Source organism: Nonomuraea roseoviolacea subsp. carminata (assembly GCF_024172185.1).
GTDB lineage: Bacteria > Actinomycetota > Actinomycetes > Streptosporangiales > Streptosporangiaceae > Nonomuraea > Nonomuraea roseoviolacea.
In genome coordinates, this window is record NZ_JAMZEC010000001.1 from 7,240,292 (window position 1) to 7,412,500 (window position 172,209).

At 71.7% G+C, this 172,209-nt stretch carries 204 protein-coding genes, 2 tRNA genes, 1 rRNA gene and 1 pseudogene (2 of these 208 only partly in view); 99 read left to right on the forward strand and 109 right to left on the reverse strand.

Going from position 1 to position 172,209, the window contains the following annotated elements; all coding sequences use genetic code 11:
- Positions 1–104, reverse strand: partial view of a hypothetical protein gene (locus tag HD595_RS33420; RefSeq protein WP_253776030.1) — the 5' portion only. Its footprint begins 367 nt before the window's first position; only the first 104 of its 471 coding nucleotides appear in the window; the start codon lies at positions 102–104; the stop codon falls past the left edge of the window.
- 231 nt (positions 105–335) lie between these two features.
- On the opposite strand from HD595_RS33420, the gene HD595_RS33425 reads away from it, so the two are divergent.
- On the forward strand, positions 336–1,052 hold the full coding sequence (locus tag HD595_RS33425) for an ArsR/SmtB family transcription factor (RefSeq protein ID WP_253776032.1): 717 nt from the start codon (positions 336–338) through the stop codon (positions 1,050–1,052).
- A gap of 15 nt (positions 1,053–1,067) precedes the next feature.
- A complete protein-coding gene (gene hutH / locus HD595_RS33430) occupies positions 1,068–2,618 on the forward strand; it encodes a histidine ammonia-lyase (RefSeq protein ID WP_253776034.1) in 1,551 nt (516 codons plus the stop codon).
- A 40-nt stretch (positions 2,619–2,658) separates the two neighbouring features.
- On the opposite strand, the gene HD595_RS33435 is transcribed toward hutH, so the two are convergent.
- Positions 2,659–3,840: a Rid family hydrolase gene (locus tag HD595_RS33435; protein WP_253776043.1), complete on the reverse strand. Its 1,182-nt coding sequence runs from the start codon at positions 3,838–3,840 to the stop codon at positions 2,659–2,661.
- 127 nt (positions 3,841–3,967) lie between these two features.
- Between HD595_RS33435 and HD595_RS33440 the strand changes: the two genes are divergently transcribed.
- Genes HD595_RS33440 through HD595_RS33450 form a run of 3 tightly spaced genes read left to right on the forward strand, consistent with a single transcriptional unit; the run spans position 3,968 to position 6,884 of the window.
- On the forward strand, positions 3,968–5,077 hold the full coding sequence (locus HD595_RS33440) for a LysR family transcriptional regulator (RefSeq protein WP_253776045.1): 1,110 nt from the start codon (positions 3,968–3,970) through the stop codon (positions 5,075–5,077).
- Positions 5,044–6,054, forward strand: coding sequence for a chorismate-binding protein (locus tag HD595_RS33445; RefSeq protein WP_420540729.1), 1,011 nt, complete (start codon positions 5,044–5,046; stop codon positions 6,052–6,054). The genes HD595_RS33440 and HD595_RS33445 overlap by 34 nt, the downstream gene beginning before the upstream one ends.
- Positions 6,054–6,884 carry an aminotransferase class IV gene (locus tag HD595_RS33450; RefSeq protein WP_253776049.1) on the forward strand — a complete coding sequence of 277 codons (831 nt, stop codon included), beginning with the start codon at positions 6,054–6,056 and terminating at the stop codon, positions 6,882–6,884. The genes HD595_RS33445 and HD595_RS33450 overlap by 1 nt, the downstream gene beginning before the upstream one ends.
- 78 nt (positions 6,885–6,962) lie before the next feature.
- On the opposite strand, the gene HD595_RS33455 is transcribed toward HD595_RS33450, so the two are convergent.
- Positions 6,963–8,327 (reverse strand): LVIVD repeat-containing protein, encoded by a 1,365-nt coding sequence (locus tag HD595_RS33455; protein ID WP_253776051.1) that lies wholly within the window; start codon positions 8,325–8,327, stop codon positions 6,963–6,965.
- A 79-nt stretch (positions 8,328–8,406) separates the two neighbouring features.
- Here HD595_RS33455 and HD595_RS33460 point away from each other — a divergent pair, with 79 nt between their 5' ends.
- Positions 8,407–9,018 (forward strand): DUF305 domain-containing protein, encoded by a 612-nt coding sequence (locus HD595_RS33460; RefSeq protein WP_253776052.1) that lies wholly within the window; start codon positions 8,407–8,409, stop codon positions 9,016–9,018.
- 139 nt (positions 9,019–9,157) lie between these two features.
- Positions 9,158–9,430, forward strand: coding sequence for a nuclear transport factor 2-like protein (locus tag HD595_RS33465; RefSeq protein ID WP_253776054.1), 273 nt, complete (start codon positions 9,158–9,160; stop codon positions 9,428–9,430).
- A gap of 22 nt (positions 9,431–9,452) precedes the next feature.
- Here HD595_RS33465 and HD595_RS33470 read toward each other — a convergent pair whose 3' ends face one another.
- Complete coding sequence (locus tag HD595_RS33470) at positions 9,453–9,869, reverse strand: SsgA family sporulation/cell division regulator (protein WP_253776056.1); 417 nt, start codon at positions 9,867–9,869, stop codon at positions 9,453–9,455.
- A gap of 442 nt (positions 9,870–10,311) precedes the next feature.
- Here HD595_RS33470 and HD595_RS33475 point away from each other — a divergent pair.
- A tRNA-Val gene (locus HD595_RS33475) sits at positions 10,312–10,383 on the forward strand.
- 78 nt (positions 10,384–10,461) lie between these two features.
- On the opposite strand, the gene HD595_RS33480 is transcribed toward HD595_RS33475, so the two are convergent.
- From HD595_RS33480 to HD595_RS33510, 7 genes are all read right to left on the reverse strand, one after another.
- On the reverse strand, positions 10,462–11,598 hold the full coding sequence (locus HD595_RS33480; protein WP_253776057.1) for a tyrosine-type recombinase/integrase: 1,137 nt from the start codon (positions 11,596–11,598) through the stop codon (positions 10,462–10,464).
- Entirely contained in the window at positions 11,598–11,753 is a 156-nt protein-coding gene (locus tag HD595_RS33485; RefSeq protein ID WP_253776059.1) for a hypothetical protein, read from the reverse strand. The genes HD595_RS33480 and HD595_RS33485 overlap by 1 nt, the downstream gene beginning before the upstream one ends.
- 150 nt (positions 11,754–11,903) lie before the next feature.
- Positions 11,904–12,704, reverse strand: coding sequence for a flagellar biosynthesis protein FlhF (locus HD595_RS33490; RefSeq protein ID WP_253776061.1), 801 nt, complete (start codon positions 12,702–12,704; stop codon positions 11,904–11,906).
- Positions 12,701–13,102 (reverse strand): hypothetical protein, encoded by a 402-nt coding sequence (locus HD595_RS33495; RefSeq protein WP_253776063.1) that lies wholly within the window; start codon positions 13,100–13,102, stop codon positions 12,701–12,703. Before HD595_RS33495 ends, HD595_RS33490 begins: the two co-directional genes overlap by 4 nt.
- 260 nt (positions 13,103–13,362) lie before the next feature.
- Positions 13,363–13,926 (reverse strand): cysteine hydrolase family protein, encoded by a 564-nt coding sequence (locus HD595_RS33500; RefSeq protein WP_253776065.1) that lies wholly within the window; start codon positions 13,924–13,926, stop codon positions 13,363–13,365.
- Positions 13,923–15,035: a hypothetical protein gene (locus HD595_RS33505; RefSeq protein ID WP_253776067.1), complete on the reverse strand. Its 1,113-nt coding sequence runs from the start codon at positions 15,033–15,035 to the stop codon at positions 13,923–13,925. The genes HD595_RS33500 and HD595_RS33505 overlap by 4 nt, the downstream gene beginning before the upstream one ends.
- A gap of 26 nt (positions 15,036–15,061) precedes the next feature.
- Positions 15,062–15,466, reverse strand: coding sequence for a GntR family transcriptional regulator (locus HD595_RS33510; protein ID WP_253776071.1), 405 nt, complete (start codon positions 15,464–15,466; stop codon positions 15,062–15,064).
- Positions 15,467–15,591: 125 nt separating this feature from the next.
- Between HD595_RS33510 and HD595_RS33515 the strand changes: the two genes are divergently transcribed.
- The 16 genes from HD595_RS33515 to HD595_RS33585 all read left to right on the forward strand — a co-directional run bounded on the left by HD595_RS33515 (position 15,592) and on the right by HD595_RS33585 (position 25,857).
- Positions 15,592–15,882, forward strand: coding sequence for an excisionase family DNA-binding protein (locus HD595_RS33515; RefSeq protein ID WP_253776073.1), 291 nt, complete (start codon positions 15,592–15,594; stop codon positions 15,880–15,882).
- A gap of 107 nt (positions 15,883–15,989) precedes the next feature.
- Positions 15,990–16,292: a hypothetical protein gene (locus HD595_RS33520; RefSeq protein WP_253776075.1), complete on the forward strand. Its 303-nt coding sequence runs from the start codon at positions 15,990–15,992 to the stop codon at positions 16,290–16,292.
- On the forward strand, positions 16,289–16,660 hold the full coding sequence (locus HD595_RS33525) for a hypothetical protein (protein ID WP_253776077.1): 372 nt from the start codon (positions 16,289–16,291) through the stop codon (positions 16,658–16,660). Before HD595_RS33520 ends, HD595_RS33525 begins: the two co-directional genes overlap by 4 nt.
- Positions 16,661–16,727: 67 nt before the next feature.
- On the forward strand, positions 16,728–17,288 hold the full coding sequence (locus tag HD595_RS33530) for a hypothetical protein (protein ID WP_253776080.1): 561 nt from the start codon (positions 16,728–16,730) through the stop codon (positions 17,286–17,288).
- Positions 17,285–17,620 carry a hypothetical protein gene (locus HD595_RS33535; protein ID WP_253776083.1) on the forward strand — a complete coding sequence of 112 codons (336 nt, stop codon included), beginning with the start codon at positions 17,285–17,287 and terminating at the stop codon, positions 17,618–17,620. Before HD595_RS33530 ends, HD595_RS33535 begins: the two co-directional genes overlap by 4 nt.
- Positions 17,617–18,078: a DUF3307 domain-containing protein gene (locus HD595_RS33540; protein ID WP_253776084.1), complete on the forward strand. Its 462-nt coding sequence runs from the start codon at positions 17,617–17,619 to the stop codon at positions 18,076–18,078. Before HD595_RS33535 ends, HD595_RS33540 begins: the two co-directional genes overlap by 4 nt.
- Positions 18,075–19,217, forward strand: coding sequence for a hypothetical protein (locus tag HD595_RS33545; RefSeq protein ID WP_253776086.1), 1,143 nt, complete (start codon positions 18,075–18,077; stop codon positions 19,215–19,217). Before HD595_RS33540 ends, HD595_RS33545 begins: the two co-directional genes overlap by 4 nt.
- A 26-nt stretch (positions 19,218–19,243) precedes the next feature.
- Complete coding sequence (locus HD595_RS33550) at positions 19,244–19,714, forward strand: hypothetical protein (protein WP_253776088.1); 471 nt, start codon at positions 19,244–19,246, stop codon at positions 19,712–19,714.
- Positions 19,711–19,962 carry a hypothetical protein gene (locus HD595_RS33555; protein WP_253776090.1) on the forward strand — a complete coding sequence of 84 codons (252 nt, stop codon included), beginning with the start codon at positions 19,711–19,713 and terminating at the stop codon, positions 19,960–19,962. The genes HD595_RS33550 and HD595_RS33555 overlap by 4 nt, the downstream gene beginning before the upstream one ends.
- A 122-nt stretch (positions 19,963–20,084) precedes the next feature.
- Positions 20,085–21,902, forward strand: coding sequence for a hypothetical protein (locus HD595_RS33560; protein WP_253776093.1), 1,818 nt, complete (start codon positions 20,085–20,087; stop codon positions 21,900–21,902).
- 12 nt (positions 21,903–21,914) lie between these two features.
- On the forward strand, positions 21,915–22,349 hold the full coding sequence (locus HD595_RS33565; protein WP_253776096.1) for a hypothetical protein: 435 nt from the start codon (positions 21,915–21,917) through the stop codon (positions 22,347–22,349).
- A gap of 19 nt (positions 22,350–22,368) precedes the next feature.
- Positions 22,369–23,229 (forward strand): hypothetical protein, encoded by an 861-nt coding sequence (locus HD595_RS33570; protein ID WP_253776099.1) that lies wholly within the window; start codon positions 22,369–22,371, stop codon positions 23,227–23,229.
- Positions 23,230–23,232: 3 nt separating this feature from the next.
- Entirely contained in the window at positions 23,233–24,702 is a 1,470-nt protein-coding gene (locus HD595_RS33575; protein WP_253776102.1) for a hypothetical protein, read from the forward strand.
- Between the two features lie 30 nt (positions 24,703–24,732).
- A complete protein-coding gene (locus tag HD595_RS33580) occupies positions 24,733–25,047 on the forward strand; it encodes a hypothetical protein (protein ID WP_253776104.1) in 315 nt (104 codons plus the stop codon).
- Between the two features lie 85 nt (positions 25,048–25,132).
- The gene (locus HD595_RS46285) at positions 25,133–25,261 is read left to right on the forward strand and encodes a hypothetical protein (RefSeq protein ID WP_301309673.1); all 129 of its coding nucleotides are present in this window, start codon (positions 25,133–25,135) and stop codon (positions 25,259–25,261) included.
- Positions 25,252–25,857 carry a hypothetical protein gene (locus tag HD595_RS33585; RefSeq protein WP_253776106.1) on the forward strand — a complete coding sequence of 202 codons (606 nt, stop codon included), beginning with the start codon at positions 25,252–25,254 and terminating at the stop codon, positions 25,855–25,857. The genes HD595_RS46285 and HD595_RS33585 overlap by 10 nt, the downstream gene beginning before the upstream one ends.
- Here HD595_RS33585 and HD595_RS33590 read toward each other — a convergent pair.
- A complete protein-coding gene (locus HD595_RS33590; protein WP_253776108.1) occupies positions 25,838–26,161 on the reverse strand; it encodes a hypothetical protein in 324 nt (107 codons plus the stop codon). The two genes, HD595_RS33585 and HD595_RS33590, sit on opposite strands and share 20 nt — an antisense overlap.
- A complete protein-coding gene (locus HD595_RS33595) occupies positions 26,158–26,400 on the reverse strand; it encodes a hypothetical protein (RefSeq protein WP_253776111.1) in 243 nt (80 codons plus the stop codon). Before HD595_RS33595 ends, HD595_RS33590 begins: the two co-directional genes overlap by 4 nt.
- A 179-nt stretch (positions 26,401–26,579) precedes the next feature.
- Here HD595_RS33595 and HD595_RS33600 point away from each other — a divergent pair, with 179 nt between their 5' ends.
- Positions 26,580–26,831, forward strand: a complete 252-nt coding sequence (locus HD595_RS33600; RefSeq protein WP_253781396.1) for a GntR family transcriptional regulator — start codon at positions 26,580–26,582, stop codon at positions 26,829–26,831.
- A gap of 28 nt (positions 26,832–26,859) precedes the next feature.
- Positions 26,860–27,084 (forward strand): transposase, encoded by a 225-nt coding sequence (locus HD595_RS33605; protein WP_253776114.1) that lies wholly within the window; start codon positions 26,860–26,862, stop codon positions 27,082–27,084.
- A gap of 80 nt (positions 27,085–27,164) precedes the next feature.
- Here the strand turns inward: HD595_RS33605 and HD595_RS33610 are convergent, their stop codons facing one another.
- A complete protein-coding gene (locus tag HD595_RS33610) occupies positions 27,165–27,446 on the reverse strand; it encodes a hypothetical protein (protein ID WP_253776117.1) in 282 nt (93 codons plus the stop codon).
- Positions 27,447–27,553: 107 nt separating this feature from the next.
- Between HD595_RS33610 and HD595_RS33615 the strand changes: the two genes are divergently transcribed.
- A complete protein-coding gene (locus HD595_RS33615) occupies positions 27,554–27,721 on the forward strand; it encodes a hypothetical protein (protein ID WP_253776119.1) in 168 nt (55 codons plus the stop codon).
- A gap of 54 nt (positions 27,722–27,775) precedes the next feature.
- Positions 27,776–28,558 carry a hypothetical protein gene (locus tag HD595_RS33620; RefSeq protein ID WP_253776122.1) on the forward strand — a complete coding sequence of 261 codons (783 nt, stop codon included), beginning with the start codon at positions 27,776–27,778 and terminating at the stop codon, positions 28,556–28,558.
- Positions 28,559–28,656: 98 nt separating this feature from the next.
- On the opposite strand, the gene HD595_RS33625 is transcribed toward HD595_RS33620, so the two are convergent.
- The 4 genes from HD595_RS33625 to HD595_RS33640 form a co-directional block, all read right to left on the reverse strand.
- Positions 28,657–29,022, reverse strand: a complete 366-nt coding sequence (locus tag HD595_RS33625; RefSeq protein ID WP_253776125.1) for a hypothetical protein — start codon at positions 29,020–29,022, stop codon at positions 28,657–28,659.
- 101 nt (positions 29,023–29,123) lie between these two features.
- A complete protein-coding gene (locus tag HD595_RS33630; protein WP_253781397.1) occupies positions 29,124–29,903 on the reverse strand; it encodes a peptidoglycan recognition protein family protein in 780 nt (259 codons plus the stop codon).
- A gap of 18 nt (positions 29,904–29,921) precedes the next feature.
- Positions 29,922–30,488, reverse strand: a complete 567-nt coding sequence (locus HD595_RS33635; RefSeq protein WP_253781478.1) for a hypothetical protein — start codon at positions 30,486–30,488, stop codon at positions 29,922–29,924.
- Positions 30,488–30,751: a hypothetical protein gene (locus tag HD595_RS33640; RefSeq protein WP_253776128.1), complete on the reverse strand. Its 264-nt coding sequence runs from the start codon at positions 30,749–30,751 to the stop codon at positions 30,488–30,490. Before HD595_RS33640 ends, HD595_RS33635 begins: the two co-directional genes overlap by 1 nt.
- 190 nt (positions 30,752–30,941) lie before the next feature.
- On the opposite strand from HD595_RS33640, the gene HD595_RS33645 reads away from it, so the two are divergent.
- Positions 30,942–31,307, forward strand: coding sequence for a hypothetical protein (locus HD595_RS33645; protein ID WP_253776130.1), 366 nt, complete (start codon positions 30,942–30,944; stop codon positions 31,305–31,307).
- On the opposite strand, the gene HD595_RS33650 is transcribed toward HD595_RS33645, so the two are convergent.
- From HD595_RS33650 to HD595_RS33785, 28 genes are all read right to left on the reverse strand, one after another.
- The gene (locus tag HD595_RS33650; RefSeq protein ID WP_253776132.1) at positions 31,304–31,483 is read right to left on the reverse strand and encodes a hypothetical protein; all 180 of its coding nucleotides are present in this window, start codon (positions 31,481–31,483) and stop codon (positions 31,304–31,306) included. The genes HD595_RS33645 and HD595_RS33650 overlap by 4 nt on opposite strands.
- Positions 31,483–32,037: a hypothetical protein gene (locus HD595_RS33655; protein WP_253776134.1), complete on the reverse strand. Its 555-nt coding sequence runs from the start codon at positions 32,035–32,037 to the stop codon at positions 31,483–31,485. Before HD595_RS33655 ends, HD595_RS33650 begins: the two co-directional genes overlap by 1 nt.
- On the reverse strand, positions 32,034–34,919 hold the full coding sequence (locus HD595_RS33660) for a phage tail protein (protein WP_253776137.1): 2,886 nt from the start codon (positions 34,917–34,919) through the stop codon (positions 32,034–32,036). The genes HD595_RS33655 and HD595_RS33660 overlap by 4 nt, the downstream gene beginning before the upstream one ends.
- Positions 34,920–34,974: 55 nt before the next feature.
- Positions 34,975–36,159, reverse strand: coding sequence for a hypothetical protein (locus tag HD595_RS33665; protein ID WP_253776139.1), 1,185 nt, complete (start codon positions 36,157–36,159; stop codon positions 34,975–34,977).
- Complete coding sequence (locus HD595_RS33670; protein ID WP_253776141.1) at positions 36,152–39,766, reverse strand: phage tail protein; 3,615 nt, start codon at positions 39,764–39,766, stop codon at positions 36,152–36,154. Before HD595_RS33670 ends, HD595_RS33665 begins: the two co-directional genes overlap by 8 nt.
- A 278-nt stretch (positions 39,767–40,044) precedes the next feature.
- The gene (locus HD595_RS33675) at positions 40,045–40,512 is read right to left on the reverse strand and encodes a hypothetical protein (protein ID WP_253776144.1); all 468 of its coding nucleotides are present in this window, start codon (positions 40,510–40,512) and stop codon (positions 40,045–40,047) included.
- The gene (locus tag HD595_RS33680; protein ID WP_253776147.1) at positions 40,512–41,066 is read right to left on the reverse strand and encodes a phage tail tube protein; all 555 of its coding nucleotides are present in this window, start codon (positions 41,064–41,066) and stop codon (positions 40,512–40,514) included. The genes HD595_RS33675 and HD595_RS33680 overlap by 1 nt, the downstream gene beginning before the upstream one ends.
- Positions 41,066–41,341 carry a hypothetical protein gene (locus HD595_RS33685; protein WP_253776150.1) on the reverse strand — a complete coding sequence of 92 codons (276 nt, stop codon included), beginning with the start codon at positions 41,339–41,341 and terminating at the stop codon, positions 41,066–41,068. Before HD595_RS33685 ends, HD595_RS33680 begins: the two co-directional genes overlap by 1 nt.
- Positions 41,338–41,667 carry a hypothetical protein gene (locus HD595_RS33690; RefSeq protein WP_253776152.1) on the reverse strand — a complete coding sequence of 110 codons (330 nt, stop codon included), beginning with the start codon at positions 41,665–41,667 and terminating at the stop codon, positions 41,338–41,340. The genes HD595_RS33685 and HD595_RS33690 overlap by 4 nt, the downstream gene beginning before the upstream one ends.
- A 25-nt stretch (positions 41,668–41,692) precedes the next feature.
- A complete protein-coding gene (locus HD595_RS33695) occupies positions 41,693–42,115 on the reverse strand; it encodes a hypothetical protein (protein ID WP_253776154.1) in 423 nt (140 codons plus the stop codon).
- Entirely contained in the window at positions 42,115–42,558 is a 444-nt protein-coding gene (locus HD595_RS33700; RefSeq protein WP_253776156.1) for a hypothetical protein, read from the reverse strand. The genes HD595_RS33695 and HD595_RS33700 overlap by 1 nt, the downstream gene beginning before the upstream one ends.
- Positions 42,559–42,567: 9 nt before the next feature.
- Complete coding sequence (locus tag HD595_RS33705) at positions 42,568–43,014, reverse strand: hypothetical protein (protein WP_253776158.1); 447 nt, start codon at positions 43,012–43,014, stop codon at positions 42,568–42,570.
- Positions 43,015–43,084: 70 nt separating this feature from the next.
- Positions 43,085–43,741 carry a capsid cement protein gene (locus tag HD595_RS33710; protein WP_253776161.1) on the reverse strand — a complete coding sequence of 219 codons (657 nt, stop codon included), beginning with the start codon at positions 43,739–43,741 and terminating at the stop codon, positions 43,085–43,087.
- Positions 43,742–43,744: 3 nt separating this feature from the next.
- Positions 43,745–44,134, reverse strand: coding sequence for a hypothetical protein (locus HD595_RS33715; RefSeq protein ID WP_253776163.1), 390 nt, complete (start codon positions 44,132–44,134; stop codon positions 43,745–43,747).
- Between the two features lie 11 nt (positions 44,135–44,145).
- A complete protein-coding gene (locus tag HD595_RS33720; protein ID WP_253776166.1) occupies positions 44,146–45,075 on the reverse strand; it encodes a phage major capsid protein in 930 nt (309 codons plus the stop codon).
- Positions 45,076–45,140: 65 nt separating this feature from the next.
- Positions 45,141–45,515, reverse strand: coding sequence for a DUF2190 family protein (locus HD595_RS33725; protein WP_253776168.1), 375 nt, complete (start codon positions 45,513–45,515; stop codon positions 45,141–45,143).
- A gap of 9 nt (positions 45,516–45,524) precedes the next feature.
- Positions 45,525–46,982: a phage protease gene (locus HD595_RS33730; RefSeq protein ID WP_253776170.1), complete on the reverse strand. Its 1,458-nt coding sequence runs from the start codon at positions 46,980–46,982 to the stop codon at positions 45,525–45,527.
- 3 nt (positions 46,983–46,985) lie between these two features.
- Positions 46,986–49,013, reverse strand: a complete 2,028-nt coding sequence (locus HD595_RS33735; RefSeq protein ID WP_253776171.1) for a phage portal protein family protein — start codon at positions 49,011–49,013, stop codon at positions 46,986–46,988.
- Positions 49,006–49,224: a hypothetical protein gene (locus HD595_RS33740; protein WP_253776181.1), complete on the reverse strand. Its 219-nt coding sequence runs from the start codon at positions 49,222–49,224 to the stop codon at positions 49,006–49,008. The genes HD595_RS33735 and HD595_RS33740 overlap by 8 nt, the downstream gene beginning before the upstream one ends.
- Positions 49,225–49,229: 5 nt before the next feature.
- A complete protein-coding gene (locus HD595_RS33745; RefSeq protein ID WP_253776182.1) occupies positions 49,230–49,565 on the reverse strand; it encodes a hypothetical protein in 336 nt (111 codons plus the stop codon).
- A 12-nt stretch (positions 49,566–49,577) separates the two neighbouring features.
- Positions 49,578–51,932 (reverse strand): phage terminase large subunit, encoded by a 2,355-nt coding sequence (terL, locus tag HD595_RS33750; RefSeq protein ID WP_253776184.1) that lies wholly within the window; start codon positions 51,930–51,932, stop codon positions 49,578–49,580.
- Positions 51,929–52,213, reverse strand: coding sequence for a hypothetical protein (locus HD595_RS33755; RefSeq protein ID WP_253776186.1), 285 nt, complete (start codon positions 52,211–52,213; stop codon positions 51,929–51,931). Before HD595_RS33755 ends, terL begins: the two co-directional genes overlap by 4 nt.
- A gap of 4 nt (positions 52,214–52,217) precedes the next feature.
- Positions 52,218–53,180, reverse strand: a complete 963-nt coding sequence (locus HD595_RS33760; protein WP_253776188.1) for a hypothetical protein — start codon at positions 53,178–53,180, stop codon at positions 52,218–52,220.
- A gap of 3 nt (positions 53,181–53,183) precedes the next feature.
- A complete protein-coding gene (locus HD595_RS33765; RefSeq protein ID WP_253776190.1) occupies positions 53,184–53,480 on the reverse strand; it encodes a hypothetical protein in 297 nt (98 codons plus the stop codon).
- Between the two features lie 8 nt (positions 53,481–53,488).
- A complete protein-coding gene (locus HD595_RS33770) occupies positions 53,489–53,920 on the reverse strand; it encodes a hypothetical protein (RefSeq protein WP_253776192.1) in 432 nt (143 codons plus the stop codon).
- A 10-nt stretch (positions 53,921–53,930) separates the two neighbouring features.
- A complete protein-coding gene (locus HD595_RS33775) occupies positions 53,931–54,221 on the reverse strand; it encodes a hypothetical protein (protein ID WP_253776194.1) in 291 nt (96 codons plus the stop codon).
- A 15-nt stretch (positions 54,222–54,236) separates the two neighbouring features.
- Positions 54,237–55,295 carry a hypothetical protein gene (locus tag HD595_RS33780; RefSeq protein ID WP_253776196.1) on the reverse strand — a complete coding sequence of 353 codons (1,059 nt, stop codon included), beginning with the start codon at positions 55,293–55,295 and terminating at the stop codon, positions 54,237–54,239.
- A gap of 173 nt (positions 55,296–55,468) precedes the next feature.
- Positions 55,469–56,047, reverse strand: a complete 579-nt coding sequence (locus tag HD595_RS33785) for a hypothetical protein (protein WP_253776198.1) — start codon at positions 56,045–56,047, stop codon at positions 55,469–55,471.
- A 48-nt stretch (positions 56,048–56,095) separates the two neighbouring features.
- On the opposite strand from HD595_RS33785, the gene HD595_RS33790 reads away from it, so the two are divergent.
- Positions 56,096–56,437 (forward strand): hypothetical protein, encoded by a 342-nt coding sequence (locus tag HD595_RS33790; protein WP_253776200.1) that lies wholly within the window; start codon positions 56,096–56,098, stop codon positions 56,435–56,437.
- Here the strand turns inward: HD595_RS33790 and HD595_RS33795 are convergent.
- From HD595_RS33795 to HD595_RS34000, 42 genes are all read right to left on the reverse strand, one after another.
- On the reverse strand, positions 56,434–56,784 hold the full coding sequence (locus HD595_RS33795; protein WP_253776202.1) for a hypothetical protein: 351 nt from the start codon (positions 56,782–56,784) through the stop codon (positions 56,434–56,436). The two genes, HD595_RS33790 and HD595_RS33795, sit on opposite strands and share 4 nt — an antisense overlap.
- On the reverse strand, positions 56,781–56,924 hold the full coding sequence (locus HD595_RS33800) for a hypothetical protein (protein WP_253776204.1): 144 nt from the start codon (positions 56,922–56,924) through the stop codon (positions 56,781–56,783). The genes HD595_RS33795 and HD595_RS33800 overlap by 4 nt, the downstream gene beginning before the upstream one ends.
- Before the next feature lie 35 nt (positions 56,925–56,959).
- On the reverse strand, positions 56,960–57,469 hold the full coding sequence (locus tag HD595_RS33805) for a hypothetical protein (RefSeq protein WP_253776206.1): 510 nt from the start codon (positions 57,467–57,469) through the stop codon (positions 56,960–56,962).
- Positions 57,466–58,101 (reverse strand): recombinase family protein, encoded by a 636-nt coding sequence (locus tag HD595_RS33810; RefSeq protein WP_253776208.1) that lies wholly within the window; start codon positions 58,099–58,101, stop codon positions 57,466–57,468. Before HD595_RS33810 ends, HD595_RS33805 begins: the two co-directional genes overlap by 4 nt.
- A 190-nt stretch (positions 58,102–58,291) precedes the next feature.
- The gene (locus HD595_RS33815) at positions 58,292–58,591 is read right to left on the reverse strand and encodes a hypothetical protein (protein ID WP_253776210.1); all 300 of its coding nucleotides are present in this window, start codon (positions 58,589–58,591) and stop codon (positions 58,292–58,294) included.
- The gene (locus HD595_RS33820) at positions 58,588–59,343 is read right to left on the reverse strand and encodes an eL43 family ribosomal protein (RefSeq protein ID WP_253776212.1); all 756 of its coding nucleotides are present in this window, start codon (positions 59,341–59,343) and stop codon (positions 58,588–58,590) included. Before HD595_RS33820 ends, HD595_RS33815 begins: the two co-directional genes overlap by 4 nt.
- 2 nt (positions 59,344–59,345) lie before the next feature.
- Positions 59,346–59,489 carry a hypothetical protein gene (locus HD595_RS33825; RefSeq protein WP_253776214.1) on the reverse strand — a complete coding sequence of 48 codons (144 nt, stop codon included), beginning with the start codon at positions 59,487–59,489 and terminating at the stop codon, positions 59,346–59,348.
- Entirely contained in the window at positions 59,486–59,725 is a 240-nt protein-coding gene (locus tag HD595_RS33830) for a hypothetical protein (RefSeq protein WP_253776216.1), read from the reverse strand. Before HD595_RS33830 ends, HD595_RS33825 begins: the two co-directional genes overlap by 4 nt.
- Positions 59,718–59,993 carry a hypothetical protein gene (locus HD595_RS33835; protein WP_253776218.1) on the reverse strand — a complete coding sequence of 92 codons (276 nt, stop codon included), beginning with the start codon at positions 59,991–59,993 and terminating at the stop codon, positions 59,718–59,720. The genes HD595_RS33830 and HD595_RS33835 overlap by 8 nt, the downstream gene beginning before the upstream one ends.
- Positions 59,986–60,255, reverse strand: a complete 270-nt coding sequence (locus HD595_RS33840) for a hypothetical protein (RefSeq protein ID WP_253776220.1) — start codon at positions 60,253–60,255, stop codon at positions 59,986–59,988. The genes HD595_RS33835 and HD595_RS33840 overlap by 8 nt, the downstream gene beginning before the upstream one ends.
- A 115-nt stretch (positions 60,256–60,370) precedes the next feature.
- Positions 60,371–60,679, reverse strand: a complete 309-nt coding sequence (locus HD595_RS33845; RefSeq protein ID WP_253776222.1) for a hypothetical protein — start codon at positions 60,677–60,679, stop codon at positions 60,371–60,373.
- Positions 60,676–61,077: a hypothetical protein gene (locus HD595_RS33850; RefSeq protein WP_253776224.1), complete on the reverse strand. Its 402-nt coding sequence runs from the start codon at positions 61,075–61,077 to the stop codon at positions 60,676–60,678. The genes HD595_RS33845 and HD595_RS33850 overlap by 4 nt, the downstream gene beginning before the upstream one ends.
- Complete coding sequence (locus tag HD595_RS33855; RefSeq protein WP_253776226.1) at positions 61,074–61,724, reverse strand: hypothetical protein; 651 nt, start codon at positions 61,722–61,724, stop codon at positions 61,074–61,076. Before HD595_RS33855 ends, HD595_RS33850 begins: the two co-directional genes overlap by 4 nt.
- A complete protein-coding gene (locus HD595_RS33860; RefSeq protein ID WP_253776228.1) occupies positions 61,721–62,158 on the reverse strand; it encodes a hypothetical protein in 438 nt (145 codons plus the stop codon). Before HD595_RS33860 ends, HD595_RS33855 begins: the two co-directional genes overlap by 4 nt.
- Before the next feature lie 247 nt (positions 62,159–62,405).
- Positions 62,406–63,896 carry an AAA family ATPase gene (locus HD595_RS33865; RefSeq protein WP_253776230.1) on the reverse strand — a complete coding sequence of 497 codons (1,491 nt, stop codon included), beginning with the start codon at positions 63,894–63,896 and terminating at the stop codon, positions 62,406–62,408.
- A 63-nt stretch (positions 63,897–63,959) separates the two neighbouring features.
- Entirely contained in the window at positions 63,960–64,154 is a 195-nt protein-coding gene (locus HD595_RS33870; protein ID WP_253776233.1) for a hypothetical protein, read from the reverse strand.
- 15 nt (positions 64,155–64,169) lie between these two features.
- Positions 64,170–64,628: an SLOG family protein gene (locus HD595_RS33875; protein ID WP_253776235.1), complete on the reverse strand. Its 459-nt coding sequence runs from the start codon at positions 64,626–64,628 to the stop codon at positions 64,170–64,172.
- Complete coding sequence (locus tag HD595_RS33880) at positions 64,625–64,918, reverse strand: MerR family transcriptional regulator (RefSeq protein ID WP_253776237.1); 294 nt, start codon at positions 64,916–64,918, stop codon at positions 64,625–64,627. Before HD595_RS33880 ends, HD595_RS33875 begins: the two co-directional genes overlap by 4 nt.
- Complete coding sequence (locus HD595_RS33885; RefSeq protein ID WP_253776239.1) at positions 64,915–65,142, reverse strand: hypothetical protein; 228 nt, start codon at positions 65,140–65,142, stop codon at positions 64,915–64,917. The genes HD595_RS33880 and HD595_RS33885 overlap by 4 nt, the downstream gene beginning before the upstream one ends.
- Positions 65,139–66,116, reverse strand: a complete 978-nt coding sequence (locus tag HD595_RS33890) for a DNA-methyltransferase (RefSeq protein ID WP_253776241.1) — start codon at positions 66,114–66,116, stop codon at positions 65,139–65,141. The genes HD595_RS33885 and HD595_RS33890 overlap by 4 nt, the downstream gene beginning before the upstream one ends.
- Entirely contained in the window at positions 66,104–67,477 is a 1,374-nt protein-coding gene (locus tag HD595_RS33895; RefSeq protein WP_253776243.1) for a DEAD/DEAH box helicase, read from the reverse strand. Before HD595_RS33895 ends, HD595_RS33890 begins: the two co-directional genes overlap by 13 nt.
- Positions 67,477–68,562 (reverse strand): DNA polymerase III subunit beta, encoded by a 1,086-nt coding sequence (gene dnaN, locus HD595_RS33900; RefSeq protein WP_253776245.1) that lies wholly within the window; start codon positions 68,560–68,562, stop codon positions 67,477–67,479. Before dnaN ends, HD595_RS33895 begins: the two co-directional genes overlap by 1 nt.
- On the reverse strand, positions 68,559–68,942 hold the full coding sequence (locus HD595_RS33905) for a MazG-like family protein (RefSeq protein WP_253776247.1): 384 nt from the start codon (positions 68,940–68,942) through the stop codon (positions 68,559–68,561). The genes dnaN and HD595_RS33905 overlap by 4 nt, the downstream gene beginning before the upstream one ends.
- A complete protein-coding gene (locus HD595_RS47375) occupies positions 68,939–69,394 on the reverse strand; it encodes a WhiB family transcriptional regulator (protein ID WP_425566654.1) in 456 nt (151 codons plus the stop codon). The genes HD595_RS33905 and HD595_RS47375 overlap by 4 nt, the downstream gene beginning before the upstream one ends.
- Positions 69,391–71,013, reverse strand: a complete 1,623-nt coding sequence (locus HD595_RS33915) for a DNA cytosine methyltransferase (RefSeq protein ID WP_253776249.1) — start codon at positions 71,011–71,013, stop codon at positions 69,391–69,393. Before HD595_RS33915 ends, HD595_RS47375 begins: the two co-directional genes overlap by 4 nt.
- Positions 71,007–71,453: a helix-turn-helix domain-containing protein gene (locus tag HD595_RS33920; RefSeq protein ID WP_253776251.1), complete on the reverse strand. Its 447-nt coding sequence runs from the start codon at positions 71,451–71,453 to the stop codon at positions 71,007–71,009. The genes HD595_RS33915 and HD595_RS33920 overlap by 7 nt, the downstream gene beginning before the upstream one ends.
- Positions 71,450–71,992 carry a RuvC family protein gene (locus tag HD595_RS33925; protein ID WP_253776253.1) on the reverse strand — a complete coding sequence of 181 codons (543 nt, stop codon included), beginning with the start codon at positions 71,990–71,992 and terminating at the stop codon, positions 71,450–71,452. The genes HD595_RS33920 and HD595_RS33925 overlap by 4 nt, the downstream gene beginning before the upstream one ends.
- Positions 71,989–72,297, reverse strand: coding sequence for a hypothetical protein (locus tag HD595_RS33930; protein ID WP_253776255.1), 309 nt, complete (start codon positions 72,295–72,297; stop codon positions 71,989–71,991). Before HD595_RS33930 ends, HD595_RS33925 begins: the two co-directional genes overlap by 4 nt.
- 1 nt (position 72,298) lies before the next feature.
- On the reverse strand, positions 72,299–72,532 hold the full coding sequence (locus HD595_RS33935; RefSeq protein WP_253776257.1) for a hypothetical protein: 234 nt from the start codon (positions 72,530–72,532) through the stop codon (positions 72,299–72,301).
- Positions 72,532–72,771, reverse strand: a complete 240-nt coding sequence (locus HD595_RS33940; RefSeq protein WP_253776259.1) for a hypothetical protein — start codon at positions 72,769–72,771, stop codon at positions 72,532–72,534. The genes HD595_RS33935 and HD595_RS33940 overlap by 1 nt, the downstream gene beginning before the upstream one ends.
- A complete protein-coding gene (locus HD595_RS33945; RefSeq protein ID WP_253776261.1) occupies positions 72,768–72,953 on the reverse strand; it encodes a hypothetical protein in 186 nt (61 codons plus the stop codon). The genes HD595_RS33940 and HD595_RS33945 overlap by 4 nt, the downstream gene beginning before the upstream one ends.
- Positions 72,954–73,069: 116 nt before the next feature.
- On the reverse strand, positions 73,070–73,519 hold the full coding sequence (locus HD595_RS33950; RefSeq protein WP_253776263.1) for a hypothetical protein: 450 nt from the start codon (positions 73,517–73,519) through the stop codon (positions 73,070–73,072).
- A complete protein-coding gene (locus HD595_RS33955) occupies positions 73,516–74,448 on the reverse strand; it encodes a recombinase RecT (RefSeq protein WP_253776265.1) in 933 nt (310 codons plus the stop codon). Before HD595_RS33955 ends, HD595_RS33950 begins: the two co-directional genes overlap by 4 nt.
- Positions 74,445–75,401, reverse strand: a complete 957-nt coding sequence (locus HD595_RS33960) for a YqaJ viral recombinase family nuclease (protein WP_253776275.1) — start codon at positions 75,399–75,401, stop codon at positions 74,445–74,447. Before HD595_RS33960 ends, HD595_RS33955 begins: the two co-directional genes overlap by 4 nt.
- Positions 75,398–75,910, reverse strand: a complete 513-nt coding sequence (locus HD595_RS33965) for a hypothetical protein (RefSeq protein ID WP_253776277.1) — start codon at positions 75,908–75,910, stop codon at positions 75,398–75,400. The genes HD595_RS33960 and HD595_RS33965 overlap by 4 nt, the downstream gene beginning before the upstream one ends.
- Positions 75,907–76,104 (reverse strand): hypothetical protein, encoded by a 198-nt coding sequence (locus HD595_RS33970; RefSeq protein ID WP_253776278.1) that lies wholly within the window; start codon positions 76,102–76,104, stop codon positions 75,907–75,909. The genes HD595_RS33965 and HD595_RS33970 overlap by 4 nt, the downstream gene beginning before the upstream one ends.
- 115 nt (positions 76,105–76,219) lie before the next feature.
- Positions 76,220–76,543, reverse strand: coding sequence for a hypothetical protein (locus tag HD595_RS33975; RefSeq protein WP_253776280.1), 324 nt, complete (start codon positions 76,541–76,543; stop codon positions 76,220–76,222).
- Positions 76,543–76,743, reverse strand: a complete 201-nt coding sequence (locus HD595_RS33980) for a hypothetical protein (protein ID WP_253776282.1) — start codon at positions 76,741–76,743, stop codon at positions 76,543–76,545. The genes HD595_RS33975 and HD595_RS33980 overlap by 1 nt, the downstream gene beginning before the upstream one ends.
- Positions 76,743–77,144 carry a hypothetical protein gene (locus tag HD595_RS33985; protein WP_253776284.1) on the reverse strand — a complete coding sequence of 134 codons (402 nt, stop codon included), beginning with the start codon at positions 77,142–77,144 and terminating at the stop codon, positions 76,743–76,745. The genes HD595_RS33980 and HD595_RS33985 overlap by 1 nt, the downstream gene beginning before the upstream one ends.
- Positions 77,141–77,971: a hypothetical protein gene (locus HD595_RS33990; protein ID WP_253776286.1), complete on the reverse strand. Its 831-nt coding sequence runs from the start codon at positions 77,969–77,971 to the stop codon at positions 77,141–77,143. The genes HD595_RS33985 and HD595_RS33990 overlap by 4 nt, the downstream gene beginning before the upstream one ends.
- A 74-nt stretch (positions 77,972–78,045) precedes the next feature.
- On the reverse strand, positions 78,046–78,294 hold the full coding sequence (locus HD595_RS33995) for a helix-turn-helix domain-containing protein (RefSeq protein WP_253776288.1): 249 nt from the start codon (positions 78,292–78,294) through the stop codon (positions 78,046–78,048).
- The gene (locus tag HD595_RS34000; RefSeq protein ID WP_253776290.1) at positions 78,291–78,539 is read right to left on the reverse strand and encodes a hypothetical protein; all 249 of its coding nucleotides are present in this window, start codon (positions 78,537–78,539) and stop codon (positions 78,291–78,293) included. The genes HD595_RS33995 and HD595_RS34000 overlap by 4 nt, the downstream gene beginning before the upstream one ends.
- A gap of 167 nt (positions 78,540–78,706) precedes the next feature.
- Between HD595_RS34000 and HD595_RS34005 the strand changes: the two genes are divergently transcribed.
- The 5 genes from HD595_RS34005 to HD595_RS34025 all read left to right on the forward strand — a co-directional run bounded on the left by HD595_RS34005 (position 78,707) and on the right by HD595_RS34025 (position 81,966).
- Positions 78,707–79,219: a hypothetical protein gene (locus HD595_RS34005; protein ID WP_253776292.1), complete on the forward strand. Its 513-nt coding sequence runs from the start codon at positions 78,707–78,709 to the stop codon at positions 79,217–79,219.
- A gap of 123 nt (positions 79,220–79,342) precedes the next feature.
- Positions 79,343–79,447: transfer RNA gene (locus tag HD595_RS34010), tRNA-Ser, on the forward strand.
- A gap of 278 nt (positions 79,448–79,725) precedes the next feature.
- A complete protein-coding gene (locus HD595_RS34015) occupies positions 79,726–80,895 on the forward strand; it encodes a cytochrome P450 (protein WP_253776301.1) in 1,170 nt (389 codons plus the stop codon).
- Between the two features lie 19 nt (positions 80,896–80,914).
- Positions 80,915–81,691, forward strand: coding sequence for an HAD family hydrolase (locus tag HD595_RS34020; protein ID WP_253776303.1), 777 nt, complete (start codon positions 80,915–80,917; stop codon positions 81,689–81,691).
- Positions 81,688–81,966 carry a DUF4031 domain-containing protein gene (locus HD595_RS34025; protein ID WP_253776305.1) on the forward strand — a complete coding sequence of 93 codons (279 nt, stop codon included), beginning with the start codon at positions 81,688–81,690 and terminating at the stop codon, positions 81,964–81,966. The genes HD595_RS34020 and HD595_RS34025 overlap by 4 nt, the downstream gene beginning before the upstream one ends.
- Positions 81,967–82,041: 75 nt before the next feature.
- Here HD595_RS34025 and HD595_RS34030 read toward each other — a convergent pair whose 3' ends face one another.
- Entirely contained in the window at positions 82,042–82,554 is a 513-nt protein-coding gene (locus HD595_RS34030) for a DUF5994 family protein (RefSeq protein ID WP_253776307.1), read from the reverse strand.
- Between the two features lie 308 nt (positions 82,555–82,862).
- Here HD595_RS34030 and HD595_RS34035 point away from each other — a divergent pair, with 308 nt between their 5' ends.
- On the forward strand, positions 82,863–83,018 hold the full coding sequence (locus tag HD595_RS34035) for a hypothetical protein (protein ID WP_253776309.1): 156 nt from the start codon (positions 82,863–82,865) through the stop codon (positions 83,016–83,018).
- A 108-nt stretch (positions 83,019–83,126) separates the two neighbouring features.
- Here the strand turns inward: HD595_RS34035 and HD595_RS34040 are convergent, their stop codons facing one another.
- A complete protein-coding gene (locus tag HD595_RS34040; protein WP_253776311.1) occupies positions 83,127–83,552 on the reverse strand; it encodes an STAS domain-containing protein in 426 nt (141 codons plus the stop codon).
- Positions 83,553–83,823: 271 nt separating this feature from the next.
- Here HD595_RS34040 and HD595_RS34045 point away from each other — a divergent pair, with 271 nt between their 5' ends.
- From HD595_RS34045 to HD595_RS34065, 5 genes are all read left to right on the forward strand, one after another.
- Positions 83,824–84,120 (forward strand): hypothetical protein, encoded by a 297-nt coding sequence (locus HD595_RS34045; RefSeq protein ID WP_253776313.1) that lies wholly within the window; start codon positions 83,824–83,826, stop codon positions 84,118–84,120.
- Between the two features lie 119 nt (positions 84,121–84,239).
- Positions 84,240–84,551: a UBP-type zinc finger domain-containing protein gene (locus HD595_RS34050; protein ID WP_253776315.1), complete on the forward strand. Its 312-nt coding sequence runs from the start codon at positions 84,240–84,242 to the stop codon at positions 84,549–84,551.
- 190 nt (positions 84,552–84,741) lie between these two features.
- On the forward strand, positions 84,742–85,629 hold the full coding sequence (locus tag HD595_RS34055) for an acyl-CoA desaturase (protein ID WP_253776317.1): 888 nt from the start codon (positions 84,742–84,744) through the stop codon (positions 85,627–85,629).
- 130 nt (positions 85,630–85,759) lie between these two features.
- Positions 85,760–85,912, forward strand: a complete 153-nt coding sequence (locus tag HD595_RS34060) for a hypothetical protein (protein WP_253776319.1) — start codon at positions 85,760–85,762, stop codon at positions 85,910–85,912.
- A 144-nt stretch (positions 85,913–86,056) separates the two neighbouring features.
- Positions 86,057–87,016, forward strand: coding sequence for a LysR family transcriptional regulator (locus tag HD595_RS34065; protein WP_253776321.1), 960 nt, complete (start codon positions 86,057–86,059; stop codon positions 87,014–87,016).
- A gap of 61 nt (positions 87,017–87,077) precedes the next feature.
- Here the strand turns inward: HD595_RS34065 and HD595_RS34070 are convergent, their stop codons facing one another.
- From HD595_RS34070 to pgm, 4 genes are all read right to left on the reverse strand, one after another.
- The gene (locus tag HD595_RS34070) at positions 87,078–87,704 is read right to left on the reverse strand and encodes an HD domain-containing protein (RefSeq protein WP_253776323.1); all 627 of its coding nucleotides are present in this window, start codon (positions 87,702–87,704) and stop codon (positions 87,078–87,080) included.
- Between the two features lie 42 nt (positions 87,705–87,746).
- Positions 87,747–88,445 carry a DUF2786 domain-containing protein gene (locus tag HD595_RS34075; RefSeq protein WP_253776325.1) on the reverse strand — a complete coding sequence of 233 codons (699 nt, stop codon included), beginning with the start codon at positions 88,443–88,445 and terminating at the stop codon, positions 87,747–87,749.
- A gap of 16 nt (positions 88,446–88,461) precedes the next feature.
- Positions 88,462–89,700, reverse strand: a complete 1,239-nt coding sequence (locus HD595_RS34080; RefSeq protein WP_253776327.1) for a hypothetical protein — start codon at positions 89,698–89,700, stop codon at positions 88,462–88,464.
- A gap of 153 nt (positions 89,701–89,853) precedes the next feature.
- Complete coding sequence (gene pgm / locus HD595_RS34085) at positions 89,854–91,491, reverse strand: phosphoglucomutase (alpha-D-glucose-1,6-bisphosphate-dependent) (RefSeq protein WP_253776329.1); 1,638 nt, start codon at positions 91,489–91,491, stop codon at positions 89,854–89,856.
- Between the two features lie 119 nt (positions 91,492–91,610).
- Between pgm and HD595_RS34090 the strand changes: the two genes are divergently transcribed.
- The 4 genes from HD595_RS34090 (at position 91,611) to HD595_RS34105 (ending at position 95,826) form a co-directional block, all read left to right on the forward strand.
- A complete protein-coding gene (locus HD595_RS34090; RefSeq protein WP_253776331.1) occupies positions 91,611–92,504 on the forward strand; it encodes an LLM class F420-dependent oxidoreductase in 894 nt (297 codons plus the stop codon).
- A 98-nt stretch (positions 92,505–92,602) separates the two neighbouring features.
- Positions 92,603–93,208 carry a glycoside hydrolase family 25 protein gene (locus tag HD595_RS34095; RefSeq protein WP_253776333.1) on the forward strand — a complete coding sequence of 202 codons (606 nt, stop codon included), beginning with the start codon at positions 92,603–92,605 and terminating at the stop codon, positions 93,206–93,208.
- A gap of 64 nt (positions 93,209–93,272) precedes the next feature.
- The gene (gene thrS, locus HD595_RS34100) at positions 93,273–95,237 is read left to right on the forward strand and encodes a threonine--tRNA ligase (RefSeq protein ID WP_253776335.1); all 1,965 of its coding nucleotides are present in this window, start codon (positions 93,273–93,275) and stop codon (positions 95,235–95,237) included.
- Between the two features lie 58 nt (positions 95,238–95,295).
- Positions 95,296–95,826, forward strand: coding sequence for an HIT family protein (locus HD595_RS34105; RefSeq protein ID WP_253776337.1), 531 nt, complete (start codon positions 95,296–95,298; stop codon positions 95,824–95,826).
- Positions 95,827–95,844: 18 nt separating this feature from the next.
- Here HD595_RS34105 and HD595_RS34110 read toward each other — a convergent pair whose 3' ends face one another.
- Positions 95,845–97,416, reverse strand: a complete 1,572-nt coding sequence (locus HD595_RS34110) for a glycoside hydrolase family 10-like protein (RefSeq protein ID WP_253776339.1) — start codon at positions 97,414–97,416, stop codon at positions 95,845–95,847.
- A 133-nt stretch (positions 97,417–97,549) separates the two neighbouring features.
- A complete protein-coding gene (locus HD595_RS34115) occupies positions 97,550–99,688 on the reverse strand; it encodes an elongation factor G-like protein EF-G2 (RefSeq protein ID WP_420540730.1) in 2,139 nt (712 codons plus the stop codon).
- A 243-nt stretch (positions 99,689–99,931) separates the two neighbouring features.
- Between HD595_RS34115 and pgsA the strand changes: the two genes are divergently transcribed.
- From pgsA to HD595_RS34220, 21 genes and pseudogenes are all read left to right on the forward strand, one after another.
- On the forward strand, positions 99,932–100,534 hold the full coding sequence (pgsA, locus tag HD595_RS34120; protein ID WP_253776341.1) for a phosphatidylinositol phosphate synthase: 603 nt from the start codon (positions 99,932–99,934) through the stop codon (positions 100,532–100,534).
- A complete protein-coding gene (locus HD595_RS34125; protein WP_253776343.1) occupies positions 100,531–101,439 on the forward strand; it encodes a phosphatidylinositol mannoside acyltransferase in 909 nt (302 codons plus the stop codon). Before pgsA ends, HD595_RS34125 begins: the two co-directional genes overlap by 4 nt.
- Positions 101,436–102,566: a glycosyltransferase family 4 protein gene (locus HD595_RS34130; protein ID WP_253776345.1), complete on the forward strand. Its 1,131-nt coding sequence runs from the start codon at positions 101,436–101,438 to the stop codon at positions 102,564–102,566. Before HD595_RS34125 ends, HD595_RS34130 begins: the two co-directional genes overlap by 4 nt.
- Positions 102,563–103,105, forward strand: a complete 543-nt coding sequence (locus HD595_RS34135; RefSeq protein WP_175594700.1) for a hypothetical protein — start codon at positions 102,563–102,565, stop codon at positions 103,103–103,105. Before HD595_RS34130 ends, HD595_RS34135 begins: the two co-directional genes overlap by 4 nt.
- A 64-nt stretch (positions 103,106–103,169) precedes the next feature.
- Positions 103,170–104,189, forward strand: a complete 1,020-nt coding sequence (locus HD595_RS34140; protein ID WP_253776347.1) for a DUF3048 domain-containing protein — start codon at positions 103,170–103,172, stop codon at positions 104,187–104,189.
- Positions 104,190–104,362: 173 nt separating this feature from the next.
- Positions 104,363–105,295 (forward strand): pyridoxal 5'-phosphate synthase lyase subunit PdxS, encoded by a 933-nt coding sequence (gene pdxS, locus HD595_RS34145; protein WP_308211291.1) that lies wholly within the window; start codon positions 104,363–104,365, stop codon positions 105,293–105,295.
- 321 nt (positions 105,296–105,616) lie between these two features.
- Positions 105,617–107,305, forward strand: coding sequence for an alkaline phosphatase D family protein (locus HD595_RS34150; RefSeq protein ID WP_253776349.1), 1,689 nt, complete (start codon positions 105,617–105,619; stop codon positions 107,303–107,305).
- A 102-nt stretch (positions 107,306–107,407) separates the two neighbouring features.
- Positions 107,408–107,857: a MarR family winged helix-turn-helix transcriptional regulator gene (locus HD595_RS34155; RefSeq protein WP_253776351.1), complete on the forward strand. Its 450-nt coding sequence runs from the start codon at positions 107,408–107,410 to the stop codon at positions 107,855–107,857.
- A 37-nt stretch (positions 107,858–107,894) separates the two neighbouring features.
- Positions 107,895–109,106 carry an MFS transporter gene (locus HD595_RS34160; RefSeq protein ID WP_253776353.1) on the forward strand — a complete coding sequence of 404 codons (1,212 nt, stop codon included), beginning with the start codon at positions 107,895–107,897 and terminating at the stop codon, positions 109,104–109,106.
- A gap of 205 nt (positions 109,107–109,311) precedes the next feature.
- Positions 109,312–109,875 (forward strand): pyridoxal 5'-phosphate synthase glutaminase subunit PdxT, encoded by a 564-nt coding sequence (gene pdxT, locus HD595_RS34165; RefSeq protein ID WP_308211377.1) that lies wholly within the window; start codon positions 109,312–109,314, stop codon positions 109,873–109,875.
- A gap of 3 nt (positions 109,876–109,878) precedes the next feature.
- Positions 109,879–110,631, forward strand: a complete 753-nt coding sequence (locus tag HD595_RS34170) for a YebC/PmpR family DNA-binding transcriptional regulator (protein WP_253776355.1) — start codon at positions 109,879–109,881, stop codon at positions 110,629–110,631.
- Positions 110,632–110,775: 144 nt separating this feature from the next.
- The gene (locus HD595_RS34175; RefSeq protein ID WP_253776357.1) at positions 110,776–112,560 is read left to right on the forward strand and encodes a carbohydrate ABC transporter permease; all 1,785 of its coding nucleotides are present in this window, start codon (positions 110,776–110,778) and stop codon (positions 112,558–112,560) included.
- A gap of 11 nt (positions 112,561–112,571) precedes the next feature.
- Positions 112,572–113,735: a GNAT family N-acetyltransferase gene (locus HD595_RS34180; protein ID WP_253776359.1), complete on the forward strand. Its 1,164-nt coding sequence runs from the start codon at positions 112,572–112,574 to the stop codon at positions 113,733–113,735.
- A 718-nt stretch (positions 113,736–114,453) separates the two neighbouring features.
- Positions 114,454–114,984, forward strand: a pseudogene (gene ruvC / locus HD595_RS34185) (crossover junction endodeoxyribonuclease RuvC); the annotation flags it as partial.
- Positions 114,985–115,316: 332 nt separating this feature from the next.
- Entirely contained in the window at positions 115,317–115,937 is a 621-nt protein-coding gene (gene ruvA / locus HD595_RS34190) for a Holliday junction branch migration protein RuvA (RefSeq protein WP_253776361.1), read from the forward strand.
- A gap of 345 nt (positions 115,938–116,282) precedes the next feature.
- Positions 116,283–117,314 carry a Holliday junction branch migration DNA helicase RuvB gene (gene ruvB / locus HD595_RS34195; protein ID WP_253781402.1) on the forward strand — a complete coding sequence of 344 codons (1,032 nt, stop codon included), beginning with the start codon at positions 116,283–116,285 and terminating at the stop codon, positions 117,312–117,314.
- Between the two features lie 261 nt (positions 117,315–117,575).
- Positions 117,576–117,926, forward strand: a complete 351-nt coding sequence (yajC, locus tag HD595_RS34200; protein ID WP_253776363.1) for a preprotein translocase subunit YajC — start codon at positions 117,576–117,578, stop codon at positions 117,924–117,926.
- Between the two features lie 44 nt (positions 117,927–117,970).
- Positions 117,971–119,788 carry a protein translocase subunit SecD gene (secD, locus tag HD595_RS34205; RefSeq protein WP_253776365.1) on the forward strand — a complete coding sequence of 606 codons (1,818 nt, stop codon included), beginning with the start codon at positions 117,971–117,973 and terminating at the stop codon, positions 119,786–119,788.
- Between the two features lies 1 nt (position 119,789).
- Positions 119,790–120,800 carry a protein translocase subunit SecF gene (secF, locus tag HD595_RS34210; protein WP_253776367.1) on the forward strand — a complete coding sequence of 337 codons (1,011 nt, stop codon included), beginning with the start codon at positions 119,790–119,792 and terminating at the stop codon, positions 120,798–120,800.
- 155 nt (positions 120,801–120,955) lie between these two features.
- Positions 120,956–121,474, forward strand: coding sequence for an adenine phosphoribosyltransferase (locus HD595_RS34215; protein ID WP_253776369.1), 519 nt, complete (start codon positions 120,956–120,958; stop codon positions 121,472–121,474).
- Positions 121,475–121,649: 175 nt separating this feature from the next.
- A complete protein-coding gene (locus tag HD595_RS34220) occupies positions 121,650–123,842 on the forward strand; it encodes a RelA/SpoT family protein (RefSeq protein ID WP_175594712.1) in 2,193 nt (730 codons plus the stop codon).
- A 146-nt stretch (positions 123,843–123,988) separates the two neighbouring features.
- Here HD595_RS34220 and HD595_RS34225 read toward each other — a convergent pair whose 3' ends face one another.
- Entirely contained in the window at positions 123,989–125,218 is a 1,230-nt protein-coding gene (locus HD595_RS34225) for a DUF349 domain-containing protein (protein ID WP_253776371.1), read from the reverse strand.
- 60 nt (positions 125,219–125,278) lie between these two features.
- Positions 125,279–126,166: a peptidylprolyl isomerase gene (locus HD595_RS34230; RefSeq protein WP_308211292.1), complete on the reverse strand. Its 888-nt coding sequence runs from the start codon at positions 126,164–126,166 to the stop codon at positions 125,279–125,281.
- 139 nt (positions 126,167–126,305) lie between these two features.
- Here HD595_RS34230 and HD595_RS34235 point away from each other — a divergent pair, with 139 nt between their 5' ends.
- From HD595_RS34235 to aspS, 3 genes are read left to right on the forward strand one after another with little or no spacing between them, the layout of a single operon-like run.
- Positions 126,306–126,986 (forward strand): MBL fold metallo-hydrolase, encoded by a 681-nt coding sequence (locus HD595_RS34235; protein ID WP_253776375.1) that lies wholly within the window; start codon positions 126,306–126,308, stop codon positions 126,984–126,986.
- On the forward strand, positions 126,986–128,242 hold the full coding sequence (gene hisS / locus HD595_RS34240) for a histidine--tRNA ligase (RefSeq protein WP_253776377.1): 1,257 nt from the start codon (positions 126,986–126,988) through the stop codon (positions 128,240–128,242). Before HD595_RS34235 ends, hisS begins: the two co-directional genes overlap by 1 nt.
- Complete coding sequence (gene aspS, locus HD595_RS34245) at positions 128,239–129,975, forward strand: aspartate--tRNA ligase (protein WP_253776379.1); 1,737 nt, start codon at positions 128,239–128,241, stop codon at positions 129,973–129,975. The genes hisS and aspS overlap by 4 nt, the downstream gene beginning before the upstream one ends.
- Before the next feature lie 161 nt (positions 129,976–130,136).
- Here aspS and HD595_RS34250 read toward each other — a convergent pair whose 3' ends face one another.
- Complete coding sequence (locus tag HD595_RS34250) at positions 130,137–131,024, reverse strand: peptidylprolyl isomerase (protein WP_253776381.1); 888 nt, start codon at positions 131,022–131,024, stop codon at positions 130,137–130,139.
- A gap of 171 nt (positions 131,025–131,195) precedes the next feature.
- Between HD595_RS34250 and HD595_RS34255 the strand changes: the two genes are divergently transcribed.
- Both HD595_RS34255 and HD595_RS34260 read left to right on the forward strand, forming a co-directional pair.
- Entirely contained in the window at positions 131,196–131,675 is a 480-nt protein-coding gene (locus tag HD595_RS34255) for a DUF2231 domain-containing protein (RefSeq protein WP_253776383.1), read from the forward strand.
- Between the two features lie 140 nt (positions 131,676–131,815).
- Positions 131,816–133,117: a replication-associated recombination protein A gene (locus HD595_RS34260; protein WP_420540731.1), complete on the forward strand. Its 1,302-nt coding sequence runs from the start codon at positions 131,816–131,818 to the stop codon at positions 133,115–133,117.
- Between the two features lie 16 nt (positions 133,118–133,133).
- Here the strand turns inward: HD595_RS34260 and HD595_RS34265 are convergent, their stop codons facing one another.
- Positions 133,134–136,160 (reverse strand): toll/interleukin-1 receptor domain-containing protein, encoded by a 3,027-nt coding sequence (locus HD595_RS34265; RefSeq protein WP_253776385.1) that lies wholly within the window; start codon positions 136,158–136,160, stop codon positions 133,134–133,136.
- A gap of 262 nt (positions 136,161–136,422) precedes the next feature.
- Between HD595_RS34265 and HD595_RS34270 the strand changes: the two genes are divergently transcribed.
- From HD595_RS34270 to HD595_RS34305, 8 genes are all read left to right on the forward strand, one after another.
- Complete coding sequence (locus tag HD595_RS34270; RefSeq protein ID WP_253776386.1) at positions 136,423–136,725, forward strand: hypothetical protein; 303 nt, start codon at positions 136,423–136,425, stop codon at positions 136,723–136,725.
- Positions 136,726–136,968: 243 nt separating this feature from the next.
- On the forward strand, positions 136,969–137,397 hold the full coding sequence (locus HD595_RS34275; RefSeq protein ID WP_253776388.1) for a DUF948 domain-containing protein: 429 nt from the start codon (positions 136,969–136,971) through the stop codon (positions 137,395–137,397).
- Positions 137,394–137,624: a hypothetical protein gene (locus HD595_RS34280; RefSeq protein WP_175594724.1), complete on the forward strand. Its 231-nt coding sequence runs from the start codon at positions 137,394–137,396 to the stop codon at positions 137,622–137,624. Before HD595_RS34275 ends, HD595_RS34280 begins: the two co-directional genes overlap by 4 nt.
- Before the next feature lie 45 nt (positions 137,625–137,669).
- Complete coding sequence (gene alaS / locus HD595_RS34285; protein WP_253776390.1) at positions 137,670–140,342, forward strand: alanine--tRNA ligase; 2,673 nt, start codon at positions 137,670–137,672, stop codon at positions 140,340–140,342.
- A 1-nt stretch (position 140,343) separates the two neighbouring features.
- On the forward strand, positions 140,344–140,826 hold the full coding sequence (ruvX, locus tag HD595_RS34290) for a Holliday junction resolvase RuvX (RefSeq protein ID WP_253776392.1): 483 nt from the start codon (positions 140,344–140,346) through the stop codon (positions 140,824–140,826).
- Positions 140,827–141,259: 433 nt separating this feature from the next.
- Entirely contained in the window at positions 141,260–142,321 is a 1,062-nt protein-coding gene (mltG, locus tag HD595_RS46975) for an endolytic transglycosylase MltG (protein ID WP_253776394.1), read from the forward strand.
- Between the two features lie 247 nt (positions 142,322–142,568).
- A complete protein-coding gene (gene mltG, locus HD595_RS34300; RefSeq protein ID WP_253776396.1) occupies positions 142,569–143,711 on the forward strand; it encodes an endolytic transglycosylase MltG in 1,143 nt (380 codons plus the stop codon).
- 234 nt (positions 143,712–143,945) lie between these two features.
- Positions 143,946–144,818 carry a shikimate dehydrogenase gene (locus HD595_RS34305; protein ID WP_253776398.1) on the forward strand — a complete coding sequence of 291 codons (873 nt, stop codon included), beginning with the start codon at positions 143,946–143,948 and terminating at the stop codon, positions 144,816–144,818.
- Here the strand turns inward: HD595_RS34305 and HD595_RS34310 are convergent.
- Positions 144,784–145,200 carry a type II toxin-antitoxin system VapC family toxin gene (locus HD595_RS34310; RefSeq protein WP_253776400.1) on the reverse strand — a complete coding sequence of 139 codons (417 nt, stop codon included), beginning with the start codon at positions 145,198–145,200 and terminating at the stop codon, positions 144,784–144,786. The genes HD595_RS34305 and HD595_RS34310 overlap by 35 nt on opposite strands.
- The gene (locus HD595_RS34315) at positions 145,197–145,454 is read right to left on the reverse strand and encodes a type II toxin-antitoxin system Phd/YefM family antitoxin (protein WP_253776402.1); all 258 of its coding nucleotides are present in this window, start codon (positions 145,452–145,454) and stop codon (positions 145,197–145,199) included. Before HD595_RS34315 ends, HD595_RS34310 begins: the two co-directional genes overlap by 4 nt.
- 263 nt (positions 145,455–145,717) lie before the next feature.
- Between HD595_RS34315 and infC the strand changes: the two genes are divergently transcribed.
- The 7 genes from infC (at position 145,718) to HD595_RS34350 (ending at position 153,201) form a co-directional block, all read left to right on the forward strand.
- The gene (gene infC / locus HD595_RS34320; protein ID WP_337960025.1) at positions 145,718–146,401 is read left to right on the forward strand and encodes a translation initiation factor IF-3; all 684 of its coding nucleotides are present in this window, start codon (positions 145,718–145,720) and stop codon (positions 146,399–146,401) included.
- A 123-nt stretch (positions 146,402–146,524) separates the two neighbouring features.
- Complete coding sequence (rpmI, locus tag HD595_RS34325) at positions 146,525–146,719, forward strand: 50S ribosomal protein L35 (RefSeq protein WP_043622108.1); 195 nt, start codon at positions 146,525–146,527, stop codon at positions 146,717–146,719.
- Between the two features lie 24 nt (positions 146,720–146,743).
- Complete coding sequence (gene rplT / locus HD595_RS34330; protein ID WP_175605106.1) at positions 146,744–147,127, forward strand: 50S ribosomal protein L20; 384 nt, start codon at positions 146,744–146,746, stop codon at positions 147,125–147,127.
- A gap of 146 nt (positions 147,128–147,273) precedes the next feature.
- Positions 147,274–148,077: a TrmH family RNA methyltransferase gene (locus HD595_RS34335; RefSeq protein WP_253776404.1), complete on the forward strand. Its 804-nt coding sequence runs from the start codon at positions 147,274–147,276 to the stop codon at positions 148,075–148,077.
- 288 nt (positions 148,078–148,365) lie between these two features.
- On the forward strand, positions 148,366–149,448 hold the full coding sequence (locus HD595_RS34340) for a sensor histidine kinase (protein ID WP_253776406.1): 1,083 nt from the start codon (positions 148,366–148,368) through the stop codon (positions 149,446–149,448).
- A gap of 157 nt (positions 149,449–149,605) precedes the next feature.
- Positions 149,606–150,646, forward strand: a complete 1,041-nt coding sequence (pheS, locus tag HD595_RS34345; protein WP_253781405.1) for a phenylalanine--tRNA ligase subunit alpha — start codon at positions 149,606–149,608, stop codon at positions 150,644–150,646.
- Positions 150,646–153,201, forward strand: coding sequence for a phenylalanine--tRNA ligase subunit beta (locus tag HD595_RS34350; protein WP_253776408.1), 2,556 nt, complete (start codon positions 150,646–150,648; stop codon positions 153,199–153,201). The genes pheS and HD595_RS34350 overlap by 1 nt, the downstream gene beginning before the upstream one ends.
- 55 nt (positions 153,202–153,256) lie before the next feature.
- On the opposite strand, the gene HD595_RS34355 is transcribed toward HD595_RS34350, so the two are convergent.
- Positions 153,257–153,859 carry a Uma2 family endonuclease gene (locus HD595_RS34355; RefSeq protein ID WP_420540732.1) on the reverse strand — a complete coding sequence of 201 codons (603 nt, stop codon included), beginning with the start codon at positions 153,857–153,859 and terminating at the stop codon, positions 153,257–153,259.
- Between the two features lie 87 nt (positions 153,860–153,946).
- Here HD595_RS34355 and HD595_RS34360 point away from each other — a divergent pair, with 87 nt between their 5' ends.
- Positions 153,947–154,180, forward strand: coding sequence for a hypothetical protein (locus HD595_RS34360; RefSeq protein ID WP_253776410.1), 234 nt, complete (start codon positions 153,947–153,949; stop codon positions 154,178–154,180).
- Positions 154,181–154,186: 6 nt separating this feature from the next.
- Here the strand turns inward: HD595_RS34360 and HD595_RS34365 are convergent, their stop codons facing one another.
- From HD595_RS34365 to HD595_RS34380, 4 genes are all read right to left on the reverse strand, one after another.
- Positions 154,187–155,494, reverse strand: a complete 1,308-nt coding sequence (locus HD595_RS34365; protein WP_253776412.1) for an MFS transporter — start codon at positions 155,492–155,494, stop codon at positions 154,187–154,189.
- 128 nt (positions 155,495–155,622) lie between these two features.
- Positions 155,623–155,982 (reverse strand): nuclear transport factor 2 family protein, encoded by a 360-nt coding sequence (locus tag HD595_RS34370; protein WP_253776414.1) that lies wholly within the window; start codon positions 155,980–155,982, stop codon positions 155,623–155,625.
- A gap of 45 nt (positions 155,983–156,027) precedes the next feature.
- The gene (locus tag HD595_RS34375) at positions 156,028–156,426 is read right to left on the reverse strand and encodes a hypothetical protein (RefSeq protein WP_253776416.1); all 399 of its coding nucleotides are present in this window, start codon (positions 156,424–156,426) and stop codon (positions 156,028–156,030) included.
- A gap of 209 nt (positions 156,427–156,635) precedes the next feature.
- Positions 156,636–158,297 (reverse strand): class I adenylate-forming enzyme family protein, encoded by a 1,662-nt coding sequence (locus tag HD595_RS34380; protein WP_253776418.1) that lies wholly within the window; start codon positions 158,295–158,297, stop codon positions 156,636–156,638.
- 195 nt (positions 158,298–158,492) lie between these two features.
- On the opposite strand from HD595_RS34380, the gene argC reads away from it, so the two are divergent.
- The 9 genes from argC to HD595_RS34425 all read left to right on the forward strand — a co-directional run bounded on the left by argC (position 158,493) and on the right by HD595_RS34425 (position 167,657).
- Positions 158,493–159,545 carry an N-acetyl-gamma-glutamyl-phosphate reductase gene (gene argC, locus HD595_RS34385; RefSeq protein WP_253776420.1) on the forward strand — a complete coding sequence of 351 codons (1,053 nt, stop codon included), beginning with the start codon at positions 158,493–158,495 and terminating at the stop codon, positions 159,543–159,545.
- The gene (gene argJ / locus HD595_RS34390) at positions 159,542–160,693 is read left to right on the forward strand and encodes a bifunctional glutamate N-acetyltransferase/amino-acid acetyltransferase ArgJ (RefSeq protein ID WP_253776422.1); all 1,152 of its coding nucleotides are present in this window, start codon (positions 159,542–159,544) and stop codon (positions 160,691–160,693) included. The genes argC and argJ overlap by 4 nt, the downstream gene beginning before the upstream one ends.
- Positions 160,690–161,598: an acetylglutamate kinase gene (gene argB, locus HD595_RS34395; protein WP_253776424.1), complete on the forward strand. Its 909-nt coding sequence runs from the start codon at positions 160,690–160,692 to the stop codon at positions 161,596–161,598. Before argJ ends, argB begins: the two co-directional genes overlap by 4 nt.
- A complete protein-coding gene (locus tag HD595_RS34400; protein WP_253776426.1) occupies positions 161,591–162,769 on the forward strand; it encodes an acetylornithine transaminase in 1,179 nt (392 codons plus the stop codon). The genes argB and HD595_RS34400 overlap by 8 nt, the downstream gene beginning before the upstream one ends.
- The gene (gene argF / locus HD595_RS34405; RefSeq protein WP_253776428.1) at positions 162,766–163,683 is read left to right on the forward strand and encodes an ornithine carbamoyltransferase; all 918 of its coding nucleotides are present in this window, start codon (positions 162,766–162,768) and stop codon (positions 163,681–163,683) included. Before HD595_RS34400 ends, argF begins: the two co-directional genes overlap by 4 nt.
- Positions 163,684–163,691: 8 nt before the next feature.
- On the forward strand, positions 163,692–164,186 hold the full coding sequence (locus HD595_RS34410; RefSeq protein WP_253781407.1) for an arginine repressor: 495 nt from the start codon (positions 163,692–163,694) through the stop codon (positions 164,184–164,186).
- Positions 164,187–164,207: 21 nt separating this feature from the next.
- Positions 164,208–165,407 carry an argininosuccinate synthase gene (locus HD595_RS34415; RefSeq protein WP_253776430.1) on the forward strand — a complete coding sequence of 400 codons (1,200 nt, stop codon included), beginning with the start codon at positions 164,208–164,210 and terminating at the stop codon, positions 165,405–165,407.
- 64 nt (positions 165,408–165,471) lie between these two features.
- Positions 165,472–166,896, forward strand: a complete 1,425-nt coding sequence (gene argH / locus HD595_RS34420; protein WP_253776432.1) for an argininosuccinate lyase — start codon at positions 165,472–165,474, stop codon at positions 166,894–166,896.
- The gene (locus tag HD595_RS34425) at positions 166,878–167,657 is read left to right on the forward strand and encodes a DNA-3-methyladenine glycosylase (protein WP_253776434.1); all 780 of its coding nucleotides are present in this window, start codon (positions 166,878–166,880) and stop codon (positions 167,655–167,657) included. Before argH ends, HD595_RS34425 begins: the two co-directional genes overlap by 19 nt.
- Here the strand turns inward: HD595_RS34425 and HD595_RS34430 are convergent.
- Positions 167,597–167,998 carry a PH domain-containing protein gene (locus tag HD595_RS34430; protein ID WP_253776436.1) on the reverse strand — a complete coding sequence of 134 codons (402 nt, stop codon included), beginning with the start codon at positions 167,996–167,998 and terminating at the stop codon, positions 167,597–167,599. The two genes, HD595_RS34425 and HD595_RS34430, sit on opposite strands and share 61 nt — an antisense overlap.
- A gap of 85 nt (positions 167,999–168,083) precedes the next feature.
- Between HD595_RS34430 and tyrS the strand changes: the two genes are divergently transcribed.
- Positions 168,084–169,349 (forward strand): tyrosine--tRNA ligase, encoded by a 1,266-nt coding sequence (gene tyrS, locus HD595_RS34435; protein ID WP_253776438.1) that lies wholly within the window; start codon positions 168,084–168,086, stop codon positions 169,347–169,349.
- Positions 169,350–169,482: 133 nt separating this feature from the next.
- On the opposite strand, the gene HD595_RS34440 is transcribed toward tyrS, so the two are convergent.
- Positions 169,483–170,934, reverse strand: coding sequence for a glycosyltransferase family 39 protein (locus tag HD595_RS34440; protein ID WP_253781408.1), 1,452 nt, complete (start codon positions 170,932–170,934; stop codon positions 169,483–169,485).
- A 34-nt stretch (positions 170,935–170,968) separates the two neighbouring features.
- Between HD595_RS34440 and HD595_RS34445 the strand changes: the two genes are divergently transcribed.
- Together HD595_RS34445 and HD595_RS34450 are read left to right on the forward strand one after the other, a co-directional pair.
- Positions 170,969–171,559 (forward strand): HAD family hydrolase, encoded by a 591-nt coding sequence (locus HD595_RS34445; protein ID WP_253776440.1) that lies wholly within the window; start codon positions 170,969–170,971, stop codon positions 171,557–171,559.
- A 507-nt stretch (positions 171,560–172,066) separates the two neighbouring features.
- Positions 172,067–172,209, forward strand: a 16S ribosomal RNA gene (locus tag HD595_RS34450) (it continues 1,379 nt past the right edge of the window).

The window sequence follows — 172,209 nt, forward strand, 5'->3', positions numbered from 1 at the left end:
CCGTCGGTCAGGACGGGACGGCCGTCCCAGGCGAGCCAGGTCTCGGCGAGGGCGAGGCATCGGTCCACGGAGCCGGCCACGAGGAGCGCGGGGTTGTCGGTCATGGCGTCGATCGTGCACCGCGGGCGCTCAAACGGCCGTCGAAGCGTGCCCGCAGAGGAGAAGCGTGCCCGCAGAGAAGCGTGCCCGCCGAGGGGAAACGTGCCTGCCGAGGAGAAGCGTGCCTGCCGAGGAGAGGCGTGCCCGCCGGGCAGAGGGGTGCCCGCCGAGGAGGCCCGGCCGGCGCCCGCATCCTTCGACGTGCGGCGAAACGTGCTCCGGCTAGGGTCGGAGGCATGGCAGCAGTGGAGCACGTCGCGGCCGACGCCGACATCGCGCCCGTGGCGGCGCTCATCGCGGACCCCACCCGGGCCGCCATCCTCACGTCCCTGCTGGGCGGCCAGGCGCTGGCCGCCGGCGAGCTGGCCCGGATGGCGGGGGTGAGCGCCGCGACCGCGAGCGCGCACCTGTCCCGCCTGCTGGACGGCGGTCTCGTCGCCGTCGTCCAGCAGGGCCGCCACCGCTACTACCGGCTGGCCGGGCACGAGATCGCCGAGGTGCTGGAGGTGCTGGCCAGGGTCGGCGGCCGCCCGCCCGTGCGGTCGCTGCGCCAGTCGCGGCAGGCGCGCATGCTGGAGGAGGCCCGCACCTGCTACGACCACCTGGCCGGGCGCGCCGGGGTCGGCCTGTTCGACCGGCTGCGCGAGACCGGCTGCCTCGCGGGGGAGGAGGTGACCCCGGAGGGGGAGCGCCTGCTCGGCGGCCTGGGCGTGGACGTCGAAGGGGCGCGCCGGGCCAGGCGCCGCTTCGCCCCGGAATGTCTCGACTGGACCGAACGGCGGGCCCACCTCGGCGGCGCGCTCGGTGCGGCGATCACCGCGGTGCTGTTCGAACGCGGCTGGTACGCCAGAGGACCCGTCCCCCGGGCGGTGAACGTCACGGAAGCGGGCAGGGAGGGGCTGGCGGCACTGTTCTCCGGTAAGGAGCTAACATCGCATACGCCGGTTACCTGAACGAGAGAGAACACCATGCGCGACAACGGAGTCGTGAACGTCGGCCCTGAACCCCTCACCTTCGACGACGTCATCCGGGTGGCCCGGCTCGGCGCCGCGGTCCAGCTCACCGACGACGCCGTGGCGGCGATCGCGGCGGCGCGGCAGCGGGTGGACGAGCTGGCCGAGAGCCCTGTCCCCGCCTATGGCGTGTCGACCGGCTTCGGCGCGCTCGCCACCCGGCACATCGACCCGGCGCTGCGCGCCCAGCTCCAGCGCTCGCTGGTCCGCTCCCACGCGGCCGGCAGCGGCCCCGAGGTGGAGACCGAGGTCGTGCGCGCGCTCATGCTGCTGCGCCTGCACACGCTGGCCACCGGGCACACCGGCATCCGGCCGACGACCGCCAAGACCCTGGCCGGGCTCATCAGCGCGGGCATCACGCCGGTCGTGCACGAGTACGGCAGCCTCGGCTGCTCCGGCGACCTGGCCCCGCTGGCCCACGTGGCGCTGGCCCTCATGGGGGAGGGCCCGGTCCGCGACGCCGACGGCCGGCTCACCTCGGCCGCCGAGGCGCTCAAGCAGGCCGGCCTGGAGCCCGTCGAGCTGGCCGCCAAGGAGGGGCTCGCGCTCATCAACGGCACGGACGGCATGCTCGGCATGCTGATCATGGCCATCGACGACCTCACCCGCCTGGTCAGGACCGCCGACGTCAGCGCCGCGATGAGCGTCGAGGCGCTGCTCGGCACCGACCGCGTCTTCGCCCCCGAGCTCCAGGCGCTGCGCCCGCACCCGGGCCAGGCCCGCGCCGCGGCCAACATGACGCGGGTCCTGGCCGGCTCGGCCATCATGGAGAGCCACCGCGACCCCAACGCGTGCACCCGCGTGCAGGACGCCTACTCCCTGCGCTGCGCCCCCCAGGTCGCCGGCGCGGCCCGCGACACGATCGCCCACGCCTCCAACGTCGCCACCTGGGAGCTGGCCAGCGCCGTCGACAACCCGGCCGTGCTCGCCGACGGCCGGGTCGAGTCCAACGGCAACTTCCACGGCGCCCCCGTCGCGTACGCGCTGGACTTCCTGGCCATCGTCGCCGCCGACCTCGCCTCCATGTCCGAACGCCGCACGGACCGCTTCCTCGACGTGGCCCGCAACCACGGGCTGCCCGCGTTCCTGGCCGACGACCCCGGCGTCGACTCCGGCCACATGATCGCCCAGTACACCCAGGCGGCCATCGTCTCCGAGCTCAAGCGGCTGGCCGCGCCGGCCAGCGTCGACTCGATCCCCAGCTCGGCCATGCAGGAGGACCACGTCTCGATGGGCTGGTCGGCGGCGCGCAAGCTCCGCCGGTCCGTCGACGGCCTGACGCGCGTGCTGGCGATCGAGGTGCTGACCGCCGCCCGCGCGCTCGACCTGCGCGCCCCGCTGACCCCCGCCCCGGCCACGGCGGCCGTGGTCAAGGCGCTGCGCGAGACCGTGCCGGGCCCGGGTCCCGACCGGTTCCTGGCGCCGGAGATCGACGCGGCGGTCCGCCTGGTGGCCGACGGCTCCCTGATCGCCGCCGTGGAGGCGGTCACGGGCCCGCTCGACTGAGCCGGAGGGCGCCGCCGGGGGCGGCGCCCAATGGGGCCGATCAGGGCAGGGCGGCGATGACGTCCACCTCCAGCAGCAGCCCCGGCATGAACAGCCGGGGCACCTCGACGGTCGTGCTCGCGGGCGGCGTCCCGGTGATGTACTTGCGCCGCACCGCGCCGTACTCCATCCGCAGGTCCATGTCCGTCAGGTACGTCCGGATGAACGTGACGTCCTCGAACGTCGCCCCCTGGTCGGCCAGGATGCGCTCCAGGTTCCGGAAGACGTGCTCGGCCTGGGCGGTCATGTCGCCCTCGCCGACCACGCGGTTCTGCTCGTCGAAGGCGGCCTGCCCCGAGACGTAGAGCGTGTCGCCGGCCCGGACGGCGTGGGAGTACATGCCGTTCGTGGCCGGGACGGTCGGCGGGTTCAGCGGCACGGCCCTCGGCGCGCGCCCCCTCGGCGCGCCGTCCCCGGCCTCCGGCGACGCCGCGTGCGGCGTGGCGGCGAGGTGGGTGGCGATCGCCGTGAGGTCGCGCCCGCCCAGCCCGGCGGCCTCCGCCTCCTGGAGCCGCCGGCGGGCGGCGGTGGCCAGCGTCGCCTCCGGCCACGCCGCGAGGCCCAGGTCCTTGGCCGCCAGCCCGAGGGCGTACCGGGTCTCCGTCGCGGGCACGCGCAGCCGCTCCGCCATCGCTCCGAGCGGGGTGACCGCGAGCACGTCGGCCAGCGTCTCGCGCGGCACGCCGTGCGCCGCCCCGTACGCGAACGTCTCGGCGATCAGCACCTGCGCCGGGACGATCGCGCTCATGACGGCGACCTTCAGCGCGGCGCCCGCGCCCAGCGGCCCGGCCTCCCGCACGGCGCCGAACACCGACAGCACCTGCCGGACCTTCGCCGCGACCGGCGCGTCGAGCCCGTCCAGCCCGCCGGCCAGGACGGTCAGCGTGCCCTCCGCAGCCGGTCCGACGCTGCCCAGCACGGGCGCGTCCACGAGCCCGGCGGACGCCGGCAACAGCGCCCGCAGCTCCCGCACCGCCTCCGGCCCGATCGTCGACATCTCCACCACCGTCGCCCCGGGGGCCAGGCCGGGCAGCGCCGCCGCCAGCACCTCGCGGACCGCGGCCGGGTCGCGCAGCATCGTGACGACCAGCTCGGCGCCCTCGGCGGCCTCGGCCGCCGTCACGCCCGTGCCCCGCCGCCACACCGTCACCGGGTGGCCGGCGTCCGCGAGGCGACGCGCCATGGGGACGCCCATCCGTCCCTGTCCAAGAAAAGTGATCTTCCCAAAGATATTTCCGTCGAATGCGGTCATGTGGATCAGTGAACCGCGCCACGAGAGATTCCACCAGCGACTAGATTGCATGGCAGCCATGACTGACGCGAATACCTTGGACACCGCCACCCTCCGGCTGTTCGACGAGGTGGCCCGCAACGGCTCGATCACCGCCGCGGCCGAGCTGCTCGGCTACACCCAGTCGGCGGTCTCCCGCCGGGTCGCCGCGCTGGAGCGCGCCGCCGGAGGGCCGCTGTTCGAACGGCTGGCCCGCGGCGTGCGGCTGACCCCGGCGGGCCGGGCGCTGCACCGCCACGCCGTCGCCGTCCTCGACCGGCTCGAACGCGCGGGCGAGGAACTGTCGGCGATCCACGGCGGCAACGGCGGCACCCTGCGCGTGGGCGCGTTCGCCACCGCCAACGTGGACCTGGTGCCCGGCACGCTGCGGCACTTCGCGCGCGTCCGGCCCCGCGTCGAGCCGCGCGTGATCGAGGGGCTGACCTCCCGGCTCGTCGAGCGCCTCCAGGCCGGGTCGCTGGACATCGCGGTCATCAGCGACTACCCGGCCGGCCTGCCCGCCGGCTTCACACTCCGCGCGTACGCCCCGGAAGACCTCGTCCCCGAGGACGTCGCCCCGCCAGGCCGCGTTCCGGAAGCCCCGGCCCGAGACGCGGCCCGAGACCCGGCCCGAGAGGCGGCCCGCGACACGGCCCGAGACACGGCCCCCGACACGGCCCGAGACGCGGCCCGGCGGCGCGGAGACGCGGAGGACGGCGCCGGGCGGGCCGTGCTGCTGCGGGAGGACCCTCTGCTCGTCGCCCTGCCCCGCGAGCACCCGCTGGCCCGCGAGGACTCCGTGGACCTGCGCGAGCTGGCGGGCGAGGCGTGGATCGAGGCCGCCCCGCGCGGCCAGCCGACGCTGCTGACCGCCGCGTGCGCCGCCGCCGGCTTCACCCCGCGCGGCGGCCTGCGCGTGGCCGAGTGGACGGGCAAGTTCGGGTTCGTCGCCGCCGGGCTCGGCATCACGCTGGTCCCCGAGCTGGCCGCCCGGGGCGTGCCGCCCTCGATCGTGCTGCGCCCGCTGCGCGGCACGGCCCCCGCCCGCAAGGTCTACGCGGTCGTGCCCGCCAACCCGCTGCCCGCCGCGCTGGAGTTCCTCCGGCTGCTGGGACAATGGGAGCCGTGCACGACGCCTTCGCCCACGTAGGCGGTCTCCTCGCCACCGGTTTGCGCGACCTGACCACCGACCTCGCCGCCCTCGACGGCGACGGCTGGTGGGCGGTCGTCGCCGACTACGAGGGGAAGGTGACCTGCGCCCGCTTCGACCGGGTGCGTCCCGCTCCGCTGCCCCGCCCCCGCCGCCCCTGGCACGGTCCACCGCCCGGCCGCTGGCACAGCTCCCTCGACCAGGCCGCCTACGAGTGCGGCGTCCAGACGATCCGCGACCACATCGAGCGGGGCGAGGTCTACCAGGCCAACCTGTGCCGGGTGCTGAGCGCGCCCGTGCCGTCCGACGCCGACCCGCTGGCCCTGGCCGCCCGGCTCGCCGCCGGCAACCCGGCCCCGTACGCCGCGGTGATCGACGTGCCCGGCGCGACCGTCGTGTCCGCCTCGCCGGAGCTCTACCTGTCGCGCGACGGCGACGTCGTCGAGTCCCGCCCGATCAAGGGCACCGGCGCCACCGCCGCCGACCTGCTCGACAAGGACCGCGCCGAGAACGTCATGATCGTCGACCTGGTCCGCAACGACCTCGGCCGGGTCGCCGCCGTCGGCTCCGTCGAGGTCCCGGCGCTGTGCGCGGTCGAGGAGCACCCCGGCCTGGTCCACCTGGTCTCCACGGTGCGCGCCCGGCTGCGGCCCGGCGCGGGCTGGGCCGAGCTGTTCGCGGCCACGTTCCCGCCCGGCTCCGTCACCGGGGCCCCCAAGTCGTCCGCCCTGAGGATCATCAATCAGCTCGAACCCGCGCCCCGGGGGCCGTACTGTGGGGCGGTGGGCTGGGTCGACGCCGACCGACGCAGGGCGGCGCTGGCCGTCGGCATCCGCACGTTCTGGATCGCCGCGGGTGAGATCCGGTTCGGCACGGGCGCGGGCATAACCTGGGAGAGCGATCCCCGGCGTGAGTGGCTCGAGACCGAGCTGAAGGCGTCCAGGCTCATCTCACTGGCATCATCAGGAGGCACTTGATGAACATCCCTGTCTGGGTCAACGGGGAGCTGATCGACCCCCAGCGGGCGACCGTCTCGGTGTTCGACCACGGGCTCATGGTCGGCGACGGCGTGTTCGAGACCGTGAAGATCGTCCACGGCCGCGCGTTCGCGCTCACCCGGCACCTCGACCGGCTCAAGCTCTCGGCGCAGCGCATGGACCTGCCCGAGCCCGACGTCGAGGCCATCGCCGACGGCGTCGCGAAGTGCCTGGCCGCCGCCCCCGACTGGGCGCTGGGCCGCATCCGCATCACCTACACCAGCGGCCCGGGCCCGCTCGGCTCCGACCGCGGCGACCAGGGCACCACCGCCGTGGTGATCGTGGACGAGCAGAAGCCGTTCCCGGTCACCGCCAACGTCACCGTCGTGCCCTGGCCGCGCAACGAGCGCGGCGCGCTGGCCGGCGTCAAGAGCACCTCCTACGGCGACAACGCCAAGGCGCTGGCCTACGCCAAGGCCCGCGGCGGCGGCGAGGCGATCTTCGGCAACATCGCCGGCGACCTGTGCGAGGGCACCGGCTCCAACATCTTCATCGTCCGCGGCGGCCGCCTGCTCACCCCGACCCTCGCCTCCGGCTGCCTGGCGGGCGTCACGCGGGCGCTGGTGCTCGAATGGTGCGGCGGCGAGGAGACCGACGTGCCGCTGTCGGCCGTGTACGAGGCCGAGGAGGCGTTCCTGACCTCCACCACCCGCGACATCCAGCCGATCAGGCTGGTCGACGACACCGAGCTGCCGATCGCGCCCGGCCCGATCACGGCCAAGGCCATGCGGGTCTTCGCCGAGCGCTCGGCGGGCGACCTCGACCCGTGACGTCCGCCGGTGCAGGCGTCCGGGCGGCCCGCGTGATCGGCCGCCCGGGCGCGCAGCGGCGCGCCACGCGATCCGGGCTCAGTAGGACTTCTGCGTCTGCACGTTGAAGTCGTCCATCCTGACCTTCTTGGCGGGGTCCGTCAGCGGGTCGTCGATGGAGATCACGTCCAGCCCCTCGCGGATGTCGCTGGAGTAGATGTAGCCGTTGTAGTAGTACGCCGACCACGAGCCGGCCACCGGGTCGTCGCCGCCGTCCGGGTACGGCCCGCGCTCGAAGAAGCCGATCTCCCGGGGCGCCGAGGAGTCGGTGAAGTCCCAGATCGACACCCCGCCCTGGTACCACGCCTGCACCATGACGTCCTTGCCCGGCACCGGCACGAGCGAGCCGTTGTGGGCGACGCAGTTCTCGTCCTTCTGCTGTTCGCGGGGCATCTTGAAGTAGCCGCGCCGCTCCAGCCGGCCGCCGACGATGTCGTAGATGGCGTTGGCGCCCTTGGTCCGGGGGGTGTCCCTGTCGCAGGTGGGCGCGCCGCCGCCGCCAAGCTCGTCGCTGAAGACCACCTTGGTGGCGTCGTTGTTGAACGTCGCCGAGTGCCAGATCTGGAAGTTGGTCTCGTCGCGGATCTGCTGGAGCACCTTCGGGTTCACGGGGTCGGAGATGTCGAGCAGCACGCCGTCGCCGAAGCAGGCGGCGGCGGCGAGCTTCTTCTCCGGGTACGCGGTGATGTCGTGGCAGCCGCCGCTGCCCTTCTGGCGTTCGGGGAAGATGTTGGGCCTGGCGACGACCCGCGCGGAGCGGGGGTCCTTGACCGGGATCTCGACGACCTGGATGACCTGGTGCTCCGGCGTGCAGGTGGCCGAGTCGGCCTCACCGCCGGGGGAGGAGACGTACACGTAGAGCGTCTCGCCCTGCGGCACCATGGTGTGCGTGTGCGACCCGCACTCGGTCGCCACGGACGAGACGTAGGTCGGGCGGGCCTTGTCGCTGATGTCGAAGATGCGCAGCCCCTCCCAGGCGCGCGTGTCCTCGTCGGAGCCGCAGCCCGCGTCGCTGCGCGGCTCGTCCACCGACAGGATCAGCAGGTCGCCGTAGACGGAGACGTCGTTCTGCTGGGCCGGGCAGGCCACCTGGCTGACCGTCCTCGGCCTGGCCGGATCGCTGATGTCGTAGACGGAGAACCCGCCGAAGTTGCCGACGAACGCGTAGTCTCCCTGGAAGGCCAGGTCGGTGTTCCAGTCCATCTCGTTGTTCAGCGGCGCCGACCGCGGGACGTTGGCCACGAGTCTGACGTTGGAGCTGGTCATCACGGCGTTGTCGCCCGACCCCTGTGAGGTGCCTCCGGAGCGCGCCGCGGACCCGCCGGGGTCCGATCCCGACGCGCACGCGGACACGAGCAGGGCCAGCGCGCACACCACCGCCCCCCGAACCCTGGCAGAGATCACGCACGTACCCCTCGTCTTGTGTCCCAGTATGGAAGCTATGTCAGTACGATCCCGGTTCGTACGCGTACTTGTCGCAATTATGGCGATATTCGCGGTGGCGGCGTGCGCCGAGCGGCCGGAGGGGCCCTCGGCCGTGGGCACGGACGCCCCGGTGATCGTCCCGGGTGAACCGGGGGCCGCGGCCCGTACGGCGACGCCGGGGGAGCGGGTCGGGCAGGCCGACCGGGAGCCGGGGGCGGCGGACGTCCGCTTCGCCGAGGGCATGATCCCGCACCACCGCCAGGCCCTGGAGATGACCGCCCTGGTGGCGCAGCGCACGGGTGACGCGACCGTACGGAGCTTCGCCGCGCAGATCGCCGCGGCCCAGCGGCCCGAGATCAGCGTGATGACCCGCTGGCTCGCCGCCCTCGGCCGCTCCGTCCCGGCCGGACACGAGCACGGCCCGGCGGGCTACGGGATGGCCTCGCTGGAGGAGATGAACGCCCTGCGCGCCGCCCGCTCCGCCGCCTTCGACCGCCTGTTCCTGACCCTCATGATCAGGCACCACGAGGGCGCCCTGCGGATGGCCCGCGAGCAGCTCGCGGCGGGGCGCGACGTGAGCATGCGGCGCATGGCGCGGGACGTGTACGCGGGCCAGAGCGTCGAGATCGCGCGCATGACGCGGGCGCTGGAGGCGCTGCCCGGGGCCTGACCCTCGAAGGTGACCGGCCGGCCGCCGGGGTCTACAGTGTCGGCCACGGCCATCACACGATCTTCAGCCGTTCCGCCGGCCGCGTTCACGCTCCCCGGCAGACGAAGACCGCCACCCGCATCACCAGGAGGTCCGCCGAGTGTCCGCAGCCGACGACAAGGTGTTTCTCCAGGGAGTCTTCGCCGAGACCGCGAAGGGCAACGGGCGGTCGTTCGTCGAGGCGCTGGCCGACGACGTCCGCTGGACGATCATCGGGCGTACCGCGTGGTCGGGCACCTACGAGGGCAGGCGGGCCGTGATGGAGGAGCTGCTGCAGCCGCTCGGGCGGCAGCTCGGTGGACGCAACGTCGTCAGCGCCGAGCGCTTCGTGGCCGAGGTCCTCGCTCCGCCGTCGCCGAGCCTCGCCGGGTGAGGGGAGGGCCGAGGGGGCCGGTTCAGGACGGCCAGAGCATGTTGGTCAGCTCGGCGTCGAGGTCCATGTAGTCGGTCTCGCGCCCGGCCGGCACCTTCTCGTACGTGCGGTGCAGGAACTCGGTGAGCGGCGTCAGCGGCACCTCGAACAGCGCCTGGCCGAAGGGGGAGGTCAGGCTGATGTGCAGCGTGCGCTCGCCGTCGGAGCGGGCCGGCCACACCTGCACGTCCCCGTCGCCGACCCGGCGCACGATGCCGACGGTCAGCAGCTCCCTGGCGAAGATCCACTCGACCGGTTCGTCGTTCCCCACGTGGAAGGCCATGCGGATCGCGTAGGGGTCGTCGGCGGTGTAGCTGAGGCCGGCGAGCAGGGGGACGGTCGTTCGGTCGGGGACCACAAGCCGAAGGCCAAGCTCGGCGGAGACGGTGGTGCTGTTCATCGTCAGCCAAACCTTTTTGTCGTAGGTCCCCTCTTCGGGGCTTTCACTGCTCTGACGGACTTCGTCCTGAGCTATGACGCGGAACGAAGAAACCTGTAGGAAAGATTCCGCTCCCAGGGCCTTCTGTAACGCACCTCACAGCTGGACATTCGGGCATCTATCTGGCCAAACGTCATCAGTCGGCTGGTATTTGCGAGGGCTTTGCGCGCTCCCCAGCCGGCTCCGGTGGAACCTTTCATGAACGTTTCCGGAGAAAAGATCACGATCGGCTCCTACCGGAACACGTCGATGGTATGCCACCGACCCGCTCCGGCGACGGGCAACCACCCCCTTTCCCTCGAATCCCCGCCCCTGGCCGCCTCCCGGCGCGCCGCCGCTTCGCCAGGAGGTCCCGGAGTGCGGTATGGTTTTCCCGTCGGCAGCCGCAAGGGGCCGCACAGCAGGGCGATTAGCTCAGCGGGAGAGCGCTTCGTTCACACCGAAGAGGTCACTGGTTCGATCCCAGTATCGCCCACCGCACGTCAGGGGCCCTTTCCGGGGAGACCGGGAAGGGCCTCTTGCATGATCGTGCGTCGGATGTGCGTCAAGATCGCTAACGTGCGTCGCCTGACGCACGCCGCCGCCACGACTGGACGACCTTCTCGTGGGCATCCGGAGCCAGATGCGCGTAACGCTGGGTAGTGGTGAAGCTCTCGTGTCCCAGCAGCGACTGTACGTCGTAAAGGGGCACGCCATCCTGCACCAGCCAGCTCGCCGCCGTGTGCCGCATGATCCTCGGCGGGAACCGGCGGATCCCCGCCTCCTCGATGCTGGGGTACCAGATCCGATCGCGGAAGTTACCGTCGTCGATCAGCCCGCCGCCCGGCGCGGTGAACACCCGCTCCATGCGCCCCCGGCCCTGCATGAGCCGGCTCATCCCCGCCAGCGTCAACGCCGGCACCGGCACCACCCGGTTCGACTTCATCGACTTCGGGTACGCGCGCAGCCCCTCCCGGGTCTGCACCTCCACCACCGCCAGCAGACCGCGCATCCAGTCCACGCGGTGCCCGTGCAGCCCGTATAGCTCGCCAGGCCGCAGCCCGACGTCCATGCCGAGCTCGACCAGGGTCCGCCACCCCGGGCCGTGTAGCTCCTCCACGGCGGCGTACAGCGCCTGGGCCTCCGCTCTCTCGTAGAACTCGACCGACTTGGCGTTGCGGCGCGGCAGGTCGAGGTCGCCGAACGGGTTCACCAGGACGACTGGAGGGTTCTCCTTCATCGCGGCCCGATACATGGATCCCATCAGATACACGATGTCGTGGATGGTCGAGGCGGCCAGCGTGGGGATCTCGTCCTGGTCAGCGAATGGGCTGACCGCGCGGCCTTTGTGCCGGACACGCCGGGTTTCGATCAGTTCGCCCACCCACGCCTGGGCGTCGACCCGCTGGACCGCCTGCATGGGCCAGTCGCCCCACTTGGGCTGGCAGTGGGTCGCCCACAGGGAGGCGTTCTTGGCCTTCGTCGGGCCTTCGACGAGCCGGGCTTTCGTCCAGCGGGCGTACCAGTCAGACACCTTGATCTTGCCGGCGTTCGGGTCGCGGACGTCGCCGGCCGCGAACTTGGCCTCCTGCTGCCTGGCCCACTTGTCGACGACGGACTTGAGCCGGTTTGTCTCGGTGACCCGCTTGCCGTTGGGCATGCGCACGGTCGCCTGGTAGAGGCCGCTCGGGAGGCGGCGGATGTACGGCATCAGGATTCCCCTGCTCCGAGAATCCGCTTCAACGTCTGCTCGAGCTTCATGGCCATATCCATGGTGAGGCGGTCTTCGGGGATGTGGATGTCGAGACCGTCCGGACTCCAGGTGAAGGTGACATCCGGCCCGCTGGACGCGAGGTCCTTCGCCATGGTCTGGATGGCGGACGCCCACATGTCAGCGTCTCGGCGGGTGGCATGCGTGGCCGAGCGCCGCTGGCCACCCGGGAGCCGTACGGTCGCCTGCCAGCGACCGTTGGAAAGGCGTCGAAGGTGAGGCATAAGTAACTCCTGGGGGTGTCGCTATCGGAGGCGCACGCACACGTCCAGCAGCGGATCCACGCGGGCGTGGACGAGCCCATCACAGCCCGCCGCGGCCACCGTCGGCCCCGGCTGGGGTGCAGGCGCGGTCGTGGCCGCTGGGCGCGCGTCCACTGTAGGCCGCTCAGAGCGGCGGGGCGGGGCGGTCACGGCGACCACCGTCTCCCGCTCCCGCCGTGGCTCCCGTGCGGTGGCCGACGGTTCCGGGCGTTTCCGGGTGGGCCGCGCGCTGGGTGGCGGCGTGCGGCGGGCCGGCCGGGTCGCCTCGGTCGTGCTCCGCCGGCTCGGGCCCGCGGTGGGCGGCGTGGCCGCGGGCCGCCGCGGCTCGGCTACGGCCGGGGGAGCGGTGGGCCGCCGGGACGCGCGCGGCGTCGACGGCCGGGCCGTGGCCGACAGCTCGGTGCGGGTGCCGTCCACGGTCATGACGATGGTGGTCGGCGGCGGGGCCGCGTACGGCCGGCGCTCCTCCGGATCCAGGGCGCCGGTGATGGCGAGGGCGATCGTGCCGACGATCGCGGTCGCCGCGGTGCCGGCGGCGGCGGAGGCGGCGCGCTCGTGCTCGCGGGTCCACTCCCACGCGCCGACCAGAAGCGGGATGGGGAAGATGCCCTTCCAGTCGCGCCGCCGGTAGTGGCGCAGGATGGCGTCGACCGCGTCCTCCCGTTCAAGCCCTTGCAGGCTGGCGGAGACCGTGATGACCAGTCGTCCGTCTTCCCAGCGGGCGACGACCTCTGATGGCGGGTCAGGCTCCTCGCGGAGCTCCCAAGGTAAGTCGTCCCTCAATGGTCTCGCCCTCCGCCGTACTGGTCACGGAGGAGCCGCCAGCGCCGGTCGGCTTCGGCGGGGTCATCTCGGCCGAGCGGCCGGACCCCGACGGTCATCTCCTCGCCGTCGACGTGGACGGTGACGAGCTGGATCCGTCGGCCGCTCCGGGCGAGAGCGTGCCGGATCGCGGGCGGCGCGTGGCTGCTGCGTTCGGCTTCGAGTTCCTCGAACAGGCGGCCGACGAGGAGCTGGAGCGTGTCGATCTGGGCGGCCATTTTTGTCACGACGGTGCGCATGAAACGTGGATCGAGTAGCTGGGCATCGGTCAACTGCCGTACGTCAGTGGTGCCCTCCCCCAGGGCTGTTTTGGCATGTCTCGGGCTCTCGCCCACTTCGTTGTTGGCGATCTTTCCCACCCCCCGGCGGTATGCTGCGGCCCCACGCACGCGGTTTCGGTTTGCGCCTCAATAGGGCATTTGACGCTCACAAATCGCGATCGGCAAGTTACGGACAGGACCGTTGCAGCTTTGTGACGTTGCAGCTTTATGCAGCTTAGGGCAGGTTTTGTATAGCGGATTTCGGTTGTTAGCGCGCACAACCTCGCTACCTGCAAGTACCGGTGGTGGGGAGATATTTTCGGTCGGTCAGGTCGCAGGTTTGGGGTCGATGTGGACGGTCATGCGTCGCACGGAAGGCGCGGCGCGGCCAGGCTCGCCGGGATGTCGGCCACGGAGATGATCTGGCCCTGGCCGATGAACCTGCGCGCCACCAGCAGGCCCGCATCGTGCACATCCGGGCCGGCGTGGGACGCAGACGCGTCCGCGATCAGCCACGGCGTCAGGTCCGCCTCGAACGCGCCCAGCGCGGTCGCCAGCACGCACGACTCGGTGGCGATCCCGCACACGTAGATGTCGCGCCAGCCCCGCTCGGCCACGAGGGCGGCGCCCGCCGGGTCGGCGAACAGGCCGTACCCCCGCTTGTCGATCACGAGTGCTCGGGCGGTGTGCGGCTGCAGCTCGTCCACGATGTCGATCTCGGGGGATGTCATGCATGCCGACCAGCGCACCAGCCGCTCGAACGGCGATCCCGGGTAGTTGATGTAGCGGCTGAACAGCACGTCGCCCTGCCAGCGCTCGACCAGGTCGGCGATCACGGGGACGACGTGCGCCGACGCGGGCCGGACGAACGCGTTCTGCACGTCCACGACCACCAGCACGGACCGGTCCAGGGCGGTGCTCACTGTCTGCCTGCCTCTCGAAGTGCCTCGATTGCCTGATCAAGATGACCCACGATGCCGCTCGTCTCCACGATGGCGTCACGCATGGAGCGGTGCTGGCCTGTCTCGCGCGGCCGGGGGTTGGTCAGCCGCGAGCGAGCCGCCCGCAGGAACCTCCATCCGAACCCGCCGACGGCTCCCGGGTCGTGGCCCTGCTCGACTTGGCCGTTGATGTGCTCGCAGTAGGCCCAGATCGCCTGGGCCGACAGCTCGCAGTTGACGAGCTCCTCCTCCGCAAGGCAGCGGGCCGGGTCCAGCGGGTGGTACGCGACGCCGGACCAGGAGGCGTAGCCGACGGACACGCCGGCCAGGCCGAACGACCTCATCTCCTGCTGGTGGAACCCTCCGGCGAGTAACTCGCGCTCGGCCTGCTCGGCCACGGCCACGCAGGCGTCGCCGACGGGCTGGTCGCGGTCGATGAGGACGCGTGGCGCGCAGATGATGCGCAAAGCGGTGTCGAGCATCTGCCCGACCCAGGTGGGGCTGTGAACCCAGTAGAGGCTCAGCACGTACGAGGCGGCCACGGTGTCGTCGCCGGCGAGCTGGCGGAGGTGGGTGGTGGCCCAGTCGAGGTTGTGCTCGTAGGACTGGTAGCGCCAGACGGCGAGGTGGGCGACGTTCGGCACGTCGAGGTCCTCGACGAGGTGGAGGATCGCCACGCCGTACGGCCAGATGTGCAGCCGGCAGCCGCCGGCTGGCAGGTCGACCGGGAGGGTGTGGTGGTCGTGGCCGGCTGGTTCGGCCTGCTCAGTGAGGCGGGCGGCTGCCGTCTCGCCGATGTAGGCCGCGATGAATTTGTGCGATCGGACGCCGAGCCGGTCGCTGGCCGAGGGCGTGACGGTGCTGACGGCGATGAGGATGTCGCCAGGCGGCACGAGGCTGGTCTCCCACGCCTCGATGGCGTCTGGGGAGACGGGCCAGCCGACCATGGGGGTGAGCAGGTCCGCGAACTCACTGCGGGACAGGCCCAGGCTCTTGCGGGCCAGGATGAGCCGGTTGCGGGCGAGGTTGGCGCAGTCCGGCCGGTAGGTGGTTCGCGTGCGTAGATCGACAACCTTGCTTGGTTCGACCATCGGCGGCGCTCTCGTCTCGTAGGTGGTCAGGTTCCGGTCTTGCGGTGGCGCGCGGGCTGGCCGGCGTCGTCGTTGGGGTACTGGTGGCCGAGCCTGGTGTAGAGCTGTTCGACGGTGCCGCGGAGTTCGGCGACCTGCGTCCGGAGGTCAGCCACCTGCTCGGCGAGGTCTTCGACGCTGGTGCGTTCCGCCTCGATCGCCTCGGGGGTGGCTTGGACGTAGACGGCCTTGCCGGGCTGGCCGATGACGAGCCCCTCGTTGCGGAGGACTTCGACCGCCTTGCGCACCACGGTGACGGAGTAGCCGTAGCGCTCCTTGAGTTCGGTCGTGGAGGGGATGGGGTCGCCCACTCGGAGAGCTCCTGATGCGATCTGCGACCGGAGGTCGTTGACGATCTGGAGGTAGAGCGTGCGCCCGGTCGCGTCGGTCACCGATGCTCCTACTGCACTTGGCACAACATGGTGCCACCAGTTGAGCACACCGGCCTGGTAGCAATCCACTCACCGTTGCGTGCTCTCCTTGACTTACCTTGCGTACATAGTTCAGCATGGCGTGCATGGAGACAGCCGAGACCGTCCAGACAGCGGAGTCCGCGGAGAGTACGCGCCGCACTGGGACGTTCATGTCCGTGGCGGACGCGGCGGAGGATCTCGACCTCTCGAAGGAGTACCTCTACAAGGGGCTGCGGGAGGAGCAGATCCCGGGCGCCAAGTTCGGCCGTAACCGCAAGATCCTGCGTGCGTTCGTCGAGGAGTTCAAGGCTCTGGCGGAGCGCGGGGAGGTCATCGACTTCGAGCAGCACGCCGCGTTGTGGCGCGCTCGGAGGGATGCAGAGGTGGCGGTCTGATGCCGCCGATCTACCCCAGACATGCCGCAGGCGGCCCCGCATCTGCCAAGAACCGGGCCGCCCGCTGTGTGTCCTCGATCCCACGAATCGAAAGGAACGGCTCCATCATGCCACAGACGCTCGCCCCGGCCCTGGTCCCGCAGCAGCGCCGCCCCTGCCCGGTGGCGACGCCCTGGTGCGTCCGCCACGACCACAGCGAGAGCATCTGCGCCGCCGCCGACACCCCCGTCCCCGGCCCTCTCCACTACGGCACCCAGCCCTGCGTCGGCCTCATGGCCAACCCCGACTTCGGGACGGTCATCCACATCTACCTCGCCGACGACCCGCACACCCTCGACGAGGCCGAGGAGATCGCGCTCGCGATCCTCGCCAAGGTCGCCGCCGCCCGGGGCACCGAGGTGGCACGGTGACCACCTCGACCGACACCACGCTCAGCGCGGCCCAGCTCATCGCCACCTGGAAGCAGCAGGAGAGCAACGCCCGCCAGCAGCTCAGAGCCAAGGTCCCCGGCCGCACCTGGAGGGACTGCGCGCGAACGATGCTCCTCCTGGGCGGCTGGTGGAACGGCATCCGCATCCTGCAGGCGCTCCTGGCCGAGGACCCGGAGGTGGCCGACCTCGTCGCCGCCCACCTCGCCGCCGTCGCCCCGGAGGAGCTGTCGCCGGCGCTGGCCGGGCTCGGCCGCCGCGACACCCCCGAGGACATCCACCGGTGGTTTACGAGCCGTTTCGGGGAGCCGCAGTGGACCCGCACCTCACCGACGACCTCGCCCGCCTGAACCGCTGGCAAGACGCCATCGCCGCCATGAACCCGCCACCCGACACCGACGAGCAGGAGCCCAGCCGATGAGCACCACCACCGCGCCGACGGCCAAGCAGGCGCGCAACCTGCTGGCCGAGGCCAGGAACGCCTCTACCTATACGAAGTTCTACACCGGCGGCAACGCCAGCCAGGAGAACGGCTTCGACGCGTTGCGGACGGCGCTCGTTGCCCAGGGCACCGCCACGCTCGCCATCGCCGAGGAACTCGCCGAGCTGCGCGAGGCCGTCCGCCAGGTCGCCGCCTGCCGCGCGGAGCTCGCCCAGATCGCCGCCGCGATCCAGAACCTGGCCGGCGCCCACGAGCGGTCCACCGCCCGGCTGCAGGACGCCCTCTCCGACGCCGCGACCTCGATCGACAAGACGGTTGGGAAGGGGCTGAAGGAGATCGCCGAAGAGGTTCGAGGCTGCGACGAGACCACGACCATAGGGACGATCGACATCGCCACCGCGATCCGAGAGCACAGTAAGACCGGCAACTCCGCGGTGTTCGGTGTCATCGACGTCATGGACCGGCCGCGCTGGTGGCAGTGGCGCCGCCGCAACCAGCGCCAGCAGGCCACGATCGTGGAAGGCGCCGCGCGATGAGCCGCTACATCCCCGGCCTCGGCTGGACCAGCCCCCAGCGACGCCAGCCGCTCGCCATCACGGCCGACGACGTCAACGACATCAAGACCGTCGCCCAGGCCGCGATGGACGCCACTGCGATCGCCGGGTTCACCCCCGAGGTGACGGTCACCCACGTCCGCGGCGGCGCCATCGTCAACGTCAAGGACACCCACCAGGTTTACCCCGCTGGCGTCCTCCGGCAGACGCTGCAGCAGATGGGCTACGTCGTCTCCCGCGAGGACCTCGGCCGCGCCGCGGTAACCGTCACCGGCCGGAACCCCGACCACGCCTGGAGCGAGGTGTCGACGTGATCGCCCCCGACTCGCAGCTCGCCCTGATGATGTTCTCCGCCACCTTCATCGCCCTCTACGCCGGCCACCACGTCGGCGACCACTGGGTACAGACCCACCGGCAGGCACTCACCAAGGGAGCGCCCGGGCGCGCCGGCAAGCGGGCGTGCCTCGGCCACGTCGTCACGCTCACCCTCACCAAGCTGACAGCGCTCGAACTGCTGTGGCTGGCCACCGGCTGGGTCCCCTCCGGGATCACCGCCGGCGCCGCCCTGGCCCTCGACATGATCAGCCACTATTGGGCCGACCGGCAGCACACACTCGCCGCCCTCGCCGAGCGGCTCGGCAAGGCCGACTTCCACCAGCTCGGCATGCCCGAGGCCGCGCCGACCGGGACCGGCGCGTACGCCCTCGACCAGTCATGGCACCTCGCCTGGACGTTCATCACCGCCCTGATCATCGCCGGAGGCTCCTGGTGAACCTCACGACCCCGGCCGACCCGCCGCCCGAAGACATCGAGCGCGGCATCGCCGAGATCGAGCAGCACCTCGCCGCCCAGGCACCGGCCCAGCCGGCGCCCACCTCCCGGGAGCTGGCCGTGCCGGCTCCCGCCGAGGACGACGACGAGGATGAGGATGTCGAGGCGGCCGAGCACGTCATCGACATCGACATCGACCTCGACGGCGGCGAGACCCGCCGGGTCCGCAGCCTGCGCGCCGAGGTCGCCGAAGCCCACCTCCTCGTCGGCTTGCAGGAGGACGAGGCGCCGCTGCTCGTCGACAGCCCGCGGGTGCGCAAGCGCCGCCGGGCCGCCTACGAGGCGGCCAAGCTGCACGAGCTCACCCACGACCCCGTCGCGCTCGCCTACCGCGACGCCAAGGTTCGCCGGGCGGTGACCGTGATGGTGATGTCGGCGGCGTCCATCGCGCTGGCCGTCAGCTCGATCGGCGTGCAGTCGTCCGTCGCCAAGGCCCTCGACCTACCGAAACACTCGGTCGGCTGGTGGGCGGCGTTCGGTGTCGAGCCCGCGATGTCGCTGCCGCTGCTTGCCACGGTCGGCGCGCAGGCGTACAGCGCGATCCGCGGTGTGGTGGTCGACCGCAAGAGCGACGCCGGCCGGAAGCTGTTCCGCACCGAGGCGCTGCTGCTCGGGTTGACGCTCGTGCTGAACTGCTGGCCCGCGATCAAGATGGATTTCGATCTGCTGGCGTTCATCGTGCACTCGCTCGGCCCGGTCGCCGCGGTCACCGCCGTGTGGGTTCTGCCGACGCTGTGGCAGGTGCTCGCCGCCCTGCCCGTACCCCTCCCCGAGAGGACCGGCGGGGGCTCCGTCAGACCCGTCCGCCGCGCCTCCTCGAGGCCGTCGAGCGCGACCGGGCGTACCCCCTCCTCCACGGCGGATGACCAGCGGCGGAGGAGACCGGCGGAGGGGGGCTCCTCCGCCGCCTCCCGGGGGCGTACGGCGGATGAGCATCGCGCCGAGCTTCGCCGGTTGATCGCCGCCGGCGAGTTGCCGTCGCGGCCGTCTGCCCGGGCGATTCAGAACGCTCTGCGGTGCCGGGAGGAACTCTCCCGGGAGTTGCGCGACGAGCTCCGCGATAGGGGCGAGTCGCGATGACCCGTGACTCTCGGAAGGAGTCTTCGATGAGCAACACCTCGTCCCGGCCGGGCTGGTCCGGGGACATGTTGGACCGCCCGGAGATGGTCGAGGCGTGGGCCGGCCAGCTGCGGGCGTCCTTGGCCGAGTACGTGGACTACGTCACCCGTATCCGTCGGGACGCCGAGGCCATGTGGAAGGCCAATCCGCCCGCCGAGTTCGGCAGCTTCGAGGCGTGGTGGCGGCACCACAAGGTCGCTGGCCCGTTCGCCCGGCTCCAGGAGCACCTGGAGGAGGCGGTCAAGCTCACCTTCGAGGTCGCGGCGCAGCACCGCCGGCAGCGTCACGAGGTGCCTGCCGCACGTCAGGCCGCCGCCCAGGCCAAGCAGCAGGTGGCGCTCGGCCGCGGCGCGGACACCGGCCGCTCGCCCCAGCCCCGACCTGCGGAAGCCCGGGCGCCGGCGGCCTCGCAGGACAGCACCTTCCTGGACTTCCTCCGCGGGGAGCGGTCGGCATGAGTACCACGATCGAGCTCACCCCGGAGGCGCGGCGGCGGCTCCAGAACCTCGCCAAGACCTGGGACGAGCGGGCCCGTGCCGCCGCAACCGACGCTGAACTGGCGAAGGTGTGCTTCGACCGGGCCAAGGCCGCCGCCCGCTGGGCGCAGCGCACCGGCGACATGCGTGCGATGCACGAACTGGCTGAGCTGCTCGCGACGTGGTCCGCGCAGACGGAGTACACCGCCGCCACCCGTCACACAGCGTGATGCGCATCTTCATGTTCATCTGCCGCGTCCCCTCGCGCGCGTAATGCGCGGCGCGCGTACGCGCGGCGCGCGAGTATCCCGAATTCGGTTACTGACTGTCAACCCCCAGAGAGGAGGCGGACATGAGCGACAACGACGAGAAGGGCCGCGGCGGGGAGCTTCTGCCCTTCCCCCGCGTGATCCTGCCAGGCTCCATGGACGCCCCCGAGCCAGGGCCTCGCGCCGCCGCTGGCGCCGCCGACGAGCCGGCCGCCCCGTCATGGCCTCGCCTACCCCGGGTGGAGCAGATGGGCCCCCCGCTGCACATGACCGTCCCGGCCGTCCCGGCGCTCGAATCCGGTGACGAGGAGGGCGCGTTCGCCCCGCCGCAGCCGGAGGACCCGGACAACCCGACCAGTCGGGACACCCTGCAGCTCGCCGTCGCGCTGATGACGGCCATGGGTGTGGCCGCCGCGCAGGGCATGTGGCATCGGGCGCGGCACCGTTCGGCGCTCGCCGATCAGGCCCGGGCCAACGCGGACAAGGCGACCGCGAAGGCTGCCGCCGCAGGATCCGGTACGCGCGCGGAGGGGAAGCGGTCCGGGTCGCTGACGCGCTCGCACCAGGAGGGCACACACAGGAAGTCTCACGGGCCGCGTGGCGGCGGGCGAGGCGCTGGCGGGCACACGGGCCATGACGGCGACCGGAAGGCGCGTAAGGGGCCGAAGGGCGGCCCCAGCGGGGATCGGAGGCCGGGCGACGGCAAGACCGGCCCGAGCCCCAAGGCGCCCAAGGCCGGCCCGGGCGGCAAGACGATGCGGGACGGGGACAAGTCGAAGCAGCGCAAGCAACGCCCCGGCAAGGACGGCAGCGCCCCGACGCGCCCCGACGCTCGCGTCCCTGAGGCGAAGGGCAAGCCGCCGAAGCAGCCCGCCCCGGCCGGCAGCAAGGGGCCCGGCAAGGGCGCGCGCGACGCGAAGCGGCCCACCGGCCCGGCCCCGTTGACGTGGAAGGCGCCCAAGAGCGGCAAGGACGCCAAGGAGGCCAGGCCGAAGCGCTGGACCGGCGGGCGCCCCGAGGGCAGCGGCAAGCCGGCGAAGAAGCCGACGGGCGGCGCCGGCAAGGACGAGCCGGCCGCCAAGACCCCGGGCGGATCCCGGCGGCCCGAGGGCCAGAAGCTGACCTGGAAGGCGCGCAAGGGGCACGGCAAGAGAAGCGCGGGGCCGAAGCGGTGGACAGCCGGACGGCCCGGCACCGGCCGCGGCAAGGGCACGTCCGGCACCAAGTCCGCGGGCGACTACCAGGACGCCGCCGGCTCGTGGAGGCCCCCGCCACCGCCGCCTCCCGGGTGGGAGGGGATGAGGCCCCCGCCCGGCGCCGACCGGGCCTACCGCTTCGAGCGGATGGACCGCGTCGACCAGCCCCCCGGCCGCGAGCAGCACGACAAGCCGGCCAGGGCCGTCACCGGGGCGCCCGCGGCAGGGTGGCGTGCGCTGCCCGCCGGCCGCGCCGCCGCGCCGCAGTCAGCCCCGTACGAGCAGGGAGCCCGAAGCATGAGCACGCCGCCGCCCCGCACGACCCAGTACGGCGACGCCGAGCTGACCATCTACGACGTGATCGAAGCCGACGCCGACATGGCCGAGGAGATCACCGACGGCGTCGCCGAGGCCCGCGCGACCGCCGAAGGCTGCGAACGGCTCATCACCAAGCTCGAAGCCGTCCACGCCAAGCTCATCGAACTGCGAGTGCCGGGCGTCCTGGCGGGCTGGATGGTGCGGCTCATGGACAAGACCCTCACCGTCAAGGCCCGCGCGAACGCCATCGCCGAGGGCCTGCCCCGGGCGGCCGAGGCCATTGCGACCGCTGGCAGCAACGCCGCGGCGCGGCACAAGCCGCTGGCTGACGCCGTCCGCGACGCTGGCCACACCAGGCCCGCCGAGCGCGAATACCACGACGAGTAGGGAGGCCCTGTCATGGGTGCAGAACTGGAAAGAAGCCCCACAGGCGCCGCGGTCGCGGCCAGCAGCGGCGTGCTGGAGACGGTGGTGCGCTACGGCATCATCATCGCCCAGCTCACGGTGGCCGGGATCCGGCTGCGCGGTCTGAGCGAGCAGGTGCGCTCGACGTACCGCTACGTCGAAGGCTGCTCGTCCGGCGTGGACCGGCTCGCCGAGCAGATGGCTTCCCTGAAGGTGGACGTCGACACCGTCAGCGAGCACCACCAGGCCGCCGCCGTCATGCGGTCCGTGCTCGCCGAGGCCGACGCGATGGCCGCCGACACCGAGGACCTGGCGACCATGTTCGGCCAGGCATCCGACGCCCACCAGGCCGACTACGGGACCGTCGCCGACACCGCCACCAGCATGCCGGTCCAGATGGCCGAAGCCGAGTTCTACAGCAACCGCTGATGAGCCGAAGGAGAAGATCGTGACCCCGCCGCCGCTGCCCAAGGTGGACATGTCGCTGCCAGAGTGGCACGACCTCAGCCGGGCGCTCCGCCGCCTCGACACCGCACGCAGCGGCACGGGCCGCCTGGCCACCGCGGCCGGCTTCACCGCCGCGGCGGTCGGCCTGTTCACCGGCGACTTCGCCGGGGCGTCCCTGCTGGCGACCGCCGCCCTGTCCGCCGCTGGGCTGGCCTCCCTGCGGCTGTGGAAGCCCGATGGCCAGCAGAAGACGGTCGCGACCGTGCTCTACCTGGCGCCCGGCGCCAGCCTCGCCGCGCTGCTGGTCGGCGAGCGGATCGTGCCCGGCATCCACTGGGTGGAGGCGCTCGGCCTGGCCGTGTGGACGCTCGGGGTCGGGCTGGTGCGGCCGGCCCGCGTCGCTCGCCGCATGATGTCCCCGACGCCGCCGCCCGCGCCGGCGACCGACCTGGCCCCGGTCGACGGGCTGCTCGACGACCATCCGGCGGCGCGCTGGTGGGCGGAGCACGTGGCCGTCAAGGGTGGGGCCGCGCCCAGCACGCTGCTGGAGGGCATCGAGCGGACCGGCGAGAAGTCGCTCAAGGCCGTGATCCGCTCGGCCACCCCGGGCCGCCCGGTCCCGAACATCGACGTCAAGGACCTGTCGGCGGCCATGAACATCCCCGAAGACCTGATCAAGATCGGGCCGGTGCCCGGCAGGGGCGCCTCCGTACGGCTGCTCAAGGTCGGCCAGCAGGAGGAGGACCGCGACCCAGCTTCGGTGTGGGCCAGCAGGATCGCCCCGCTGGCCATGCCCGGGACGGTGCTGACGAGCGTACGCAGCGGCCGGCCCGCCGCGAGTACCTCAGGACAGGAGGGCTGACCGGTGAGCACGCACACGCTGGCCCGCAGCGACGAGATCGTGGAGTTGATGCTGGAGGCGCCGCCTGGCCAGGTCATCAAGTACGACAAGGAAGCGCTCTGCTCCGCTCTCGGCGTCTCCGATGATCCGGCGCGCGTAGTTGTCGAGACGAGCGGCAGGCAGGCGATCGTCACCATCTACCCGTCCAACCCGCTCGCGGTGATGCCGCCGCCGTCGCCGAGCGACATGCTGATGGACCGGTACGGGCGGATCGTGGTCGGCCGCCACCACAACGGCCGCCCGGCGCGCCGTCGGTTGTTCGACCCGCGTACCGGCTCGGCCGTGCGGGCGTTCGTCCTGGGTACGACCGGCGCCGGCAAGTCCCGGACGGTCCAGTACACGCTCGCCTGCGAAAAGCGCAACCGCATCGTCTCCTGGTACGGCGACCTCAAGGGCGGCCAGAGCGCCCCTGAATCTGAGGGCCAGGTCGACTGGCGCGCCACCAGCCAGGAGGAGGTCGTCCTGATGCTGCGGTCGGCGGTCGCCGTCGCCCAAGCACGGCAGCGCCGGTACGCCGCGCTGGGCCGCAACGCCTTCCTGATCGGCGACCCGGACCCGCTGATGTCGGTGCGGCTCGATGAGGCCAACCGCGGGCTGGAGCGCGGCGCCCCCTACCGGGACGAGATGACGTATTGGATCAAGGAGTTGGGCCGGACCGGGCGCAGCGTCGGCGTCGGCATCGAGTTGGACGCCCAGGCCAGCCATCTGGAGGAGCTCGGTGGCAGCGACACGTTGAGGGCGATGCTCAAGGAGGGCGAGATCGTCCTGCTGCGCTGGTCGTCGTCGATGATGGCCCAGCTCGTCGCGGACGGCCTGCTGTCCGCGACCCAGTCGTTGCCGCCGATCCCCAAGCAGTTCAAGCCCGTCCAGCTGCGCAGCCAGTTCGACCTGGTCGGCGACGACGATGACGACTTCTGCGACACCCAGGGAACCGCCTACCTGCTGTCCGGTGCGACTCCCACCAGCATGATGCGGCACTGGCGGATCGGCTCCATCGCCCCGCTGCCCGGTCTCGATCCCGAGATCCAGGCCCTCTACGGGCCCGGTGAGCCGGCTCGCCTGGAGGAAGCCTCGTGGGAGGCGGCCGGCGCGGCGTACGCCGCCCGCCACGACCAGGCGGACATGGCGGCGCTGTGTGCCGAGTTGCGTGAGGAGCTCTCGCAGAAGGGTCGTGGGCAGGCTGGTCACGGCGTTGACGACGAACCGGACGCCGGGGGCCGGAGAAAGCCCCGCCTCCTTGTCGACCGTGTCGTGGCTGCCCTGGCCGGCGCTGGCGAGCCGATGAGCGTCGAGGAAGTCCTGGCCTCTGTCAATGCCGACGGTGGCCGCCAGGTCAAGTCGGCCAACTCCGTCCGGAACGCCCTCCGTGACCTCGTCACCGCTGACGACGTCGCCCGCGCGGGGCACGGCATGTACGTCCTGCAGAACGCCTGACCGGTTACCCAACTCGAAAGGAAGATCGCCATGATGTCCGATCCCCCCACCACACGGGCGGACCACGCCCGCGCCGAGATGTGCCTCACCGTCGCCGCGGCCATCCTCGGCATGTTCGCCCTCACCCAGCGCTCCGCCGTCACCTGGGTCCTGTTCAAGGCTGGCGTGCCCGCGCCGTGGCTGTCGCCGTGGGTGTGGCTCCCGCCGCTCACGGTCTCCGCCGCCTGCTTCCACGTCGCCTGGCGCCTGATGCGGCACGGCACGGTGCCCGCCGTCTCGGCGCTCGTCGCGTTCGCTGGCTGGGCCATGATCCTCCTCGTCGAGGTCGCCTGGTGGGTCCGGTGACCGGAGCGGCGTTGCGGATGCCCGCCCGGCGTCACGTCGGGCGCGCGTCCGGAGCAGCCAGCTCCGCCACCGGAAGGAGCCCAGTGTGACCAGCAACGCCCGCGAGTTCGACGTGATGGACATGCGCGCAGCCGAGGCGATCGCCCGCGCGAGTGGGTGCGCCGTCGAGGAGGCGCTCGGGTACATCGCGGACGGAGAAACCCCATGTCACTGATCCACGACCTCGAGCGGGTACGGGGAACTGGCTGCGTCGAGCGCATGATGGCGCTCGCCAGTGAGCTCGGGCTCACCGCGGCCGATGTCGTCCACATGCCGCACCAGATCGCGGCCGAAATCGCCGAGGGCTGCATCTGGTACGAGGACGCGCACGGCCTCGGCCACAAGCGGGACTGGCACGAGCACTTCCGGTACGGGGCCGACGTCGCCACCGCCGCCGGACTGGAGGGCATCGTCGCCTACCTCCTGACCCAGTTCTGGGAGGAGAGCGTCGCGGCGATCCTGCGCCGCCCGGACCGCACCGCCCACCTCACCCCGGAGGAGGTGGCGCAGCGTACACGGTTGAAGCTGTGGGCGGACGCCACCTTCGGACGCTGGGTCGGAGGGCCCGCGACAACCAGCCTGCGAGGCTGGCAGCAGAGCCTCCACGTACGAGAGCCCCGGCCGTCTCCCCAACGGCCGGGGCTCTCTCATGTCCGGTCCAGGTCGGCTCACCTGCGGGCAGGGGCCGCCGGACACCTGGCTCCCGCGGGGCGCAACGGTGGCCACCCCGGCTCCGCGAGAGCCAGGCTGCCTATCGGGCGCGGCCTGTGAGGATGCGCAGCCACACGTCGTCAGCCTGCGGGCGCGACCACGGGCCCGCGTAGTGGCTGATCATCGAGTCGCCCTGCACAAGCCGGTGAATCTGGTAGGCGCCGCTGCACGACACCAGCTCGTACGTCACTGCCAGGCACGAGCACGTGTACTGCAGCACGCGGTACGGGCCGACCGGTTCCCTTTGCCACGGGATCTGCTTGCAGCCGGCCAACGGACGGCCGGGGTGCGGGGAGATGCCGGGGCACTCGAAATCGTCGCTGCTCGCCGAGGTCCGGCCGCTGTCGGGCCAATACACCGTCATGGCATGTCCCCGGCGGTGAAGGGGATCTCCTTGCCGATGGCGGCCGAGACGCGCAGGACCATGCCCTTCATCTCGGCGTCCTGCACGGTGGTCGCGGTCTCGGTGTCGCCGGTCCGCTTGTGCCGGACCCGGATGGTGCCGTCGTCGTCGCGGCTGGTGTCGCATTCGGGGATCTCGGGGATCTCGGGGAGCGGCGTCGAGGGGTTGTCCTCGGCGTGGCCGCTCGTAAACTCGGCCATAGGTCGCACCTCCACCGTGCGATCGTCTGGGCCCGCTGGCGTGTCCGCGCCGGTCGGGCCCACATTCATGTGCGGCTGGTGACCGTCATGCTACGTCGCTTCACCATACTTCACCATGGTGAGACATGAGGAAGTATGGGTATCCGCAGGTCAGTAGGGGTGCCTAGCGTGAAACCGTGATGATCGAATGGCGGTTGAATGCCCCACGCTGGGTGCAGATCGCGGAGATCCTCAAAGCGAGGATCGCTGACGGCACCTACCCGGTGGACTCGCCGCTGCCGAGCGAACATCAACTGGTGCAGGAGTTCGGTGTCGCCCGCGGGACCGCGCGCAAGGTGCTGGTCCGGCTGCGGGAGGAGGGCGTCGCCTACGCGGTGCGCGGTTTGGGGACGTTCGTGGCCGCGCCGAAGCCGAAGCCCACGTCAGAGTAGCCGTCCCGGCTGGCGTACCCTGGCGGCCGTGAGCAGGTGGTACGGCCCCAACGGGATCGAGGTGGAGCGCATCCTGCTCGACCGCGGCCACGGGGCCCGCCAGGTGCTGCGCGTGACCCAGCGCGGTCCAATCCGCGACATCGTGCTCGCCTACGCGGAGACCGTGGACGAGGTCGGAAAGCTCGTCCCTCTCGCCGACTTGGTGGAGGTCTACCAGCTACCCGGGCGCCGAGAGTCGGCCAATGTCCCGTAACGCCTGAAGCCCACCCCCTTGCGGAGGTGGGCTTCAGTTCCAGGCAGCGGCACCCTATGGGACCTAGGCGGCGCCGGCGCTCATGCGCCAGCCCTGGCCGCCTTCCGCAGCGCCTTCTCGGCCCCGAGCGGGTCCGGCTGCTCGCCCCACCACGGCAGATCCCGCAGCGCGAAGAGGAGTCGCATCCGCTCGGCCCGCGCTTCGTGCCACGCCTGCCGCTGCTCGTCGCTGATCTCGGCCTCGCCGGCGACGATCGCGACCGAGGACGGCAGGCTGGCGACGATCTCATGGACACGGGCGTCCGCGGCGTCGTAGGCGCGCTGTGCTGCGATGACGTCGTCCGGTATCTCGATGTCGGCCATGACATTTCCCCCAGGTGGTGCGCGGCGTGGCGATTCTACGCGCACCCAGAGCGGTGGCCTGCGCCGACATGCGGCGGACGATCATCCCGTCGGGCCACGATGGCGGGATGAGCGACGAGCACATGCTGCCGAGCGAAGACCCGGACCTGGCCGAGGTGTGGAAGCAGATGACGCCGACGGAACGACTGCAGTACCAGCTCGCCGAGGGCGAGCCGGTGCCGGAGGAACTGCGGGAGCGGGTGCGCCGCGCGTATCGGGAGCGACGCGGCGACTGACCACCGGGCAAAAAGCGCCGGACAAGTAACCATGTGACGACATACCGTAGCCCGGTGAGTCAGGCAAACCTGGATTTCCTCGCGCACCTCTTCGATGTCGTGGAGTCACTCACCGAGCGCGCCGACCAGCAGATCAGCTTCGGGCTGGACGAGGTTGGTCCGACCAGCTCGCTGGCGCAGGACGACGTCGGCATGGACGGGTTCAAGGTCTCCATCATGGTGATGAGCTCCATCGGAAGCGCCCTCGATCATGCGATCACTCTTCGCTCCCTCGTCACAAAGGCCGGAGAGGTCACCAACGCCGCGCCGTGGACACTGCTGCGCGGGGTGATCGAACCGAGTTCCCTCGCCGTGTGGATCCTCGACGCCACCAGTCGGGTACATCGTCAGGAACGAGCGCTGCGAGTGTGGCGCCACGACATGCATGAGCGCTCCAACTGGGAAAAGGACACCGGCTTCGTCCCCACTCCGCCCGGCAAGAAGGCCACGGATCGCATGAAGCAGATCGACGAGATCGTCCAGCGGTTGGGGCTCCGCCCCCAGCAGGTCGCACAGAAGCTGTACTACTCCCACACTGTGCGCGACGCTGGCGAGGCGGCGGGGATGCCGGGCGCCGCGGCGCGGGCCCGGTGGCGCGAATGCTCCGGGTTCGCCCACGGGCGGAACTGGTCCTCGATGAGGCTCAGCCAGCCCATCGCCGCGACACGACTGCGCGACCGTGACGGCGCGATGGTCGCCCTGACGCTGAACGAGACGCACTTGGAGGGCGTGGCTGATCTGGCGACGACCTTGCTCAACAAGGCGCTGAGCGACTACGCCGACGCCGCCAACGGATAACCCCACCAGCCACAACGAAGCAGCCCCCGCCACCCCGCGAAGGGGTGGCGGGGGCTCTCGTACGCCCGGGCTGGGTGGGCGCCAGCGCGGGCGAGCTCTCAGGCGTGGACGCCCGGCGGGTACGACGACGTGGACGGCGCCGGCGACACGTTGGCCCGCAGCAGCAGACCGAGCACCGCTGACACGAGCAGCACGAACGCGCCCGACTGCTGCTCCGTCAACGGCAGCCCGAACGACGCCAGGCCAGCCAGGATCGTGGACAGGGCGCCGGTCAGCGCCGACACCACCCACGGCCGGGTGAGCACGGCGACGACCAGCGCGACCACGCCGGACGCGATCGTCATCACCCAGCCGGCGGACTCCTCGGTGAGGCCGACGGCGGGGATGGTGACCAGGAACGCGACCGCCGCGTTGATCACGTACAGGATGACGGCGGGCTCCTGCCCGAAAATCTTGACCTGCATGGGCCCCTCCTCAGGGGATGCGCCGCCCCTCGCGCGGGGGCGGAAATCTGGAACCGAAGGCCCGTGCTGTCGTTGCAGGTACAGCCGGGCCAGATCGTCGATCACGACTTCTCGGGTGGGCGCCACGACCACGTCATCGCCCACGTGTCCCGGTCCACCTCGCCGGTGGCGGGCAGCCCGGTCGCCTTCTGGAAGCCGCGGCACACCGTCCGCGACTGCGCGCCGTACCAGCCGTCCACGTCGATGCCCCAGCCGCGCGCGGCCATCTTGGCCTGCCACGTCTTCACGTCGTCGCCACGCTGCATCGGCTCCGACACCTTGAGCGTGCGGCCGGGCCACTGCGGGACGCCGTCCTTCACCACAACCTTCGGCGGCTCCTCGGCGTCGCCGCGGACGAGCTCCATGAAGTGATCCCACGGGAACCCGCTGCCCGGGTCGGAGTGGTCGGTCTGCCCGAACGCCTTGCTGACGTCGACGTGCCCGCAGATCCCCGCCTTGCCCGCCTTCACCTGCGCCACCGACAGGCGGCGCAGCGGCACATCCCAGCGGGCCGCGACCTGCCGCACCAGCGCCGCGGCGCGCCGGAGCATGGCCTCGTGCTCGTCGTCCCGCCAGCGGGCGCTGGAGCCCTTCTGCGGGTCGCACAGCTCGACGCCGATGCTCCCGGTGTTCGGCGGGGCGTGGTAGGCGACGACGTTCTCCCGCACCGAGGCGACGACCTCGCCCGGGTCGACCGTGTAGTGGGCGCTGCCGCCAGCGCCCGCCGACTGGAAGTAGCGGGCCACCGCCCGGGCGCCGCCTTCGACGCAGGGGGAGACAGTGGCGTGGATGACGATCCTGGTGACGCGGGTCTGGGTGCCGCCGTGCTTGGCGGCCGGCATGTACTTCACGAGGGCTCCTTACTGTGGCTGGCAGGTGTAGGTGGCGGAGCCGGGGTCTGCGGGTGTGCACCGGTAGGTCACTCCGAGATAGGTGAAGGACCAGCCCGACGACGGCGGCCCAGGCTCACCCCGCGGACCCGGGTCGCCGTCCCGGCCGTCCTTGCCGTCTTGGCCGTCCGCCCCCGGCTCACCGGGTTCTCCGCGCGGCCCTGGAGGGCCCGTGACGGCCGGTCCCGGATCGCCCTTGGGCCCGGGGCTGCCCTGCGGCCCGGCCGGCCCAGGCGGCCCCGTAGGCCCCCTCTCGCCGTCGCGGCCGTCTTCGCCGTCACGGCCCCGGGCGCCCGCCGTACCTGTCGGCCCGGGCGCTCCGCGCTCGCCGCGCGGCCCCGGCGACGGTGAGACGAGCGGCACCCCGCCGAGCTTCTCGACCTGATCGGACAGCACCGCCCGATCGTCCTCGGCCTGCCGCACCCGGTCGCCGAGCGCGTGGATCTGCATCGACACCACCACCGCGAGTGCGGACAGCGTGGCGCCGGCGGCGAGCAGCAGCCAGTTCAACCGGATCCTGCGTACGTGCGCGCCCATCACGCCCCCCGCAGGGCGATCCAGATTTGCACCACGATGCCGAGCAGCACGAGCACCGCCGGCAACACGCCGGCGTACACGGCCTGCCGCATGTTGCTGCCGCGCCGCTCCGCCGCGGCGTCGATCGCCGCCTTCAACGCCTTCACGTCCTCGGCCAAGACGCGCTGCACATCGGCGACGTCCTTCTCGACCTCGACGAAGCGGCGCTCGATGAGGCGCTGCTCGGCGGTGTACTCGGTGCGGGTGACCAGCTGGGCGTACATGGCGGTCACTCCGTCAAGCCGGCGGGAGAGCTCGCCCGGGGAAGGGGCATCCGTCACGTCACTCCTCGCCGTGGATCAGGGGAAGGGGGGTGCCGCCCGCCGGCACCCTCAAACGGCAGGCGGCACGATCATGTGTCCGGATCCGGACATGCAGCGGGTGTAAACCGAGGGGATGCTGGAGGCGTCTCACATGCCCCGGCCATTGGAGATCAACGTGGGCTACCCGCAGCAGCCGCACGACCCGTACCAGCAGTCAGGCCCCCAGTACGGCGGCCAGCCGTACCAGCCGCAGCCGTACAGCCAGCCGCACCTGCCGGCGCCCATGCCGCAGTACGGGCCGGTGCAGATGGTCACCGTCAGGGAGCGCGGGTTCAACCCGATCACGATGATCGTGCACGGCTGTCTGTGGGTGTTCGTTCACTGGTGGCTGGCCATACTGACGATCGGGTTGTGGCTGCTCGTGGCGATCCCGGTGACGTTCATCGGCTGGAAGGTCACCCGCACGGTGCCGGTCCAGCAGCAGCACCAGCCGCCGCCGTACCCGCCCCAGTACTAGGCGCCCGGGCCTGCGGCGTGGAGCCGCTTGTTCTCGGCGGCCAGCTCGTCACGCTCATCCACGAGCTGCTGCACGAGCGCGCGCAGCTGAGCGTTCTCGTCCAGGGCCGCATTGCGCTGCCCAGCCGTCACCTTCAGCACGGCGTCAGTCGCCACGCTCAGCTGCGTCTCGTCCACTACACATCCCTTCCAAGGGCGGCCTTCAGCCGCCTGCGAGTCTCTGCCATCACCTGGGGGTCCGGCCTATAGGTGGCCTTCAACGCCGCCAACCGCTCACCCGGATCCACCTCGACCGCCTGGCCGGCGAGATCCAGCGCGTGCGGCGACGCGACACGCCGGCGCCCCGGCTTCGGCGCCGTCACCCGCACCGCGGTCTCCTTCACCCAGGCAACGCGCTCCAGGTGCGCCTCACGCGCATGCGATGTCGAGTCGGCATTGCCCAGCGTCACGGGCCTGCCGCCACGCACCATGCCCTTGCGCGCGGCCGGGTCGGTCGCGGCGTTGCGCCGCACACCCGGCTCCGGGACGTGGAGTTGGTGGAGTGCGACATCGAGCAGCGTGTCGATGTCGCCCGGGTCCATGCCGTACTCGACCGCCAGGTTCGCGAACGTACAGGCTGGCAGCGCGTACACGTACGGCGGGCCGCCCGGATTCGTCGTGTGGATCATCCACCATTCGGCGCCGTCCTCGCCCTCCCACAGGTAGGCGTCGACGATTTCGCGTTCGATCATTGGTTCCACACCCAGTACATGACGTCGTATCCCGCTCCTGGCGGCGATGGGTAGGTGTCGAATCCGAAGCCGCCGCTGTTGCGGCTGGTGACGGACACGGCGTGCGGGCCGAAGATGTTGAACATCGTGGCCACCGGCAGAGCGGTGGCGCTGAAGGTGAACCCGTATCCGATGCTGCCGATAGTGCCGGCGCCGAAGCTGGCCAGCCCGCGAGCGAACGCGGCGCCGGAGCCGGGGCTGCCCATCTTGCCGAAGAAGTCGAGCCATCCGGCTTCCTTCGCCACGAGCCCGCTGATGATCGCAGCGCTCTCGGCGGTGATGGTCAGCTGGGCGACGTCCCGGGATAGCTGGACCGTGCCTTTACGGTCCGACACCAGCACAGAGCCGATCTGGATAGCGGGCGGATTGTCGCCGGTGAACGACGTGATGTAGTGGTACTGGGTGGCGTCCCGGTAGAAGCGAATCTCAGGGTTCGCACCGAACAGCGGATTCACCACCAGCCGCGCTGAGCTGCCGCTCACCGTGCTCGTGAGCCGCCCAGTCAGGTCGACATCGCCGGTTGACGCGGACACGGTGAAGGTGGCGCTGCCGCTGCTGTTGTAGGCGCGAAACCCGGTCGTGTCGAGTTCGATGCGGGCGCCTGACGTGGCCGATCGCAGGGTGAAGCTGCCGGAGGAGCTGTCGATGGTGACGGTCTGGGTGCCGCCGCCGTTGAACGCCTTGAGCCCGGTCTCGTCCATCTGGATGCGGGCACCACTGGCTCCCGATCGCAGCTCGAAGGAGCCGTCGATGTCGAGCCATACGGTCCGGATGCCGCCCGCGTTGAACAACTGGATACCGGTCACCGTGGACATGTCCATACGGGCCCCGGTCGTGCCGCTCCGCAGGAAGAACTGCCCGTTCGTCTGCAGTTGGACGAGCGAGGTGCCCGCCCCGTTGTACATCTGCAGGCCGCTCGCGTTCATCTCGACTCGCGCGCCGGTGTCGGCCGTCTTGATGCGCGCACCGAGCACGATGTCGGCGGACAACGTCCCCGCCGTGATCTTCGTGGCTGTGAGGTTGCTGATGTGAGCGTCGTCGATGAGCAGAGCTGTCGCGGTGGCCGACGCCGATGCTGGGGACCGGTTGCCGGCCTCGTCTACGGCGATCACCCGGACCCAGCGCGCGGTGGTCTCCTCGACGTCCACGGTGGCGATGGCCGGGATCCCGGCTGTGAGCATGCCTGCGTGGGCGGCGACCTGGCCTTTCAGCGTGCTGGCATCCGCGGTGAATCCACTCGTGGAGCCGACGTGAATCTCCAGGTGGTGGAGGTCGAGTTCCAAGTTGTAGGTGCCGCCGCTGGCCTTGCCGAGCGTGTGCGTGATCTGGATCGCCAGCCGGGAGCCGGCCACCGTCGGCGCGGTCGGCGTTGAGGGTGGGATGGTGTCCGGGTTCGCCGTCGCCGTCTCGACGACGCTCCATGCGCCCTGGTTGTTGCTGGAGTCCACCGCGCGGATCCGGAAGTCGTAGTCGACGCCGGGAGACAGGTCGAGAATCATTGCCTGGAGGTCGCCCCACGGGGCGTACGCGGTCTGCCAGTCGCTGGCGGGCGACACCCCGTACTGCACCTCGTAGTGGTGGCCGTCCAGGATCGTCGACCCGTCCACGTTCAACGGCAGTAGCCACTTGACCAGCATCTTCGCGCGCGTGTTGCCCAGCGCGTCCAGATAGACGCCGGACAGGAACGGCAGATCCCAGCTCACCACGCCAGGCACCGTCGAGTCCGGGATCGGGCGCGGCCCCACCGGCTCCAGCCCGCCCGACGACAAGCTCCGCAGCAGCTCACCCACATCGACCGTGGTCTCGCCGCCCTCGAAGTCCACGTACGGCGTCAGATCCAGCCACACGCCGGCCTGGGACCGGTAGGCGACCGTCGACCCTTCACGCACCGGCCACGACGCGCCCGCCATCCGCAGCTTCACCGGGTTGATGCGTTCGCCCCGGAACGTGATCTCGTTCGCTGAGTCTTCCAGCCCGGAGTCGGGGTCGTACACCCACACCCAGTCGCCGACGCGGAAGGCGCCCTGAATGTCGTAATCGTCCGTAGTTAGCCGCATCGCGTTGCGGGTGCCGAGGTAGCGGTTGAGCTGGATCTGCGCGCGGGCGTTGGCGTTCCCGGGCGCGGTGCCGCTCTCGCTGATCAGGCGGACCCGCTTGACAGGCTGGCCCCTGAGATCCAGGTACGGATTCGCCGGGTGGTTCGCCGACCCGGTCGCAGTCGAGCTGCCCTCGCCCTCGGCCAGCACCACCACGCGGGTGGTGAAGTCATCGACGTCCCGGGCCAACGCCATGTCACCGCGCAGCCCGTGCATGGTCAGGTCGTCGCCGTCGGTGTGCCGGTTCGGCCGGCGGCGCACGATGACACACGTCGGAGTCGCCTGGAAGAGGGAGGCGGCGGGGCCGGCGTCGAGCTTGCCGTCGCCGTTGACGCGCCACTCGGCGCCCATCGTCGAGCACACGTAGTCGATCGCCTTGCGCCTGCTCTGCCACTGGTGGCGGCCCGTGTAGGCGCCCGCGATGCCGCTGTAGAGCGTGCCCTCCACGACCGCGGTCCCGGCGCCGAGCAGCGCGCGGATCGCGTTCGGGAACGTCTGCGCGGTGATCTGCACCGGCGATTCGAGGACGTCGCCCTTGTCGTCGGCATCCCCGAGCCACACCGCCGTGGATTGGCCGGCGATGGTTTTGCGCAGGTGGTCGAAGTCGCGGCCGGTGAGTACGCCGACGTAGCGGGCCATCGTGAGCAGGCTGTCGCCGTACTCCGCGGGGTTGACCCGGCCGGGCACGATCGCGACGTGGCCGAAGAAGCCGAGCTGGTCGGTGATCGTCTTCGGGGTCTCGTCCACGAGGACGAGGCTCCACGAGCCGAGCCCCATCAGGACTTCGTTGACCGGCACCTGGTCACCTCCTCACGGCCGCGACAACCTCGGGCAGCGCGCCGAGGTACTGATCCCTGAGGTTGGTGGCCTGATCGCCCGACACCGCGCTGCCGCCACCAGCCACCGCGCCGAGGAAGAAGTCCATCGCCGTCGAGCTCGTCTTCGTCAGGCCCCCGCTCGCGTGCGGGTCGAAGTTGCGGGCGCTACCTGCGATGACGCGGTTGCCGTCGCCGTCGTCGGCCGCGCGCACCACGTACGAGGTGGCATCCGTGCACGTCTCCGCGCTGGCGAGGTAGACCGACATGGTGCCGGAGTCGCCCCGCTGTAGGTATCCCTCCACGAAGCGGCTACCGCGGCGCAGGGTGAGGTCCAGGTAGGCGCGGCCGACCGGTGAGCGGCGGACAGCCAGCCGCACGATGCAGCTCTCCAGATCGTTGCGCAGCACGGACGCCGAGTCCCAGCCGGTGACCTGGGTGCCGCCGATGTCGATCCACCACCGCTTGGGCCGCCACGCGCCGCCGGTGAAGCTGGCTACCTCCAGGCTCCCGCCGCTGGCCAAGGGCCGGACGCGGACGAGCCCGTTGGACAGCTCCCAGCCGTCCTCGTCCAGCGGGTGTGCGGTGCCGACCCGCTCGGTACCGCCGGTCAGGACCCGCACTCGGCCGCGCAGGTAGTCCTCCACGCGGCAGCCCCACCGCGGCGACACGCCCGCGGGCACGCCGCGGTAGACGGTCATCACGCCGTCGGTGGTGGTACGGGTCATCGTGGACGGCAGCGTGCTGCCGGAGTAGTAGGCGAAGTGCCCGATCGGCGGCGCGTGCCAGCATTCGCCCGCCAGCGAGAAGTCGTTCGCGCGGACGGCGCCGGCGAGCCGCGATTCCAGGTCGACGTCGGTGTCCGGGCCGTGCCGTTGCAGGCTGATTTTCCATGCGATCTCGGTGATGCCTTGCCGCTTCCGGTCTTTCACGTCGCCGGACGCGCTGGAGATCGTGTAGTAGCCGTTGCGCTCCGACTTCTCTTCCCAGATCGCCTGCACGAGTCCGCCCTGGCCGCCGAGCACGCCGTCGAAGCGGTCCCACACCTCATCCCGGCTGATCATCGGGCAGACCTCGACGCCGTCGATATGCAGCGACCAGCCCTGGTAGGCGCTCTCGGTGAGCGTCATCGTCTCCCGCAGCACCAGGCGGCCGAGCTGGAGATCAGCCATTGGCGTACTCCTCCTTCTCCAGCTCACGGATCGCCTCGCGCAGCCGCTCGACCATCCGCCTGTAGCTCACCGGGCTGCTGGGATCAAGCACGCCCTGCACGATCAGGTTCTCCACGTTGAACACCCGTGCCCCAGCCGCAGCCACCGGCGACGCGCCAACCGGACCGCCGAACGAGCCCGCGAAGTCAGGCGCGCCCGTCGGCCCGGCCATCGCCGCCAACGGCACCTGCAACCCTGCACCCAGCGTCGCGGCCCCGGCCGAGAGCACGCCGTCGAGCGCGCCCGTGACCGCTGCCTGCTGTTCCGCGATGCCGTCGGCCAAGCCGGTCATCATCGACCGGCCGCTGAACAGCGTCCACCCCTTGCCGGAGAACGGACCTTCCTTGGCGGGCGAGGACGGGAACAGGTTGCGGATGTGGTTAAGGATCTCGCTCGCGGCGTTGTAGGCGGCCTGCCACATGCTGTACAAACCGTTGATCAGCCCCTGCATGATCGACCGGCCGGAGTTGTACAGCAGTCCACCCAGATCGCCGAGCGCCCGCTGGATCTGACCCGGCAGCGCAGCCACCGTGCCGAGCACGGAGCTGATGCCGCTGCCGACGGCGTTGCGGATGTTGTTCCAGGCGCCGGAGACGAAGTTACGGGCGCCATCCCATGCCTGCTGCCAGTTGCCGCTGATCGCGTTGAGCGTGCCGGAAATCGTCTGCCGGATGTTGTCGACACGTTCAGATACGGCGTTTCGGATATTGTTCCAGGCCGAGGTGACCTGGGAGAGGACGGATCCGAGCCAGCCGCCGATGAGGTTGGGCAGCGTACCGAACCAGGACACGATGTCCTTGATCCAGGTGACGCCGTTGCGGAACCACGTGGTCATCGCGTTGATCAGATCCGGGATGATCGAATGCCCCACGAGCACGTCGTACAAGTGCTGGAAGATCGCGATGGCGTGCTCGATCAAGGGCGCGAAACTGGCGACGATCTGCGCCACAACCAGGCCCAGCCTGGTGAACTCCAAGCTGAGCTGGGTCAGCTCGGGAAGGATCGGCAGGATCGCCGGCAGTACCTGCTGGATGAGCTGCACCGCGAGATCGGTCAGCAGCGGAATCATCGGCTGCACCTGCCGTGCCAGCTCAGCGAACGCCGGGATCAACCCGTTGATCAGCGCCGGGATCAGGTTGAGCACCGGCGGAAGCAATTGGGAGATCAGCGCGGCGCCGATCTCACCAAATGCCTGGTAGATCGGCGCCATCAACGGGATCATGATGTTGAGCGCGTCCGAGATCGACCGCAGAGCAGGCTCCAGGGCCGCCCCCAACGCAGTGATGATCGGCCCCAACGCGGCGCCCAGATTGGTCAGCGCGCCGCCCAGGGTCTGAGCCAGAATCCCAGCCAGCTGGGCAATCACCGGCAGCAGCGGAGCCGCCGCGACCAGCACATCGGAGATGCCCTTGCCGAGTTGCAGCAGACCACGCTGCATCGCAGGGTCCGCGAAGGCTCTGCCCAGGTACTCAGCGACCGCAGTCAGCCCCGGCCCGAGAGCGGCCAGGGCAGGGCCGAGCGCGCGGACGGCGGCCGTCAAGGCCGGCGCCAGCGCCAGCGCGATCTGGGCGACCTGGGGGATGATCAGCGCCAGGGCGTCGCCGAGCGCGGCGAACACGTCACCGAGCGCCCGGCCGAGCGGATCAAGAGGGCCGATAGCAGCGACCATGCGGCCGAAGCCCTCGACCATCCTGACCAGCCCAGGCCCCAAGGCGGCTATCCCGGCGCCGAGCGCCTTGATAGCGTCGGCGAGCACCGGGCCAAGCGCGGTCGCCACCTTGGCCGCCTCGGGCGCGATAGCGGCCACCGCACCGCCCAGCGCAGACAGCACAGGCAGCAGCGCACGCCCGACCTCACTCAGCGCCTTGAAGATGGCGACAAGCGTGTCCTGGCCCTCGGCGCTCTTCACCCACGTGGCGAAGGCGTCGGCGAGCTGGCCGAGCACGCCGAGAGCGTCACCGCCGGCGGTGCGGGCGGCGTCCAGCATCCCGTCGAAGATGTCCCACAGGTCCTTGGCGAGGCCGCCGAGCTGCTTCAGCACGGCAAGTGCGCCGTCCATCCACGCCCACGCCTGGCCGCCGGCGGAGATGCGCGACATCCACGCGCCGAACCGGTTGAGCGAGTCTGTGAGCCCGCCGGACAGGCTGGCCAGCCACGACGAGCCGACCGTGCCCAGGTCGACGAAGCCGCGAAGCAGCGGCTCCAGCGCGCTGTGCAGTGCGCCGACGAGGGTGCGGGTGTTGCCGATGACCGTGTTGAACTGGCCGATGGTGCGGTCGGCAGTCGCGAAGTCGAGGACGGTGCGCACCATGCCGCCGAACTCGCGCGCCAGCCCGGCGATCGCCGGCTGCAAGGCGTTGGCTGAGCTCAGCCAACGCCCCATCTGGCCGAGGAGCGGTTCGAGGAACGCGTCCTGAGCTGCGGCCTTGAACCCTTGAAGGAGCGGGATGGCCTGCTGGAACTCGCCGATGAACGCCCGGCCGCTCTCGCTGAGCTTCCCGAGCGCCTGCTCCAGCTTCTTCGCGTCGCCCGACAGGGCGGCGCCCATGGCCTCGCCGAGCCCGCCCGTCGCGAGCTTCCACACGCCGAACGCCGCCGCACCGGACAAGGCGACGCCGGGCAGGGCCGCGAGCAGGCCGCCCAGCGGCGCGAGCTCGGCCGCGAGCGCCACCACGAACCCGGCCGCTGACGCCGCCGCAGCCCCCAGCCCTGCCACACCGGCGGCCCCAGCCCCCACCAGAGACAACGAAGACGCGGCACTGGCGAACGCCCCGCTCAGGCTCTTCGAAATGCCGAGCAGACCGCTCATCACCGAGCCGGACCGGTCAAGATCCGGGTTGAGCCGGGACCGGACCGCGGCGCTGAGCTTGTCCGTCTCCCGGCTCGCGTCAGCCTGCGCCTTCGCGTACGCCTGCGACACCTGCGCCGCCCGCTCAGAGACCTTGGCCTTCGCCAGCGCGGCGTTCGTCGCCGCGATCTCCGCCTTCTCCTGCTCCCGCGCAGCCTGAGCAGCCAAACGGGTCGCTTCCTCCTTGCTGAGCTCCCCCTTAGTGACCTGCTCGGCCGCCTCAGCCGCCTTCTTGCTCGCGGCCTCGGCCCGCTCGGCAGCTTCCTTCGCCGCCAGGCCCATGCGTCGCGCCGCTAGCTCCGCTTGCGCGAGCTGGAGCTTGAACTTGGCAATCGGGTCCAGCGCCTGCGAGAAGCCGGCACCGGCTTCCTTGCTCATGTGCTTGGCGAACTCGGCGCCGGCCGCCTTGCCGACCTGCTCGCCCAGCTTCTTGCCGACGGCGACGAACGGCGAGGCGTCGTCGCCGAACTTGACACCGCTGTCCTTCATCCGGTCGGCGAACTCGCGTCCGGCGGCGGCGCCGGCCTTGTCGCCGATCTGCTCGCCTTCGTCCTCGAAGACGCCCCGCTCGGCCTTCAACCGTGCGGACGCATCGCGGGCGAACTGCTTGCCGAAGTCGTCGCCGACGCCCTCGAAGCCCTTCTGGACGTCGTCCTTGAACTTGTCGGTGAGGGCGCGGACGCGTACGAATGCCTCTGCGAGCGGGGTGCCGGGCATCATGCACCCCCCGCCGGTTGTCTGGTGCTGTGGTTATCCGGCGGCGGCGAAGCGGGCGATCAGGAGCCTGCGCGCCTCGCGCTCCTCCGGCGTGCGCGGGCGGCGCGGTGCCGGTGGGGGCGGCGGCGAAAACGCCTCGTCGAACGCCTGGTGGGCGTCGCGTTCGACCTTGTCGGCGATGCCCGCGAGGGCGAGTAGCGCGGTGCTCTGGACGGTCTGCTCACGCCACTCGATCCACAGCGCGTGGACGAAATCGAGCTGGTCGCGTAGCGGGAGATCTTCTAGCCGTAGGAGACCACTCGCCGGATCTCCGGCTCCGCGGTCGCCTCCTCCGCTGGCTTCTCCTCGACGGTGCCCCGCTGCAAGGAAACGACCCGAGCAGTACCCCCACCTTCCGGCGGCCCATCGGGCGAGTCCGAGGGCCGCTCCGTAGGGCGGCCGGCCTCCTCGCTCGCCTCCGCCATGGTGCCCGCGATGATCTCCACCAGGAGGCTGCCGTCCACGTCGTGCTCGCGGCAGTGACGGCGGAACCGGGCGTACTCGGCCGGGCCGAGCAGGCTGCGGTAGATGTCGGCCAGGATGCCGATGCCCTCCGGGCTGCCGTCGTCGAACCCCTCGGCGGCCAGCCTGGCGAACTCGCTGAGGTCCATGAGCGAGACAGTGCCCTCGCCCTCGAAGACCTCGCCGTCGAGCTCGAACTTGGGGCGGACGCGATCAGTCTTGCGGCCCTTGCTGGTGTAGGAACGCATCAGGCGGCCCTCGCCTCATCGAAGATGACCTTGAACAGCTTCGCGGCGGCGGGCTTCTCCAGCTTGAACTCACACGGAATGACGGCCTTCTCTGCCCCCTTGCGGCGGGCGATGTCCAGGCCACCGGTCTGCAGCGCCTTCCTGTAGATCCACCGCTCCTCGCCATCCTCGGACTCCCAGCCGAGCATGACGCGGACCTCTTCGCCCAGGTCCGGCGGCTCGAAGGTGACGATCCCGGTCCCGGCGACGATGCTGCCGCCGTTCAGGGCGCGCTGCATGTTCTTGGCCGTCATCTCGGCCAGCGCGAACGCCAGAGCGCCTTCGCGCGCGGTGAGTGCCACCGCGATCGGATCGAGTTCCTCGGCGACGTTCACGGTCTCCGAGTCCACGGAGTACGTGAAATTGCTTCCCTCGTCGGTGTAACCGAGCGGCACCCACGCGACGGAGACGGTCTCCCATGGCGTGGTCAGGTCGGTCGGCTCGGTGGTGCCGAGCGGCGCGATGAACAGTCTGCCGGGGCCGAGCGCGATCGCGTTCGGGTTTCCACGAGCCATCAGGCGTCACCCTTTCCGGTGGTGGTGGCCTGGCCGTTCTCGGTCTCAGGCTCGCTTTGGGTCTGGTCAGCGGCCTCGTAGCCATCGGGAAGGCGCACCTTGTCGCGCCAGCCGTACTGCTCGACGTGCTCTACCGGGACGAGGTCGCCGACGTTGTGGGCGCGTCCGAACTTGCCGATGAACAGCGGCGCGGCGGCGATGTAGTACGGCGGCGCGGCCGGAGCAGAAGCCGGAGCTGGGGTGGGCGACTTGTCGTCGCGGCGGGCGGCCATCATGACGCGTACTTGAAGCAGCCGATGGTCACCGAAGCGGCGTCCGGCGTGTACGTCAGGTCGCACCGGCCGTCAGCCTTCGCGAAGATCCTCGGTACGGGGATCTGCCACCGCTCCCCAGCGGGGATCGTCACGGACCGGTCGCCGATCGGCAGGCCCTGGACGGTGCCCGGCGTCGCCAGGACGACCGTGCGGGCCGCCGCGTTGCCGTTGAGGACCTCCAGGAAGATCTCGTCACCGGCCGGGCACGTGTCGCCGCCGCCGGACGCGGCGGCGAGCGTGATCGCCCCGCCTCCCGGTTGCATCACCTGCAGGGGTAGAGCCGCCATCAGGAACCTCCAGGTCAGGGCGGGATCAGTAGATGAAGAAGGTCGCGTCGACGAGGTACTGCCACTGCTCTCGGTCGGAGTCGTGGTTGTCGACCAGCAGCGGCCCGACCACGTCGTCCGCGGCCAGGCACCGGCGGTCGCCCATCACCGCGGGCGCGCCGGACAGCGCGGTGAGCGTGTTGGCATAGGCGACCGCGGCGAGCTCGGCCGCCTCGTCGGTGCCGGCGTAGATCGACGCGGAGATGCGGGGGCTGTCGATGAGGTCCTCGGCGACCAGGTCGCTGGCGCGGCCGATGCGGGACAGCAGCAGGTAGGCGCCCTGTCCCGGGGATCGGGGGTGGGTGCGGAGCACGCCGAGTGGGATCGGGCGGCCTGGGCCGACGAGCGTGGTGGTGAGGCTGTTGAGCCAGGCGCGGACGATGGTGACCGCGGCGACGTAGCCGGCCATCAGGCGCCTCGCAGGTCTTCGAGGGCGGGCCGCAGGTGGGGCTGGGCGCGGGTGCCGGGGTGGTTGACCTTCTTCGCGAAGTGCACCTTGCCGTCGGAGCCAACCCAGCGCAGCCAGCCGTTCGGATTACGCGGCCGGATCACGTGCGGCCGTGTGCCCACTTCGAGGAACAGGCCAAGCGGCTCACCTTGTCGGGTGCGGGCGGGGCTGGAGATGTCCCGGTACTGGCCGAGCGGGTCGCGTCCACGGTCCCATCGGATCTTGGACTTGGTGTAGCCGGGCGGGCGGCCGTCGGATCCGTTCGCGGAGACGGGGGCGCGGCGTTGCGCTCCGCGCTTCACCTTCTCTCCGAGGATGTCCAGGTGACGGCCGACCGGGCCTTCGTAGGACTCGAGCAGCCGGAACAGCTCGGCCTCGTTCCACACCCAACGGATGTCGGCCACGATCGCCTCCTACAGCGGGTAGTCGCCGTGCCGGGGCGGGTCAGGGAATGCCCAGACGGGCATGAGCGCGCCCTCCGGCCCGGAGCCTGCGTCGTTGACGGCGTCGATCAGCCGCTGCAGTGCCGCGATGGCCCGGGCGTTGAGCTGCTCGTACACGTTGACGTCGGCCTGCCGGTCCGGGTAGGCGAGCTCGATCGAGGCTGCCGCGCGGAGCGCTGCCGCTTCGGATGCGAGCGTGGCCAGGTGAGGCGGCGCGGCAGGGATGGTGCCGCCGACCGCGGCGAGCACCTCGGCCACGGCCGCGGTGATCTGCCGGTTGGCCTGCTCGGCGGTGGGCGTGGTCTGCCCGTTGAAGGTCCCGAGCAGGGTGTCTGTGCCGGGGGGCTCTGTGGGGCGGGTGCGGGTGGGGATGTGGTCGGCCACCTGCTCCAGCGTGGGCGTCCACGACTCAGCCACGGCAGCCTCCTCGGTTGGCGGGGGTGGCCCGGCGGGCGGGTGCGGGGGGTCGCGCCGGCCGGGCCACGACTCAGGCCGCCTTGATGACCTGGGCGCCCCAGGTCGCAGCGGGCGGATCAATCGGCGCGGCCATGACGTTGACCAGCCGCACGGTGACCGTGTTCGCCGCCGACACCCGGCCCGCCCACACCAGCCCGGCATCCGGGGCCGCAGGCGGGGCGAGCACGACCGCGTCACCCACCGCCGCACCGGTGACCGTGATGGTCAGTTCGAGCTGACCGGCCGCCGCGATGGAGCCGAAGTTGAGGTTGGCGCTGCCGAACAGCGTCGTAGCCGGGGCAGCCCCGCCTGCAGCCACACCGCCAAGCACCTGGACCTTCGCGCCGGCCGCGGCCGAGGTGAGCGCCGAGCCGACGCGCATCGCGCTGCCCGACAGCGGCAGGACCTCGCCCGCGCTGGCGCCGACCTTCAGCGCCTGCCCGGCCGTGACGCCGCCCGCCCCCGCGACGAGCTCGTGCACGAGACCCGCGAGCGGGTGCACGGTCACGCGAGCGCCGTTGGGCGTGTCGTGCGCGGCGACACCGACCACGCGCTGGCTGTCGGCCGCTGCCGGCCCTACCGAGCCGCTGCCCGTCACCTCGACCAGCTGGCCGCCGGTGATGCTGGCGGACGCGGTCGAAGTCCAGGGCAGCTGGTTGACCGTCTGGAGCGGCGTGTAGTCGGCCACCGATCAGTCCTCGCGCAGCGCGGCGATGAGGTCGTCCCGCTTCATCGAGGCGGCCTCGGCCCGGTCCATGCCGCGGGCGACCGCGTAGTCCACCCACTCCTGCTTGCCGGAGCCGGGACCGGACTCGGGCGGCGCCGTCAGGCCGTCGCCGTCGCCCTGCGGCTCCTCCCGCTTCTCCGGCTCCTTGACCACGGGCGCAGGAGCCGGCGCCGGGGCGGGCGCGGCGAAGCTGGCCACCTTCTCGATCAGCTTCTTACGCAGGTGCCGATCCACCCACTCGCGGGGCGCGTCGTCGGGGACGAAAGCTCCCTTGAGCAGACCGATCACCTGCTGGCCGCGCCGCGTCGTGGTGGGCACCGTCACGTACGGCGCCACCACCTGATAGCGATCCACCACCAGCCTCCTTAGACGCCGGTGTTGGTGAGCTCGACCGCGGCGCCGGGCTCCTGCACGACCGGCACCGTCAGGCGGCGGCCCTGCAGATCCCACTTGTCGGCGGTGTCGACCCGGATGGACTTGACCTGTACCTGCAGGTCGGAGACGGCGTAGCCGGGGCTGGACTCCTGCTCGTCGGCCATGCCGCCGAGCTGCGTGGAGTCGAGCACGAGCGGCGTGGTGATCGACGGGGAGACGACGATGCGCAGCCCGGCGATGACTTCGATCTCGCCGCTGTAGACGGGGCTGTCGAGCGTCTCGCGACGCAGCGCATTCGTGATCTTGTCGTCGCTCATGACGGTCGCGTACTGCGCGTCGTTCAGCGCCAGCGTGTCCGGCATGTAGCCGAGGTTCTGGCCCACGACGATGGCCTTGGCCTTGAGGATGTCGCGCAGGATCGTCGGGCTGGCGGCCGTCCATGCGACGCCACCGCTCCCGGTGACATCGAAGGTGTTCGTCACCGCCGACGCGATAGCCGACATGGTGACCCCGTCGACGGTCTTGATGATGCTGTTGACGACCTTGCGCAGCGCCCGGTCGACGGCGGCGCCGCCGTACACGTTGCGGGTGATCTCCTCATCGGTGATGGGCACCTTCTGGCCCCACTTGCTGACGGAGGCGATGGCGGCGGTGCCGGTCGGCAGGTTCGCTGAGGGGTACTCCGAGCCCGCGCTGACGGCGGTGACGGAGCGGTCGGTGACGAACGGCTCCGACATCTCGTACAGGACCGCGCCGCCGTTCGTCCTGAACCGCTGCGTCAGCAGCTGGTCCGAAACGAACCGCAGGTCGCGGTAGTTGCGGAGCCGGCGCTGGATGGCGGTCGGGTTGGCGAGGAACCGGCTGATCGTCTCCAGATCGCCGCTCAGGGTCGGCGGGCCGGCCGGGTAGCTTCCAGGCATCTGCCTGTCTCCTTACATGGAAAACCCCCGACCAGCGGGGGTGGGTTTCTGGGGTGATGCCTGGCCTACCGGCCGAGGACCTGGACCTTCGACGCCGCGGCGGCGGTGGTGAGGGCGATGCCGACCCGCAGGTCGAACGTGCCGGCGCCGAGCGGCAGCACGGCGTTGGCGGCGGTGCCGACCTTGACGGCCGCGCCGGCGGTGATGCCGCCCGTGCCGGCCACCATCTCGTGGATGACGCCGACGAGCGGGTGCACGGTGACGACCGCGCCGGAGGCGGCGTCGTGAGCGGCTACGCCGACGACGTTGGCCGAGTCCGCTGCACTGGGGGCGATGGTGCCGTTGCCCGAGACGCTGACGAACTGGCCGCCCGTGATGGCAGCCGACGCCGTGCTGGTGAAGGGCAGCTGGCCCCTGGTGTAGATGGGCGTGTAGTCCATCGCTGGCCCCTACTTCTCGGGCGGGAACAGGCCCGCGAACTCGGCGTCGAGGTCGATGCTGTCGCCGCCCGGCAGGCCGAGGTCGGAGACCGGGATGGTGCCGGGGGTCAGCCCCGCCAGCACGGTCGCGGTGCCGACGGGGTCGGCCTCGGCGAGCCGCAGCCAGTGGTCGCGCCGGCTCGGCGCGAACTTCCCGGCCTTGATCGCGTCGTCGACCATGCGCTCGCGCTCGGTCCGCTGCTGGGAGGCGGCGATGTCCTCCAGCTTGCGGATGCGCTTCTGCTGGTCGTCCCACACCTGCCGGTCGACCGTGATGGTGCCCGGCAGGTTCTTGCTCTTGGTCCCCGGCGAGCCGTCACCGCTTGAGGCGGCGAGCTTCTCGACACCGGCCAGCAGAGCGGCGGGGTCGAGGTCAGCGTCGGCGGGGAGGCCGAGCTTGGCTCGCAGGTCCGCGAGCTGCTCGTCACTGAACTGCATGTCAGCGTCCTCCTTGGTTTGCCCGCCGACCGGGGATTCGGTGACGGGAGTCTCGGTTGGGCCGTCCTCAGCGGGCGGCCCGGGCTGGGGCTCGGCAGCGACGTTTTCGTCGGCAGCCGGCACCTCGATGTCGGGCGCGGCCTTGCTGGCGGGCGGGCGCAGGTCCTCGGGGATCGACTCCTCGCGGGAGGCGAACACCAACGCGCTGGCGGCCACCTTGGCGGGCCGGTCGACGTACTCGACCTTCACGGCGACCCGCTCGCCGAACTCGACGTCGTCGCCGCTCATGCTGACCGGCACCCGGTAGTAGCCGCCGGTCGAGTCGTCCATGACGATGAGCTGCAACGGGTCGAGCTGGATCTCGCAGATCCAGTCGGAGTAGCCGGCGCGCTCGTAGTAGCGGCGCCGCACGTCCTCGGACGAGACGCCGGCCGCCAGCTCGGGCGTAGGCGGGGGCATAGGCCCTCCTCCTTCGATGGTGATGGTGACCGGCTCGCCGCCGGCCCCGCTGGAGGCGGCCACGTCGTAGAGGGCGGCGACGTCCTGCAGGCTGTCGAGCGTGCCGATCCCGGGCGCGGTGACGCCGAGCAACGCGACCGCGGTGATGACCATGCGGTGGGTGTGGCCGATCTGGCACACGAAGTTGCGGGTCGCCTCGATGCTGCGGTCCGGGTAGGCGCTGGCCAGGATCTCGGCCAGCCACGCCGGCATGCCCCGGTAGTCGCCGACCACCGTGCCGCCGTCGTCCGCGGCGCGCAGCCCGGACACCCAGCCGACCGCGGGCTCGCCGTCGAACCGCGGGTCGACGTGGCCCAGCTTGAGCACCGGGTTGCGGACGGCAGGGCAGTCGAGCGCGGCCACCGCGGCGGCGAGGTCGTCACGGGTGATGGTCGCCTCCCCGGAGGAGAGCCGCCACGTGCCGGCCTGGGCCAGCTCGACGCCGGGGATGCTGACGAGCGCGGGGGAGCGCGGCACGTCGATGTCGGCCACGGCCTACCTCCTGTCCCAGATGGCGATGACCTGGCCGCGGCAGCGGACCCCGCCCAGGCAGGAGACGTAGGCGCCGTTGCCGTACGCCTTCTCGGCGGCGTCGAGGTCGTCGAAAACGGTGCCGTCGATAGCCCGGCACGGCTGGCAGGTGCTGCGGTCGAGCTGCTCGGAGGCGAGGTAGCGGGCGGCAGGGGCGTCGCGGAGCACCGCGATGCGGCCGGCTGCCTGCGCTGTGGAGAGTGCGCCGCCGACCTGGTCGCGTACCGCGCGCAGGGAGAGGGCGGCGAGGATCGCGGCCACCTCGACGGCGACCGCGGCCCCGGCCGCCCCGGGGACGGCCAGCCGCAGCGCGGCAGCGGCGGCGGCCCCGGCCAGGCCGGCAGCGAGCAGTGCGGCCACCGCGACCGCCACAGCCTCCAGATGCCCCTCTTCGATGGGGGGCGGTTCGACGCGGACGCCCTGGGCTGCGGCTTCGGCCGACATCTGCTCGGCGCTCGTCTCGGCCAACTCCAGCATCGCCACCGCGAGCAGTTCCGCGGCTTCCGTGCTGTCGATGGTGAGCTGGGTGAGCGCATGCACGTCGCCGTCGTCCACCGCTGCGGCGATCTGGGCGGCGAGCTGTGTCCGCCAGTCCTCGGCGATCGCGGGCCAGGCTTCGAGCACGGTGTCGAGCGCTGCCTGCCACGCCTCCTGCACCGCGTCGAGATCCGGCTCAGCGGCGGCCCGGACCGGCTCTGGCCCGGGGCGGCTGGCGGCGAGTTCCTGGCCCTCACGCGCTGGCGCGGGTTCGGGATCCGGGGGCTGGGGCGCCGGTGCTCGTACGGGCTCGGCCCGCTCGGGCAGCCGCCACGCCTCCCGCACGTACGCTTCCAGCGCCGGGTCGGGGGCGAGGGCTCCGGACCGCATGAGCTGCTCCAGCGCCTCGGCGGTGACTTCCTGCCGGGAGCCGACGTCGCTCACGACGATCCGCGGGGCGGGCTCGTCGGGCCCGAAGTTGAGGTCGACCAGGTCGGTGACGATGCCGGGCATTCCGGTCTGGCCGGTGGTGGCGGTGTCGGCGATCTCGTCGGCGATCGACTGGAGGCTGAGCAGGAACAGGTCGAGGAACGAGTCGCCGAGCGCCCTGGAGCCGTTGCTGGTGTCGCCGAGGTCCATCAGCCCGGCCAGCGCCTGGCGCGACATCTGCTGGTCGAGGTAGCGGATGAAGCCCATGGCGTCCGGCACCGAGCCGGTCATGCCGGTGATGGCCAGCCGGAACCCGTCCGGGAGGCCGACCCCGGCGCGGTCGCCGACCCGCATCGCGGACGCCAGCCGCTGGGCTTCGGCGACCTGGCCGGGTGTGGCCCCGGGCGGGGCGGCCACGGACGGCACTCCCATGCCGAAACGGCGAATCGACGTGGCGTGGACGCGCCATACCTCGTGCTTGAGCAGCCAGGCGCCGTACGCGGGCCTGAGGAGGCTGCGGCCGGTCCAGTTGGCCGCCTCGCGGTCGTGCACGTACCAGACCAGCCGGTTCGCCGGGATCGGGCGCACCGCGGCGAGGTTCTGCGTGATCGACTGCACGGTCTCGTCGGCGGCCAGCTGGATCTGGCCGATGGTGTGCGGCATCCGCTCGCCGAGATTCACGAGCCGGGCCTGCCCGCCGACGATGTCGTAGCGGCGCTCGAACGGCATGAACCCGAACGTCAAGCTCAGCAGCGCCAGCCGGAGGTGGTCGGCCCAGCGGACGCCGCGCCGCCGCGCTGGGCCGGGCTCCGGATCCACGCCGAGGATCGGCAGGCCAAGGTCGTCGGCGACGAGCTGCACGACCTCGTCGCGGCAGCCGGCCGGGTCCACGGCCCAGGTGGCTCGGCGGATCGGCAGCGTGTACGCCGACAGGACGGCGGTGAGCTGGGGGTCGGTGCGCATGAGCGCGTAGGTGCGGGCTGACAGCGGCCACGTCAGATCCTGGATCTGTTCCTGCAGGTCGCCGTACCAGGTGCCGTAGTTGGAGTCGAGGTGGCCGATGTCGCGGGTCGGGGCGCTAGCCATCGGCGGGCCCCCTCTCGAACTCGTCGGCGACGAGGCGCAGCACGTCGGCGATCCGGCGGCGCAGCTCGCTGTGGTCCACGCGGACCTCGATCTCCCAGGTCCCACCGGCGTTGCGCACGGCCGGGCCCTCGACGAGCGGCAGGTCCACGGACCCGACTTCGGCGGTGGTGCCGCCGATCTGGAGCACGACGGGTAGGGCGGGGCGAACCATGCTGATCACTCCCGCTCTGCGCGACTCCACACGGCGTCGTTGGCCTCGTGTACAACCTGCCAAAGCTCCTGGCGCCGGGCTTCGTCGGCCTCGGCCCACTTGTCGCGCATCGAGTCGACCGCATGCACCAGTCGGCGCACCTCGACAGGCAGACCAGCGATCTCGTCGGGTTCGCCGGAGATCATGGGACGGAGGGTGTATCCCTCGTTCAGGGTGTCGGCCACCGCGCGCAGGAATCGCTCTAGCTGCGCCCACCGGTGAGAGTCAGAGTCGAGCACCTCAACACTGCCGAGGTCGTACGCCTTGTCGCCCACGGTCAGCGAGACCGGCAGAACCGTCATATCCGTCCCCCCTCAGTAGTTGATGCTCATCAAGTCGAGGCCGCTCGTGTCGCCGGTCGCCGCGGCGTACGCCTGCCCGATCACGTCGTCCACGGCCGCAGCGGCGCGCCGGGCGTCGACCTCGGCGGCGGACTCCGACGGCAGCCAGTGCGCTGAGACGACCCGAGCCGCGTACGAGAGCGTGTCCACCTGGTCGTCATGCGCGGCGGTCGGGAACGACGCGAGCTCATCGCACCAGTCGTCCAGCCAGTCGGCGTGCGCCGGGAACCACACCCGGTGCTGCTTCACCCGCGAGGTGGCCGGCAGCGCCCTCGTGAGCTTGTCGGTCTCTGCCTTCAACGGCTGGACCGGCACCCCGCTGGCGGTGGCGTCGATGACCAGCGTGGTGCCGATGAACGCCGACTCGACGAACACAGTGTCGGCATTCCACCGCTCGCGCAGCGGCCGGACCAGGTCCCAGTGATCTTCTTCGCCGACGCGGGCCCGGGCCCGGTCGAGCAGAATCAGGTCGCCATCCAAGCCGATCGCCCACACGGAAGCGACCGTGTAGTCCGCGCTGGTGCGCTTCGACGCGGCCAAGTCGACCGTCATGAACCGCCAGCAGTCGTCGAGAGCGACAGTCCGCCCGCCGAGGTCCAGGCGTTGGCCCTGCATGACGCCGTGCCGCGACGGGTCGGCAGGCATGCGCTGCCAGTAGCGGAAGTCCTGCCGCTTGAACAGATTGCCCTCGGCCGCGGTAGGGGTCTGCTGGTAGATGCTGTTCCACACGTACGCCGACCTGGTGGCCTGCAGCTTCCGGAAGTAGCCAGGCTTCCGGCGTTGCACCGATGTAAGCTCCTCGCCCGGGCGGCGGCCGAGCGGATCCCCCGGTCCTGCGATCGCGGGGATGCGGACGATCCGCCAGTCGCCGGGCTCGCGCGTCTCCAGCCGGCCGGCCAGGTCGTCCTCGTGCCAGCGAGTGTTGTGGCTCACCAGCCCGTTGGCGATGAAATTCTCCGTGCGGGCAATCTGAAGGTCGAATACATCTTCGCGCCCGCACGGCTCCACTGCGACAACTTCGTCAGGCGTGACGCTCCAAGTACCTAGCGGCAGCCCTGAGAATTTCGGGTGACTTCCCGTATCCGACGGCGAGGTTGCAGTCGTTGCAGAGCAGCCCGCGCACCTTTCCGGTGTCGTGGTCGTGGTCGACGCATAACTTCCCGTTCCAGTGGGCTCGGGTGTTGCTGTCCGACGGTGGCTGTCCGCAGATGGCGCAGTTCCCACCCTGCTCGCTGATAAGGAAGTCAACCTCTTCATCGGTGAGCCCGTAACGATGCTTGAGATGAGCTCTGCGACGCGCCGCAGCGTTGACCGAAGGTGGGCGATGGCCGGATGCCCAACGAGCCTTGTTGTAGTGGGAGGTACACATCCCCTTGCATCGTGCTGCCGAGTCGCATCCGTCAACGGAACATGTGACTCCGCGCCATTTCCCCCAATAGCCGTCAGGATGCTTACTCCCGGCCGGATTTGATCCGTTCGCAGCCATGACTCTTTTCCGTTCGCATCGATGGTCAAAAACGGATGCCGGGCGTTGGCCCTGACAATTCGTCCTGATTTCATCCTAATGCGAAGGAGATCATCCGGTCCCTGGTTTGCCCAGTTCATCACTGTTGACGTGGTGAGTTCGCCACCTTCATAGGTAGCCACCTCGTCGCCAGGGCGAATGTCGCGCAACGGCTTTTCGCTGCCGTCTGGCAAGAGCACGGGGGTGTCCCCGGTCATGCACATCATGAGCACGACCTTCGCCCGGGAGGACAGGCGGGTGGAGCCGTTGGACTCCCACCAGTCCCATGCCGCGTCGCGGTACGTCGCGGATTCGGCTTCGGCGCGGCCTCGTACGGGGTCGTCGATGATGAGCACGTCGACCGGTTCGCCGGTGATGCCGCCGGCGATTCCGACGCAGATGAGCTGGCCGCCTTGTTCGGTCTCCCACCGGCCGGCGGCTCGGGAGTCGGCGCGCAGGGTGATGCCGAGCTGCGGGTGGGCGAGGATGTCGCGGCGGATCTGCCGGCCCCACCGTTCGGCCTTGTTGTCGGCGTAGGAGACGATCGCGATCCGCAGGGTGGGGTCGTGGGCGAGCAGCCAGGCCGGGGTGCGGCGGCTGATCTTCTGCGACTTCCCTTCCTGGGGCGGGCAGAACACCATCAGCTTGTCGTGCTGGCCGCCGTCGAACAGGTCGGCGAGCTCGCGGTCGATGAGGTCGAGCATCGCGGTCTGCCGGTGGGTGCGGTCCAGCGCGGTGGCCATGGCGCCTGGTGAGGGCCAGGGCCGGGCCTTGATCTGGAAGTGCCGGGCCGCCACCTCCCACGGCGACAGCGTCGCCGTCACGGCTCGCCGACCGTGAGGATCCCGGACCGGCGGACCGGCCGCTGCGTGCTGGTGGTGATGCGCGTCCACACCACGTACTGGCCCGGCGCCAACTCCAGGCTGCTGCCCTGGCCGATGACCAGCACGGCATCCGTGCCGTCCCACGCCGCATCGTGGTATTCCGAATCGGCCGGCTCTCCCGACGTCTCCAGCACCACAGCCAGTTCGACTGGCCACGCAGAGAAGTCAGCACCCCAGCCGACGCGCAACTCTTCCTTCGAGGTCACGGGCATGTACGCCATCCGGCTACTCACCTCCCAGGCGGGGCGGGCCGACGAGCCAGCCGAGCCGCACACCCCCAGACAGCCACGTGAGGCGGGGCGGGCCGACAACGATGGACGGCAGATCGGGGTCGACCGCGTCGGAGGTTCCGGTGAGGCTGGCGGTGATCGCGGGCAGGACCGCCGCGAGCACGGCCTGCGGCGGGTCGGACACCTGGCCGGCGAGCGAGGCGGTCAGCGCGGGCAGAGCAGCGGCGATGCTGCCCTCGACCTCGACAACGCCCGACAGGGCAGCGGTCAACGGCGGAAGCTGGGCGCCGATCTGGCCGAGCACTTCGACCGTCGCGGAGGCCGCCATGACGACCGCGGGCAGGTTGGCGGTGAGGCTGCCCTCGACCGTCACCGCCCCGTCGAAGCTGGCCGTGACCGCTGGCAGGACGCCGTCCAGGACGCCGGTGACGGTGTCGGAGAGCGTGGATGCGCTGCTGCCGGGGGTACCGTCCCAGGACCCGCCAGGGGTCGTGTCGCCGTCGAAGTAGTCGCCCAAGGCCGCTGTCTGCTCGATCAGGACCATGGTCGTGTGGACGGTGGTGACGGCGTAGTTGGCCCCGTCCAAGATGATCTGGGCGAGCGCCGCCCCGCTGGGAGCGGTGGCGGTGAGGCTGGCCCGGGTCACCACTCCGGACGTCAGCGTGTACGAGCCGTTGCTGTAGGAAATGACACCGTTGGCGGCGTCGCGCCATTCGATGTAGATGCTGCCGCCGCTCGAGAAGCCGTTGGCCGGGCGGATGTACACGCTGGCCGTGTAGTCCAAGCCGGGCGCTACCGCTCCTGCGGAGGTGCGAAGGAAGGTGCCGCTGGTGTATTCAGCCGCGAAGGGGCGGCCGAAGCCGGTCACCGCCTGGCGGGTCGGTGTCGCCTCGCCGCCCCACCCGGCCGTGTCGTTGCTCAGGCACGGGTTGATGCAGCTGTTGTGCCTGGTCGCCATGAGTTATGCGAGCGTGGAGCTGCCGCGCGATACGTAGCCCTGCAGCGGCGGAAGGCTGGCGCACGTGTAGGTGACCTCGTGGGTGACTGGCACGCCGTTCTCGTCGCGGATCCACTCGCCCTGCTCGTCGAGGTCGATGACCGTGAGTACGGCGCGCACCGGGTCCTCGTTGTAGACGTACAGCATCCAGCCGGTGACCAAGGGGATGTTGTTGGCCGAGCACCAGTTCATCAGCATCTTGTAGGGCGGGCTGGTCATGTGGGCCGGGTTGTGCCGGACCTCCACGGTCAGGTACAGCATGATGCCTCCTAGCTCGCGGGCATGGTCACGGTGCCGGCGTTGACCGTCACGTTCACGCCGATGCTGATGGTGGTCGTGTTCATCGTCAGGTCGCCGCCGCCGCCAGTCGCCGTGACGCTGCCGTCCAGGACGCCGAGCCCTGTGCCCGCGGCCTCGGTGGAGTCGAGGAGCCGGAACCAGCCGGCGGTGCCGTTGGCCAGGCCCGCGACAGTCAGGGCAGGGGTGGTGTCGAGCCCGACCGCGCCGGCGACGGCTGCAGCGAACGCCGGGTCGCTCAACGTGAATTCCGCGAGCAGGGTGCCGCTGGGTGCGGTGGCAGGGGTGGCGGGCTGGCTTCCGGTGTAGATGCGCAGCTTGCCGGCCGCGGAGCCGCCGTCGACGAGGGCGGCGACGGCGTTCGCCGCGGCGTTGCGGGCGGCGGTGTTGATGCGGAGCGCCATCGCGGTCCCTTCAGGTGACGTAGAGCGAGTAGGGGCCGAGAACGGGAATCTCTGGCGCGGAGGTGATCTTCACCCAGATGCCGTAGGTGCCGCCCTTCGTCAGGGGCAACGCGGTGGCCGGCCCGATGAGGACAGCGGCGTCTGTGCCGATCCATTCGGCGGTCTTCCAGTCGCCGCCGGCTGGATCCTGGCCGTCGGGAACGATCGCCATCTGCACCGGGAGCGAGGTGAGGGTTGCCGGGCCGGTGATGGGAACCTTCACGTACTCGGTGGACAGGCTCGGGATCCTCAATGCCGTCATCCGCGCCCCTTCAAGTCAGGTGGTGGGCGGGCGTGCAGACCAGCCTCGAGCGGGGTCTCCTGCCAGCCACGAGCGCTCCGGCTGGCGCGAGCCCCACCCGCGGCGGGGCGTTCCGGGGACAACGGTGATGTCCTGCAACACGAGGACGGCCAGCCCGTCGGTTGCCAAGACGGCTTCGCTCAGCGACGTCTGCAGGACCTCGGCAGCCGACAGCGCATCGGCGGCCGAGACGCTGTCGTCCAGTCCGGCGTCAGCCGCGACGGTCAGCGCGTCGATGCCCGCGATCGAGTCATCCAGGACCGGCGATACCAGGGTGGTCAGGTCGTCCACGCCGGTCGCGGTGTCGGCGAGGTCGACCGGGACGCCGCCGCCCACGTCGTCGGCCCCGATGATGGTCTCGGCGAGGGCGACGGTGACTCCGACCATCAGGTCGTCTACGGCGGCGACTGACTCGGTGAGGATCGTGTCGGCCGCGACGTCAAGGGTCTCGGAGGCGGATCCGGTGTCCGCCAGCGTGGCCGCCGCGGCGACGGTGACGTCGTCTGCCACCGTCCCTGTGTCGGTCAGGTCCTTCACCGTGGATCCGGAGGTCACGGTGACGGTGACGCCGCGGCGGAGCGTCGGCGAAGTCGTGATCGTGAACGACTGGACCCCAGTGGCGGCGCCGGAGGCGAGGGTCTTGTACGCGCCGGACACGTACACGAATTGCCGCGAGGAGATGTCGGCGAACTCGGTGTACGTGCCGGGCGGCGTGAGCGACTCGGATGTACCCATGCCGCCCGAGGCGGATACGAATCGGACGTCGAGGTCGGTCGTGCCCGCTGGTGTTGTCGACGGGGTCTGGATGCTGGTGCCTGTGCCGCCGGTACTGGTGGCGACGACAGGTGTGTTCGTGCTGGCGTCCTGGATGGCAATCATCGTGGCCGCAGCGTCAGCGCCGGAGTCCTGGTTGAAGGTGTAGGAGGCCGGTTCGCTGCCGCCGGCTATCTTCCAGTACAGCTTGCCGGGGTTGCTGCCGTCCGTCCCTGCGGTGGTGAGCGTGTTCCACGCTGTCCCGCCGGCCGAGATGGACATGGCGGCGAGGGCGCCGATGTCTGCCGAGTGCCAGGCGAGGAGCAGGTCTCCGGAGACGACGCCTGAGGGGCGCGCGCATACGAATGAGGCGCCGGCTCCGTTCTGGCTGGCCTGGGAGCTACCGCGTACGGATGGCATCGGCTACCTCCGGGCGCGCAAGCGTCCGTGACTGTCTACGAGAAGGTGCAGGTCGCTGTGGCCGCCCAGGTCTGTCCTGCGACCTTCGTGCCCTGGGCGATGGACGTCTTGTGGTTGAACAGCGTGGCGTTGACGGTCGCGGAGGATGTGACCGTGGGGGTGCCGATGTCGATGCCGAACTCGTTCCACGCGAAGTTGCCGTCGGCGGTGCCGAATGTCGCCTTCAGCGTGAGCACTCCCGCGCTGGTCTGCGGGTAGGTGGCGTCCATTGTCTGGAACCAGCGGTTGGCGGAGCCGGCGGCGGCTGACAGGTTGGTGTCGCCGATGGCGGCGGCCGGGTTGGTGGCGTTGCCGACCCCGATGCGGGCGCTGGTGTTGGTGATGGCCTGCCCGCCGGCTGCAGTGAGGAGCGCGGTGAGGCGGGTGAGCCCGGCGGTGGTGACCAGGTTGCCGTGGACTTCGGTCGTCTCGTAGGGCAGGACGCCGAGGCGGGCGAAGTCGGCCGCGGTGGGGGCGGCCAGGCGGGAGCGGCGCTGTACCCAGGCAGTCTGCTCGGCGTCGAACCTGTCGATCAGCCAGTGCGTGGTGGCGCGTGAGAGCTCGACGGCGGGCATGGGGCACACTCCTGGCGATCAGTCGAACGGACGTACGAGAATGTGGAGGTGGAACCATCGCGCGTTGAGCTGCACAACTGGCCGTACAACCCGTCCGAGCCGGGCGGCTGGGTGGCGCCGTACGGCAACCCCATCCACCGGTGGCGCGTCACTTACGTCCACGCTCGCTACGTCGCCCCGAAGGTGCTGCCGGGCGACCTCGACGAGCACGGCCGGCCGATGAAGCCGCGCATCGAACTCCGCGCCTACCTCGTCGACCTGGACGGTAGTCAGTTCGGGTTGCCGGACCACGAGCATGTGCTGCTGCATCAGGTGCCGCCGGTCGGCTGGTGGCTCATCAAGCCGGCCGACGACGAGCACCTTGCCAGGATCGAACGGTTCAAGGTCTAGGCGGCGGCCCGGAAACGCTCGCGCAGCGCGGCGCGCAGCTGGTCGCGGAGCTCAGCTGTCTCGGGCACGTCCTCGCCGCGGGCGATGCACCCGTCGATGGTGGCGAGGTCGTTGTAGTCGTAGTAGGTGCGCCGGTCGTGGCGGCCGAGCTTGCGCGCCTGGTAGCGGCTGCCCCACGAGCGGATCGTGGCCGGGTCCTTGCGAAGTCGGAGCGCGGCGTCGGCGGCGGTGATCGGTTCGGGGTCGATGGTGCACCCCCCGGAAACGCGTAATGCCCCCCGCGGTGGCGTGAGGGCATTCGTGTGCTGTCTGCGTGAAGTGTGGCACAGCAGGTCAGGAGGGTTCAAGTCGGACTGACGCCGAGCCATTCGGCGACCGTCATGGGCAGCGCTGTGTCCGGGACGATGATGGGCAGCAGGTGCGGGATGACGAGCACGCCGTCGGCGACAGGGTGCACGTCGCAGGCGAGCGTGTCGATATCCGTCATGAGATCCATTATCCCAGGTGACCCGGCTCGCGGCATCACATCGGCCCATCCTCGCGCGCGAGTTCGGCCGCCTCCCGCTGCCATGTCACCGCGATCGGCTCGCCGCGCTCCTGCGCCAACCGGGTTACCAGGTGGGTGACGATGTCCAGGGTTGCTCGGTTCATCGCGGCCGGCCCCATTCCCATGATCGGGTGCACGAGTTGGGGCTGGATCGTCGCGAGCAGCGCGATCATCTCCTCCTCGTTGTCCGGCGATCGGTTGAGGTGGAGGGTCATCTCCTGGATGAGTGCAGCCTGCTTGACGGCAACCAGCTGTTGGAACTCGGCGTACTCCTCCGGCGTAAACTCGTCCCGCACCTCGTCGCCCGGCCTCCGCTCGGGCGGCGGTGTGCCGGGTTCGGCGAGAAGGCAGATCCGGTCGTGCTCGACGCGGTACTGCTCCACGGGTTTCTCGCCAAGAGCGCGCGTGTTGTACCCGATGATCATGCCGCATCTCTCGCACCTGACCAGTTCGGGCAGGAAGCGCCTGAGCAGCCAGCGGATCATGCGGTGAGCTCTTCCGCTGCAGCGGCCGGGGCCTGCGTCAGCTCGGGAACGTACTTGTAGATGGTCGCCCGGCTCACGTTGAGCAGGCGGGCGATCGACGACACGGTGTTCTTCGGGTTGGTCAGCAGGGTGCGGGCGTGCTCGACCTGCTCTGGAGTCATGGCCGGTGGCCGACCGAGGCGCTGCCCGCGATCTCGGGCGGCCTGGACACCGGCGATCGTGCGCTCCCGGATGATGTCGCGCTCCAGTTCCGCGAAGGCGGCCATCATCGTGAAGAAGAACTTCCCTTCGCCGGTCGGGCTGTAGTTGCCCGCGAGGCGGCCCGTCAGGATCTTCAGCCCGATTCCTTGATCGTGCAGATCCTCGGCAATGATCAAGACGTCCTTGGTGGATCGGCCGAGCCGGTCGAGCTTCCAGACGACGAGGGTGTCTCCGGGGCGGAGGTAGTCGAGCGCGGCGGCGAGGCCGGGCCGGTCCTTCTTCCGGGTGGAGACCTTCTCGTCGAAGATGCGGATACAGCCGGCGGCGGTGAGGGCGTCGAGCTGGAGTTGCAGGTCTTGGTCGTCGGTGGAGACCCGGGCGAGGCCGACGAGAGCTCCGGTCTGGGTGGGGGTTGCAGCCTTTGTGTTCAAGAAAGGTCTCTTCCTTGATTCTTAGACAGAAGACTTTGCGACATGATTTTCAGACAGACTGCGGGATTCGGGAAGGGCTTCGAACCTCGGTTAGGCGAATGTGTCTACAAGGGAGCGATTTACAACATGATCCACACACCCATGCCCGGGATCCTCCTGCGATGTTCCGGCGCTTCGCGACGCCTCTCAATCACGATGGCTTCTCATCCTCCGGCCACGCGTCGGCGTAGACCAGCATCAGGTCGCGCCACAAATCCTTCACGGGGCGACCCTCGACACGAGCCAGCTGCCGAACCAGGAGATGTATCAGATGCATGGAAGCCATGAGCTGGACGTCTCGCGGAACCTCATTCGCGACCCTGGCGACCGCGTTGAGGACCATCGGATCGTCAGATCGACCTCCCTCTTGGAGTTCAAGGGTCGCGGTCACCATCGCAAGGACAGCGTTCATGTGCTCCTTGCTGAACGCTGGTTCCTGGATCTCGCTCATGTTGCTCCGATCTCCTGCTGCTCGTACTCGTCGGCCTGTCTCGCGTACTCGCTGTCGTGCTCGCGCTGGTTCAACAACCTGCCACACCCGCCGCACTCGTAGTAGCCGTCATCCTTGCGCCGCACCTGACGTTCCGCGCAGCGCGGGCACCTGATCGGCGACCGCGCCGACACCGGATCCGACTTCGACATCGCGCGCAGCTTCCGCTGCCAGCGCAGCACCGCCAGCCCGAACGCCACCGACCCCGGGTGGAGGAGGATGTCGTCGATCTGGCCGAGCAGCCAGCCCACCGTCAGCGCCCGGGCGTGCCCTCCGCGGGCCCGGCGCGGCCGGGGAGCGTAGCCGCGGACTTCCCGCCACTGGTCTTCCACCTCGGCCAGCACGCTGAACAGCTCATCCAGGCTGTCCACGATCGACGTGTGCGACGGGGCGGCCGTCCCGTTCGGACCGGCTGCGGTGCCGCCGCGGTGGCCGTCGATGCCAGCGGCGAGTAGTGCGGCGGTGTCGTCGAGTTCGGCGAGTGCGCTGCGGATGTGGCTGGCGCACCGGTGGTCCCACACGGGTTCGCCGAGGTGGACGGCGATGGACGGTTGCTCGGGGGCGGTCGGGCGGTCGCCGCGGTCGTCGCCGGGCGTGTTGAGCCAGGCGTGCATGGCGGCGGCGTGCTGTTCGAGCGCCTGGTCGTATGCGGTCCAGGCGGCGCGCGCCTGTCGGTTGCACGGACCGTTGCAGGCGTCGAGGCTGATCGGCACGGTTACTCCCCCTGATCGGTGGTGGTGCGTCGTTCTCCGCACCAGCAGGCGCGGGTGGTGATGGTGGCGTTGCTGAGGCCGCCGGCGAGGGTGACGGTGAGGGTGGTCCATCGGTGGCGGTGGAAGAGTCGGCGGAGCCGGTTCATCGGCGCCGCCTCCGGTACTCGCGCTTCACGCGCGCCGCGTCGGGGCCGGGCCGGCCGGTGGTGAGCTGCCACCGCCACCAGGTGAGCCGGGATGCGGGTGCGGTGAGGGTCAGCGAGATGCGGAGTGGCCGCAGGATGGGTTCGGCCGCCGGGAGGTCGTCGATGATGACGAGCCCGTCGTCCTCGATGTAGCCCAGGTCCACCCAGTCGGGCACCCAGGGGGCCAGGTCATCCATGCTGGTCTCCTTCGAGTGCGTCACGGATGCGCTGCGCTGCGGCCGGGTAGTCGGCGATGGCGGTGGGGTCGCCGGCGTGGTTCATGACGAGGTCGAGGTCGTCCCTGGCGACGGTCACCATGCCGGGCAGGTCCTGGCCGTCGAGCACGGCGAGCAGGTCGCGGCGCACGTCGTCGGGGCACAGGTGGTCGTGGGTGGGGTGCCCCTCCCGGCCGAGGTGGTCGGCGAGGGCTTGGATGCGGGCGTTGACGGTCGCGAGGTCAGGCATGGTCGGGCTCCTGTCCGTCGAGGATCTGCCTGGTGTCGCATGGTGCGAGGGTGATGCAGGTGGGGCAGTACCGGCCGCTCGGCGCGTTCGTTTGGGAGAGCTCGTCCAGCGAGGGGTGGCGTTCGCGGGCGAGGGCGATGCGCTGGCGGAGGTCGTTGAGCTCGGCGGTGGCGATGAGGGTGTGGTCGGTGGCGGCCCATCCGTGGGGGACGCGGGTGATGTGGGAGCCGTCGAACGTCTCGATGATGTGGTGGTCGGTCACTGGTCCTCGTCTCTGCGGCGAAGGAGAGGCGCTGTGCTGTGTTGCACAGCATCGCTGAGGATGCATCTCTGCGGCGCTGTAGCGGTCGTGGGCGGGTTTTCGGGGCGGGTTCGGGCTATCGGGGCGGCGGTTCGGGAGAATCGCTCTCAGCCGCGCGGCGGCTGGCTTCGAGGACGCCGCGGATGCACGTCGTCTCGATGTCGCCGAGGACGCGGCGGATGTACCGCCTGCCCTCGCGGGTGAGCGGCAGCGTGGTCTTCATGCCGGTGATGCCGTTCAGTCCTGTCCACTCATAGTCGTCAGGGTGGATTTCCACGGTGAACCGCACGTGCGGGGCCCGCCCCTGACGGCAGAGCGCCCGGTAGTCGCGCTTGGCCTGTTGCCATTCCCGGAGGCGGCGGATGGCGTAGCGGATGCGGATCACGACCCACCCCCAGCCGTGCGGGCCGCGCGCTCCTCCGCCTCGGTCCACCGCCACGACGGCAGCAGCGCGCACACGGCCAGCATGTCGCCCTCCGCGATCCTGGCGGCGGACTCGAAGTCGTCCGCCTCGATCAGCAGCACCCGCCGCATGTCGTCCGGCGCGCCGTCGGCGTACTCGCGGCGGCCCGCGGCGACGCGGCGCAGCAGCTTCGCGATCCGCTCGCGCTCGATCTGGCGTGCGATCGCGTACTTGCGGCCGGTCATCTCCGAGGTGAGCTGGCAGGTGTCGCAGGTGGCCACGTCGCCGGTCCAGGTGACGTCGAGGTGGGCCGGGTTGGGGCAGGTCCAGAACTGGATCGGGGCGCGGCCGAGCGCGGCCATCAGGTCGTCGCCGGTCACGACGCACCTCCGGCGACCTCGAGGAGGATCCCGGGCACGATGGTTGGCACCAGTGCCCGCTGCCCCGCGGTCAGTTCCAGCGCGTCGAGGATGCGGGAGATCGCCCCGGCCAGCAGTTGCCCTTGGGCCTCGGCGAGGCGGATCTCCCGGTCGGCGATCCCCATGTCGTGGGCCACCTTCGCGTAGCGGACACACCGGTCCCGCTCCTCCGCCTCGAGCTTCGCGAGGCCGCGGACGGCTTCGCCGGACTCGTACACCCCGACGGATGGCGACGCCGAGAAGGTGTGCCCGACGAGCCCTTCGCCGTAGCCGACACCGCGAGACGGGTCCGCCTCCTCGAGCTGCTGCTGCAGCAGGCCCGCGTAGATGTGCACCCTGGCCCAGCTCATCTGGAGCATTGCCATCACCGCCTCCGCCGGGCTGACGTCCTGCCGGCCGGGCACCGCACGCCACGCCGACAGGGCCTCGCCCTTCGCCTTTGCCACCGCCGTCGACACGCCGGCGTGCGTACGGCACGTCGCGGTGCCGCGGATCGCAAGGCCATGGCAGCGGGACTGGCTGCGCTTGGACTGCTTCGAGCACTCCCACTTGCCGTGCTGGTCGCACCAGGCCGCGCCCGCGGCACGCATGAGGTCGTCGCTGGTCAAGAGGTCACCTCGGGGATGTGGAGGATGTAGGGCTGGCCGCACTGCCCGATGCGGTAGCGGCGGCCGGTGGCGGGTTGGTGCCAGTGGATGCGCTCGCAGTGGGGGCAGGTGACGATGGCCCACTGCCTGCCGGGGACGATGCGGGCAATCGCGACGACGGTGATGAGGCACACCTCGACCGGGGCTTTGCCGTCGCGTCGGGCCGGTTGGGGGCGTCCGCAGACGGTGGCGCAGCCGTCGGGGCAGACGCCCATGGTGTCGGGGCGCCCGCAGATGAGGCAGAGGGCTGCGCAGGGGATGCGCCCGGCCCAGGGTCGCGGCAGGTCGAGGACGTGCCGGCGGTTGCGGCGCTTGGTGGTGTTCTCGGGTTGCGGTTCGGGGGCGGGTTCGTCCCACAGGGTGGGCTGTTCGAGGAGGGCGGCGGGGCGGTTCATCGGGTGCCGCCGCGGGGTCGGGCTGTACCTGGGCTGTCCCCTGTACCACCCCTATAAGGGGGTGGTACAAGGTACAGGTTGCCGGTGGTACAGGTTGGGACAGTCAGTGGTACAGGTCTGACCTGCGGTAATGCGGGGTCTTGGTACAGGTTGGGACAGTCAGTGGTACAGGTCAGATTCGGGACCTGTACCAACGCCTTTTGGTACAGGTTTTTCGGTACAAACCGGGACATTCTTCTGAGCCTCCTTACGCCGAGTTCTGGGCTTCCTTGAGGGCCCGCACAACCTCCACGAGATGGCCGTTGTTGGTCGGCAGCGACACCTTGTTCTGCGCCGCCCACTGCTTCAGCCGGTCCCTGCCGAACCCCGCCGGGACGCCGCGCATGATGAGGTCGTCCACGTAGGTCTGGATGCGCGCCCGGTGCGCGTCAGCGGCGGTGGAGTCCGTCAGCTCATGCCGGGTCCGGCCGGCCAGCCACGCCCCGCCACGCTCCTTCTCGCCCCGCCGCGTGATGTGGAAGACGTCGTCCCCGAGCCCGGTCCGGGTGTGGGTGCGCAGCATCTTGAGCCGGGTGGTGACCGCCTCGACGGTGTCGGTGAAGGTTCGGGTTTCGTCGTAGGCGGTGAGCTCCCACACGTGGTCGACGTCCTGCGTCTTCGCCGAGGATCCGCGGGAGCCTTTCTCGATGTCTTTGCCGAAGTGGTCGAGCCGGATGGAGGCGATGCCGCGGGATTTGAGCGGCTCGTGGACGCGCCGGTACAGCTCGAGCCAGGTGTCGGAGTCGTTCTCCTTGCCGGAGATGTAGCGGGAGACGGTGTCGAGGATGACGACGTCGCGGGGCTGTTCGTCGACGATGGCGAGCAGTTCGCTGGCGGCGGTGTCGGAGGCGTTGAGGGCGCCGGAGAAGCGGGGGAACATCCGGTAGTCGAAGCGCTCGTTGAGGACGGCGAGGTCGTCGTCGGTGGCGCCGAACGCGGACAGGCGGGTGACGATGTCGCGCAGCGAGTTTTCGCGGTCGAAGTAGAGGACGTTGATGGGTTCGCGGCGGATGTCGCCGAGCGCGGGCCTGCCGGTGATGGCTCGCCAGATCCAGTCGAGGGTGAAGATGGACTTGCCGACTTTGCCGTCGCCGACGAGGGCGACTTGCTGGCCGCGCTCGAGCCACCGCCCGGGCAGCCAGTTGATTTCGGAGAAGTCGGTGGCGAACGCGTCCGTCCAGTCGAGGCGGGGGAACCGGTCGCCGGTGTCGGCGGCGGGGGTGCCGCCGATGGAGAGGTTGTCGGCGGACTTGAGGAGGTCCTCGCCGAGCGTGCGCAGCCGGTCGGGCCCGTCGTCGGGGTCCTGCTCCTTGATCTCGCGGATGGCGCGCTCGAGCCTGTAGATGCTCTCGCGGTTGGACCAGTGCCGCATGACGATGCGGGCGTGGTAGGCGGGGTCGCCGGCGAGGAGCCCGGCCGACATGACGGTGTGCAGGTAGTCGCCGCCGCCGGCCTGGCCGAGGGTTTTGTTGCGCTGCAGGTAGTCGTGGACGGCGATGGTGTCGGTGGGGGCGTCCTGGTCGGCGAGGTCGAGGATGGCGCTGTAGATGACCTGGTGCTGGCTGCGGAAGAACGCCCGGGGTTCGGGGATGACGGCGCGGATGTGCGGGACGATGTAGAGCACGGTCATGCAGGTGCCGAGGACCGCCTGCTCGGCTTGGAGGTCCCACAGTTGGTTGGGGTCCTGCTCGGAGGTCAACCGGTCCCCCCTGGACGGTGTGCGTTCGGATGGTGGGCTATGGGGTGGGGCGGCGTGGCCGCCTCAGAACAGCGGGTCCTGCGCGCGGCCCTCGAGCGGTTCGTCGGTGACGGGCCCGGCTTGGCGCGCCTTCTGGAGGTGCTTGGGCGCGCATTCGTCGCAGGACAGGGCGCTGTAGAGGGTGCGGCCGGGCCGTCGGCCGGTGATGATGCGGGTGGCCGGCCGCCGGCAGGTGCTGCACGAGCTGACCCGCTGCATGGGGGCCTCCGCGGGTCACGCCGTCCACCGTCGGACTTCTATGCCGGCGCGGGCCGCTCGGCGGGCGCAGTCGGTGGCGCCGCGGGAGTCGTCGCGGATGAAGGCGAGGCAGATGTCGGCGCCAAGGTCGACCATTTGCTGGTTGCGGGTGAGGCCCGCGGTGGGGCAGTAGCTCGTGCCGTCGCCGCGGCGCCGGCGGTGGGCGGTGCGGCAGTGTTGGCCGCAGGGGGCGGTCCAGTCGGCCGGGTGCTGTTCGACTGCGAGGACCTGGCCCGCGTTGTCGCGCCATCCGGCCTGGTCTTCGCAGTAGGAGTCGGCGATGGCGTCGGCGCCGCGTGGGCAGTGGCCGTGGACGACGACGAACTCGGTCTCCCCGTTCTTGACCTGCGCGCCGATGGTGTCGTCCAGGGCGCGCCACACGGTCTCCCAGTCCGTCCAGGTGCGGCTGCCGGTGATGAGGATGCGATAGGTCACGTCGTCTCCTGCAGGAGGTCGGTGTCGATGGCGATGACGATGCCGGGGGCGAGTTTGATGAGCGGCCGTCCGCCAAGGTGGGCCCGTGCGACGAGGGCGGCGACGTCGGCGGTGAGTCCGGCGGCGACGAGCCGGCGCATCAGGTCGGCCACCTGAAGCTCGGTCTGGGGCCAGTCACGGCGGATGCCGTGCCCCCACGTGGAGGGGCGGAGTAGGCCGCGGTCGATCCAGTAGTTGAGGGTGCGCGGGGTGAGTCCGCGGTCGAGCACCTCCTGGAGGGTGAGCGTCATCCCGCCTCCTGCCCGTGCTGGGCGGTGCAGGTGGCGCACCGGCTGGTGGGCGGGCAGTACAGCCGGTTTGGGGCGCAGTGCGCGCCCTGGCCGGGCTCGGGCTTTCCTGCGAGTGCGGCCGGCGTGCAGGACTTACAGCGGGGCCCGCAGATGTAGAAGCGGGTGGGGGTGCCGCCGCAGTGCTTGCCTGCGGCGGCGTCCCAGCGCTTGCACGGCGTGCTCATGGCACCAGCTCGTCGGCGTCGAACAGCGCTGGGGCGGGGGCGCTCTCCTGCTCGGCGGCGGCCATGTTCTTGACGGCCTGCCGGTAGTAGGAGGGCTTGAGCTCGATGCCGATGCCGTACCGGCCGGCCCGGACCGCGCTGTACACCTCGGAGCCGACGCCCATGAACGGGGTGAGCACTCGCTCGCCGGGGTTGGACCACAGCACGAGGCACCGGTCGATGACGTCGAGCTGCAGCGGGTGGACGTGCTTCTCGTCCTCCTCATCGCGCGCCTCCCGGTACGGCAGCACCCGGTCGAGGCGGACGTCGTCCCAGAAGGCGCTGGCGTACTGCCGCCAGATCCAGTGGCTGTAGCGGTTCTCGGTCTGCTTGCCCTCCCAGCCGCGATAGCGCAGCAGCTCGGCGGGCGGACGGCGTTCGCCGGCGTACTCGGTCAGGCCGGTGGGGTGGGCGATGGGAACCGGGTTGTCGCCGTGGCGACGGAAGATCAGGAGGTAGTCGGCGGAGGCGACGCCGCAGCGGGAGGAGTCGTCCACGATGGTGCGGTGGGCGAGCGACTTCATCAGCGTCCGGTTGCGGACGGTCAGGGGCTCCTTCCACACGTGGTAGCGGGCGGCGTAGCCGAAGCCGGCCTTCTCGTGCAGGCGGATGATGTCGCCGGGGAAGTCGAGCAGGCAGTCGCCGCGGCCGGTGTTGGACTTGGGGATGTCCATGCAGTGCACGGCCGTGATCCGGCCGGGCATGGTGAGCCGGGCGATCTCGCGGACGACGTACTCGTAGTGCTCCAGGAACTCGTCGTAGGTGCGGCAGTTGGACAGGTCGCGCTCGCTGGAGGAGTACTGGTAGAGCCCGGCGAAGGGCGGGCTGTAGATGGACAGGTGGATGCTGCCGTCGGGCAGGGCGGGCATGACTTCCATGCAGTCGCCCAGGTAGAGGGCGTACTGGTCGCTGATCGTCTGCTCTATGACGCCCACGCGGGCACCTCCACGGGTGTCGGGTAGTCGGTGATGCGGCGGATCGCGGCGGCGTCGCGCATGTGGGCGACGAGGGCGTCGAACATGGCGTCGGCCTGCCGTGCCTTGCGTTCGAGGTTGGCCAGGGCCCGGGAGCCGCCTTCGGTGGTGACGATGTCGACGGTCACCGGCCGGGTCTGGCCGTAGCGCCAGCAGCGGCGGACGGCCTGGTAGTACTGCTCGTAGGAGTGGCTGGGGAAGAACGTCATGCGGTGGCAGTGCTGCCAGTTCAGCCCCCAGCCGGCGATGGTCGGCTTGGTGACGAGGACCCGGATGTCGCCGCGGGAGAACGCGGCGAGCGCCTCCTCCTTGGCCTCGACTGGGTCGGAGCCCTTCACCTGCACGGCGCCGGGGATGAGGTGGGTGAGCAGGTCGCCTTCGTCGTTGAGCTGGCACCAGGCGATGCCGTGCTCGGGCCCGTCGAGGAGTGCGGCCGCCGCTTCGCACCGCTCGGTCACGGTGCGGCGGGCCTCTTCGCGCTCCTCCTGCAGGCTGGCGGCGGGCACGTCGAACAGCACGCCGTCGGCTGGGCGGCGGGCCTGGACGATGTGCTGGCGGTGCACCAGCTCGGGCAGGGCGAACCCGTCGTCGATGTGGCCGTAGTCGGACGGGCGGCGCAGGGCGCGCGCCCACGAGGCGACCCACTGCCAGAAGGGCCGCTCGGCGTGGCCCTTGAACCTCCACTTGGCGGCCTGGCCGAGGTAGCCGCGGCCGGTGGAGGCGTTGCGCTGGTCGTTGACGAAGAACCGGCCGAGCATGTCCATGTAGCCGAGCTCGCCGAGGGCCTCGCTCGAGGTGCCGAGTTCGATGTAGTCGTTCGGCGCGGCCGTGGCGGTGGCGAGCAGCCGGTAGGGCATCTTGCGCAGGAAGTCGGTGACCAGCGCGCGCCGGGCCCCGTCGAACGCTTTGATGGCGGATGACTCGTCGCAGACCACGCCGGCGTATTCGTCGCGGTCGAAGTGGTGCAGCCGGTCGTAGTTGGTGATGGTGATGGCGGCGGCCGGGCGACCGTTCCGGGAGACGGCCGCCTCGATCCCGAACTTCGCCGCCTCGGTCTCGGTCTGGTAGGCGACCGCGAGCGGGGTTACGACGAGCACCGGCCGCCCGGTGTGCTGGTGGACCTGGTTCGCCCACACGAGCTGCATCGGGGTTTTGCCGAGGCCGCAGTCGGCGAAGACGGCCGCGCGTCCCTTGCGGGTGGCCCAGTCCACGAGGTCGGCCTGGAACGGGAACAGGAAGCCGGGCAGCGCGTCGGCCGCGAAGCCGTGCTCGCCGCCGAGCTGGGCCCGGCGCGCGAGGAAGCCGGCGTAGGTGGTGGCCATCAGCTGACCCGGAGGCTCATGACGAGGCACTTGTACGTGCCGTCCTCGGATCGGAACTGGGCGGGTCGGGCCGGACCGGTCATGCCGATGGTGGCCGGGCCGTCGATCGCGCCGAGGGCGTCCAGGAGGTATTGGGCCTGGAAGGCGATCTCGATGGGGTCGCCGTTGAGCTTGCATTCGACGGTGTCGGTGCCGCGGCCGGTGGTGGCGTCGCCGGCGCGGACGAGTACCTGTTCCCGGTCCCACGCGAGGTGGATGGCGGGAGCCTTGCGGTCGGCGACGAGGGCGACGCGCTTAATCGCGGCAGCGAGGGCGGTGGCGTCCACGGTGGCCGTGATGGCGGTGTCCATGCTGGTGCGGGCGCGGTAGTCGATGAACTGGTCGTCGAGCAGCCGGACGGTGGTGCTGCGCCCGGCGTTGGTGAAGCTGGCGAGCCCGTCGCCGATGCCGATCTGCGCGTCGCCGTGGCTGAGCCCCTTGGCGATGTCCTGGAGTTGCCGGGCGCGGATCAGCTGGCCGAACGGCGCGCCGCTGGGCGTCCAGGTGATGTCGCGGACGGCGATCCGGTATCGGTCGGTGGCGGCCAGGGTGAGCCGGTCGCCGTCGGCGTCGACGCGGACGCCGGTGAGCATGGGCAGGGTGTCGTCGCGGCCGGCGGCGGTGGCGACTTGGGCGACGGCGGCGGAGAACTGCTCTGCGTCGATGCTGCCGATGGTGTCGGGCAGCTCGGGCAGGGTGGGGTAGTCCTCGACCGGGAGGGTGGGCAGGGCGAATTCGGCTCGTCCGCAGGTGAGGACGGCCTCGGTGCCGGTGACGGCGAGGTTGAGCATGGCGCGGTCGGGCAGGGCCTTGGCGACCTCGGCGAGGACGCGGCCGGGCAGGAGTGTGAGGCCGGGCTCGGCGACGTCGGCGGGGATGGTGCCGCGGACGCTGATGTCGTAGTCGAACGCGGAGACGTCGAGCTGGTCGTCGTGGGCGGCGATGAGGAGGCCGGACAGGACGGGGATGTTGGGCCGGTTGGGGATGGCGCGGGCGGCCCATGCGACGGTGTCGGCGAACGGCTTGGGGTCGATGGTGAGTTTCATGCTGCGGGCTCCGCGGTGGTGAAGAGGGTGAGCTGGGTGTCGGGCTGGGTGGCGAAGCGGGGCGCCTGCTTGGCCAGGTGGGCGTCGAGCGCGGCCCGGGCGGTGTCGGCGTCGCCGGTGATGGTGGCCAGCGCGACCAGGGCGGTGAGGGCGACGTCGCACAGTTCGTCGGCGACGTCGTCGCGGGTGTGGGTGACGCCCTTGCGCGGGTTCTGGCCGACGGTGCCGATGTAGGCGGCGGCGACTTCGCCGGCCTCCTCGACGAGCTTGAGGAGCCGCAGCGTCGTCTCGTGGTCGCTGCGGCCGTTGGCGGCGTCGACCCAGGCGAGGGCGGCTGTGATGTGCTGCCACAGGCCGTGCTCGGTGGCGGTGGTGGTCATGCTGCGGTCCTTTCGCTGGCGCCCGTGAGGGCGCGGCGTTCGGCGGGGGTGGTGGCGGCCCAGATGCCGTCGTCCTGCGGGTTGGCGGCCACCCAGGCGGCGCACCCTTCCAGGGCGGGGCAGCCACGGCAGATCCGCTTGGCCTGCTCGACCTGGGTGAGGGCGGGCCCGGCGTTGCCGATCGGGAAGAACAGCTCAGGGTTGTGTCCCCGGCAGGCGGCGCCGCGCAGGTGGCCCGGGCCGCTGCCCTCGATGGCCGCCGTGGGGTTGGGCGAGGGGATGGGGGCGAAGCGGTGGGTGCTCTGCCAGTCGGTGTTGCCGCGTACGGGCGGGAACCGGTTGAGGGTGCCGTTCTTGCTGTGGCGGCGCCAGCAGGGTCTGCACAGACCACGGCTGTTGTGGCGGCGCTGCTTGCGGCAGTCGAGGCAGGTGACGGTGAAGGAGTCGCTCATGAAGCACGCTCCAGCGGCTCGCCCGTGATGGCCTCGACCAGCGCGGACACGATGATTTCGGCGACGGGCGGGGTGACGGCGTTGCCGTACTGGCGGACCTTCTCCCGCTTGTTGCCGAGCACGACGTAGTCCTGGCCGAAGGCCATGGCGCGGCCGATCTCGTGCGGCTCCAGCATCCGGAAGAGCACGTCGTCGAGGTCGATGTCGGCGAGCCCCTGGGCGATGGCGTACCGGTCGCGGGTCGACAGCGTGCCGATCGGCTCGCTGGCCGGGCGGGCGTAGCCGTTGCCGTAGTACGGGGCGAGGAGCGTGACGACGGACTGGTGGCCGGCCGTGGTGAGCGTGCGCATGGGCTCGTCGAAGGGCGTGCACATCTGGCTGGCGTCGCCCCTGGGGGTGTTGTTGCGCATCACGAACCCGGGCGGTGTGACGAGCCCGTGGTGGTTGCCGGACGCGGTCACGGTGGCGAGCGCCTCGTCGACCGATCGGGCGTCGCTGCCGCCACCGCGGAGCTCAGCGACGAAGGGCAGCCACGCCAGGCCGGTTTCGTTGCGCGCGGTCTGGGTGCGGAGCGGCGCGGTGGCGGGGGTGGCCTCCTTGCCCTCGCGGCCCTCGACCGGGACGAGGAGCGGCGGGATGGCGATGCCGTCGTTCTCGCGGGTCGTCCTGGTGGGCATCGGCTGGGTGACCGGGACCGCGTCGTCTCGCCACGTCCCGCCGGCTGGGACCATGATGGGGCGGGCGTACTTCTCCAGCCCGGCCCGGATCCGGGCGACGGTCTTGTCGGCCAGCGGCTTGGCTCGGTCGCCGATCCGCTGGCCGGGGATCGTCCAGTCGATCGCGTACGCGGCGGGCAGCGCGGCCGGCTCCACCACGGCGTTGCGGCACGTGGACCGGGGGCACCGGAAGACGTACTGCTGTCGGTAGCGGCCCATGTCGGCGCCCTGCTGCTTGAACACCTGGATGGCCGACACCCACTCGTCGCAGGCCGGGCAGTAGGCGGCGGGCCGCAGCCACTTGTCCCAGTCCGGGTCGCGGCCGAGCGAACGGTGCCAGTAGGCGACATACATCCGGTCGCGGGACTGCGGCGCACGTGGCGTGCGTGAGGCGGGCGCGTGCATGCTGTTCATCGCGATGACCCGAACCTTGTAGCCCAGCGCCCGGATCTCGCCGAGCCAGCGGTCCCACTGATCCCAGGCCCGAACATCCACGACGTTCTCGACGACGCCTGCCAGGACAAGCCCGCCGCGCTGCTGGACGCCCCGCAGGTACATCGGGACCTCTTCCATGAGCGCGCGGGACCGCTCGGCCTCCTCGTCGCGCTCCTCGCCGAACAGGGAGTCCTGCATGGAGGTGGCGAAGTCGCGCCGCTTGCCGCGGGCGTTGGACCACTGCGGGCATTCGGGGGAGGCCCAGAAGATGTCGCAGACGGGCCACCGCTCGACGGGCGCCTCGCGGATGTCGCCGAGGTAGTGGTCGACAGTGGGGAAGTTGGTGGCGTGGGACTCGATCGCGCGCTTCCAGTGGTTCGCGGCGCGGGTGACCTCGACGCCGGGCACGGCGTGAGCGCCCTGCGAGGAGCCGCCGGCTCCGCAGAACCAGTCCATGAGGGTCAGCACGTGGGTACCTCCTTGAGTGAGGCGAGGCCGAGTTCGTAGCCGAGCGCGTCGAAGTACCGCTCCAACGTCGCCACCGTGAGCTGCTGGCCGGCGGCAGCCTTGCGTTCGGTGATGCCGACGCTCGCTGGGCTGATGTAGAGGAGGGCGGCCAAGTCGGCGCGGGTGACGTGCTGCCGGTGCCGGAACCCGGCCAGATCGGCCAGTGTCTCGGCGAGGGCGGCGATGACGACGCCGTGCCGGGTGATGACGATCTCGTGGTGGAGTGCCCGGGCGACGGCGGCGGCGTGCCGGATGTACGGGCTGACCTGGCCGAGTTCCCACCGTCGGAGGGCGCTGTCGGAGACGCCGGCGGCGGGTGCGAGCTGCTGCTGTTCGAGGTCGCGGTCTTGGCGGAGGTGGCGGAGCTGCTGGTGGAGGGGCAGCGCGAGGGTGGTGATCACAGGGCCACCGCCATCTCCGGCCAGGCGACGCGGTCGAGGGCGGTCCGGTTCTTGGCCGGCATGTCACACAACGGGGCGCCGAGGTGGTGGAGGCCGAGGGCCATGAGGACCACGGCGTCGGCGGCGTTGTCGTCGCCTCGGGTCTGCCAGCTCGGCCACCGTCGGGCGACCGCGTCGACGACTTCGGTCTTGCGGGCATTGTGCTTGCCGGTGGCGTAGATGCTGCGCAGGTTGGGCAGCACCTCGACCACTGGGATCTCCCAGCCGTGGAGGCGGTGGACGATGCGCCACCACAGGCCGGCCCGTTCGTGGGCGCCGCCGCCGTGTCGGCTGTAGGCGGGGGCTTCGATGACGACGAGATTGACGTCGGGGCCGATGAAGTCGGTGATGCGGTCGGCGAGGCGGGTGATGGCGGGCTCGCGCTCGTGGAGGGGCATGTTGGTGATGCCGGTCTCGCCGGTGGTGTCGCACCAGCCGCTGCTGGAGGCGATGCCTGTGCCGGTGAGCGAGACGTCGAGGCCGTAGACGCGGGGGCTCATGATTCGCGCCCCTGCCATCCGATGTGGACCGTGGCCCACGCGCCGAACAGGACGATCCCGGCCGTGGACAGGGCGCGGCGGCGGCGGAGCTGCGCGGAGAGGGTGCCCCGGCCCGGGGCGCGCACCAGGGCGGCGGCCTCGAGCGCGGTGAAGGTGGTGATGACGGCGGCGGCCCAGTAGGTCCAGGCGCGGGTGTAGGGGTCGAGCCCGGCCGGCGCGGGGAGGAGTGCGCCGGCCGGGAGCGGGGTGGCCGGGGCCCCACCCCCGATGGCGGGGGCCCCGGACGTCGTGAGGTGCTGGGTCATGTCACGCCTCCAGCAGGCGGATCGCGGGTGTGTGGGTGGGCTCGCCGTGCTGCGTGGCGAGGAGGATGCCGGTGGCGATGAGCGCGATGCCGATGCCGGCGAGGAGGGCGAGAAGCCAGGGGGCGTGTCGGCGTGCGGCGGCCAGGATGTGCGGGAGGCAGTCGCACGGGTCGAGGTCGTCGACCTCGGCGTGGAGGGCGGCGCGCAGCGTCTGCTCGTGGGTGAGGTCGTGCATCACGCCCCCTTGCGGATGGTGCTGAGCTCGGGGTGGTCGGCGAGGAGCCGCAGGAACAGGGCCTCGGGGTCGTGGATGGCGAGCCGCCCGGCCATCTGGATGCGGTCGTGCCGGCGGCGCGCGGCGGCGTCCCGCTGCTGCCGCTGCCGGGCGCGCCGGTTCGGGTTGTGGAAGTGGCCGATCGCGGCGGCGCCGGCCGCGGCGACGACGGCGAGGATGCACAGCGTGTGCGGAGTCACCGCGCACCCCCCGCCCGCGACTCGCGGAAGATGGCCAGCCAGGTGCCGGCCGTGGCCGCGGCGAAGCCGGCCGTGAGAACGGCGTCGGCGGCGGTGTTGCCGGGGTCGGCGATCAGCATGTAGAGCGCGCCGACGAGCGCGCCCGGGGCGGCGGCTGCGGCGATGGCGAGGATGAGCTTCATCGGTGTGGCCTTCGGTGAGGTCGATGAATGGGCCTGTACGGCCTGAGGTGGGCCGCTCGGGAGAGGGCGGCCAGGGTGCGGCGGGCGAGACGCGCCCGCCGCATGGATGGCGTGGGTCAGGAGGCGGCCATCTGCCGCTCAGGCACCAGCTCGCCGCGGCAGCGGACGCACTCGCGGCGCACGTCCGGCAGCGGCTGGCCGGCCTGGGCGGCGGCGAGCTCGCCGGGGGTGGCGTCGCCGATGTAGTCGCCGCAGCCGTTGCACGCCCGCTGGATGGTGACTCGGGTGCCGTCCTCGCCCTGGAGCGGCGCGGTGACCGGCCGGACGGGCGGCTCAGCGGGTTCCGGCTCGAAGGCGAGCAGGTCGATGCCGAGCACGCTCTCCAGCACGTTGGCCGCGGCGAGAGCTGCGTTGGCGAGCTGCCGGGCCCAGGCCGGGTCGGTGACGATGATGGATTCGCCGCCGCCGAAGTCGATCGGCACCCGCAGGTCCCGGCCGGCGCCGGTGATGTCGCCGGCCTTCGGCTGGCCGAGCGTCGCCGTGGTGGTCGTCTGCCGGGCGCTCATGCTTCGACCGCCTGCTCGTCGTCGACCACTTCGGCGTCGACCGTGTCGTCGGAGTCCCGAGCGGCCTCGCGCTCCAGCGCGTCGATGACACGCGACGCCTCGTCGAGAGTGAGCTCGTTGCGCGAGGTCACCTGCTGCTCAGCAGGCCGCTGGAGCACCTCGTTGACGAACGCGAGAGCCGCGTCTCGATCGGTCAGCCCGGCCTCTCGCATGGCGGTGCCCATCTTCTTGAGCTGGGCGGAAGTGACCATGCGCTCCCCGGTGTCCGTCGAAGACTCAGCCGTGTCCGGCGCCGCACTGTCCGTGGGCGGCTGCTCGGCGGGGGCGACCGCGGCCCGGATCGTCTGGCCCGGCCGGTTCTCACGTGCCACCGCGGTCGTGACGACCACGGACCCGTCGGCGTTCACCTCCGCGCCGAGCTCCTCCGGCGTGTAGCCGACGCCGGACAGCTCCTCCTCGCACGCCTCCCGGGCGACCTCGCTGATGGCGCGCGCCTTGAGCATCGCCTCGGGGTAGTTCTGCCAGACGTTCTTGCCCGCCAGGCCGGCCGCCTGGGCGCGCGCCATGGTCCAGGTGGAGCGGAACTCGAAGTCCGGGTCGTCCTTGCGGACGATGGTGGCCACGGCCGCGATGAGCTTGCCGTTCTCGTCGCGCTCGACCCAGACGCGCAGCCGGTGCCCGGCCCGCCGCACCAGCGCGCTGATGAGGCCGGACGACGCGGACGGGCGGCCTTCGATGATGTGGACGCCGTTGATGGCGGCGATCGGCTCGATGCCGAGGCTGCGCCCGAACTCGATCGCGTACAGGACGTTCTCCGGCTTGCCCTGGTACTGCTTGGGCAGCAGGTTCGACACGGCGAGCGCCCGGCTGTACTCCATCCGCTCGGGCAGCGAGTCGGCGCGCTCTACAGGCAGGGTGGCGAGGGTCATGCAACGGCTCCTGTCAGTGTGGTCGGGTCGGGGAGTTTGCGGCCGGCCACCAGGTAGGGGGTGCCGCCGTTCTTGGCCTGGCGGGTGGCGATCGTCTGGCCCCGCCAGCGGGCCCTGCGCGCGGTGCCCATGGCGGCGGCAAGGCGGCTCTTGGCGGCGGTGACGCGCGCCTCGGCGGTCTTCGTCTCGGCGAGTGCGGTCAGGTACTCGATCGCGGTGTCGTCGTCGAGGTCGATGTGGGTGTCGTCGATGTCGGGGTGGAGTTTGCGGAGGGTCTCGTAGGTGGCGGGGTGGCCGTCGAGGTCGGGCATCTCCCGCCAGAGCAGCGAGTCGAGGAAGTCGTCGGCCGCCTGCCGCAGTAGGGCGGCGTCCGCGGGGTCGTAGTCGACGACGTATTCGGCGAAGGTGAGCCGGTCGGACAGGACGGCGATGTGTGCCCGCTGCAGGCCGAGCACGTCCATGTACCACTGCACCTGGGTGCGGTAGTAGAGCGGGATCTCGTCGGTGCCGGGCTCGCCCCACCCGGTGCCGTCGGCGTCGGTTTTGATCTCCAGGAGGGCGGAGACGGCGATGTCGAACCAGCCGACGGCGTTGGGGATGGGGTTGTAGCGGATGAGCCGGTCAGGGTTGGCGAGGTGCTGGCCGCGGTCCTGGTGCACCCACGTGCCGGTGGTGAACACGTGCCAGTCGGGGTGCTGGTCGGCGAACCAGGCGGCGATCGCGGGTTCGAGGTAGTGGCCGCGGTCCTGCTGTGGGGTGGCCGGCGCGGCGTCGACGAGGCCAGCCATCTCGCACCACGTGGAGTGGGGGCTGGCCCACGGGGACAGGCCGAGGATGGCGGCGATGCGGGATCCGCCGATGCGCTGCGCCCGGGCGGCATGCCATTCGGGGGTGTCGTGCTCCCATCGGCCGAGGTAGCGGCCAGTGGGCGTGTACAGGCGGTTGTCGCTCATCGGCCGCCGTCCTTGTGGCGGTGGACCAGCGTGAGCTCGGAGGTGGACACCAAGAGTTCCTCGGGCGTCTTGACGTCGGTGTTCTCCGACCCGCGTTCCATCGGCACCATCACCAGGTGGGAGCACTTGGCCTCGTGGATGACCTGGGCGAACCACAGCGGGGAGAAGAACCCGGACGGGAGGCCGTCGTCCCACACGTCGCCCGGCTGCGGCGGCCAGTGACGCGGTGGGATGCCGAGCTTCTTGCGCACGGTGGCGGCGACGTACGGCTGGATGTAGCCCTCCGCCTCCATGCCGTCGAGGGCGGCGAGCGCGGCGGCGACGCGCTCCTGGAGGTCGGCGTCGGTCGGCTCCTGGCCGCTGGCGTGGGTGATGGCGGCCTGGGGCGGCATGGCGTAGACGTCGCCGTGCTCGTCGGCGATCCTCACGAAGACGGACGACGGGTGGTTGACGATGCGGACGCCCTTGATGGTGATGTTGGCCTTCTCGCCGCACTTGGGGATGTTCACTGGTCGTCCTGTTCGTCGCGGTAGGCGCGCTCGTCGGCGCGGGAGAGGCGGGGCCCGCCCCGCCAGGTCGGCCGGGGCCGGGCCTGGGCGGGGAAGGCGTCGTACGGGTGCTGGTGTGGGTCGCCGAGGCTGGCGAGGTATTCGCTGATCTCGTCCTCGGACGGCAGCCCGTTGAAGGGGGTGAAGGTGCTCATCGGCAGCCCTTCCAGCACGAGGTGTTGGTGGCCGGGTTGATGTGGCCGTTGGGGCAGATCCGGGTGGAGGGGGTGCCGGGCGGCAGCCACGGCAGGGACGGCTTTGGCTTGGCCATCACGCGCCCCCGCCGTCGGCCGGGAAGTGATAGCCCCACGAAGCGTGGTGGGCGCGGTTGTCGGCGACGGCCTGGGCGTACGCCTTGCGGGCGCGCTGCTTCTCGATCGCCTGGTCCAGCCGGGCGATCACCTCGGGCTGGTCGGTCTCGATGAGGAAGGCGTACGACAGCTCCCAGAAGTTGCCCAGGTAGCGGATGACGCCGTCCCCCACGTCCTGACGGGTGGTGCCGAACAGGTCGCCGTCCGGGTGCAGCAGGTGCTCGTCCCCCTCGAGGAGTTCGAGCACGCGGGAGAGATTCCCGGCGTGGACGATGGTTGGCATCAGCGACCACCCCACCGGCGGGCCTTGACAGTGACCTCGGTGTCGGGGTTCACGTCCACCTGGCGGGCGCGGCCGTGCGCGGTCACGTCCTGGTAGCGGACGCCGCTGGCGCCGAGCTTCGTGACGCGGACCGGCCGCCCGTCGGCCCAGTCGGGGTTGGTGACGACGTCGCCGTCGCGCAGGTCGCGGATCTTCGGCATCACAGGTCGCCCCCGTCCAGGTAGAGGCTGGCGGTGACGTTGTGGGCCGCCGCGAGGTTTCCGCCGGGAGCGGCCATCACCCTTCGGGCGTAGTCGATCGCCCCTGTCGCGTTGGCCACCGCGTGGGCGGCCTTCGCGGGGTCGCCGCTGTCGTGGCCGACCCGGCCCGACTCGGCCAGGCGGGTGAGGCGCTCGGTGAGCTGGAGCAGGAGCTGGTCGAGCCGGGCGATGCCGTCGGCCAGGTCGCCGAGGACGGCGTGGATGGTGGCCGGGTCGGTGACGCCCTCGGGGCTACGGGTGGCGTGGTTGAGGACGTGGACCGCCTCGGTGAAGGCGTCGGCGGCGTGCCGGGTGTACTCGTCGCTGTGCGGGCCGGCCGGGTCGAGGCGGTAGGTGGTCACAGGGTCACCGCCACGGGGGTCTCGTCGTAGTCGGCGTTCTCGCGGGCGTGGCGGGCCCGGGCGAGGGCCTCGTCGCGGGCCTGGCTGGCGGCCTTGACGCGGTCGTCGTAGGGGTCGTGCTTGGCCAGGTCGATCGCCTGGTCCGGAGTGACGTAGCACAGGCGGGCGATCTGGGCGGCGAGGAGCATGGTGCGCTGGTGGCCGCCGCCGGCGTCGCAGCTGTGCTCGTCCACGTACGCGGCGAGCGTGGCGGTGATGCGCTCCGACGCGTCGTCGGTACGGGCCTGGTCGACGAGCTCCGCGACGTGCTGGTGGGCGGCGTGCTGGGTCTCGTCGGGGATCGGCGACGGGGCGCCGTGCGCCATCTCGGCGGCCAGCGTCTGCATCGCCCAGCGCAGCGCGGCGCCGACGGCGTCGTCGTGGTGGCGGGCGGCGCGTGCGGCGATGATGCGCAGCGCCCGCTCCACCGGGTTGCCCTGCGACGGCGCGCCGAGCCCGGCCGCGTCGAGGTTGCCGCGCGCGGCCTGGCGGGTTGACCGCCACTCCCGCCGGTCCTGGTCCGAGACGGCCGGCAGATGCTGCTGGATCAGCCGGGTGGCGAGGCTCGGCAGCCCGTGCGCCTCACCGGTGACGAACTTCGAGAGCGTGTTGCGGAGGTACGGGGGCAGCTCCACCAGGTAGGTGAGCATGGTCAGCGCCTGCCGATCGCGGGCGGTCAGGTAGGTGATCCACTTGCCGCCGAGCCGCTGGATGGCGTCGGTGGCGTCGAGGATGTCGGCGGGCGCCAGCTCGATGGTGGCGGGCTGGTCTGCGATAATGGCGGTCAACGATCTGTCCTTCGCTCGAGTAGGGATGTGATCGGCGGGGCTCGGCCGGTGACAGCGGTCGGGCCTCGCGGCTTTTACGGGGTGGGGTTGTGCACTCGGGGCAGGTTGGCGACGTACGCCAGGAGCGCGGCGGCCGGGACGCGCAGGAGGGTGCGGGTGCTGCCCTCTCCGGCCACGTCCACGGCCTCGAGGAGTCCGTCGCGAATGCGGTCGTAGACTGCGTCCCTGCTGTCGAGGCCGAGCTGTTCGCATACCTGGGGGATGGTCAGCAGCAAGGGGAGCTGGAACTGCGTGTCGGCGGTCTTGGTCTTGGCGCGCTTCACGACGCGACCTGCTCGTCCACGTCGAAGAGGGCTGCGATCTGCTCGCGTACGGTGTCGTCGCCGAGCAGCCGGAGGATCCCGATCACGTAAGGGCCCGACAGGTCCTTGGTCTTGCCGGTGATGACGCGGTTGTGGATGGAGACGTGGACTCCGATGGCGCGGGCCTGGGCGCTCTGCGAGTCGAGGCCGAGCGCGGCGGCCTGGTCTGCGAATTCGTCGCGGCGCAGCTTGACGTTGTGCGCCATGGCACCTCCTAGTTGAAGCTCGAACTTTGCTTTGGAGAGAAGCTGTGCCTGGAATCTAGTCTTCTCTGTTCAGAGAAGCAATAGGGAAGTCAAGATTCTTTGCGCTACAAATCAGGGCTTTCACATGGGTAAACCTGGACAGTCAGGCTTCGGTGCCCTCAGCGGCCATGTTGTACGAAGTGATCAGCGCGCTATCATCATTGCTCGTGGGCAAAATGGCAGGTCAGCTAGGCGCTTGGCTGCGCCAGGAGCTGACGCGACGCGGCTACGACCTCGCCAAGGGCGGGCAGTCGCAATTTGCGCGCGAAGCGGACGTGCACGTCTCGATCATCAACCGGGTCGTCAACAAGGGCCAAGGTGTCGAGATCGACGTCCTACGACGGATCGGCCGGGCGCTCGGCTTCAACGTCGGCGAGATGCTGGTGCTCGCTGGGCAGGTCGAGCGTGACGAGTTGCCGGTCCGCCCTCCGGAGGAACTGGAAGAGGCGTCTCATCCCGAGCCTGCGCCGGACACCAACCCGTACAGCGACCCGTACGAGCGTCAGGTGTGGGAGATGGAAGAGTTGTCGGAGTTCGTCCGCCGCTCGATGATCGTGGCCATGCAGAGCGCGATCCGGATGGAGGAGGAAGAGGACAAGCGGCCGAACGCCGACGTCCGACAGTTCCGCCGGCCCTCCTGATGGCGGTGGGGGTCCTGGCCGCCCGCCGAGACGTTGCTCTCTGTAATCTGCATCCTCGAGACCGTCTGCGTGCGTCAGCCGTGCGTCAAGAGGTGTCGACACCAGCCGACACCAGCCGACACGGGGCGACAGTTTTCGCAGGTAGAGACGCATCTGCAGAGTTCTCACCTGGGGTTACTGTCTTCGTTCACACCGAAGAGGTCACTGGTTCGATCCCAGTATCGCCCACCGCAGACGAAGGGGCTCCGGAGATGTCCGGGGCCCCTTCTCTCATGTCGGCCCCCGGGTTCCGAGCCCGCCGGCCTCCTCCAGGACGACGGCCAGGGCGACGGCTGGAGCCCCGGAAGACCGTCATCGCGCCGCGGCATCCGGTGGCACAGAATGGAGCGAGCCGTCCCATCCCGCACCCCTGGCATGGGCCGCGGCCGAACCCACACCCCGCAGATGGGACCATCGTTCCGGGTTCCTCCCTAGATGCGTGATAACTCCCGTACAGGATGGATTCGATGTCAGATTCAGAGTTCCCCCTCGTCCAGTTCATGAGGGAGGGTTTCGACCCGGTAGCGGAGCTCGCCAGCATCCGTGCCGATCATCCCGTCTATCCCATGGAGATCCCCGGCGGCCAGACCGTGTACCTGGTCACCCGCTACCACGACGTGCGATCCGTGCTGGGGGACCACGAGCGCTTCAGCAACGACTTCGGCAACGTGATCGGGCTCGGCTCCAACCAGGAGGACCCGGGCGGCCTCGGCTTCCGCGACCCGCCCGAGCACACCCGGCTGCGCCGCTACCTCACCCCGGAGTTCACCGTGCGCCGCCTGCGCCGGATGGAGCCCCGCATCGAGGCCCTGGTCGAGGAGTACCTCGACAAGATGGAGGCCGCCGGCCCGCCGGCCGACCTGGTCGAGTCCTTCGCCCTGCCGATCCCGTCGCTCGTGGTGTGCGAGCTGCTCGGCGTGCCGTACGAGGAGCGGGCCGACTTCCTGCGGATCAGCACCAACCGCTTCGACCTCACCGCCGGGCCCGAGGCGTCCCTGCAGGCCGTCAACGACGCGATGACGTACCTCACGGACCTCGTCGCCCGCGAGCGGCTCGCCCCCGGCGAGGGCCTGCTCGGCCAGCTCCTTCGTGAGCACGGCGACGAGCTCGACGACCGCACGCTCGCCAGCATGGCCGACGGCCTGCTGACCGGCGGTCATGACACCAGCACCAGCATGCTCTCGCTCGGCACCCTGTGGCTGCTGGAGAACCCCGAGCAGGCGGCCAAGGTGCGCGAGGTCGACGGCCACGTCAACGAGGTGGTCGAGGAGCTGCTGCGCTACATGACCGTCGTGCAGGTCGCCTTCCCCCGCTTCGCCCGCGAGGACCTGGAGCTGCATGGCCACACCGTCAAGAAGGGCGAGATGGTGCTGTGCTCGCTGAGCGCCGCCAACCGCGACCCGAACCTCGGCGACGACATGGACCAGGTCAAGCCGCACCGCGAGACCGCGGGCTCGCACCTGGCCTTCGGCCACGGCATCCACCGCTGCATCGGCGCGCCGCTGGCCCAGATGGAGATGCGCATCGCGTTCCCCGCGCTGCTGCGCCGCTTCCCCGGCCTGCGCGTGGCCGGAGAGGTGCCGTTCCGGGCGCTGTCCATCGTCCACGGCGTGGAGAAGCTACCGGTCGCCTGGTAATGGGGTTACGTTCACAAGTGTGAACGAGCCCGCGATCGACCTGACCACGGTGAGCGTCGTCGTGTTCGACACCGACGGCGTGGTCACCGACACCGCGCGGGGCCACGCGGCCGCCTGGAAGCACGTCTTCGACGCCTTCCTGCGCGGCCGCTCGGCCCCCTTCGACATCCGGGACGACTACCTGCGCCACGTCGACGGCCGGCCCCGCCTGGACGGCATCCGCACGTTCCTGGCCTCGCGCGGCCTGGAGCTGCCGGAGGGCTCGCCCGACGACGAGCCGGGCGCGCCGACCGTCCACGGGCTCGGCCGGGCCAAGGACCGGCTGTTCCTCGACCAGGTGGACAAGTACGGCGTCGCCGCGTTCCCGTCCACCGTGGCGCTGCTGCACGAGCTGCGCCACCGGGGGGCGCGCACCGCGGCCGTCTCGGCCAGCATGCACGGCCGCAAGCTGATCACGTCGGCCGCCGTCACCCACCTGTTCGACGCGCACGTCGACGGCGACGACGCGGCCCTGCTGAACCTGCCCGGCCTGCCCGATCCCGCGCTGTTCCTTGAAGCCGCCCGCCGGCTCGCCGTGACGCCGTCGCGCGCCGCCGTGGTGGGGGCGGCGCTGCCGGGCGTCGAGGCGGCCCGCAAGGCCGGCTTCGGGCTCGTCGTCGCGGTCGGCCGGCCCGAGCTCGGCGACGAGCGGGCCGGCGAGCGGGGCGAGGAGCTGCGCGAGCACGGCGCGGACGTGGTCGTGGCCGACCTCGGCGAGCTCACCGTACGCGGGAGGGTCCTACCCTGGGGCACGTGACCGTGCTCATAGACCCCCCGAACTGGCCGGGCCCGCGCGGCCTGCTGTGGTCCCACCTGGTCAGCGATCACTCCCTGGAGGAGCTGCACGCCTTCGCCGCACTGCTGGGGGTGCCGGCGCGGGCGTTCGACCGCGACCACTACGACGTCCCGGAGACGGTCCACGCGCGGGCCGTGGAGCTGGGAGCCGAGGCGGTCGGCTCGCGGGAGCTGCTGCGCCGCCTCGTCGCCGCAGGCCTGCGCCGCCGCAAGCGCCACGGCCCTGTGCCCGGGTGAACACGGAGGGCCGGCCGCGGGCGGGCGCGGCCGAGCCGCCGCGTGTTCCCGGTTTTTCCGGCGACGCCTACGCGCTCAAGAGCTGTCTCGATCCGCGTGGCCTTCCGGGCCTCCCGAGCCCCCCTCCGGAGCGGCGGGATGGAGGATGTCGCCGGGACTGACGCCGACCGTGCCTGCGGCGGCGAGCGTGAGGGCGGCCGTGGCGGTCTCCTCCGCGGTGCCGGGCGGGACGACCAGCAAGGTGACAGGCTCGGTGCCGGCGAGGCTCAGGGTGACCAGGCTCGGGTCTGCGCTGCGGAACCAGCCCACCCTGACCTGGCGGCCGGGGGTCGGGATGCGGTGCGGAATGTGGTCCCACGCGTCCCGATGCACTCCGACCCGCAGGACGTTCCTGCCGGAACGCTCGCCGACGGCGGCGATGAGGGCGGGGAGCTCGGCGGCGGCGTCGCGGGTGCGGGGCCACCATGCCCCGTCGACGGTGCCCTTCCGGTCGAGGGCGGGATTCAGCCTGAGCCTGAGCTCGGGATGGGCGGTGGGGACGTCGGCGGTCGCGGCGCCCGGCTGTGGGGAGAGGATTGCTGTCATCATCGTTGCCTGGCCTGCTCAGGCCCTTGAAAGGGCCGACAATGGTCTATCGCCGCGGGTGACGCCGACCTGTGTGCCAACGCGCGAAATATCCTCGGTATTTGCAGTCTACCTGATTTCTGCTTGGTTTATTTGTTTTTGTTATCGATGGTGATGATAACCGGGATGGCAATTGCTTCTTTCTGATGTCGGATCGGAGGAGGACCATCGGAGTCAGGCCGTGCGACGGCCGCGGAACGCGACGCGGGCAGAGTGCCTGCCGCCCCGGCGGATCACAGTTCCTCCAGGTGGAAGCGCGAAGGGAGCCCGCTGTGAGCCCGACACGGAAGATCAGAGCCAAGGCGCGGGTCATCAAGGGCTGGATCATGGTGTATTTCGGCCGCGCGACCGGAAACCAGCAGCTGGAATCGGAGGGCATGGTCGTCGTCGACGGCAAAGGCGGCGACCACCCGGTTGCCGGCACTTAGTCGGCGGGCATATCGCCGGAGCCGGGTAATGGGCATGGCGCAACAATGGCGGTCCCCGATCAGGGGGCACGTCTTCGTCAGGGGGAATCGCGCCGACGAAGTCGCGCCTCAGGCGGGACCCGATGCCTGCGGAGCCGGCGCCTGCGGGAGCTCGGCGGCCTCGTGCCAGCCGGTGAGTCGGTGCCAGCCGGTGAGTACGAGCAGCCGTCGCACCTGCGGGGAGGGAGCCCGCATCGTCACAACGTGCCCGTCGGACAGTCCCGCGGCGACAGTGACCAAGGCGCGCAGCCCGCCGACGTCGATGAACGTCAGGCCACGCAGATCGACGCAGAAGCTGCCACGACCGGCCATCGCGGCCAGCGCCCGGGTCAGGACGGGAAGCGTGGCGCGGTCGAGTTCACCCTCGAGCCGCAGTCCCGGTGGATCGGTCAACGGGGTGATGCGCAGGACCTGTTCGGCCATCGTGACGCCCCTGCAGGCGAGGACCAGGGCTGCGGCGGGCTCGGCGGTGTCGCCTGTGTCCGTGACGTTCATGTCGGCTCCTATGAGCGATAAGGAACACGGAGCCGCGGGGGGATTCGCGTCAGGCGCGACCCCCTCGGGAGGGGCCCGGCGCGAGCGGAGCAGCCAGGTGTGCTGCCCCGATCATCCGGCGGGCTCGACGAGGCGGGAAGGAGCAATCTCCACCAGGCTCATCACCACCCGTGATCGCCGGCTCTGCCGCTGACGGCGGGCCGCCGTGCTGATACCCAGGCCGCGGCGGGCAGGCAGAGGACATACGCGCGTCGGAAGGACGGCAAGGTGCATGATGGCGAACCCCTTCCCCCCACGACCGCATGATCCGGACGATGACGTGGACCAGGCGCTGGCCGACGTCCTGAAGGCGGTCGGCGCGGCCTCGTGCGCTCTCGCCCTTCAGGACGCGATGAGCATGGCCTGGCACGGCGACCTGCGCCGACTCGCCGCCCGTCTGGAGGCGATGACGCCGGGCCGGCTCGCCGAGGTGGCCGCCGCCGCGCGGATGCTCGCTGTCGAGGCCGACCGGGCGCTCGTCAAGAGGGGGCCGAGCGGCCGTGCCGGCGAACGCGCTCCTATGTCCTGACCATCACGGCTGGTGATGAGGCTTGCTGGGATCGGAGGTTTCCGCTGCTCACGGCATCGCATTGACTGGTGGTGACCGGTCGGCGCAGCTTGCGTCGCCGTCACCGTGAGGGGGTCGTCATGGCCCTGGACGCAGAGGGGACGAACGTCGCCGCGCGCGCCGGCCAGAACGGCCAGGAGCCGCGCTGCGATCACATCGACCTGCTCCCGGCCGTGGAACCCGGGAAACGCGAATGCGTGCAATGTCTGGCCCTGGGGCGGCCCTGGACGCGGCTGCTGATGTGCCTGACCTGCGGGTGGGTGGCCTGTTCCGACAAATCGCACGGCGGCCACGCCCGCGCCCATTACCAGGAGACCGACCACCCGGTCGCCGCGGCCCTGGAGCCGCGCTCGGCCTGGCGTTGGTGCTACGTGCACCGGCGGACCGTGTAAGCGAAGCGAGACGAGAGATGTCGTGACTGTTGCCGAAAAGCCGGGCGAACCCCGGCAGGACAACGAAAAGCCAGGGGAAGCCCGGCGGAACAACGCAAGGGTGAGTGAGGCCCGGCAGAACTACGACGGGGCATCACCGTTCCCGGGCGCTGGAGAACACGCCCCGGCCGGTCGGGGCCAGGTGGCGTTGATGACGGCGATCGTCGTGCTGCCGTTCGTCGCGCTCGGTGTCGCGATCTTCCTGGCATGGGGGCGGGGAATCGCGCTCGTCGACCTGCTGCTGTCGGCGGGCTTCTACGCGGTGACCGGGCTGGGGGTGACGGTCGGGTTCCACCGGCTGATCACGCACGGCTCGTTCACCGCCCGGCCATGGCTGCGGGTGGCGCTGGGCTTGTCCGGGTCGATGAGCTTCCAGGGCAACGTCATCGACTGGGTGGCGGTGCATCGCCGCCATCATGCCTTCACCGACCGGCCAGGCGATCCGCACTCTCCCTACCGGTACGGCACCAGCCTGCGCGGGCAGCTTCGGGGGCTTGCCCACGCCCATCTGGGCTGGATGTTCGTCGACGATGCGACCTCGGCCGAGCGTTACGCCCCGGACCTGCTGGCCGACCCGGCCATGGTCCGGGTGGCGCGTGCCTTCCCCGCGTTGTGCGCGCTGTCGCTGACGCTGCCGTTCCTGGCCGGCTGGGCGATCTCGGGCTCCTTGTACGGAGGGCTCACCGCCTTCCTGTGGGCGGGGCTGGTCCGCGTCGCGCTGCTGCAGCATGTCACGTGGAGCGTCAACTCCCTGTGCCACGTCATCGGCAGCAGGCCGTTCAGGACCCGTCGCCACGATCGCTCGACCAACCTGTGGCCCCTGGCCCTGCTCTCCTTCGGCGAAAGCTGGCACAACGGTCATCACAGCGAACCGACCTGTGCGCGCCACGGCCTGGAGCGCGGCCAGATCGACCCGTCCGCCGGGCTGATCCGCCTGTTCGAACGGCTGGGCTGTGCCACCGACGTGCGCTGGCCCGATCCCCACCGCATCCAGCGCCGCCGTGCCGACGACCTCCAGCAGGCCCGCGCCCCGTCCTGAGGCGGACGCTCATCGGTTCCGGTGATGACCGGCACCACCGTTGCTCATTTCCCCCGCCCGGGCCGGGGGACACACTGAGGTTCCAAGCCGCCTGATCGCGGCGAGAGCCGAGTGGTGGAGGGAAAGCGCGATGACTCTGAGCTGGGAAATCGGCAACAAGGTCAAGGCCTTCAAAGGCTGGGCCAGGCGGCTCTTCGGCCGCTCCGGCGCCGGCCGGACCGGTCAGGTCGCCGGCGATCCGCGACAGGCCGGCGGGAAGAGCGAGGACGCCGCCAAGAGCTGAGCCCTCTCCGGCGGGCCGTCCGTGGGCCCGGGCCGCGAGCCGCACCCCGGCGAGCGGTACCGCCCCCCTCGGAACCCAAGTCGCGCGCCTAGAGTGGTGGAAGACGGTCCGGAGCGGCGCCGCCCGGTCGAGGGAGGGGCGGGCATGGAGCTACGTCAGCTGCGCTATTTCGTGACGCTGGCTGAGGAACTGCACTTCGGGCGGGCCGCGGCCCGCGAGCACATCGTGCAGTCCGCGTTGAGCCAGCAGGTGCAGCGGCTCGAACGCGAGCTGGGGGTGCGGCTGCTGGATCGCAGCACCCACCACGTCGACCTGACCCCGGCGGGCGCGGCCTTCCTCGCCGAGGCGCGCCAGATCCTCGACCACGTCAGCCGGGCCACGCAGGTCGCGCGCAACGCCGCCGCGTCGGCAGCCGTGCTCCGCGTCGGCATCATCGACGCGGGCTACGACACGATGCCACAGATTCTGCGCGAACTGCAGCGCAGCCATCCGGAGATCACCATCCACCAGGTCGAAGCGAGCTCTCCCGAGCAGTATCGGCAGCTTTCCGACGGTCGCCTGGACATCGGCATTGGACCTGACTCCCCGACCCTGGCCGAGGTGGCGTCCAGGCTGATCAGGCTCGACCCGCTCGGTGTGCTGGTGCCCTGCGACCACCGCTTCGCCGGCATGGACGCCGTGCCCGTAGCCGCCCTCGCCGATGAGCTGCTGCTGCTCGGCGAGGAGGAGCAGACCCCGGAGCTCAACCGGTTCGTCAGCGAGCTGTGCCGCTCGGCCGGGTTCGCGCCCACCCTCTACGAGGGGACGGTGCAGAGCACCCGCGCCGCCGCCGACCTCGTGCTCCAGCACCGCTGCGTGCACTGCGTCCCCTCCTCCTTCCGCACCTCCAACCGGCCGGGGACCACCTGGCGGCCCCTGACCGACCCCGTCACGCACTTCCGCTGGTCACTGCTGTGGCACGACGCGAACCCCTCGCCCCACCTCGCCGCCGTCATCGACAGCGCCAGACAGCTCGCCCAACGGCTCGGCTGGCTGCGTCCCGCGGAGCCGAGATCGTTCGCGGACGTCCCCGAGCGTCTGCTCCGGGACGACGAGATCGCCTGAGGCCGGAAGGACCGGGAGGCCCCGGGCCCGCGCGTCCCGGTGACGGACGGTCGGCGGGTCGTCATGGCCTCTCGCCCGCCCTGAGGGCCGCCAGCTCGGCGCGCAGGTTCGCGCGGGCCCGCTCCTCCCACAGCTCGTACGCCGCCCGCGTCCGGTACAGCCGCGGCGCCGCCAGCAGCCGCTCCAGCACGGCCGCCCGGCCCGCGCGGAACGGCTCGTCGGGCACGTGCGCGTACTCCTGCCGGATCCGGGCCGCGTAGGAGTCGTAATCCTCCCGGCGAGGTGACCCCAGCACGGCCAGGTCGGCGTCCGACAGCACCTCCCCGTTCGCGTCGCCCGGCGCGACCCGGTCGTGGGCGGCCGTCAGCCGGACCAGCCGGGCCACCTCGGCGACCCGCGCGGGCGGCACCCCGCACCGGGGCAGGCGGGCCTGGGCGAGCTGGGCGCTGCGCTCCTCGTCCCAGCCGGGCCGTCCGTCGTAGACGGCGTCGTGGAACCACGCGGCCAGACGCACGGCGGCGGGGTCGGCCGCGGCCCCCGCCAGCTCGTCGGCGGCGGCCAGCACGGCGGCCAGGTGGCCGAGCGTGTGGTAGCGGCGGTGCGGCTCGCTCCAGCGCGCCACCAGCTCCGCCCCGGTCGCCAGCGCCGCGGGGGAGTCGCCCACCAGGTCCGTCCAGCCGTTCTCCATGCGCCTCACCCTAGGCCCCGCGCCGCGCGCCGCCGGGTGCGCTCAGCGGGCCAGCTCGGCGGAGGAGGCGTCGGGCACGCGGCTGCGGCCGAGGTCGGCGCGGCGGCCCGCGGCGGCCCCGTCGTGATAACCGGTGCCGCTCATCCGCGGCACCGTCACCCGGATCCGCGGATAGCGCGCCGCCACCGCCCGCTCCACCTCGGCCCGCCGGTCGGCCAGCACCAGCGCGGTGCTCCCGGACGGGGCGACGTGCTCGGCCTCGGCGCGCCGCTCGGCCTCGCGCAGCAGCCGGTACACCTCGTCGGCGAAGCCCAGCAGCCACGAGCGCCGGTACGCGCGGGCGGCGGCCGCCTCGGCCGGCGGGCGGGTGCGCGCGAGCCCGGAGGCCATCTGCAGCAGCAGCGACGTCGCGAGCACGTCGGCGCGTTCCAGGTCGGCGGCGAAGCCGAAGATGTGCACGCGGTGCCCGCCGTCACCGCGCCCGATGAGCAGCGGCCGGCAGCGCACGGCCTGCGCCACCAGCCCCACGAGGCGGGCCTTCTCCCGCGCCCACGGGGCCGGCAGCGTGACGATCCGGTCGCCGGGGGCCTGGCGCTGCTCGCCGGGGTCGAGGGCGTCGATGCCGTACTTGGCCATGAGCGCCGAGGCCGCCGCCATGAACGTGGCGCGCTCGTGCTCGTTGTCGGTGCGTTCGGCCTTGGCCAGGAGCTTCCTGACCCGTTCGAGCGTGCGCTCCCTCACCCGGCCTCCCGCGCCCTCAGGACTTGGTCAGCACCCGCCCGTCGGCGCCGAGGGCCGGGAAGGCCCCTGTGTCGACGATGCCGTGCTGCTGGTACAGAGCCTCGATGAGGGCGTGCGCCTCCGGCTCCAGCTTCCACAGGGCACGATACTGGCGCGCGGTGACCAGCGAGATGCCGATCTCCTGGGCGATGTCCACGGTGCGCGGCACGATGCCCTTGGCGATCTGCCGGTCCCAGTAGTCGCGGGCGGCCCGCATGAGCGCGGCCCGCTGGGCGGTGTCGACCACCTGCGGGGTGGTGTCGAGCACGGTGACGTCCTCGTCCTCGTCCTCCACCAGCTCGGCCAGCGCGGCCGGGAGGGCGGGGCGGGCCGGCACGGGGTGGTGGTCGGCGTGCGGCTCCCACGGCACGCGCGGGTCGGCGTCGATGAGCGCGGTGGTGTTGTACAGGGCCGCGATCTGGGCGAGCAGCGCCTCCTGGCGGGCCGGGTCCACGGCCAGGCCGGTGTGCTCGACGGCCTGGTCCATGGCCTTGTCGAGGCGGGCCAGCGCGGCGCGCATCTTGCGGTCGGACGCGCCGGCCTCGCGCAGCGCCTTGGCCTTCTTGGCGGCCAGCGCGACGCGGGTGAGCCGGCGATGGGCGTCGACCTCGCTCGCGGTGCGGTCGCTCACCTCGGCCAGGCCGACGCGCACCAGCAGCCGCTCGGGCGTGAGCCGCCAGTTGATGCGGCCGGTGCCGCGGATGCGGTGCCGTTCGATGGCCATGCCGCGCTCCCACAGCCAGGCGGCGACGAGCGGCGCGGCGAGCCGGAAGACCGCCTCGGGCAGGCTGCGCGCGTCCATGCTGGACAGCACGGCCGTCAGGCAGGTCAGCGCCCACACGGCGATGCCGTCGATGCCGGCGGAGAAGTTCTCGCGCATGTTGCGGCGGGCGCGCACGGCCGAGGTGATGATGGCCACCTCGATGAACGCGAACAACAGCAGCCGCAGCGGGCCGTCCAGGCCGAGCACGTCACCGGAGAAGCGCCACATGCCCTGCGCCGACACGCCGGTCGCGATGGACGCGGCGACGATCGTCAGGATGTCCTCGACCGGGCGCGGCGAGACGTAGCGGGCGATGAGGAACGCTCCAGCCCGCCAGGCGACCCGGAGCAGGAGGAAGGCGGCGCCCAGGGCGAGCAGGCCCAGGAGCGCGATGACAGCGGTGGCGACCGGCTTATCCGTGACGAAGGCGGCTATTTCCTCGAATGTGGGCATCAGTCACTGTCCGTGGGGGGCTACATACTCAGGCTGTCCAACGACGAGATCATCGCAGAATGTCGCCATCTTGTACGCCAAACAGCCGCTGCCGCCCCATTTTGCCCGGGTTTATCGCAGCTCGCCATGCCCCCAACGGCATCAGCGGCCTCGTCAGGCCCCCGCGAGCGTCGCGGAGACCAGCGCCCGGGCCTCCTCCTGGACCTTGGCCAGGTGCTCCGGTCCCTTGAACGACTCGCCGTAGATCTTGTACACGTCCTCGGTGCCCGACGGCCGCGCCGCGAACCACGCGCTCTCGGTGGCCACCTTCACCCCGCCGAGCGCCGCGTCGTTGCCCGGCGCGCGGGTCAGCACCGACGTGATCGGCTCCCCGGCCAGGCTGGTCGCCGTCACCTGGTCGGCCGACAGCCGGCCCAGCACCGCCTTCTCCTCGCGCGTCGCCGGCGCGTCCACCCGGGCGTAGGCCGGGTCGCCGAAGCGGGCGGTCAGCTCCCGGTAGCGGGCGCTCGGCGACGCGCCGGTCACCGCCGTGATCTCCGAGGCGAGCAGCGCCAGGATGATGCCGTCCTTGTCGGTCGTCCACACCGAGCCGTCGCGGCGCAGGAACGACGCGCCGGCGCTCTCCTCGCCGCCGAACCCGAGCGAGCCGTCGAGCAGCCCGGGCACGAACCACTTGAACCCGACCGGCACCTCGTACAGGCGCCGCCCCAGCGACTGCGCCACCCGGTCGATGATCGAGCTGCTCACCATCGTCTTGCCCACCCCGGCGCCGGCCGGCCAGCCGTCGCGGTGCGCGTACAGGTAGTCGATCGCGACCGCCAGGTAGTGGTTGGGGTTGAGCAGCCCGCCGTCCGGGGTGACGACCCCGTGCCGGTCGGCGTCGGCGTCGTTGCCGGTCGCGACGTCGAAGCGGTCGCGGCCGGCGATCAGCGACGCCATTGCGTACGGCGACGAGCAGTCCATGCGGATCTTGCCGTCCCAGTCGAGCGTCATGAACCGCCACGTCGGGTCCACCAGCGGGTTGACCACGGTGAGGTCCAGCCGGTGCCGCTCGGCGATCTCGCCCCAGTAGGCCACGCTCGCCCCGCCCAGCGGGTCGGCGCCGATCCGCACCCCGGCCGCGCGGATCGCGTCGAGGTCCACCACGGACGGCAGGTCGTCCACGTACGCGCCGAGGAAGTCGTGGCGGCCCGCCTCGCGCCGCGCCCTGGTGTACGGCACGCGCTTCACCCCGGCCAGCCCGGCGGCCAGCAGCTCGTTGGCCCGGTCCTGGATCCACGAGGTGGCCCCGGTGTCGGCCGGCCCGCCGTTGGGCGGGTTGTACTTGAAGCCGCCGTCGGCCGGCGGGTTGTGCGACGGCGTGACCACGACGCCGTCGGCCAGCCCGGTCGAGCGGCCCCGGTTGTGGGTGAGGATCGCGTGCGAGACGGCCGGCGTCGGCGTGTAGCCGTCGCGGGAGTCCACCAGCACGTCCACCCCGTTGGCCACCAGCACCTCCAGCGCCGACACCCGGGCCGGCTCCGACAGCGCATGCGTGTCGGCGCCGAGGAACAGCGGCCCGTCGGTGCCCTGGGCCGCGCGGTACTCGCAGATCGCCTGGGTGGTGGCCAGGATGTGGTCCTCGTTGAAGGCGGTGTCGAGCGCGGAGCCGCGGTGCCCGGAGGTGCCGAACGCCACCCGCTGCGCCACCTCCCCGGGATCCGGGTGGAGGGCGTAATAGGCGGTGACCAGCCGGGCGACGTCGACGAGGTCGGCGGGCTGGGCGGGCGTTCCGGCGCGGTCGTGGCTCATGTTCCCACCTTACAAACGCCCCTCGCGGATGCCTCGGCGATCTCCCGTGTCGCGTGACGACCCCCCGGGGAGCCGCGGTTAGACTCGCGCTCACCAGACCAGAACGGAGCTCGGTCACCATGCGCATCGGACTGTTCCTGAACGAGCCCACGGGCCCGGACCCCATCAAGGAGCTGGGCGACGGCATCGCCGCGGCGCGCGACGCGGGCTTCGCCTCGGCGTGGATGTCGCACATCTTCGGCCTCGACGCGCTCACCGCCCTGGCCGTCGCGGGGGCCCGCACGCCGGGCATCGAGCTCGGCACCGCCGTGGTGCCCACCTACCCGCGCCACCCGGCCGCGCTCGCCCAGCAGGCGATGACCGCCAACGCCGCGCTCGGCGGCCGGCTGACGCTCGGCATCGGCCTGTCGCACCAGGTCGTCATCGAGAACATGTTCGGCTACAGCTTCGAGCGCCCGGCCCGGCACATGGCCGAGTACCTCGACATCCTGCTGCCCGCCACCCGCGGCGAGCACGTCCACGTCCAGGGCGAGACGCTGAAGGCCGACATCCGGCTGAGCACGCCCGGTGCCGGCATGCCGGTCCTCATCGCCGCGCTCGCGCCGCGCATGCTCAAGCTGGCCGGCTCCCGCGCCGACGGCACCGTGCTGTGGATGACCGGCCCGCGGACCGTCACCCGGCACGTCGTCCCGGCCATCACCGCCGCCGCAGAGGAGGCGGGCCGCCCGCGGCCGCGCGTCGTCTGCGCCCTGCCGGTCTGCGTCACCGACGACCCCGAGGCCGCGCGGGCCCGCGCCGACGAGGTCTTCTCCATGTACGGCCAGCTCCCGTCGTACCGCGCCATGCTCGACAAGGAAGGCGTCTCGGGGCCCGGCGAGGTGGCCGTCGTGGGCGACGAGGACTCCGTGCTGGCCCAGCTCGACGAGCTGCGCCGGGCCGGCGTGACGGACTTCGTGGCCTCGCCCTACTCCAAGAGCGAGCGCACGCTCGCGCTGCTCGGCCGGCTCCTCTGACGGCGGCCCGGCTCTCCTGACGGCGGCTCGGGCCCCGCCGGAAGGCCGACGGCGCGTCGGGGAGCCCGCCGGGAGGCGCGCGCCTAGACTTCCACAAGGTGAAGCGCTTGCTGCATGGCATCGACGTGTCCAACTGGCAGGGCCGGGTCGACTGGGCCCACCACGCCGAGGAGGGCGTCGCCTTCGCCTTCGCCAAGGCCACAGAGGGCGGCGACTTCACCGACCGCTACTTCAGCCGCAACTGGCAGGGCATGCGGGAGAACTGGGTCGTCTGCGGCGCCTACCACTTCGCCCGGCCCAAGGGCGACGCGGCCGAGCACGCCCGCCACTTCCTCGCCGCCCTGCGCCGCGCCGGCGGGCTGCGCCGCGGCGACCTGATCGCGCTCGACCTGGAGGCCAGCGACGGCCTGAAGCCCGAGCAGGTCGCCCGGCACGCCCGCCGCTGGTTGCGCTACGTCGAGCTGCACGCGGGCGTGCGCCCGTTCGTCTACACGTATCCGTCGTTCGCGCACTCCGGCCACTGCGCCGGCCTGGAGGGCTACCCGCTGTGGATCGCCAGCCCCAGCCACGCCCGCGGCGACCCGCAGGTGCCCGCGCCGTGGGGGGAGTGGACGATCCACCAGTACTCCAGCCGGCCCGTGGACCGCAACGTGTTCGACGGCAGCCGCCAAGCACTGACCAGGCTGGGGTATCACCCGCGATAGCATCGGTTTCCATCACCGCCGGACGCCATCCGGGCCACCCGGCGCCTAGCATCAGGGAGCCACCGTGTCAGCCGAGCTACACATCACCCTCGCCGGAGCCGAGCGTGTGGTGGCGGCCGGCACGACGGCCGGCGACGCGCTGGAGGCCGACGGCCGCACCGTCATCGCCGCCCGGGTCAACGGCGAGCAGCGCGACCTCGCCTGGCGGCTCGCCGACGGCGACGTGGTGGAGCCGATCGAGATCTCCAGCGCCGAGGGCCGGGCCATCGTGCGCCACTCGACCGCCCACGTCATGGCCCAGGCGGTCCAGGAGCTGTTCCCCGAGGCCAAGCTGGGCATCGGGCCGCCCGTCGACAACGGCTTCTACTACGACTTCGACGTCGAGCACGCCTTCCAGCCCGACGACCTCAAGCGCATCGAGAAGCGCATGCGCGAGATCGTCAAGGAGGGCCAGCTGTTCTCCCGCCGCCCCGTCGGCGACGACGAGGCCCGCGAGGAGCTGGCCGGCGAGCCGTACAAGCTGGAGCTCATCGGGCTCAAGGGCGGCGCGGCCGACGAGGAGTCGGTCGAGGTCGGCGCGGGCCAGCTCACCATCTACGACAACCTCGACGCCAAGAGCGGCGAGCTGCGCTGGAAGGACCTGTGCCGCGGCCCGCACGTGCCGTCCACCCGGTCCATCCCGGCGTTCAAGCTCATGCGCTCCGGCGGCGCCTACTGGCGCGGCAGCGAGAAGAACCCGCAGCTCCAGCGCATCTACGGCACCGCCTGGGAGTCCCGCGACAAGCAGGACGAATACCTCAAGCTGCTCGAAGAGGCCGAGAAGCGCGACCACCGCCGGCTGGGCGCCGAGCTCGACCTGTTCAGCTTCCCGCCGGAGCTGGGCAGCGGCCTGCCGATCTTCCATCCCAAGGGCGGGATCATCCGCAAGGAGATGGAGGACTACATGCGCCGCCGGCAGGCCGAGGCCGGCTACGAGTTCGTCAACACCCCGCACATCACCAAGTCGTCGCTGTTCGAGACCTCCGGCCACCTGCCGTGGTACGCCGACGACATGTTCCCGGCCTTCGAGCTGGAGGGCGTCGACTACCGCGTCAAGCCGATGAACTGCCCCATGCACAACCTGATCTTCAGGGCGCGCGGGCGGTCCTACCGCGAGCTGCCGCTGCGGCTGTGCGAGTTCGGCTCGGTCTACCGCTACGAGAAGTCCGGCGTGGTCCACGGGCTCACCCGGGTGCGCGGCATGACGCAGGACGACGCGCACATCTACACCACCCGCGAGCAGATGGCCGACGAGATCAAGTCGCTGCTGCGGTTCGTGCTCAGCGTGCTGCGCGACTTCGGCCTGTCCGACTTCTACCTGGAGCTGTCCACCCGCGACGACTCCGAGAAGTTCATCGGCGACCCGGCCGAGTGGGACGAGGCGACCGAGGCGCTGCGCCAGGTGGCCACCGAGTCGGGCCTGGAGCTGGTGGCCGACCCGGGCGGCGCGGCCTTCTACGGCCCGAAGATCTCGGTGCAGGCCAAGGACGCGATCGGCCGCACCTGGCAGCTGTCGACCATCCAGCTCGACCTCAACCAGCCCAAGCGCTTCGGGCTGGAGTACCAGGCGGCCGACGGCAGCCGGCAGACGCCGGTCATGATCCACCGGGCGCTGTTCGGCTCGGTCGAGCGCTTCCTCGGCGTGCTGACCGAGCACTACGCGGGCGCCTTCCCTCCGTGGCTGGCGCCGGTGCAGGTCGTCGGCATCCCGATCGCCGACGCCCACGCCTCCTACCTCAACGACGTCGCCAAGCGGCTGCGTGAGCGGGGCGTCCGGGTGGAGGTCGACACCTCCGACGACCGCATGCAGAAGAAGATCCGCAACGCGCAGAAGGCCAAGGTGCCGTTCATGCTGCTGGCCGGTGACGACGACGTCGCCAAGGGCGCGGTGTCGTTCCGCTACCGCAGCGGCGAGCAGAAGAACGGCGTGCCGGTGGACGACGCGGTCGAGGAGATCGTCTCGGCGGTGGAGCGCCGGATCCAGGTCTGACGCCACGCCGCCATAGGGCCCCCTCCCACGCCCGGGAGGGGGCCCTATGCTGCTAGATATGCACGATCAGCCAGGAGCGGGCGAGCCCGACAACTTCGAGCGGCTGTGGACCCCGCACCGCATGGCCTACATCAAGGGCGAGGGCAAGCCGAGCGGCACCGGCGCCGGCGACGGGTGCCCCTTCGACGCCATCCCGCGGATGAGCGACGAGGACGGCCTGGTGGTGGCCCGCGGCGAGGTGGTCTACGCGGTGCTCAACCTCTACCCGTACAACTCGGGTCACCTCATGGTCGTGCCGTACCGCCACGTGTCCGACTACGACGAGCTGGACCGGGCCGAGGTGCTGGAGCTGGGGGAGTTCACCCAGCGGGCGCTGCGGGCCCTGCGCAGGGCGTCGGGCGCGCAGGGCTTCAACGTCGGGCTCAACCTCGGCGACGTCGCGGGCGCGGGCATCGCCGCCCACCTGCACCAGCACGTGGTGCCGCGCTGGGGCGGCGACACCAACTTCATGCCGGTGGTGGCCCGCACCAAGGTGCTGCCGCAGCTCCTGCGCGACACCCGCGACCTGCTCGCGAGCGCCTGGGACTGACCGACCCTCCGGGGGCGGTCAGCGCACGGTGACCCTGGCGGCGCCGCTCTCGTGCTGGAGCCGGTCCAGGGCCGTCACGAGGTACGTGCCGGGCTTGTTCGCGGCGAACGACGGCGAGGTGACCAGCGCCACCAGGTCGCGGGCGTCCACGGTGTGGCAGTCGGCGCCCGAGGCGGGCAGCCGGTAGACCGCGTAGGCGCGCGCCCCCTCCGACGGCGTCCACGTCAGCGCGGCCCCCTCGCCCTTGCCCTCGCCGGCCTTGAGGCCCACCGGCGTGGCCGGGGCGTCGCCGCCGCGCTCCTTGATCAGCGGCAGCAGCGCGGGCCGGGCGTAGTGGGCGGCCACCACGCGGTCCATGGCGCCGAGCGGGTTGTCCAGGACGTTCTTGGCGCTGAAGTAGACGTCGCCCTCGACCTGCTGGTGCCCGCGGTTGAGCGTGAGCTGCGCCGACAGCTCGCCCGGCTTGGACCACGCCTTGTCGGTGCGCGTGCCGACCTGGTAGGCGGCCTGGCCGATGTAGAGGTCGACGCCGGTGCCCTTGACCTGGCGCGCCCACCACGGCATGAGCGCCTTGTAGTCGGCCGCCTTGAAGCCGATCGGCCAGTAGAGCTGCGGCAGCACGTAGTCGACCGTGCCCGCCTTGATCCAGGCGCGGGCGTCGGCGTAGATGCTGTCGTAGGCCGACATGCCCGACGTGGCCGAGCCGGCCGGGTCCTGCGCCTTGTTACGCCAGATCCCGAACGGGCTGATGCCGAACTTCACGTGCTTCTTGGCCGCGTGGACCGCCGCGTCGACCTCGGCGACCAGCGTGTTGACGTTCTGGCGGCGCCAGTCGGCCAGGCTCCGGCCCTTGCCGTACTTGGCGAAGGCGGCCCGGTCGTCGAAGGCCCCGCCCTGGCCCGGGTACGGGTAGAAGTAGTCGTCGAAGTGGACCCCGTCGACGTCGTAGCGCTTGACCACGTCGGTGACGACCTTGACGACGTGCTCGCGCACCTGCGGCAGGCCCGGGTTGTAGTACAGGCGGCCGTCGTAGGAGACGGTCCAGCCGGGATGCTCACGCGCCGGGTGGCCGGCGGGCAGCTTGCCCGCGCCGCCGTCGTAGGAGGCGCGGTACGGGTTGAACCAGGCGTGGAACTCCAGCCCCCGCTTGTGCGCCTCGGCGATGAGGAACGGCAGCGGGTCCCAGCCCGGGTCCTTGCCCACCGTGCCGGTGAGGTACTGCGACCACGGCTCCAGCGACGAGCGGTAGAGCGCGTCGGAGGCCGGCCGCACCTGGACGAACACCGCGTTGAGCCGGCGCTTGGCCGCGCCGTCGAGGATGCGGACGTACTCGGCGCGCTGCCGATCGGGCGTCAGCCCCGTCCTGGACGGCCAGTCGATGTTCTTGACCGTCGCGATCCAGACGCCGCGCAACTGCCGCTTCGGGTAGCGGGCGTCGGCCTTGCACGAGGCCGGCGGAGCGGCGGCCGTCTTCTTCTTGGCTGATCCCGCCGCGGGCGGCTCACCGGGGCCGGGGCCGAGGACGAAAGCGGCACCCGTGGTGAGGACGGCCAGAGCGGCGGCGGCGAGCAGAGGGCGTCCGGTACGCATAATGCCCCCAGTCTCGCACCCCGTCCCGGATGCTCCGGCCGGAAAAAAGAAATCTATTCGTGATGCGGGAGTGAAGGAAGGGCATGGAAAGGGGCGCGCCGGCGGTGGCGCGCCCCGCTCTCCGACTCCGCGTTCAGTCCGTCGCCGTGACCTTGCCCGCGAGGTGCGACGGCAGCGGCTCGTACCGCAGGAACGTCCGCGTGAACGTCCCCGTCCCGTGCGACATCGAGCGCAGGTCGATCGCGTACCGGGTGATCTCCAGCTGCGGCACCTCGGCCTTGACCAGCGTGCGGCCCGTGCCGACCGGCTCGGTGCCGAGCACCCGGCCGCGCCGCGAGGACAGGTCGGACATCACCGAGCCCACGTAGTCGTCGGCCACCAGCACCGACAGCTCGTCCACCGGCTCCAGCAGCAGCGTCGGCACCTTCCCGGCCGCCTCCTTGAGCGCGAGCTGGCCCGCGATCTGGAAGGCCATGTCGGAGGAGTCCACGGAGTGGGCCTTGCCGTCGTACAGCGTCACCCGCACGTCCACCATCGGGTAGCCGGCCACCACGCCGCGCTCCATCTGGGCCCGCACGCCCTTCTCCACCGACGGGATGAACTGCCGCGGCACCACCCCGCCGACGATCTTGTCGACGAACTCGAAGCCGCCGCCGGAGGGCAGCGGCTCGACCTCGATGTGGCAGATGGCGTACTGGCCGTGCCCGCCGGTCTGCTTGACGTTGCGGCCCATGGCCTGGCACCTGCCGCCGAACGTCTCGCGCAGCGGCACCCGCAGCTCCACCCGCTCCACCTCGACGCCGTGGCGCTTGGCCAGCCGGTCGAGCAGCACGTCCGTGTGGGCCTCGCCCATGCACCACAGCACGAGCTGCTTGGTCTCGGGGTTGTTCTCCAGCCGCAGCGTCGGGTCCTCGGCGACGAGCCGGGCCAGCGCCTGCGACAGCTTGTCCTCGTCGGCCTTGGACTTGGCCTGGATGGCCACCGGCAGCAGCGGGTCGGGCATCTGCCAGGCGGTCATGAGCAGCGGCCGCTCCACCTCCGACAGCGTGTCGCCGGTCTCGGCCCGCGACAGCTTGGCGACGGCGACGATGTCGCCCGCGACGCCCTTGGCGGCGGGCCGCTGCTGCTTGCCCAGCGGGCACGTCAGGGTGCCGATGCGCTCGTCGACGTCGTGGTCCTCGTGGCCGCGCTCGGCCAGGCCGTGCCCGGAGACGTGCACGGTCATGTCCGGGCGCAGCGTGCCGGAGAAGATCCGCACGAGGCTGATGCGGCCCACGTACGGGTCGCTCGTGGTCTTGACCACCTCGGCGACCAGCGGTCCGTCCGGGTCGCAGGAGACGTCCGCGACCGGCTTGCCGTCGAGGGTGGTGATCTCGGGCAGCGGGTGCTCCAGCGGCGACGGGAACCCCTGGGTGATCAGCTCCAGCACCTCCATGGCGCCGACGCCGATGCCCGAGCAGAGCACCGGGTAGAAGCTGCCGCGGGCGACGGCCTTCTCCAGGTCCTCGATCAGCACCTTGGTGTCGATCGGGTCGCCCTGGAGGTAGCGGTCCATGAGCGACTCGTCCTCGCTCTCCTGGATGATCCCCTCGATGAGGACGCCGCGGTAGTCCTCGATCCGCCCCTCGTACTCGGCCCCGGGGTCCTTCTCCGTGCGCGTGCCGGTGGCGTAGTTGTAGAACTTCTGCGACAGCAGCCCGATCAGGCCGTTGACGTGCCCGTTGGTGATCACCGGCAGGTAGAGGGGGGCGACGCCGTCACCGAAGACGTCCTGGCAGGTGGCGAGCACCTCGTCGAAGTCCGCCCGCTGATGGTCGATCTTGGTGATCACGACGGCGCGGGGCATGCCGACCCGGGCGCACTCCTCCCACAGCATCTGGGTGAGCCCGTCGACGCCCTCCGCCGCCGACACGACGAACAGGGCGGCGTCCGCGGCGCGCAGGCCGGCGCGCAGGTCGCCCACGAAGTCGGCGTAACCGGGGGTGTCCAGAAGGTTGATCTTGACGCCGTTGTGCGTGAGAGGCGCGAGGGCCAGGTTCACCGACCGCTGCTGGCGCACCTCCACCTCGTCGAAGTCGCTGACCGTGTTGCCGTCCTCGACCCGGCCCGCCCGCTGGATGGTGCCGGTGGCGGTCAGCAGTTGTTCGACGAGGGTCGTCTTGCCCGCTCCCGAATGGCCGACCAGCACGACGTTGCGTATCGCGTCCGCACTGTCGGCCGATGGTGCCCTGCCCGCGGCTCCCATGGCCGCGCCCGGGTTCTTCTCCGCCACATCGCCTCCGGTCTCGTGGGACGAGACGGCCCGCTCCGGCGGCCTGACCCGCGGCCAGGCGGACGGCCGGGCATCCTCTCCCGTGTCGTCGGTTCGACTTCCAACGCCGCGCCCGCGCGGAGGGTGGAGCAGGACCGCATGAACAGACGCGGTGTGTTCACCAAATACCCGTGTGGCGGATATCACAAGGGGGGTGAGGCAAAGAAACTGGCCGGGCCGGGGATGGCCTACGATCAGAGCGCGATGCTGAAACTCCTGCGTCCGGCCGTCACCCGGATACTCACCCCGCTGGGCAGGGCCCTGGTCCGCCACGGGATCGGACCCAACGCCGTCACCGCGATCGGCACCCTCGGCACCGTGGTCGCCGCCCTGCTGTTCTTCCCCGCGGGCCTGCTCGCCGCCGGCGCGCTGGTGATCACCGTGTTCGTGCTGTTCGACCTGCTCGACGGCGTGGTCGCGCGGCTCGGCGGCGGGGGCGGCAGCACGTGGGGGGCCTTTCTCGACAGCACGCTCGACCGGGTCGCCGACGCCGCCATCTTCTGCGGGCTGATCCTGTACTTCTTCGCCGAAGGCGACGTGCTCATGGCGTCGGTCACGCTGTTCTGCCTGGTGGCGGGCGCTCTGGTGTCCTATGCCAAGGCCCGGGCAGAGGGGCTGGGGCTGACGTGCGACGTGGGGCTGGCCGAGCGGCCCGAGCGGCTCGTGGTGGCGCTGGTGGCGAGCTTCCTGGCCGGGCTCGGGCTGCCGTACGTGCTGGCGGCCGGCATGTGGTTGCTCGCGGCGGCCAGCGCTGTCACCGTGGTGCAGCGCGTGGTCCACGTCCACCGGCAGACGAGGGAGCGATGAGCGAGAAGCCGTCCGTCACCGACCGGGTCGTCGCCGCGGGGTTCGCGGCCGGCTGGCGGCTCGTGCCGCTGCTGCCGCGCGGGCTGACCGCGGGCGCCTTCCGGCTGGCCGCCGACCGGGTGTGGGCGCGGCGCGGCAAGTCCGTGCTCCGCCTGGAGTCCAACCTGGCGCGGGTGACCGGGCTCGCCCCGGGCAGCCCCGAGCTGGGCGAGCTGACCAGGGCCGGCATGCGCTCCTACTTCCGCTACTTCGAGGAGATCTTCCGGCTGCCGTCCATCCCGGTCGAGGAGGTCGTGCGGCGCACCCACGTCACGGGGGCCGAGCACATCTTCGACACCGTCGCCGCCGGGCGCGGCGTCGTGCTGGCGCTGCCGCACATGGGCAACTGGGACCAGGCGGGCGCCTGGCTGGTCGGCGTGGGCCACCCGTTCGCCACGGTCGCCGAGCGGCTGCGCCCCGAGTCGCTGTTCCGCCGCTACGTCGCCTTCCGCGAGGGGCTCGGCATGGAGGTGCTGCCGCTCACGGGCGGCGACGGCCACAACTTCGCGACGCTCGCCATCCGCGTACGGCGAGGCGGCGTCGTCTGCCTGCCGGCCGAGCGCGACCTGACCAAGAGCGGCGTGGAGGTCGACTTCTTCGGCGCCCGCACCAAGATGCCCGCCGGGCCGCCGCTGCTGTCCGTCCAGACGGGCGCGGCCCTGCTGCCGGCGACCGTCTACTTCCACGGCGACGACTGGGGCATCGACATCCACGAGGAGATCCCGGTGCCCGCCGAGGGCACCCGCCAGGAGAAGGTGGCGGCGATGGCGCAGAGCCTCGCCCACGTCTTCGAGAAGGGCATCACCGCCCACCCCGAGGACTGGCACATGCTGCAGCGGCTGTGGCTGGAGGACCTGCCGCGATGAGAGTCGGCATCGTGTGTCCCTACTCGTGGGACATGCCGGGCGGGGTCAAGCAGCACATCGACGACCTGGCGCAGGCGCTCATCGCCCAGGACCACGACGTGTCGGTCATCGCGCCGGCCGCCGACGACGACGAGCTGCCGCCGTACGTGGTGGGCGCGGGGCGCGCGGTGCCCGTGCCGTACAACGGGTCGGTGGCGCGCATGTCGTTCGGCTTCCTGTCGGCGGCGCGGGTGCGCCGCTGGGTGCGCACGGGCGAGTTCGACGTGCTGCACATCCACGAGCCGCTGATCCCGAGCCTCGGCGTGCTGGCCTGCTGGGCGGCCAAGGGGCCGATCGTGGCGACCTTCCACGCCTCGTTCACCCGCTCGCGGGCCATCGCCGTGGCCGAGCCGCTGCTGCGCAGCGCGCTGGAGAAGCTGAGCGGGCGCATCGCCGTGTCCGACGCGGCGCGCAAGAGCCTGGTCGAGCAGTTCGGCGGCGACACCGTGCTCATCCCCAACGGGGTGACGGTGGCGCGCTACACCTCGGCCGAGCCGCTGGACGGCTGGGGGCCCGACGGGGCCACGATCGGCTTCCTCGGCCGCATGGACGAGGAGCGCAAGGGCCTGCCGATCCTGCTCGACGCCTTCGCCGAGCTGGGCCCGGCCCGGCCCGGCCTCAAGCTGCTGATCGCCGGGCCCGGCGACGCCAAGGATGTCTACGAGCGGCTGCCGCGCGAGCTGCACGACCGGGTGACCGTGCTCGGCATGGTCAGCGAGGCCGACAAGATCCGGGCCTACCACTCGGTGGACGTCTTCTGCGCGCCCAACACGCGCGGCGAGAGCTTCGGCATCGTGCTGGCCGAGGCCATGGCGTCCGGGGCGACCGTGCTGGCCAGCGACATCCCGGCGTTCCGCAAGGTGCTGGGGGAGGGGCAGGCGGGGGCGCTGTTCGCCAACGGCGACCCGTCGTCGCTGGCGCGCGAGGCGGCGGCGCTGCTCGACGCGCCCGAGCGGCGCGCCAAGCTGGCCGAGGAGGCGCTGGTCGCGGTCCAGAAGTACGACTGGTCGACGGTGGCGCGCGACGTGGTCCGCGTGTACGAGACGGTGACCACCGCGGGCGCCGGCCGCGTGGAGGAAGACCTGTGACGTCCACCCTGATCGTGCTGATCGCGGGCATCGTGGTGGTGCTCACCGCGGTGTACGTCTCCTGGCGGGCGGGCCGCCTGGACCGGCTGCACATCCGGCTGGAGCTGGCCCGCGAGGCGCTGGACGCCGCCCTCATGCGCCGCCGCGCGGTCGTGCTGGAGCTGGCCGGCTCGCGGCTGCTCGACCCGGCCACCTCGCTCGTGCTGGCCGCCGCGGCCCACGAGGCCCGCATCGCCGGGCCCGAGGAGCGCGAGCACGCCGAGAGCGACCTGTCGGGCGCGCTGCGCGCCGCCGTGGACCAGGAGCGCTTCCGGGAGAAGCTGTCGGAGGCGCCGGGCGGTCCCGACCTGCTGGAGGAGCTCGACGCGGCCGTGGCCAAGGTCGTCTACTCGCGCCGCTTCTACAACAACGCCGTGGGCGTCACCCGTACGGCGCAGCGCCGCTGGCTGGCCCGGACCCTGCGCCTGGCCGGGCACACCGAGTTCCCGTCGTTCTTCGAGATCGACGACGATCCTCCGGCGGCCATGGCAACTGAATGACCCCGATTTGGCCCGGCCGGTAAGCTTCTTCCATTTTCCGGGCCGAAGCGGAGGAGTCGTACAGGTGCGCCTATCCCGGTTGATCGCCGTCACGCTGGCAGGAGCAGCCGTCGTGCCGCCGCTGGCGGCGTGCTCGTCGGACGAGCCCGCTCCCGGCAAGGTCCCGCAGGCGGCGACCTCCGCCCCCGTCTCCGCCGAGCCGACGGACGAGCCGGACCTGCACCCGTTCACCGGCAAGCCGGCGACGGCGCTCAAGCCGGTGCTCGCGGTGAAGATCGAGAACACCGCGGCCGGCAAGCCGCAGCTCGGCCTCAGGAGCGCCGACATCGTCTACGTCGAGCAGGTCGAGGCCGGCCTGACCCGGCTCATGGCGATCTTCTCCTCGAAGCTGCCGCCCAAGATCGGCCCGGTCCGCAGCGCCCGCATCTCCGACCTGCACATCGTGCCGCAGTTCGGCAAGCCGGCCTTCGCCTACTCCGGCGCGCAGACCAAGATGCTGCCGCTCATCGCGCAGGCGTCGCTGTGGGACGTCTCCGACAGCCGCGCGCCCGGGGCGTACTTCCGCCAGCCGGGCCGCGTCGCCCCCTACAACCTGTTCGCCAACACCAAGGAGCTGCTCGCCAAGGCGCCCAAGGCGAGCAAGGCCAAGGACATCGGGCTCACCTTCGGCGAGGCCCCGGCCGAGGGCGGCGTGGACAAGAAGTCGTACACGGTCCGCTGGCCCGGAGCGCGCTTCACCTTCGCCTGGTCGGAGGAGAAGAAGCAGTGGCTGATCTGGCAGGACGGCAAGAAGGACATGGCGGCCGAGGGCGGCCAGCAGAGCGCGCCCACGGTGGTGGTGCAGTACACCAAGACCGAGCGCTCGCAGTTCCACGACAAGAACCAGAGCTACACGCCGCTCGTCCACTCCGTCGGCAAGGGGTCGGCGGTCGTGCTGCGCGACGGCAAGGCGTACAAGGCGCGCTGGGAGCGCAAGTCCGAGGAGGAGGGCACGACGTTCACCACCGAGAGCGGCGAGCCGATGAACTTCGCCCCGGGCCAGGTGTGGATCGCGCTGGCGAGCCGCAAGCCCGTCACACCGTGACGTACAAATATCCCGAAAAATCATGACATGGTGGCATGTCGGGCCGAGGCCCGTTCAGGACCTACCATGGGTTTGATAGCTGACCGTAGGCGCAGGAGAGGCAGCCGGCCCCGACCCCCGATGACGGGACGACGGGCGCGGCCGGCCCGACCGCAGAGTTCGTGAGGAAGACCGTGTCCAGCAGCACGCCCGAAGCTTCGTCCACCCCCGGGCCGGCCACCGGCCCCGTCACCGGAACGGCCCGCGTCAAGCGCGGCATGGCCGAGATGCTCAAGGGCGGCGTCATCATGGACGTCGTCACCCCCGAGCAGGCGAAGATCGCCGAGGACGCCGGCGCGGTCGCCGTGATGGCCCTGGAGCGCGTGCCGGCCGACATCCGCGCGCAGGGCGGCGTGTCCCGGATGAGCGACCCCGACATGATCGACGGCATCATCTCCGCGGTGTCGATCCCGGTCATGGCCAAGGCCCGCATCGGCCACTTCGTCGAGGCCCAGGTGCTCCAGTCGCTCGGCGTCGACTACATCGACGAGTCCGAGGTGCTGACCCCGGCCGACTACGCCAACCACATCGACAAGTGGCAGTTCACCGTGCCGTTCGTGTGCGGCGCGACCAACCTCGGCGAGGCGCTGCGCCGCATCACCGAGGGCGCGGCCATGATCCGCTCCAAGGGCGAGGCCGGCACCGGCGACGTCTCCAACGCCGTCACCCACATGCGCACGATCCGCGGCGAGATCAAGCGCCTCACCTCGCTGCCCGAGGACGAGCTGTACGTCGCGGCCAAGGAGCTGCAGGCGCCGTACGAGCTGGTCGCCGAGGTCGCCAGGACCGGCAAGCTGCCGGTCGTGCTGTTCACCGCGGGCGGCATCGCCACCCCGGCCGACGCCGCGATGATGATGCAGCTCGGCGCCGAGGGCGTGTTCGTCGGCTCCGGCATCTTCAAGTCCGGCGACCCGGCCAAGCGGGCCGCGGCCATCGTCAAGGCCACGACCTTCTACGACGACCCCGACGTCGTCGCCAAGGTCTCGCGCGGCCTGGGCGAGGCCATGGTCGGCATCAACGTCGACGAGATCCCGCAGCCGCACCGCCTGGCCGAGCGCGGCTGGTAGTCCCCGCCGGTAACCGCTTCCGGAGACCGCCCGCCGCTCCCGCGCCCCGTCAGGGGCCGTGAGGGAGCGGGCGGTCGCCGTCTCGCCGGTCGGCGACCGGGGCGGGCGTGGGCGATCATCGGCGCGTCGGCTCGGGGCGCGGCGCGTCGCTAGGGCATGATCTTGTCCGGCGGGCGCCGGCCTCCATGATGGAAATTTCCGAATTAGGCGATATCCGCGAAGGATGTCGCCTTTTTCGTGTTGTGTGGTGTTCACCGGAACGTCATGGGACTCCGTCAGGCTACGGACGTCCTCCACCCTTGATCGTCCCAGGAGCCACGCATGTCCCAGCTCAACCGGCGGCACTTCCTCGTCACCGGGTTAGCGGCGGGCGCCGCCGCGGCGCTCCCCGCGGGAGCCGCGCACGCCGACCCCACCCCCGACCCCGCCGCCGAGACCGCCCAGTCCCTCGCCTCGCGCGGCCTGCGGACCGACCCGTTCACGCTGGGCGTCGCCTCGGGCGACCCGGACCACTCCGGATTCGTGCTGTGGACCCGCCTGGCCCAGGAGCCGCTGGCCGAGGACGGCCTCGGCGGCATGCCGCAGCGGCCGTTCACCGTGCAGTGGCAGATCTACGCCGACGAGAACGCCCGCCGGGTCGTGCGCGCGGGCGTCGCCGTGGCCGCGCCCGAGTGGGGGCACAGCGTCCACGTCGAGGTCGACCACCTGAGCTCCGACCGCGACTACTGGTACCGCTTCCGCGTCGGCCCGTACGTCTCGCCCATCGGCCGCGCCCGGACCGCGCCGCACCCCCTCGCCTACGGCGGCGGCCTGACCATGGCGTTCGTCTCCTGCGCCCAGTACGAGCACGGCCTGTTCACCTCGTACCGGCGCCTGGCCGAGGAGCACCCCGACCTGGTGCTGCACCTGGGCGACTACCAGTACGAGTACGCCCGCGACACCTACACGATCCCGGGCGGCAACGTCCGCGACCACGAGGGCCCCGAGACCGAGACGCTGGCCAACTACCGCCAGCGCCACGCCCAGTACAAGGCCGACCCCGACCTGCAGGCCGCGCACGCCGCCGCGCCGTGGCTGGTCGTCTTCGACGACCACGAGCTCGACAACAACTGGGCCGACGAGGTGCCCGAGAAGCCCGAGGTGCCACAGCCGAACTTCCTGGCCCGCCGCGAGGCCGCCTTCCGCGCCTACTACGAGAACATGCCGCTGCGCCGCACCTCGATCCCGCGGGGCATCGACATGCAGCTCTACCGGCGCATCCGCTGGGGCCGGATGGCCACCTTCCACATGCTCGACACCCGCCAGTACCGCGACGACCAGGGCTGCGGCGACGGCTACCGCGACTGCCCCGCCGCCGTGGACCCCAACCGGTCGATCACCGGCGCCGAGCAGGAGGCGTGGCTCATCGACGGGTTCCACAAGTCCCGCGCCCACTGGGACATCATCGGCCAGCAGGTCTTCTTCGCCCAGCGCGACAACAACGCCGGCCCGGCCAAGATCACCAGCATGGACGCCTGGGACGGCTACGTCGCCTCCCGCCAGCGCATCACCCAGGGCTGGATCGACGCCGGGGTCCGCAACCCGGTCGTCCTGACCGGCGACGTCCACGCCCACTGGGCCAGCGACCTCAAGCTGAACTACGACGACCCCACCGGGCCCACGGTCGGCTCCGAGCTGGTCACCACCTCGATCACCACCGGCGGCGACGGGGCCGACTCCGACCCCGCCTCCCAGCCGTTCCTGAAGATCAACCCGCACCTGAAGTTCTACAACAACCAGCGCGGCTACGTCCTGACGAAGATCGAGCGCGACGCGATGACGGCCGACTTCCGGGTCGTGCCGCAGGTCCGCACACCGGGCGCCGCCGTCCACACCAAGGCCACGTTCGTGGTCGAGGACCGCGTGCCGGGCGTCCAGCAGACGTACCTGCGCCCGCTCGACCCGGCGGCGCGCACCCTCGGCGCCCCGTCGATCGAGGAGACGGTCCGCCTGGAGACCGAGCGTCCCTGACCCCGCCTCCCGCCGAGCGGCGTCCACGTCATGTGGGCGCCGCTCCTGCGTTCTCCGGAGGCCGGCCGGAATATTAGCTCAGCTAAGTTAGTTGGGCTAAGTATGACCGACCCCAGCACCCCCCGCCCCGGCCAGGCGGACCCCGGCGTGCTCGCCGAGGGCGTCTCCGCCGTCCTGCGCCACCTCGTCCTCCTGCTGAGGCGCACCACCGCGGGCCAGCCCGTCACCACCCAGCAGTACGCCGTGCTCGGCTCCCTCGAACAGGGGCCCCGGCGGATGACCGAGCTGGCCGAGGAGCACGCCGTCCAGCTCCCCACCATGACCGTGCAGATCAACCGGCTGGAGGACGCCGGGCTGGTCGCCCGCGGCGCCGACCCCGCCGACGCCCGCGTCAGGACCGTCGAGCTCACCGGCGAGGGCCGGGACCGGCTGCTCGCCGTACGGCGGGCCAGGATCGCCCGGCTCGGCCAGGACCTCGCGGCCCTCACCGAGAAGGAACGCGCGACGCTCGCCGCCGCGCTGCCCGTGCTGGCCAAGCTCGGCCGCACCTGACACCAGTAACACCAGTGACACCCGGAGAAGGAGCACCATGTCATCCGGTGGCGGAATCCTGCGCCAGCCGACGTCCGTCTGGGCCACCGCGTTCGCCGCGGTCGTGGCCTTCATGGGCATCGGCCTCGTCGACCCGATCCTCCCGTCCATCGCCCAGGGCCTGAAGGCCACCCCCAGCGAGGTGTCGCTGCTGTTCACCAGCTACTTCCTGGTGACCGCCGTGGCCATGCTCGTCACCGGCTGGGTGTCCAGCCGCATCGGCGGCAAGCGCACCCTGCTCGCCGGCCTCGCGCTCGTGGTTCTCTTCGCCGCGCTCGCCGGCACCTCCGGCAGCGTCGCCGAGCTCGTCGGCTTCCGCGCCGGCTGGGGTCTCGGCAATGCCCTGTTCGTCGCCACCGCCCTCGCCGTCATCGTCGGCGCGGCCAGCGGCGGCGCCGAGTCGGCCATCATCCTGTACGAGGCCGCCCTCGGCCTCGGCATCTCCGCCGGCCCCCTCGTCGGCGCGCTGCTCGGCGACTGGAACTGGCGGGCCCCCTTCTTCGGCACCGCCACCCTCATGGCCGCCGGCTTCGTCCTCATCGCCACGTTGCTGCGCGCCACGCCCAGGCCGGCGGTCAGGACCAGGCTGAGCGCGCCCATCCGCGCCCTGGCCCACGGCGGCCTGTCCACCACGGCCTTCACCGCGCTGTTCTACAACTTCGCGTTCTTCACCGTGCTGGCCTTCACCCCGTTCATCCTCGGCATGTCGCCGTACGGCATCGGCGCCGTCTTCTTCGGCTGGGGCGTCTGCGTGGCCCTCGCCTCGGTCTTCGGCGCGCCGCCGCTCCAGCGCCGCATCGGCTCGGTGAACGTCCTGCACCTGGCCCTCGGCCTGCTCGCCGTGCTCCAGATCGGCATCGCCGTGTCGGCCGGAGCGGGCGCCCGCCCCGGCGTCGTCGTCTGCACGATCCTGTCCGGCATCCCCATCGGACTCAACAACACCGTCTTCACCGAGTCCGCCATGGAGGTCTCCGACGCGCCACGGCCCGTCGCCTCCGCCGGGTACAACTTCGTCCGCTGGATGGGCGGCGCGCTGGCCCCGTTCGTCGCCACCAGGCTGGGCGAGGAGATCGGCGTCACCGTGCCGTACGCCGTGGGCGCCGCCTGCTGCGTCGTCGGCATGGCCGTGCTGTACGCGCGCCGCCACCACCTGCGCTCCCTGGCCCGCGTGGACCTCGACCACGGCGTCCACGACGCGGCGCCCGCCTGATCCCGGCACCTCCGCCCCGTCCCGCCGGGGTGCCGGGACCTTCGGCGTCCCGGCGCATCCCGGCGGAAGACACCACCCCGCCGTGGTGTTGAATGAACCGGACCCGCACCCCGACGGAAGGACGACCGTGCCCGCCACCGCCCCCGACAGCACGCCCGCCGGCGAGCCTGCCGACGCGCCCGCGAGCCGCCCGCCCACCATCGGCGTGCTCGCCCTCCAGGGCGACGTCCGCGAGCACCTGCGCATGCTCACCGAGGCCGGCGCGCGGGCCGTCGCCGTGCGCAGGCCCGCCGAGCTGGAGGCCGTCGACGGGCTCGTCGTCCCCGGCGGCGAGTCCACCACGATGTGGAAGCTCGCCGAGACCTTCGACATGCTCGAACCCCTGCGCATGCGGATCAAGGCCGGCATGCCCGCCTACGGCTCCTGCGCCGGCATGATCATGCTGGCCGACCGCATCGAGGACGGCATCGCCGGCCAGCAGACCATCGGCGGCATCGACATGGTCGTGCGGCGCAACGCCTTCGGCCGCCAGGTCGACTCCTTCGAGGCCGACCTCGACTTCGCGGGCGAGGCCGTGCACGCGGTCTTCATCCGCGCTCCGTGGGTCGAATCGGTCGGCCCGGACGTCGACGTGCTGGGCATGGCCCAGCCTGGGGATAGGATCGTCGCGGTCCGTCAAGGTCCGTTGCTCGCGACCTCCTTCCACCCGGAGCTCACGGGGGACACGCGGGTGCACCGATACTTCGTAGACATGGTGAGGGAGCTCTAGGTAATGTCCGGCCACTCCAAATGGGCGACGACGAAGCACAAGAAGGCCGCGCTCGACGCCAAGCGCGGCAAGCTGTTCGCGAAGCTCATCAAGAACATCGAGGTGGCGGCCCGGACCGGTGGCCCTGACCCCGACGCCAACCCCACCCTCTTCGACGCCATCTTCAAGGCGAAGAAGAACTCCGTGCCCAACGACAACATCGAGCGGGCCCGCAAGCGCGGCGGCGGCCTCGAGGCCGGCGGCGCCGACTGGCAGACCATCATGTACGAGGGCTACGCGCCCGGCGGCGTCGCGGTGCTCATCGAGTGCCTCACCGACAACCGCAACCGCGCCGCTTCCGAGGTCCGCGTCGCGCTGACCCGCAACGGCGGCTCGCTGGCCGACCCCGGCTCGGTGTCCTACATGTTCAACCGCAAGGGCGTCGTCATCGTCCCCAAGAACGGCCTCGACGAGGACACCGTCCTCATGGCCGTCCTCGACGCGGGCGCCGAGGAGGTCAACGACCTCGGCGACTCCTTCGAGGTCGTCTCCGAGGCCGGCGACCTCGTCCCGGTGCGCAAAGCCCTCCAGGACGCCGGCATCGACTACGACTCGGCCGACTCCGGCTTCATGCCGACCATGACGGTGCCGCTCGACGAGGAGGGCGCCCGCAAGGTTTTCCGCCTCATCGACGCACTGGAGGACAGCGACGACGTGCAGAACGTCTTCGCCAACTTCGACGTCTCCGACGAGGTCATGGAGAAGCTGGAGGCCTGAGCCTCCCTCACCCGGGCCGCCTCCCGCGCGGGGGCGGCCCGCGGCATGCGGTCCCACGCCCCGAGCGCGCGGAGGCCCCGGCCGGGCCCGTTCCGGGGGCGACGGCGTGCGGGGCGCTTCGAGATCGGCGTAGGGTCGTGGGACGTGACCTCCGACAGCCTTCCCCGACCCCCGTCGCCCGCGCTCGGCTGGGTGCTCCTCATGCCGGCCGGCCTCGGGATGCTGATCTCGCTGCTCCTGCCCACCGTCCAGACGATCCGGCTCAGCCTGGAGTCGGGCGGCTCGCTCACGCCACGCAAGTACGTGGGCATGGACAACTACGCCCAGCTCACCGGCGCGGGTGAGGTCTGGACGGCCCTGGGGTTCAGCCTGTCGCTGGTGCTCATGCCGCTGCTGGTCGCGCTGATCGCCGGGCCGCTGCTGGCGTTCGCGCTCGACCGGGCCGGCAGCCGTCCTCGCCGCGCGGGCCTGGTCGTGCTGTCGCTCGCGCCCGTGGTCTTCTCCCCGACGGCCGTCGCCGTCTCCTGGCTGTACGGGCTCAGGCCCGGGGAGTCCGGGCTGGTCACCCTCGCCACCGCGCTGCGCGACCCGGCCACCGCGCCCTCCGGCCTGCGGCTGATCGTCGCCGCGGCCACGTTCGGCGTCGTGTGCGCGCTCGCGGTGATGGCGTTCCTGCCGGCGCTGCGCGGCGGCGCCGTGACCCGCAGCATGATCGCCGTGGGCGTCGTCGTGGCGCTCGCCATGCTCGCGGCCGGCCTCCAGACGTTCACGCTGTCCGCGCTCCTGACGGGCGGAGCGCGTCCCGGGGGCGCGCAGACGCTGGCGGGCATGCAGTACACCCACGCGTTCGTCCAGGGCCGGCCGGGCATGGGCGCGGCGGTGGCCACGCTGACGGGGATCGTCCTGGGCGTGCTGGGCCTCGTGGCCGCGGTCGTCGTGGTGGCGGCCGGGGTGCGCCTCTGGGTCGCCCCGGCGGACGCGAGCGCCTCCGAGAAGCCGAACGAGGAGCCGTACGAGCCGGCGGAGCACGCCGCCGCCGGCCGCGCGGCCGTGGGCCTGGGCGGCTCGGGCGGTGCCGCCCCGGGGCCCGGCGGCGCGGGGCGGACCGCCCCGGCGGCGCGCGGTCACGGGTTCGGGCCGGGCGCCCCCGGGGGCGGCGTGGCGCACGGGGCCGGCGTCTCAGCCGCCGGAAGGGCCGCGGGCATCGCCGCCCTCGTCGCCTACGCCGCCCTCGCCCTCGTCCTCGCCTGGCCCTGGCTCGCGGCCCTGATTCGGCCCTCCTCCGGACCCGGCGGCCTGGCCACCCACGTCAACACGTGGGCCCCCGCCCTCATCGGCGCCCTGGTCTCCGTGGGCGTCGCCTACCTGGGCGCGCTGGGCATCGGCGGGCTGCGGCCGCTCGGCCGCCACAGCGAGTGGCTGCTCCTGCTGTTCGCGCCCTGGCTGTTCGTGGGGGTCGGGCCGCTCGGCGTGGCCGGCTGGACCGACATGCGCAACCTGGGGCTGATCGACACCTTCGTCGCCCTCGTGCCGCCCGTGCTGGTCAGCGTCCCCAGCCTGTTCCTGCTCACCCTGCTGTGCAAGGGCCTGGCCGAGCGGTCCGGAGGCGACTTCGTCGGCGGAGTCGTGCGGCCCTCCCTGCCCATGGCGGGCATCCTCGTGCTCGTCGTCACCCTGCTCAACGGCCAGGACCTCCTCTGGCCGCTGCTCGTCGTCCACGACCCCGGCCTGACCACCGCGCCCGTCACCCAGTTCCTGCAGTTGCGCCAGTACGGCGGCTGGCCCTCCGCCGGCCTGTCCACGCCGCTGCCGGTGGTCCTGGTCGCGCTGCTCGCGGCGGGGGCCGCCCAGGTGCTGTACCTCCACCGCCTGGCCCTGCGCGCCGGCGCGCCGGGGGGCGGCGCGCGCAACCCCGCCCCCGCTGCGTAGGTTGTCCCCTTGTGGAGATTCGTGACCTGACCACCGACGACTACGACGACCTGTTCGACGTCCGCCGACGCTCGTTCGGACCGGTCTCCCCGGCCGAGCGCGAGACCTGGCGCTCCCTCGTCGTCCCGGCCCTGAACGAGGGCCGCTACCTCGGCGTGTTCGAGGGTTCCCGGCTGGCCGGCGCCGCCCGGCTGCGGGCGTTCACCCAGTGGTGGCACGGCCGCCCCCAGCCCCTGGCGGGCGTGGCCGGCGTCACCGTCAACCCCGAGTACCGGGGGAGGGGCGTCGGCACGCGGCTCATGCGCGCCGTCGTCGAGCGGGCCGCCGGCCTCGGCGACGCCGTCTCCGCGCTCTACCCGGCCACCACCCCCGTCTACCGCGCCACCGGGTACGAGCACGCCGGCGCCCGCCACCTGGTCACCATCCCCACCGAGGCGCTGCGCGGGATCCGGCCGACCGGCGACGTGCCGGTGCGCCGCATGGACGCCGGCGACGCGGCGGAGGTCGTCGCGCTGCTGCACCGCCTGCACGGCGCGGCCCGCTCCTCCGGCCCCATCTCCTGGGACGAGCGCACCTGGGCCCACTGGCTGTCCCAGGAGGACGACTTCCTCTACCTGGCCCCCGACGGCTACGCCGTCTACCGCTGGGACGGCGACCGCATGCGCGTCGACAACCTCGTCGCCGGCTCGCCGGAGACCGCCCGCGCCCTGTGGTCGCTGGTCGGCTCGGCCTCCTCCATCACCAAGACCGTCCTGGCCGTGGTCGCGCCGGACGACCCGGTGCTGTGGCTGCTGCGCGAACGCTCGGAGGAGCAGCTCACGGCGGTGCGCTGGATGTTCCGGGTCCTCGACGTGGAGGCGGCGGTGGAGCGCAGGGGCTTCCCGTCCGGGGCGGCGCTGGACGTCACCGTCGAGGTCGAGGACGCCGTGCGCACCGGCAACACGGGGCTGTGGCGGCTCACGGTCGCGGGCGGCAAGGGCACGGCCACGGCGCTCCCGGCCGGCGCGGACTCCTTCACCGGGCCCCGGCTGGGGATCAACGGGCTGTCCGCGCTGTACGCGGGGGTCCCGACGGCCACGCTGCGCCGGGGCGGCCTGCTGTCGGGGGACGACTCCGGCGACGAGGCCCTGGACGCGGCCTTCGCGGCCCGGCCGTACATGCTGGACTACTTCTGACGGAGCCTCCGCCCGCTCGGAGCCTCCGCCCGCTCGGACCTTCCGCCCGCTCGGACCTTCCGCCCGCTCGGACCTTCCGCCCGCTCGGACCTTCCGCCCGCTCGGACCTTCCGCTCGCTCGGACCTTCCGGCCCCCTCGGACTTCCAGCCTCCTGGGGACCTACGTCCCCTGCGGGCCTTTCGCCGCCCGGGGGCTCCGGGCTGGAGGCGCGCCGCCGTGCGCCCCGGCGGCGGGGAGGGTGTCACGCGCCGCTCGGGCCTGGCCGCGCGAACCGCGCTCCCGACGAGCCCCGCCGATCCGGGCCGCGAGAACGGCGATGCCGGGCGTCCGGAAGGTCCAGCGGACCGGACGCCGCCGTCAGCCCGGACGGGTCCAGAGGCAGAGCCTCCGGTCTCCCCGGTGGGGGGCTCGCGCGGATGACCGCGTACCGGGCCATGAGATCGCTCGTGACGGCTCGCGGAGCCGGGAGCGGCCCGTGGAGACTCACGCGGCTGCGGGGCGCCTGTGAAAGCTTTGGGGGACGCCTGTACACGTCGCCGGGCGACCCGCGCACGGCCGCGCCGCGCGAAGATGCCCTCGCCCGGGGGGCGCGGGCGTTTCCCGACGTCCGCGCGTTTCCCGGTGCGCGGGCACGCTGACCCGGGTAGAGTCTCCTGCCGAACACGTGTTCGGCGGGGAGCGGATGCGCCCCGAGGCGTACGGGCGGGAGGCGCGAGGGTGCGAGTGTTGGGCGTCGACCCGGGGCTGACGCGATGCGGCGTGGGAGCGGTCGAGGGCCGTCCCGGCGCGCCGCTGACCCTGCTGGCCGTCGGGGTGGTGCGCACCGGGGCCGACGAGGAGCTGGGCGCGCGCCTGGTCGGCATCGAGGCCGGCATCGAGCGGTGGCTCGACGAGGTGCGCCCGGACGCCGTGGCGGTCGAGCGGGTCTTCGCCCAGCACAACGTCCGTACCGTCATGGGCACCGCCCAGGCCGCCGGCATCGCCGTGCTCTGCGCCGCCCGGCGCGGCCTGCCCGTCGCCCTGCACACGCCGTCCGAGGTCAAGGCCGCGATCACCGGCAGCGGCACCGCCGACAAGAAGCAGATCGGCGCCATGGTCACCCGGCTGCTGCGGCTCAAGGAGATGCCCAGACCGGCCGACGCCGCCGACGCGCTCGCCCTGGCCATCTGCCACGTGTGGCGCGGGGGCGCCCAGCACCGCCTGGCCCAGGCGATGGCCGGCGCCGCCCGTACCACCGCCTCCTCCCGCGGCGCCGGAGCCCGTACCGCCGGGGCCCGTACCGTCGGAGCCCGCACGCTCGGAGCCCGCATCAGCGGCGCCCGCACCCCGGAGGCCCGCACCCCGGAGGCCCGCACCCCGGAGGCCCGCACCTCGGAGGCCCGCGCCCCTGACTCCCGCGCCCCAGGGGCCCGCGCCGTGGAGGCCCGCACGTCCGAGGCGAGCACCTCTGACACTCCCGGTCGTGCCGCCCTGGCCGCCGGGACACCCGCCGCCGGAGCCCCCTCCGGCGCGCCCACGACGCACCGGCAGGACGACCCGGCGAAGACCCCTGAGAAGGCTCCGGAGAAGGACGTGACACCGTGATCGCATCAGTGGCCGGCCGGGTCACCGCCATCGCGCCCTACGGCGCCGTGATCGAGGTCGGCGGCGTCGGCGTCCTCACCCACTGCACGCCCGGCACGCTGGCCCGGCTCAGGGTCGGCGAGGAGGCCCGCCTGGCCACCTCGCTGGTGGTGCGTGAGGAGTCCCTCACCCTGTACGGGTTCGCCACCGAGGACGAGCGGGCCGTGTTCGAACTGCTCCAGACGGCCAGCGGCGTCGGGCCCAAGCTGGCCCTGGCCATGCTCGCCGTCCACACCCCCGACGCGCTGCGCGTCGCCGTGGCCGCCGCCGACCTCAAGGCCCTCACCAAGGTCCCCGGCATCGGGCAGAAGGGCGCCCAGCGCATCGTGCTGGAGCTCAAGGACCGTCTCGGCACTCCCGACGCGGCCCTCGACGCCGCGCTCAACGGCGACCGCACCGCCCCGCTCTGGCGCGACCAGGTCCACTCCGGCCTCGTGGGTCTCGGCTACTCCGCCAAGGACGCCGACGAGGCCGTCCTCGCCGTCGAACCGCAGGCCGAGGCCGACGCCGCCGAGGGCCGCGAGCCGCAGGTCGCCGCCCTGCTGAAGGCCGCCCTGCGCGCCCTGAGCGTCCGATGACCCCGCGGCCGCTCACCCCGCCGCCGGGCCACCGGGAACTGTCCCCGGCCGCCGGTCAGGCCGGCCCGGCCGCTCGTCAGGGCCGCCTGGCCATCCGTGAGGCCAGGCCGGTCACCCGTCAGGCCAGCCTGGCCATCCATGGGGTCGGCCCGGCCATCCGTGAGGCCGGCCCGGCCGCCCGTCAGGCGCCCTTCCGCACGGTCGCCCGCCGCACGTCCTCCCGGGCGGACGCCGGCCGCGTGCCCTCCCGGCCGGACGGGAGGCGCGTGGGTGCCGTACTCTCGCAGGACCCGCGCCCCCGCCACGGCGCGGGCCGAGCGGGCAGAGCGTGAGGGGAACGCGGAAGTGAGCCTGGAGCGCGACCTCGTGTCGCCCGACGCCGACGGCGACGACCTGCAGATCGAGGCGGCCCTGCGCCCCAAGCGGCTGGCCGAGTTCATCGGCCAGGGCCGCGTGCGCGAGCAGCTCTCGCTCGTCCTGGAGAGCGCCCTGCGCCGCAACCGGCCGCCCGACCACGTGCTGATGAGCGGATCTCCCGGGCTCGGCAAGACGACCCTGGCTATGATCATCGCGGCCGAGCTGAGCGCCCCGCTCCGCATCACCTCGGGCCCCGCCCTGGAGCGGGCCGGTGACCTGGCGGCCATCCTGTCGACGCTGGCCGAGGGCGAGGTGCTGTTCATCGACGAGATCCACCGGATGGCCCGGCCCGCCGAGGAGATGCTCTACCTCGCCATGGAGGACTTCCGGGTCGACATCGTCGTCGGCAAGGGACCCGGCGCGACCGCCATCCCGCTCGACATCGCGCCGTTCACGCTCGTCGGCGCCACCACCCGCGCGGGCCTGCTGCCCGCGCCGCTGCGCGACCGCTTCGGCTTCACCGCGCACATGGACTTCTACGAGGTGGACGAGCTGGAGCAGGTGCTGCACCGCTCGTCGCGGCTGCTCGGCGTGAGCCTGCCGCCCGAGGGCGCCCACGAGATCGCCCGCCGCTCGCGCGGCACGCCCCGCATCGCCAACCGGCTGCTGCGCCGGGTGCGCGACTTCGCCGACGTGCGTGCCGAGGGCGTCATCGACCGCGACGTCGCCTCCGCCGCGCTCGACCTGTACGAGGTCGACGCCGAGGGGCTCGACCGGCTCGACCGGGCGGTGCTCGGCGTGCTGCTGCGCAAGTTCGGGGGCGGACCGGTGGGCCTGTCCACGCTGGCCGTGGCCGTGGGGGAGGAGCCCGAGACGGTCGAGGTGGTCGCCGAGCCGTTCCTCGTCCGGCAGGGACTGCTGGCCAGGACCCCGCGCGGCCGGGTCGCGACCGCCGCGGCCTGGCACCACCTGGGAATGACCCCGCCTCCGGACGCCTTCGGAGCGGCGCATTTCGACTGATTACAGAACGGTTGCAACCGTTTCGAATGGGGAACTTCCCCGCGCGGCGAAACGCTGCCTCGTTGCCGCGTTTCGCAACAACGGCCTACACTCCGTGGTTTGGCTGGCTGTGTAGGCTGACGGGCTGAGCGGCGCGGCCCCGGAGGCACAGCCCGGAATTTCCGGCGCGACGCCGGTGTCAACTTCTTGTACGAAGATGGAAGGTCGCCCCTTATGAACACGGGTCAACTCACGAGTATCCTGCCGCTGATTCTCCTGGTGGTGGTGTTCTACTTCCTGCTGATTCGTCCGCAGCGCAAGCGTCAGCAGGAAGCGGCCCAGATGCAGAACAGCCTGACCCCCGGGGCGCGGGTGATGACGACGACGGGCCTGTTCGGCACCGTGGTCGCGGTGGAGAATGAGGACGTGGTCCTCGAGGTGGCACCCGGGATCGAGACCCGGTGGGTGAAGGCCGCGATCGGGCGAGTCGTCACCCCCGGCGAGCCGGTGGCCGACGAACCCCAGGCGGACGACGTGTCCGACGCCGTGAAGACGGACGTCGAGACGGACAAGGACGGCACGACCGGCACCGCCTCCGAGCGCAACGACGGCCAGGACACCACGAAGTCCTGACTAGGCTTCTGCGACAAACCTCTATCCGAAAGAACAGACGACCAGTGGCCCGACCGACCAGCAGCCACAGCAAGCCGGGGCGGACGCTCCTGCTGCTCCTGGCGCTCATTCTCGCCCTGGGCGGGACGATGTTCCTGCAGAAGGCGTTCACGCCGAAGCTCGGACTCGACCTCGCGGGCGGCACGACGTTGACGCTGACACCGGTGACCCAGAACGGTGCCTCGCCGCCCGAGGAGATCCTCGACCGCGCGGTCAACATCATCCGCGACCGGGTCAACGGCAACGGCATCTCCGACGCCGAGGTCGCCAAGTCCGGTGACAACATCATCATCTCGATCCCGGGCGTCGGGCAGAACGAGGCGATCGGGCTGGTCTCGACCACCGCGGAGCTGCGCTTCCGCCAGGTGCTCGCCATGGAGGCCACGCAGCTCCCGCAGGACCTCCCCACCCAGGCGCCGACGCCGGGCGCCACCCCGTCCGGCTCGGCGTCGCCGAAGAGCACGTCGTCGGCCAAGCCCCAGCCGTCCTCCACCCGTTCGGCGGGCACGCCCGGTCCGTCCGTGTCCCCGACGGGCAAGGCGCTGTCCTCGGCCCTGACCGCGCCCACGCCCACCGCGACGGGCCAGGCCGCCAAGCCGGAGACCACCCGCGGCGCCCAGTCCGACCAGCGGCAGCAGCGGCACAAGGGCCAGGACGCGAAGGCCACCCCGACCCCGGCGGCCACGCCGAGCAGCACGCAGCAGCCGGCCAACCCCAACATCGACACCACCGGCATCGACCCGGCGGTGCTCAAGCAGTTCCAGACCCTCGACTGCACCGACCCGAAGAAGCGCGGCCAGGGCGTCCAGGACGACCCCAACAAGCAGTACGCGGCCTGTGAGAGCGACGGCAGCTACAAGTACGTCCTCGACAAGGCCAAGGTCGTCGGCACCGACATCGACACCGCCTCCGCGGGTGTCCGCCAGGGCACCACCGAGTGGCTCGTCCAGCTCGACTTCAAGTCCAAGGGCGCGAGCACGTGGGCCACGCTCACCGGCCAGGCCGTCAGCGCGCCGGAGCCCCGCAACAAGGTCGCGGTCGTCCTCGACGGCGTCGTCATCACCGCCCCGAACATCATCAGCGCCATCCCCGGCGGCCGCGCCGAGATCACCGGCGGCTTCGACCAGAAGAGCGCCACCGACCTGGCCGAGCAGCTCAAGTACGGCGCGCTCCCGCTGAAGTTCAACCGCAGCTCGGCCGAGACGGTCTCCTCGACCCTCGGCCAGGACCAGCTCCAGGGCGGCCTGATCGCCGGCGTCATCGGCCTGGCCCTCGTGGTCGTCTACAGCCTGCTCTACTACCGCGGCCTCGGCATCGTCGCGGTGCTGAGCCTCGTGGTCGCCACGATCCTCACCTACACGGCCGTGGTCGTGCTCGGCCACAACGCCAACTTCCGGCTCTCGCTGCCGCACATCATCGGCCTGGTGGTCTCGATCGGCATCACCGCCGACTCCTTCATCGTCTACTTCGAACGCATCCGTGACGAGATGAAGGAGGGGCGGCGCACCCTGCGCGCCGCCGTCGAGGTGGCCTGGGTCCGCGCCCGGCGCACGATCCTGATCGCCGACGCCGTCATGTTCATCGCGGCGGTCGTGCTCTACGCGCTGGCGGTCGGCGGCGTGGCCGGCTTCGCGTTCGCCATGGGCCTGACCACGCTCATCGACATCGTGGTCGTGTTCCTGTTCACCAAGCCGTTCATCGCGATGCTCGCCAGGCTGAAGTTCTTCGCCAAGGGGCATCCGCTGTCCGGCCTCGACTCCGAGCGCATGAGCGCCGACCACTCCGGCTCCGCCGGCCGTACGACCACCCCGCAGGAGGCCTGACATGGGACTGGGGCGTCGCCTCTACCGCGGCGAGATCGACATCGACTTCGTCGGCCGCTGGAAGCTCTGGTACAGCCTGTCCGGCTTTCTGCTGATCGTCTCCATCGCCGGTCTGCTGATCAACGGCCTCAACCTGGGTGTGGAGTTCAAGGGCGGCTCGGTCATCTCGTTCAAGCCGGCCGTGGCCACGACCGTCGAGGACGTCCGCGACACGTTCCGCAGCGAGGGCGTCCACCAGGCGATCGTCCAGACGACCAACCAGCGCTACCGCATCACCAGCGAGGACCTCTCCGAGGCCACCACGGCCAAGCTGCAGCAGGTGATCAAGGAGAAGTACGACGTCAAGGAGCAGATCGACGTGCAGTCGATCGGCGCCTCCTGGGGTGGTGAGGTCTCCCACAAAGCCTGGATCGGCCTCGGCGTCTTCATGCTGGCGATCATCCTGTACCTGTCGATGGCGTTCGAGCCGAAGATGGCGCTGGCCGCCATCGTCGCCCTCGTCCACGACCTCGTCATCACCGCGGGCATCTACGCCTGGTCCGGCTTCGAGGTCACCCCGGCGACGCTGCTGGGCTTCCTGACCATCCTCGGTTACTCGCTCTACGACGCGGTCGTGGTGTTCGACATGATCAAGGAGGTCACGGCCAAGCTGGGCACGACGTCCAAGCAGACGTACTCGATGGCGGCCAACAACGCCCTCAGCCACACGCTGATCCGGTCGCTGAACACGTCGCTGGTCGCGATCCTGCCGGTGGCGGCGATCCTGTTCATCGGCACCACGCTGCTCGGCGCGGGCACGCTGAAGGACCTGTCGCTGGCGCTGTTCGTCGGCATGATCGTCGGTACGTACTCCTCGCTGTGCGTCGCCACGCCGCTGCTGGTGACGCTGAAGGAGCGCGAGCCGAAGTACCAGGCCATCGCCCGGCGCGTCGCCGCCGCGAGCGGCGGTGGCGGCAAGAAGTCCGGCAAGGGGTCCAAGGGCTCCGAGAACGCGGCCGTCGCCAAGGGCTGAGCATGACACGCGGGGCGGGCCGGCACCACGCCGTCCCGCCCCGCCGCACGTCCGCCCCGCCCCCCGCCCCGTGACGACCGCCGGTCGCCCGCCGCACGTCCGCCCCACCTCGTGACGCCCGCGGGCGACACGAGACCTCCCGAAGGAGTCCCGACATGACCGACCTCAGCGCGCTGATCCTCGACCGGATCAGGGACGTGCCCGACTACCCCAAGCCAGGCGTGCTGTTCAAGGACATCAGCCCGCTGCTCGCCGACCACGCGGCGTTCGCGGCCGTGGTGGACGAGGTGGCCGGGTGGCACCCCGCCGACAAGATCGTCGGCATCGAGGCGCGGGGCTTCATCCTGGCCGCTCCCGTCGCCTACCGCGCCGGGGCCGGATTCGTGCCCGTACGGAAAAAGGGCAAACTCCCCTCCGAAACGCTCGAGGAGTCCTACGATCTGGAGTACGGCTCCGCGACCATCGAGGTCCACCGCGACGCCTTCAACCAGGGCGACCGGGTGCTCATCGTCGACGACGTGCTCGCCACCGGCGGCACGGCGGAGGCGACCGTGGAGCTCGTGCGCAGGGCCGGGGCGGAGGTCGTCGGCGTCGCCATGCTCATGGAGCTGGCCTTCCTCAAGGGGCGCGAGCGCCTCACGGGGGTGGACCTGCGCTCCCTGGTGATCGTCTGAGCCGGACCCGCGGGAGGCCAGGTTTCGCGCCTGGATACACTGGGGGACCTGGACTCGAACATGAGGAGTCTGTGTGCCCCGTGATGTGGTCGTGCCCGACGTAACCGACGCAGGAAGTGCCGAACCTGCCGGCGGCGCTCCTGCGACGCGTCGGCGCCGCTTTGGGGGTGGGGCCATGAACCCGGTGCTGGAGCCGCTGTTCCGCACGGTCCGTGCCACCCATCCCAAGGCCGACCTGCGCCTCATCGAGCGCGCCTACGAGGTCGCCGCCCACCACCACCGCGACCAGAAGCGCAAGTCGGGCGACCCGTACATCACCCACCCGCTGGCCGTCGCGACGATCCTGGCCGAGCTCGGCACCGACGACGAGACGCTGTGCGCGGCCCTGCTGCACGACACCGTCGAGGACACCTCTTACGGCCTCGACGAGCTGCGCGCCGACTTCGGCGACACGATCGGCTCGCTCGTCGACGGCGTGACCAAGCTGGACAAGGTCAAGTTCGGCGACGCGGCGCAGGCCGAGACCGTCCGCAAGATGGTCGTCGCCATGTCCCGCGACATCCGCGTTCTGATCATCAAGCTGGCCGACCGGCTGCACAACATGCGCACCATGCGCTACCTGCCCGAGCACAAGCGCCACCAGAAGTCCCGCGAGACGCTGGAGATCTTCGCCCCGCTCGCCCACCGCCTGGGCATGAACACCATCAAGTGGGAGCTGGAGGACCTCGCGTTCGCGATGCTCTACCCCAAGCGCTACGACGAGATCGCGCGCATGGTGTCGGAGCGGGCCCCGCGCCGCGACCTGTTCCTGCAGGAGGTCATCGAGAAGGTCTCCGGCGATCTGCGCGACGCCAAGATCCGCGCGGTGGTCAAGGGCCGGCCCAAGCACTACTACTCCGTCTACCAGAAGATGATCGCCCGCGACGTCGCCTTCGACGACATCTACGACCTGGTCGGCATCCGGGTCCTCGTCGACAGCGTGCGCGACTGCTATGCGGCCCTCGGAACGATCCATGCGCGATGGAACCCGGTGCCCGGCCGGTTCAAGGACTACATCGCGATGCCGAAGTTCAACATGTACCAGTCGCTGCACACCACGGTGATCGGCCCCGAGGGCAAGCCGGTGGAGCTGCAGATCCGCACCCACGCCATGCACCACCGGGCCGAGTACGGCGTGGCCGCCCACTGGAAGTACAAGGAGGAGGTCGGCGCCCCCGGCCCCCAGGGCAAGGTCAAGCCGGGCAGCGACATGGCCTGGCTGCGCCAGCTCCTCGACTGGCAGAAGGAGACCTCCGACCCGGGCGAGTTCCTGGAGTCGCTCCGCTTCGACCTGTCGGTCTCCGAGGTCTACGTGTTCACCCCGAAGGGGCAGGTCATCGCGCTGCCCGAGGGTGCGACGCCGGTCGACTTCGCCTACGCCGTGCACACCGAGGTCGGCCACCGCTGCATCGGCGCCCGCGTCAACGGCCGCCTGGTGCCGCTGGAGTCGCGCCTGGGCAACGGCGACACGGTCGAGATCTTCACCTCCAAGTCGCCCGACGCCGGGCCGTCGCGCGACTGGCTGAAGTTCGTCAAGTCGGGCCGGGCCCGCAACAAGATCCGGCAGTGGTTCTCCAAGGAGCGCCGCGAGACCGCGATCGAGGCGGGCAAGGAGGCCATCGGCCGGGCCATGCGCAAGCAGGGGCTGCCGCTGCAGCGGCTGATGTCCGGCGAGGCGCTGCTGGCGCTGGCCCGCGACCTGCGCTACCCCGACGTGTCGGCCCTGTACGCGGCCGTCGGCGAGGGCCACGTGGCCGCCCAGACGGTCGTGCAGAAGCTCGTGACGTCCATCGGCGGCGTCGAGAGCGCCGAGGAGGACATCGCCGAGACGTCGCTGCCGACGCGGCTGCGCGGCCGCCCCAGGGGCGGAGGCGGCGCGGGCGTGGTCGTCGCGGGCGACGCCGACGTGTGGGTGCGCCTGTCGAAGTGCTGCACCCCGGTGCCCGGCGACGAGATCGTCGGTTTCGTCACCCGCGGCCACGGCGTGTCGGTCCACCGGGCCGACTGCACGAACGTCCAGCAGCTCAAGGAGCAGCCGGACCGCCTGGTCGAGGTGAGCTGGTCGCCCGGCGACGACTCGGTGTTCCTGGTCGCCATCCAGGTCGAGGCCCTCGACCGGCCGCGGCTGCTGTCCGACGTCACGCGCACGCTGTCCGACCAGCACGTCAACATCCTGAGCGCCTCGGTCACCACCTCGCGCGACCGGGTGGCGGTCAGCAAGTTCACCTTCGAGATGGGCGACCCCAAGCACCTGGGCCACGTGCTCAAGGCCGTGCGCAACATCCAGGGCGTCTTCGACGTCTACCGCGTCAGCGGCGCCGGAAGCTGACGGCTCCGCGCCGGAAGCTGACGGCCCCGCCCAGGAAGCCGGCAGCCCCGCCCACGCAGGCGACCCCCGTCGCCCGCGCGGGTGCGTGCCGGACAGGCACGCGAGGCGCGCGTGCCGGCCAGGCGCGTGAGGCGCTCAGTGGCCGGTCAGCTGAACTCGGCCAGGGTGCGCTCGGCCTCCTCCAGCCACGAGCGGCGGGCCGTCAGGGCCTCCTCGGCCTCCTTGACGTCCTTGGCCCGCCCCGCGTCACGCGCCTTGGCCAGCCGCTTCTCGAGCTGCTCGATCGAGGTGCGGAGCTGGTCGACGGTGCTCTGGGCGCGGGCGCGCGCCTCGGGGTTGGAGCGCTTCCACTCGGCCTCCTCGGCCCGGCGGACGGCGTCGTCCACCTTGCGCAGCCCGCCCTCCAGGCGGTCGCGCTGGTCGCGCGGCACCGGTCCGGCGGCCTCCCACCGCTCCACGAGGTGGCGCAGCGCGGAGCGCGCGGCGCGCACGTCGGTGACCGGCAGGATCTTCTCGGCCTCGGCCAGCAGCTGCTCCTTGACCTCGGCGTTGGCCGCGAGCGAGGCGTCGCGCTCGGCGAACACCGCCGAACGCGCCTGGAAGAACTGGTCCTGGGCGCCCTTGAAGCGGGCCCACAGCTCGTCCTCGACCTCGCGCGAGGCCCGGCCGGCGCTCTTCCACTGCTGCATCAGGTCGCGGTACGCCGCGGCCGTGCCGCCCCAGTCGGTCGAGCCGGCGATGGCCTCGGCCTCGGCGACGATGCGCTCCTTGGCGGCGCGCACGCCCTCGCGCTGCTCGTCGAGGCCCGCGAAGTACTGCTTGCGGCGCTTGGCGAACGCGGTGCGGGCGGCCGACAGCCGCTTCCACAGGGCCGCCTCGGTGACCCGGTCGATGCGGTCGGCGGCCTTCCACTCCTCGACGAGCTGGCGCAGCCGCTCGCCGCCGGACTTCCAGTGGGTCGTCTCGTCGGCGATGCGCTCGGCCTCGGCGACGATGCGCTCCTTGACCGCCCTGGCCTCGGCGCGGGCGTGCTCGCGGGCGGCCTTGACCTCCTCGCGGCGGTGCGCGACCAGCTCGGACAGGCCGTCGAGCCGCGCGGTCAGCGCGCCGAGGTCGCCCACCGCGTGCGCCTCGGCCACGGCCTCGCGCAGCTTGACGATGCTGGCCTCGGCCTGGGCCGGCGCCAGGTCGGTGCCCTTGACCCGCTGCTCCAGCAGCTGAACCTGGCCGGCCAGCTCGTCGTACTTGCGATGGAAGTACGCCAGCGCTTCCTCGGGTTCACCGGCCTGCCAGGAGCCGACGGCGCGCTCTCCCTCAGCCGTACGCACGTAGACGGTGCCGTCGTCGTCTACCCGGCCCCACGGGTCGGTGCTCACCGTGTCCTCCCGCACTTTCCATCAGACCCTTCGGGACATGACGTCCCTTGTTGTATTACGTCAGCTCTTGCCAGCTATTGTCACGTCTTTGATTTCGACGGTTTCCTTGGGTGCTCCCGTGCCGTCGCCGGCGTCACCGATGACGCCCGCCTTGTTGACCTTGTCCAGGATGTCGAGCCCCTTCGTGATCGTACCCACCGGCGTGTAATCCGGGGTAAGTCCGATATCGCCGTACACCAGGAAGAACTGGCTGCCTGTGCTTCCCGGCGCCTGCGTCTTGGCCATCGCCATGACACCGCGCTTGTACGCGGCGCCCTTGAGGTTCTCCTCGGCCATCACGTAGCCGGGGCCGCCGGTGCCGTCGCCGGAGCTCTTGCCGTCGGCCTTGGCCGTCGGGTCGCCGCACTGCAGCATCGGGAACTTGTCGCTGCCGAGGCGGTGGCACTTGCTGCCGTCGTAGTAGTTCTTCTTGGCCAGGAACGCCAGGGAGTTGACGGTGCAGGGCGCCTTGGCGTTGTCGAGGGTGACCTCGATGTCGCCGAGGTTGGTCTTCAGCGTCATCAGCCTGGTGGCGGGCTTGAGCGACACCTTGGCCGGCGGCATGCCGACGTTCTTGACGTTGCCGCCCGCGGTGTCGGCCACGTAGCCGCACGTGCCCGTCTTCGGGTCGTACGGCTTGGCCTGCGCGGCGGGCGAGGCCGAGGCGGTGTCCTGGGGCGCGGAGGTCTCCTGCGCCGAGGCGGTGGGCGAGGCCGCCGCCTCCTTGGCGGGGTCGCCGCCCAGCAGCGCGACCGCGGCCACGATGCCGCCCACCACGACCACGACCCCGACCGTGGAGCCGATGATCGCGGTGCGCTTGGCCTTCTGCTCGCGCTCGATGCGGCGCTGCAACTGCCGCTCGTGGTGCTCGCGCGCCAGCTGCTTCTGCCGGTCCTTCCCCGTGGCCACCGCTTTGCCTCCCATAGTCAATCAACTGAGGTGGGCGAATCGTATCGGCCAACGGGCGATGATTCGCAGCCCGGCGACCCGCACCGGTACCCTTCGGTTACATTCCCATTGGCTTTTTTGACGAGATCACCTGAGGCAGATGCTCATCGCAGGCTTCCCCGCAGGGGCCTTCCAGACCAATTGTTACGTCATCGCGCCCGCCGCGGGCGAGGAGTGCGTGATCGTCGACCCTGGTCAGGACGCCGTGGACGGGGTCGAGGAGCTGCTGCGCGAGCACCGGCTCAAGCCGGTGGCGGTCCTGCTCACCCACGGCCACCTCGACCACGTCTGGTCGGTGGCGCCGGTGTGCGGCGCGCGGGACGTGCCGGCCTGGATCCACCCCGACGACCGCCACCTGCTGACCGACCCCGGCGCGGGCTGGTCGGGGCCCGGCTCCGACTTCTTCGGCGGCATCACGCTGAGCGAGCCCGACGACGTGCGCGAGCTGTCCGACGGCGCCACGCTCCCGCTGGCGGGGCTGGAGTTCACGGTGGACCACACGCCCGGCCATACCAGGGGGTCGGTGAGCTTCCGGCTGCCCGACGACGCGATCATGTTCGCGGGCGACCTGCTGTTCGCCGGCTCCATCGGCCGCACCGACCTGCCGGGCGGCGACTACCCGACGATCCTGCGCAGCCTGGCCGCCAAGTGCCTGACGCTGCCTGACGATACGGTCGTCCTGCCGGGCCACGGACCACAGACCACGATCGGCCACGAGCGCGCCACCAATCCTTATCTCAAGGAGGCCGCGCCGCACGCCGGTCCCAGACGAGGGATCTGATGAACTTCCAAGCACCCAAAGGTGTCAAGGAGTATGTGCCGCCGCAGGCGGCGACGTTCTCCGCGATCCGCGCGGCGTTCGCGGAGACGGCCAGGCGCGCCGGCTACGCGCGCATGGAGACCGCGGTCTTCGAGGACACCCAGCTCTTCGCCCGTGGCGTCGGCGAGTCCACCGACGTCGTCAGCAAGGAGATGTACACCTTCACCGACCGCGGCGGCCGGTCGCTGACGCTGCGCCCGGAGTTCACCGCCGGCGTGCTGCGCGCGGTCCTGGAGTACGGCCTGCACCGCGGCCAGCTCCCGGTGAAGGTGTGGACCGACGGCCCCGTCTTCCGCGCCGAGGCGCCCCAGGAGGGCCGCTACCGGCAGTTCTACCAGCTCGACCTGGAGGCGATCGGCAGCGAGGACCCGGCCGTCGACGCCGAGACCATCGCGCTGGCCTGGCAGTGGTACACCGCGCTCGGGCTCACCCAGGTGCGGCTGCTGCTCAACTCGCTGGGCTGCAAGGAGTGCCGGCCGATCTACCGGGCCCGGCTCCAGGAGTTCCTGCGCGCGCTCGACCTCGACGAGGCCACCCGGGCCCGCATCGAGGTCAACCCGCTGCGGGTGCTGGACGACAAGCGCCCCGAGGTCCGCGCGCAGCTCGAAGGCGCGCCCCTCATCGGCGACCACCTCTGCGCCGACTGCAAGGCCTACCACGACCGCGTCAAGCAGCTCCTGGCCGACCTCGGCATCACGTGGGAGGACGCCCCCAGGCTCGTGCGCGGGCTCGACTACTACACCCGCACCACGTTCGAGTTCGACCACCCTCTGCTGGGCGCGCAGTCCGGCATCGGCGGCGGCGGGCGCTACGACGGGCTGTCGGAGGCGATCGGCGGGCCGCCGCTGCCCGGCATCGGCTTCGGGCTCGGCCTCGACCGCACGGTCATCGCCCTGGAGCGCGAGGGCGTAGCGCCGGCGACCCCGTCCCGCTGCGAGGTGTACGGTGTGGCGCTGGGCGAGGAGGCGGCGCGGGCCATGTTCAAGCTCCTGAGCGAGCTGCGGGCGGCCGGTGTCGCCGCCGACATGGCCTTCGGCGGCAAGGGGCTCAAGGGGGCGATGAAGGGGGCCGACCGCTCCGGCGCCCGCTTCGCGCTGATCCTGGGCGAGCGCGACCTGGCGGCCGAGGCCGTCCAGCTGAAGGACCTGACCACCGCTGAGCAGACCGAGGTGCCGCTGGCCCAGGTCGTCGACGTTCTGAAAGGGAAAGTGCAGTGATTCGCACGCATACGGCCGGGTCGCTCCGTGAGGAGCACGCCGGGCAGCAGGTGACGCTCGCGGGATGGGTGGCCCGGCGCCGTGACCACGGCGGTGTGGTCTTCATCGACCTGCGCGACGCCTCCGGCTCGGCGCAGGTGGTCTTCCGCGAGGAGGACCACGCCCACGACCTGCGCGCCGAGTACTGCGTGAAGGTCGTCGGCCAGGTGCGCGTGCGCCCGGAGGGCAACGAGAACCCCGACCTGCCCACCGGCGCCATCGAGGTGGTGGCCGAGGAGGTCGAGGTGCTGAGCGAGTCGGCGCCGCTGCCGTTCCCCATCGAGGGCAACGTCGGCGTCTCCGAGGAGGCCCGCCTCAAGTACCGCTACCTCGACATCCGCCGCCAGCAGGTCGCCCAGGCCATGCGCACCCGCTCCAAGGCCACCTACCTGGCCAACGAGGTGCTCAACGAGCTCGGCTTCGTCTACGTCGAGACGCCGACGCTGACCCGCTCCACCCCCGAGGGCGCCCGCGACTTCCTCGTGCCGGTCCGCCTGCAGCCCGGCAACTGGTACGCCCTGCCGCAGTCGCCGCAGCTGTTCAAGCAGCTCCTCCAGGTCGCCGGCCTGGAGCGCTACTACCAGCTCGCCAAGTGCTACCGCGACGAGGACCTGCGCGCCGACCGGCAGCCCGAGTTCACCCAGATCGACATCGAGATGTCCTTCGTCGACCAGGAGGACGTCATCGCGGTCGGCGAGAAGCTGATCGGCCGCCTGTGGCGCGAGGTGCTCGGCTACGAGATCCCCATGCCGCTGCCGCGCATGACCTACGCCGACGCGATGGCCCGCTACGGCTCCGACAAGCCCGACCTGCGCTTCGGCCAGGAGCTCGTCGAGATGACCGACTACTTCTCCGGCACCACGTTCCGGGTCTTCCAGGCCGAGTACGTCGGCGCGGTCGTCATGCCCGGCGGGGCCTCGCAGACCCGCAAGGAGCTCGACGGCTGGCAGGAGTGGGCCCGCTCGCGCGGCGCCAAGGGCCTGGCCTACGTGCTCGTGCAGCCCGACGGCACGCTCGGCGGCCCCGTCGCCAAGAACCTGTCGGAGGACGAGCTGTCCGGCCTGGCCGCCCAGGTCAAGGCCGAGCCGGGCGACGCGATCTTCTTCGCGGCGGGCGCCCGCAACGCCGCGCGCGACCTGCTGGGCGCCGCCCGGCTGGAGATCGGCCGCCGCTGCGGGCTGATCGACGAGTCGCAGTGGTCGTTCCTGTGGGTGGTCGACGCGCCCATGTTCGAGGAGGACGGCGAGGGCGGCTGGACGGCCGTGCACCACCCGTTCACCGGTCCCAAGCCGGAGTGGGCCGACAACTTCCAGGACCACCCGGCCGAGGCCCTGGCCTACGCCTACGACATGGTCTGCAACGGCATGGAGATCGGCGGCGGCTCCATCCGTATCCACCGCGCCGAGATGCAGCAGCGCGTCTTCGACGTGCTCGGCATCTCCAAGGAGGAGGCCGAGAGCAAGTTCGGCTTCCTGCTGGAGGCGTTCAAGTACGGCCCGCCGCCGCACGGCGGCATCGCCTACGGCTGGGACCGCATCTGCATGCTGCTGTCGGGCGGCGATTCGATCCGTGACGTCATCGCGTTCCCGAAGACGGCGTCCGGCTTCGACCCGCTCACCGGGGCCCCCACGCCCATCACGCCGGCCCAGCGCAAGGAGGCCGGTGTCGACGCCCAGCCCAAGGCCGAGGCGTAGTCACAGGCCCGTACAGGCGTCCTGACGGCGCCCCGTCTCCTTCCCGGAGGCGGGGCGCCCGGCTTTCGTGGCGGGAAACCGAGCGTGGCCGGCGGGAAACGGCGACGGCCGCCTCCCGGGGATCCCGGTGAGGCGGCCGTCGCCGTTCGAGTCGCGGCGGGTCACTTCACGATGACCTGCTTGATGATGACCGGGTTCTTCGGCGCGGTGGAGCCGCCGTCACCGGTGATGTCCTGGTCGTTGACGATGACGCCGTCCTTGGCCACCCGCTCGATGATGTCCAGGCCGGAGCTCACCATGCCGAGCACCGAGTACTGCGGCTCGATCTGCGCGTTCTCGTCCGACATCGAGATCGCGAACTGGCTGCTGTTCTGGCCCGCGGCGTCCTGCGGCTGGGTCAGGAAGACCACGCCCTTGGTGTACGGGACGGCTCCGACGGCCTCGTCCGGGAAGACGTAGCCCGCGGTGCCCTGGCCGTCGGTGGGGTTCTTGCCGTCGGCCTTGGCCTTCGGGTCGCCGCACTGGAGCAGGAACAGGCCCGAGGTCTCCGGCGTCACCAGGCGGTGGCACTTGGTGTTGTCGTAGAAGTGCTTCTTGGCCAGGAACGCCATCGAGTTGACCGAGCACGGCGTGAGGGCCGGGTCGAGGTCGATCACGATGTTGCCGTGGTTGGTGACCACGGTCATCGTCTTGAGCTTCAGGTTGGGCCGCTTGCCCGGCATGCCCACGAACTTCTGGGGGACGTCCGAGGTGTCACGCTTGTAGGTGCAGGTGACCGGGCCGGTGTGCGTGGGGGTGGGCTTGGCCGTGGGCAGCGCCGCCGACGGGCTGGCCGAGGCGGACGGCGTGCTCTCGGCCGCGACGTTCTTGGCCGGGTCGCGGTTGACCAGGGTGGTCGCGGCGAAGATGCCGCCGGCCACCACCGCGACGGCGACGCCCGCGCCGATGAAGGTGTTCCGCCGCGCCTTGGCGGACTGCGCGGCGGCACGCTGGGCCTGCCGCTCCTTGTGCTCCCGCGCCAGCTGGCTCTGGCGGTCCTCGCCGCTCACCGGTATGTCCTCCACTTTGCCTACGCATGACCGAACAACTCCGCGAATGCTACCGGCACCTGAATGTGATGGACGTAAGTGATGAAAACCGGTCACTGTTACGCAGCAGGTCGGAACCATCTCGCGCTCCGGCACGTGTAGGTGACAGAAGGACGAAAAGGAGCCCGAGCCATGTTCGACCAGATCCTGGGCCTGCCGGCGCACCCGTTGATCATTCATTTCGCCGTCGTCCTGACCCCGCTGCTCGCCGTGGTCGCCGTCGCGTACGCGTTGCTCCCGGCCCGGCGGCCGCTGCTCGCCTGGGCCCTCGTGCTGCTGTCCGTGGCCGCCCCGGGCGCCGTCTTCGCGGCCAAGGAGAGCGGCGAGCGGCTGCGGGAGGCCCGCTTCGCCGCCGCGGGGGGCGCGCTGGGGGAGCGGATCGAGACGCACGAGTCCTTCGCCGTGCCGCTGCTGCTGTCGGTCAGCGCGCTCGCGCTGGGCTCGCTGGTGCTCGTGTACGCCACCACGTCCGCGCGTGGCTCCACCCGTGACCGCTTCGGCCATGTCGCCACGCGGGGCCTGTCGGCGCTGGTCGTGGTGCTGGCCGCCGTGACCGCCTACTTCTGCTTCCGCGCGGGAGACTCCGGCGCCAGAGCCGTGTGGAGCTCCTGACCTACCGCTCCGGACCGCTGCACGCGGCCCAGAGCAGGCGCACTGTCGTGCTGCCTGCTCTGCACGCGGCCCAGAGTAGGCGCACTGACGTGCTGCCTGCTCTGGACCGCTGAACGCGGTCCAGAGTGTAATCTCACGCTGTGGAGAGCTTGTTCGATTCGGCGGCCGAGCAGGCCACACCTCAGCCGCTCGCGGTCCGGATGCGGCCCCGGACCCTCGACGAGGTGATCGGCCAGCGCCACCTGCTCGGCCCCGGCACCCCGCTGCGCCGCCTCGTCGAGAGCGAGGCGCCCATGTCGCTCTTCCTGTGGGGACCGCCCGGCACCGGCAAGACCACGCTCGCCTACGTCGTCTCCAACGTCACCAAGCGCCGCTTCGTCGAGGTCTCCGCCGTCTCGGCCGGCGTCAAGGACGTCCGCGCCGCCATCGAGCAGGCCCGCAACGAGCTGGGCATGAGCGGCCGGCAGACCGTGCTGTTCGTCGACGAGGTCCACCGCTTCAACAAGGCCCAGCAGGACGCCCTGCTGCCCGCCGTCGAGAACCGCTGGGTCACCTTCATCGGCGCCACGACCGAGAACCCGTTCTTCTCCGTCATCTCGCCGCTGCTGTCGCGCTCGCTGCTGCTCACGCTGGAGTCGCTGACCGACGACGACATCCGCGTCGTGCTGGAGCGCGCCGCCGCCGACGAGCGCGGGCTCGCCGGCCGCGCCACTCTGTCCCCCGAGGCGCTCGACCACCTCGTACGGCTGGCCGGCGGCGACGCCCGCCGCTCGCTGACGTACCTGGAGGCGGCGGCCCTGCTGGAGGACGACATCACCGTCGAGGTCGTCGAGCGGGCCGTCGACAAGGCGGCCGTCCGCTACGACCGGCAGGGCGACCAGCACTACGACGTGATCAGCGCGTTCATCAAGTCGATGCGCGGCTCCGACGCCGACGCCGCGCTCCACTACCTGGCCCGCATGGTCGAGGCGGGGGAGGACCCGCGCTTCATCGCGCGGCGCATCGTCATCTTCGCCTCCGAGGACGTCGGCATGGCCGACCCCACCTGCCTGCAGACCGCGGTGGCGGTGGCCCAGGCGGTCCAGCTCATCGGCCTGCCCGAGGCGCAGATCAACCTCGCCCACGCCGTCATCCACTGCGCGCTGGCGCCCAAGTCCAACGCCGTCGTCAAGGCCATCGGCGCCGCGGCCGGCGACGTCCGGCGCGGCCTCATCGGCCAGGTCCCGGTCCACCTGCGCGACGCCCACTACCCGGGCGCCGCCAAGCTCGGCAGCGGCGAGGGCTACAAGTACCCGCACGACTTCGACCACGGCCTCGTCCGGCAGGACTACGCGCCCGAGCAGGTGCGGCAGCGGCGCTACTACGAGCCCACCCGGCACGGCGCGGAGGCCCCGGTCGCCGAGCGCTGGGCCAAGATCCGCGACTTCCTCCGGGGCTCCTGACCCCGCGGGCCGGTGGTCAGGGGGCGCAGGAGGCGGGCGGCGGATCGCCGGCCGCCCCGCCGTTCCACTCGGCCGGGGCCAGGGAGCGCCCGGCGGTACGGCAGGCGATGCGCCGCCAGTCCGCCGGATCGACCGGCCACAGCGCGAGCCGGCCGCCGGAGGTGGCGGTGACCAGGTGCCGGCCGTCGCGGGTGAAGGCCATGGCGGTGCCGTCCCAGGGGGTCGGGCTGGTCGCGTTCGCCGGCACGGGGAGCGGGAACGTGCCCACCGGATCCCCGGTGGCGAGCGCGGTGAGGACGGCGGAGCCGTCGGCGCGGACGCGCGCCACCATGCCGCCGTCGGGACTCACCGCGAGGGCGCCGGCCGGGTTGCCGACACCGGGCAGGGTGCGCAGCAGCCGCCTGCCCTGGACGTCCCAGAGCTCCAGGGGCCCGCTCTCGCGCTGGATGACGAGCGCGTCCCGGACGAACACGACACCCGAGGCGCGTCCCCTCCCCACCTCGCGCGCCGCCCCCGTGAGCAGGTCGACGTAGGCCGTGCCGTCGTCGTCGCGTGCGCCCGTCACGGCGCCCGCGCCGTCCGCCCTGATGGCGGTGTTGCCCCACCAGACGCCGCCGGACACCTGGTGGAGCCGGCGCACCTCCCCGGTCCGTGTGTCGTACGTGCTCACCGCTCCGGTGCTGTTCACGCCGACGAGGCGCGTGGTGCTCCGCACCTGGCGCACCTCCGAGACCTGCGCCTCCGCGGCGGGGACCCGCCACCGGGCGAGGACCCGGCCGCTCCCGTCGTCCAGCAGCCGCAGACCGGAGCGGTCGGGGCCGAGCCGCGTCAGCCGCTCGCCGAACCACAGCGGCACGTCGCTCTGCGCGTCCACGACCTCCCCTTCGCTCCTCGACACCTCCGACAGCCGGTCCGCGACCACCTCGAACGTGGTCACGACGCGGCCGACGGCGCTGACCAGCGCGAGCCGGCGCCCGCTCGGGGAGAACTCCAGCCGCGGCGGCAGGCCCGCGGTGGCGTCCTGCTCCAGGGAGCGGACCTCGGTGGCCGCGCCGAGGCGGGAGAACCGTTCCAGGTCCCACAGCACCACGTCGTCCCCCGAGGTGGAGGCGAGCCGGGTGGGGCCGCCCGCGAAGACCACGCGATCGGTGTCGGCGTTCCCCGTGAGCTCGGCGAGGACGGGGGACGGCGAGGTGCCCAGATTCAGCGGCACCACCTGGATCGTGCCGCTCTGGGCGACCGCGGCGCGGCTGCCGTCCTCGCTGATCGCCAGGCTCTGCGCGAAGACGTGCGGCACCGTGGCCGACCGGATGACGGGCTCGGACGGGCCGGTGGTCGCCCAGGTCGTCACCTCGCCGTACTTGGAGAACCCGACGTGCCGCCCGCTGACCGCCGTCCCCGGCGTGTATCCGCCCGCCGGCATGCCGAGGAGGCCGGATCCGGTGAGGCGCCGCAGGCCGGACACGGCCCGGCGCTCCCAGGGCCCGTGCATGTCGATCAGCGTGATCGCCGACTCGCCGGTGAAGGCGATCCGCGCGTAGACGCGGCGCAGGTCCCGCCGCTCCGTCGTGCCCCGCGCGAGGTCGTGCACGGCCAGCACGGACCGTTCCGCGCCGGGCCGCTCCTCCAGCAGCGCGACGAAGCGCCCGGAAGGCGACACGGCGGCCCTGGCCGGCCGGCGGCCCGCCTCCAGGACCGTCCGCCGCCCGCGCGTCCAGACCACCGCGCTCTCACCGTCGGCGGCGGCCACCACGGAGCCGCCGGCGCCGGTCGCGACGTCCTGGACCGGCCGCCCGGCCGCCTTCGCCTCCTCCCGCGTCCCGCAGGCGTGGCACCACCGCACGAGCCGCCCGTCGGCCGTGCCCGCGACCACGACCCGGCCGTCACCGGACGCCGCCAGGGCCGACACCCGCGCCCCCGCGTGCAGGTATCCCACCAGATGCGGAGCCGCCGTCACCGCCTGGAACAGGGCCGAGCGGGTCTGCGGGTTGCGGTCCGTCCGGTAGCCGGCGACGGCGAGGAGCTGGGCGCGGTCCAGGTCGGACGGGAGCGCGGCGACCGCCTCCGCGGCGAGCTGGCGCGAGGTGGCCACCCGCGCCTGCGTCCGCGCCTCGTTCCGCTCGCCCACCGCGATCCTCGCCGCCGCCACCGCCGTCACCAGCAGGACGGTCAGAACGGCGACCACGAGACGCACCCGGCGCATCGTCCGGCGGCGCTCGCGCAGGTGCTCGCCCACCAGGAGGTCCTTGGGCAGGCCGCGCAGCGGCGCGGCCACCGCGGCGACGAGGTCGTCGGGGATCACGGGATACTCCGGTACGGCGGGACCGGTCGCGCCCATCTGTGTCGTGCCGGCGCTGGTGAGGCCGCTCAGGTCCACCCACAGCGGCTCGTGGGGGAGCACGCCACGCAGCGCCGCCGGCACCGCCGCCGAGGCGGCCCAGTCGCCGCGCGCCTGGTCCCAGGCGAGCCCGCCGTCGAGGGCCACCACGAGCAGCCGCCGCGGCGACCGGTGGGCCAGCCACCACGCGACCTCCCGCTCCACCCAGGCCGAGGAGGCCGCCTTGGCCGAGGTCAGCAGGATGAACCAGGCGGACGCCTCCAGCGCGCGCTCGATCGACGGCCACAGCGCGGGGGCCGCGGCCAGGCTCGCCCGGTCCATGAAGACGCGCAGGGCGCGGCTGCGGTACCAGGGCTTGGCGAAGCGTTCGACCCGCCGCTGCAGCGCCACGGCGAGCCGGTCGTGGGCGCCGTGGGCGTAGGAGACGAACGCGTCGTAACCCGCCCGGCCCCGCCCGCGCCCGCGCGCCCACGGCCACCGGAAGCTTGATCCGGGCGAGCCTGGTTCGAGCGGTCCTGCCCCGAGCGGGCCGGGTTGGCGCGTGCGTGACCAGCGGCGGCCCGGCCAGCGGGGAACCGATCCCCGCGCACCCGACTCGCGCGCACCCGACTCGCGCGGCCCCGGTCCACGCGACCGGCCGCGGGATCGGCGGGACGCGCTCGGGCGCGCGCCGTCTCCTGACGCGACGCCGTCGTCCCCGTCCATGCCGCGCTCCATCCCGGGCTCCCTGAATCGTCCCGAGGACGCCCCGGGGAGCCGGGGGTCCGTGCCACGCTCGGCACCGTACGCGGGAAGGCATCACACGACCCCCGGAACCGGCCGCCCACCGGGAGCCCTAGGTTCGAGACGCTCCACCCATGACGTCCTGACCTCCCAGCCACGCGCGGCCCCCGGTTTCCCCTGCGTGACCCGCGAAGGAGACGCACCGTCAGCGCTGGGCGACCGGCGGCGCGGGAGGGGACGGGACGTGTCCGAGGCGGCGGTGTACGACGCGTTCATCTCCTACAGCCACACCGCCGACGCGCGGCTCGCGCCGCTGCTGGAGGCCGGTCTGCGCGCCATGGGCAAACCCTGGTACCGGCGGCGCGCGCGGCGCGTCTTCCGCGACCAGGCGAGCCTGCCGGCGGCGCCGGAGCTGTGGCCGTCGATCGAGCGGGCGCTGGCCGCTTTGGCAGGAGTACGCCCCCGATGTCCCCGGCCCGCACCTGCCAATGACCGCAGCCCCCTGCCCCGTCCACACCGCCCGATGACCACGGCCCCCGCCCGCTGACCCCGTCCCGGCACTCGGGAATGACACCAGCCCGCCCGCGGCCCCCGTCCGTACCGGCGAATGACCACAACCCACGCCCGCCGAACCCCGGCCCGCACCTGCGGACGACCGCGGCCAGACGCCCGTGGCGCGGGTGATCGCGGTGCGGCGGATCCGGCCGTGCGCGCGGTGCCCAGTAACCTGGGTCCCCGAACGCGATAGGGTTCTTGCATTTCCGGCGCAGCGTACGAGGGAGATGACCGGATGCTTACCGCTGGAGAGGTCGCCGGGCTGATCGCGGCCACGGGCTGGATCGTCCTCGTGTGCGTGCTCACCATGGTGCTCGTCAGGCTCGCCAGGCTGCTGACCGAGACCACCCGCGCGGTCTCCGACCTCAGCAGCCGGGTCGCGCCGCTGCTCGACGACGTCAGCGTCACGGTCAACGAGACCAACCGGCAGCTCGTCGCCGTCGAGGCCATCGCCCAGGACCTCAAGCAGGTCAGCGGCCACGCCGCCAAGCTCAGCGCCGTGACCCAGACCATCTTCACCGGCCCGCTGATCAAGGTGTCGTCGCTCGTCCACGGCGTCCGCCGGGCGATCGAGGTCCGCCGCCCGCGCGGGGGCCGCGCCACGGCGCGTCCCGCCGGTCAGGCCGGGCGCCGGTCCGTGGGCCAGGCGGGGAGGCGCCCGTGATCCGGCGGCTGTTCTACCTGTCCCTGGGGGCGTTCATCGCCCTGTGGGTGATGCGCCGGCTGCAGGCGCTCCAGCCCGACCACGTGGCCCGCCGCACGGCCGCCGGCGCGGCGGGCATGCTCGCGCGGGTGAGAGACTTTACTTCCGACGCCCTCGGCGAGGCGGCCGAGCGCGAAACCGAGTTGCGCGCCAGGTTCGGCCTTGACCAGGCTGGTCAGGGCGACTGACCGCCACAGATCCACCACACACGACTAACGCAAAGGATGGCCACCATGGAGTCGGCAGAGATCGCGCGCCGCTTCCTGCGCTTCTTCGAGGAGCGTGGGCACAAGGTAGTGCCCTCGGCCAGCCTGATCGCAGAGGACCCGACGCTTCTCCTGGTCAACGCGGGTATGGTGCCCTTCAAGCCGTACTTCCTGGGGCAGCGCAAGCCTCCGGCGTCACGGCTGGCCACCGCCCAGAAGTGCGTCCGCACGCCCGACATCGAAGAGGTCGGCAAGACCACCCGGCACGCCACGTTCTTCCAGATGCTCGGCAACTTCTCCATCGGCGACTACTTCAAGGCCGAGGTGATCCCGTTCGCCTGGGAGCTGCTCACCCGCAGCGAGTCCGACGGCGGCTTCGGCTTCCCCGAGAGCCGGCTGTGGGCGACCGTCTACCACGACGACGACGAGGCGTTCGACATCTGGCACAACAAGGTCGGCCTGCCCGCCGACCGCATCCAGCGCCGCGGCCTGGAGGACAACTACTGGCACATGGGCGTGCCCGGCCCCGGCGGCCCCTGCTCGGAGATCTACTACGACCGCGGTCCCGAGTACGGCAAGGACGGCGGCCCCGTCGCCGACGAGGACCGCTACCTCGAGGTCTGGAACCTCGTGTTCATGCAGTACCAGCTCAGCCAGGTCCGCAGCAAGATCGACTTCGACATCAGCGGCGAGCTGCCCAGCAAGAACATCGACACCGGCATGGGCCTGGAGCGCATGGCGGCGATCCTGCAGGGCGTCGACAACATCTACGAGATCGACACCACCTACAAGATCCTCGACCGCGCGGCCGAGCTGACCAAGACCCGCTACGGCCGCGACCAGCGTGCCGACGTCAGCCTGCGCGTCATCGCCGACCACGTGCGCACCGGCACCATGCTCGTCGCCGACGGCGTCATGCCCGCCAACGAGGGCCGCGGCTACGTCCTGCGCCGCATCCTGCGCCGCACGGTGCGCAACCTGCGCCTGCTCGGCTCCGGCGACGACCGCTACATGCACGACCTCACCTCGGTCGCCATCGACGTCATGGGCGAGCAGTACGCGCAGCTCAAGACCGACGCGCCGCAGATCCACGCGGTCATCGACGCCGAGGAGGCGTCCTTCCTCGGCACGCTGCGCACCGGCACCGCGATCTTCGACGTGGCCGTCGAGGAGACCAAGCGCAAGTCCGGCACCACGATCTCCGGCGACCAGGCGTTCCAGCTCCACGACACCTACGGCTTCCCGATCGACCTGACGCTGGAGATGGCCTCCGAGCACGGCCTCAAGGTCGACGAGGAGGGCTTCCGCCGCCTCATGAAGGAGCAGCGGGAGCGGGCCAAGGCCGACGCCGCGGCGAAGAAGACCGGCAACGCCGACATCTCCGTCTTCGGGCAGATGCTGGAGCAGGCGGGCCGGGTCGAGTTCCTCGGCTACGACCAGACCGAGGCCGAGACCACGATCGTCGGCGTCCTCGTCGACGGCGTGCCCGTCCCGGCGGCCGGCGCCGGCTCGACCGTCGAGGTCGTGCTCGGCCGCACCCCGTTCTACGCCGAGGGCGGCGGCCAGCTCGCCGACCAGGGCGTCATCCGCACCGCCGGCGCCGAGGTCGAGATCGTCGACGTGCAGTCGCCGATCGCGGGCCTGGTCGTCCACCGCGGCAAGGTCCGCTCCGGCGAGCTGCGCACCGGCGACGAGGCGCAGGCGGAGATCGACGTCGAGCGGCGCCGCGCGATCTCGCGCAGCCACAGCGCCACCCACCTCGTCCACCGCGGCTTCAAGAACGCCCTGGGCGAGTCGGCGGCCCAGGCCGGCTCCGAGAACTCCCCGGGCCGCTTCCGCTTCGACTTCACCGCGGCCGGCGCCGTCCCGCCGAGCGTGCTGCGCGACGTCGAGGACGAGGTCAACGCCGTCCTGATCAACGACCTCAAGGTCAACGCCTTCTACACCTCCCAGGCCGAGGCCCGGGCGATGGGCGCGCTGGCGATGTTCGGCGAGAAGTACGGCGACGAGGTCCGCGTGGTCGAGATCGGCGACTACTCGCGCGAGCTGTGCGGTGGCACCCACGTCCACAGCTCCGGCCAGCTCGGCCTGGTCAAGGTGCTCGGCGAGCAGTCGGTCGGCGCGGGCGTGCGCCGCGTCGAGGCGCTCGTCGGCATCGACGCCTTCCGCTTCCTGGCCCGCGAGAGCGTGCTGGTCGCCCAGCTCACCGAGCAGCTCAAGGCGCGCCGTGAGGAGCTGCCCGAGCGCATCGAGGGCATCGTCAGCCGGCTGCGCACCGCCGAGAAGGAGCTGGAGCGGGTCCGCTCCGCCCAGGTCCTCCAGGTGGCCGGTGAGCTGGCCGGGCAGGCGCGCGACCTGCAGGGCGTCTCCGTGGTGACACACCGCGCGCCTGATGGCACGACCGGTGATGATTTGCGTAAGCTCGCGCTTGATGTGCGTGGCAGATTCCCGGCCGACAGGCCTGCGGTCGTCGTGATCGCCGGCGTCCCCTCCGACCGACCCGTGGTGGTCGCCGCGGTCAACGAGGCGGGACGCGAGCGAGGGCTCAAGGCCGGGAGACTGGTCGGCGTCGCCGCCAAGGCTCTTGGGGGTGGCGGTGGAGGCAAGGACGACGTCGCGCAGGGCGGCGGCACGCGCCCGGAGGCGATCGGTGACGCCCTGCGGCTGGTCGAGCAGGCCATCGAGGGGCAGCTCGGCTGACATGCGGTTCGGCTCACGGATCGGCGTGGACGTCGGATCCGTCCGCATCGGCGTGGCCCGCAGCGACCCGTCGGGAATGCTGGCCACGCCGGTCGAGACCGTCAGGCGCGGCAGGGGCGACCTCGACCGTATCGCCGCCATCGTGGCGGAGCACGAGGCGATCGAGGTCGTGGTGGGCCTGCCCACCTCCCTGTCCGGCCGTGAGGGGCAGGCCGCCGAGCTGGCCCGCGCGTTCGCGGTCGCGCTGGCCGGGCGGCTCGCGCCCACTCCGGTACGGCTGTTCGACGAGCGCCTCACGACCGTGGCGGCCCAGCAGGGGCTGAGGGCCAGCGGGGTGCGTGCCAAGAAGCAGCGCGACGTGGTGGACCAGGCGGCGGCCGTGGTGCTGCTGCAGGACGCCCTCGACTCGGAGAGAGCCACCGGCGCGCCGCCGGGCAGGCCCGTCGATCCGCCGCCCGCGGCGGACGCCGGGCCGGCCTCATGAGCCGCCCTCCGACGCGGCCCGGCCGCTCCGGCCTCATGAGCCGTTCTCAGACGGACTCGGGTCACTCTGATTGCCTGAGCCGCTCTTTGAGAGGGTCGGGTCGTTCTGCTGGGGTGAGCCGCCTCTCGGGAGGGTCGGATCACTCTGATTGTCTGAGCCGTCCACCGAGAGGGTCGGGTCGCTCAAGTTGGGTGGGCCGTCCTCTGGGAGGGTCGGGTCGCTCTGGTGGGGCGAGCCGCCCTTTGTTGGGGTCGGGGCGTTCTCGTCCCACGAGCCGTCCCTTGAGCGGGGCCGGCCGCTCTGATCTGGTGAGTCGCCGTGTGAGCGGGATACGCCGCACCGGTCTCCCGGATCGCTCATCGACCGAGTCCCGTCGATTGACCGGGGCCGCCGCCGCGACCGGACCCCGCCCCGCAAGGCGCGGAGCGAAGCGGTGAGCGGGGGAGCGGCGCGGGGGCACGACGAGGAGCCCCGCGCCGACGACCCCCACCCACCGACCCCCTCCTCCCCACGAAGCGACGAGCACACCGCGGCCCGCGTCCCGGAGCACGACGCCGCGGAGGAGCAGGGGCGCGGTCCCGTCCAGGCACGACCTGAGGACGGCTCCAGCGGCGAAGGGGACGGCGAGGCCGACACCCTGCCGCTGCCCGTGGGCCGGCGCGCGGGCGTGCGCCGGGCCGTCGTCGTCATCGGCGGCCTCTCGCTCTCCGCACTGGTCCTCGCCGCGGGCGCGTACGGGCTGCTCAGCCCGTACCTGAGCCCGGCCGGCCTCGAAGGCGGCGGAGGGGTCGCGTCCGGCGCGCCGCCCGTGCGGCGGATCACGCTGCCCGAGGGGCTGCGGCTCGACGAGGCGCTGCGGCGCATCTCCAGGCAGGCCGGCATGCCGCTGGCCGACCTGCGGGCGGTCGACTCGCGCCAGGTCGGCCTGCCCGACTACGCACGGGGCCTGGAGGGCTTCCTGTTCCCCGCCACGTACGAGATGGGGCCCGGCACGACCGCCAGGGGGCTGCTCGCGACGATGGTGCAGCGGTTCGCGACCGTCGCCGACCGGCTCGACCTGGAGGAGCGGGCCGCGCGGATGGACCTGACCCCGCTGGAGGCCGTCACGGTGGCGAGCATCGTGCAGGCCGAGCCGGGCCGCCCCGCCGATTACCCGAAGATCGCCAGGGTGATCTACAACCGGCTGGGACGCGACCTGCCGCTGCGGATCGACTCCACCGCCCTGTACGCGCTGGGAAAGCGGACGTCCCGCCTGTCGCCCGGCGAGACGAGGGTCGGCTCTTCGTACAACACGTACACGCGCAGAGGGCTGCCACCTGGGCCGATCTCCAACCCGGGGGTGCGGGCGCTGCGCGCGGCCCTCCACCCGGCGAAGGGGGATTGGTACTGGTTTGTGACAACCAATCCGACGCATAGAATCACCAAATTCACCGACAAAGAGAGCGAGTTCGTGAGATACCGGGAAGAGTTGAACGAAAACCTCGGGACGAACTGATGCTCCCCGCGACGCCCCTCACCCCCCGGAGGATCGGCGAGATCCGCGGGCGGAGTCACGGAGCCGGGACGCCGCAGCTCCTTCCGTCGCCCCGCACGGCTACGGAGAGCAACGGCCCCGGGGCATCGGCGCACGACCGGCGGATCCCCCCGTTCCGTACGGTGACCCCCCATCGTTCGGTCCGGCCGCTTGACGGCGGGCGTGCCGAACCGGGAGATTGGCCAGCGCACCTATGAGCGAGCTCGACATGGATTTCCTGCTGGGCGCCGAGGACGACGACGAAGGTCGCGACCGGCGCCGGTCCCGTGGTTCCGGCAGAAGCGGTAACCGCAGGCGGCGCAAGCGCCGCAACCGCGGCCGCTTCATCGCCCCGCTTCTCGCGTTCATCATCCTCGCCGGCATCGTCGGCGGTGGCGGCTACTTCGGCTACCAGTGGCTCAGCGGCGCCCTCGTCCCCGACGACTACACGGGACAGGGCCAGGGCAACGTGGTGATCGAGATCAAGGAGGGCCAGAGCGCCTCCGACGTCGCCCAGGAGCTGGAGCGGCAGGGGGTCGTGGCCAGCGCCCGGGCGTTCACCAACGCCATCGCCACCGCCGGCAAGAGCGGACTGCTCCAGCCCGGCTCGTACACGATGCGCAAGGGCATGTCCGCGGCCAACGCGGTCAAGCTCCTCGACTCGGCCAACCGCCTGCTGGTCCGGGTGCAGGTCAAGGAGGGCCTGCGCCTGTCCGACACGCTCGCCCAGCTCGCCAAGCAGACCGGCAAGCCGCAGAAGGAGTTCCTCACCGCGGCCCGCAACGCCCGCGCGCTGGACCTGCCCCGGTACGCCAAGGGCAGGGCGGAGGGCTACCTCTTCCCGGCCACCTACGAGTTCCAGCCCAAGGACACGCCGGCGGACATCCTCGGCAAGATGGTCGAGCGCTTCGGGCAGGCGGCCGACAAGGCCGGCCTGGAGGACGGCGCCAAGAGCCTGGGCCACACGCCGGCCGAGATCATCACGATCGCGAGCATCATCCAGGCCGAGGCCGGCCGGTACGAGGACATGCCCAAGATCGCCCGGGTGATCTACAACCGGCTCCAGCACCAGCCGCCGATGAAGCTCAAGATGGACAGCACGGTGATGTACGGCCTCGGCAAGTACCGCACGGCCGCCACCGATGCCGAGCTGCGCATCGACACGAAGTACAACACGTACATGCACGACGGGCTGCCGCCCGGCCCGATCGCCAACCCGGGCGACCACGCGATCGAGGCGGCGCTCAACCCGGAGAAGGGCGACTGGCTGTACTTCGTCGCCACCGACCCGAACAGCAACGTCACCAAGTTCGCCACCACGGACGCCGAGTTCCAGCAACTGCTGGACGAGTACCGCCGCAACGGGGGCTGAACCCGGCTCTTCGGGGTGCGCGGTCCGTCCGCGCACCCCGTGGGGCCGCCCGGGAATGACGGCCGCCCAGGGCCGCCCGCACTTCACGCGGGCGGCCCTCGACGTGTCCAGGGGTCGTTCGTCCGGTACGTCGGGGCGCGGGAACCCTGGGTGCGCGACGGTTCCACGCGGGACGCCTCCCGGCGGGGCGATAGGGTGCTCGCAGTTCGGTAAGGCGTGAAGGAGCAGGTGATCATGCGGGCCGCGGTGATGGGCTCACCGATCGCGCACTCGCTCTCGCCGTGTCTGCACCGGGCCGCGTACGCGGCCATGGGACTGGCCGGGTGGAGCTACGAGGCGATCGAGTGCGACGAGGCGGCGCTGCCGGAGACCCTCCGGCGGCTACGGCCGGTGCGCGGCGAGAGCCCCGGCGAGGGGGACGACGGTGACGCCTGGGCGGGCCTGTCGCTCACGATGCCGCTCAAGCGCGCGGTGCTGCCCCTGCTCGACACCGTGACCGAGCCGGTCACCGAGGTCGGCGGCGCCAACACCGTGGTGTTCCGCGACGGCGCCGCGCACGGCTACAACACCGACGTCCACGGCGTGCGGCAGGCGCTCACGGAGGCGGGGGTGCCCGCTCCCGGCTCGGCGACCGTGCTCGGCGGCGGCGCCACGGCCGCCTCGGCGCTCGCGGCGCTGCGCGGCCTCGGGCTGCGCTCCGCCACGCTGCTCGTCCGCGACCCGGCCCGGGCGACGGAGACGACGGAGGCGGCCGAACGGCTCGGCGTGGCGCTGGCGGTCGAGACGTTCGACAAGCTCGACGCGGCGCTGGAGGTGGACCTGGTCGTCTCGACGCTGCCGGGCGGCGCGGCCGACGCCTACGCCGGCGCTCTGGCCGGGGTGCCGGCGCTGTTCGACGTGGTCTACTCGCCCTGGCCGACCCGCGCGGCCTCGGCGGTGCGCGCGGCGGGCGGCACGGTCGTGGGCGGCTTCGCGATGCTGCTGCACCAGGCGGTACGGCAGGTGGAGCTGATGACCGGCCGTACGGACGTCCCGGTGGAGACGATGCGCGCGGCCGGCGAGGCCGAGATCCTCAGGCGGACCACGCGAACGGATCGACCATCTTGACGTCGAGGTCGGCGAAGTCCTTGACGTTCCGCGTGACGAGAATCCATCCGTGCGCGCTGGCCGTGGCCGCGATGAGACCGTCGACGACGGGAAGGGGGCGCTTGGCGTTCATTCGGCCCCATTCCTCGGCCACGTCGAGAGTCACCGGGAGAATACGTGTTCTGAACTCGCGTTGCAGCCGGTCGAGCCACGATTCGTACGCGCCCGCCTGTATCGCGTCGCGTCGCCGCAGCAGTTCGACCCCCTTCCGGATCTCGCCGAGGACGAGGACGCTCAAGTACAGGGTCGGGCCGTTGATCGCGTCCAACCAGGCCTGCAGGTTCGAGTTCCTGGTGCGCTTGGTCATCTCGGAGACGACGTTGGTGTCGAGCAGGTAACTCACCAGACATCACCCAGGTCGACCTCGCGAGGAAGGTCCTTGGAACGTGTGAGATCCAGTTCGGTCAGGTCGGGCGCGCTGAGCAGGAACTCCTTGAAGTCGGGCTCGTCGCCCTTGAGGCGGCGGTACTCCGCCATGTCGATGATGACCGCCACGTCCTCGCCGTGACGGGTCACGATCTGCGGGCCCTCGTCGTGCGCCCGCCGCACGACCTCGCTGAAACGCTGCTTCGCTTCCTGCAACTGCCAGACGCTCACGATTGCCTCCAATCTGGACAGACTGGACAGAGTATGTTCACCTGCTGACTCTAACGGTGATCGGAGGTGGCGGGAGGGAACATTCGAGCTTGCCGCACGGTTGTGGTAATGTAGCTCTCTGATCGGTCCGGCATGCCTTGCTGGACGCGCAAGCGGAGGTCTCCCTCCCACCCGGGTCGCCGAGAGGTGGCCGGGTAAAGGATCACGCCGGACTACTCCGGGGAGCTTGAAGGCCACGACGCCGAAGAGCTCAGTGGCCCCGCATGCGCGACGTGCGGGGCTTTTCGCGTTTCGCGGAAGCTCCCCGGCACGACGAGCATTTAGGGATCGCAAACCTAGGAGGCCCCATCAGCACTGAGCCCCGCATCAACGAGCGTATCCGAGTTCCCGAGGTCCGCCTCGTGGGCCCGAACGGCGAGCAGGTCGGCATCGTCTCCATTCACGATGCCCTGAAGCTCGCCCAGGAAGCCGACCTTGACCTCGTCGAGGTCGCGGCCACGGCTCGACCGCCCGTGTGCAAGCTCATGGACTACGGCAAGTTCAAGTACGAGTCCGCGATGAAGGCGCGCGAGGCGCGCAAGAACCAGGCGCACACGATCATCAAGGAGATCAAGCTCCGGCCGAAGATCGACCCGCACGACTACGAGACCAAGAAGGGTCACGTGGTGCGGTTCCTCAAGGCGGGGGACAAGGTCAAGGTGACGATCATGTTCCGTGGTCGCGAGCAGTCCCGGCCGGAGCTCGGCTTCCGGCTGCTGCAGCGGCTGGCCGAGGACGTCCAGGAGCTCGGCTTCGTGGAGTCCCAGCCCAAGCAGGACGGCCGTAACATGATCATGGTGATCGGTCCGCACAAGAAGAAGGCCGAGGCCAAGGCCGAGAAGGCGGCGGCCAAGGCCCAGCGTGGCGAGGATGCCGCCGCAGAGGTTCCTTCCGAACAGGAAGCGTGACCCGCGGTAGGGGCTAGCCTTACAAGCACCCCGAGCAGCCACCAGCACGACGAACACGCCGCGACCGGGTCGGCCAGCACCGGCCCGGCCACCGGCACGACCGAATTGAGGAGAGACGGCGACATGCCGAAGATGAAGACGCACAGTGGTGCGAAGAAGCGGTTCCGGCTCACCGGCACGGGCAAGATCAAGCGTCGCCGCGCCAACCGCGCGCACTACAACGAGTGGAAGTCGTCCACGCTGACGCGCCGTCTCAAGAACGAGGTCGTCCTTTCCGACGCCGATTCCAAGAAGATCAAGAAGCTGCTCGCCAAGTAGCGCGAACCCCCGGGGAGAAGAAACATGGCACGCGTGAAGCGGGCGCTCAACGCCAAGAAGAAGCGCAAGGTCGTCCTCGAGCGGGCGGCGGGTTACCGAGGCCAGCGGTCCAGGCTGTACCGCAAGGCCAAGGAGCAGATGCTCCACTCGATGACCTATGCCTACCGCGACCGTAAGGACCGCAAGGGCGCTTTCCGTCGTCTCTGGATCCAGCGCATCAACGCCGCTGCCCGCCAGAACGGCATGACCTACAACCGCCTGATCCAGGGGCTGCGCCTGGCGGGCGTCGAGGTCGACCGCAAGATCCTGGCCGATCTCGCGGTCAACGACAGCCAGACCTTCGCCACGCTCGTCGAGGCCGCCAAGAAGGCGCTGCCGGCGAACGTGAACGCTCCGGCCGCGAGCTGAGACATGTGAGGGAGCCCTACCTTGGGCTCCAGCCGAGGGCCCACCTCACGGTGGGCCCTTTGCCGTATGTACGGCCACATGGACGGCCATGAGGGCATGAATGAGCAGGCGGCGCGAGCAGCACAGTCAGGGGGAGCAGGAAGAGCATGGCGGGATCCGAGCTGACCAACGTCAAGTCGCCGCGCGTGAAGGCGGCCCGGCGGCTGACCAAGCGGGCCTTCCGCGAGCAGGACCGCAAGTTCCTGGCCGAGGGCCCCCAGGCGGTGCGCGAGGCGCTGCGGCTCGACGGCGTGACGGTGGAGCTGTTCGCCACGGCCGAGGCCGAGTCGCGCCACCCCGAGATCGTCGCCGAGGCCGTCGCGCAGGACGTCCCGGTCCACCGGGCCAGCGGCGAGGTCATGGCCGAGCTGTCCCAGACCGTCACCCCGCAGGGGCTGCTGGCCGTCTGCCGGCTGGTGCACGTGCCGCTGGAGGAGGCGCTGACCGGACAGCCCAGGCTGGTGGCGGTGCTCGCGCACGTGCGCGACCCCGGCAACGCCGGCACCGTCATGCGGGCCGCCGACGCCGCCGGCGCCGACTCCGTGATCCTCACCGACGCCTCCGTCGACCCGTACAACGGCAAGTGCGTGCGCGCGAGCGCCGGCAGCCTCTTCCACCTGCCGGTCGTGACCGGCGCCCCCGTGTCCGCCGCCGTGCGCCGGCTCAAGGAGCGCGGCCTGCGGGTCCTGGCGGCCGACGGCGCGGGCAAGCACACGCTCGACGACGTGGACCTGTCCGGCCCCACGGCGTGGATCTTCGGCAACGAGGCGTGGGGGCTGCCCGAGGAGATCCTCGCCGAGGCCGACGACGTGGTCCGGGTGCCCATCTACGGGCAGGCCGAGAGCCTCAACCTGGCGACCGCCGCCGCCGTCTGCCTGTACGCCTCCGCCCGCGCCCAGCGCGCCACCTGACCCCCCGCGACCCGGGTCCCGCGAACCCGCGAGCCCCGACCCGCGACCCGTGTTCAGCGCGCCACCTGAGGCTTCCGCGATCACCATGTGAGGCGCCCGAGGCCATCGGCCGGTCCGTCCCGTGAGAGCACACCTGTCCCTCACGTGACGGGACGCGGGCCGGAGGGCGACCTGTCGTGGGCGCCGGCATGAACCGGCCACCCCGCAGCCATAGGCAGCCTCGCGGCGAGTCCCCTAGGCGACGGGAAACCCGCTATTGTCGGCCTTGTAGGCGGAGGAGGCGAGGTCGTGCACGGAGCGGACACCGGCGGTCAGGAGATCGTCCCCGCGTGCTCGATCGCCGTCGACGACCTCCCCGACGGCCTCATCGTGACCGACGGCTTCGGCCGCGTCCTCGCCGTCAACCGGGCCGCCGTCCGGCTCACCGGGGTGCCCGTCGCGCGCGCCGTGGGCAAGGACATCGACGAGGTGTTCCCGTTCCGCGACCACGACGGCCGCGAGTGGTGGAAGGCCCTCGACCCGCAGGGCGGCCTGCGCACCCGCACCCGAGCGCCCGAGCGCCCGCTGCACCTGCCGGGCGGCCAGGAGCTGCACGTCGCGGCGCGGCTGGTGCGCGAGCCCGCCCGCGGCGGCGACGTCGCGCGGGTGACGATCACGTTACGCGACGGCGGGGCCCGCGCCCGGCTGGAGCGCAGCCGCGCCGACCTGGTCTCCACGGTCGCCCACGAGCTGCGCTCGCCGCTGACCAGCGTCAAGGGCTTCACCGCGACGCTGCTGGCCAAGTGGACCCGCTTCACCGACGAGCAGAAGCGCGTCATGCTGGAGACCGTCAACAACGACGCCGACCGCGTGACCCGGCTCATCACCGAGCTGCTCGACGTCTCCCGCATCGAGTCCGGGCGCCTGGAGGTGCGCCGCCAGGTCGTCGACGTGCCCGCGCGGGCGCGCCGCGTCGTCGCCGGGCGGGTGGCGGCGGGCGAGCCCGAGGACCGCTTCCGCCTCGTCGTGGGCGACGACCTGCCCGAGATGTGGCTCGACCAGGACAAGATCGACCAGATTCTCGGTAACCTGGTGGAGAACGCGGTGCGCCACGGCCGGGGCACCGTAACCATCGTCATCGAGTCCGTCGGATGGGGAGTGGCCGTGTCGGTGCGCGACCAGGGTGAGGGCATCGAGCCCGAGCTGGCTCCGCGCGTCTTCCGCCAGTTCTGGCGCGGCAACAGCCGCCGCCGCGGCGGCACCGGGCTCGGCCTGTTCATCGTCAAGGGCCTGGTCGAGGCGCACGGCGGCACGATCACCGTGCAGCGGGCGCCCGAAGGCGGCGCGGAGTTCCGATTTACCGTGCCCACCGGCACGCCCGACTTCGCCTGAAGCACTTCACTCCAAGCACTTCGCCGCGAAGCGCGAGTCGGCCGGTGGGCCACCACCGTTAGACTCTTGACCGCTCAAGCCCTGAATACGGAGCTCACTCTTGTCTGACTACGACCCCGTCGAGGTGACACCGTTGCATGCCGACGAGGTGTCCCGCATGGAGGCCGAGGCCCTCGACGCCATCGCCTCGGCCGGCAGCCTCGACGACCTCAAGCAGGCCCGCCTCGCGCACGCGGGCGACCGCTCGCCCATCGCCCTGGCCAACCGCGAGATCGGCGCCCTGCCGCCGGCCGCCCGCGCCGAGGCGGGCAAGCGCGTCGGCGCCGCCCGCAAGGCGATCGGCCAGGCCCTCGCCGCCCGCCAGGCCGAGCTGGAGGCCGAGCGCGACGCGCGCGTCCTCGTCGAGGAGGCCGTCGACGTCACCCTCCCCTGGGACCGGCAGCCGCGCGGCGCCCGCCACCCGCTGACCACGATGCAGGAGCGCATCGCCGACACGTTCGTCGCGATGGGCTACGAGGTGGCCGAGGGGCCCGAGCTGGAGGGCGAGTGGTTCAACTTCGACGCCCTCAACATCGCCCAGGACCACCCGGCCCGCTCCGAGCACGACACCTTCTTCGTCGGCTCCGCCGACTCGGGCATGGTGCTGCGCACCCAGACCTCCCCGGTGCAGATCCGCGCGCTGCTCCAGCGTCCGCTGCCCGTGTACGTGATCTCCCCGGGCAAGGTGTTCCGCACCGACGAGCTCGACGCCACCCACACCCCGGTCTTCCACCAGGTCGAGGGGCTGGCGATCGACGAGGGCCTGACGATGGCCCACCTCAAGGGCACGCTCGACCGCTTCGCCGAGATCATGTTCGGCGAGGGCATCACGACCCGGTTCCGGCCCAACTACTTCCCCTTCACCGAGCCGTCGGCCGAGATGGACCTCAAGTGCTTCGTCTGCCGCGGCGCCTCGGCGGTGCCCGGCAACCCGCCCTGCCGCACCTGCAAGTCCGAGGGCTGGATCGAGTGGGGCGGCTGCGGCATGGTCAACCCGCGCGTGCTGGTCTCCTGCGGGGTCGACCCGGCGCGCTACTCGGGGTTCGCGTTCGGCATGGGCATCGAGCGGACGCTGATGTTCCGCCACAACGCCGAGGACATGCGCGACATGGTCGAGGGAGACGTGCGCTTCACGCTCCCGTTCGGAAGGGAGATCTGATGAGGGTCCCGCTCTCCTGGCTGCGGGAGTATGTCGATCTTCCCGCCGTCACCGCGCACGAGGTGGCCGACCGGCTCACCGCGGCCGGACTCAAGCTCGAGTCCATCACCTCCTACGGTCACGACGTCAAGAACGTCGTCGTCGGCGAGGTCCTGGAGATCGAGGAGCTGACCGGGTTCAAGAAGCCGATCCGGCACTGCAAGGTCGAGACCGGCGAGGCGACGCCCCGCGAGATCGTCTGCGGCGCCACCAACTTCGTCGCCGGCGACCGCGTCCCGGTCGTGCTGCCGGGCGGCGTGCTGCCCGGCGGGTTCGAGGTCGGCGCCCGCAAGACGTACGGCCGCATGTCCGAGGGCATGATCTGCTCCGAGCGCGAGCTGGGCCTGAGCGAGGAGCACGCCGGCATCATGGTGCTGCCCGCCGACACCCCGGTGGGCGCCGACGTGGTCGAGCTGCTCGGCCTGCGCGACGACGTCATCGAGCTGGAGATCACCCCCGACATCGGCTACGCGCTGTCGATCCGGGGCGTGGCCCGCGAGGCGGCGATCGCCTTCGGCGTGCCGTTCCGCGACCCCGCCGACGTCGAGCTCCCCGAGGCGGAGGGCACGGCCTGGCCCGCCTCGATCGGCGACCCGTCCGCCTGCGACCGGTTCGTGCTGCGCGAGATCACCGGGTTCGACCCGGCCGCGCCGAGCCCGCTGTGGATGCGGACCCGTCTGGCGCGCGCCGGCATGCGGCCGGTGTCGCTGGCCGTCGACGTCACCAACTACGTCATGCTGGAGCTCGGCCAGCCGCTGCACGCCTTCGACCGGGCCAAGCTGACCGGTGAGATCGTCGTGCGCAGGGCGCGTCCCGGCGAGCGGCTGGAGACGCTCGACCACGTGGTCCGCGACCTCGACGCCGACGACATCCTCATCACCGACCAGTCGGGCCCGCTGTCGATGGCGGGCACGATGGGCGGCCTCGACAGCGAGATCTCCGAGTCCACGACCGACATCGTCATCGAGGCGGCCCACTTCTCGGCCACCGGCATCTCCCGTGAGTCGCGCCGGCACAAGCTGGTGTCGGAGGCGTCCAAGCGCTTCGAGCGCGGCGTCGACCGCGAGCTGCCGCTGCCCGCGTCGTGGCGGGCCGTGCAGCTCCTGGCCGAGCTGGGCGGCGGCACCCCGGGGCGCGGCGTCACCCACGCCGAGGCCGAGGCCGAGCCGCCGCGCATCGCGATCCCGGCCGGCTACCCCGGCACGGTCGCCGGTGTCCCGTACACCAAGGAGACCGTCGTGCGCCGGCTGGAGCAGATCGGCTGCGTCGTGACCGACGGCGACGACCCTGCCGTGCGCAAGGGCGCCGTCGACCCGACCGGCGTGGTCACCGGCGGTGAGCTGGCGGCCAAGCTGGCCGTGACCGGCCCCGACATGATCACGGTGACGCCGCCGTCCTGGCGGCCCGACCTGACCGACCCCAACGACCTGGCCGAAGAGGTCATCCGGCTGGAGGGCTACGAGCACCTGCCGTCGGTCCTGCCCAAGGCCCCGGCCGGGGCGGGGCTGACCGAGGAGCAGCGGCTGCGCAGGCGCGTCGGCCGGGCCCTGGCCGCCGCCGGGTACGTCGAGGTGCTGGCCTACCCGTTCATCGGCGAGGCCGACCTCGACCACCTCCAGCTGCCCGCCGACGACGCCCGCCGCCGGGCGGCCCGGCTGGTCAACCCGCTGGCCGACGACGAGCCGCTGCTGCGCACCACGCTGCTGCCGGGCCTGCTCAAGACGCTGGCCCGCAACGTCGGGCGCGGCTTCACCGACGTGGCCCTGTTCGAGTCCGGCGCGGTCTACCGGCCGCGTGAGGACGCCCCGGCCGTCGCCCCGACGCCCGGCGTGGACCGCCGGCCGGCGGAGGAGGAGCTGGCGGCCATCGAGGCCGCGCTGCCCGAGCAGCCGCGCCGCGTCGCGGTCGTGCTGGCCGGGGAGTTCGACCGCTCCGGATGGTGGGGTCGCGGCCGGCAGGAGTGCTGGGCCGACGCCGTGCAGGCCGCCCGGCTCGTCGCCGCGGAGGCCGGGATCGAGCTGTCGGTGGTCGCCGACCAGCACGAGCCGTGGCACCCGGGCCGGTGCGCCGCCCTCTACGTGGGCGACACGCTCGTCGGCCACGCCGGCGAGCTGCACCCGCGCGTGATCGAGGCGTACGGCCTGCCGCCGCGCTCCTCGGCCATGGAGCTGGAGCTGTCGCGCCTGGAGGCGGTGCTGCCGGGCCCGGTGGACGCGCCGCGGGTGTCGGCCTATCCGGTGGCGACGCAGGACGTGGCGCTCATCGTGCCCGACTTCACGCCGGAGGCCGACGTGGCTGCGGCGCTGCGCGACGGCGCGGGCGAGCTGCTGGAGTCGATCCGGCTGTTCGACGTCTACACCGGTGAGCAGGTGGGGGAGGGGCACAAGTCGCTGGCGTACACGCTGCGCTTCCGCGCCCCCGACCGCACGCTGACGGTCGAGGAGACGACGGCGGCGCGTGACGCGGCGGTGGCGATGGCGGCCGACCGCGTGGGGGCCCAGCTCCGCGGGGCCTGACCTCGGACACGGCGAAGGGCCCGGTACTGCGGTACCGGGCCCTTCGCCGTGCGCGTCAGATCCGTTCGATCTCGGTGAGGTCGATGTCGATGTCGAACGGGACTGTCAGCTTGAGGCGGTCGTGGAAGATGCCGGTGGGCACATAGGTGCGCGTGGCCGGATCGAGTTCGTAGACGTAGACGACAGGCTTCTCGTCGTTTTCTTCGACCCGCCAGAAGTGCGGGATTTCGGCCTCGGCGTAGAGCACGGGCTTACGCTCCCGGTCACGTCTGCGGGACTCCGGGGACATGACCTCGACGGCGAGGATGACATCCCTGCCGTGATAATAGGTGGCGTTGAGCTGCGTGACGGCGCTCGGAATGACGATGAGGTCCGGCTCCGGTCGCTGATCCGGCCCCAGCGTGACGCTCATCTCACGCCGGACGCGATAGTTTGCCGGCGCTGCTCCTCGCAACTCGCTGTGGAGGAGAAACAGCATCGAGGTGTGGAAGTCTCGCTGGGGGCTCACGAAGACCAAGCTTCCATCAATCAACTCTGTGTGCGCAGGCAAATCCGGAATGTGATCGAGGTCCTCGGCCTTGAAGCCTCCCGGAGGCGGGAAGGCCCAGTCGGGTAGCGAACGTGGTTCCATCTCCAGGCTCACCGCTTCTGCCGTCATGGTCCTACGGTAACAACCTAGCGGGTTCACGGTCAGTAAACCCAGCAACACGCGGCGTTTGATAGATCTACGGCACAATGCCATGTCATGAGGCAGTTGCTGGTGTTCGCCGAGCGGGACGACGCCGAGGAGGTCGCCGAGACGCTGGGCGAATGGTTCCCCGAGCTCGGCGTCCCCCGCGTCGTGCGCGAGACCCTGGCCGGGGAGGACGACGCCGAGGACGCGCAGTGGCTCGTCGTGGCCGAAGGGCTGGACCGAGCACAATGGGAGCGGGTCGACGCGCTGGTGGAGGAGTACGACGGGTGGCGCGAGAGCGGGTGACGTCGCTCAGGCCGTGCCGGCCTCGGTGACCTGCCGCTCCGCGCGGCGCGCCTTCTCGGCCAGCGCGTGCTCGTCCGTACGGGCGTCGTACCTCCGAAACCCCGGCAGCGCCGCGGCCAGGCCCGCCACCGCCGCCACGCACAGCAGCCCGCCCGCCCCGAGCGAGAAGCGGGCGCCGCCCCAGCCGGCCATCAGCCCGGCGCGCGCGTTGCCCAGCATCGGGCCGCTGGCGTACGAGAGCAGCTCGATGCCCGCCAGGCGCCCGCGCAGCTCGTCCGGGATGGTCTGGTTCCAGATCGTCATCCGGAAGATGCCGCTGATCATGTCGGCCGCGCCGGCCAGCGCCAGGCAGGCGAACACCAGCCACACGCTCGGAGCGACCGCGGCCAGCGCCACCGCCGTGCCCCACACGGCCGCCGCGAGGATCACGCCGAGGCCCTGCCGGTGCACCCGGGACGTCCAGCCGCCGGTGAGCGTGGCCACCAGGCCGCCCACGGCTCCGGCCGAGTAGAGCAGGCCGAGCGCCCGCGACGCGCCGAGCTGGTCGGCCAGGAACGGGAACAGCGCCGTGGACATGGCGAACACCATGGCCGCGATGTCCACGAGGTAGGTGCCCATGAGGTCACGCCGGCCGACGGCGTAGCGGACGCCCTCGACCAGCGAGCGCAGCGACGCCGGGGCGGCGTCCTCGGCCGGCGGGCGCGCGGTGGTGCGCCAGAGCAGCAGCAGCGACAGCACGAAGCTCAGCGTGTCGGCCGCGAACGCGGTGGCCGTGCCGAAGGAGGTCACGAGCAGGCCGCCGAGGGCCGGGGCGACGATCGCGCCGACGTTCCAGCGCAGGCTCTGCAGGACGGCCGCGGCGGCGAGCTGGTCATGCCGCACGACCTGCGGCGTCAGGGACTCCAGGCTGGGCCGCTGGAGCGAGCCGATGCCCGTCGAGAGCGCGCCCACCACGTACAGCACCCACACCTGCGGGTCGGGCAGCAGCGCGTTGACCGTGAGCATCGCCGAGGTCAGGGCGAGGCCCAGCTCGCTGAGCAGGATGACCTTGCGCCGGTCGAGGGCGTCGGCGATCGCCCCGCCCCACAGCCCGCACACCACCATGGGTACGAACTCCGCCAGGCTCACCAGCCCGACCGCGAGGGGGGAGCCGGTCAGCTCCTTCATCTGGTACGGCACCGCGACGACCGTGATGAACGTGCCGAACATGGTCACCACGCCGGAGGCGGTGAGCAGGCGGTAGTCGCGGGAGTCGCGCAGCGGCCCGAGATCGGGCATCAGGCGGCGGAACAGGTCGAGGAGTCGTGGCGGCACGGGCGCTGATTGTCCCGGTTCGCGGGCGCCGGGGGCAAACGCTTTTCAGCGGGAAGCAGGTACGCCGAGCGGCCCCCGGTGACGTTCCGGGGGCCGCTCGGCGGAGGGGAGAGGGGGAGAGGAGGGGGTCAGGCGGCCGGGACCTTGTCGAGGAAGCCGAGCACCCGGGCGATCCTGCCGTCCTCGGCCAGCTCCACCACGTCGAACCCGACCGCCACCGGCTCGCCGCCCGCCGGCCCGAGGTGCCAGGTGAAGCGGGCGATGTCGTGGTGGGCGTCGAACACCTCGCCGGCGCTGAAGACGAGGCCGGGGAACATGCCCTGCGCGCCCTCGATCACGGCGGCGATCGCCTCGTGGCCGCGCACCTGGGCCAGCGGGTCGGTGTAGGCGCCGTCCTCGGTCCACAGCTCGGCGACGGCCTTGGCGCGGGCGGCGGCGTCGGTCTCGTTCCAGGCGGCGACGTAGCGCTCGACCAGCTCAGCGTTCATGATTTCTCAACCTTTCGCACGGGATGTTCAGTCAGGGGAAGGGGGTCAGCGGGCCCGGCGCAGGCCCATGATCTGCAGTTCGGCGAAGACCGCCACCACGAGGGCCTGGGCGACGGTCCACACCAGGCCGAGCACCGTGAACTCGGCGGAGTCGGCGACCGCGGCGACCAGGCTGGCGAGCGTCCAGGCGAGGTTCACGGCGATCACCGCCTTCGTCGCGGCGGCGTTGACGGGCCGGGTCGCCAGGACACCGACGGCCACGGCGTACACGAGGAGGAACGCCCCGATCCCGCGCAGCAGCCCGGCGCCGGGGCCGAGCAGGTCGGCGAGGGGGCCGGCCGCGGCCAGGTAGGCCAGGCCGTTGACCCCGGTGACGGCCGCGTCCGCGGCCAGGGCGAGGCGCAGGAACTTGGTCCGGTCGGTGGTGACGGTCACGGCGGTCATCGCGGGCTCCTTCTCGGTGTTCCGGTCGTGGTGTTCCGGTCCTGGTGTCGGTGTTCGGTGCCGACAACCGAAAAGGTGTCATCCGGGAGTGGGGGCCCGCGATTACGCGCCAGGTAATGCGGGCGCCTATCTCCCCGCCGACCTGCCCGTACGCGGACGAAAAAAGGGCCGCCGGACGACGTCCGGCGGCCACGACGGGCAAGAGAGGGTCACGGCCCGAGGATCTCCCGGCGCAGCCGGGTCTTGAGGATCTTGCCGCCGGGGTTGCGCGGCAGCTCCTCCTCCCGGAACCACACGTGGACCGGGATCTTGAACTTGGCGATCCGCCCGTCCAGGAACCCGCGCAGCTCGTCGGCGGTGAGGGCGGCCCCGGGCGCGAGGCGGACCACCGCGCCCACCTCCTCGCCCAGCTCGTCGTGCGGCACGCCGATCACCGCGACGTCGTCCACGGCCGGGTGCTCGAACAGGGCGGCCTCGACCTCGGCGCAGTAGACGTTCTCGCCGCCCCGGATCACCATGTCCTTGGCCCGGTCGACGATGTAGACGAAGCCCTCCTCGTCGATCCTCGCCAGGTCGCCCGTGTGCAGCCAGCCGTCGACGAACGTCTCGGCCGTGGCCCGCGGCTGGTTCCAGTAGCCCATGATGACGTTCGGCCCGCGCACGCACAGCTCGCCCACCTCGCCGCGCGGCAGCTCCTCGCCGGCCGGGTCCACCACGCGCACGTCCACCACGGCCGAGGGCAGGCCGATGCTGTCGGGCCGGGACAGGTAGTCGGGCCCGCCGTTGCCGATGGCCAGGGCGGTCGTCTCCGTCATGCCGTAGCCGTTGGAGGTGGCGCGCTGCGGGAGGTGGGCGGTGATGCGCTCCAGCAGCTTGGGCGGGGCGGGCGCGCCGCCGTAGCCGACGGTGGTGAGCGAGGACAGGTCGTGCTCGGCGAAGTCGGGGTGCGACATGAGCTGCCACGCGTTGGTCGGCACGCCGATCATGGTGGTGACCCGCTCGCGCTCGATGATCCGCAGCGCCTGCCCGGCGTCCCACTTGTACATGAGCACCAGCCCGCCGCCGGCGAACATCGTCGTGGTCAGCGCCGAGAAGCATCCGGTGACGTGGAACAGCGGCACGGTCAGCAGCGTCACCCGCCGCTGGCCGGCGGCCTCGGAGATGTCCTTGCCGGCCAGGGCGACCGCCCGCATGAGCCCGTAGGCGACGGTCATGGGCGACTGGCCGAGGTTGCGGTGGCTGCCGAGCGCGCCCTTGGGGTGCCCGGTCGTGCCCGAGGTGTAGAAGATCGTGGCCGGGTCCTCGGGCGACAGCTCGACGTCGGGGAGACGCGCCTCGGGGCCGGGCTCGCCGACGACCTCGGCGAACGTGCGCGCGCCGGGAGGCGCCTCGCCCCGGGCCACGATGAGCGGCAGGCCGGTCGGGGCCAGGAGGGGAGCCCGTTCGGCGTCGGCGATCAGCACCTTGGCGCCCGAGTCGGAGACGCCGTAGGCCAGCTCCGGCTCGGTCCACCACGCGTTCAGCGGTACGGCGACGGCGCCGGCGGCGAGCGCGGCCGAGAAGGCGACGACCCATTCGGGGTAGTTGCGCATGGCCACGGCCACCCGGTCGCCCTTGGCGACCCCGTAGTCCTCCACGAGCCGGGTGGCCAGCGCCGCCACCCTCCGATAGTGCTCCTCGAAGGTGATGTGCTCGTCCTCGTAGACGAGGAAGACCTTGTCGCCGTGGAAGCGGCTGATGTCGAGCAGGGCTCGGAAGTGGGCGGGCGCGTGCTTCCAGGTGCGTACCCCGGTGCGGCCGATCTCCTCCACCTCGAACAGCTGGCCGGGCCCGGTGAGCTGGGCTTCCACCTGGGCATGCGTGAGGGTCATGCGCAGACTCCCGCGATGAGACGGCTGGTCCGGAAGCCTCACAGTACCGACCGGTAGGTACGGCGCGCTAGAGCAACATTCCGTTCATACCGTGCGCAGGGGAAACGCCGGTGTCCACGGCGCGCCGCACCCCCTCCGACTTGCATGTTCTTGCTCTGCCGTGCATCATTTCTGCAAGCAAGGACATGAGAAGTGATGCATGACTATGCAGACCTGGAGGTAGGGATGAGGGCGGCGGTCGCGGGTGCCAGCGGCTACGCGGGAGGCGAGCTGCTGCGGCTGCTGCTCGGCCATCCCGAGTTCGAGATCGGCGCGCTGACCGCGGCCTCCAGTGCCGGCACCCCGCTCGGCGCCCACCAGCCCCACCTGGCGCCGCTGGCCGGCCGGGTCATCGAGGAGACCACCGCCGAGGCGCTCGCCGGCCACGACGTCGTCTTCCTCGCGCTGCCGCACGGCCACTCCGCCGCCGTCGCCGCCGCCCTGGGCGAGGACACGCTCGTGGTCGACTGCGGCGCCGACCACCGGCTCGCCGACCCCGCCGCCTGGCAGGAGTTCTACGGCGGCGAGCACGCCGGCACCTGGCCCTACGGCCTGCCCGAGCTGCCCGGCCAGCGCGAGGTGCTCAAGAGCGCCCGCCGCGTCGCCGTCCCCGGCTGCTACCCCACCTCGGTCCTGCTGGCCCTGGCCCCCGCCTTCGCCGCCGGCCTGGCCGAGCCCGACGTCGTCGTGGTCGCCGCCAGCGGCACCAGCGGCGCCGGCCGCTCGCTCAAGACCCACCTGCTCGGCAGCGAGGTCATGGGCTCCGTCAGCGCGTACGGCGTGGGCGGCGTCCACCGGCACACCCCCGAGATGGAGCAGGGCCTGTCGAACGTCGCCGGCACCCCGGTGCGCGTGTCGTTCACCCCGACGCTCGCCCCGATGAGCCGCGGCATCCTCGCCACCTGCACCGCCCCCGCCGCCCCCGGGCTCACCCGCGCGGCCGTCCGCGAGGCGTACGAGAGCGCGCTGGCCACCGAGCCGTTCGTCCGGCTCCTGCCGGAGGGCGTCTGGCCCGCCACCTCCATGACCTACGGCGCCAACACCGCGGCCGTGCAGGTGACGCTCGACGAGCGCGCCGGCCGCCTCGTCGCCGTCATCGCCATCGACAACCTCACCAAGGGCACCGCCGGAGGCGCGCTCCAGAGCGCCAACCTCGCCCTCGGCCTGCCCGAAGAGCTCGGTCTCCCCACGACAGGAGTCGCCCCATGAGCGTGACCGCCCCCCTCGGCTTCCGGGCCGCGGGCATCGCCGCCGGGATCAAGTCCGGCGGCTCCCGCGACCTCGCCCTCGTCGTCAACGACGGGCCCAGCCGCGCCGCCGCCGGCGTCTTCACCGCCAACCGCGTGAAGGCCGCCCCCGTGCTGTGGTCGCAGCAGGTCCTCAGCGGCGGCAGGGTGCGGGCGGTCGTCCTCAACTCCGGAGGCGCCAACGCCTGCACCGGCCCCGAGGGCTTCCAGGACACCCACGCCACCGCCGAGCGGGTGGCCGACGTCCTCGGCGACTCCGCCGGCGAGATCGCCGTCTGCTCCACCGGCCTCATCGGCGAGCGGCTGCCCATGGACGCCCTGCTGCCCGGCGTCGACCAGGCCGCCGCCCAGCTCTCCCGCGACGGCGGCCTGGCCGCCGCCGACGCGATCCGCACCACCGACACCGTCTCCAAGATCTCGTTCAAGCGGGCCGACGGCTACATGGTCGGCGGCATGGCCAAGGGCGCCGGCATGCTCGCCCCCGCCCTGGCCACCATGCTCTGCGTGATCACCACCGACGCCGACCTGACCAGCGGCCAGCTCGACGCCGTGCTGCGCCGGGCCACCTCCCGCACCTTCGACCGGCTCGACGCCGACGGCTGCATGTCCACCAACGACACCGTGCTGCTGCTGGCCAGCGGCGCCTCCGGCGTCGTGCCCGACCTGGCCGAGTTCGAGCAGAAGGTCACCGAGGTCTGCGCCGACCTGGCCCGCCAGCTCCTCGTCGACGCCGAGGGCGCCACCAAGGCCGTCGCCGTCGAGGTCGTCGGCGCCGCCACCGAGGACGACGCGCTGCTCGTCGGCCGCGCCGTCGCCCGCTCCAACCTGCTCAAGTGCGCCGTCCACGGCGAGGACCCCAACTGGGGCCGCGTGCTGTCCGCCGTCGGCACCACCTCCGCCGCGTTCGAGCCCGACCGGGTCAACGTCGCCATCAACGGCATCTGGATCTGCCGCGGCGGCGCCGTCGGCGACGACCGGTCCAAGGTGGACATGCGCCCTCGCGACGTGACCATCACCATCGACCTGTCGGCGGGCGCCCAGTCGGCCACGATCCACACCACCGACCTGACCGCCGCCTACGTCCACGAGAACTCGGCGTACTCGTCATGACCGCCGCCCCCGGAACCGGCCCGTCGCTGCGGGCCGACGGCGCCCACGCCAAGGCCGGCACGCTCATCGAGGCGCTGCCCTGGCTCACCCGCTTCCACGGCGCGACCGTCGTCGTCAAGTACGGCGGCAACGCCATGACCGAGGACGCGCTCAAGGCCGGCTTCGCCGAGGACATCGTCTTCCTGCGCCACGCCGGGCTGCGCCCGGTCGTCGTCCACGGCGGCGGCCCCCAGATCAGCGAGCACCTCGACCGGCTCGGCATCGAGTCCACCTTCACCGCCGGCCTGCGCGTCACCACGCCCGAGGCCATGCAGGTCGTCCGCATGGTGCTGGTCGGCCAGGTCAACCGCGACGTCGTCGGCCTGATCAACCGGCACGGCCCGTTCGCGGTCGGCCTGTCCGGCGAGGACGCCCACCTTTTCACCGCCGAGCGCAAGCACGCGATCGTCGACGGCGAGCCCGTGGACATCGGCCAGGTCGGCGACATCGTCAGGGTCGAGCCCGGCGCGGTGCGCGCGCTCATCGACGACGGCCGCGTCCCGGTCGTCTCCAGCGTCGCCCGCGGCGAGGACGGCCAGGTCTACAACGTCAACGCCGACACCGCCGCCGCAGCGCTCGCCGTCGCGCTCGGCGCCCAGAAGCTCATCGTCCTCACCGACGTCGAGGGCCTGTACGCCAACTGGCCCGACGACACCGACGTCATCGACCAGCTCGGCGCCACCGAGCTGGAGAGCCTGATGCCCACCCTGTCCAGCGGCATGGTGCCCAAGATGGAGGCATGCCTGACCGCGGTGCGGGGAGGCGTGCCCCAGGCGCACGTCCTCGACGGACGGGTGCCCCACGCCCTCCTGCTGGAGATCTTCACCGACGAAGGAATCGGAACCATGGTGATGCCCGATGAGTGAGCAGCCCAGTCTGTTCGACCGGTTCGAGCGGGCGTTCATGCCCAACTACGGCGTCCCGCCGGTCGCGCTGGCCCGCGGCGAGGGCACCCGCGTCTGGGACGTGGACGGCAAGGAGTACCTCGACTTCATCGGCGGCATCGCGGTCAGCTCCCTCGGCCACGCCCACCCGGCGCTGGTCGAGGCCGTCTCCCGTCAGGTGGCGACCATCGCCCACACCAGCAACCTGTTCCTGCACGAGCCCGAGGTGCTGCTCGCCGAGCGGCTCCAGGAGCTGCTCAAGGCGCCCATGCGCGTCTTCCTCGCCAACTCCGGCACCGAGGCCAACGAGGCGGCCTACAAGCTCGCGCTCAAGTACGGCCGGCGCGAGGGCCGCAGCTACTTCGTCGCCGCCGAGAACGGCTTCCACGGCCGCACCATCGGCGCCCTGTCGCTGACCGGCAAGAAGGCCATTCGCGACCAGTTCGGCCCGTTCCCGGTCGACGTCCGCTTCGTCCCCTACGGCGACGCCGACGCGCTCAAGGAGGCCGTGACCGGCGACTGCATCGCCGTCTTCCTGGAGCCCACCCAGGGCGAGGCCGGCGTCGTCCCGCCGCCCGACGGCTACCTCGTCGCGGCCCGCGAGATCTGCGACGCCACCGGCGCACTGCTCGTGGCCGACGAGATCCAGTCGGCGATCGGCCGCACCGGCCACTGGTTCGCCCACCAGGCCGACGGCGTCACCCCCGACATCCTCACCCTGGCCAAGGGCCTCGGCGGCGGCCTGCCGATCGGCGCGTGCGTCGGCTTCGGCGCGGCCGGCACCCTGTTCGACAAGGGCGACCACGGCTCCACCTTCGGCGGCAACCCGGTCGCCTGCGCCGCCGCCCTCGCCGTCCTCGACCACGTCGACCTCGGCCACGTGCGGAAGGCCGCGACCCGGCTGCGCGACGGCCTGGAGGCGATCGCCCACCCGCTGCTCAAGGGCGTGCGCGGGCGCGGCCTCTGGCTCGCCACCGTGCTGACCGAGCCGGTCTCCGGCCGCGTCCAGGAGGCCGCCGCCGGCGCCGGGTTCCTCGTCAACGCGCTGCAGCCCGACGCCGTACGGCTCGCCCCGCCGCTCGTCGTCACCGAGGCCGAGATCGACGCGTTCGTGTCCGCGTTCCCCGCGATCCTCACGGAGGCCGCCCGGTGAGGCACTTCCTCAGGGACGACGACCTGTCGCCCGCCGAGCAGGCCGAGGTGCTCGACCTGGCCGAGGCCATGAAGAAGGACCGCTACGGCTACCGCCCGTTCGAGGGGCCGAAGACCGTCGCCGTGCTGTTCGACAAGCCCTCCACCCGCACCCGCGTGTCGTTCGCCGTGGGCGTCGGCGAGCTGGGCGGCCTGCCGCTCGTCATCGACGGCGGCTCCTCCCAGATGGGCCGCGGCGAGCCGATCGAGGACACCGCCCGCGTCCTGGAACGCCAGGTGGCCGCGATCGTATGGCGCACGTCCGGCCAGGAGCGGATCGAGGCCATGGCCGCCGCCTCCGGCGTCCCCGTGGTCAACGCGCTCACCGACGAGTTCCACCCCTGCCAGATCCTCGCCGACCTGCAGACGGTCCGCGAGCGCTTCGGCCGCACGGCCGGGCTCACGCTCGCCTACCTCGGCGACGGCGCCAACAACATGGCCCACTCCTACCTGCTCGGCGGCGCCACCGCCGGCATGCACGTGCGCGTCGCCGCGCCGGCCGGCTACCAGCCCGACCCCGTCGTCCTCGACCAGGCCGCCGCCATCGCCGCCCGCACCGGCGGCTCGGTCCTGGCGACCGCCGACCCCGCCGCCGCGGCCGCCGGCGCCCACGTCGTCACCACCGACACCTGGGTGTCCATGGGCCAGGACGGCAAGGAGGAGCGGGTCGCCGCGCTCATGCCGTACCAGGTGAACGCGGAGCTGCTGGAGCACGCCGCGGACGACGCGATCGTGCTGCACTGCCTGCCCGCCTACCGCGGCTACGAGATCACCGCCGACGTCCTCGAAGGACCCCGCAGCGCCGTGTGGGACCAGGCCGAGAACCGCCTGCACGCCCAGAAGGCGCTCCTGCACTGGCTGGTGACCCGACCGTGACCATCCCCATGACCAAGGCCGCCCGCCAGGCCAAGATCACCGACCTGCTCCAGCGGCAGGCGGTGCGCTCCCAGCCCGAGCTGGCCAAGCTGCTCGCCGAGAGCGGCGTCGAGGTCACCCAGGCCACGCTGTCCCGCGACCTCGACGAGCTCGGCGCGCTCAAGCTGCGCGCCGAGGACGGCTCACTGGTCTACGCGCTGCCCGGCGAGGGCGGCGGCCGCATCCCGGTCGCCCGGCTCGGCACCGGCGAGTCGCCCGCCGCGCGGCTGCACCGCATCGCCGAGGAGCTCCTGGTCTCGGCCGAGGCCTCGGCCAACCTGGTCATCGTCCGCACCCCGCCCGGGGCCGCCCAGTTCCTGGCCTCGGCCATCGACCACGCCGACTGGGAGTCCATCCTCGGCACGGTCGCGGGCGACGACACGATCCTCGTCATCAGCCGCGACCCGCAAGGCGGCCAGGCGGTGGCCGAGTCCCTGCTCAAGGCCGCCGACCGCCGCACCTAGAAACACCGGGAGGTTCCCGACATGAGCGAGAGAGTGGTCCTCGCGTACTCCGGCGGGCTCGACACGTCCGTCGCCATTCCGTTCCTGGCCGAGAAGATGGACGCGGAGGTCATCGCCGTCGCGGTCGACCTCGGCCAGGGCGGCGAGGACATGGACGTGATCCGCAAGCGCGCCCTCGACTGCGGCGCCGCGGAGTCGGTCGTGGTGGACGCCAAGGAGGAGTTCGCCGCCGACTTCTGCGTGCCGGCCCTGCGCGCCAACGCCCTCTACATGGACCGCTACCCGCTCGTGTCGTCGCTGTCGCGGCCGCTCATCGTCAAGCACCTGGTCGCGGCGGCCGAGCGGTTCGGCGGCACGGTCGTCTCCCACGGCTGCACCGGCAAGGGCAACGACCAGGTCCGCTTCGAGGCCGGCCTGGCCGCCCTCGCCCCCGGGCTGCGCGTCGTCGCCCCGGCCCGCGACTTCGCCTGGACCCGTGACAAGGCCATCGAGTTCGCCGAGGACAAGGGCCTGCCGATCGAGACGACGAAGAAGAACCCGTTCTCCATCGACCAGAACCTCTGGGGCCGCGCCATCGAGACCGGCTTCCTGGAGGACATCTGGAACGGCCCCACCGAGGACGTCTACGCCTACACCGCCGACCCGGCCGCCCCGCGCGAGCCCGACGAGGTGATCATCAGCTTCGACCAGGGCGTCCCGGTCGCGCTCGACGGCCGCCCGCTCACGCCGTACCAGGTGATCGACGAGCTGAACCGGCGCGCCGGCGCGCAGGGCGTCGGCCGCATCGACCTGGTCGAGGACCGGCTGGTCGGCATCAAGTCCCGCGAGGTGTACGAGGCGCCCGGCGCCGTCGCGCTCATCACCGCGCACATGGAGCTGGAGAACGTCACCGTCGAACGCGACCTGGCCCGCTTCAAGCGCGGCGTCGACCAGCGCTGGAGCGAGCTCGTCTACGACGGCCTGTGGTTCTCACCGCTCAAGGACGCCCTCGACGCCTTCGTCGCCGACGCCCAGAAACACGTCTCCGGCGACGTCCGCATGACGTTGCACGGAGGACGCGCCACCGTCACCGGCCGCCGGTCCGGCCAGTCCCTGTACGATTTCTCGCTGGCCACCTACGACACCGGCGACAGCTTCGACCAGTCCCTGGCCAGGGGCTTCGTCCAGCTCTTCAGCCTTCCCGCCAAGATCGCGGCGGCCCGGGACGCCCGGCACGGGTGACGTGCACTAAGGTCGCGCAGGAGATCCGGCGCCGGCGCGGCCAGACAATCTTGCCGAGGAGGAGATGACAACCGTGAGTGAGGGGAAGCCGATGCGGCTCTGGGGCGGACGTTTCGAGGGGGGCCCGGCCGACGCGCTGACCCGGCTGTCGGTGAGCGTGCACTTCGACTGGCGGCTCGTGCCGTACGACCTGGCCGCCTCGCGTGCCCACGCCCGCGTGCTGCACCGCGCCGGGCTGCTGGACGAGCAGGAGCTGGAGCGCATGATCGGCGCGCTGGACGACCTGGAGCGCGCCTGCAAGGCGGGCGAGTTCCGGCCGACCGTCGCCGACGAGGACGTGCACACCGCGCTGGAGCGCGGCCTGCTGGAACGGCTCGGCTCGCTCGGCGGCAAGCTGCGCGCCGGCCGCAGCCGCAACGACCAGATCGCCACCGACCTGCGCCTCTACCTGCGCGACCACGCCCGCACCATCGTCTCCCGGCTGGTCGAGCTGGAGACCGCGCTCATGGAGCAGGCGGGCCGGCACGCCGACACCGCGGCCCCGGGCATGACCCACCTGCAGCACGCGCAGCCGGTCTCGTTCGGCCACCAGCTGCTCGCCCACGTCCACGCCTTCGCCCGCGACATCGACCGCCTCACCGACTGGGACAAGCGCGCCGCGGTCTCGCCGCTCGGCGCCGGCGCGCTGGCCGGCTCGTCGCTACCGCTCGACCCGCAGGCGGTGGCCGCCGAGCTGGGCTTCGACAGCGCCGCGCCCAACTCGATGGACGCCGTGGCCGACCGCGACTTCGCCGCCGAGTTCCTGTTCGACGCCGCCATGATCGGCGTCCACCTGTCGCGGCTCGGCGAGGAGATCGTGCTGTGGGCCTCGCAGGAGTTCCGCTGGATCGAGATGGACGACGCCTACTCCACCGGCTCGTCGATCATGCCGCAGAAGAAGAACCCCGACGTGGCCGAGCTGGCCCGTGGCAAGTCCGGCCGGCTCATCGGCAACCTCATGTCGCTGCTGACCACGCTCAAGGGCCTGCCGCTCACCTACAACCGTGACCTGCAGGAGGACAAGGAGCCGGTCTTCGACGCCGTCGACACCCTGCTGCTCGTCCTGCCCGCGATGGCCGGCCTGGTCGCCACCATGCGCGTCAACACCGCCCGCCTCCAGGCGTCGGCCCCCGACGGGTTCGCGCTGGCCACCGACCTGGCCGAGCTGCTCGTCCGGCGCGGCGTGCCGTTCCGCGACGCCCACGAGGCCGTCGGGCACCTGGTCGTGTACTGCCAGTCCTACGACAAGGACCTGGGCGACCTCACCGACGACGAGCTGATCAAGGTGTCGGAGCACCTGACGCCCGACGTCCGCGACGTGCTCAACGTGCCCGGCGCGCTGGCCGCCCGCAAGGCCCACGGCGGCACCGCCCCCGACCGCGTCCGCGACCAGATCGCCGCGCTGCGCGAGGCCGTCGACGCCCAGGCGGCATGGGCGGCGGGCTCCTGACCTCCGCGCCGCTGCCGCGCTCGTTCTTCGACCGGCCCTCCCACGAGGTGGCGCCCGACCTGCTCGGGCGCGTCCTCGTGCACGGCCCCGTCGCGGTGCGGCTCACCGAGGTCGAGGCGTACGGCGGGCCGGGCGAGGACCCGGCCGCCCACACCTACCGGGGCAGGACGCCCCGCAACGCGGTGATGTTCGGGCCGCCGGGCCACCTGTACGTGTACTTCACCTACGGCATGCACTTCTGCGCCAACCTGGTGTGCCTGCCCGAGGAGCACGGCTCGGCCGTGCTGCTGCGCGCCGGGGAGATCGTCGCCGGGCTCGACCTGGCCCGGGAGCGGCGCACGGTCAACGGCGACGGCTCCCGGCGGATCCCCGACCGCGACCTCGCCCGGGGCCCCGCCCGGCTGGCGACCGCGCTCGGCCTGAAGCGCGAGCACAACGGGCTCGACGCGGTGGTGGAGGGCGCGCCCCGCCTGAAGGGGGCGCCCGGCCTGAAGGGGGCGCCCGGCCTGGAGGGCGCGCCCGGCGGCTTCACCCGGCTCGGCCTGACCGGCGTGCCCGCCGGGGCCGCCGCCGTCCTGGAAGGCGTCCCGCCCGAGCCGGACACGATCCGGTCCGGGCCCCGCACCGGGATCTCGACCGCCAAGGACACGCCGTGGCGGTTCTGGATCGACGGCGACCCGACCGTGTCGCCGTACCGGGCTCACGTGCCGCGCCGCCGCAGCACCGCCGCCACCTCGGTGGGGGAGGCGCCCAGCTCGTGAGCGCTGAAAAGGTGCAGGTGATCGCCCGTGTCGATCTCCAGCATCTCGCTGCGCAGGCCGTACCTGCGGCGCACGTCCACCTTGACGTCCCGTACGTCCGTCCACGGCACGTGCCTGCGCCCGGCGAACCCGTGTATCACCGTGATCCCGTCCTCCGACACCGACAGCCGGACGGGCACGAGCACGTCGCGCAGGCCCATGGCGCCCACGAGCAGCGCCGCCGGCACGGCCAGGATCACCCCGCGCACGTCCCCGTTCACGTACCAGAAGACGGCGAGCCCCGCGCACCCCAGAGCCCCTAAGATCTTCGAAACGGCCAGCTCGCGACGGACCCTCCACATGGTTGCCGAGCGTATTCCAAGTGGCGGGGTGCGGCCGCGATCGGGCAGGCTGTAACCAATCGACGTCTATCGGAAAGCCAGCACCGTGACCGACATTCTGGACGAGCTCCAATGGCGCGACGTCATCGCGCAGACCACCGACATCGCGGCCCTGCGTGAGGCGCTGTCGAAGGGGCCGATCACGGTCTATGCCGGCTTCGACCCGACCGCCCCGTCCCTGCACATGGGCAACCTCGCGACGCTGCTGATCCTCACCCGCTTCCAGCGGGCCGGCCACCGGCCGGTCGGGCTGGTCGGCGGGGCGACCGGCCTGATCGGCGACCCGAGCGGCCGCAGCACCGAGCGCGTGCTCAACACCAGCGAGGTCGTCGCCGAGTGGGTGAGCAGGATCCGGGTGCAGCTGGAGAAGTTCCTGTCCTTCGAGCCCGGCCCCACCGCCGCGGAGGTCGTCAGCAACCTCGACTGGACCGCCGGCCTGTCGGCCATCGACTTCCTGCGTGACGTCGGCAAGCACTTCCCGGTCAACCGCATGCTGGCCCGCGAGTCGGTCTCCGCCCGGCTCGGCGGCGAAGGGCTCAGCTACACCGAGTTCAGCTACCAGATCCTCCAGGCCAACGACTACCTGGAGCTCTACCGCCGCCAGAACTGCACGCTCCAGGTCGGCGGCAGCGACCAGTGGGGCAACATCACCGCCGGCGTCGACCTGATCCGCCGCGTCGAGGGCGCCCACGTGCACGCGCTCACCGGCAAGCTCATCACCAAGGCCGACGGCACCAAGTTCGGCAAGACGGCGGGCGGCGCGGTCTGGCTCGATCCCGAGCTGACCACCCCGTACGCCTTCTACCAGTACTGGCTCAACGCCGACGACCGCGACGTGATCCGCCTGCTCAAGGTGTTCACCTTCCGCACGCGCGAGGAGATCGACGCGCTGGAGAAGGCCGTCGCCGAGCGCCCGTTCGCCCGCGAGGCGCAGCGCACGCTCGCCGAGGACCTGACCGCCCTGGTCCACGGCGCCGACGAGCTCGCGGCCGCCATCGCGGCGTCCAAGGCGCTGTTCGGGCAGGGCTCGCTGGAGGAGCTGTCCGCCGCGACGCTGGAGGCCGCCCTGGCCGAGGTGCCCAAGGCGGCCGTGCCGGCGCTCGGCGCGCCGCTGGTCGACCTGATGGCCGACAGCGGGCTGGTCGAGTCGAAGTCCGCGGCCCGGCGGGCGGTCAAGGAGGGCGGGGCGTACCTCAACAACGTCAAGATCACCGATGAGGCGTACGTGCCGGCGTCGGACGACCTGCTGCACGGGCGCTTCCTGGTGCTGCGGCGCGGCAAGAAGTCGATCGGCGGCGTCGTCGTCGGCTGACCTCAGCTCCGCCCCCGCGGGCCTTCCCCTCCGGGGGAGGGCCCGCGGTCATGTGCGGGCCGGGTCAGCGGCGGCCGGCTCCACTTCCGGAACGGTTGTCGGCTTCGCTTCCGGAACGGCTGTCGGCTTCCGTTCAGGTTCCGGAACGGCCGTACAGGGCGACGGTGAGTCCCGGCAGCTCAGCCGAGTGCCACGACGACACCGGTTTGAACCCGGCCTCCTTGACCGCCTTCACCCGGGGCAGCTTCTCGCCCGCGGCCTTGGACCCGCGCCACACCACCCAGACGCGCCGCCGATCCCGCAGCGCCTCGGCCACGTCCGTACGCTCGGGGAAACCGAACCCGCCCGCCTCCGGAGCGGGACTCAGCCGCAGCACGTCATCGGCCAGGCCCGGGGGCGCGTAGTAGTCGAAACCGGCACGGACCGAGCTCTGACCGAACACGATCGCGTCCCCCTCCCGCGCCGCCACCCGCCGCACCGCGCCCGGGAAGTCCTCGAACCTGCCGTTGAAGGCCCGCAGTTCGATGTGCCGGTCCAGCCCGGCGACCGCCGCGACGCCCACGAGCAGGCACCCCGCCGCAACGGCCGCGACCGGCGGCCGCACGCTCGCCACGGCCAGACCGGCCAGCAGTGCCAGGGCCGGGGACGTGACGAACAGGTACCGGTCCACGTACAACGGGGTGATCAGCAGCGACACGGTGAGCAGCAGGATCGGCGGCCCGGCCAGCCAGGCGCCCAGCGCCGCCGACCAGGCGCGCTCGCGCAGCCACGTCAGCGCCACGCCCGCGAGCGCCACCGCGAACACCAGCACGCCCGCCGTCTCCGCGCCCGCCGCCATCTTGGGGAACTTCAGCAGCACCTCCGGCCCGCGCTCCTGGATCCAGCTCACCGCGTGCCGCTCGCCGTACCCGATCAGGCCGAGCACCAGCGCCGGGACGCACCCGGCGGCCAGCGCGGGCAGGGCCCGGGTCAGCAGCTCTCGGCGCCGCGACGTCGAGAGCAGGACGGGCAGGTGGGCGGGCAGCGTGAGCACCGCGAACAGGTGCGTCGAGCAGACCAGCGCGACCGACACTCCATAGAGCACCCATCCGCGCCGTGGCGTCGCGCGGGTGAGGCGGTGCAGGCACCAGAAGGAGAACACGACGGCCGCCGCCGCGAACGCGTAAGGCCGGGCGAACGCGCCGTAGTACGACACGGACGGCAGGACCGCGAACAGCACGGCGGCCGTCACACCCGCCCGGCCGCTGTGCAGCCGCCGCCCCAGGTCGGCGAGGAAGCCCGCCGCCACCCCGATCGCCAGCGCGGACGGGAGCCGCAGCCACAGCTCGGCCGTCCCGAACTGGGTCCACAGGTGCATGAACAGGTAGTACGGCAGGAAATGGCCGTCGATGTGCCGGGCCAGCTCCCACAAGCCCGCGAGGGAACGGGACGCGGCGCTGATCGTGGCCAGCTCGTCGCCGTTGAGGGAGGCGGAGCCGGAGCCACCGAGCGCCGCCACGCCGCCCGCCACCCCGGCCGCCCAGGCCCCCCACCAGCGGGTACGGGTGACAGGCGGGGCGCTCGGGGCAAGGGTGGCGGCGGTCATCACCGGGGCAGAATACGCGCATAAGCTCGGACATATGGCTGATGTGATCGTTTTCGACCTGTACGGCGTGATTGCCCGGACCCAGACGGACGAGGACAAGCGGCGGCTCGTCGAGCTGGCCGGGGTTCCCGGCGAGCGGTTCTGGGAGGCGTACTGGGCGTGCCGTCCCGCCTACGACGCGGGCCAGGACGGCGCCGCGTACTGGGCGGCGGTGGCCGATCACCTGGGTGCCCGGTTCGCCGACGTCCCGGCGTTGCGGCAGGCCGACCTCGACAGCTGGTGCCAGGTGGACGAGGAGATGGTCGGGCTGGTGCGCGAGCTGGCCGGCCGCGGGCGCAGGCTCGGGCTGCTGTCCAACATCATCGAGGATCTGGTGCCGGTGTGGGAGACGCGGCACGGGTCGTGGCTCGGCGGGTTCGCGGCGCTGACGTTCTCGTGCCGGATCGGGGTGGCCAAGCCCGACCGGCGGGCCTACGAGATCTGCGCGGAGCGGATGGGCGTGGCCCCGTCCGACGTGCTGTTCTTCGACGACAACGAGGCGAACGTGGTGGCGGCGCGCGAGGCGGGCATGGCCGCGGAGCTGTTCACCTCGGTGGAGCAGGTGCGCGCGCTGACGCGTCCCTAGGCTCCGGTCCTGGCTGCGGGGGCGGAAGCGGGTTCCGTGGCGAGGAGGCGCGCCGGTGCGTGGCCTGATTTGACGAGGAGCGGATGGCGACCTAGTCTTTGTCTTCGCCCGGGAGTGAGCCGGACGCCAGATGGCGGCCGGGCCCCAGGGCCAATCCCTTCACAGCGAGCCACTCGGCCGACGTGCTTCGGCGCGTGTAGGTCCGGGCCGTTCTGGGCGCGTCCGCATCACCGGAAATCCGGTTGATTCGACACGACCGGGGTGGAACGGTAAGTTGCGGGGGTTGCCTCTTACCAGGTGATCACCGATCTGGAGATTGACACCAGATCAGAGAGTCTGATAAGATACCGACACGGAGTCTGCGCCTCTTGCAGTACCGAAGAGTACGCGTCCGTTTCTTGAGAACTCAACAGTGTGTTAAAAGCCAGTGCATGAACAATGCATGACCCCGTCATATCGGCGTGAGCCGGTGACGGATTCCTTTTTAGTTAGGCATCAGACAAGCCTTTAATGGAGAGTTTGATCCTGGCTCAGGACGAACGCTGGCGGCGTGCTTAACACATGCAAGTCGAGCGGAAAGGCCCTTCGGGGTACTCGAGCGGCGAACGGGTGAGTAACACGTGAGCAACCTGCCCCTGACTCTGGGATAA

What these genes read in the sequence shown, in the direction of transcription:
- HD595_RS34400 (WP_253776426.1), top strand. Translation starts at nt 161,591, where the DNA reads ATGAGTGAGCAGCCCAGTCTGTTCGACCGGTTCGAGCGGGCGTTCATG.
- HD595_RS34015 (WP_253776301.1), top strand. Translation starts at nt 79,726, where the DNA reads ATGTCAGATTCAGAGTTCCCCCTCGTCCAGTTCATGAGGGAGGGTTTC.
- HD595_RS33925 (WP_253776253.1), bottom strand. Translation starts at nt 71,992, where the DNA reads ATGAGCCCCCGCGTCTACGGCCTCGACGTCTCGCTCACCGGCACAGGC.
- HD595_RS34215 (WP_253776369.1), top strand. Translation starts at nt 120,956, where the DNA reads ATGACCGACCTCAGCGCGCTGATCCTCGACCGGATCAGGGACGTGCCC.
- HD595_RS33815 (WP_253776210.1), bottom strand. Translation starts at nt 58,591, where the DNA reads ATGAGCGAGATCCAGGAACCAGCGTTCAGCAAGGAGCACATGAACGCT.
- HD595_RS33740 (WP_253776181.1), bottom strand. Translation starts at nt 49,224, where the DNA reads ATGGTTCGCCCCGCCCTACCCGTCGTGCTCCAGATCGGCGGCACCACC.
- HD595_RS34110 (WP_253776339.1), bottom strand. Translation starts at nt 97,416, where the DNA reads ATGCGTACCGGACGCCCTCTGCTCGCCGCCGCCGCTCTGGCCGTCCTC.
- HD595_RS33515 (WP_253776073.1), top strand. Translation starts at nt 15,592, where the DNA reads ATGGAGACAGCCGAGACCGTCCAGACAGCGGAGTCCGCGGAGAGTACG.
- HD595_RS33665 (WP_253776139.1), bottom strand. Translation starts at nt 36,159, where the DNA reads ATGGCTGATCTCCAGCTCGGCCGCCTGGTGCTGCGGGAGACGATGACG.
- HD595_RS34155 (WP_253776351.1), top strand. Translation starts at nt 107,408, where the DNA reads ATGACCGACCCCAGCACCCCCCGCCCCGGCCAGGCGGACCCCGGCGTG.
- HD595_RS47375 (WP_425566654.1), bottom strand. Translation starts at nt 69,394, where the DNA reads ATGAGCGACTCCTTCACCGTCACCTGCCTCGACTGCCGCAAGCAGCGC.
- HD595_RS34170 (WP_253776355.1), top strand. Translation starts at nt 109,879, where the DNA reads ATGTCCGGCCACTCCAAATGGGCGACGACGAAGCACAAGAAGGCCGCG.
- HD595_RS33530 (WP_253776080.1), top strand. Translation starts at nt 16,728, where the DNA reads ATGAGCACCACCACCGCGCCGACGGCCAAGCAGGCGCGCAACCTGCTG.
- HD595_RS33975 (WP_253776280.1), bottom strand. Translation starts at nt 76,543, where the DNA reads ATGCCAACCATCGTCCACGCCGGGAATCTCTCCCGCGTGCTCGAACTC.
- HD595_RS33825 (WP_253776214.1), bottom strand. Translation starts at nt 59,489, where the DNA reads ATGAACCGGCTCCGCCGACTCTTCCACCGCCACCGATGGACCACCCTC.
- hisS (WP_253776377.1), top strand. Translation starts at nt 126,986, where the DNA reads ATGAACTTCCAAGCACCCAAAGGTGTCAAGGAGTATGTGCCGCCGCAG.
- HD595_RS33485 (WP_253776059.1), bottom strand. Translation starts at nt 11,753, where the DNA reads ATGGCGAAGGACCTCGCGTCCAGCGGGCCGGATGTCACCTTCACCTGG.
- HD595_RS34305 (WP_253776398.1), top strand. Translation starts at nt 143,946, where the DNA reads ATGCGGGCCGCGGTGATGGGCTCACCGATCGCGCACTCGCTCTCGCCG.
- ruvX (WP_253776392.1), top strand. Translation starts at nt 140,344, where the DNA reads ATGCGGTTCGGCTCACGGATCGGCGTGGACGTCGGATCCGTCCGCATC.
- HD595_RS33745 (WP_253776182.1), bottom strand. Translation starts at nt 49,565, where the DNA reads ATGACGGTTCTGCCGGTCTCGCTGACCGTGGGCGACAAGGCGTACGAC.
- dnaN (WP_253776245.1), bottom strand. Translation starts at nt 68,562, where the DNA reads ATGAAACTCACCATCGACCCCAAGCCGTTCGCCGACACCGTCGCATGG.
- HD595_RS34080 (WP_253776327.1), bottom strand. Translation starts at nt 89,700, where the DNA reads ATGCCCACATTCGAGGAAATAGCCGCCTTCGTCACGGATAAGCCGGTC.
- HD595_RS34000 (WP_253776290.1), bottom strand. Translation starts at nt 78,539, where the DNA reads ATGGCGCACAACGTCAAGCTGCGCCGCGACGAATTCGCAGACCAGGCC.
- HD595_RS34445 (WP_253776440.1), top strand. Translation starts at nt 170,969, where the DNA reads ATGGCTGATGTGATCGTTTTCGACCTGTACGGCGTGATTGCCCGGACC.
- HD595_RS34425 (WP_253776434.1), top strand. Translation starts at nt 166,878, where the DNA reads ATGGGCGGCGGGCTCCTGACCTCCGCGCCGCTGCCGCGCTCGTTCTTC.
- HD595_RS33860 (WP_253776228.1), bottom strand. Translation starts at nt 62,158, where the DNA reads ATGAACCGCCCCGCCGCCCTCCTCGAACAGCCCACCCTGTGGGACGAA.
- HD595_RS33775 (WP_253776194.1), bottom strand. Translation starts at nt 54,221, where the DNA reads ATGACGGCATTGAGGATCCCGAGCCTGTCCACCGAGTACGTGAAGGTT.
- mltG (WP_253776396.1), top strand. Translation starts at nt 142,569, where the DNA reads ATGGATTTCCTGCTGGGCGCCGAGGACGACGACGAAGGTCGCGACCGG.
- rpmI (WP_043622108.1), top strand. Translation starts at nt 146,525, where the DNA reads ATGCCGAAGATGAAGACGCACAGTGGTGCGAAGAAGCGGTTCCGGCTC.
- HD595_RS33635 (WP_253781478.1), bottom strand. Translation starts at nt 30,488, where the DNA reads ATGGGCGCGCACGTACGCAGGATCCGGTTGAACTGGCTGCTGCTCGCC.
- HD595_RS33805 (WP_253776206.1), bottom strand. Translation starts at nt 57,469, where the DNA reads ATGATCCGCTGGCTGCTCAGGCGCTTCCTGCCCGAACTGGTCAGGTGC.
- HD595_RS34005 (WP_253776292.1), top strand. Translation starts at nt 78,707, where the DNA reads ATGTTGTACGAAGTGATCAGCGCGCTATCATCATTGCTCGTGGGCAAA.
- HD595_RS33520 (WP_253776075.1), top strand. Translation starts at nt 15,990, where the DNA reads ATGCCACAGACGCTCGCCCCGGCCCTGGTCCCGCAGCAGCGCCGCCCC.
- HD595_RS33755 (WP_253776186.1), bottom strand. Translation starts at nt 52,213, where the DNA reads ATGGCGTACATGCCCGTGACCTCGAAGGAAGAGTTGCGCGTCGGCTGG.
- HD595_RS34415 (WP_253776430.1), top strand. Translation starts at nt 164,208, where the DNA reads ATGAGCGAGAGAGTGGTCCTCGCGTACTCCGGCGGGCTCGACACGTCC.
- HD595_RS33615 (WP_253776119.1), top strand. Translation starts at nt 27,554, where the DNA reads ATGAGCGACGAGCACATGCTGCCGAGCGAAGACCCGGACCTGGCCGAG.
- HD595_RS34255 (WP_253776383.1), top strand. Translation starts at nt 131,196, where the DNA reads ATGTTCGACCAGATCCTGGGCCTGCCGGCGCACCCGTTGATCATTCAT.
- HD595_RS33895 (WP_253776243.1), bottom strand. Translation starts at nt 67,477, where the DNA reads ATGGCCACCACCTACGCCGGCTTCCTCGCGCGCCGGGCCCAGCTCGGC.
- HD595_RS33550 (WP_253776088.1), top strand. Translation starts at nt 19,244, where the DNA reads ATGAGCAACACCTCGTCCCGGCCGGGCTGGTCCGGGGACATGTTGGAC.
- HD595_RS34220 (WP_175594712.1), top strand. Translation starts at nt 121,650, where the DNA reads ATGAACCCGGTGCTGGAGCCGCTGTTCCGCACGGTCCGTGCCACCCAT.
- HD595_RS33680 (WP_253776147.1), bottom strand. Translation starts at nt 41,066, where the DNA reads ATGGCTCGTGGAAACCCGAACGCGATCGCGCTCGGCCCCGGCAGACTG.
- HD595_RS33655 (WP_253776134.1), bottom strand. Translation starts at nt 32,037, where the DNA reads ATGATCGAACGCGAAATCGTCGACGCCTACCTGTGGGAGGGCGAGGAC.
- pgm (WP_253776329.1), bottom strand. Translation starts at nt 91,491, where the DNA reads ATGAGCCACGACCGCGCCGGAACGCCCGCCCAGCCCGCCGACCTCGTC.
- HD595_RS34360 (WP_253776410.1), top strand. Translation starts at nt 153,947, where the DNA reads ATGAGGCAGTTGCTGGTGTTCGCCGAGCGGGACGACGCCGAGGAGGTC.
- HD595_RS34050 (WP_253776315.1), top strand. Translation starts at nt 84,240, where the DNA reads ATGGCCCTGGACGCAGAGGGGACGAACGTCGCCGCGCGCGCCGGCCAG.
- HD595_RS34125 (WP_253776343.1), top strand. Translation starts at nt 100,531, where the DNA reads ATGAGCGAGAAGCCGTCCGTCACCGACCGGGTCGTCGCCGCGGGGTTC.
- HD595_RS34275 (WP_253776388.1), top strand. Translation starts at nt 136,969, where the DNA reads ATGCTTACCGCTGGAGAGGTCGCCGGGCTGATCGCGGCCACGGGCTGG.
- HD595_RS33885 (WP_253776239.1), bottom strand. Translation starts at nt 65,142, where the DNA reads ATGAGCACGCCGTGCAAGCGCTGGGACGCCGCCGCAGGCAAGCACTGC.
- HD595_RS33675 (WP_253776144.1), bottom strand. Translation starts at nt 40,512, where the DNA reads ATGCGTTCCTACACCAGCAAGGGCCGCAAGACTGATCGCGTCCGCCCC.
- HD595_RS34355 (WP_420540732.1), bottom strand. Translation starts at nt 153,859, where the DNA reads ATGACGGCAGAAGCGGTGAGCCTGGAGATGGAACCACGTTCGCTACCC.
- HD595_RS33945 (WP_253776261.1), bottom strand. Translation starts at nt 72,953, where the DNA reads ATGAAGCTCATCCTCGCCATCGCCGCAGCCGCCGCCCCGGGCGCGCTC.
- HD595_RS33480 (WP_253776057.1), bottom strand. Translation starts at nt 11,598, where the DNA reads ATGCCGTACATCCGCCGCCTCCCGAGCGGCCTCTACCAGGCGACCGTG.
- HD595_RS34055 (WP_253776317.1), top strand. Translation starts at nt 84,742, where the DNA reads ATGACGGCGATCGTCGTGCTGCCGTTCGTCGCGCTCGGTGTCGCGATC.
- HD595_RS34040 (WP_253776311.1), bottom strand. Translation starts at nt 83,552, where the DNA reads ATGAACGTCACGGACACAGGCGACACCGCCGAGCCCGCCGCAGCCCTG.
- HD595_RS33600 (WP_253781396.1), top strand. Translation starts at nt 26,580, where the DNA reads ATGATCGAATGGCGGTTGAATGCCCCACGCTGGGTGCAGATCGCGGAG.
- HD595_RS33595 (WP_253776111.1), bottom strand. Translation starts at nt 26,400, where the DNA reads ATGGCCGAGTTTACGAGCGGCCACGCCGAGGACAACCCCTCGACGCCG.
- HD595_RS33580 (WP_253776104.1), top strand. Translation starts at nt 24,733, where the DNA reads ATGATGTCCGATCCCCCCACCACACGGGCGGACCACGCCCGCGCCGAG.
- HD595_RS33445 (WP_420540729.1), top strand. Translation starts at nt 5,044, where the DNA reads ATGGGAGCCGTGCACGACGCCTTCGCCCACGTAGGCGGTCTCCTCGCC.
- HD595_RS33450 (WP_253776049.1), top strand. Translation starts at nt 6,054, where the DNA reads ATGAACATCCCTGTCTGGGTCAACGGGGAGCTGATCGACCCCCAGCGG.
- HD595_RS33800 (WP_253776204.1), bottom strand. Translation starts at nt 56,924, where the DNA reads ATGACGGATATCGACACGCTCGCCTGCGACGTGCACCCTGTCGCCGAC.
- argJ (WP_253776422.1), top strand. Translation starts at nt 159,542, where the DNA reads ATGAGCGTGACCGCCCCCCTCGGCTTCCGGGCCGCGGGCATCGCCGCC.
- rplT (WP_175605106.1), top strand. Translation starts at nt 146,744, where the DNA reads ATGGCACGCGTGAAGCGGGCGCTCAACGCCAAGAAGAAGCGCAAGGTC.
- HD595_RS33610 (WP_253776117.1), bottom strand. Translation starts at nt 27,446, where the DNA reads ATGGCCGACATCGAGATACCGGACGACGTCATCGCAGCACAGCGCGCC.
- HD595_RS34410 (WP_253781407.1), top strand. Translation starts at nt 163,692, where the DNA reads ATGACCAAGGCCGCCCGCCAGGCCAAGATCACCGACCTGCTCCAGCGG.
- HD595_RS33690 (WP_253776152.1), bottom strand. Translation starts at nt 41,667, where the DNA reads ATGGCGGCTCTACCCCTGCAGGTGATGCAACCGGGAGGCGGGGCGATC.
- HD595_RS33905 (WP_253776247.1), bottom strand. Translation starts at nt 68,942, where the DNA reads ATGACCACCACCGCCACCGAGCACGGCCTGTGGCAGCACATCACAGCC.
- HD595_RS34430 (WP_253776436.1), bottom strand. Translation starts at nt 167,998, where the DNA reads ATGTGGAGGGTCCGTCGCGAGCTGGCCGTTTCGAAGATCTTAGGGGCT.
- HD595_RS34160 (WP_253776353.1), top strand. Translation starts at nt 107,895, where the DNA reads ATGTCATCCGGTGGCGGAATCCTGCGCCAGCCGACGTCCGTCTGGGCC.
- HD595_RS34380 (WP_253776418.1), bottom strand. Translation starts at nt 158,297, where the DNA reads ATGACCCTCACGCATGCCCAGGTGGAAGCCCAGCTCACCGGGCCCGGC.
- HD595_RS33880 (WP_253776237.1), bottom strand. Translation starts at nt 64,918, where the DNA reads ATGACGCTCACCCTCCAGGAGGTGCTCGACCGCGGACTCACCCCGCGC.
- HD595_RS33425 (WP_253776032.1), top strand. Translation starts at nt 336, where the DNA reads ATGGCAGCAGTGGAGCACGTCGCGGCCGACGCCGACATCGCGCCCGTG.
- HD595_RS33630 (WP_253781397.1), bottom strand. Translation starts at nt 29,903, where the DNA reads ATGCCGGCCGCCAAGCACGGCGGCACCCAGACCCGCGTCACCAGGATC.
- HD595_RS33640 (WP_253776128.1), bottom strand. Translation starts at nt 30,751, where the DNA reads ATGTACGCCCAGCTGGTCACCCGCACCGAGTACACCGCCGAGCAGCGC.
- HD595_RS33835 (WP_253776218.1), bottom strand. Translation starts at nt 59,993, where the DNA reads ATGCCTGACCTCGCGACCGTCAACGCCCGCATCCAAGCCCTCGCCGAC.
- infC (WP_337960025.1), top strand. Translation starts at nt 145,718, where the DNA reads ATGCGCGACGTGCGGGGCTTTTCGCGTTTCGCGGAAGCTCCCCGGCAC.
- HD595_RS33565 (WP_253776096.1), top strand. Translation starts at nt 21,915, where the DNA reads ATGGGTGCAGAACTGGAAAGAAGCCCCACAGGCGCCGCGGTCGCGGCC.
- HD595_RS33535 (WP_253776083.1), top strand. Translation starts at nt 17,285, where the DNA reads ATGAGCCGCTACATCCCCGGCCTCGGCTGGACCAGCCCCCAGCGACGC.
- HD595_RS33440 (WP_253776045.1), top strand. Translation starts at nt 3,968, where the DNA reads ATGACTGACGCGAATACCTTGGACACCGCCACCCTCCGGCTGTTCGAC.
- HD595_RS34070 (WP_253776323.1), bottom strand. Translation starts at nt 87,704, where the DNA reads ATGGAGAACGGCTGGACGGACCTGGTGGGCGACTCCCCCGCGGCGCTG.
- HD595_RS33770 (WP_253776192.1), bottom strand. Translation starts at nt 53,920, where the DNA reads ATGGCGCTCCGCATCAACACCGCCGCCCGCAACGCCGCGGCGAACGCC.
- HD595_RS34065 (WP_253776321.1), top strand. Translation starts at nt 86,057, where the DNA reads ATGGAGCTACGTCAGCTGCGCTATTTCGTGACGCTGGCTGAGGAACTG.
- HD595_RS33435 (WP_253776043.1), bottom strand. Translation starts at nt 3,840, where the DNA reads ATGGCGCGTCGCCTCGCGGACGCCGGCCACCCGGTGACGGTGTGGCGG.
- HD595_RS34375 (WP_253776416.1), bottom strand. Translation starts at nt 156,426, where the DNA reads ATGACCGCCGTGACCGTCACCACCGACCGGACCAAGTTCCTGCGCCTC.
- secF (WP_253776367.1), top strand. Translation starts at nt 119,790, where the DNA reads ATGGGACTGGGGCGTCGCCTCTACCGCGGCGAGATCGACATCGACTTC.
- hutH (WP_253776034.1), top strand. Translation starts at nt 1,068, where the DNA reads ATGCGCGACAACGGAGTCGTGAACGTCGGCCCTGAACCCCTCACCTTC.
- HD595_RS33470 (WP_253776056.1), bottom strand. Translation starts at nt 9,869, where the DNA reads ATGAACAGCACCACCGTCTCCGCCGAGCTTGGCCTTCGGCTTGTGGTC.
- HD595_RS34335 (WP_253776404.1), top strand. Translation starts at nt 147,274, where the DNA reads ATGGCGGGATCCGAGCTGACCAACGTCAAGTCGCCGCGCGTGAAGGCG.
- argC (WP_253776420.1), top strand. Translation starts at nt 158,493, where the DNA reads ATGCATGACTATGCAGACCTGGAGGTAGGGATGAGGGCGGCGGTCGCG.
- HD595_RS34045 (WP_253776313.1), top strand. Translation starts at nt 83,824, where the DNA reads ATGATGGCGAACCCCTTCCCCCCACGACCGCATGATCCGGACGATGAC.
- HD595_RS33980 (WP_253776282.1), bottom strand. Translation starts at nt 76,743, where the DNA reads ATGCCGAAGATCCGCGACCTGCGCGACGGCGACGTCGTCACCAACCCC.
- HD595_RS33785 (WP_253776198.1), bottom strand. Translation starts at nt 56,047, where the DNA reads ATGCCCGCCGTCGAGCTCTCACGCGCCACCACGCACTGGCTGATCGAC.
- HD595_RS34130 (WP_253776345.1), top strand. Translation starts at nt 101,436, where the DNA reads ATGAGAGTCGGCATCGTGTGTCCCTACTCGTGGGACATGCCGGGCGGG.
- HD595_RS33735 (WP_253776171.1), bottom strand. Translation starts at nt 49,013, where the DNA reads ATGGCTAGCGCCCCGACCCGCGACATCGGCCACCTCGACTCCAACTAC.
- HD595_RS33720 (WP_253776166.1), bottom strand. Translation starts at nt 45,075, where the DNA reads ATGCCTGGAAGCTACCCGGCCGGCCCGCCGACCCTGAGCGGCGATCTG.
- HD595_RS33505 (WP_253776067.1), bottom strand. Translation starts at nt 15,035, where the DNA reads ATGGTCGAACCAAGCAAGGTTGTCGATCTACGCACGCGAACCACCTAC.
- HD595_RS33765 (WP_253776190.1), bottom strand. Translation starts at nt 53,480, where the DNA reads ATGCTGTACCTGACCGTGGAGGTCCGGCACAACCCGGCCCACATGACC.
- HD595_RS33555 (WP_253776090.1), top strand. Translation starts at nt 19,711, where the DNA reads ATGAGTACCACGATCGAGCTCACCCCGGAGGCGCGGCGGCGGCTCCAG.
- HD595_RS33560 (WP_253776093.1), top strand. Translation starts at nt 20,085, where the DNA reads ATGAGCGACAACGACGAGAAGGGCCGCGGCGGGGAGCTTCTGCCCTTC.
- HD595_RS33760 (WP_253776188.1), bottom strand. Translation starts at nt 53,180, where the DNA reads ATGGCGACCAGGCACAACAGCTGCATCAACCCGTGCCTGAGCAACGAC.
- argH (WP_253776432.1), top strand. Translation starts at nt 165,472, where the DNA reads ATGACAACCGTGAGTGAGGGGAAGCCGATGCGGCTCTGGGGCGGACGT.
- HD595_RS33830 (WP_253776216.1), bottom strand. Translation starts at nt 59,725, where the DNA reads ATGGATGACCTGGCCCCCTGGGTGCCCGACTGGGTGGACCTGGGCTAC.
- HD595_RS33725 (WP_253776168.1), bottom strand. Translation starts at nt 45,515, where the DNA reads ATGGACTACACGCCCATCTACACCAGGGGCCAGCTGCCCTTCACCAGC.
- HD595_RS33930 (WP_253776255.1), bottom strand. Translation starts at nt 72,297, where the DNA reads ATGACCCAGCACCTCACGACGTCCGGGGCCCCCGCCATCGGGGGTGGG.
- HD595_RS33695 (WP_253776154.1), bottom strand. Translation starts at nt 42,115, where the DNA reads ATGGCCGGCTACGTCGCCGCGGTCACCATCGTCCGCGCCTGGCTCAAC.
- alaS (WP_253776390.1), top strand. Translation starts at nt 137,670, where the DNA reads ATGGAGTCGGCAGAGATCGCGCGCCGCTTCCTGCGCTTCTTCGAGGAG.
- argB (WP_253776424.1), top strand. Translation starts at nt 160,690, where the DNA reads ATGACCGCCGCCCCCGGAACCGGCCCGTCGCTGCGGGCCGACGGCGCC.
- HD595_RS33645 (WP_253776130.1), top strand. Translation starts at nt 30,942, where the DNA reads ATGCCCCGGCCATTGGAGATCAACGTGGGCTACCCGCAGCAGCCGCAC.
- HD595_RS34060 (WP_253776319.1), top strand. Translation starts at nt 85,760, where the DNA reads ATGACTCTGAGCTGGGAAATCGGCAACAAGGTCAAGGCCTTCAAAGGC.
- HD595_RS33960 (WP_253776275.1), bottom strand. Translation starts at nt 75,401, where the DNA reads ATGAGCGACAACCGCCTGTACACGCCCACTGGCCGCTACCTCGGCCGA.
- HD595_RS33955 (WP_253776265.1), bottom strand. Translation starts at nt 74,448, where the DNA reads ATGACCCTCGCCACCCTGCCTGTAGAGCGCGCCGACTCGCTGCCCGAG.
- HD595_RS33970 (WP_253776278.1), bottom strand. Translation starts at nt 76,104, where the DNA reads ATGAGCACCTTCACCCCCTTCAACGGGCTGCCGTCCGAGGACGAGATC.
- HD595_RS33870 (WP_253776233.1), bottom strand. Translation starts at nt 64,154, where the DNA reads ATGCAGCGGGTCAGCTCGTGCAGCACCTGCCGGCGGCCGGCCACCCGC.
- HD595_RS33460 (WP_253776052.1), top strand. Translation starts at nt 8,407, where the DNA reads ATGGCGATATTCGCGGTGGCGGCGTGCGCCGAGCGGCCGGAGGGGCCC.
- HD595_RS33950 (WP_253776263.1), bottom strand. Translation starts at nt 73,519, where the DNA reads ATGAGCGCCCGGCAGACGACCACCACGGCGACGCTCGGCCAGCCGAAG.
- HD595_RS33585 (WP_253776106.1), top strand. Translation starts at nt 25,252, where the DNA reads ATGTCACTGATCCACGACCTCGAGCGGGTACGGGGAACTGGCTGCGTC.
- HD595_RS33590 (WP_253776108.1), bottom strand. Translation starts at nt 26,161, where the DNA reads ATGACGGTGTATTGGCCCGACAGCGGCCGGACCTCGGCGAGCAGCGAC.
- HD595_RS34030 (WP_253776307.1), bottom strand. Translation starts at nt 82,554, where the DNA reads ATGATGACAGCAATCCTCTCCCCACAGCCGGGCGCCGCGACCGCCGAC.
- HD595_RS33685 (WP_253776150.1), bottom strand. Translation starts at nt 41,341, where the DNA reads ATGATGGCCGCCCGCCGCGACGACAAGTCGCCCACCCCAGCTCCGGCT.
- HD595_RS34265 (WP_253776385.1), bottom strand. Translation starts at nt 136,160, where the DNA reads ATGGACGGGGACGACGGCGTCGCGTCAGGAGACGGCGCGCGCCCGAGC.
- HD595_RS33670 (WP_253776141.1), bottom strand. Translation starts at nt 39,766, where the DNA reads ATGATGCCCGGCACCCCGCTCGCAGAGGCATTCGTACGCGTCCGCGCC.
- HD595_RS34350 (WP_253776408.1), top strand. Translation starts at nt 150,646, where the DNA reads ATGAGGGTCCCGCTCTCCTGGCTGCGGGAGTATGTCGATCTTCCCGCC.
- HD595_RS34440 (WP_253781408.1), bottom strand. Translation starts at nt 170,934, where the DNA reads ATGACCGCCGCCACCCTTGCCCCGAGCGCCCCGCCTGTCACCCGTACC.
- HD595_RS34150 (WP_253776349.1), top strand. Translation starts at nt 105,617, where the DNA reads ATGTCCCAGCTCAACCGGCGGCACTTCCTCGTCACCGGGTTAGCGGCG.
- HD595_RS34370 (WP_253776414.1), bottom strand. Translation starts at nt 155,982, where the DNA reads ATGAACGCTGAGCTGGTCGAGCGCTACGTCGCCGCCTGGAACGAGACC.
- HD595_RS34105 (WP_253776337.1), top strand. Translation starts at nt 95,296, where the DNA reads ATGCACGATCAGCCAGGAGCGGGCGAGCCCGACAACTTCGAGCGGCTG.
- HD595_RS33935 (WP_253776257.1), bottom strand. Translation starts at nt 72,532, where the DNA reads ATGCACGACCTCACCCACGAGCAGACGCTGCGCGCCGCCCTCCACGCC.
- HD595_RS34090 (WP_253776331.1), top strand. Translation starts at nt 91,611, where the DNA reads ATGCGCATCGGACTGTTCCTGAACGAGCCCACGGGCCCGGACCCCATC.
- pgsA (WP_253776341.1), top strand. Translation starts at nt 99,932, where the DNA reads ATGCTGAAACTCCTGCGTCCGGCCGTCACCCGGATACTCACCCCGCTG.
- pheS (WP_253781405.1), top strand. Translation starts at nt 149,606, where the DNA reads ATGGAGGCCGAGGCCCTCGACGCCATCGCCTCGGCCGGCAGCCTCGAC.
- HD595_RS34235 (WP_253776375.1), top strand. Translation starts at nt 126,306, where the DNA reads ATGCTCATCGCAGGCTTCCCCGCAGGGGCCTTCCAGACCAATTGTTAC.
- HD595_RS33625 (WP_253776125.1), bottom strand. Translation starts at nt 29,022, where the DNA reads ATGCAGGTCAAGATTTTCGGGCAGGAGCCCGCCGTCATCCTGTACGTG.
- HD595_RS33780 (WP_253776196.1), bottom strand. Translation starts at nt 55,295, where the DNA reads ATGTCCATCTCGGCCGGCGGGACAGCGTGGAACACGCTCACCACCGCA.